208 protein-coding genes, 21 tRNA genes, 2 pseudogenes, 1 riboswitch and 1 other annotated feature (1 of these 233 only partly in view) are annotated in these 190,791 nt (G+C 39.2%); of the genes and pseudogenes, 173 read left to right on the plus strand and 58 right to left on the minus strand.

Annotated features, from left to right (window positions below; translation table 11 throughout):
* Positions 1–1,385: the 3' portion of an NADH-quinone oxidoreductase subunit N gene (locus tag AC5WOC_RS11900; protein ID WP_496055635.1), read on the plus strand. It extends 64 nt beyond the left edge of the window; only the last 1,385 of its 1,449 coding nucleotides appear in the window; the start codon falls outside the window, past its left edge; its stop codon occupies positions 1,383–1,385.
* Positions 1,386–1,489: 104 nt separating this feature from the next.
* Here the strand turns inward: AC5WOC_RS11900 and AC5WOC_RS11905 are convergent, their stop codons facing one another.
* A complete protein-coding gene (locus AC5WOC_RS11905; RefSeq protein ID WP_496055636.1) occupies positions 1,490–1,789 on the minus strand; it encodes a hypothetical protein in 300 nt (99 codons plus the stop codon).
* Between the two features lie 289 nt (positions 1,790–2,078).
* Between AC5WOC_RS11905 and AC5WOC_RS11910 the strand changes: the two genes are divergently transcribed.
* On the plus strand, positions 2,079–2,291 hold the full coding sequence (locus AC5WOC_RS11910; RefSeq protein WP_496055637.1) for a hypothetical protein: 213 nt from the start codon (positions 2,079–2,081) through the stop codon (positions 2,289–2,291).
* Between the two features lie 227 nt (positions 2,292–2,518).
* On the opposite strand, the gene AC5WOC_RS11915 is transcribed toward AC5WOC_RS11910, so the two are convergent.
* The 3 genes from AC5WOC_RS11915 to AC5WOC_RS11925 all read right to left on the minus strand — a co-directional run bounded on the left by AC5WOC_RS11915 (position 2,519) and on the right by AC5WOC_RS11925 (position 4,592).
* On the minus strand, positions 2,519–2,791 hold the full coding sequence (locus AC5WOC_RS11915) for a hypothetical protein (protein ID WP_496055638.1): 273 nt from the start codon (positions 2,789–2,791) through the stop codon (positions 2,519–2,521).
* Between the two features lie 515 nt (positions 2,792–3,306).
* Complete coding sequence (locus tag AC5WOC_RS11920) at positions 3,307–3,861, minus strand: peroxiredoxin family protein (RefSeq protein WP_496055639.1); 555 nt, start codon at positions 3,859–3,861, stop codon at positions 3,307–3,309.
* Between the two features lie 50 nt (positions 3,862–3,911).
* Positions 3,912–4,592 carry a Crp/Fnr family transcriptional regulator gene (locus AC5WOC_RS11925; RefSeq protein WP_496055640.1) on the minus strand — a complete coding sequence of 227 codons (681 nt, stop codon included), beginning with the start codon at positions 4,590–4,592 and terminating at the stop codon, positions 3,912–3,914.
* Positions 4,593–4,726: 134 nt separating this feature from the next.
* Here AC5WOC_RS11925 and AC5WOC_RS11930 point away from each other — a divergent pair, with 134 nt between their 5' ends.
* The 7 genes from AC5WOC_RS11930 (at position 4,727) to AC5WOC_RS11960 (ending at position 9,816) form a co-directional block, all read left to right on the plus strand.
* Positions 4,727–4,969 (plus strand): DUF1146 family protein, encoded by a 243-nt coding sequence (locus AC5WOC_RS11930; RefSeq protein WP_496055641.1) that lies wholly within the window; start codon positions 4,727–4,729, stop codon positions 4,967–4,969.
* A 69-nt stretch (positions 4,970–5,038) separates the two neighbouring features.
* Complete coding sequence (locus tag AC5WOC_RS11935; RefSeq protein ID WP_496055642.1) at positions 5,039–5,752, plus strand: YwmB family TATA-box binding protein; 714 nt, start codon at positions 5,039–5,041, stop codon at positions 5,750–5,752.
* A gap of 20 nt (positions 5,753–5,772) precedes the next feature.
* On the plus strand, positions 5,773–7,068 hold the full coding sequence (gene murA, locus AC5WOC_RS11940; RefSeq protein WP_496055643.1) for a UDP-N-acetylglucosamine 1-carboxyvinyltransferase: 1,296 nt from the start codon (positions 5,773–5,775) through the stop codon (positions 7,066–7,068).
* A gap of 117 nt (positions 7,069–7,185) precedes the next feature.
* Positions 7,186–8,178: a stage II sporulation protein D gene (spoIID, locus tag AC5WOC_RS11945; protein ID WP_496055644.1), complete on the plus strand. Its 993-nt coding sequence runs from the start codon at positions 7,186–7,188 to the stop codon at positions 8,176–8,178.
* Between the two features lie 138 nt (positions 8,179–8,316).
* A complete protein-coding gene (locus tag AC5WOC_RS11950) occupies positions 8,317–8,448 on the plus strand; it encodes a hypothetical protein (protein ID WP_496055645.1) in 132 nt (43 codons plus the stop codon).
* A gap of 290 nt (positions 8,449–8,738) precedes the next feature.
* Positions 8,739–9,395 (plus strand): hypothetical protein, encoded by a 657-nt coding sequence (locus AC5WOC_RS11955; RefSeq protein WP_496055646.1) that lies wholly within the window; start codon positions 8,739–8,741, stop codon positions 9,393–9,395.
* 346 nt (positions 9,396–9,741) lie between these two features.
* Entirely contained in the window at positions 9,742–9,816 is a 75-nt protein-coding gene (locus AC5WOC_RS11960) for a hypothetical protein (RefSeq protein WP_496055842.1), read from the plus strand.
* Between the two features lie 405 nt (positions 9,817–10,221).
* Here the strand turns inward: AC5WOC_RS11960 and splB are convergent, their stop codons facing one another.
* On the minus strand, positions 10,222–11,241 hold the full coding sequence (gene splB / locus AC5WOC_RS11965; RefSeq protein ID WP_496055647.1) for a spore photoproduct lyase: 1,020 nt from the start codon (positions 11,239–11,241) through the stop codon (positions 10,222–10,224).
* 184 nt (positions 11,242–11,425) lie between these two features.
* Entirely contained in the window at positions 11,426–11,701 is a 276-nt protein-coding gene (locus tag AC5WOC_RS11970; protein ID WP_496055648.1) for a hypothetical protein, read from the minus strand.
* Between the two features lie 129 nt (positions 11,702–11,830).
* Here AC5WOC_RS11970 and AC5WOC_RS11975 point away from each other — a divergent pair, with 129 nt between their 5' ends.
* From AC5WOC_RS11975 to AC5WOC_RS12070, 20 genes and pseudogenes are all read left to right on the plus strand, one after another.
* The gene (locus tag AC5WOC_RS11975; RefSeq protein WP_496055649.1) at positions 11,831–12,514 is read left to right on the plus strand and encodes a peptidoglycan DD-metalloendopeptidase family protein; all 684 of its coding nucleotides are present in this window, start codon (positions 11,831–11,833) and stop codon (positions 12,512–12,514) included.
* Between the two features lie 139 nt (positions 12,515–12,653).
* Positions 12,654–12,935 carry a sporulation transcriptional regulator SpoIIID gene (spoIIID, locus tag AC5WOC_RS11980; RefSeq protein WP_160800182.1) on the plus strand — a complete coding sequence of 94 codons (282 nt, stop codon included), beginning with the start codon at positions 12,654–12,656 and terminating at the stop codon, positions 12,933–12,935.
* Positions 12,936–13,278: 343 nt separating this feature from the next.
* Complete coding sequence (locus AC5WOC_RS11985) at positions 13,279–13,968, plus strand: DNA-directed RNA polymerase subunit beta (RefSeq protein ID WP_496055650.1); 690 nt, start codon at positions 13,279–13,281, stop codon at positions 13,966–13,968.
* Between the two features lie 64 nt (positions 13,969–14,032).
* Positions 14,033–14,557 (plus strand): CDP-diacylglycerol--glycerol-3-phosphate 3-phosphatidyltransferase, encoded by a 525-nt coding sequence (gene pgsA, locus AC5WOC_RS11990; protein WP_496055651.1) that lies wholly within the window; start codon positions 14,033–14,035, stop codon positions 14,555–14,557.
* A gap of 76 nt (positions 14,558–14,633) precedes the next feature.
* Positions 14,634–15,089, plus strand: a complete 456-nt coding sequence (gene fabZ / locus AC5WOC_RS11995; protein WP_496055652.1) for a 3-hydroxyacyl-ACP dehydratase FabZ — start codon at positions 14,634–14,636, stop codon at positions 15,087–15,089.
* Positions 15,090–15,208: 119 nt separating this feature from the next.
* Entirely contained in the window at positions 15,209–16,255 is a 1,047-nt protein-coding gene (locus tag AC5WOC_RS12000; protein ID WP_496055653.1) for a Gfo/Idh/MocA family protein, read from the plus strand.
* A complete protein-coding gene (locus AC5WOC_RS12005) occupies positions 16,255–17,364 on the plus strand; it encodes a DegT/DnrJ/EryC1/StrS family aminotransferase (RefSeq protein ID WP_496055654.1) in 1,110 nt (369 codons plus the stop codon). Before AC5WOC_RS12000 ends, AC5WOC_RS12005 begins: the two co-directional genes overlap by 1 nt.
* Positions 17,361–18,677 (plus strand): nucleotide sugar dehydrogenase, encoded by a 1,317-nt coding sequence (locus AC5WOC_RS12010; protein WP_496055655.1) that lies wholly within the window; start codon positions 17,361–17,363, stop codon positions 18,675–18,677. The genes AC5WOC_RS12005 and AC5WOC_RS12010 overlap by 4 nt, the downstream gene beginning before the upstream one ends.
* Before the next feature lie 16 nt (positions 18,678–18,693).
* Positions 18,694–19,440 (plus strand): acyltransferase, encoded by a 747-nt coding sequence (locus AC5WOC_RS12015; RefSeq protein ID WP_496055656.1) that lies wholly within the window; start codon positions 18,694–18,696, stop codon positions 19,438–19,440.
* A gap of 64 nt (positions 19,441–19,504) precedes the next feature.
* Positions 19,505–20,437 (plus strand): NAD-dependent epimerase/dehydratase family protein, encoded by a 933-nt coding sequence (locus AC5WOC_RS12020; protein WP_496055657.1) that lies wholly within the window; start codon positions 19,505–19,507, stop codon positions 20,435–20,437.
* Between the two features lie 139 nt (positions 20,438–20,576).
* Positions 20,577–21,221, plus strand: a complete 645-nt coding sequence (locus AC5WOC_RS12025; RefSeq protein ID WP_496055658.1) for a sugar transferase — start codon at positions 20,577–20,579, stop codon at positions 21,219–21,221.
* 126 nt (positions 21,222–21,347) lie between these two features.
* On the plus strand, positions 21,348–21,680 hold the full coding sequence (locus tag AC5WOC_RS12030; protein ID WP_496055659.1) for a hypothetical protein: 333 nt from the start codon (positions 21,348–21,350) through the stop codon (positions 21,678–21,680).
* A gap of 1,451 nt (positions 21,681–23,131) precedes the next feature.
* Positions 23,132–23,758 carry a hypothetical protein gene (locus AC5WOC_RS12035; protein ID WP_496055660.1) on the plus strand — a complete coding sequence of 209 codons (627 nt, stop codon included), beginning with the start codon at positions 23,132–23,134 and terminating at the stop codon, positions 23,756–23,758.
* Between the two features lie 338 nt (positions 23,759–24,096).
* Positions 24,097–25,159, plus strand: a pseudogene (locus AC5WOC_RS12040) (RNA-guided endonuclease TnpB family protein).
* A gap of 222 nt (positions 25,160–25,381) precedes the next feature.
* The gene (locus AC5WOC_RS12045; protein ID WP_496055661.1) at positions 25,382–25,675 is read left to right on the plus strand and encodes a hypothetical protein; all 294 of its coding nucleotides are present in this window, start codon (positions 25,382–25,384) and stop codon (positions 25,673–25,675) included.
* A 160-nt stretch (positions 25,676–25,835) separates the two neighbouring features.
* Complete coding sequence (locus AC5WOC_RS12050) at positions 25,836–26,246, plus strand: VOC family protein (protein ID WP_496055662.1); 411 nt, start codon at positions 25,836–25,838, stop codon at positions 26,244–26,246.
* 58 nt (positions 26,247–26,304) lie between these two features.
* Positions 26,305–26,409, plus strand: a riboswitch (SAM riboswitch).
* A 177-nt stretch (positions 26,410–26,586) separates the two neighbouring features.
* A pseudogene (locus AC5WOC_RS12055) lies at positions 26,587–27,297 on the plus strand (methionine ABC transporter ATP-binding protein); the annotation flags it as partial.
* Positions 27,298–27,328: 31 nt separating this feature from the next.
* Positions 27,329–27,997, plus strand: coding sequence for a methionine ABC transporter permease (locus tag AC5WOC_RS12060; RefSeq protein ID WP_496055663.1), 669 nt, complete (start codon positions 27,329–27,331; stop codon positions 27,995–27,997).
* Between the two features lie 15 nt (positions 27,998–28,012).
* A complete protein-coding gene (locus tag AC5WOC_RS12065) occupies positions 28,013–28,822 on the plus strand; it encodes a MetQ/NlpA family ABC transporter substrate-binding protein (RefSeq protein WP_496055664.1) in 810 nt (269 codons plus the stop codon).
* 120 nt (positions 28,823–28,942) lie between these two features.
* On the plus strand, positions 28,943–30,226 hold the full coding sequence (locus AC5WOC_RS12070) for a M20 metallopeptidase family protein (RefSeq protein ID WP_496055665.1): 1,284 nt from the start codon (positions 28,943–28,945) through the stop codon (positions 30,224–30,226).
* 71 nt (positions 30,227–30,297) lie between these two features.
* Here AC5WOC_RS12070 and AC5WOC_RS12075 read toward each other — a convergent pair whose 3' ends face one another.
* Together AC5WOC_RS12075 and AC5WOC_RS12080 are read right to left on the minus strand one after the other, a co-directional pair.
* The gene (locus AC5WOC_RS12075; protein ID WP_496055666.1) at positions 30,298–30,912 is read right to left on the minus strand and encodes a YigZ family protein; all 615 of its coding nucleotides are present in this window, start codon (positions 30,910–30,912) and stop codon (positions 30,298–30,300) included.
* A gap of 68 nt (positions 30,913–30,980) precedes the next feature.
* Positions 30,981–32,060: an LCP family protein gene (locus AC5WOC_RS12080; protein WP_496055667.1), complete on the minus strand. Its 1,080-nt coding sequence runs from the start codon at positions 32,058–32,060 to the stop codon at positions 30,981–30,983.
* 250 nt (positions 32,061–32,310) lie between these two features.
* Between AC5WOC_RS12080 and metK the strand changes: the two genes are divergently transcribed.
* The 19 genes from metK to AC5WOC_RS12175 all read left to right on the plus strand — a co-directional run bounded on the left by metK (position 32,311) and on the right by AC5WOC_RS12175 (position 52,649).
* Complete coding sequence (gene metK, locus AC5WOC_RS12085; protein ID WP_496055668.1) at positions 32,311–33,495, plus strand: methionine adenosyltransferase; 1,185 nt, start codon at positions 32,311–32,313, stop codon at positions 33,493–33,495.
* A gap of 262 nt (positions 33,496–33,757) precedes the next feature.
* Positions 33,758–35,224, plus strand: a complete 1,467-nt coding sequence (locus tag AC5WOC_RS12090; protein WP_496055669.1) for an AAA family ATPase — start codon at positions 33,758–33,760, stop codon at positions 35,222–35,224.
* A gap of 6 nt (positions 35,225–35,230) precedes the next feature.
* The gene (locus AC5WOC_RS12095) at positions 35,231–36,424 is read left to right on the plus strand and encodes a vWA domain-containing protein (protein ID WP_496055670.1); all 1,194 of its coding nucleotides are present in this window, start codon (positions 35,231–35,233) and stop codon (positions 36,422–36,424) included.
* 716 nt (positions 36,425–37,140) lie between these two features.
* Entirely contained in the window at positions 37,141–37,557 is a 417-nt protein-coding gene (locus tag AC5WOC_RS12100) for a hypothetical protein (protein ID WP_496055671.1), read from the plus strand.
* Between the two features lie 46 nt (positions 37,558–37,603).
* On the plus strand, positions 37,604–38,953 hold the full coding sequence (locus AC5WOC_RS12105; RefSeq protein ID WP_496055672.1) for a hypothetical protein: 1,350 nt from the start codon (positions 37,604–37,606) through the stop codon (positions 38,951–38,953).
* 6 nt (positions 38,954–38,959) lie between these two features.
* Positions 38,960–39,676, plus strand: coding sequence for a ComF family protein (locus AC5WOC_RS12110; RefSeq protein WP_496055673.1), 717 nt, complete (start codon positions 38,960–38,962; stop codon positions 39,674–39,676).
* Between the two features lie 180 nt (positions 39,677–39,856).
* Positions 39,857–40,132, plus strand: coding sequence for an HU family DNA-binding protein (locus AC5WOC_RS12115; RefSeq protein ID WP_160800135.1), 276 nt, complete (start codon positions 39,857–39,859; stop codon positions 40,130–40,132).
* Between the two features lie 311 nt (positions 40,133–40,443).
* Complete coding sequence (locus AC5WOC_RS12120) at positions 40,444–40,641, plus strand: cold shock domain-containing protein (protein WP_496055674.1); 198 nt, start codon at positions 40,444–40,446, stop codon at positions 40,639–40,641.
* Positions 40,642–40,756: 115 nt separating this feature from the next.
* Positions 40,757–41,821: a non-hydrolyzing UDP-N-acetylglucosamine 2-epimerase gene (gene wecB, locus AC5WOC_RS12125; protein WP_496055675.1), complete on the plus strand. Its 1,065-nt coding sequence runs from the start codon at positions 40,757–40,759 to the stop codon at positions 41,819–41,821.
* Between the two features lies 1 nt (position 41,822).
* A complete protein-coding gene (locus tag AC5WOC_RS12130) occupies positions 41,823–43,055 on the plus strand; it encodes a glycosyltransferase family 4 protein (protein ID WP_496055676.1) in 1,233 nt (410 codons plus the stop codon).
* A gap of 389 nt (positions 43,056–43,444) precedes the next feature.
* Positions 43,445–45,961 (plus strand): preprotein translocase subunit SecA, encoded by a 2,517-nt coding sequence (gene secA, locus AC5WOC_RS12135; RefSeq protein WP_496055677.1) that lies wholly within the window; start codon positions 43,445–43,447, stop codon positions 45,959–45,961.
* 17 nt (positions 45,962–45,978) lie between these two features.
* A protein-coding gene (gene prfB, locus AC5WOC_RS12140; RefSeq protein ID WP_496055678.1) for a peptide chain release factor 2 occupies positions 45,979–47,083 on the plus strand; the annotation gives its coding sequence in 2 pieces (ribosomal slippage) (positions 45,979–46,050 and positions 46,052–47,083; 1,104 coding nt in all).
* 87 nt (positions 47,084–47,170) lie between these two features.
* A complete protein-coding gene (locus tag AC5WOC_RS12145; RefSeq protein WP_496055679.1) occupies positions 47,171–47,959 on the plus strand; it encodes an enoyl-CoA hydratase/isomerase family protein in 789 nt (262 codons plus the stop codon).
* Between the two features lie 28 nt (positions 47,960–47,987).
* Positions 47,988–48,671: a hypothetical protein gene (locus AC5WOC_RS12150; protein WP_496055680.1), complete on the plus strand. Its 684-nt coding sequence runs from the start codon at positions 47,988–47,990 to the stop codon at positions 48,669–48,671.
* Positions 48,672–48,742: 71 nt separating this feature from the next.
* Positions 48,743–49,828 carry an ankyrin repeat domain-containing protein gene (locus AC5WOC_RS12155; RefSeq protein ID WP_496055681.1) on the plus strand — a complete coding sequence of 362 codons (1,086 nt, stop codon included), beginning with the start codon at positions 48,743–48,745 and terminating at the stop codon, positions 49,826–49,828.
* 260 nt (positions 49,829–50,088) lie between these two features.
* Positions 50,089–50,784, plus strand: coding sequence for a TerC family protein (locus AC5WOC_RS12160; protein WP_496055682.1), 696 nt, complete (start codon positions 50,089–50,091; stop codon positions 50,782–50,784).
* On the plus strand, positions 50,781–51,014 hold the full coding sequence (locus tag AC5WOC_RS12165; RefSeq protein WP_496055683.1) for a hypothetical protein: 234 nt from the start codon (positions 50,781–50,783) through the stop codon (positions 51,012–51,014). The genes AC5WOC_RS12160 and AC5WOC_RS12165 overlap by 4 nt, the downstream gene beginning before the upstream one ends.
* A complete protein-coding gene (locus AC5WOC_RS12170; RefSeq protein WP_496055684.1) occupies positions 50,977–52,245 on the plus strand; it encodes a glutathionylspermidine synthase family protein in 1,269 nt (422 codons plus the stop codon). The genes AC5WOC_RS12165 and AC5WOC_RS12170 overlap by 38 nt, the downstream gene beginning before the upstream one ends.
* Positions 52,246–52,385: 140 nt before the next feature.
* A complete protein-coding gene (locus AC5WOC_RS12175; RefSeq protein WP_496055685.1) occupies positions 52,386–52,649 on the plus strand; it encodes a hypothetical protein in 264 nt (87 codons plus the stop codon).
* 347 nt (positions 52,650–52,996) lie between these two features.
* Here AC5WOC_RS12175 and AC5WOC_RS12180 read toward each other — a convergent pair whose 3' ends face one another.
* Entirely contained in the window at positions 52,997–53,167 is a 171-nt protein-coding gene (locus AC5WOC_RS12180; protein ID WP_496055686.1) for a hypothetical protein, read from the minus strand.
* 346 nt (positions 53,168–53,513) lie between these two features.
* Here AC5WOC_RS12180 and AC5WOC_RS12185 point away from each other — a divergent pair, with 346 nt between their 5' ends.
* Complete coding sequence (locus tag AC5WOC_RS12185; RefSeq protein WP_496055687.1) at positions 53,514–53,735, plus strand: hypothetical protein; 222 nt, start codon at positions 53,514–53,516, stop codon at positions 53,733–53,735.
* A 99-nt stretch (positions 53,736–53,834) separates the two neighbouring features.
* Here the strand turns inward: AC5WOC_RS12185 and AC5WOC_RS12190 are convergent, their stop codons facing one another.
* Both AC5WOC_RS12190 and corA read right to left on the minus strand, forming a co-directional pair.
* Positions 53,835–54,671 (minus strand): polysaccharide deacetylase family protein, encoded by an 837-nt coding sequence (locus AC5WOC_RS12190; RefSeq protein ID WP_496055688.1) that lies wholly within the window; start codon positions 54,669–54,671, stop codon positions 53,835–53,837.
* Positions 54,668–55,630: a magnesium/cobalt transporter CorA gene (gene corA / locus AC5WOC_RS12195; RefSeq protein WP_496055689.1), complete on the minus strand. Its 963-nt coding sequence runs from the start codon at positions 55,628–55,630 to the stop codon at positions 54,668–54,670. Before corA ends, AC5WOC_RS12190 begins: the two co-directional genes overlap by 4 nt.
* 428 nt (positions 55,631–56,058) lie before the next feature.
* Here corA and AC5WOC_RS12200 point away from each other — a divergent pair, with 428 nt between their 5' ends.
* Positions 56,059–56,271: a hypothetical protein gene (locus AC5WOC_RS12200; protein ID WP_496055690.1), complete on the plus strand. Its 213-nt coding sequence runs from the start codon at positions 56,059–56,061 to the stop codon at positions 56,269–56,271.
* Positions 56,272–56,434: 163 nt separating this feature from the next.
* The gene (locus AC5WOC_RS12205) at positions 56,435–57,082 is read left to right on the plus strand and encodes a hypothetical protein (RefSeq protein ID WP_496055691.1); all 648 of its coding nucleotides are present in this window, start codon (positions 56,435–56,437) and stop codon (positions 57,080–57,082) included.
* A 124-nt stretch (positions 57,083–57,206) separates the two neighbouring features.
* Here AC5WOC_RS12205 and AC5WOC_RS12210 read toward each other — a convergent pair whose 3' ends face one another.
* Positions 57,207–57,575, minus strand: a complete 369-nt coding sequence (locus tag AC5WOC_RS12210) for a hypothetical protein (protein ID WP_496055692.1) — start codon at positions 57,573–57,575, stop codon at positions 57,207–57,209.
* Positions 57,576–57,690: 115 nt separating this feature from the next.
* Entirely contained in the window at positions 57,691–57,993 is a 303-nt protein-coding gene (locus AC5WOC_RS12215; protein ID WP_496055693.1) for a hypothetical protein, read from the minus strand.
* Between the two features lie 154 nt (positions 57,994–58,147).
* On the opposite strand from AC5WOC_RS12215, the gene AC5WOC_RS12220 reads away from it, so the two are divergent.
* From AC5WOC_RS12220 to AC5WOC_RS12255, 8 genes are all read left to right on the plus strand, one after another.
* Complete coding sequence (locus AC5WOC_RS12220) at positions 58,148–59,407, plus strand: argininosuccinate synthase (RefSeq protein WP_496055694.1); 1,260 nt, start codon at positions 58,148–58,150, stop codon at positions 59,405–59,407.
* On the plus strand, positions 59,352–60,782 hold the full coding sequence (gene argH / locus AC5WOC_RS12225; protein ID WP_496055843.1) for an argininosuccinate lyase: 1,431 nt from the start codon (positions 59,352–59,354) through the stop codon (positions 60,780–60,782). The genes AC5WOC_RS12220 and argH overlap by 56 nt, the downstream gene beginning before the upstream one ends.
* Positions 60,783–61,267: 485 nt before the next feature.
* Positions 61,268–61,954, plus strand: a complete 687-nt coding sequence (gene ftsE / locus AC5WOC_RS12230) for a cell division ATP-binding protein FtsE (RefSeq protein WP_496055695.1) — start codon at positions 61,268–61,270, stop codon at positions 61,952–61,954.
* Positions 61,944–62,840, plus strand: coding sequence for a permease-like cell division protein FtsX (gene ftsX, locus AC5WOC_RS12235; protein ID WP_496055696.1), 897 nt, complete (start codon positions 61,944–61,946; stop codon positions 62,838–62,840). The genes ftsE and ftsX overlap by 11 nt, the downstream gene beginning before the upstream one ends.
* Before the next feature lie 31 nt (positions 62,841–62,871).
* The gene (locus AC5WOC_RS12240; protein WP_496055697.1) at positions 62,872–63,930 is read left to right on the plus strand and encodes a murein hydrolase activator EnvC family protein; all 1,059 of its coding nucleotides are present in this window, start codon (positions 62,872–62,874) and stop codon (positions 63,928–63,930) included.
* Positions 63,931–63,955: 25 nt separating this feature from the next.
* On the plus strand, positions 63,956–65,038 hold the full coding sequence (locus AC5WOC_RS12245; RefSeq protein WP_496055698.1) for a peptidoglycan DD-metalloendopeptidase family protein: 1,083 nt from the start codon (positions 63,956–63,958) through the stop codon (positions 65,036–65,038).
* Between the two features lie 193 nt (positions 65,039–65,231).
* Positions 65,232–66,677, plus strand: coding sequence for a S41 family peptidase (locus AC5WOC_RS12250; RefSeq protein WP_496055699.1), 1,446 nt, complete (start codon positions 65,232–65,234; stop codon positions 66,675–66,677).
* Positions 66,678–66,753: 76 nt separating this feature from the next.
* Positions 66,754–67,851: a PDZ domain-containing protein gene (locus AC5WOC_RS12255; RefSeq protein WP_496055700.1), complete on the plus strand. Its 1,098-nt coding sequence runs from the start codon at positions 66,754–66,756 to the stop codon at positions 67,849–67,851.
* Positions 67,852–68,421: 570 nt separating this feature from the next.
* Here the strand turns inward: AC5WOC_RS12255 and AC5WOC_RS12260 are convergent.
* Together AC5WOC_RS12260 and AC5WOC_RS12265 are read right to left on the minus strand one after the other, a co-directional pair.
* Positions 68,422–69,363, minus strand: coding sequence for a cation diffusion facilitator family transporter (locus AC5WOC_RS12260; protein WP_496055701.1), 942 nt, complete (start codon positions 69,361–69,363; stop codon positions 68,422–68,424).
* 14 nt (positions 69,364–69,377) lie between these two features.
* On the minus strand, positions 69,378–69,770 hold the full coding sequence (locus tag AC5WOC_RS12265; RefSeq protein WP_496055702.1) for an ArsR/SmtB family transcription factor: 393 nt from the start codon (positions 69,768–69,770) through the stop codon (positions 69,378–69,380).
* 242 nt (positions 69,771–70,012) lie between these two features.
* Here AC5WOC_RS12265 and uvrB point away from each other — a divergent pair, with 242 nt between their 5' ends.
* From uvrB to catA, 5 genes are all read left to right on the plus strand, one after another.
* A complete protein-coding gene (uvrB, locus tag AC5WOC_RS12270; RefSeq protein ID WP_496055844.1) occupies positions 70,013–71,983 on the plus strand; it encodes an excinuclease ABC subunit UvrB in 1,971 nt (656 codons plus the stop codon).
* Between the two features lie 3 nt (positions 71,984–71,986).
* On the plus strand, positions 71,987–74,845 hold the full coding sequence (gene uvrA, locus AC5WOC_RS12275; protein WP_496055703.1) for an excinuclease ABC subunit UvrA: 2,859 nt from the start codon (positions 71,987–71,989) through the stop codon (positions 74,843–74,845).
* A 118-nt stretch (positions 74,846–74,963) separates the two neighbouring features.
* Positions 74,964–75,287, plus strand: a complete 324-nt coding sequence (locus tag AC5WOC_RS12280; protein WP_496055704.1) for a phage holin family protein — start codon at positions 74,964–74,966, stop codon at positions 75,285–75,287.
* Between the two features lie 105 nt (positions 75,288–75,392).
* The gene (locus AC5WOC_RS12285) at positions 75,393–75,737 is read left to right on the plus strand and encodes a hypothetical protein (protein ID WP_496055705.1); all 345 of its coding nucleotides are present in this window, start codon (positions 75,393–75,395) and stop codon (positions 75,735–75,737) included.
* 186 nt (positions 75,738–75,923) lie between these two features.
* Positions 75,924–76,577, plus strand: coding sequence for a type A chloramphenicol O-acetyltransferase (gene catA, locus AC5WOC_RS12290; RefSeq protein ID WP_496055706.1), 654 nt, complete (start codon positions 75,924–75,926; stop codon positions 76,575–76,577).
* Between the two features lie 135 nt (positions 76,578–76,712).
* On the opposite strand, the gene AC5WOC_RS12295 is transcribed toward catA, so the two are convergent.
* Entirely contained in the window at positions 76,713–77,090 is a 378-nt protein-coding gene (locus tag AC5WOC_RS12295) for a hypothetical protein (RefSeq protein WP_496055707.1), read from the minus strand.
* A gap of 144 nt (positions 77,091–77,234) precedes the next feature.
* Here AC5WOC_RS12295 and AC5WOC_RS12300 point away from each other — a divergent pair, with 144 nt between their 5' ends.
* The 9 genes from AC5WOC_RS12300 (at position 77,235) to AC5WOC_RS12340 (ending at position 84,913) form a co-directional block, all read left to right on the plus strand.
* A complete protein-coding gene (locus AC5WOC_RS12300; RefSeq protein ID WP_496055708.1) occupies positions 77,235–78,002 on the plus strand; it encodes a class I SAM-dependent methyltransferase in 768 nt (255 codons plus the stop codon).
* Positions 78,003–78,034: 32 nt separating this feature from the next.
* Positions 78,035–78,724 (plus strand): response regulator transcription factor, encoded by a 690-nt coding sequence (locus AC5WOC_RS12305; protein ID WP_496055709.1) that lies wholly within the window; start codon positions 78,035–78,037, stop codon positions 78,722–78,724.
* Entirely contained in the window at positions 78,725–79,657 is a 933-nt protein-coding gene (locus tag AC5WOC_RS12310) for a sensor histidine kinase (RefSeq protein WP_496055710.1), read from the plus strand.
* An 82-nt stretch (positions 79,658–79,739) separates the two neighbouring features.
* The gene (locus AC5WOC_RS12315; protein WP_496055711.1) at positions 79,740–80,663 is read left to right on the plus strand and encodes an ABC transporter ATP-binding protein; all 924 of its coding nucleotides are present in this window, start codon (positions 79,740–79,742) and stop codon (positions 80,661–80,663) included.
* Positions 80,656–81,321 (plus strand): ABC transporter permease, encoded by a 666-nt coding sequence (locus tag AC5WOC_RS12320; RefSeq protein ID WP_496055712.1) that lies wholly within the window; start codon positions 80,656–80,658, stop codon positions 81,319–81,321. The genes AC5WOC_RS12315 and AC5WOC_RS12320 overlap by 8 nt, the downstream gene beginning before the upstream one ends.
* An 11-nt stretch (positions 81,322–81,332) precedes the next feature.
* Complete coding sequence (locus AC5WOC_RS12325; protein WP_496055713.1) at positions 81,333–82,805, plus strand: serine hydrolase domain-containing protein; 1,473 nt, start codon at positions 81,333–81,335, stop codon at positions 82,803–82,805.
* 426 nt (positions 82,806–83,231) lie between these two features.
* Positions 83,232–83,420, plus strand: a complete 189-nt coding sequence (locus AC5WOC_RS12330; RefSeq protein WP_496055714.1) for a hypothetical protein — start codon at positions 83,232–83,234, stop codon at positions 83,418–83,420.
* Between the two features lie 138 nt (positions 83,421–83,558).
* A complete protein-coding gene (locus AC5WOC_RS12335) occupies positions 83,559–83,939 on the plus strand; it encodes a hypothetical protein (protein ID WP_496055715.1) in 381 nt (126 codons plus the stop codon).
* Positions 83,940–84,058: 119 nt separating this feature from the next.
* On the plus strand, positions 84,059–84,913 hold the full coding sequence (locus AC5WOC_RS12340; RefSeq protein WP_496055716.1) for a hypothetical protein: 855 nt from the start codon (positions 84,059–84,061) through the stop codon (positions 84,911–84,913).
* Positions 84,914–84,965: 52 nt separating this feature from the next.
* Here AC5WOC_RS12340 and AC5WOC_RS12345 read toward each other — a convergent pair whose 3' ends face one another.
* Both AC5WOC_RS12345 and AC5WOC_RS12350 read right to left on the minus strand, forming a co-directional pair.
* Positions 84,966–85,730: an SDR family oxidoreductase gene (locus AC5WOC_RS12345; protein WP_496055717.1), complete on the minus strand. Its 765-nt coding sequence runs from the start codon at positions 85,728–85,730 to the stop codon at positions 84,966–84,968.
* Positions 85,731–85,842: 112 nt separating this feature from the next.
* On the minus strand, positions 85,843–86,661 hold the full coding sequence (locus AC5WOC_RS12350; protein ID WP_496055718.1) for a MerR family transcriptional regulator: 819 nt from the start codon (positions 86,659–86,661) through the stop codon (positions 85,843–85,845).
* Between the two features lie 412 nt (positions 86,662–87,073).
* Between AC5WOC_RS12350 and AC5WOC_RS12355 the strand changes: the two genes are divergently transcribed.
* On the plus strand, positions 87,074–87,943 hold the full coding sequence (locus AC5WOC_RS12355; RefSeq protein WP_496055719.1) for a cation diffusion facilitator family transporter: 870 nt from the start codon (positions 87,074–87,076) through the stop codon (positions 87,941–87,943).
* A gap of 97 nt (positions 87,944–88,040) precedes the next feature.
* Here the strand turns inward: AC5WOC_RS12355 and srtD are convergent, their stop codons facing one another.
* Complete coding sequence (gene srtD / locus AC5WOC_RS12360; protein ID WP_496055720.1) at positions 88,041–88,661, minus strand: class D sortase, LPxTATN-specific; 621 nt, start codon at positions 88,659–88,661, stop codon at positions 88,041–88,043.
* Positions 88,662–88,976: 315 nt separating this feature from the next.
* Between srtD and hprK the strand changes: the two genes are divergently transcribed.
* Positions 88,977–89,903 carry an HPr(Ser) kinase/phosphatase gene (gene hprK / locus AC5WOC_RS12365; RefSeq protein WP_496055721.1) on the plus strand — a complete coding sequence of 309 codons (927 nt, stop codon included), beginning with the start codon at positions 88,977–88,979 and terminating at the stop codon, positions 89,901–89,903.
* A gap of 1 nt (position 89,904) precedes the next feature.
* On the opposite strand, the gene AC5WOC_RS12370 is transcribed toward hprK, so the two are convergent.
* Entirely contained in the window at positions 89,905–90,123 is a 219-nt protein-coding gene (locus tag AC5WOC_RS12370; protein WP_496055722.1) for a hypothetical protein, read from the minus strand.
* Between the two features lie 182 nt (positions 90,124–90,305).
* Here AC5WOC_RS12370 and lgt point away from each other — a divergent pair, with 182 nt between their 5' ends.
* Both lgt and AC5WOC_RS12380 read left to right on the plus strand, forming a co-directional pair.
* On the plus strand, positions 90,306–91,232 hold the full coding sequence (gene lgt / locus AC5WOC_RS12375; RefSeq protein WP_496055723.1) for a prolipoprotein diacylglyceryl transferase: 927 nt from the start codon (positions 90,306–90,308) through the stop codon (positions 91,230–91,232).
* Between the two features lie 46 nt (positions 91,233–91,278).
* Positions 91,279–91,704 carry an acyltransferase gene (locus AC5WOC_RS12380; protein ID WP_496055845.1) on the plus strand — a complete coding sequence of 142 codons (426 nt, stop codon included), beginning with the start codon at positions 91,279–91,281 and terminating at the stop codon, positions 91,702–91,704.
* A gap of 331 nt (positions 91,705–92,035) precedes the next feature.
* Here the strand turns inward: AC5WOC_RS12380 and AC5WOC_RS12385 are convergent, their stop codons facing one another.
* From AC5WOC_RS12385 to AC5WOC_RS12395, 3 genes are all read right to left on the minus strand, one after another.
* A complete protein-coding gene (locus AC5WOC_RS12385) occupies positions 92,036–93,277 on the minus strand; it encodes a glutamate-5-semialdehyde dehydrogenase (protein ID WP_496055724.1) in 1,242 nt (413 codons plus the stop codon).
* Entirely contained in the window at positions 93,262–94,377 is a 1,116-nt protein-coding gene (gene proB, locus AC5WOC_RS12390) for a glutamate 5-kinase (protein ID WP_496055725.1), read from the minus strand. Before proB ends, AC5WOC_RS12385 begins: the two co-directional genes overlap by 16 nt.
* A 72-nt stretch (positions 94,378–94,449) precedes the next feature.
* Positions 94,450–94,666 (minus strand) — a binding site (T-box leader).
* A gap of 40 nt (positions 94,667–94,706) precedes the next feature.
* Positions 94,707–95,795, minus strand: coding sequence for a quinone-dependent dihydroorotate dehydrogenase (locus tag AC5WOC_RS12395; protein ID WP_496055846.1), 1,089 nt, complete (start codon positions 95,793–95,795; stop codon positions 94,707–94,709).
* Positions 95,796–96,184: 389 nt separating this feature from the next.
* Here AC5WOC_RS12395 and AC5WOC_RS12400 point away from each other — a divergent pair, with 389 nt between their 5' ends.
* Positions 96,185–96,547 carry a hypothetical protein gene (locus AC5WOC_RS12400; RefSeq protein WP_496055726.1) on the plus strand — a complete coding sequence of 121 codons (363 nt, stop codon included), beginning with the start codon at positions 96,185–96,187 and terminating at the stop codon, positions 96,545–96,547.
* 177 nt (positions 96,548–96,724) lie between these two features.
* On the opposite strand, the gene AC5WOC_RS12405 is transcribed toward AC5WOC_RS12400, so the two are convergent.
* On the minus strand, positions 96,725–97,033 hold the full coding sequence (locus AC5WOC_RS12405; RefSeq protein ID WP_496055727.1) for a hypothetical protein: 309 nt from the start codon (positions 97,031–97,033) through the stop codon (positions 96,725–96,727).
* Positions 97,034–97,264: 231 nt separating this feature from the next.
* Between AC5WOC_RS12405 and hisZ the strand changes: the two genes are divergently transcribed.
* Genes hisZ through hisIE form a run of 8 tightly spaced genes read left to right on the plus strand, consistent with a single transcriptional unit; the run spans position 97,265 to position 103,584 of the window.
* Positions 97,265–98,386 carry an ATP phosphoribosyltransferase regulatory subunit gene (hisZ, locus tag AC5WOC_RS12410; protein ID WP_496055728.1) on the plus strand — a complete coding sequence of 374 codons (1,122 nt, stop codon included), beginning with the start codon at positions 97,265–97,267 and terminating at the stop codon, positions 98,384–98,386.
* 22 nt (positions 98,387–98,408) lie between these two features.
* Positions 98,409–99,041: an ATP phosphoribosyltransferase gene (hisG, locus tag AC5WOC_RS12415; protein WP_496055847.1), complete on the plus strand. Its 633-nt coding sequence runs from the start codon at positions 98,409–98,411 to the stop codon at positions 99,039–99,041.
* Positions 99,022–100,296 carry a histidinol dehydrogenase gene (gene hisD, locus AC5WOC_RS12420; RefSeq protein ID WP_496055729.1) on the plus strand — a complete coding sequence of 425 codons (1,275 nt, stop codon included), beginning with the start codon at positions 99,022–99,024 and terminating at the stop codon, positions 100,294–100,296. Before hisG ends, hisD begins: the two co-directional genes overlap by 20 nt.
* Positions 100,289–100,879 (plus strand): imidazoleglycerol-phosphate dehydratase HisB, encoded by a 591-nt coding sequence (gene hisB, locus AC5WOC_RS12425; protein ID WP_496055730.1) that lies wholly within the window; start codon positions 100,289–100,291, stop codon positions 100,877–100,879. Before hisD ends, hisB begins: the two co-directional genes overlap by 8 nt.
* Entirely contained in the window at positions 100,876–101,478 is a 603-nt protein-coding gene (hisH, locus tag AC5WOC_RS12430; RefSeq protein WP_496055731.1) for an imidazole glycerol phosphate synthase subunit HisH, read from the plus strand. Before hisB ends, hisH begins: the two co-directional genes overlap by 4 nt.
* Positions 101,479–101,480: 2 nt before the next feature.
* Positions 101,481–102,212, plus strand: coding sequence for a 1-(5-phosphoribosyl)-5-[(5-phosphoribosylamino)methylideneamino]imidazole-4-carboxamide isomerase (gene hisA / locus AC5WOC_RS12435; RefSeq protein WP_496055732.1), 732 nt, complete (start codon positions 101,481–101,483; stop codon positions 102,210–102,212).
* Positions 102,209–102,982 carry an imidazole glycerol phosphate synthase subunit HisF gene (hisF, locus tag AC5WOC_RS12440; RefSeq protein ID WP_496055733.1) on the plus strand — a complete coding sequence of 258 codons (774 nt, stop codon included), beginning with the start codon at positions 102,209–102,211 and terminating at the stop codon, positions 102,980–102,982. Before hisA ends, hisF begins: the two co-directional genes overlap by 4 nt.
* On the plus strand, positions 102,964–103,584 hold the full coding sequence (hisIE, locus tag AC5WOC_RS12445; RefSeq protein WP_496055734.1) for a bifunctional phosphoribosyl-AMP cyclohydrolase/phosphoribosyl-ATP diphosphatase HisIE: 621 nt from the start codon (positions 102,964–102,966) through the stop codon (positions 103,582–103,584). Before hisF ends, hisIE begins: the two co-directional genes overlap by 19 nt.
* Before the next feature lie 64 nt (positions 103,585–103,648).
* Here hisIE and AC5WOC_RS12450 read toward each other — a convergent pair whose 3' ends face one another.
* The 3 genes from AC5WOC_RS12450 to AC5WOC_RS12460 form a co-directional block, all read right to left on the minus strand.
* The gene (locus AC5WOC_RS12450) at positions 103,649–103,948 is read right to left on the minus strand and encodes a hypothetical protein (protein WP_496055735.1); all 300 of its coding nucleotides are present in this window, start codon (positions 103,946–103,948) and stop codon (positions 103,649–103,651) included.
* 316 nt (positions 103,949–104,264) lie between these two features.
* The gene (locus tag AC5WOC_RS12455) at positions 104,265–104,585 is read right to left on the minus strand and encodes a hypothetical protein (RefSeq protein ID WP_496055736.1); all 321 of its coding nucleotides are present in this window, start codon (positions 104,583–104,585) and stop codon (positions 104,265–104,267) included.
* 162 nt (positions 104,586–104,747) lie between these two features.
* Positions 104,748–105,038, minus strand: coding sequence for a hypothetical protein (locus tag AC5WOC_RS12460; RefSeq protein WP_496055737.1), 291 nt, complete (start codon positions 105,036–105,038; stop codon positions 104,748–104,750).
* A 199-nt stretch (positions 105,039–105,237) separates the two neighbouring features.
* Here AC5WOC_RS12460 and AC5WOC_RS12465 point away from each other — a divergent pair, with 199 nt between their 5' ends.
* Positions 105,238–105,468: a hypothetical protein gene (locus AC5WOC_RS12465; protein ID WP_496055738.1), complete on the plus strand. Its 231-nt coding sequence runs from the start codon at positions 105,238–105,240 to the stop codon at positions 105,466–105,468.
* Positions 105,469–105,511: 43 nt separating this feature from the next.
* Here the strand turns inward: AC5WOC_RS12465 and AC5WOC_RS12470 are convergent, their stop codons facing one another.
* Positions 105,512–106,084 carry a TetR/AcrR family transcriptional regulator gene (locus tag AC5WOC_RS12470; RefSeq protein ID WP_496055739.1) on the minus strand — a complete coding sequence of 191 codons (573 nt, stop codon included), beginning with the start codon at positions 106,082–106,084 and terminating at the stop codon, positions 105,512–105,514.
* A gap of 108 nt (positions 106,085–106,192) precedes the next feature.
* Here AC5WOC_RS12470 and AC5WOC_RS12475 point away from each other — a divergent pair, with 108 nt between their 5' ends.
* The gene (locus AC5WOC_RS12475) at positions 106,193–106,906 is read left to right on the plus strand and encodes an SDR family oxidoreductase (protein WP_496055740.1); all 714 of its coding nucleotides are present in this window, start codon (positions 106,193–106,195) and stop codon (positions 106,904–106,906) included.
* Between the two features lie 48 nt (positions 106,907–106,954).
* Here the strand turns inward: AC5WOC_RS12475 and AC5WOC_RS12480 are convergent, their stop codons facing one another.
* The 3 genes from AC5WOC_RS12480 to AC5WOC_RS12490 all read right to left on the minus strand — a co-directional run bounded on the left by AC5WOC_RS12480 (position 106,955) and on the right by AC5WOC_RS12490 (position 108,419).
* Positions 106,955–107,494 carry a DUF2812 domain-containing protein gene (locus tag AC5WOC_RS12480; protein ID WP_496055741.1) on the minus strand — a complete coding sequence of 180 codons (540 nt, stop codon included), beginning with the start codon at positions 107,492–107,494 and terminating at the stop codon, positions 106,955–106,957.
* A complete protein-coding gene (locus AC5WOC_RS12485; protein WP_496055742.1) occupies positions 107,481–107,834 on the minus strand; it encodes a PadR family transcriptional regulator in 354 nt (117 codons plus the stop codon). The genes AC5WOC_RS12480 and AC5WOC_RS12485 overlap by 14 nt, the downstream gene beginning before the upstream one ends.
* Before the next feature lie 267 nt (positions 107,835–108,101).
* Complete coding sequence (locus AC5WOC_RS12490; protein ID WP_496055743.1) at positions 108,102–108,419, minus strand: hypothetical protein; 318 nt, start codon at positions 108,417–108,419, stop codon at positions 108,102–108,104.
* A gap of 217 nt (positions 108,420–108,636) precedes the next feature.
* Between AC5WOC_RS12490 and tnpB the strand changes: the two genes are divergently transcribed.
* A complete protein-coding gene (gene tnpB / locus AC5WOC_RS12495; protein WP_496055744.1) occupies positions 108,637–109,764 on the plus strand; it encodes an IS200/IS605 family element RNA-guided endonuclease TnpB in 1,128 nt (375 codons plus the stop codon).
* A 130-nt stretch (positions 109,765–109,894) separates the two neighbouring features.
* On the opposite strand, the gene AC5WOC_RS12500 is transcribed toward tnpB, so the two are convergent.
* A complete protein-coding gene (locus AC5WOC_RS12500) occupies positions 109,895–110,050 on the minus strand; it encodes a hypothetical protein (protein WP_496055745.1) in 156 nt (51 codons plus the stop codon).
* Between the two features lies 1 nt (position 110,051).
* Positions 110,052–110,423: a hypothetical protein gene (locus AC5WOC_RS12505; protein WP_496055746.1), complete on the minus strand. Its 372-nt coding sequence runs from the start codon at positions 110,421–110,423 to the stop codon at positions 110,052–110,054.
* Positions 110,424–110,599: 176 nt separating this feature from the next.
* Here AC5WOC_RS12505 and AC5WOC_RS12510 point away from each other — a divergent pair, with 176 nt between their 5' ends.
* A complete protein-coding gene (locus tag AC5WOC_RS12510; RefSeq protein ID WP_496055747.1) occupies positions 110,600–111,787 on the plus strand; it encodes a helix-turn-helix domain-containing protein in 1,188 nt (395 codons plus the stop codon).
* A 481-nt stretch (positions 111,788–112,268) separates the two neighbouring features.
* Here AC5WOC_RS12510 and AC5WOC_RS12515 read toward each other — a convergent pair whose 3' ends face one another.
* Positions 112,269–112,634, minus strand: a complete 366-nt coding sequence (locus AC5WOC_RS12515) for a VOC family protein (RefSeq protein WP_496055748.1) — start codon at positions 112,632–112,634, stop codon at positions 112,269–112,271.
* A 235-nt stretch (positions 112,635–112,869) separates the two neighbouring features.
* On the opposite strand from AC5WOC_RS12515, the gene AC5WOC_RS12520 reads away from it, so the two are divergent.
* The gene (locus AC5WOC_RS12520) at positions 112,870–113,253 is read left to right on the plus strand and encodes a hypothetical protein (protein WP_496055749.1); all 384 of its coding nucleotides are present in this window, start codon (positions 112,870–112,872) and stop codon (positions 113,251–113,253) included.
* A 221-nt stretch (positions 113,254–113,474) separates the two neighbouring features.
* Positions 113,475–114,056 (plus strand): hypothetical protein, encoded by a 582-nt coding sequence (locus AC5WOC_RS12525; RefSeq protein WP_496055750.1) that lies wholly within the window; start codon positions 113,475–113,477, stop codon positions 114,054–114,056.
* A gap of 186 nt (positions 114,057–114,242) precedes the next feature.
* Here the strand turns inward: AC5WOC_RS12525 and AC5WOC_RS12530 are convergent, their stop codons facing one another.
* Genes AC5WOC_RS12530 through AC5WOC_RS12540 form a run of 3 tightly spaced genes read right to left on the minus strand, consistent with a single transcriptional unit; the run spans position 114,243 to position 115,885 of the window.
* Complete coding sequence (locus AC5WOC_RS12530) at positions 114,243–114,590, minus strand: YrdB family protein (protein WP_496055751.1); 348 nt, start codon at positions 114,588–114,590, stop codon at positions 114,243–114,245.
* The gene (locus AC5WOC_RS12535) at positions 114,587–115,168 is read right to left on the minus strand and encodes a TetR/AcrR family transcriptional regulator (RefSeq protein ID WP_496055752.1); all 582 of its coding nucleotides are present in this window, start codon (positions 115,166–115,168) and stop codon (positions 114,587–114,589) included. The genes AC5WOC_RS12530 and AC5WOC_RS12535 overlap by 4 nt, the downstream gene beginning before the upstream one ends.
* Positions 115,169–115,885, minus strand: coding sequence for an MBL fold metallo-hydrolase (locus tag AC5WOC_RS12540; protein WP_496055753.1), 717 nt, complete (start codon positions 115,883–115,885; stop codon positions 115,169–115,171).
* Positions 115,886–116,083: 198 nt separating this feature from the next.
* On the opposite strand from AC5WOC_RS12540, the gene AC5WOC_RS12545 reads away from it, so the two are divergent.
* From AC5WOC_RS12545 to AC5WOC_RS12585, 9 genes are all read left to right on the plus strand, one after another.
* Positions 116,084–116,533, plus strand: coding sequence for an RrF2 family transcriptional regulator (locus AC5WOC_RS12545; RefSeq protein WP_496055754.1), 450 nt, complete (start codon positions 116,084–116,086; stop codon positions 116,531–116,533).
* 257 nt (positions 116,534–116,790) lie between these two features.
* A complete protein-coding gene (locus AC5WOC_RS12550; RefSeq protein WP_496055755.1) occupies positions 116,791–117,969 on the plus strand; it encodes an MFS transporter in 1,179 nt (392 codons plus the stop codon).
* 88 nt (positions 117,970–118,057) lie between these two features.
* Complete coding sequence (locus tag AC5WOC_RS12555) at positions 118,058–118,765, plus strand: SDR family oxidoreductase (protein WP_496055756.1); 708 nt, start codon at positions 118,058–118,060, stop codon at positions 118,763–118,765.
* 280 nt (positions 118,766–119,045) lie between these two features.
* A complete protein-coding gene (locus AC5WOC_RS12560) occupies positions 119,046–119,987 on the plus strand; it encodes a ribose-phosphate diphosphokinase (protein ID WP_496055757.1) in 942 nt (313 codons plus the stop codon).
* 119 nt (positions 119,988–120,106) lie between these two features.
* Complete coding sequence (locus AC5WOC_RS12565; RefSeq protein WP_496055758.1) at positions 120,107–121,798, plus strand: tetratricopeptide repeat protein; 1,692 nt, start codon at positions 120,107–120,109, stop codon at positions 121,796–121,798.
* Positions 121,799–121,810: 12 nt separating this feature from the next.
* Entirely contained in the window at positions 121,811–122,125 is a 315-nt protein-coding gene (locus tag AC5WOC_RS12570; RefSeq protein WP_496055759.1) for a thioredoxin family protein, read from the plus strand.
* An 88-nt stretch (positions 122,126–122,213) separates the two neighbouring features.
* Positions 122,214–122,633: a hypothetical protein gene (locus AC5WOC_RS12575; RefSeq protein ID WP_496055760.1), complete on the plus strand. Its 420-nt coding sequence runs from the start codon at positions 122,214–122,216 to the stop codon at positions 122,631–122,633.
* Between the two features lie 302 nt (positions 122,634–122,935).
* Positions 122,936–123,385, plus strand: a complete 450-nt coding sequence (locus tag AC5WOC_RS12580) for a hypothetical protein (RefSeq protein ID WP_496055761.1) — start codon at positions 122,936–122,938, stop codon at positions 123,383–123,385.
* A gap of 280 nt (positions 123,386–123,665) precedes the next feature.
* A complete protein-coding gene (locus AC5WOC_RS12585) occupies positions 123,666–124,895 on the plus strand; it encodes an MFS transporter (RefSeq protein WP_496055762.1) in 1,230 nt (409 codons plus the stop codon).
* A 191-nt stretch (positions 124,896–125,086) separates the two neighbouring features.
* Here the strand turns inward: AC5WOC_RS12585 and AC5WOC_RS12590 are convergent, their stop codons facing one another.
* The 5 genes from AC5WOC_RS12590 to AC5WOC_RS12610 all read right to left on the minus strand — a co-directional run bounded on the left by AC5WOC_RS12590 (position 125,087) and on the right by AC5WOC_RS12610 (position 129,111).
* A complete protein-coding gene (locus AC5WOC_RS12590) occupies positions 125,087–125,563 on the minus strand; it encodes a CcdC protein domain-containing protein (RefSeq protein WP_496055763.1) in 477 nt (158 codons plus the stop codon).
* Between the two features lie 209 nt (positions 125,564–125,772).
* Positions 125,773–127,386, minus strand: a complete 1,614-nt coding sequence (locus AC5WOC_RS12595) for a DHA2 family efflux MFS transporter permease subunit (protein WP_496055764.1) — start codon at positions 127,384–127,386, stop codon at positions 125,773–125,775.
* 15 nt (positions 127,387–127,401) lie between these two features.
* The gene (locus AC5WOC_RS12600; protein ID WP_496055765.1) at positions 127,402–128,034 is read right to left on the minus strand and encodes a transporter; all 633 of its coding nucleotides are present in this window, start codon (positions 128,032–128,034) and stop codon (positions 127,402–127,404) included.
* 14 nt (positions 128,035–128,048) lie between these two features.
* Positions 128,049–128,675 (minus strand): HlyD family secretion protein, encoded by a 627-nt coding sequence (locus AC5WOC_RS12605; RefSeq protein WP_496055766.1) that lies wholly within the window; start codon positions 128,673–128,675, stop codon positions 128,049–128,051.
* A gap of 4 nt (positions 128,676–128,679) precedes the next feature.
* Positions 128,680–129,111: a MarR family winged helix-turn-helix transcriptional regulator gene (locus AC5WOC_RS12610; protein ID WP_496055767.1), complete on the minus strand. Its 432-nt coding sequence runs from the start codon at positions 129,109–129,111 to the stop codon at positions 128,680–128,682.
* Positions 129,112–129,908: 797 nt separating this feature from the next.
* Between AC5WOC_RS12610 and AC5WOC_RS12615 the strand changes: the two genes are divergently transcribed.
* From AC5WOC_RS12615 to AC5WOC_RS12655, 9 genes are all read left to right on the plus strand, one after another.
* Positions 129,909–129,983 (plus strand) — tRNA-Asn (locus AC5WOC_RS12615).
* Between the two features lies 1 nt (position 129,984).
* Positions 129,985–130,060: transfer RNA gene (locus AC5WOC_RS12620), tRNA-Thr, on the plus strand.
* Between the two features lie 18 nt (positions 130,061–130,078).
* A tRNA-Glu gene (locus AC5WOC_RS12625) sits at positions 130,079–130,155 on the plus strand.
* Positions 130,156–130,166: 11 nt separating this feature from the next.
* Positions 130,167–130,242, plus strand: a tRNA-Val gene (locus AC5WOC_RS12630).
* A gap of 5 nt (positions 130,243–130,247) precedes the next feature.
* Positions 130,248–130,332: transfer RNA gene (locus tag AC5WOC_RS12635), tRNA-Tyr, on the plus strand.
* Between the two features lie 23 nt (positions 130,333–130,355).
* Positions 130,356–130,430, plus strand: a tRNA-Gln gene (locus AC5WOC_RS12640).
* Between the two features lie 19 nt (positions 130,431–130,449).
* A tRNA-Lys gene (locus tag AC5WOC_RS12645) sits at positions 130,450–130,525 on the plus strand.
* A 35-nt stretch (positions 130,526–130,560) separates the two neighbouring features.
* Positions 130,561–130,635: transfer RNA gene (locus tag AC5WOC_RS12650), tRNA-Gly, on the plus strand.
* 3 nt (positions 130,636–130,638) lie between these two features.
* Positions 130,639–130,712 (plus strand) — tRNA-Gly (locus tag AC5WOC_RS12655).
* A 125-nt stretch (positions 130,713–130,837) separates the two neighbouring features.
* Here AC5WOC_RS12655 and AC5WOC_RS12660 read toward each other — a convergent pair.
* Both AC5WOC_RS12660 and AC5WOC_RS12665 read right to left on the minus strand, forming a co-directional pair.
* Positions 130,838–131,125 carry a hypothetical protein gene (locus tag AC5WOC_RS12660; RefSeq protein WP_496055768.1) on the minus strand — a complete coding sequence of 96 codons (288 nt, stop codon included), beginning with the start codon at positions 131,123–131,125 and terminating at the stop codon, positions 130,838–130,840.
* 24 nt (positions 131,126–131,149) lie between these two features.
* Positions 131,150–131,449, minus strand: a complete 300-nt coding sequence (locus AC5WOC_RS12665) for a hypothetical protein (RefSeq protein ID WP_496055769.1) — start codon at positions 131,447–131,449, stop codon at positions 131,150–131,152.
* Between the two features lie 170 nt (positions 131,450–131,619).
* On the opposite strand from AC5WOC_RS12665, the gene rocF reads away from it, so the two are divergent.
* The 7 genes from rocF to AC5WOC_RS12700 all read left to right on the plus strand — a co-directional run bounded on the left by rocF (position 131,620) and on the right by AC5WOC_RS12700 (position 140,874).
* A complete protein-coding gene (gene rocF, locus AC5WOC_RS12670; RefSeq protein WP_496055770.1) occupies positions 131,620–132,522 on the plus strand; it encodes an arginase in 903 nt (300 codons plus the stop codon).
* Positions 132,523–132,786: 264 nt separating this feature from the next.
* A complete protein-coding gene (locus AC5WOC_RS12675; protein ID WP_496055771.1) occupies positions 132,787–133,425 on the plus strand; it encodes a hypothetical protein in 639 nt (212 codons plus the stop codon).
* Positions 133,426–133,864: 439 nt separating this feature from the next.
* Positions 133,865–134,668, plus strand: a complete 804-nt coding sequence (gene cdaA, locus AC5WOC_RS12680; protein WP_496055772.1) for a diadenylate cyclase CdaA — start codon at positions 133,865–133,867, stop codon at positions 134,666–134,668.
* Positions 134,661–135,665 (plus strand): CdaR family protein, encoded by a 1,005-nt coding sequence (locus AC5WOC_RS12685; RefSeq protein ID WP_496055773.1) that lies wholly within the window; start codon positions 134,661–134,663, stop codon positions 135,663–135,665. The genes cdaA and AC5WOC_RS12685 overlap by 8 nt, the downstream gene beginning before the upstream one ends.
* Positions 135,666–135,700: 35 nt before the next feature.
* On the plus strand, positions 135,701–137,044 hold the full coding sequence (gene glmM, locus AC5WOC_RS12690) for a phosphoglucosamine mutase (protein ID WP_496055774.1): 1,344 nt from the start codon (positions 135,701–135,703) through the stop codon (positions 137,042–137,044).
* A gap of 643 nt (positions 137,045–137,687) precedes the next feature.
* The gene (glmS, locus tag AC5WOC_RS12695; protein ID WP_496055775.1) at positions 137,688–139,514 is read left to right on the plus strand and encodes a glutamine--fructose-6-phosphate transaminase (isomerizing); all 1,827 of its coding nucleotides are present in this window, start codon (positions 137,688–137,690) and stop codon (positions 139,512–139,514) included.
* A 154-nt stretch (positions 139,515–139,668) separates the two neighbouring features.
* The gene (locus AC5WOC_RS12700) at positions 139,669–140,874 is read left to right on the plus strand and encodes a multidrug efflux MFS transporter (protein WP_496055776.1); all 1,206 of its coding nucleotides are present in this window, start codon (positions 139,669–139,671) and stop codon (positions 140,872–140,874) included.
* 47 nt (positions 140,875–140,921) lie between these two features.
* Here AC5WOC_RS12700 and AC5WOC_RS12705 read toward each other — a convergent pair whose 3' ends face one another.
* On the minus strand, positions 140,922–141,521 hold the full coding sequence (locus tag AC5WOC_RS12705; protein WP_496055777.1) for a TetR/AcrR family transcriptional regulator: 600 nt from the start codon (positions 141,519–141,521) through the stop codon (positions 140,922–140,924).
* 103 nt (positions 141,522–141,624) lie between these two features.
* Here AC5WOC_RS12705 and AC5WOC_RS12710 point away from each other — a divergent pair, with 103 nt between their 5' ends.
* The gene (locus tag AC5WOC_RS12710; protein ID WP_496055778.1) at positions 141,625–142,194 is read left to right on the plus strand and encodes a cysteine hydrolase family protein; all 570 of its coding nucleotides are present in this window, start codon (positions 141,625–141,627) and stop codon (positions 142,192–142,194) included.
* 46 nt (positions 142,195–142,240) lie between these two features.
* Here AC5WOC_RS12710 and AC5WOC_RS12715 read toward each other — a convergent pair whose 3' ends face one another.
* Complete coding sequence (locus AC5WOC_RS12715; protein WP_496055779.1) at positions 142,241–142,696, minus strand: GNAT family N-acetyltransferase; 456 nt, start codon at positions 142,694–142,696, stop codon at positions 142,241–142,243.
* On the minus strand, positions 142,693–143,313 hold the full coding sequence (locus AC5WOC_RS12720) for a TetR/AcrR family transcriptional regulator (protein ID WP_496055780.1): 621 nt from the start codon (positions 143,311–143,313) through the stop codon (positions 142,693–142,695). The genes AC5WOC_RS12715 and AC5WOC_RS12720 overlap by 4 nt, the downstream gene beginning before the upstream one ends.
* 184 nt (positions 143,314–143,497) lie before the next feature.
* Between AC5WOC_RS12720 and AC5WOC_RS12725 the strand changes: the two genes are divergently transcribed.
* Positions 143,498–144,256, plus strand: a complete 759-nt coding sequence (locus tag AC5WOC_RS12725; protein ID WP_496055781.1) for an SDR family oxidoreductase — start codon at positions 143,498–143,500, stop codon at positions 144,254–144,256.
* Positions 144,257–144,310: 54 nt separating this feature from the next.
* On the opposite strand, the gene AC5WOC_RS12730 is transcribed toward AC5WOC_RS12725, so the two are convergent.
* Positions 144,311–145,129 carry an alpha/beta fold hydrolase gene (locus AC5WOC_RS12730; protein ID WP_496055782.1) on the minus strand — a complete coding sequence of 273 codons (819 nt, stop codon included), beginning with the start codon at positions 145,127–145,129 and terminating at the stop codon, positions 144,311–144,313.
* 484 nt (positions 145,130–145,613) lie between these two features.
* On the opposite strand from AC5WOC_RS12730, the gene AC5WOC_RS12735 reads away from it, so the two are divergent.
* Positions 145,614–146,747: an MFS transporter gene (locus tag AC5WOC_RS12735; RefSeq protein WP_496055783.1), complete on the plus strand. Its 1,134-nt coding sequence runs from the start codon at positions 145,614–145,616 to the stop codon at positions 146,745–146,747.
* A gap of 95 nt (positions 146,748–146,842) precedes the next feature.
* Here AC5WOC_RS12735 and AC5WOC_RS12740 read toward each other — a convergent pair whose 3' ends face one another.
* Both AC5WOC_RS12740 and AC5WOC_RS12745 read right to left on the minus strand, forming a co-directional pair.
* Entirely contained in the window at positions 146,843–147,355 is a 513-nt protein-coding gene (locus tag AC5WOC_RS12740) for a dihydrofolate reductase family protein (protein ID WP_496055784.1), read from the minus strand.
* 2 nt (positions 147,356–147,357) lie between these two features.
* Positions 147,358–148,254 (minus strand): alpha/beta fold hydrolase, encoded by an 897-nt coding sequence (locus tag AC5WOC_RS12745; protein WP_496055785.1) that lies wholly within the window; start codon positions 148,252–148,254, stop codon positions 147,358–147,360.
* A gap of 111 nt (positions 148,255–148,365) precedes the next feature.
* On the opposite strand from AC5WOC_RS12745, the gene AC5WOC_RS12750 reads away from it, so the two are divergent.
* A complete protein-coding gene (locus AC5WOC_RS12750; RefSeq protein WP_496055786.1) occupies positions 148,366–149,328 on the plus strand; it encodes a helix-turn-helix transcriptional regulator in 963 nt (320 codons plus the stop codon).
* Positions 149,329–149,341: 13 nt separating this feature from the next.
* Here the strand turns inward: AC5WOC_RS12750 and AC5WOC_RS12755 are convergent, their stop codons facing one another.
* The gene (locus AC5WOC_RS12755) at positions 149,342–151,252 is read right to left on the minus strand and encodes a BglG family transcription antiterminator (protein WP_496055787.1); all 1,911 of its coding nucleotides are present in this window, start codon (positions 151,250–151,252) and stop codon (positions 149,342–149,344) included.
* Positions 151,253–151,477: 225 nt separating this feature from the next.
* On the opposite strand from AC5WOC_RS12755, the gene AC5WOC_RS12760 reads away from it, so the two are divergent.
* The 7 genes from AC5WOC_RS12760 to AC5WOC_RS12790 all read left to right on the plus strand — a co-directional run bounded on the left by AC5WOC_RS12760 (position 151,478) and on the right by AC5WOC_RS12790 (position 157,267).
* Positions 151,478–151,783: a PTS sugar transporter subunit IIB gene (locus AC5WOC_RS12760; RefSeq protein ID WP_496055788.1), complete on the plus strand. Its 306-nt coding sequence runs from the start codon at positions 151,478–151,480 to the stop codon at positions 151,781–151,783.
* 27 nt (positions 151,784–151,810) lie between these two features.
* Positions 151,811–153,055 (plus strand): PTS sugar transporter subunit IIC, encoded by a 1,245-nt coding sequence (locus AC5WOC_RS12765; protein ID WP_496055789.1) that lies wholly within the window; start codon positions 151,811–151,813, stop codon positions 153,053–153,055.
* A gap of 30 nt (positions 153,056–153,085) precedes the next feature.
* Complete coding sequence (locus AC5WOC_RS12770; protein WP_496055790.1) at positions 153,086–153,415, plus strand: PTS lactose/cellobiose transporter subunit IIA; 330 nt, start codon at positions 153,086–153,088, stop codon at positions 153,413–153,415.
* Between the two features lie 22 nt (positions 153,416–153,437).
* Positions 153,438–154,895 carry a glycoside hydrolase family 1 protein gene (locus tag AC5WOC_RS12775; RefSeq protein WP_496055791.1) on the plus strand — a complete coding sequence of 486 codons (1,458 nt, stop codon included), beginning with the start codon at positions 153,438–153,440 and terminating at the stop codon, positions 154,893–154,895.
* Between the two features lie 27 nt (positions 154,896–154,922).
* On the plus strand, positions 154,923–156,359 hold the full coding sequence (locus AC5WOC_RS12780) for a glycoside hydrolase family 1 protein (RefSeq protein WP_496055792.1): 1,437 nt from the start codon (positions 154,923–154,925) through the stop codon (positions 156,357–156,359).
* A gap of 241 nt (positions 156,360–156,600) precedes the next feature.
* Complete coding sequence (locus tag AC5WOC_RS12785) at positions 156,601–156,867, plus strand: phosphocarrier protein HPr (RefSeq protein ID WP_496055793.1); 267 nt, start codon at positions 156,601–156,603, stop codon at positions 156,865–156,867.
* A gap of 166 nt (positions 156,868–157,033) precedes the next feature.
* Entirely contained in the window at positions 157,034–157,267 is a 234-nt protein-coding gene (locus tag AC5WOC_RS12790) for a heavy-metal-associated domain-containing protein (RefSeq protein WP_496055794.1), read from the plus strand.
* A 48-nt stretch (positions 157,268–157,315) separates the two neighbouring features.
* Here AC5WOC_RS12790 and AC5WOC_RS12795 read toward each other — a convergent pair whose 3' ends face one another.
* Together AC5WOC_RS12795 and AC5WOC_RS12800 are read right to left on the minus strand one after the other, a co-directional pair.
* Entirely contained in the window at positions 157,316–157,504 is a 189-nt protein-coding gene (locus AC5WOC_RS12795) for a hypothetical protein (RefSeq protein WP_496055795.1), read from the minus strand.
* Between the two features lie 338 nt (positions 157,505–157,842).
* Positions 157,843–158,292, minus strand: coding sequence for a DUF2269 family protein (locus AC5WOC_RS12800; protein WP_496055796.1), 450 nt, complete (start codon positions 158,290–158,292; stop codon positions 157,843–157,845).
* A 133-nt stretch (positions 158,293–158,425) separates the two neighbouring features.
* Here AC5WOC_RS12800 and acpS point away from each other — a divergent pair, with 133 nt between their 5' ends.
* A complete protein-coding gene (gene acpS / locus AC5WOC_RS12805; RefSeq protein ID WP_496055797.1) occupies positions 158,426–158,776 on the plus strand; it encodes a holo-ACP synthase in 351 nt (116 codons plus the stop codon).
* Positions 158,777–158,842: 66 nt separating this feature from the next.
* On the opposite strand, the gene AC5WOC_RS12810 is transcribed toward acpS, so the two are convergent.
* Positions 158,843–159,106, minus strand: a complete 264-nt coding sequence (locus AC5WOC_RS12810; RefSeq protein ID WP_496055798.1) for a hypothetical protein — start codon at positions 159,104–159,106, stop codon at positions 158,843–158,845.
* A gap of 154 nt (positions 159,107–159,260) precedes the next feature.
* Here AC5WOC_RS12810 and AC5WOC_RS12815 point away from each other — a divergent pair, with 154 nt between their 5' ends.
* The 7 genes from AC5WOC_RS12815 (at position 159,261) to AC5WOC_RS12845 (ending at position 166,159) form a co-directional block, all read left to right on the plus strand.
* Positions 159,261–160,262 (plus strand): outer membrane lipoprotein-sorting protein, encoded by a 1,002-nt coding sequence (locus AC5WOC_RS12815; protein ID WP_496055799.1) that lies wholly within the window; start codon positions 159,261–159,263, stop codon positions 160,260–160,262.
* A gap of 76 nt (positions 160,263–160,338) precedes the next feature.
* Positions 160,339–161,502 carry an alanine racemase gene (alr, locus tag AC5WOC_RS12820; RefSeq protein WP_496055800.1) on the plus strand — a complete coding sequence of 388 codons (1,164 nt, stop codon included), beginning with the start codon at positions 160,339–160,341 and terminating at the stop codon, positions 161,500–161,502.
* Between the two features lie 352 nt (positions 161,503–161,854).
* A complete protein-coding gene (locus AC5WOC_RS12825) occupies positions 161,855–162,106 on the plus strand; it encodes a CopG family ribbon-helix-helix protein (protein ID WP_160800440.1) in 252 nt (83 codons plus the stop codon).
* Positions 162,107–162,111: 5 nt separating this feature from the next.
* Positions 162,112–162,462, plus strand: coding sequence for a type II toxin-antitoxin system PemK/MazF family toxin (locus AC5WOC_RS12830; RefSeq protein ID WP_240875848.1), 351 nt, complete (start codon positions 162,112–162,114; stop codon positions 162,460–162,462).
* A 208-nt stretch (positions 162,463–162,670) separates the two neighbouring features.
* Positions 162,671–163,123 carry an anti-sigma B factor RsbW gene (gene rsbW, locus AC5WOC_RS12835; protein WP_496055801.1) on the plus strand — a complete coding sequence of 151 codons (453 nt, stop codon included), beginning with the start codon at positions 162,671–162,673 and terminating at the stop codon, positions 163,121–163,123.
* Complete coding sequence (sigB, locus tag AC5WOC_RS12840; protein ID WP_496055802.1) at positions 163,092–163,877, plus strand: RNA polymerase sigma factor SigB; 786 nt, start codon at positions 163,092–163,094, stop codon at positions 163,875–163,877. Before rsbW ends, sigB begins: the two co-directional genes overlap by 32 nt.
* Positions 163,878–164,029: 152 nt before the next feature.
* A complete protein-coding gene (locus tag AC5WOC_RS12845; RefSeq protein WP_496055803.1) occupies positions 164,030–166,159 on the plus strand; it encodes a Tex family protein in 2,130 nt (709 codons plus the stop codon).
* 48 nt (positions 166,160–166,207) lie between these two features.
* On the opposite strand, the gene cmpA is transcribed toward AC5WOC_RS12845, so the two are convergent.
* Entirely contained in the window at positions 166,208–166,339 is a 132-nt protein-coding gene (gene cmpA, locus AC5WOC_RS12850) for a cortex morphogenetic protein CmpA (protein WP_496055804.1), read from the minus strand.
* A 141-nt stretch (positions 166,340–166,480) separates the two neighbouring features.
* On the opposite strand from cmpA, the gene AC5WOC_RS12855 reads away from it, so the two are divergent.
* The 29 genes from AC5WOC_RS12855 (at position 166,481) to groL (ending at position 179,707) form a co-directional block, all read left to right on the plus strand.
* Positions 166,481–166,801 carry a hypothetical protein gene (locus AC5WOC_RS12855; RefSeq protein ID WP_496055805.1) on the plus strand — a complete coding sequence of 107 codons (321 nt, stop codon included), beginning with the start codon at positions 166,481–166,483 and terminating at the stop codon, positions 166,799–166,801.
* A gap of 62 nt (positions 166,802–166,863) precedes the next feature.
* The gene (locus AC5WOC_RS12860) at positions 166,864–167,562 is read left to right on the plus strand and encodes a Bax inhibitor-1/YccA family protein (protein WP_496055806.1); all 699 of its coding nucleotides are present in this window, start codon (positions 166,864–166,866) and stop codon (positions 167,560–167,562) included.
* Between the two features lie 176 nt (positions 167,563–167,738).
* A tRNA-Asn gene (locus tag AC5WOC_RS12865) sits at positions 167,739–167,813 on the plus strand.
* Between the two features lie 5 nt (positions 167,814–167,818).
* A tRNA-Ser gene (locus AC5WOC_RS12870) sits at positions 167,819–167,909 on the plus strand.
* Between the two features lie 16 nt (positions 167,910–167,925).
* Positions 167,926–168,002, plus strand: a tRNA-Glu gene (locus AC5WOC_RS12875).
* A 5-nt stretch (positions 168,003–168,007) separates the two neighbouring features.
* Positions 168,008–168,083: transfer RNA gene (locus AC5WOC_RS12880), tRNA-Val, on the plus strand.
* Positions 168,084–168,114: 31 nt separating this feature from the next.
* Positions 168,115–168,191 (plus strand) — tRNA-Asp (locus AC5WOC_RS12885).
* 14 nt (positions 168,192–168,205) lie between these two features.
* Positions 168,206–168,281, plus strand: a tRNA-His gene (locus AC5WOC_RS12890).
* A gap of 14 nt (positions 168,282–168,295) precedes the next feature.
* A tRNA-Gln gene (locus AC5WOC_RS12895) sits at positions 168,296–168,370 on the plus strand.
* Positions 168,371–168,403: 33 nt separating this feature from the next.
* Positions 168,404–168,479, plus strand: a tRNA-Lys gene (locus tag AC5WOC_RS12900).
* 6 nt (positions 168,480–168,485) lie between these two features.
* Positions 168,486–168,570: transfer RNA gene (locus tag AC5WOC_RS12905), tRNA-Leu, on the plus strand.
* Between the two features lie 22 nt (positions 168,571–168,592).
* A tRNA-Leu gene (locus AC5WOC_RS12910) sits at positions 168,593–168,678 on the plus strand.
* 60 nt (positions 168,679–168,738) lie between these two features.
* Positions 168,739–168,815 (plus strand) — tRNA-Pro (locus AC5WOC_RS12915).
* Positions 168,816–168,917: 102 nt separating this feature from the next.
* Positions 168,918–169,715, plus strand: coding sequence for a putative protein N(5)-glutamine methyltransferase (locus AC5WOC_RS12920; RefSeq protein ID WP_496055807.1), 798 nt, complete (start codon positions 168,918–168,920; stop codon positions 169,713–169,715).
* A gap of 251 nt (positions 169,716–169,966) precedes the next feature.
* Positions 169,967–170,584, plus strand: a complete 618-nt coding sequence (locus AC5WOC_RS12925; RefSeq protein ID WP_496055808.1) for a MarR family winged helix-turn-helix transcriptional regulator — start codon at positions 169,967–169,969, stop codon at positions 170,582–170,584.
* 114 nt (positions 170,585–170,698) lie between these two features.
* A tRNA-Gly gene (locus AC5WOC_RS12930) sits at positions 170,699–170,772 on the plus strand.
* An 86-nt stretch (positions 170,773–170,858) separates the two neighbouring features.
* Positions 170,859–171,302: a tRNA (adenosine(37)-N6)-threonylcarbamoyltransferase complex ATPase subunit type 1 TsaE gene (gene tsaE / locus AC5WOC_RS12935; protein WP_496055809.1), complete on the plus strand. Its 444-nt coding sequence runs from the start codon at positions 170,859–170,861 to the stop codon at positions 171,300–171,302.
* Positions 171,299–171,994 (plus strand): tRNA (adenosine(37)-N6)-threonylcarbamoyltransferase complex dimerization subunit type 1 TsaB, encoded by a 696-nt coding sequence (gene tsaB, locus AC5WOC_RS12940; RefSeq protein ID WP_496055810.1) that lies wholly within the window; start codon positions 171,299–171,301, stop codon positions 171,992–171,994. The genes tsaE and tsaB overlap by 4 nt, the downstream gene beginning before the upstream one ends.
* Before the next feature lie 2 nt (positions 171,995–171,996).
* Positions 171,997–172,458, plus strand: coding sequence for a ribosomal protein S18-alanine N-acetyltransferase (gene rimI, locus AC5WOC_RS12945; protein WP_496055811.1), 462 nt, complete (start codon positions 171,997–171,999; stop codon positions 172,456–172,458).
* Entirely contained in the window at positions 172,451–173,446 is a 996-nt protein-coding gene (gene tsaD, locus AC5WOC_RS12950) for a tRNA (adenosine(37)-N6)-threonylcarbamoyltransferase complex transferase subunit TsaD (RefSeq protein ID WP_496055812.1), read from the plus strand. The genes rimI and tsaD overlap by 8 nt, the downstream gene beginning before the upstream one ends.
* A 27-nt stretch (positions 173,447–173,473) precedes the next feature.
* The gene (locus AC5WOC_RS12955) at positions 173,474–173,767 is read left to right on the plus strand and encodes a hypothetical protein (protein ID WP_496055813.1); all 294 of its coding nucleotides are present in this window, start codon (positions 173,474–173,476) and stop codon (positions 173,765–173,767) included.
* Between the two features lie 141 nt (positions 173,768–173,908).
* On the plus strand, positions 173,909–174,289 hold the full coding sequence (locus tag AC5WOC_RS12960; protein WP_496055814.1) for a hypothetical protein: 381 nt from the start codon (positions 173,909–173,911) through the stop codon (positions 174,287–174,289).
* 251 nt (positions 174,290–174,540) lie between these two features.
* Positions 174,541–174,822, plus strand: coding sequence for a hypothetical protein (locus AC5WOC_RS12965; RefSeq protein ID WP_496055815.1), 282 nt, complete (start codon positions 174,541–174,543; stop codon positions 174,820–174,822).
* Positions 174,823–175,057: 235 nt separating this feature from the next.
* A complete protein-coding gene (locus tag AC5WOC_RS12970) occupies positions 175,058–175,360 on the plus strand; it encodes a hypothetical protein (protein WP_496055816.1) in 303 nt (100 codons plus the stop codon).
* A gap of 235 nt (positions 175,361–175,595) precedes the next feature.
* The gene (locus tag AC5WOC_RS12975; protein ID WP_496055817.1) at positions 175,596–176,144 is read left to right on the plus strand and encodes a 5-formyltetrahydrofolate cyclo-ligase; all 549 of its coding nucleotides are present in this window, start codon (positions 175,596–175,598) and stop codon (positions 176,142–176,144) included.
* Between the two features lie 70 nt (positions 176,145–176,214).
* Complete coding sequence (locus tag AC5WOC_RS12980; RefSeq protein ID WP_496055818.1) at positions 176,215–176,874, plus strand: redox-sensing transcriptional repressor Rex; 660 nt, start codon at positions 176,215–176,217, stop codon at positions 176,872–176,874.
* A 12-nt stretch (positions 176,875–176,886) separates the two neighbouring features.
* Entirely contained in the window at positions 176,887–177,636 is a 750-nt protein-coding gene (gene tatC, locus AC5WOC_RS12985; RefSeq protein WP_496055819.1) for a twin-arginine translocase subunit TatC, read from the plus strand.
* A gap of 118 nt (positions 177,637–177,754) precedes the next feature.
* Positions 177,755–178,039: a co-chaperone GroES gene (groES, locus tag AC5WOC_RS12990; protein ID WP_496055820.1), complete on the plus strand. Its 285-nt coding sequence runs from the start codon at positions 177,755–177,757 to the stop codon at positions 178,037–178,039.
* A gap of 27 nt (positions 178,040–178,066) precedes the next feature.
* Positions 178,067–179,707 carry a chaperonin GroEL gene (groL, locus tag AC5WOC_RS12995; protein WP_496055821.1) on the plus strand — a complete coding sequence of 547 codons (1,641 nt, stop codon included), beginning with the start codon at positions 178,067–178,069 and terminating at the stop codon, positions 179,705–179,707.
* A 410-nt stretch (positions 179,708–180,117) separates the two neighbouring features.
* Here groL and AC5WOC_RS13000 read toward each other — a convergent pair whose 3' ends face one another.
* On the minus strand, positions 180,118–180,288 hold the full coding sequence (locus AC5WOC_RS13000; RefSeq protein ID WP_496055822.1) for a type II toxin-antitoxin system PemK/MazF family toxin: 171 nt from the start codon (positions 180,286–180,288) through the stop codon (positions 180,118–180,120).
* Between the two features lie 155 nt (positions 180,289–180,443).
* Between AC5WOC_RS13000 and AC5WOC_RS13005 the strand changes: the two genes are divergently transcribed.
* Both AC5WOC_RS13005 and AC5WOC_RS13010 read left to right on the plus strand, forming a co-directional pair.
* Positions 180,444–181,460 carry a DarT ssDNA thymidine ADP-ribosyltransferase family protein gene (locus AC5WOC_RS13005; protein WP_496055823.1) on the plus strand — a complete coding sequence of 339 codons (1,017 nt, stop codon included), beginning with the start codon at positions 180,444–180,446 and terminating at the stop codon, positions 181,458–181,460.
* A 12-nt stretch (positions 181,461–181,472) separates the two neighbouring features.
* Positions 181,473–182,198, plus strand: a complete 726-nt coding sequence (locus tag AC5WOC_RS13010; protein ID WP_496055824.1) for a macro domain-containing protein — start codon at positions 181,473–181,475, stop codon at positions 182,196–182,198.
* Positions 182,199–182,540: 342 nt separating this feature from the next.
* On the opposite strand, the gene AC5WOC_RS13015 is transcribed toward AC5WOC_RS13010, so the two are convergent.
* Positions 182,541–183,437 carry a DMT family transporter gene (locus AC5WOC_RS13015; RefSeq protein WP_496055825.1) on the minus strand — a complete coding sequence of 299 codons (897 nt, stop codon included), beginning with the start codon at positions 183,435–183,437 and terminating at the stop codon, positions 182,541–182,543.
* 91 nt (positions 183,438–183,528) lie between these two features.
* Here AC5WOC_RS13015 and AC5WOC_RS13020 point away from each other — a divergent pair, with 91 nt between their 5' ends.
* Positions 183,529–184,410, plus strand: coding sequence for a LysR family transcriptional regulator (locus AC5WOC_RS13020; protein ID WP_496055826.1), 882 nt, complete (start codon positions 183,529–183,531; stop codon positions 184,408–184,410).
* A gap of 334 nt (positions 184,411–184,744) precedes the next feature.
* Here the strand turns inward: AC5WOC_RS13020 and AC5WOC_RS13025 are convergent, their stop codons facing one another.
* Positions 184,745–185,707 (minus strand): helix-turn-helix transcriptional regulator, encoded by a 963-nt coding sequence (locus tag AC5WOC_RS13025; protein WP_496055827.1) that lies wholly within the window; start codon positions 185,705–185,707, stop codon positions 184,745–184,747.
* A gap of 103 nt (positions 185,708–185,810) precedes the next feature.
* On the opposite strand from AC5WOC_RS13025, the gene AC5WOC_RS13030 reads away from it, so the two are divergent.
* The 5 genes from AC5WOC_RS13030 (at position 185,811) to AC5WOC_RS13050 (ending at position 190,713) form a co-directional block, all read left to right on the plus strand.
* The gene (locus AC5WOC_RS13030) at positions 185,811–186,290 is read left to right on the plus strand and encodes a GyrI-like domain-containing protein (RefSeq protein ID WP_496055828.1); all 480 of its coding nucleotides are present in this window, start codon (positions 185,811–185,813) and stop codon (positions 186,288–186,290) included.
* Between the two features lie 25 nt (positions 186,291–186,315).
* Complete coding sequence (locus AC5WOC_RS13035) at positions 186,316–186,780, plus strand: DUF8821 family protein (protein ID WP_496055829.1); 465 nt, start codon at positions 186,316–186,318, stop codon at positions 186,778–186,780.
* Between the two features lie 276 nt (positions 186,781–187,056).
* Positions 187,057–188,496 (plus strand): glycoside hydrolase family 1 protein, encoded by a 1,440-nt coding sequence (locus AC5WOC_RS13040; protein ID WP_496055830.1) that lies wholly within the window; start codon positions 187,057–187,059, stop codon positions 188,494–188,496.
* A 137-nt stretch (positions 188,497–188,633) separates the two neighbouring features.
* A complete protein-coding gene (locus tag AC5WOC_RS13045; protein ID WP_496055831.1) occupies positions 188,634–190,226 on the plus strand; it encodes a catalase in 1,593 nt (530 codons plus the stop codon).
* A gap of 97 nt (positions 190,227–190,323) precedes the next feature.
* Complete coding sequence (locus tag AC5WOC_RS13050; RefSeq protein WP_496055832.1) at positions 190,324–190,713, plus strand: hypothetical protein; 390 nt, start codon at positions 190,324–190,326, stop codon at positions 190,711–190,713.
* The last annotated feature ends 78 nt before the right edge of the window (positions 190,714–190,791 follow it).

A 190,791-nucleotide genomic window follows, 5' to 3' on the forward strand; every position in this document is an offset into this window, starting at 1 on the left:
TAATTGGCGAGATTTTGCTCAGAAAAGATAGTTCAAGAGTGTTTTTGGGCATTATTGCATGTTTAACAGTAGCATCTTCTGGTCTGTTTGTTTTACTGCAGAAAAAAGAGATCATCAGCCTGTTTTCAGGGAGCTATGTGAGTGATCCCTTGATCCGTTCGATAAAGATAATTCTTATTTTGGGTACGTTTTTGGTACTTTTACTCTCTTTTACAGAAAAGTTAAATGCCAAAGGGGAGTATTATCTTCTTTTATTAGCAGCTTTACTTGGTGCACTAACATTAGTGAGTTCAGCAGATCTCGTCTTGTTATTTGTTAGCTTGGAGTTACTCAGCCTTTCTGCATACGTTTTAGTCGGTATGCAGAAAAACAAGCTTGCCTCCAGTGAAGCAGCCTGGAAATATGTCATTTATGGAGGAGCATCTTCTGCTTTTTTATTGTATGGGTTGTCTTATTTTTATGGCCTTACCGGCTCTACATCACTTTCCCGCATCTCGGAAAATCTGTCTGTTGTGTACTCCAATAATCATGAGATGCTTGTATACTTGGCTATTTTCTTCCTGTTGGTTGGTATAGGGTTCAAAATAGCAGCAGTTCCATTTCACATGTGGGCTCCAGACGTCTATCAAGGTTCTCCTACTACAATTACGACATTTTTATCTGTTGTATCCAAAATAGCAGGTTTTGCTTTTTTGCTGCGGTTTTTAGGGAGTATATTTCAAACAGACGTTTTACATCCTGTTTTAACTGATGTAATTATTCCTGCTCTACTGATTATCTCTATATTATCGATGGTTGGTGGAAATGTTATTGCCCTAAAACAGTTTAATCTGAAACGAATGATGGCATATTCCAGTATCGGCCATGCAGGTTATATGCTAGTAGCCATTATCTCTATCTTATTGGGAGGACAAACGGAAGCATATTCCAGTTTATTCTATTATTTTGTAGCATATTTATTTGCTAGTACTGGGGTTTTGGCGATAGTCCAAACTGTGGCAAAGGATAGAGGAGCGGATCAAAGAATACTTAGTGGGTTACATAGACGGTCACCTTTTCTAGCCTTTTGTTTATCTGTCTTTTTGCTATCGTTAGCAGGTATACCATTTACAGCTGGATTTATCGGGAAATTTACGATTCTCGTGGAGGCATTCGGCAATAGTCTTTACTGGTTAGCGGCAATGATGCTTCTTACCACTGTTATCTCTTATTTCTATTATTTTCGAGTGATTCGCCAGATGTACTGGAAAGAGGACAAAGACCGAGAATACGAAAGCGTTCCATGGACAATAGGAATTGTAGTTATCATAACGTTAATTGGGACTTTCTTGTTTGGGATACTACCGCAAATTTTGCTGCAAGGAGTAAGTAACTTGATAGCATAAAGCAGAATGAAAAATAACGAAGGACCGATTACGTGTTTTACATAATCTGTCCTTCGTTTTTATTTAAACACTGTATATTGAATCAATCTCACGAATAGCTTAGCTTAAATACGAGTGAATGATTCTGCTTCAATCAGTGACTGAACCATGCGAGGATGGAGTGGCAGAATCAGATCTGCTGATTCTTTTTCAAATGTTCCACTGCGGTTGATGACATGTAAAACTTTTGTACGGATTTTGTAGTAATCATTTGTATCCTGTTTTCGTTCCGCTGCAGGAAGAGTATAAGGAATTAGACCAATCATATCCGCTAGCAAGAGATGATAAGTCATATTTGGCTTTTGAAAAATAAACTCCTTACTAGTCAAAGTATATCGGTAAGGGTATTTCACCTGTGAAATCAATAAGCTTCCAGAAAAGCGCTTGATATCAATAAAATCTGTAAAAATGATTATTACCCCCCTGATTACTAGTGGATTACCTTTATTGTAACACATTTACTGTGTATGAAAGCAGTTTTCCTTTTCGCTCTCTGGAGAAATATAATTTTTAACTTGTACTTTTTTCTTTTTTATAAGAAGAATATAAAAAGTTGTTATTTTATCAGCTAATTCAATGTAAAATAAAATATAGGAGAATAGATAAGGGATTCTCTAGATCCTGATAAGAAAGAGGATAGAGGTACGACAAAAAATGATTTTCTTGAAAATTATCTTATTTTTTTTGCCTGTTATCGCTTATCTTTTTGGTCATTTGTTGTATATAGTTCTAAAACGAACTTACTATACACAAAAAATTTCTATCCCTGGGTTTGGGATTTGGATTGCTGGCTTATTCATTGGCGTTATCGTTATTTTTTTACTTTTATTTGCTTTTGGTTTTGGTTTGGCGTTTTGGCTGTTTTAACTTGAAAACCTCTCATCTATTAATAGGTGAGAGGTACCTCATTATCATCTATGTAATTAGGTGTTAAATATGTATATCGATATATGATCTCTATCCTTTTTAAATCAAATTAGGATTCATCTTTCGATTTGTTTATGCTTAACATTTCTTAAAAATGGTTTATATATTAGCGGTTAGCATGATTTTTCAGTTTGAGTACACGGGACTCCCATGTACTCAAACAGTGTTCACTTCATGTGTACTTCCACACCATTTACGAAGTAGCAGGTTCCTCTAAGAAGAATGTGATTACCACAACCCATATAGTTTCCACTACGAATGTCGCTTGCCGTCACGCCAAAAACAGCGACACCATCCACGTCGATTCTAATGTGTACAGCTCCGAATAGGATGCTTTCCTCACGGTGAAAAAGGTTTGAAGGATCATCTGGTGTGATAACAGCGTTGCTCGGAATGTTCTTCACAACAACCTTACTGTTCAGCTTGGACGGGAAATCCATTTGAGGCTCCATCTTTATCTTGAAGCACTGGCTCTCAGTACCCTGTAAATTATATCACGAAAATTCAAAAGTAATTTATAAACATACATAATAATTTTGCTTTCGTTTTTCATAGATAAAGATAAAAACCTTTTCCTAGACATAGGAAAAGGTTTCATTTATGGATTGAACATTATTTACACGGGCGCAGTATAAGAGAATACTGCACCAAATTCTTTCTCAATACTGCAAAGGAGCTCTGCCGGCCGAACAGGGCTGTCCTAAAAGCACTGAAAAAGCTTGGGCTACACTTGGATGGACACCATCCAATGCTGGTTGCGACTGGACTACAGTGGTCTCGAGAACACACTGGGCCATATCGTTCCTGGCATTGAGATGGGAGTGCAGCTTAGTCCCGTGCCGACCTCAGGTCGGCTAAGTATGCAGCAGGTGCACTTTCGACTCCAATGAGGTCGACATTAAACTATTGATTTTATTATATCAAACATTTATCATTTGTTAAATATTTTTTTGATTTAAAAATTATATTCTGCAAAATTGTTTATTGTATCCAATGATAAGTGATCATAAGTATATTCATTATAGTGAGCGACTTGTATGATCCCCTTGTCGTCAATCAAAAATTCAGCAGGAATACGGTCAAAATTTGCCCCTTCTTCATGAATAAGTGAAAATCCAGCAGATTCTACTTCTTTGGTCAGTGATTCAATTTTTTCTTTATTAGCCAAAGTAGCACTTATTTTTTGCTTTGAGGATTCTACACCATATAGCTCATAGATGGCTGCCTCTGCATCAGCGATTAATGGAAAAGGAGGCTGTTGCATTCCGACATGTGTTTGCAGATTTTCTTCAGGTGATTCAAAAAAAGCGATGACTTCTAAGCCTTCTTTCCTCCATATGGGATAATGTTTTATAAACCGTTGTATTTGTAAATTACAGAGAGCACATGCAGCATTTCGAAAGAAAGACAATAATACTTTTTTTCCACGGTAATCTTCTAATTTAATTTGTTTGCCTGTATGATCTTTTCTCTCAAATAAAGGGGCTAAATTCCCTAGTTTCTGTTTCATATTGTTTCCTCCATATGATTGATAAGTCCATCGTAATGGAGGAAAAATAATTAATCTGTGACTTCGTCACATAACAGCTGTTCTAATTTATCTGTCTCTAACACTTCAATCCACCCACGCCCTGTTTGAATGCACCCTTTTGTTCGGAGTTTTTTTAATGTACGACTGACCACTTCTCGAACTGTTCCAATTTCTTTTGCTAATTCCTGATGAGTAGAAAAGATTTTTTTCTGCTGTGTGTGTAACTTCAAAATAAGTTTTATCAATCGTTTTTCTATTGATTCAGTTACTTTGCCAAACAATTGATCGTTTTTTTGATACATTCCATCTAACAATTTTTGAAAAGTGTAGTGTCGAATCGCTTGATACTGCAAAATCCATTTTAGAAATATATTTTTTCGAACATATAGTACCTCTACATTTGTGAGTGATGTAATAGAACCTGGGTAATCTCTCCCACTTAGACCACTTAAGACAAGCAGTCCACAGATTTCTCCGGCAGAAATCGAATGAATTGCGTATTCTTCGCCTTGTCCATTGATGAAACGAATGCTTGCTATTCCATCAACTAAAAAGAATGCAAATTTTTTTGTTTTTTCATGTGTGAAAAATTTCGTATTTTCCGGATAAGAAAGTAAAACCGATTCTGCTTCCAGCCAATCCTGTTTGCTTAGTTCATGAAAAAAGGGAAAAACGTTTTTTATTTTTGTAAATTGGTTATCTGTCAACACTTTCATTTCCTTCTTTCACTTACGATAATCGTTTCTATTTTCTCGAATACTCTCAAAAAATGTTTTGCTGTCATTCGTACTTTTGTGTACGATAGATTATGGCTGCATTACCCATGATAGTAGGAGGTGATCCCTTGGAGCAAGCAACAGCACTTGGTGTTTCCTCTTTGACAAACATCATTTTCTCGTTGGCATTGATTGCCTTTACATGGTGGGTGTTACTTCGTGTTCGAATTGAGGCTGTATTGAAGATTAAAGAGCCTTGGTTTGCATTTATTGTGATGATGATGCTATCCATTGTAATTGGACATCAGCTGGCACTCTTTTTCATCAATTATTTAGACTGGGCGCGGATTATCAGTCAAAATTTATTTTGATGTGGCTCTAGTATAATCTTTCTGTCCGTCGTACAAAATGGATAGAAATGGTTATAGGGAGCGGTTTCTATGTTACGTTGGATCGGGATATTATTAATCAGTAGTATTTTTTTAATGGGGAGTAGCCAAGCTGATTCAGTTGTACCGCAAAAATTGCTTACAGTGGCGAATGAGATGGAGATTACTCCAACTACCTTTGTGGTACATCATAGCGGAAGAACAAGAAACATGCTTACGACTTCACAAGCAGAAGAAAAAATGCGACAATGGATGAATGAGCTTTCACTTGGTGATTGGAAAAAAATAAAAGATCAAGATGGAATTCGTTACGATGCTTCTGGAAAATGGAGAAATTTAGAGGTCTCATTTTATATGATTATTGACAAACCAGATGCAAAAGCTTCCGAGCCATATGTAGCGATCCAAGTAACAGGACATGGTCGTCCAAATGACGACTGGTCGCAAGCGGCCGGGAGAATCCAAAAATTCCTTTACCAACAAGAAATTCCTACACATTTGCATTATTCACTACAAGGAACAAGCAATTATTCAACACATATATTACAAACTGCACATGAAATCATCAAAAAATTGGATGCAAAAGAAATAGAAGGAATGGAAACGGATCAAACGGTGAGTTTATCTGCTTATTCACCAATGTTTTCTGAAAGCATTCGAACAAGAGGAGGAGCGATGAACCTCCAAGTAGCAACTCACCGCGATATGCGTTCTGGGAAGCTAATCGTGACGATTGGATCGCCAATCATTACAGTAGAATATTAGATCATCTGGGGGGAAGACATGTGGAAAAAATTATTGTTCAAGGTGGTAACCGTTTGCAGGGAAGAGTGAAGTTACATGGAGCGAAAAATGCAGTTTTGCCTTTAATCGCTGCATCGATTTTACCAGCACGAGGAAAAATCAGCATATTGGAAGTACCAATGCTTGACGATGTAAAAACAATTACGGCAATGCTATCAAGACTGGGGATTAAAACCGAATTGGGGGAAGATTGCGTACATATTGATGCGCAAACCTTACAAACGACACAGGCTCCATATGATTTGGTACGGAAAATGAGAGCTTCATTTTTAATTATGGGACCACTTTTAGCGAGAAAGAAACATGCACGTATCCCTCTGCCAGGTGGTTGTGCGATTGGGAGTCGCCCGATTGACCAGCATTTAAAAGGCTTAGAAGCAATGGGAGTAAAATTTGAAATAGAAGCTGGCCATATAGAAGGCAGTGTGATCGATCGTTTGAAAGGTGCGAGTATTTATCTCGATTTTCCAAGTGTAGGTGCTACCCAAAATATTATGATGGCAGCAACCCTTGCAGAAGGACGCACTATTATTGAAAATGCTGCTTGTGAACCAGAAATAGTAGATTTGGCTAATTTCTTGAATGCAATGGGTGCCAATGTGCGTGGAGCAGGGACTGACGAAATAAAAATAGATGGTGTCGATTTTTTACATGGTACCGAATATACCGTTATTACTGACCGCATCGAAGCAGGGACTTATATGGCAGCAGCAGCAATTACTCGTGGTGAAGTTTTTGTTGAGGGGGCTATTGCTGATCATCTCATTCCACTCATCGCAAAGCTCCGTGAGATGGGTGTGCAAGTTATGGTGAGTGAAGATGGTATTTTAGTCCGTGCTGAAGGGGAACTAAAACCAATCGATGTGAAAACTCTTCCTTATCCTGGATTCCCAACGGATTTGCAGTCACAAGTAATGGCTCTACAGTTGACAGCTAATGGTACAAGTTTGATGTCAGAAACTGTATTTGAAAATCGTTTTATGCATGTGGAAGAGTTAAAGCGGATGAGTGCACACATCAAAATTGATGGACGGACTGCAGTGATCGAAGGTGGACATCCATTATCAGGAGCGCAAGTAACTTCAACTGATTTGCGAGCTGGTGCAGCTTTGATTTTAGCAGGACTTGTAGCAGATGGTGTAACAGAAGTTTATGGTTTACACCATGTTGATCGGGGATATGTGGACATTGTAGGTAAACTTCAATCGTTAGGTGCGAAAATAGAAAGAGTCAAAGCAGAAGATGAAGTTTCAGCAACACAGCCTTCCTTTGCATAAAAAAATATATTTGCAGACCGTTCCCTATAAGGAACGGTTTTTTGTTGTTAGAATACGGTTCTAATCTAGTAACTTGTCTAATAGGATAAGAGAAAGATTCGATTAGGAGGTTCGTTTTTGGCTTACCATTACAAGCAAATCGTATTGTTATGTTCCTTTTTTCTACTGGTCCCTCTACTAGTAATTTTACTTCCAATAGTGTTTGTAGATTTTAAAAATGATACGGAACAAGTGAACGCAATTTCTTCTTTTCATTCAAATCACGAAAGTGACTCTCCGATACAAATAAACGTGAAATTATCCAATCCCAAAAAGACAATTAGAGTTCCGCTCGAAGATTACATACGTGGTGTAGTTGCTTCTGAAATGCCTGTGGAGTTTGAATCTGATGCTCTTCAAGCACAGGCTATGGCAGCGAGAACTTATATTTACAGCAGGGTAAAAAATAATGAAGCTACGGTAACTGATACAGTCAAAGATCAAGTATATGCTACAGATGAGAAATTAAAAGAGCGATGGAAAGAACACTATGCTGAAAATTTAACCAAAATAACCGCTGCTGTAAATGCAACCAAAGGAAAAATTATTACGTATCAAGATAAGCCTATTTATGCTGCGTTTTTTTCTACTAGTAATGGTTACACGGAAAACTCTGAAGAATATTTTCAAGCAGCATACCCGTATTTACGAAGTGTGATATCCATTTGGGATAAACAGTCTCCCAAATTCACGAAAACAAAAACAATGTCCATAAAAAGTGTAGGCAGAGCACTAGAAAAGAGTTCAGGTGAAAAAATTGCAACAACCGTTTTGGCACAAGGGGGAGGAATAAGAATTTTAAAAAAGACATCTGGAAATCGTGTGGCGAAAATCATGATTGGAGATCACATTTTTACAGGGAGACAAGTGCGGGAAGCGCTTGATTTAGCATCCTCCGATTTTTCTTGGAGACAACATGGGGCAGAAATCACCTTTATCACTCATGGTTTTGGTCATGGGGTAGGAATGAGCCAATGGGGAGCGAATTTGTTAGCAAAAGAAGGGAAAACAGCGGAACAGATCATTCACTACTACTATCAAAACATAAAAATAAAAAATATAAATGATTAGTTGATGTTATATTATAATTCTTTTATAATCAAAAAAATTTTTTGTCCATGAAAAGATGAGATGAGGAACCATGGATATTCGTTCTTTGAATGCAACGGAGAAGATTATCACGGTAAATGGGAAGGAAGTTCCCCAAACATGCCTGCATATATTCGGGATGGAAAAGTGTACCGTCTCCCCAAACGGGAAAAAGACGTCGTCATTTATGTGAAAGCCGATGTTTATGATATTGCATCTCAGTACCGGCCAGATCTTCGAATCGTAAAGTAACCTCAAGCATTCATCAAGGACTGCTATGCAGCAGCATGGCAGTCCAAAATAAACAAATAATATTGGGCGAATAAAGAGAACTGATAAAAGTTATACAAATTGATATTGTTATAGTAGATATGCCTCTCCTTCTACCATGAGGTATAAGGGTTTGAATGGAATTGAATCACTAATTTCTGACAAGGAATGGCAAAAATAGCGCCTGGAGGCGTTTTTTGTTGTAGGTGTGTGAAAATTGAATTAAGATAGTTATAAGGAAACCACCCCACATCCTAGAAAGGGATGCACTCATGGCGTACACCATCCACAAGCTGTCCGACAACTCTTTTGTGATCAAGCCGTCGGGGCGGCAGCGGCTGATCATTGTCGACTTCGAGGCTGGCGCTGTCTTTACCGGAGGCTGGGGCTGCTTTGCCCCTGCACTGGTGGAGCCGGCTGAGCCGGCTCGACGACGATCGTTCATTCGTTTCACGTTTCTCAAGCGTGAGGGAGATAGGTTCGTCGCCCCCAAGGTCACTGGAGGATACTTCAATCTCAACGATGACAAGCTGGATTACGAAATGGAGAAGTGGAACCCTGTTTCCCCCAGCGATGTCATTCGGGAAGAGGAGGAGTTCACCGTCGTCAACGACCTCTTGCCGTCAGACCGTAGGATCAATGTCGTCGACCTCAGCCGCTCGCCGGTGCTTATCGACACTTGGCAGCACCCCCGCGTCGGTACCATCGAGGTTTACCAGCGCTACAAGCAGCAGCTGACTGACCAGGTACTTCCGGAAGCGGAAGCAATCTGGACATCTAACAAGGGGGTGCGCTACCCTCTCCGTCAAGATGGTCGCCTGCTCCGCTGTGGCTGGCCTTGGATCGAAGACGGCCGTGAGGTCACGTTCAACACAACCGCCGGTATCTGGGATGGTGCCGATGGCAAGGTGAAGATGAACCACATGTAGCTCCTCTCTGGTACAAACCATCTAGGATGTGGGACTCCCCTGTACAGCTTCTGTGCAGGGGAACCCATATTTATTTCGATTGCCTATATGTGCATATAGGAATACCGTTTCTATCTCTCAAGCAGTAGAAACCAGCAAAAAGAAATGGGTATTCCAGAAAAATAGTTAAACCTTTGGAATGAGATCATATTAATCTCACTGGTGATTATGTATGGAATTTAACACAGTCTGGTGTGATTATTACACCTCTATCAAAACCACTTCTGGAAGATGAAAAATATCGAAACGAATGTCATTCTATGACCCCGCTACCGTATTTAGGTGAGCCAAAAGTGCTTTTGCAGTTGTGTACTTAGCTTCTGATGAATCGAAATTTGTGACTGGCTCTGAATTTGTAATTGATGGAGGATTACTACAATAGGGATGCTTAGGTAACTGGGGCACGAATACCATGACCCTGTACCTAAGCCAGTCATCGTCAACAGAAACAATTTTATTAACGTGGGTTTCTCAAACCGTTTAAGATATGCAGTTCAAATTTACTAGCTTTGCTTTCTATGGGTATATTTATGTTTATATTCTTTGATGTACAGGTCCCCACTGTATGTGGGGAGTGTCCTTGGAGCCTCCAAGAACAACTAGGAGATTTTGCTCAATCTTTGTAACTCTTATTGTTCGGGGTTGTCACTGTCAACTCCCATGGCTTTACGAATCTTGTCGCCGAACAAGAAGTTTACAATGAGAGCAGCCAGGAAGATACAGAGGAATGTCCCAGCGATTGACATGCTTATCTCCAATGGATTTTGACTAGCTCTAGTATATCATGTTAAGTAAGATAACTAATCTCCGCTCGTGGGAAATATTTTTCAATGAGTGTTTTCATATGTACACGAATTGCCTCCATATGGACATCTTGATACACATATTTGGTGCGTCCATACTTTCCCCATTTTTTCTTGCGCTCTTCCTCGTTCATTTCTAACTTTGTTTTTGGGTAACGTTTTTCAATGATGTTTTTTGCTGTTTTTGTAAATCGATGTGTGATCAATTCAAATGTGAGATCATCGACAGGCGGCAGAGTATTATGCAGACCAAGAATGAGGTTTGCATATTCTTCTTCCCATCCATCAAAAATCATAATTGGAGCGATAATAAATCCAAGCGGATAGCCTGCTCTTGCTACCTTTCCAGCAGCTTCGATTCGGTCGGCTAAGGGAGAAGTAGCAGGTTCAAAATTTTTGACGACATAATTAGCATTTACACTAAAGCGAAATCGCGTATTTCCATTATGTTTTGCATCGAGTAAACTGTCCACATTGGCATACTTGGTGACAAAACGAAGTCTGCCCAGTTTTTGCTCTCCCATAAACTCGATTGCCTTTTTGAGTGAACCTGTGATGTGTTCAATTCCTACTGGATCCGATGTGCAAGCTGCTTCGAAGCGAGTGATCTCCGGGTAACGTTCTTCGATATATTTATCTGCTGCTGCGAAAATATCATCTAAGTTTACATATACACGTACGTAAGGACGAGCACCCATTGTTGTTTGTAAATAACAGTAATGGCAGTGTCCCATACATCCAGTTGCAAGGGGAATGGCATATTCTGCCGAAGGTTTGGAAGTGTCAAATTTTAATGTTTTGCGGATGCCGACTACCAATGTGCGCTTGGCGATTCGGTATTTTTCTAGATCGGTTTCCCCTGGTAGATTGGTCACACGATTGTGGGAGGTAGTCATTTCCACCGGAATATCGGTTTGTTTATATTTTTCATATAGTTCTTTCCCTAGTGGATAATCCAGAGCTGCTGGTTCAAAGTATACAAGATCAGGTGTGAATGGTTTCATTTATTAGGCTCCTGTAATCATTTGTGTTTACTTTGCCCTGTCTGTTTAAACCCATGAGAAAAAATTTTTTCCATAACAAAAAAACCAGACACATTTGGTACTAGTTTGGCTTTGTTATGTTGTTGTGTACCCTGCTGTAGACATACATCTACAGCAGGGGTTCACCTCAGAAAGGCTTGTGGATTCAGATCTTTGCTTCGATGATTTGAGCCGACTTACCGGTCACCCTGACCTTGACGCGTACAGGGTATCCGTCCGCATCAACGGTATAGGTGTCAGTCTTAGCGACTACCACCTCTTGACCGCTCTTCCCGTTGACAGTGACCGAGATGGTCATCTTGTCACCATCGAGTGCGACGGTAGCGGTCGCCGTGTGACGCCCAATCTTCACACCCACTTGAAACCTGCTTTCTGGATGAAGACAACGCTCCATCCGATTGGAGGACAGTTGTAACTTCATCTTAGCACTGCTTTTGGAACGTTCTCAATACAAAATGAAAATAAAATACCAACTATTGTACAAAATTTACCAATTCAGGTATAAACCCCATAAGATGCGTCGACACTGGTCACTAGAGGTGATCAGATAATGAAACCAGAAGAACCAAAAAACAAAGTGTCATTTCTGGATGAAAACAAAAATCAAGAAACAGCAAAGACAAATGCATTATTAGATAAAAAGTGGTTTTTTCCAGCTATTTATATGACTGTAGCAGTTTGTGTACTTGGAATGGCATGGTGGTATCAATCGACAAAACAACAAGATGTCACACGAACGACGAATCCTGATGTTGATACTGTTTTACCAGTGGAAGAAGTTCCAACGGATAATCTCAAACAAATTTCCTTGCCGATCACAAGTAATCCGACAGTTGCAAAGGTGATGGACTTCTATGATGCCAATGCCACTGATACTGCAAAAGAGAGTGCTTTGGTAAAATATGCAGATACGTATTGGCCTCATACTGGTATCGATTTTGCCCAGAAAAATGGGAAATCATTTGATGTAATAGCCAGTGCCTCTGGAAAAGTAGTTCGTGTAGAAAAAAATCCAGTTCTTGGTCAAGTTGTAGAAATCAAACATGAGAATGGTTTGACTACCATTTACCAGAGTTTGTCCAATGTCAAAGTAACCTTAAATCAATCGGTCATAAAAGGTGATGTTATTGCCGAAGCAGGACAAAACCAATTTGAAAAAAGTGAAGGCGTGCACCTTCATTTCGAAGTACGAAAAAACAACCAAGCACTAAATCCAAATGACTATATTAAATAATAAGCGCCCCATAAGGGCGTTTTCTTTTTTTTAAAATAACAAGCTGTTCTCCAAACGAATGTATTCTTTCTGCTTGTCCCAGCATAACCGGTTGTACGGTTCATATAATGTATCAAACAAGCAGAAAGGAGGAGAACAGTTGCACGATTATATAAAAGAGCGAACTATAAAAATTGGCCAATATTTTGTTGAAACGAAAAGTACCGTGCGTGTTATAGCGAAAGAATTTGGCGTTTCGAAAAGTACCGTCCATAAAGATTTAACAGAGCGTTTACCAGAGATAAATGCTGATTTAGCTAATGAAGTAAAGGAAATATTAGAATATCATAAATCTATTCGACATTTACGCGGTGGAGAAGCTACAAAGATAAAATATAAACGCAAAGCAGGAAACAAGGAAGTGGCCCGCATATCTATATAGATAAAAATTTCACAATTTCGAAGGTCGGTTGTCTTCAAAATTTACATAATCATCTCACTTCCGACCTTCTAATTATATGGTAATATATATAAAATGCGTTTTTTGTTCTTTCTCGAATAAGTAAATTATAAGTTTTTCTATTTTTCATTTTAATTAGAGCCCTAATTTATGAAAGCGCTACTTTGTTTTAAATAATCATCCGAAAATATATGGGAAAGATTGACAGCTTAATATATAATACAATTTTCACTGCTGTCGGTAGACGGATGAAGGGTTGCTTTGTTATATTTTTGTTAGGTGAAAAGCATGGACAAGCTTATTTGTAATTGGAGAGGTATGACAGATGAGTCAATCAGAAGATAAAAAAGATAGAAAGAATCTAGAAGTGAAAGAAGAACAAGAAGAATCACGTTTACCAGTTGGAGAATTGAAGTGGAGTAAAGAACAAAAAGAAAAAAATGAAAAGGAGGAAGAAAAAGTAGAAAATAACGAGAAAGAACAAGTGGAAAAAGAAGAAGAACAATCTTCTGCAAAAAGTGTACACTCGGAAATCTCTGCAACGCTGTTAGATGTAGAAATAGAACACGAGAAAGAACCTCAAACAAAAGAAGCTCAAGTTTCTTCTGCTGAGGAAAAGAAAGAGAAAAATGACAAACAAGATCCATTAGCAAATATAGAAGATACGCTTACTCCTATTGACTTTAAAACATACGAATTTAATGCGGATCAGTTAAAAGCTATTGAACAGGAATTGAATGCATTAAATCCGCAAAAGCTAGAGGAAGAACTTCAAACGCTGCATCAAGAAGATTCTCATCTTCATGAAGTGGACGAAGAAGATTTTGATGATGAATATGCTTCTGATAATAAATGGTTAAAACGTTCCATTTGGGTTATAGGAGTACCTGCACTATTGGTCATCGTTTTATTTGTCAGCCTGATCATTGGTCACACGGTAATAGGCGGTCAACCGGTAAGTGACATTTTTGATATGGGCATGTGGATGCATGTTTACAATTTAATTTATAGCTAAAATACCCCGTCTGTGTGAATTGCCACAAAGACGGGATTCTTTGTGGTAGGCTGGAGGGTCTTAGATGATAAACATACCAAATATCCTTACAATTTTTCGCTTTTTCTTAGTCCCTACCTATCTAATCGTTTATTTTTCCGATATACCAGGTAAATTGTATTGGTCTATTGCCATTATTTTACTTGCAGGGATTACCGATGTAGTAGATGGATACTTAGCAAGGCGGTATAATCTAATAACAGAAATTGGCAGTCTTCTTGATCCCTTGGCAGATAAGTTGATGATTATAGCAGTATTTTTGTCCCTTCTCATAACAGATAAAATTAGTTTATGGGCAGCATTTGCTGTCTTTTTGCGTGATATTTCCATGATTCTATATTCAACTTTTTTCCACCTGAAGGGGAGAAAGACCATCCCAGCAAATATTATGGGGAAATTGACAACGGTACTTTTTTATGTGGCGTTATTTGCGCTACTTTTTGATATTCACGGAGCTCAAACTTATCTTTGGTTTGTTATCGGCTTGTCCTATTTGACGACGTTGATCTATTTTGTATTAATACGATCAGCTAATCGAGATGATGCCTAATCATTGCACAGCTCGTCATGCTCTAAAACGTATGCTAAACTGTAGCGGAGTATGAAACAAAGATAGGAGTGTATGTATGGAGTGGGATATTAACAAAATACAAGAAGTGATACCTCACCGGTATCCATTTTTATTAGTGGACAAAATTGTTGAGGTTATCCCTGCAAAAAAAGCAGTTGGAATTAAAAATGTAACAATGAATGAGCCCTTTTTTCAAGGACATTTCCCGGGATATCCTGTGATGCCTGGTGTATTAATTGTGGAAGCTTTAGCACAAGTTGGAGCATGTTCCATTTTGGTATTGGACGAATACAAAGGGAAAATTGCTTTCTTTGCGGGAATTGATCGTGTTCGTTTTCGCGGACAAGTAAAACCTGGTGATGTTTTGCATTTAGAAGTGGAAATGACACGCCTTCGTGGAAAAATGGGCAAAGGAAATGCGGTTGCGCGTGTTGGAGATAAAGTAGTGGCAGATGGAGAAATTATGTTTGCAATCATGGATTCAGATTCTGATACAAAACCCAATACATAATCGATTAAAAAAGTTATGTGTCTATATTTTTTCAACTATACCAAAAACATTTCATTTGTGTTACAGTGTTTGTAATGTTGCTGTAACATTAAATGTAGTTTGGAAAGAAGGTACAAAATTTGATCCGCTATGGAATTGTTGGATGTGGTCATATTGCTAAAAAACATGTTCAGGCAATAACGAATGTGAAGGGCGCAGTATTGACAGCTGTCTGTGATACCAATGCAGAACGATTACAAGAATTTGTTACAGAAGAAGTCAAAGGGTTTTTAGATTTACAAGCTATGCTGGAATCAAACTTAGTAGATGTTGTTTCGATTTGTACCCCAAGTGGACTACATAAAGCACTTACCATTCAAGTAGCTGAAGCGAAAAAGCACGTTGTTGTGGAGAAGCCGATGGCTCTCACACTAGAAGATGCGAATGAAATGATTGAGGCTTGCGAAAAAAATAACGTGAAGATGGCAGTTGTTCATCCAAATCGTTTTCGCCCTGCAATCATTGAATTGAGAAAACAATTAGACAAAGGTGCATTTGGAAAAATTGGTCATGCAAATGCTACAGTGCGTTGGAATCGTAATCAAGCATATTATGATCAAGCACCATGGCGGGGAACCAGAGCGATGGATGGCGGCGTTTTAATGAATCAAGCTATTCACAATATGGATTTATTGTTATGGATGATGGGAGATATAGAAGAAGTAAGCACCTATGATGCAACCCGAATTCGTGACATTGAAGCAGAAGATACCTCCGTTTCGGTGATACGATTTAAAAATGGCGCATTAGGTGTACTAGAAGCTGCGGTGACGATCTACCCAAAAAATTTGGAAGAATCGTTATCGTTATTTGGAGAAACTGGAACCGCAATCATTGGCGGTCCAAATGCGAACTGGATTAAAACATGGGATTTTGAAGGAATCAGCGAGAAAGAAAAACAACAAACGATGGATCAAGTAGCAGCAGATCCGTTTGGAATTCCTGGACATGAATGTATTATCCAAGATATGACCAATGCTGTTGAACAGGATTATATCCCTGTCGTTTCTGGTAAAGAAGGTAGAGAAGCATTGGCTTTTGTTATAGCATGCCAGAAATCAGCTGAAACAGGCAAAGCTGTACGGATGGACGATTTACTAAATTCCAAAAAAGGAGTAACAAAGTGATGAAAAAGATTCCTTTGCTTGACTTAACAAAACAATATAGTGGTATTCGTGAAGAGGTAAGAGATGCTGTTGATCGAGTATTGGAAAGTGGCCATTATATTTTAGGACCTGAAACCAAGGCTTTAGAAGCAGAGATTGCTGAGTATTGTGGTGTTAAACATGCGATTGGTGTGGGAAATGGAACAGATGCTCTTCAACTAGTTTTGGATGCCGCTGGTATTAAAGAAGGAGACGAGGTCATTACTACTCCTTTTACTTTTTTTGCATCTGCTGAAGTTGTTTCTCAGCTAAAAGCAACCCCTGTTTTTGTAGATATCGATCCAAAAACGTATAACTTAGATGTGGAACAACTAAAGAAAGCAATTACTCCAAAAACAAAAGCAATCATTCCTGTTCATATTTTCGGTCAGCCAGCTGAAATGGATGAAATCATGGAACTTGCTGATAAACATAATCTATTTGTTTTAGAAGATGCAGCTCAAGCTATTGGTTCTGAGTACAAAGGAAAAAGAATCGGTTCTTGGGGACATGCAGCTACTTTTTCTTTCTTTCCAACTAAAAATCTCGGTGGATACGGTGACGGTGGGATGGTCGTAACCAACGACGATGAATTAGCTGCAAAAGTACGTATTTTGCGGGCTCATGGCAGCAACCCGAAATATTATCATACCATGATTGGGTATAACAGCCGTTTAGATGAAATTCAGGCTGCTGCGCTGCGTATTAAATTGCGCCATTTGGACGATTGGAATAATGCTAGAGCAGAAAAAGCTGCTTATTATGATAAAAAATTAGCTGAACTGCCAGTAGTGACTCCATTCCATGCAGAAAACCGCAACCATATTTATCATCTATACAATGTACAAACTGAAGATCGTGATGGTATGATGGCTCACTTGAAAGATAATGGCATTGCATCTGGTATTTATTACCCATTACCACTTCATTTACAAGAAGTTTATAAAGATCTTGGTTACAAAGCTGGAGATATGCCGAATGCGGAGACTATTTCCCAGAAAATATTCGCACTCCCACTATATCCGGAGTTAGAAGAAGAGACAATTGATCATATTGTTCAAGTTGTACGTAACTTTTTTGAAAAGGAATGATCCCGATGAATGATTTGCTCAATAAAATTGAGTCAAAAAATGCAGTGATTGGGGTTGTGGGACTAGGTTATGTGGGTCTTCCACTCGCTGTTGAAAAAGCAAAGGCCGGTTACAAAGTAATCGGGTTTGATGTGCAACAAAAACGTGTTGATATGGTAAACGATGGTGTGAATTATATCGGGGATGTTGTAGACGAGGAACTAAAACAAATTATCGCATCAGGACAACTTACTGCAACGGTGGACTACTCAAAAATCCAAGAAGTGGATGCTGTGGCGATCTGTGTACCAACACCTCTTGATAAATATCAACAACCAGATACTACGTATGTTGAAGCATCAGGAAAAGAAATTGCAAAATTTCTTCACCCAAATATGCTGGTTGTATTAGAGAGTACAACATATCCGGGGACGACAGAAGAGGTGCTCCAGCCTATTTTAGAGTCTACAGGCTTAAAAGTAGGAAGAGATTTTTATTTGGCATACTCCCCTGAACGAGTGGACCCTGGAAATAAAACTTTTAACACCAAAAATACTCCTAAAGTTGTAGGAGGCGTATCTGCGGCGTGTACAAAAGTTGCAGCTGCAATGTATCGCAGCGTACTGGAAGGGGATGTACATGAAGTTTCCAGTCCAAAAGTAGCAGAAATGGAGAAGATTCTAGAGAATACTTTCCGCAATATCAATATTGGACTAGCTAATGAAATGGCTATTCTCTGTAACAAAATGGGAATTGATTTATGGGAAGTAATTGAAGCTGCAAAAACAAAGCCATATGGTTTCATGGCATTTTACCCTGGTCCTGGTCTAGGTGGTCACTGTATTCCAATCGACCCATTTTACTTGACTTGGAAAGCAAGAGAATACAACTACCATACACGATTAATTGAAGTCGCTGGGGAAATTAATAACGAAATGCCAAACTTTGTAGTTGATCGCACAATGAAGATATTAAATCGTTATCAAAAATCATTGAGCGGAGCAAAGGTGCTTGTCTTAGGTGTGGCTTATAAAAAAGATATTGATGATTATCGTGAATCACCTGTAATGGAAATTATAAAATTGCTAGAGAATTACCAAGCTGACTTTGAATTGGTAGATCCGCATATCTCATCATTTCGTTTAGATGAAAAAGCATATGAAACAGTGGAATTAACAGAAAGAAAGTTAAAAGAAGCTGATCTAGTGCTCATTACAACAGATCACAGTGCTTTTGATTATCAACAAATAGCTGATCTATCTGCATCCATTTTTGACACAAGAAATGCGATGAAAGATGTAAAAAATATCAAAGCGTACTACGAAAAACTGTAAAAACAGGTGATCTCAAATGAAACATTACATTCATGATAGTGTGAAATTGGGGCAAAATGTAACGATTGGCTACTTTTCTGTAATCGAAGAAGGAGCAGTAATCGGAGATAATGTTACCATCGGAAACAATGTCACTATTCATGCAGATACTATAATTGGTTCACACGTATTTATATCTGATAATTGTGTTGTAGGGCGCTGGCCAAGACCTGCTAAAGCCTCCACGGTAAAAGTGGATAAAAGTCTGCCTGCCTTGCAAATAGGAGATGGTACAACTTTGGGCGCCAATACTGTGTTGTATCGTGGTTCAACACTCGGAAAAGAGGTCATGGTCGGCGATCAAGCATCCATCCGCGAAAAAGTGAAAATCGGTGATTCTGTTGTTGTAGGACGTGGAGTTGCAGTTGAGAACCAAGTAGAAATCGGTTCTTATACAAAAATTCAGACAAATGCTTATATTACCGCCTATACAACGATTGAAGAGCGAGTATTTATCGCACCAACCGTTACCACTACTAATGATAATTTTATGGGACGTACAAAAGAGCGTTTTAAATTAGTACGTGGACCTCTGATCAAAAAAGGTGCCCGTGTTGGTGGTGCTTCGATACTGCTGCCTGGCGTGACGATAGCTGAAGAGAGTTTTATTGCTGCTGGTGCATTGGTTAACAAAGATACAGAACCTGCAAAATTATATGTTGGTGTTCCTGCGCGTACGTTACGAGATGTACCCGACCGAGAAAAATTGGAAAATCAAGAGTAAAACAAGTGAGGGAACAAGGCATTTTGGACTTGTTCCCATTTTCATAAGGGGAGGAGTGAGACAGATGAAAGTTTTGGTTACTGGTGGAGCAGGATTTATTGGTTCTCATATTGTCGACCACTTGATTGATCTTGGTCATCAAGTAGTAATTGTTGACAATATGTCTTCTGGAAAAGAAATCAATTTGCATTCTCAAGCATCATTTTACCGGCTTGATATGGAACATCCACAAGTTAATGATATATTTGCAGCAGAAAAGCCAGAGGTTGTTATCCACCAAGCAGCACAAACAGTGGTTCAAACATCCGTCAAAGAGCCTGTGTATGATGCCCATATGAATATTTTGGGTACGATTAATTTACTCGAAGCAGCTCGCTCACATGGAGTGAAAAAGTTTATATATGCATCTTCTGCAGCTGTTTATGGTGACCCAAAATATGTACCAATTGATGAAAAACATCCTGTAGAGCCATTGTCTGGATATGGAATTTCAAAGTATACACCAGAGGAGTATCTTCGTGTTTACGGGCATTTGTATGGGCTGGATTACACTATCCTTCGCTATGCAAATGTTTATGGAATACGTCAAGATCCACATGGGGAAGGTGGAGTTATTTCTATATTCATTGACAAAGCGATTGGAAAACAGTCATTCACTATTTTTGGCGATGGGAAGCAGACCCGCGATTACATTTATGTCGAAGATGTTGCTAGAGCAAATGTGGCAGCGCTTCAAGCTGGCAGTGGGGAAATTTTTAATATTGGTACAGGAGTACATACAACACTTAATGAACTGGTAATGAAACTCCAGCAAATAAGCGGACATACATTGGAAACTATCTATGAAGATGAGCGGCTGGGTGATATCAAACAAAGTTATTTTGCAGTCGACAAGGCAATAGGTAGTTTAGATTGGTCTCCTGCCATCTCACTTGCGGAAGGATTAGAAAAAACATACCAGTTTTATCTTTCTCGGCATTCTACAAAAATATTGTAACAAATATCCTCTTGTACTTTCGAAATAACTGACTTATACTAAGTTACAGGTCATGAAATATTCCTGTAACATTCGTGTTACTTTCGTAATGAAAAAAGATGAATTTGGATATATATATAAATGTAGGAGTGGTGAGAAGATGCGTTCCAAAGTAATGGTGGGAAACCAATCGCAAATGGTATTTGGGGATATAAGTGCTGGTGGAGTCGTTTATCCGATAATGAAACGAACCTTTGAAATGTTATTTTCCCTTTTGCTCTTGGTCATCACATTGCCAGTGCTTCTTGTCACTGCGATTGCGATTAAACTTGAGTCACCTGGTTCAATTTTTTACAAACAAGAGCGGGTTGGAAAAAACGGGAAATTATTTAATGTATGGAAATTACGTTCTATGCGTAATGATGCGGAAAAAAATGGTCCGCAATGGGCAGCTAAAAATGACGCACGGGTAACCCAAGTAGGAAGTTTTATTCGTAAAACGCGAATCGACGAGTTGCCACAATTGTTTAATGTGTTAAATGGCGAGATGAGCTTGATTGGCCCAAGACCAGAAAGACCAATGTTTACCGATCAGTTTGACAAAGAAATCCCAGGCTTTAAAAATCGTTTGTTAGTAAAACCAGGATTAACTGGCTGGGCACAAGTAAATGGTGGATATGAAATGACTCCAGCAGAAAAGTTAGACTTGGATATGTATTACATTCAAAAACAATCCTTTAAACTTGATACAAAAATCTTCTTCCGTACCATTAAAGTTGTATTCACTGGTGATGGAGCAAGATAAAAGATGAAGCGAAATGCTTCATTTTTTTTGTTTGTAACATTTTCGACAATTATACTTTTCATAACAGGGAGATATAATAAAAACTGGCTGAAATCCAGTCTGTCTTGATTGAGAGAGGACTCTATTATGCGGGATATCATGGAGGATGTTCGGATTTCTCCTATTATAGCGAACCGTTGGAAGATTGAAACGGAGCATAAGGTTACAAATTTTACCCCTTTTCGTGAGCCTCCTATGTTTACTTGTCAGTTGGGAGACAAATATCGGATTCTCGTTACAGATGATCCTGCGGCAGATGTAAATGTATGTGCAGATAATGGCGATAAATCATGGAATGTGGTTATTGAGTACGTAACTCGTACGAATGTTGCCTATGCGACTTATCTTCCGATCGGGAAATCAAAGGTAATCAGTCATGATGGAACTGTGATCTGTAAAGTCACACGTATTGGTGAGTAAGCCTTCTTCCAAATCTGGGCAGCAGAAACTGCTGCTCAGACTAAATAATAAATGAATTTATTCATAAAATTTGCTAGTTCTCTTTTAACAGACCAGCTATTGTAATGAAAGATGATCATTATACAAATGGTGGGTAGTTATAATTTTGTAGGTCAGTTATAATAGCAATGTCAGAAAAGATGTTGCTCATAGAGGATAGGATATAATATGACGCTTGATGAGCTTCTCGACAAGATCGTTGAAGAATACACAAGCTATCGAGGTCCTCGTGATGCTGCTATGACGCCTGAGTATAAGATGACTCGGTGTGTACAGGCAGGAGATCGAGCAGGAGCTCTTAAAATTCTCGAACAAACTTTGGAGAAGAATCCTTCCAAGTTCGATCGGCTTAAGTAACAGTTGAGTCATCCACCCCACTTTTAGGAGCGGGGTGGAGTATATTTTTTATGAAATATAAATTCTATTCGAAAGAAATGAAAACTGGAAACAAGATAGCTTCTTAGAAAAGTTATCTTATTTAATGCTCAAAAACCCCAGTGATCGATGTAGATAAACAGCATATACAATCAACATGCTTAACATTGTTTTTATATACAAAAAGAGCACCAAAATGAGGTGCTCTTTTCAGTGTCTTGATTTGTTTACACAGGGTCTAAAAAATGCTTTTTAGCGCCAAGTAGATAAGACCCCACATGGGAATACTGAGTAACACTGCGTTCATAATTCCTATCCAGAAAAACTTACCTACTACTGTGTATTGCATCGAAGACACCCCCGTTTTGATTTGTTGTCTTTATTATATTCCAATCGAGCACTTTTTAAAGGATTTGGAGGGAAATGTAAATGAACTGTAATGTTGGGGTAATAACATTTAGCATTGTTACAAATTAGCAATTGTTTATTGCAAAAATGATGAGTAATATGCAGATTTGCAGTCATGCTGATAATAATTTGAAATATTTTGACTCTTAGGTAAACATAGTGAAAAAAATTGTAACAATTATATATCAAGACAAGGACAATGATCTTACTTCTTTTACTGTTACTTTACTATTCATGAGTACTCCTATGTAAATCCTCGCTTTTTTCTTGATAGACGATTTTTATAACATTGCGAGCGAGAAAACCCACGGTTTAAATCGTGGGATGAAAGCGAGCGTTGAACGACGGTAAGGAACTTTCCTTCACTAGTTCAACTTTTGGAAAAAGCAAGTTTACAACAAACATTCCCATCGTAATATATGTATAGTCATGACAGACGAAAAATAAGTTTGCCCACGGCAAAGAAGAAATCAACAAACATAAACCGTGGGGCGCACGGGGTTAGCTGGTAATGAAATAGTCATGAGGCTATCGTCCCAAAAATCCAATGGCTTTAGATGTATGGAGTTGTCAAACAAAGTGCTATAGTAAAGATACAAGGGTCGGTACATCAGTTAAGGAAGGTTATGATGGCTGAGATTGAGCGAGTAATGTCTCCAGTTCGTGTGAAGTCAATGCTTGATCTAACTCTTCGTCAGAAACAAGGGAAGCTGGACTACTGGGTACACTTTAACTCTTGCCGAGGCAAGAATAACAAGCGTGTCTACAATGGTGTACAGGTCTACATTTGTTCCAGTCATGTAGTTATTTATAAGGATGAGCAGTTTATGGTACTCACAGGAGAAAAGTCTTTCACGCCATTTCGTGCAGGTTACTTTGGTAGTGATTATTTCTCCACTTGGGAGAGTTACTTTTGGATCGATCAGTGGCTGAAGATCGGTAAGAATTGCGTTTATCGTGTACAAGAGTCGATCTCCGAGCCGATTTCTCCTCTTGAGAGACACGGTGATGTTTCCTTTGGAAAGATCCTTTTCAAGGGAGGTCTTAAAAAGGAGAAGGTGACAGTGTATGATACCGAACGTCATGTGGTAGTTGTCAAGGCAGATCGTCGCAAGTACATGGTTTTCCCCAAGCATCAAGACAACCCCAAGCCGTTCTCAATCGGGTTCGATGACTGTGAGCAGTTCGGTGTCTGGATCAGCTTCCATGGCATTTGGATCACGGAAGGCCTTCTCTCTCTCGTCTCTGTCATCTAGTTTTATTCTGGTTTTCTCCTATGGAGAAAAGAGGTATCGGCCTCACTCCACTCATTGAGTGGAGTCCAATGATAATAATAGCAATGATCATAAAGAAAATGGCTGGATTTAGTGTGGCCATTTTTTATTTTTACAGAACTCTGCTGTCTTTCCTCCCACGGTTTCAATCGTGGGAGGAAAGACAGCGTTGCTCGGTATCCCTTAGAAAGGGAACGCTTAGAGCAACTATTTTTTGCTGTATTCATTGCTGTTGTTTGAATAAACTTATACCATAGGAAGTGTATCGCGGGAGACATTCCATCACTAGGTAGAAGCACAAAAGAAAAGGGGGGGAACACATGCCAACGATCACACTGCGACTAGAACTACATAAACCAACGGAAGCAAAACAGCAGATGTACAAGCAAATGACGGACGGAACGGAATACGGATTTTGCAAATTGGCTGCTGCAGCACCCAGAGGGAAACACAGCAACAAGTAAAATTTTCCGCGAGTTTTCGCAGGAAAAATTCCCATCTGCGATCGTGAATCAAACGATTCGGGAAGTAAAGTCGCAAAAGAAACATCAGAAAGCAAAAATGTTTCGTAAAATATGGTGTGTTTTTAACAATCAAAACATGAAGGTAGAAAAGGGAAACAAATACGACACAGTCTCTTTCCCGACGCTGGAAAAACGAATCGGTGTACCCGTAGTGGTGCAAGCCTTTCAACGAAAATGGCTGGACAAACTGATCGATGGAACGGTAAAACAAGGAGCGGCGAAGCTATATTGCAAGAAAAAGAAATGGTTTCTCGCTATTGCGATCACATGGGAAGAGGAAGCCTCACCGAATAAAGGTGTCATGGGAATCGACATAGGGCTGCGCTATCTTGCTGTCGCAAGTGTGGGAACCTATTCGCTGTTTTTCAAAGGTTCTTCGGTTGCATAGAAACGTAGACGACATACAGCAAGAAGACGCAAGTGTGGAAAAGCGAAGAAACGAAACGCAATCAAGCGATCGAAAAACAAAGAATCACGCTGGATGCGAGAACAAAATCATTGGATCAGTCGTCAAATCGTCGACCGTGCAATTGCCAACGGTGTTGGCGTGATACGGATGGAAGATTTGAGCGGCATTCGCAATACAGCAAAATCGAAACGCAAGGATCAAGGTCGCAATCTTCACTCATGGTCATTTTATCAATTACGAGAATACATTCGCTACAAATCCGAGATGGCTGGAATTCAATTTGAATTGGTAAATCCGGAATATACCAGCCAAACATGCAAAAATGGTCATCGCTATAAAGCAAATCGCAAGGGACTTCATTTTTGTTGTAAGGAATGTGGCTATCGTAGTCATGCAGATCTCAATGGCGCGATCAATATCGCTAAAGCGATATCCGGTTTAGCAGCCTAGCGTACTGGTAACAGGTACGCCGCCCATGGAGGTACATCATAACTGCATGGGATGGGGTGATGGCACACCCCTGAACTTGGGAGTTGCACAAAACAGAAATGGACTGCGTGCGTGGACTACCCAAGAATCCCACGGCTAAAGCCGTGGGAGTGTCAAAGTTGTCATGATGACAAATATACAATACGATTGTGTAGTTCTAAATAGATAGAGCTCATAGGAGCCATGATGCTGCTTGTTGATCCAAAGAAATGGCATGATTTTAAGGAAAACGCAAAAAGAGTCCCATACTTGGATGAGATTGTTAAGTTTATTGAATTGTGGGCAAATCTGATGGAAAAGCGGATGAGTTCACAAAGTAAAGAAGTAGACGAAATTGCTCTGGATGCGGCTCATGATGTGTTGAACGTGCAAACTATGTTTAATGGGTACATGATGGGTATGGCAGTAGATATACTTGCTGAGCACTGGTATCATGGCAAAAAACTCCAGCAATGGCATAGCTCGCTTCGATCATGAGTAATACAACTCGTCTCTTTTTAGAGACGAGTTGTTCAAGTAAATCAGAATTTTATTTGCGAAGAAGAATTTTTATTGTTTCTAAGCCGATACTTGTATATCAAATTTTCATAAATTTCGATAAAATATATTGTATATTACTTACATAAGGAGGGATCGAATGAAGTTTGTGTTTGACATAGAGAGTGGGGCTGAAGCAATACTTGATCCGTCATTGGAAGTTGTTTTACATCGTCTTGAAATGCTCAATGGGGATGCCCATAAATTTTGTATTTTAGAAGATACAGAAACAGGAAGTTATATCCAGTGCTTTGGAAATGAGCAAGTACAGTTTATTGAGTATCATCAAGTCGATGATAAGCATCATTACCATTATATCTTGGGGGAAGTACAGCCTGAACAAAGCAAACCATGGTATACAAAAATATTTGGATTTCAAGCTGATGGAAAAGATCCATTGAGTAACGAGTGGCATGGTGTGGAGACGACAAAGCAAGTATTTGCTCATTTTTATCAGCATGCAACCGTTCCTGAGATATTCCAGCAGCGAGACATTATTCGATTTCTATAGTTTCATCTTGATTTTTATATTTTTATAAAGTATAATATCATTAACTTGATATGGATTTCTCTTATCCAGAGAGGTGGAGGGACAGGCCCTGTGATACCTCGGCAACCATCCTTATGAGGAAAGGTGCCAATTCCTACAGAATTTTGTTTCTGACAGATGAGAGAAGGCGATATTTGAAGATATCCCTTTTTGCATCATTGTGCAGAAAGGGTTTTTGTTATTTTAGTGGATAAGATAGTAAAATTTTATCTTATCCACATAAGGGCAACTAAGCCTCTGGCTACGTCTTAACGACTTGCCAACTGGCAAGTTTACTTTAGGAGGTGCTTTGAAATTGAGTTTGATCCAGTTGCAAAACGTCTCCAAGCGATTTGCTGAAGTGACAGCACTTGAGCGTGTGTCTGTATCCATACAGGCAGGAGAAATGCTTGGGATTATAGGTCATAGCGGAGCAGGAAAGAGTACCTTGCTGCGAATGATAAATGGTTTAGAACAGCCGACGGAAGGCGAAGTTTTCATACGTGATAAAAATATAGCTGAGTTGAGTAAGGTTGAGCTCAGGCAGCTAAGAAGCAAAATCGGGATGATTTTCCAGCATTTTAATCTGCTCACTTCGCGTACTGTCTTTGACAATATTGCTTTCCCACTGCAGATTGTAGGGAAGAAGAAATCAGAGATAAAGGTACGTGTGGAAGAATTGCTCGAACGTGTGGGCTTGACTGAAAAAAGAAACAGCTATCCATCACAATTGAGCGGCGGACAAAAACAACGAGTAGGAATTGCAAGAGCATTAGCGAATCATCCTGAGATTGTTTTGTGTGATGAAGCAACATCTGCTCTGGATCCAGCAACAACAGATTCCATTCTTCAATTAATTCAAGAGATCAATCGAGAAACAGGGATCACTTTTGTGTTTATTACCCATGAGATGTCTGTTGTAAAAAAAGTATGCTCTCATGTGGCTGTTCTTGAGTCTGGCAGTGTTGTAGAAAGTGGTTTAGTAACAAATGTATTTCAAGATCCAAAACATCAGGTCACCAAAACTTTTCTTGGTTTGACAGAAGAAAAAGGAGGGAAGCGAATTGTCTCCTAGTCTTGATTGGTCACTTATTTTGCAAGGAACACAGGAAACATTATTGATGGTAGCAATTTCTACATTTTTTTCTGCATTGATCGGTGTTCCATTAGGCATTTTATTGGTAATTACGGATAGAGGGCAGTTTTGGGAAGTTCCTTGGATACAAAAAGCATTAGGATTTGTCGTAAACGTTTTTCGCGCAGTTCCCTTTATTGTCTTGATCTTATTCTTATTTCCAGTTACCAAATGGATTTTGGGAACTTCGCTTGGAACGACTGCAGCTACGATTCCATTAATCGCTGGCGCTGCACCATTTTTCGCAAGAATGGTGGAGACAGCAATTCGAGAGATCGACCGAGGTGTGGTAGAAGCAGCAGAAGCAATGGGAGCAAGTCCTTTTACGATCGTATGGCGTGTTTTTCTTCCAGAAGCAATGCCCGCGATTGTCTCTGGTTTAACCGTTTCTTGTGTCAGTCTGATCAGTTATTCAGCGATGGCTGGTATGGTTGGCGGGGGAGGCTTGGGTGACCTTGCCCTTCGCTATGGGTTCCAAATGTTTGACGAAAAGATGATGTTCGCCTGTGGTATTTTATTGGTTGTATTGGTTCAGTTGGTTCAATGGATAGGCGATTTTATCGCCCGTCGCTTAGATAAAAGAAATTTACAATCATAAAGGTGGAGTATGGGAATGAAAAAAGGTATATTACTTGGTTTATCCTTACTTTTCGCATTTGTTTTATCGGCTTGTGGAAATTCGAATAATAGCACTGGAAATACAGAATCCAAAGTATTAAAGGTAGGAGCTACGCAAGTACCTCATGCAGAGATATTAAACTTTGTGAAGCCGATTTTGAAAAAGCAAGGCGTTGATCTTCAGGTGCAGGTTTTCCAAGATTATGTTTTACCAAACCGTTCTGTAGAAGAAGGGCAGATCGATGCAAATTATTTTCAGCATATTCCTTGGATGGAAACAACGAATAAAGAAAATAACTATCATATCGTAAAAGTTGTAGGTGTTCATATTGAACCAATGGGTGTTTACTCCCAAAAAATAAAAGACAAAACCAAAATTCCAAATGGGGCAACAGTAGCAATTCCAAATGCTACATCTGAAACTACCCGTGCTTTGTTGTTATTGGATGCAAATGGTGTCATTAAATTAGATAACCGCACTGGCGAAAAAACAGCAAAAAATATTGTATCTAATCCGCATAATATCGAACTAAAGCCTTTGGAGCCGGCAATGTTACCAAGAGTTTTGGATCAGGTAGATCTTGCTGTGATTAATACTAACTATGCACTACAAGCAAAACTAAATCCAACGAAAGATGCACTGTTTATTGAGGATTCAAAGTCTCCTTATGTGAATGTATTAGCTACCAAAAAAGGAAAAGAAAATGATCCTCGAATCCAAAAACTAGCAAAAGTATTGAATTCACCTGAGGTGAAAAAATTTATTGAGGATAAATACAAAGGTGCAGTTGTACCAGCATTTTAAAGCAAAAAGGCAGGGGTGTATGATAACCCTGCCTTTTTTTCTATTCAATTAAATTGGAATATATCGAAAAAAATGATTATAATGGTAGTTGTCTTATTGCCTTTTTCCATGGAGAAAAAAATGATCCCGAATGTTTCGATCAGTGATATCGATCTGGCGCGTTATATTAGCCGTCAGATGTATCTGCATCCCTGCAAATCATTTGAAGAGACCAAGTGGACACTTCCGTTTCTTGAAAAACTTCTGAAGAAGTACAAGATTCCCTTTATGCGAATTCCAGTTGCCAATGGGCTTACCTATGGCCTGAGAGTTCAGATTAAGGGAGAAAAGGGGAGCGGCCCTTCTATTTTGTTCCGTGGCGACATAGATGCACTTCCCATGGTGCCAAGGCCAAACGCCGGTGTCAAGATAGGTTTTGATAATGCTTGTCATAACTGTGGGCATCATTATCACACAGCGCAAGCATTTGTCATTACAAAGTGGTTTTATGAGAATAAGGACAAATTCGCTGGGATAATGACCATCATGTTCCAGCCTGCGGAGGAACAGCCTCCTGGAGGCTGCAGAGATATGATGGAATATATGGTAAATGTGCTTGGGGATCGGTTTGATGCGGCAATTATGTATCATGTAAACCCTGATCTTCCAGCAGGAAAATTTGCTGTTCGCAAGGGCGCTATCACCGCTAGTTATGATACTTTCTATGTGCGTGTCACTGGTAAGGATGGTCACTCTGGACATCCAGACAAGGCAAAAAATCCAATCGATCCGACTGTCGAAATGGTTTCCATGCTTCGGCAGATTTTCGCTGGATCACTTAAGCCATATTGGGAAGAGGAGTATCCCGAACTGTATGCTTGGGTGCATTCTTTGGGGCTGTCAGAAGATGAATTTTGTACCGTTATTACGAAGATCCATTGTGGACAGATGGACGACCACCCGAATCATCACAGTGCACCAAATGTGATCTCGGAATATACTGTTTTTAATGGAACCGTTCGTTGTCATGATCCTGCAGTTCGGGAGAAGATTCTCTCATTCATCGGTGAGTTTGCCCAGCGATTTATTGCTTATCATCCTGGGTATAAGGTTATGCCGATCATCGAAGAGGGCTATCCTTATCCTTGCATCTGTGATGCTTCCCTAGTTGATCTCTTTACGGAGACCATCGGAGAGTTGCTTGATGAAGATAGCGTAGAAGAAGCAGTTCTTTCGAAGGGTGGAGAAGATTTTGGTGAAGTGCAAAAATATGTAAAGAAAATGCTGCTTGCTCGTCAAGGAGTAGGTTTTGTCGGACGACCGATTACTAGTCTTCATTCCAATGATGTTGAGTTTAATGAGGAAGCAATTCCCGTTGGACTGGAAGTGATGCTTGCGTTTTTGCTTCGTCTTCTTCATCAGTAAATAGAAAAATAAAAATAAAAAATAATTACATATATACACCCTCAAGTGTCTCTTGAGGGTGTAAACAATTTTTAAACGGATATTTTTTCTTCTGTTTTTCCTAATTGCAAATGGACTTGCCCGCTTGTCCAATCGGTTATTTTAGTAAGATATTCATCTGCAATTTCAGTTGGTAACCAGATGGACCAGTGTATCTTTTCTCCGTACTCTGGATCATCTAATAGAATAGGGGTATTTCGCAACTCGTGCTCCAATCGACCCAAAAAGGAATAATCAAAAGTCAGAAATACTTGCTGATATGTGTTTTTTGCTAGAATGCCTGCCTGTTGTATTGCTGCGATTGCTCCTTGACCATAGGCACGTACAAGCCCGCCTGTTCCAAGTTTTACTCCCCCATAATAACGTGTAACAATAATAGCTGTTTCTGTGAGCTCTTTACTGTGGATAGCTTCCAGAATAGGGCGTCCAGCAGTTCCTGCTGGTTCTCCATCATCGGCAGATTTTTGTATTTGATTGGTGATGATATAGGCATAGCAGTTATGGGTAGCATCCCAGTATTGTTTTTTTGTTTCTGCTATAAATTGTTGTGCAGCTGTTTCTGTTTTCACCCGCTTCGCTTGGCAAATAAACCGGGATTTTTGGATGACGATTTCTGTGACTCCATATTCTCCTATTGTTTTTCTCATATGATCAGCCCCAAAAAAAGAGAACGGTGTCTGTCACCGTTCTTGTTGTCTAAATTTATTTATTGCTGTTAATCAGCATTGTTATTATCGGAACTACTGCTGCCACTATCTCCGGTAGGATCAGTACTTGTGTCTGCTTCTCCATTATTACTGGTAGACAGGCCTAATTCTTGTTTTAATATGGTGCTTAAACGTTTTCTTTCGTCTTGTTTCATAAAGCTGTACCAAACACCATCTACTTTTTTATCTTCCACTTTTGCTGTTAATGTTTCAATGCTTTGTTTTGGTGTATTTTTGTATATTTGCGCCAAACTTAAAAACTCACTGGGATCAATACTATAACTTAAGTTATTTCCTACAGCACTTGTAATTTGCGTAAAGTTACTGAGGGAATCAAAACTGACCATCTTATCTAACAGTTTATTGATAACCTCTTGTTGTCGTTTGTTTCGACCATGATCACCTAATGGATCTTTTTTCCGCATACGAACATAAGGTAATGCTTCTTCTCCGTTTAGATGCATAGGCCCTTTGTTAAACTGCACAACACGGTCAAAAGTACTTATTCGGAAAGTCATTGGGACGTTTACATCTACGCCTCCAACTGCATTTACAATATCGATGAATCCTTTAAAGTTGATTTTCACATAGTAATCAATAGGGACTCCGTACAGGAGCGTTTCAAGCGTCTCACGGGTATTTTGAATTGGATTGACTCCTTTTTTCTTACCCCAAAACGCAGCAGCATTAATCTTGGTCTTAAAACCGTCTGTGTGTGCAATGGTAGCGTATGTGTCCCGTGGGATGTTAACCAATTTGATAGTTTTCTTTTGCGGGTTAACAGCCGCTACCATCAAAACGTCCGTACGGTAAGCGTCTTCTTGTTCTGCTTTTGAATCATATTGGTCTGTTCCAATAAAAAGTACTGTAAAAGGATCTTTATTAATATCGACTTCTTGGGTACGATATTTTGATTTAGCTTGATCGGTGTCATGCCCCTTTGTCAGGGCACCCCAAATTGTACCAACAAAATATATTCCTACGATTAAAATGGCCACTAAAGAGAACAGTGATACCCGTAGAACCCATTTTTTTCGTTTTTTATGATCAACCCGTTTTTTGCGGCTTTGTTCCACGCGTTCCATCATCGGTCCATTTCCTTTCTTATAAAAGATAATAATTACGCACTATAGAACATACTACAATGTAATGATAGTTCTTTTCAAGAAAATAGGCAAAAAATCACATTCTTGACTACTTTTTTTCCAATCTTTTCGATAGGAATAAATATCTTTATGATTCGTTATTGTTTTTCTGTAGTTGATACGTTAATCTATGGTTATTGTGCCGAAAAGGACGGAATTTATTTTTTCTGTGAAAAGAAAAGGGGGATAACAAATGAGTCGTACTCTGTTTTCATCTGAATCCGTAACAGCTGGACACCCAGACAAAATTTGCGATCAAATTTCAGATGCCATCTTAGATGCAATTATAGCAAAGGATCCAAATGCTCGAGTAGCCTGTGAAACATCCGTTACCACTGGGCTTGTTTTGGTTGCTGGAGAAATCAGCACCAACTGCTATGTCGATATACCGAAATTAGTTCGTTCTACTATTAAGGAGATTGGGTACGATCGTGCAAAATATGGCTTTGATGCTGAAACTTGTGCAGTCCTTACTTCGATTGATGAACAATCTGCTGACATTGCCCAAGGTGTCGATGAGGCACTGGAGAAAAAAGAAGGTGCGATGAGTGAAGAGGAGATCGAAGCGATAGGGGCAGGAGACCAAGGTTTGATGTTTGGTTTTGCTGTAAATGAAACACCTGAACTAATGCCATTGCCAATTTCACTTGCTCATAAATTAGCACGTCGTTTACATGAAGTCCGCGTAGATGGGACCTTAGCTTATCTTCGTCCAGATGGGAAGATTCAAGTAACGGTAGAGTATGATGGTAACAAGCCAATCCGGATCGATACCATTGTATGCTCCACCCAACACGCAGAAAATATATCTCTTGGTCAGATTAAAGAAGATATTCACCGTCATGTAATTGAGCCTATCGTACCAAAAGAGATGCTTGATGACAAAACCAAATATTTCATTAATCCAACAGGACGTTTTGTAATCGGCGGACCGCTTGGAGATGCAGGACTAACTGGCCGTAAGATCATTGTTGATACGTATGGAGGTTATGCTCGTCATGGTGGCGGGGCATTCTCTGGAAAAGATCCAACCAAAGTTGACCGTTCTGCTGCATATGCTGCTCGCTATGTTGCCAAAAATATTGTTGCAGCTGGTCTGGCAGAAAAATGCGAAGTTCAACTGGCATATGCAATTGGGGTAGCGCGTCCTGTGTCGGTTCGTGTGGACACTTTCGGAACAGGAACGGTTTCCGAAGATCGTTTGGTTGAATTAGTAGAAAAGCATTTCGATTTACGTCCTGCGGGAATTATTCGTTCCTTAGACTTACGTCGCCCAATTTACAAACAAACAGCAGCTTATGGCCATTTTGGCCGTACAGATATCGAACTTCCTTGGGAGAAAACCGATAAAGCTGAGATTTTACGTAACGAAGCGTAAGTTAAATAAACAGCACCTCTCTCTGATAAATATGGAGTGAGGTGTTTTTTTGTTTGTGTTCTGGAAGAGTAATTTATTGCAAGGAACATAATACAATGATTCTTTAAAAATCATTGCAAAAAATAGCTGCGAATTCATTGTTTATGAACATATTTGTATCATGGGATATGGTATAATATTCGCACATACCGGAAAGGTATATCAGTTACCTTTTCACCTGTAGTAGTCTGTCAGTAAAAGAACTCACAGAAGTGGAAGAATCATGACTGTCATCACCGGAGCTGAGTCCGCGACCGCTGCGACGACGGCGAAGAAGCACACCCTGACCCTGGACTGCATCGAGGCAGCCACGGCGGGCTTCATGTACGCCGCCGACATGCGGGCGGTCGTCTCGCTCGCTCTGGTCGCCGGAGAGAACCTCGTGTTCTCGGGTCCCGGCGGACACGGCAAGTCGGAGTTCCTCAAGGCCGCCTTCAAGGTGATCAAGGACCGCAAGCCCTTCGTAAAGTCCCTCGGTCAGGGCACCACGCCCGAGGAACTGTTCGGAGGGATCGACTTCGCGAAGTTCGATTCCGAGCGCGTCATGGAATTCGCGACCCAGCGAAGCTTCATGGACCACGAAGTCGCCATGTTCGAGGAGATGTTCGATGCGCCTGAGCGGGTGCTGACGTTCCTCAAGGATGTGCTGACCGAGGAGGAACTGCGCAACGGCGACCAGCGGGTCCCGCTCGTGAACCGAGTGCTCGCTGCGGCGACGAACATGTCGCCGACCGAGATCGCCTCGGCGAACAACTCCGTCGGTGCACTGATCGAGCGCTTCCCCCTCCAGTGGGAGGTGAAGTGGCCGAGCTACACCGAGGACGACTTCACGCAGCTGTTCAACACCGAGTTCTCCGACGCCAAGCCGTCTGTCTCATGGGCGGATATCGCGGAGATGCAGGCCAAGACCAAGATGGTCAAGGTCGGCTCGGTGGTCAAGCAGATTCTGGCACACGTCCTCGCCGAACTGCGCAAGGAAAAGGTGACGATCAGCCCGCGTACCGCCATGAAGACGCTGCACCTCGTGAAGGCTGCTGCCGTCATCAACGGTCGTAACACGGCTGACGCCGAGGACATCCAGGTGGTCAAGTACCTGCCCGGATGCCAGAACCTCTTCGAGTCGATCTGCAAGATGATCGAGGAAAAGAAGGCCGAGCTGATGGTCGCCTCGATCATCGACGAGATCAAGAACGACCTCGGAAAGATCGAGGTCAATGTCGACTCCGTGAACACGATCGAGCAGCTGGAGGGATGCAAGCAGGAACTTCAGCACCTCTCAACTCGACTGGACTCGGTCAAGCTCGGTTCGGATGCCGATTCGAATCTGATCTCCACTTACAGGGACCTCGTCTCGCAGACGGGGGATCTCAGCTACTTGATCGACGAGAAGATCGAACCGCTGCGTAAGATGGAGGAGCTGAAGCAGGCTCAGGTCCGCATCCCCCAGATCGAGATGCGCCGCAACGACCTGCAGAACCGGATCAAGAAGAGCAAGAACCGGTCCGATGCAGAGAAGGTCAGGCAGGAGATCACCGATCTGGTGAACGAGCTCCGTAACTACAAGGAGTCCTCGAACGGCTGGCTGGCGACCCGCGCCGAAGGCGCCCTCCAGAACATGGTTTCCCTGGAGGACTTCGCGAGCAAGAGGGTCATGCAGTTCAAGAACTCCAACAACGGCTGGAACAGGTAATCAATCATGCGAGTGATGACTCCGCCAAAGTGGCTCCTGGAGCCGCCCGAGTCGAAGATTCGACGAGCTGCCCGCTATGCTGGCATGAAGGATCTCGACCAGTGCGACATCGAGTTCGTGCTGGACATGCTGGCGAAATCAAGTGGCGGGAAGACCTCCATTCTCCTGAAGGCAAAGGAGAGGGAGATCGCTGAGTTCATCGAGCGCTTCCCGCTCGACAAGGTACCCGGACGCAGCAAGATGATGAAGGCGGTTCGCGCGCTGAAGCTGTACAAGAGCGCGCAGCACTACGTCGAGGTGTATTACTACCACTACCTCGACATCGTGGTGTGGCTGATGGGCATCATGGAGCTTCCTCCAATCGATGCCCAGGGTATGGCGCTGCTTCTTCGTCTCGCCGGCGGCGATGAGGAGGGAGAGGACAACCAAACCCAACTGGCGATGGAAATCGCAGCGGCACAAGGAATCGATCTGCGAGAAATGCTGCGCATTGCTCGTCAGCTCGACGAAACCGAAGCGTTCCAAAGCCCGCAGGGTGAACTCACTCCTGACCCGAATGGGGAGGACATCAGAGTCCGTTCCATTCAGGAGCTGGGAGAGCTTCCGCGGATCAATCAGCAGAGCTGGGGGCTTCCCGACGACCTTCTGTACTACAAGGCGGCTACAGGTGATCTGCTCGTTCGCGAGCCGGTCACCCGGCACGACAAGAAGCAGTTGCTGTTCATGCTCATGGACGGCACTGGTTCCATGGAAGGTACAGCTGTCAGCCGTGCAGTCGGTGTCGCGATCAACGCGCTTGAGCGCGTGATCAAGGGAGAGGCGGAGGTTTACCTCCGGTTCTTCGACGGCGAGCTCGGTGAGCAGGAGTACCATGCCGACTCTCCGGAGTCCGCCCGCGAACTCCTGCAGGTAGTGACAGATCCCAAGAATTACTCTGGGAGCTGGACCAACTTCGTCAGGCCGCTGACTGCCGCAAGCGAACGAGTCAACGAGCTTGTTCGCGAAGGGAAGTTCCGTTACCCGGAGATCGTCATGGTGACCGACGGTCAAGCGTCGATCCCGGACGTATCCGAACTGCACGGTCTGAAGCTCAATGTCGTGCAGGTGGGTGAGAACGGACTCGTCGAGGACCTCGCCAAGCTGGCAGAGGCTTCCGGCGGCGTCAACATCGACGCCACCACTGAGCAATCCTACAACTGACAACTACTATAGAATAAGAGGAGGTACACTGGGCGTTCGCAGCATGCTGCGAACGCCCGCCATCTCTCTATGTATTTTTGTACATACTGATGAGTCCAAAAGGACGAAAGAGATGGAGATGGAATCTTTCAACTTACAATGATTTTTTTAACTAAATAGGACTAATACATATAAAACGTTGAACATGAGTCAATATCAGCAAAAAGTTAGGTCTCTTTTTTTGATCAAACGAACAGTAACTTATAGTTTTGATTTACCGATATCGAGCTGTATTGAAATAATACAAACAAAGCTATGATTTTGTATAACGAAACATAATAAGTATATTGTTTAGTTACTTAACTTATAAATTAACAGCGAGAATGAACTAAGTGAGCAATGTTTTTGTCTCTACACCAAGGCATGTGTTGTAAAAGATTTACGGATATAGAATGGATGTAATTTTATAGTCAGTTGTGGCTGGGGAAAATCCCGGTTTCGGGTAGTCTAAATTGGTTTATCTCAACTGCCTAATAACATAACTGATTGTATTTAATCATTCACGTGATCAACCAACTTCGCCGTTTCCTTTCTGACAGGAAAATGGTAAAATGAAAATAGTATTACATTTTAGAAAGAACGATTGGATCAATACAGGGAAAGCAGCATACACTGCGAGTAGACTCTTGCCTAGAAAGTGACCAAACAACAGATTGAATGTTAAGGAGGTAAGGCGTATGGGTTACTGGTACCTTTTGATCGGGGCAGTTCTCGTCGTCGCTTTCGTGTTTCTGTATAGAAGGTTGCTCACTTTTGGAAAAGGGTTATACCACCATAAAGCATCGCATCTTGTGATTATAACGAACAATAGCCAGCATTCCATTGAGTGGCTGATTCGTTCTTATCACATGGCGAACCATTTACGTGCCAAAGGTTTGAAAAAAGGACGAATCACTTGCTTAGATATGGGCTCGTCAGACGACACGATCTCGATTATTGAAAGATTAAAGCAAAAATACGAGCATTTAGATGTTTTTTCGCGTAAACTATCTTCCGAAGAAGAATTGACGGATTGGCTGAGAGCTGAGCAGCAAAAAGAAAAGGTAGTTGTATTGGATTTACGTGATATTGAAGAAGATAAAGAGACGGCATGATAAATCAGTCACCGATGAAGTGGCTGATTTTTTTTGGAGGTTTTCAATGGAGACAGAGGCTTCCGCTATTTATCGACAATTCGCTGGCAGGCGTTTGCTTAAAAAAGAGATAGAAAAGTATCTCGGTTATTTTCCTAACCAACAAATATGGAAAACACTTGTACAATCTGAATTGGTTCGAATTGAACCAGCTATTGTTGATTCTTTCTGGGCTATACGTAGGCGGTGTAGGAGATGCCAAGCTGGTGCGAGTCAACTAATAAAAAGTAACTGTGTGCACTGTCAAACGGGATCATGTGTATATTGCGCGGGTTGTTTGCATCTGGGTAAGTTAAAAAGCTGTGATGATTTGTATTCTTTTTCTACTGCCGAGGCAGAAGAAGTGTTTGTTGCTCCATCAGCTTACCCCCTTCTTCCGGAACAGAAAAAAACATTATTATCCATTTTGGATAATTTACAGAATAAACAAAAGATAACTAACCTCGTGATTGTTGCTGGTGGTGGGAAATTAGCAATTATATCGGAACTCATTTCTCACTTATTAGCGAATAAGAAACGAGTTTTTTGGGGTTCTCCCAATAATGAAATAGAGCACATGAAAAATCAATTGTCATTATTACATCCTATCCTTGGGAAGCTTTTACTGGAAAAATTTGATCAGCGATTGGTGATGGGGGCTAGTTGGGAACTTCTGACGTATTATCAACATTTTGATTTGGTTATTACAAATGGATTGGAGTTGGAGGATCATTTCTTACAAACTGCTTTGAAAGTCGATGGGCAACACATACAGATTCAAAGTTATTTTCCTACATATTCAAAGAATAGCGTAATCGTTCATCCTGTTCGATTACATCAACAGCCGTTATCGATCCCTAAGTTTTTCCATTATCAGAGACTTAGACGACATATTGTACAAAAGAAAACAGTGGAACCAATTGTGCAGTTTTTGAACAAGGTAAAGGAAACGAAAGCACAAGGGCTCATCGTGTTACCAACAAATGATGATGTCCTTCTTTTTCACGATTGGATAAAAGCTATTTTTCCTGACGAAATAGACCAATTTGAAGTAATGATGCAAAAGGAGCAGGAAGAAAGAATTAGATTTTTATTTTTTGGGCAAAAATTTAGATTTCTAATAGTTCCTCATCAAAGGGTGACAAATGTGCAAATCGCAAATCTTCATTTGTTAATGGTTTTTGCTGATCATCAATTGATGGAACGATCAAGACTTATAGAATTAAGCCAAATCATCGGAAGTAGTGCATATTTTCCGAGTAATGAAGTTTGGTTTATTGGTCAGGAAAATACAAATGCCATCGTTCAGACAAAAAAAGAACATAATTATATAAATGAGTTAGCAAAAAAAGAAGGATATTTGCATGAGGGAGCGTAATACGGTATGAGGTGGTGGTCTTCTCTTTTTCCAAATCATCCCAGTTGCTGGTTTTGTAGCCAACAGATGAAGCGAAAATTTTTATCTAGCTCATGGTCAAAAATATGCAGGGATTGTGCCTCGGCACTTTCTCCGATCAGTACACCTACTTGTCATATTTGTTTTCGGCCAATGGAAGATGAAGGAATTTGTAATGACTGTTTATTCATAGGCGAGTTGGAAAGAGTAAAAAATGTGAGTGTTGTCTCTTATACAACGAAAACCAAAAGAATAATATCCGCTTTCAAATATACTGGTGATGAAAGATATGCGGCTTATATAGGTGAAATGATGCGTGATGCGATTGGCTTACACTATCAATCTATACCATTTACCTTCATAACTAGTGTACCTCTTCATCAGGAGCGTTTAGAAGAACGTGGTTTTAATCAATCTCAGTTGCTGGCAGAACATATTGGAAAAAGCATAGGATTACCCACCAAAAGTATATTACAGAGGATCAAAATAGCTTCACCACAAGCCAGTCTTGGCAGAAAGGCTAGAATGCAGTCATTACAAAATGCTTTTCAGATAACAGAATTTGGACAACAACTAGATCTCACATCTCACACCATTTTGCTAGTGGATGATGTATACACGACTGGGACAACAATACGGGAGTGTGCCAAAATTCTTCGCAATGCAGGTGCTGGATCAATCTGTGCGATTACTTTCGCTAGATAAAAAGCAAAGCTTTAGGTATGGAAAAGCTCAGACTGGGCAAAACCAGTGATAAACGGTTCTTAGATGCCGTTTGACAGACGGAACTGACTTGGATATAAATATAGCAATAAGGCTAAACCGAGTGAGTCCCTAAATATATGGGAGACTGTCTGAAATAACCTACTTTTAGGGGGAAAAAACATGAATAAAACAGAATTAGTTGAAAAAGTAGCAGAGTCTACTGGTAAAACCAAAAAAGATGCTGGTCAAGTTGTCGATGCAGTATTAAGTTGTATTTCCGGTGCACTTCAAGACGGAGATAAAGTAACTTTGATTGGATTTGGAAACTTTGAAGTTCGTGAAAGAGCAGCTAGAACAGGCCGCAATCCTCAAACTGGTGAAGAAATTCAAATTGAAGCTAGTCGTGTTCCTTCTTTTAAACCAGGAAAACAATTAAAAGAAGCCGTTAATTCATAAAATAGAAATATGGATGGGATGCTATTTCTCGGTGAGGATAAGCAACCATCCATTTTTTATAAAATTATAAAAAGGGCTATTGGGCGTAGACTTTTGTTTTGGGAAAAATAGTAATGGTTTCGGGTATGATTTCACTGTATTTGTGGAATATATGGATAACTTTATCCATAATACTAATAGAGATGGCTAGAAAATCTAGGGAAATGTTGGTTGCTTGACATTAATTTTTTCCAAATGTTATATTGAAATTACATAAGAATAGTTCTTGTGCTAAGATAACAGTTTTGAGTAAAGAAGGGAATGTTTGTTTCATGCAAGGCAAAGTAAAATGGTTTAATGCTGAAAAGGGTTATGGTTTTATCGAGCGTGAAGATGGTGACGATGTATTCGTACACTATTCAGCGATTCAAACAGAAGGTTTCAAAACACTTGAAGAAGGTCAAACGGTAGAATTTGACATTGTTGACGGTTCCCGTGGACCACAAGCTTCTAACGTAGAAAGAAAATAAGATAATTTTAACTCCCCACATTCGTGTGGGGAGTTTTTGAATTTATACAATTTTTATAGCATTGTCTTGTGTTATTATTGTCTCAGTTGTTTAGGATGAAGGAGGACTTATGGTTATGAAGGTTGTTACAGTTGTTGGTGCTCGTCCGCAGTTTATCAAAGCTGCTCCAGTCTCTCGTGTGTTGCGTGAGCAGGGAGAAGAGATTTTAGTACATACAGGTCAACATTATGATAAATCGATGTCAGATGTATTTTTTGACGAATTAGAGATCCCTGTTCCTGAATATCATCTGCATGTCGGCTCTTTATCACATGGTGCACAAACAGGAGAAATGCTTAAAAAAGTTGAGGATGTGTTATTAGCGGAGAAACCAGATGCACTTTTGGTTTATGGTGATACCAATTCCACGCTTGCTGGAGCATTGGCGGCAGCTAAATTACATATACCTGTAGCACATGTAGAAGCAGGACTTCGAAGTTTTAATCGAAAAATGCCTGAAGAAGTTAATCGTGTGTTAACAGATCATATTTCCAAGTGGCTTTTCTGTCCTACAGATACCCCGGTAAAGCATTTAGCAAAAGAAGGAATAACCGAAGGCGTACATGTCGTTGGAGATGTTATGCTCGATGCATTTAACTACAACACCCAATTGGCTGAAGGAAAGGCAAAAGTTTTAAGTAATCTTCCAGTACAAGCGAAATCTTATGCTCTGATTACGCTGCATCGTGCAGAAAATACAGATGATCCGGTTAGATTAAAAGCAATTGTAGACGCTATCAATCAATTGCCTATTCCAGCAATACTGCCATTGCATCCCCGTACTTTCGGAAAGTTAAAAGCAAGTGGACTGCATATTTCTAATGATAATGTACATGTGATTGAGCCAGTTGGTTATTTGGACATGATTCAGTTGGAATTCGAAGCAAAATTGATCTTAACGGATTCTGGCGGTGTGCAAAAAGAGGCCTTCTTTGCACAAGTGCCTTGTATTACAATGCGTGATGAGACCGAATGGACAGAGACTGTTACTTACGGGGCAAACCAATTGGTAGGAGCAAATACAGATCTAATTTTACAAGCTGTTTCTGATTTTAAAGTAGATTTCACTAATATTCCAAGTGTATTTGGAGATGGACATACAGCAGAAAAATTGGTTGAGATTATCAAACGGGGTTTATAATATGAAGCGGTTTAAAATTTGGCTTGCCAATCATTATGCGGTACCACCAAATATAGCAGGAATAACAAGGCACTTTGAGTTAGCGAGAGAATGGGCAAAAGAAGAAAATGCCGAAGTGACTTTGTTTTTATCCAAATTTGTTCATCCTAGGAGGACTTTTATCACTCCAGAGGAAAAAGCACAAATTGAGCAAGTGGATGGTTTGAATCTGGCTTGGCTTTGGTCTTTCCCTCATAAGGTCAACGATTTTCGTCGAATTATTAATATGATAAGTTTTGCGTTTGTCTTTTTCTTTGCGACTCTTTTTCGGCGTAAACCTGATGTATTTATCGCATCTTCACCGCATTTGTTTCTAGCATATGCAGGCTTGCTGGTAGCACGGATCAGGCGGATTCCATTCGTATTTGAAGTAAGGGATTTGTGGCCTGATTCGCTTGTGAAAATGGGTGGAGTCAAGGAAGGTGCAGTACTAAAAGCACTGACATGGATGGAAAGCCAGCTCTATAAAAAATCCGATAAGATTATTGTGTTGGCAGAACACCAACGTCAATATATAGCAAAAAAAGGAATCCCTTTGGAAAAGATCGACTTGATTCCCAATGGAGTAGTTGTTGGATCTTGGCAGCCTAACGACGAGAAAAGATTGGTTTATCGAGAAAAACTAGGTGTTCCTAAGGATGATTTTGTAGCCATTTACACAGGAGCACATGGACCTGCAAATGCGTTGGAGTATGTTGTGCAAGCAGGACAATATTTGCCAAAAAAAGGGTATTCTATTGTATTGATCGGTGATGGTCCAGACAAGGAGAGACTGCAAAAGAGGGTAGCCGAGCTTGGTCTGGAAAACGTACATCTATTGGATCCAGTGCCGAAAGCAGAAATATTCGATTATACCAATGCTGCGGATGTAGGAATTATCTCGCTTGCGGATAATGAAGTATTTCGAGGTGCAAGACCAAATAAATTATTTGACTATACTTTTTTAGGAAAACCTATTATTTCGACTGTAGATGGGGAAGTAAGGCAAATCATTGAGCAAAATCGTGTGGGTGTGTTTAGTGGAGCGGAAGATCCGAAGGGATTAGCTGAAGCGATTGTGCAAGTCAGCCAATATTCTCCTGATCGATTGGTAGAAATTAAGGCAAATGGTGCAGAGTTTATTGATCGTGAGGGAAATCGGCAGAAATTAGCAAAGAAGTTTTATGAAATTTTGAGTGGTTTCGTGCGAAAGTAAATATGTATTCATAGGGCAAACGTTATATTTGGAGGGGTAAACTTTTTGGTTTACCCCTTTTTGATACAGATTATTTCACTTCTCTTTTTCTCTATGGGTTTTCCATTTTTTCCAGCTTTGATACAGTCGGAATAGCAAATTCGAATAATTTCCATAGATGCTCCTAAACATTGACAACAGGTTGTACAATATATATATTATATGAATTTGCATTATCTTTACTTGTTTATTTAACCTAGTTGCAAATAATGAGGCTAGGTTTTTTGAATTTGAACGGATTGTCACCAGCTATGAAGTGAAAAAAATCCTATTTTTTGTTACACTGGTAAATAGTATGTTTACTTATACGTGAAGTAGGTAGGACAGATAGATTGCAGGAGGAAAGCCTCATGTTAAAAACGATAAAACGCTTACTTGATCCAAACGAGCGTCAAGTGAAAAAGTACTTTCAGATTGCTGATCAGATAGATGCAATGGAAGAGAAGATTGCAAATTTATCTGATGAGGAATTGCGTGGGAAAACCGTTGAATTTAAAGAACGACTAAGCAAAGGTGAGATACTGGATGATATTCTTCCAGAAGCTTTTGCCGTGACTAGAGAAGCATCTAAAAGAGTGCTTGGCATGCGTCATTTTCGTGTACAGTTGGTTGGGGGCATGGTGCTTCATAACGGGGATATTGCAGAGATGCGTACAGGGGAAGGGAAAACACTGGTATCTACTTTGCCTGCATACCTCAATGCTCTAACAGGAAAAGGAGTACATGTTGTCACAGTCAACGATTATTTGGCTCGACGAGATAAAGAGTGGATGGGTCAAATTTTTGAGTTTCTGGGATTAACCGTTGGATTAAATGTTCCATTCCTTTCACCAGAAGAGAAACGTGAAGCTTACCAAGCTGATATCACCTATGGAACCAATAATGAATTTGGTTTTGATTACTTGCGTGATAACATGGTCGCTTATCAAGAGCAACTGACACAACGAGATTTGAATTTTGCTATTGTGGACGAAGTCGACAGTATTTTAATCGATGAAGCAAGAACACCGCTTATTATTAGTGGTCAAGCGAACAAAGCGACAGATCTTTATTATACTGCTGATCGAGTAGTAAGCCGATTGAAGGCAGAAGACGATTATACATTAGACATTAAAACAAAGCAGATTGCTTTGACTGATGAAGGAGTAAAGAAAGTCGAAAAGGCTCTAAAGGTGGACAATCTGTATGATATGAAACACATCACATTAAACCACCATGTACAGCAAGCGCTGAAGGCTCATGTGACAATGCACCGGGATCAAGATTATGTTGTAGATCCGGAACATGGAGTAGTAATTGTAGATGAATTTACAGGGCGATTGATGCATGGTCGTCGCTACAGCGATGGTCTGCATCAAGCAATCGAAGCAAAAGAAAATATTCAAGTACAGCATGAGAGTATGACGCTGGCAACTGTAACGTTGCAAAATTATTTCCGCTTATATGAGAAATTATCAGGTATGACAGGTACAGCGAAAACAGAAGAAGAAGAGTTCCGACGGATTTATAATATGGATGTCGTGATTGTACCTACCAATCAACCGATGATCCGTCAAGATTTATCTGATGTGTTGTACAAGACGGTGGATGAAAAATTTCGATCAGTCATTGATCAGATTGAACAGCTTCATTCTGCTGGCAGACCTGTGTTGGTAGGTACTGTTTCGATTGAGAACTCGGAAAGATTATCGCTGTTATTAAAGCGTAAAGGAATTCCCCATCAAGTACTCAATGCAAAGAACCATGCCAAAGAAGCAGAAATTATTTCTGCAGCCGGCCAATATGGTGCAGTTACCATAGCCACGAACATGGCTGGTCGCGGTACGGACATTATGCTTGGTGAAAATGTAGCAGAACTAGGTGGACTTCATGTGATCGGTACAGAACGACATGAAAGCCGTCGTATTGATAATCAGCTGCGAGGTCGTGCTGGTCGTCAAGGGGATCCTGGCTCTACTCAATTTTATCTTTCTTTTGAAGATGACTTGATGCGCCGTTTTATCCCTGATCGTGTAAAATCGATGATCAGTCGTGTGATGAGTGATGGAGACCCATTAGAGGGCAATTTATTTACCAAGTCTATTGCCAATGCTCAGAAGCAAGTAGAGAATAATAACTTTGATGCTAGACGTTGGGTACTTCAGTATGATGATGTGCTGAACCAACAACGGGAAATTATCTACAAACAGAGACGCCAAGTTCTCACAAGTGAGAACTTAGATGATGTGGTTCTGCCTATGGTCAAAGCTGAAATTGGACGCATCGTAGAAGCTCACACTGCCGGTGATGAAGAAGAGTGGGAATTAGATGCGATTCATGATTATATCGAAAGCAATGTTTTACCTGAGAATCGAATTGGCGAAGAGGATTTGGAAGATAAAACTCCAGAAGAATTAAACGACTTCCTCTATAGTCAAGCAGAAACTTATTACAACGAACGACGGGAAGAACTTGGAGAGGAAAGAATGAATGAATTCTCCAAAGTTGTTGTATTGAGGACAGTTGACCGCAAATGGATGGATCACATCGATGCAATGGAACAACTCCGTCAAGGTATCCATCTGCGTGCTTATGGACAAGATAATCCGCTTCGTTCTTATCAATTTGAAGGATTCGCTATGTTTGAAGCGATGGTGCAAGAAATTCAAGAAGAAGTTGTCAAGTACGTGATGAAAGCTGTTGTTCAAGAAGAGGAAGAGTTAACCAGAGAAGATATTACTTCCGAGGTAACACCTGTTGCAGGTGGGGATTCATCAGAAGAAAGACCAAAAGTAGTACCACTGCGCCGAGCAGATAAAGTAGGAAGAAATGACCCATGTCCTTGCGGTAGCGGAAAAAAATATAAAAACTGTCACTACAAGAAATAATATTGGAGTTGATCCTTTTGGACCTACAAGCTATTAAGCAAGAATATCAAAATACAGCAAAGCGTTTTGCTGATCTCAGGGGGTCTCTTTGACTTAGAGTCTAGAAGTGTGAGACTTACTGCATTAGAAGCAGAAATGTCAGCAGAAGATTTTTGGAATGATCAGCAAGAAGCACAGCAAAAAATAGCAGAACTTCGAGAAGTGAAAGATATACTGGAGCAAGTGCAAAGTCTGGAAACACAAAAAGATGATCTGCAAGTCTTATTGGAATTATTACAAGAAGAAGAAGATCCTTCTCTCCATCAAGAGTGTCAGACTGCACTGAAAGATTTCCAACAGCAAGTCAATGCGTTTGAACTGCAACAATTATTAAATGGCCCATATGATCGGAATTCTGCTATTTTGGAGCTTCATCCAGGCGCTGGGGGAACAGAATCGCAAGATTGGGCAGAAATGTTGCTGCGCATGTATACGAGATGGGCTGAGAAGAAGTCATACAAGATTGAGACCATTGATTATTTGCCAGGTGATGAAGCTGGTGTGAAAAGTGTTACTTTACTGGTAAAAGGGATTAATGCTTATGGGTATCTTCGGACAGAAAAAGGTATCCATCGACTTGTTCGGATTTCACCTTTTGATGCATCTGGCCGCAGGCATACTTCTTTTGCTTCGGTAAATGTTGTTCCAGAACTAGAGGATGACGTCGAAATCGAAGTGAGGACAGAGGATCTTAAGGTTGATACGTATCGTGCAAGCGGTGCTGGAGGACAGCATATTAATACAACCGATTCTGCAGTGCGTATCACTCATGTTCCTACAGGAATAGTGGTAACATGCCAATCAGAGCGATCCCAAATAAAAAATCGCGATAAAGCGATGAAAGTACTAAAAGCGCGTTTGTATGAGCGGAAAATCGAAGAACAGGAACAAAAATTAAATGAATTAAAAGGAGAACAGACAGAAATCGGTTGGGGAAACCAAATTCGTTCCTATGTCTTCCATCCTTATAGTCTCGTGAAAGATCATCGTACTTCCGTAGAAAATGGAAATGTGCAAGCAGTAATGGATGGAAGTATCGATGGTTTCATGGAAGCTTTTTTAAAAAAGCAAGTAAAAAAATAAACACGTACATTTGGCGAACGCTTCTAGTTGGAGGGTTCGCTTTTGTATGATAAAATAGGGAAGATTCTGTAATAGGGGCGATGCAATTTGAAATGCTGGACTTGTATTACTCTTGAGTTGGACACATCTATCGCAGTTTTAACATTAAATCGTCCAAAAGTACTCAATGCTTTAAATAGGCAAATGTTGTCAGAAATGATGGAGGCAATACAGTACATCGAAACCCAGACAGAAGTAAAAGTGTTGATAATAACAGGCGCTGGGCCCAAAGCATTTGCAGCAGGAGCAGATATAACAGAATTGAGACTTATCGAAAATGCTCCTTCGGCAGAAAAACAGTCTTTACTTGGGCAGAAGGTTTTTGATACTCTTGAGAATATGCCAATCCCTGTTATAATGGCAGTGAATGGTTTTGCCTTAGGTGGAGGTTGTGAGTTAGCTCTTGCCGGTGATATTCTTTTCGCAGCAGAAACTGCTCAATTTGGGCAGCCTGAGATTAATTTGGGGATAATTCCCGGTTATGGCGGCACGCAACGCCTAGCTCGCGCAATAGGCGAGAAAAATGCGAAGTACTATATATTCTCTGGTGAATTTTTTACCAGTGAACAAGCACAGCGATTTGGGCTTGTCCAAAAAGTATTTCCTCTTGATCAATTATTACCAGAAGCGAAGAACTATGCAAAAAAATTAGCAAAACTGGCACCAATTGCTCTTCAATATGTTAAAAAATCCATTCATAATGGTTTAGAGATACCTTTGGAAAAAGCATTGCAAGTGGAGGCATCTTATTTCGGAATTACTTTTCAGACAGCGGATCGAATCGAAGGAATGGACGCATTTCTGGAGAAGAGGAAACCAACTTTTCGGGGTGAGTGATATTTCCCGGGGAATGGAGGATACAACGATGATGAGTTTAGTAATGAGTCCTATATTTTGGATCGGTGTAGCACTTGTAATTGTTGCAATTATTGTTTTATCTGCATTAATAAGTAGTAAACGTAGTAGAGAAGTAGACGAGCTTGGTACATATTTTCCAGATGGGGAACTCGATAATTCAACCCGTATATCAGTGGAGAAAGTAAGACGTAGTACTTTGGCCAGGCAGCAACGCAAACAAGCTTCACAACATCTTCCTCGCCGTCAGCCTCGTGAAGATGTGCTTGAATTAGAGAAACAAGAATATGTAGAGAGACTCAAGCACGAAGAAGAAGATGACGATATGGATGATTATTTAGAAGAAGAGGAAAATCTAAATCTCCCAGTGATTCAAGATTCCGATGCTTCAGAAAGACAGTTTAATCGACAGCAATTCAAATCCAATCTTTTGCAGTCTCGTAACACTGCATTGACAGAGAATAGCTCGATAAACAAACGGCCGAATTTTACAAAACGCACGCCACTAAGTTCTAATTCAAATAATACTACTTCTAATTCAACCTTAGGTACTACACGTAGTTCAGTTCGCCGTCCATCGACTAGTAAAACGCAATATCCATCTATAAGAAAAGATGCAAATAATACCAATACTAATTCAGATGACAATCTATCACCGCGTTTTCCAAATCGAAGATCCAAAAGGATGTTTTAACCGCCCATGAGGTGGTTTTTTTCTTTTATAAAAAAAGTGATAATAAATATAGGTATCCAAAGGGGGTTTTTATGAAAGCAAAAGATGTAATTATTGTTCTTTTTTTGTTTCTTGGGGTGATAGCCGCAGTGTGGTATGGGATTGATCGTTTGAGCGGAATTGGTACAAATACAAACAAAGAATCAAGTTCCAAAGATGTCGAAAGTTTTTTAGATGAAGTTCGAGATGGCAACTACACACAGGTACAGACTTTATTGAAGCAGGGAGTGAATGTAAACGAAAGAGATGAGGACAAGCAAACCCCCATACGAGTGGCAGTAGAATCAGGTAATATAGATATGGTTAATTTATTGGCTTCTTATAGAGCCAATGTGAATCAAACAGATGAAGATGGTTTTTCCTTATTGAAGATGGCAATCGAACAAAGTGATGTATCCATGGTTGAGTGTTTGATCCGTTTAGGAGCAAATATTAATCAGACTGACAAAGAAGGAAAAACAGCACTTTGGACAGCTGTAGAAGAAGGGAATCTGGAAGTACTTGAAATTTTAGTACAGCATGGAATCAATCTAAAGGCAGCTGATTTTAAAGGACAGACAGTGGTTTTTCAAAAAATAGATGCCAACATAAATGAAACAGTTAAGTATTTAGTATCCAAAGGTTTAAAATTGGACGCACGAAATAATGAGAAAGAAACTGCTTCTTTTCTAATGTTGGAGTACAGAGATCAATTCAAAGCATTTTTACAAAATGGTTTGAATCCGAACAGTGTTGATGAAGACAAAGAATCATTACTTTTGAAAGCAATTGATTATGGATATTATGACGACGCTAAAACACTTTTAAATGCAGGTGCAAATCCGAATGTAAATAATAAATACAAAGATCCAGTCCTCCATGTAGCTATTCGCAGAGGAAATCTTGCTTCTATCAAGGAACTTATTTCACATGGCGCAGATGTGAACAGTATAAATGGCTATGGGGATACTGCCTTGATGGAAGCAGTAAACGAACAAAAAAAATCGATAGTATTAGAATTACTTGCTTCAAAGAAAATCGATAGAAATAAGAAAAATAGTTCTGGAAAAACGGCATTTCAACTAGCAAAGGAAACAAAAAATAACGATATTATCAACTTATTAGGGAAGAATGAATAAACTTAAAATATCAAATAAATGTTAAAATTTTGAAGTGAGTTGACAGCTTTTAGCCGTCTCCGGTATGATAAGGATGAAGATAATAGAATCGCCTTTATAGATTAAAGGGGAGTAGCTACTACAGCAAAGTCGTCATTACGAGATAACCTCTCCGGCTTTGTTGGCAACGATAACGTTGTTTGCGAGACCTTTACTTCTAGCTTTTTTGTAATTGCTAGAGGTAAGGGTTTTTATTATGCACATGAAAGGAAGGGGAAAAGATGGAGATACTTTCATTAGCGTTTTTATCCAAGTTACTGACAATTGTCGTTATTGACTTGGTGTTAGCAGGGGATAATGCAATTGTCATCGGGCTGGCCTCACGCAAGCTTCCAGTTGAACAACGAAACAAAGTCATTTTATGGGGAACAGCAGGAGCTATTGGACTTCGTGTAATAGCGACAGTAACCATTGTTTACTTATTAAAAATACCAGGTTTATTATTAGTTGGAGGATTGATCCTTGTTTGGATCGCATACAATTTATTAGCTGATAATGATAATCATGACGACGTGAAGGCTGGAAATAATTTTTGGTCTGCACTTCGCACTATAATATTAGCAGATACCATTATGAGTTTGGATAATGTTTTAGCTGTAGGTGGAGCTGCACATGGCAGTGTGCTGCTTGTAGTGATAGGGCTTGTAATTAGTGTTCCGCTTGTCGTATGGGGAAGCACCTTATTTATCAAACTAGTGGATCGATATCCGATTATCTTATATATTGGTTCCGGTGTACTTGCATGGACAGCAGGAGGAATGATTGCCGAGGAACCAATAATTCATAATATAATTGTAGATTTTCCTTGGATTGAGTATGTAGTAAATATAATATTAATAGTGTTAGTACTACTCGCAGGCTGGATACGAAAACAAAAGAAACAAAACATATCTCATACCATAGGAGGAAATGGATGAAGAGTAAATATGTAGTAGGTTTATTTGCTTCAAGCATGTTGCTTTTGTCTGGTTGTGGAGATAGCAATGATTTAGATGATTATACGCTCTGCTATGACAAAGATAATGATCAATACTGCGATGATACGTATGATCGCATAGACCCAAGTTCCTATGTAGTAATCAATGGTCAACGGGAGGCCTATATCGTTTATGACAGCGATAGCTCATCCAGCAGCAGTGGCGGGTGATTATCATCAGCATCGGAAAAAAATTTATGAACCAATACGTGATATTTTTTCGTGGGATTATTGGGAAGGTCAAGAGTATGCATTAGCATCATATGTGGCCATTGATCGAGCAATACACAAAGAAATGCAGCTTGCTACCAAGCTTCTCGGAAATCTATTTGCTAGGGTAGCAGAAGTAGTGAGACTTGGGTCTGCGGAATTATGGAGCGAATTAGGATATCCTTCCGAAACGTGGTCTGCTATTCGATTATCAACAAACTATAAGGCAGTAACTGCGATTGGTAGATTTGATTTTGCCTATACCAATCAAGGTTTGAAAATGCTTGAGTTTAACAGTGATACGCCAACTAGTATCGTCGAAGCATTTTTTGTCAATGCGGAAGTATGCAAACACTATCAAGTAGAAAATATGAATACAGGAACCGAACTAGATTTTAAACATATGTTTCATGAACTGCTTGAAAATTACCGAGAACACGGATATCCTACCGAAAATATTGCCTTTTGTTGTGATGCTTTTGATGACGAAGATCGAGGTACAACGAAATATTTGTTACAACAGTCTGGTTTAACTGGTTTCTATTCACCCCTATCACAATTGGCTTATGATCCGGCCAATGAACGGTTTACAGCGAAAATGCCCGATGGTGATTTTCGTCCGATTGATGTACTCTATCGATTACATGCTTTAGAGATAATTGCAAAAGACAAGACATCCAAAGGATATCCGATTGGCGCAAAACTATTAGAACTGGCAGCAAAACAGAGAATCGCATTTATTAATCCGCCAACTGCATTTATTACACAAACGAAAGCATTGCAAGCACTTATTTGGAATTTATATGAATCAAACATATTTTTCACTTCAGAAGAACGGGAAGTAGTGGCTACTTACTGTCTTCCTACTTATTTGGAAAATCAATTTCGTGGAAAAACAGCCTATGTCAAAAAGCCTTTCTTTGGCAGAGAAGGAGGGGCAGTTTCTTTGTATCATGCCAATGGGACATTAGAAGCGACTGATGAAGCTGCTTTTTATTGGGAACAACCGATGGTCTACCAACAAAGAGTAGAATTACCTACTCTAACGGTGCAAACTGCTAGTGGTCCGTATACGGGAAAACTACTATTTGGCTCCTTTTTCATCGGGGGAAAACCTTCTGCTGTATTAGGGAGAATCGGACAAGCAATCACCCAAGATTTATCTTATTTTTTACCATTAACAGTGAAGTGAGAGAAAAACGACTTCTTTTAAAGGGGTCGTTTTTTATGTGGGAGTTTTTTTCGAAAAATTGATAATTTTTTTATGAAATGTAGTAAGATATATGTAAGGGTAAACCTTATATAAATTCCCTACTACAGAAAGAGAAAAACATGTCTGCGGATGAGTCTCGAAAGCGCCTCGATAAGGTTATACGGGATCAGAAGAAGGAGTGCGGCGATCTTATTGCCAAGATCGAAGCATATCTTCGTAGGGACGGTATCGATATGCAGGTCATCGTTGATCTGGAGAGCGAGCTGTCAAACCTTCGTCAGCTCCATGATTCTTATCGAGCTGGCCTACCTTCTGATCATGTTTCCGCACGTACCTATCGATTTAAACTGGCAAAGACGAATGTCCAGAGTCTGATGAAGTAGTAGATTTCCTTCGCATTTTGTGAAGAGGAGGCACTCTTAATGAGTGCCTCCGTCAAAGTAAATATTTATGAACAACTGATAAATAGATAAGGAGCCTTTCTTATAATTGGAATAAAATATATATATAAAGATTGTTAAACGCGATTGTTAAACTTGAAAATTAAAAGGCTAATCATATATTAAACATCCAACAATGGATGTTTTTTTAGTTTTGATAAGAAAGTATAGAATTCGTTAGGTGAATTACAATCTAACATTTTACCCAGATAATGATGAAAAGCAACGTGCCCGAATACGAAGTATCTGGGCACTGATACGGATAAACAAATTATCCGTATAGGATTTGTTTAAGAGACTTCCACCTTAACCCCAAGCGGAGTAGTAACAGACTCGTAACGGCCGCGAAGCGTATGCTGATAATTGCCATACTCGCGAATTACAATCTGCCCGCCTTCCACCGTAATTTCCCCATGCCGATCAGGGAGCTTACGTGGGTCAATGTTTTCATATTGATGCATCTGAACGGGAGCCTGACTCTCATCTGTTCCATAGTAAATCTTGGTATATGTCGCGCAAGACCAGGCTGCGTTATCAGTAATTTGAAAGCCACCGAGGCTTGCAGAGTTATAACCGTAGGACATGCTTACTCCTTATATTCAAGGGATATGTGGTGGTACATCTTTTATGATATAGGACTGGATCATAGAAAATCAATCTTTCCATAGAGGATATGGGTTATTTTTTCGTGGTTTCGTTTTTATCAGTAAATTTTCCCTTCGTATTTCTTTGAGGTTGCTGAAATACTATTTCCTTTTTTCGAAAATATGAGATAATAGTGAGAAGCCAACAACCATTGGAGGAGTAATGGCTGGAGATAAGAAAAAGAGGAAGGCTACACTTTCCGATGGGAAGGATCGATACGAACTGGTAACATGGGTTTCTCTCGAAGAGACAGATCCATTCAAGAAGTGCACTCCTATTTCACTGAAAATCAATGGTGTTGATCGCAATCCCAGCCAGCATGCCAGAATTGTTGATAAAATCATCAATTCAACAAGTGGTACAACTTGGGAAGACCTCAACTAATTGATCCTTCTAGTTGAAACTGGATATGCTGATTCGTCAGCATATCCAGACAGAAGATAATACATTTAAATAGACGACAAAACCTCCATCAATGGAGGTTTATTTTAAATACGTTTCTAATTTTACAAACCGGTATCCCTTTTTTCGGAGCTTTGGAATTGCTTTTACCATGCCTTCTGCTGTATCGCCTTTTGGCTGGTTCATATGTAAAATAATGATTGATCCAGCTTTTGCGCGAAGCATCGATTTTTCTACTTGTTTGGTATTGTACGTAGCCCCTGCGTCTCCAACAATATCAAAATTAACTGGTGTTTCCCCTATAGCTTTTACAATTTTTACTGCGATATCATCATAATAGGCAGTTCCTGCACGAAAGTATTTTGGAGCTCTGCCCGTTAGGTTTTTTATTTTTTGGTGATTTCCATTCACTTCTTCATACACATTGGAAATATTTTTTGTCCCTTTAATCCCATAAACGCTGCGTCCTGTTACAGATAGTGGTCGATGTTCGGTTCCATGATTTTCGATTTCAAATAGTGGATTTTTTGCGAGTTCACGAAATAATGTTGGGTTTGCATCAATCCAACGAGAGTTAATAAATAAGGTTGCAGGTATTTTATTTTTGATTAAGTAGGTAATAATATCTCGATCATAGCCACTTCCGTTTTTTCCACCACAGGCATCAAATGTTAAAGCGATGACTTTATCCTTAGTCGGCAGTGTCCGCACTACCCCCGTCACCTTTTCTCCCCATTCTTTTGGCCTTTTCCCAAGATATTGGTTTGAAATTTGTTTTTCCGTTGACTCTGCTGGTTTATTATCTTTCACTACTTGTTTGACAGGGGTGGGTTGTATTGAGGTGGAGTGTGTTTTGTGAACGAGAGTACAACCTGTGAGAAACGCAAAAGTTATGAACAAAAATATGCTTTTTTTCATTCGCGAAAAAACCATCCTTTGTGTTTAAACCAGAGAAACATCACGATACTGATTACTGCCATGCAAGCGAGTACAATAAAGTATCCATAATGCCAATGCAGTTCCGGCATGTAAGAAAAATTCATCCCATAAATACCGGCGATAAACGTCAGCGGCATAAAAATGGTTGTAATAACGGTAAGTGTCATCATAATGGAATTCATCCGGTTGGAATTTAATGAAATGTGATTGTCTCGGATATCTGATGTCATATCACGGCTAGAATCGATTGTGTTACTCAGTTTCAATAAATAATCATACACATCCATATAATATCTTCGTTCTTCTCCTTGTCCCGATAAATGATCAGATTGGGTAATCCGAAAAACGAGATCGCGAAATGGCCAAACGACATGGCGAAGACGAAGCAAATCACGCCTAATCTTAAATAGTTCATTCATTTGTTCTTGCATTTGTCCCAGTCTCTCCGGGCGAATGCCGATTTCTGTCAGGCGGTCTTCTAACTGCTCTGCAATCGGAAAAAAAGAATCAGCTACTTTATCCATAATTTTATAACAAATATAACGAGAACCGAGTGATTGTGCATTGTTGTCTTTTTGCATCAATTTCCAAACTTCGTCTATTTCCGGTTGTTCATGATAGTGAAATGTAACGACATATTGATGATGTTGAAAGATATCAATTTCTTTTGGTTTCAAGCTGTTTTTATGGATCGCATTGAGCACAAAAAAGTGATAGTCTTCATAGTCATCTAGTTTGGTTCTTTGCTGAAGATACAGGCAATCTTGTATGGCTAATTCATGAAAGCCCATGTGGGATAGTTCTTTTGCCTCTTCTTTTGTGGGTTGGTTGAAATCGACCCAGTACCATGCATATTGTGAGCGCTTTTCCATGATCTCATTTAGTTTCAGATCTTGATGCAGTTCTCCTGATTTGGTATAGACAAGTGTTCGAATCATTTTCAGAGGAACCCCTTTTACATTGACTTACCCCAGTTGAGCAAATTTACTAACGTTTCGTTTTCAAATCCGCTCGAATGCATGTCTTCCACGTCTGTTGTAAAGACCACAAAGGACGCTACAGCCAAGCAAAGCGAGACTAGGAGCATAGCGACGTAGCGAGACTTGTGCCTTTGTCAGAGGTGCATATCTTCGCTTGGGATTATTTATATTGTTTTTGCTCAAGTAGAGAAACTTAATATCTATTGTAGACAGATTTATTTGGAAGCACAACTATGCAAAAAATTTACAGAAAACGCTTTCTGTAAAGAGTACATAAAAAAATATTTAAAGCTCAGATAAGAAAGTGCCAAAAAAAACGAATGATGGTAGAGAATTTTGTACGATGAGGAGGCAGAGAAAAAAATACAAAGAGAAAAGAGTCTCTCATGCTTCTGCGTCGCTATGATCTCATCTTCGATGTGCTTGTGTCGCTCCTCGTGGCTTGTGTTCTTGCCTTTCAGCAAATTGGAATGGAGCAGACATTTAAAAACTTTGCTCATAAAGTCACACATCACGAGTCGGATACCAAAGAGCACCAGCACGATCCTCACTCGCTCGAGGATGCTTGGAAGCGGAGGAGACTGAAAAAGGTAAAATAGAGAGCATTTTCATTTACGGACAGTTTTCTTTCATCAAAAGAAGGCCGTCCGTAATCAATTTTAATAAAAACATAATTATGCTTTACGTTGCAGTGATTTTGGAATAGGATGAGTGTAAGGAAACTCCGCACCGCGGAGAAGTTTGACTGGAAGGTTTATTGCAATGGTCAAGAAGTCTGTTGCGACCGTCGGTACGCTGGCGGTTGGTGCTGTTCTGGTGCTCTCGGGGTGCTCTCGATCCACCGGCTACGAGACAGTCAAGGCTGCTCGCGGTGAGAATCGGATCGCTGACTGGGAGAGCAAGGCTGTCAAAGTCAACACCGACAGCGGCAAGTGCGACGACGACGAGATCGCGATCTGGTCCGACAAGAAGCACACCGCGCAGGAGTGCTACGACCCGGACAAGGGCGAGAAGTTCAAGAAGATCACGGACTGGCGTCTGAAGATGGATGCCAACTGCGACCCCGACGAGTATGCAGCGTGGGTGGACTCGCAGGAGAAGCTCTACTTCTGCTTCGACTTCAAGGACTCGCACAAGAAGCACAAGTCCGCGAAGAAGAGCAAGAAGAAGGTCAAGATCGTGGTCACCCCGACGCCGACGTTCATCAAGCCTGTGACTCAGTCACCGGGTAAGACGCTGAACAAGCCGTCACCGGCGAAGACCCTCGGCAAGCTGCCGGCAGCCCCGCAGCAGCCGGCGAACAAGCCGGCCCAGCGGCAGCAGAACCAGCAGTCGGGTTCCGACTCGAATTCGAGCTCGAACAACAGCTCGAAGAAGTCGACGACCACTGGTACCAAGAAGTCCAAGTAACCCAGTCAATCGGCGGGCAGCACTCTCTTTGATTTTATCGAAGGAGTGGCTGCCCGCCGCGTCGTTTTCTGGATAAAATCAGCCACCCCCTGAGGATTTCCTCAGGGGGTGAAACGTACCACACCTATCGCTTTGTCCAGATGGTTTCCCATGCTTCCTGGTACTTCACATCAACAGCGGTATTTACTGTATTAGAACCTATCCGTGGGAGTGTACAAGTAAAACCAGCCTGTGTAGCAATCGCCTTGATATCACGAGTCTCCAATGAGCAAGACTTTGTACCGATACGCTTATACATCAGGTCAACGAACTTATGAACCTGAAGGCTATTGGTGATACCTAGTTCTTTCCCCATCTGCACTTGGAAAGGACTTGCGGGAGAGACCCGATGATTATCGGGGAGATCTCCCTGTTCCTTCATACGCCACAGCCAAAAGGCAATAGTCGCTTCCGTCGGATTCTGGTATCCAAAAAAGGATGGAGTCGACGACATGGTCTTCCTATCTATTAGACAAGCCGGATGGTTGCAAATCTATTCTATCAAAATTATTGTCTGTAAAGTAGCGCAGGTACAGAAGATTTTTCTTCTGTACCTGCGAGGAGCCTCCTTAACGCATGGGCCAATAAGGCTTGCTCCAAGGTTTACCGTTCTCCTCAATACGAACGATATTTACCCTTGTATCACTAATGATTTCCTCACGAACACCGGTGTGCTTTATACTGAGCCTGTCAAGAAGCTGATTGATGAAAGTCCAATCCAGACGGCAGTATCCAAATTCTTTTACATCCCGCTCTACTGTCTTTGCGATGTCTTTTTGAAATTTATTGAGCTGCTCAGGTGCAATGTTTGGCAGTTTCCCTGTCCAAAACTGAACCGTTGCTGCGACTGCTCCCGATATCCGCTTCGCCATGTCTTCTCCTTTATTTATCATGGCTCTTTGCTTGCCGTTTTCATTTTATATCAACAAAGAAATAATTGCAGAAATAATTTCCCGGGTTCTTTTTTTATCAATTTAATGTATAATAACTCATTAGGATGTATTTTTATTTATAGGAGTGTGAATGATGAGTAAAGAAAAAATTGTACTCGCTTATTCAGGCGGTTTAGATACTTCTGTTGCCATTCGTTGGTTAACCGAAAATTATGGATATGATGTGATTGCAGTTGCTCTTGATGTTGGAGAAGGCAAAGATTTGGATTTTGTCAAAGAAAAGGCTTTAAAAGTAGGAGCAGTAAAATCGATTGTTATCGATGCAAAAGAACATTTTGCCAAATATTTTCTTGCTACAGCGTTAAAAGCTAATGCGATGTATGAAGGAAAATATCCACTTGTATCTGCTTTGTCCAGACCGCTTATTTCACAAATACTTGTGCAAATAGCAGAAGCAGAAGGTGCTGTTGCAGTAGCACATGGATGTACTGGTAAAGGCAATGACCAAGTGCGTTTTGATGTATCTGTACAGGCTTTAAATCCCAACTTGAAAGTGGTTGCTCCTGTAAGAGAATGGGCGATGTCTCGCGATGAGGAAATCAAATATGCCCAGGAGCATAATATTCCTATTCCAATTGATCTAGACAATCCTTATAGTGTTGACCAAAACTTGTGGGGACGCAGTTGTGAGTGTGGTGTACTTGAAAATCCTTGGACTGCACCGCCAGAAGGTGCTTATGAGTTGACCAAAGCAGTTGCGGAAACTCCTGATGAAGCGACAGAAGTAGTTATTACTTTTACCAAAGGGATACCAACTGCGTTAGACGGTGTAGAGTTACCGCTGCAACAATTGATTTCCAATTTAAATCAGTTGGCTGGAAAACATGGTGTTGGCAGAATTGATCATGTTGAAAACCGTTTAGTAGGGATTAAATCACGAGAAGTTTATGAATGTCCTGGAGCGATTACGTTAATTACTGCCCACCGGGAATTGGAATATCTGACATTAACACGTGATGTTGCTCGTTTTAAACCATCCATTGAACAAAAATGGGCAGAACTTACCTATGATGGACTTTGGTTTTCACCATTGAAACAAGCATTGGATGCTTTTATCGATGAGACGCAAAAATTTGTTACTGGCGATGTTCGAGTGAAATTGCATAAAGGTACAGTTGTGGCAACGGGCAGAACTTCGGAGCATTCCTTATACAATGAGCAGCTAGCGACTTACTCTACAGATGATACATTTGATCATCAAGCAGCAGTTGGTTTTATCAAATTATGGGGACTACCAACGCATATTTATGCAACGATACATGAAGATGAGGTGAAAGCTGATGAAACTTTGGGGCGGTCGCTTTACCAAGTCGACGGATCAACTGGCGCTTGAATTTCAAGCTTCAATTAATTTTGACCAAAAACTAGTCATCGAAGATATTGTCGGAAGTATTGTCCATGTAGAGATGTTAGGTACACAAGAAATATTGAATAAAGAAGAAACAAAAACGATCAGAGACGGACTTATTACTTTATTGGAAAAAGCAAAAGCAGGCAAATTGGCTTTTTCAGTAGAACATGAAGATATTCATATGAATATAGAGAAGATGCTAATTGATCTAATTGGTCCTATTGGCGGAAAGCTACATACAGGACGGAGTAGAAATGATCAAAGTGCTTTGGATGTGCATCTATATACAAGAAGGAAAACAGTAGAGCTCACAGAGAGTGTTGTTGCTCTATCAGAGGCAATCATTAGGCAAGCAGTGGAAAATGTGGATACACTGCTCCCTGGTTATACCCACTTGCAGCGTGCCCAGCCAGTTCGCTTTGCACACCATCTATTGGCATACTCCAGTATGTTGGAAAGAGATTTGGGAAGGTTGATCGATAGCTATAAACGGACAGACATGTGCCCGCTTGGAGCCGGTGCAATTGCTGGAACGACTTTCCCAATCGATCGGGCATATGTACAGAAGAGACTTCACTTTGCACATTTGTATGAAAATAGTATGGATGCGGTCAGTGATCGTGATTACATCGTTGAGCTGGTGTCTGCTCTCTCTCTGATCATGGTGCATTTAACTCGTTTAGCAGAAGAACTAATCCTGTGGTCTAGTGAGGAATTCCAATATGTGGAATTGGATGATGCATATTGTACGGGAAGCAGTATGATGCCACAGAAGAAAAACCCCGATATACCAGAGCTGGTCAGAGGAAAAAGCGGAAGAGTATTTGGTAGTTTAGTAGGATTACTTACTATGTTAAAAGCACTGCCACTCAGTTTTAACAAGGATATGCAAGAAGATAAAGAAGCATTATTTGATGCTGTTGAAACAGCAGAAAATTGTCTTCATCTCATGCGTGACGTGATCGCAACGATGAAAGTGAAAAAGGAAAACATGCTGAAAAATGTTCAACAGAGTTACTCCAACGCCACAGATTTAGCAGATTATTTAGCTGCAAAAGGAATTCCTTTTCGCCAAGCGCATGAGATTACCGGTAAAACAGTCTTATATGCGATCTCCCGACAAAAATACTTGCTGGAATTATCGCTGGATGAATATCAGCTGTTCTCTCCCATCGTAGCAGAAGATATTTACACTTTTTTAGCGGAGGAGCAAGTTGTGGAAGCGCGGAAAAGTGAAGGCGGTACCGCAAAAGTTCAGGTAGAAAACCAATTGGAAAAACGAACTGCGTATTTAAATGAAGCAAAACAATGGTTAAAGACGGTGGAGGCTGCACAAGAGCTGATCCCCTTGTCATGATTGATAGATGTTAAAATATACAGCGTCCAGTAGTCGATCACGAGATACAAATAGGGAAATAAAGCCTCAGCAAACGTAATTTTTGGTTTTTCTTGCCAACGATGATGATGGAAAGAACATGATATAATAAATCTCCAGTAACCGTTATCTATACTGGAGATTTTTGCTGTCAAGTTTGAATATATCATCATTTTGCAAAATATTACTCTAGGAAACTTGTAGAATGATGCTATAATAGGAAACAGGTTTTTAGAGGAATTGCGTTTTTTACCCCGAAAAATGAAAGATGATAGGAAGACTATTGGCATTTTCCTATTTTAAGATTGCCAAATTATGTTTCATTAGCATAATACTCTTTGTGTGTAGCTATATTTCTCTATTAAAAGAGGAAACTCAGTATGGTTTCGAGAAATACCTGACTACCTAATACTTGTGTAGGCGTAATCGCTGATGACAAATGCTGTGGTAAAACGGAAGGTGATTTTATGATAGAAATGCACGATGTATGGAAGGTTTACCCCAACGGAATCGAAGCATTACGTGGGATTGACGTAAAAGTGGATCAAGGGGAATTTGTTTATATAGTAGGACCGAGTGGTGCTGGTAAGAGTTCCTTTATCAAGTTGATGTACAGGGAAGAAAAACCTACACATGGAGTTGTTTTGATCAATGGTGTGAATGTTAAAAGGGTTCGAGACTGGAAAATTCCTTATGTACGCCGCCGGATTGGAGTAGTGTTCCAAGATTATAAACTATTACCGCATTTGACTGCATATGAGAATGTAGCATTTGCGATGGAAGCGGTCGAGACTCCTCGCCGTGAAATGAGACCGCGTGTTCAAGAAGTACTAGAGTTGGTTGGTCTAGGAGACAGGATGAAAGCATTGCCTTCGCAGTTATCAGGTGGAGAGCAGCAACGGGTTTCAATCGCTCGTGCAATTGTAAATAATCCGACATTTATCATTGCGGACGAGCCTACAGGAAACCTGGATCCAGAAAATTCTTGGGATATCATGTATTTACTGGAAGAAATTAATGCTCGTGGAACTACTGTCGTAATGGCAACACACAATAAAGAGATCGTAAATACGATGCGCCAACGTGTTATTGCAATTGAACAAGGCGTGATTGTGCGAGACGAATTGGGAGGCGAATACGGTTATGAAGATTGAAACCACAGGTCGCCATTTTCGCGAAGCGTATCGCGGAATCATGAAGAACTCATGGATGAGTTTTGCGGCAATGGGTACGGTAGCAGTAACACTCTTGATCTTTGGAGTGTTCCTTATTTTTGCGTTTAATATCAACTACTTGACCAAAGAATTGGACAAACAATTAGCAGTGCGAGCGTCATTACAAGATAATACTCCTCCCGCTAAACAAGTAGAAATCCTAAATAAACTAAAGCAAAGTTCACTAGTAAAAAAAGCTGACCTTGTTCCAAAAGATAAAGGTCTGGAAGAGATGAAAAAAAGCTGGGGAGATGCCAACTTTATTGAAGGATTAAAAACCGGAGATCAAAATCCTCTCCCAGATATTATCCGTTTGGAGCCTAGTGATCCGAAGAAAGTAAAAGAATTAGAAGCTGAAGCGAAGAAGATCCCTGGAGTTGTAGCGGCGGATTCTGGCGGTGGAGTGACACAAACTCTTCTTGGATTTTCTGGTGTAGTTCGAAACGTCATTCTTATTTTTGGAATAGCTTTATCTGTCTTAGCTGCTTTCTTAATTTCAAATACGATTAAATTGACGATTATTGCTAGAAGAAAAGAAATTGAAGTAATGCGGTTGGTAGGTGCTAGTAACTGGTTTATCCGTTGGCCATTCTTTATTGAAGGAGCTTTTATTGGTGTAACAGGTGCTATCCTGCCAATAGGAATTTTGCTCATACTCTATCAAGCGTTTTACAACACCATTAATTCTGGTGCAGCGTATACTGTAATTCAAATGATGCCAGTTACATCTCTAGGTGCTTATCTGGCAGTCAGTACATTTGTATTAGGTGCGATTATTGGAATTTTTGGTAGTGTGCTCTCTGTTCGGAAGTTCCTCAAAATTTAATTCAGTCAGCAAAGAACTTTGGGGGGGTTATATGAAACAGGTATTTGCAGCTAGTTTAGCAATGCTATTGGCATGTAGCATATGGGTTGCTGGTGCAGATGCGGCACCAGCAAAATCAAAACAACAACAAGATAAATTAAAGCAGTTACAAGAAAAAGAAAAAAACAAATTCGGTCAGCTTGGGGAAGCTCAGGTCGAATTGAACAAAATCAAAAAAGAGATTGCTCCACTGGAAGCAAAGATGGCTCAATATGATGCACAATTGGAGCAAGCTAACAAAGATTTGTCACAAAATGAAAAATTACTGCAACAACAAAAAACACAGTTAAATAAACGTGTTGTTCGTCTTTACCAGACTGGCGAAACGGGTTACATGGGGCAGTTGGTATCAGCAAAATCATTTTCCGAATTTTTGACTCGTGTCGAAGGTATTCGATTGATAGTGAAAAGTGATAGTGCACTGGTAAAACAGCTCAATGAAACGTCAACGAAAATTGCACAGACAAAGAAAACGACAGAACAATTACGTGCAAAACTACAGCCATTGTTCGCACAAGAGAAAGCGAAATTAGATGAAATTAATAAAACAACGAAGTCTTTAGATAAAGAACTGGATAATATTCAACAAGATGAAGAAGCCACCGCAGCTGCTATTAAAGAACAAGAGAGACTAGAAAAGATCGCCTCCCAGCAATATAGCGGAAACTATGGCACTGGCAGATTGATGAAACCAGCAGTAGGGACCATTACTTCTGGATTTGGTTATCGTTGGGGTCGACAGCATAAAGGTATCGATATCGATGATGACAAAGGGAAGAAGATTTTTGCTGCAGATTCTGGTGTTGTAATTCTTGCCAAAGCGGATCCAAATGGTTTTGGATATTACCTCGTCATCAAACATTCGGATGGGTTATCCACACTATATGGGCATATGTATCGCAGTACAGTCCGAGTATCCGTAGGAGATCATGTAACAAAGGGTCAATGGATTGCTGATATTGGAAACAACGGACATTCAACAGGATCACACCTCCATTTTGAAGTTCATAAAAATGATAAAGCTGTTGATCCAATGCCATATATATCTTAATTGGCCATTCTGGGAGGATGTTTAGTTGCAAAATACAAGACGCATACTCACTGCTACAATTGCTCTCTTGGTTTGTGCGAGTACAATTGTAGGCGGCGCAGAAGTAGATGCAAAAACAAAACGAGAAGAATTACTAGAGATCCGTGAACAAAAAAACAAAGTAATGGACTCTATCGCAGCTGGCAATCAAACACTGGAAAAATACAACAAAGAGATGGAAAAAAGTCAAACAGTAATTGACGGCATACAAAATCAAGTAGACAAAGTAGAAGTGGAGAAGAAAAAAGCAGAGGAAAAAGAAGTTCTCTACCAGCAAAAATTTAATAAACGTTTACGTGAGTTATATGAAAACGGCGAGATGGGTTATATGTCTCTGCTGCTGCAAGCCGGCTCCTTTAATGAATTTTTGGTTCGATTTGAATATGTGCGTTTAGTTGCACAACAAGACTATGCTCTATTAGCTGAACGCAAGGCGGCTACTGCACAAGTACAAGCGAAAATAGATAAATTAAATAAACTCATAGCAGTCCAGCAAAAAGAAGTGGACAAATCAAAAGCAGCTTTTGATAAAATGATGGCTGAAATGAAAAAAGATAAAGATAAATTAAAAGATTTGCAGGGCGTTGAAGATGCAAACGAATCTGAATTGATTGATATTAATAAAGACTTGATCAGCAGTGGGAAACTTAAATTTGCTTATACAGGCCCGTTACATAAACCGCTGAATTATCCGATTACATCTGGATTTAAATTTCGCTGGGGGAGAATGCATGAAGGAATCGATTTTGGAACACAAGGAAAAATAGGCATTCCATATGCGGCCGCAGCTGATGGTGTTGTAGTAGAGAGCAGGGTGTCTTCCGGATATGGCTGGCTGATCACCATCTATCACGGGGAGTATCATGGACAGCCATTCTATACGCGATATGCACATAGTTATCCTTATCAAGTAAAAGTGAAAGTTGGTCAAGAAGTATCCCAAGGAGAAATAATCTCTGCTATTGGAAACAATGGTCACTCAACTGGACCTCACTTGCACTTTGAAGTACGGATTGGATATGGAGCGAAACCACCAGCGAAAGATCCAATGAATTACCTCGCAAATTAAGGTGAATTGTATAGATGGAAGGAGTAAAGGACATTTCCTAACATAATTGGTGTTAGGAAATGTCCTCCTTCTATTTCTCAAATGAGCGTAATATGTTAGAGTAAAACCAAATTGGACAGGATTATTACCCACTCATGCCAATATTGGTTTTTATTAAGATAGATTGTTTTCGATCGGAGAAAGGGCTGGAGAAATGACAATTCGAAGAAGAACAGTCGCGCTCATGGTTATTGCCTCCATGGCATTAGGAAGTCTGTTAACCTCTTTGTTTTTTATGAATGAAAAGGGACAAACTTTTCCCAATCAAGCGACAAGCAGATCAGAGTTATATTCCAATTATGAAGCGAAATTAAAGAAAACGTTTGATACCATACGCTCTAGCTATGTCAGGCCGATCTCAGAACAAGCATTGTTAGATGGTGCATTGCGAGGAATGGTTGCTGCTCTTAGTGATCCTCATTCAGAGTATATGAACCCGCAAGAAGCAAAGCAATTTTTATCTTCGATTATGAATTCATCGTTTTCTGGAATTGGTGCAGGTGTTGTCCTGAAAAATGGCCAAGTTACCGTCGAGTCCATTGTGAAAGACTCGCCAGCGGAAGATGTTGGCATACAAGTAAATGATCAGATTCGCAAAGTAGATGGAAAAAGTATTATCGGAATGACCTTAAATGAAGCTGTTTCAAAAATCAGAGGGCCCAAAGGCACCAAAGTAAAACTAGAGATTGTACGCGGTGGCGGAGCTCCTTTTACAGTGACCGCAGTCCGTAAAGATATCCCTCAAAAAACAGTAAGCAATAAAATGATGAATAACCATATTGGATATATCGGCATTTCCCAATTTTCTCAGAGTACGGACAAAGAATTTTTTGATGCAATAGCAGCACTGGAAAAACAAAAAATGAATGGATTGGTTATTGACCTACGCGGCAATCCTGGAGGACTCTTATCTGTTGTTGTGAAAATGTGTGAAGCAATGCTTCCAGAAGGAAAAGTTATTGTCAGTACGCAAGATAAAGCTGGAAATAAGGTCGTTTATCGCGCGAAAGCAACAAAACTCAAGTCCTATCCGATTACGTTATTAGTGGATAACAGCAGTGCGAGTGCTGCAGAGATCATGGCAGCAGCTTTTCAACAATCAGGTAAATATACTGTTATCGGTCAAAAAACATATGGAAAAGGCAGTGTACAGTCAAGCGTTGAGTTTTCTGATGGCAGTAACCTGAAATTGACGATTGCAAAATGGCTTACACCAAACGGGACTTGGATTGACCAGCATGGTGGAACCAAAGGTTTATCTCCGAACGTACAAGTTCAGCCATTTGCTTTTGCATTAGCCAATCTGCCTGAAGGGAAGCAGGTATCGAAAAAAGACAGCAACAATACCGATGTGAAAAACATGCAGTTGATTTTGGATGCACTTGGCTTTAAACCAGGAAGAACAGACGGATACTTCGATACACAAACCGAAACTGCTTTGAAAAATTTCCAGAATGCAAATGGGTTAACTGTCAATGGTCAATTAGATGAGTCAACAGCTAAAAGTCTAGGTACAGCTTACCAAAGTGCTTTACGAGATCCCAAAAATGATAAGCAGTTGCAGACTGCTATCCAATTTTTGGAACATATTAGTGAATAAATGATGAACATAAAGGAATATATGGTACTAATGTCGAAACCCCTTCTAGCTGATGTTTGCACTGGAGGGGGTTTTTTTGCATCTGGAGTTTATCAAAACTTGGATTTCACTATGGACAGAACCATTGTGGATTGTTGCATTGTTTATACCAATCATTTTCACTATCTATACGAACCTCTTAGAGCGGAGACATTTTGGTAATATTTTAGAGGCGCCAATCCCTACGATTTTACGAACCTGTTTCTATGGTTTATTGGCAGGCTGTATATTGTCTTTTGTTCTTTCTTCTTTTTTATTTGAAGTATCAAAAGAAGAATTGTTGTTAGTTTGGATATGTACCATTGGATTTGCTATTTTCCGCAGAAGATTTGCATGTATCGCTTATTCCGTTGGCTTTTTATCCGTTTTGCATTTGCTGTTGCCGTATTTGCATATAACCGTTTTACCAGTGGGATTAGTGAGATGGTATTATGTAGTGAAAGATTTTTCCGTACTTCATTGGCTGTATATTGTTGGATTGGCTCATTATTTGGAATGGATATTAATACGGTTGGAAGGGTCTGTATCCAGTACACCCGTAAGACTTGATCATATATCGGGGAGGCGTGTTCCCGGCTATCTTTTAGCTAAATCCTGGCCCATATCATTGGTAGCATTTACTTCTTCTGGATGGCTCCCGCTGCCAATTGTAATTGGGTTTGCGAGTAAAAATTGTTCCAAACCGTTAAAACAAAAGAAAAGACTCATTTCTACACTCACTTTATTATACGCAGTCATTTTATCGGTATTGCTTTGGGGAGCTACGCTGCATGGGGAGTTGCTATGGTTTGCAGCAATATTTGCGCTGTTGGGACATGAGACGATGTATTTATGGAGCAGATTTATAGAGAGAAGAAAGGAACCTCTATTTGTTTCCAATGAAAAAGGTTTAAAAGTATTAGCTGTACTGCCCCAAACACCAGCGGCAAATTTAGGGATTAAGACAGGAGACATCATTCATCGGCTCAATGGAGTTCGAATTCAAACAGCAGATGATCTAGAAAAAGCAGTATCGCTTTCTTCCTTCTGCAAATTGGAAGTGTTGGATGAGCAGGATGACAGTCATTTTTTGCAGCGGGCTATTTATGAAAAAGATCCAAAACATCTTGGAATTGTAGGAGCAGAGCCGTTGTAATCCTTACTTTGAAATTGTTTATAATAATGCGAAGTGGTTTTGAAAGAAAGTCTACTTATACACTTGGTTATTTCGACGACCAAGTGTATTTTGTGTTTGACGTTTTTTGATAAATTTCCTACACTTTTCTAAACAGGTTTTAGGATTACAAATCCAAGAAGGCTTTCAATTACTAGATTAGAAAAAAGGAATGCAACAACATGTCTTGTAATTTGGATGCTCTATGATATACCTTTTATAAGTTTAGAATGTTTCTATTAAGAATAATTAGAAGTATATAAAGTTAAAAAACCACCTAGAATGGTGGTTTTTGTTAAGTACGATTGTCTGATTTAATTTCATAGTAGAATGAATCCTAGCGTGGAGGCGGAATAAAGAAGCGCATCAATTACTCCCTCCTTGTATCACTTTTATGGAATGAGACTTGCTAAGGATTCCTTCTAACAATAGGAATTCCTTAATTCGATTATAGCAATAAACATATGAATAAACAATAAATTCATTAAATTAAGTGATTTTATTATTTTAAAAAAAGGAGATTAAACAGATCTCCTTTTTTTTAAAGTCATTTTATTTACACTGTCCTTTTGTCAGACAGTCTGTATGATGAAAATCAATTGTTTCAATTTGAATGGTTGTATGCTGAATGTGAAACTGATCTTTTATCTTAGTGATTGCTTCTTGCAAAACAGTTTGACTTGTAGCTTCATCTTTAATAAGGATATGGCACGATAGTGAATCAAAGCCAGAAGTAATAGTCCAAATATGCAGATCATGAATGTTTTGTACACCAGGTATTTCTAACAAAACCGCTTCAACTTTTTGTTTATCGATGGTGATCGGAGTGCCTTCCATCAAAATATGAAAAGAATGGGAGACGACGCCCCAAGCACTTTTTAAGATAAGGATCGTGACAAAGATACTAATAATAGGATCTGCCAGATACCATGAGAATGTCAGCATGAGAATTCCCGCAACAATCGCACCGACAGAGCCTAAAGCATCCCCGATGACATGAAGGTAAGCACTTCGGACGTTTATATTATCTTTTACATCACTATTTCGCATGAGTACCCAAGCACTTAATAGATTTGCCAATAGACCAATACATGAGATTACGATCATGGAGCCGCTTTGTACTTGAGGAGGGTGCATGATACGCAGCACCGCCTCCCAAGCAATAATACCTGCAATAACAAATAAGGCAACACCATTAAAGAGAGCAGCAAGTATTTCAAAACGGTAATATCCATACGTTTTTTTTGGAGACGGCGGACGGGCTGCAAAACCCATCGCGATTAAACTCAGCGCTAGGGAACTTACATCACTAAGCATATGACCTGAATCCGATAAAAGTGCAAGACTGTTGGTGAACAGTCCTCCAAAAAATTCGATGAACATAATACCTGCTGTAATGATTAACGCAATGCTCAAGCCTTTTTTATTACTTTGTGCACCATGATCATGGTTATGTCCATGTCCATGACTATGGGAGTGATCGTGAATGTGCATAATCTCCCTCTTCCCTAAACCGCTTTGTTTTTTCCAGAATGAGATATATGTTCAAGTCCTATTTCCATCAAGCTTAAAACATGTTCATCATCAATGCTATAGTAAACCATTCTTCCCACTTTGCGATGTTTAACCAAATGCAAAGCTCGTAAATTGCGCAGTTGATGGGATACCGATGATTGTGTCATCTCCAGACTAGCTGCTAAATCACAAACACATAGTTCTTTTTGAATAAGAGTATGGATAATTCGTATCCTAGTTGGATCGCTTAATGCTTGAAACAACAAGGCGAGATTATTTCCTTGCTCAACAGGCAGTTGTTTTGTTTTCATTTCCGATATAATCTCATCATGAATGATAGTAACATCACAACATTCTTTTGCATCATGGGATTCTAAAGAACTCAATATGTTTTCCTCCATCACTAATATATGAGCATATATTCATATATTAATCTTACGCAACAAATTATTATTTTGTCAATGCTCAAGTAAAGGTTATAGATCCCTAATAGAAGAACGAATGTTTTCGATTGACAGCAAAAGTATGTTATAATGTTGGATGTTGAGAATGAAAAAAGTTGTTTTTATATAGATACGATTCAGGCATGTAAAATGGACGGTGATTGAATTTGGATAAATTATTTGAAATGGTATCGGAGTTTCAACCAAGTGGTGATCAGCCCAAAGCGATTGAAACACTGACAAATGGAATATACGAAGGTAAAAAACACCAAACTTTGCTTGGGGCAACAGGTACAGGGAAAACTTTTACGATTGCTTCAACGATAGCTAAGGTAAATAAGCCAACTTTGGTAATTGCTCATAATAAGACATTGGCAGCACAGCTCTGTGGTGAGTTAAAAGAGTTTTTTCCAAACAATGCTGTAGAATATTTTGTCAGTTACTATGATTATTATCAACCTGAGGCTTATATCCCTCAATCCGATACTTTTATTGAAAAAGATTCTTCGATAAATGATGAAATAGATAAACTGCGACACTCAGCGACAAGTGCATTAATTGAACGTAATGATGTAATTATCGTTGCTAGTGTCTCTTGTATTTATGGTCTTGGTTCACCGATTGAATACCGTGACCTTGTTTTATCATTGCGTGTTGGTATGGAAAAAGAGCGTAATGCCGTCTTGCGGAAACTGGTGGATATTCAATACCAGCGTAATGACATCAACTTTACACGAGGGACCTTCCGTGTTCGCGGGGATGTCATCGAGATATTTCCGGTTTCCAGGAGTGAACAAGCAGTCCGTGTAGAGTTTTTTGGTGATGAAATTGAACGTATTCGGGAAATAGATGTTGTAACAGGAGAAATTATTGGTGACCGGGAACATGTTGCAATATTTCCTGCTTCCCACTATGTAACTCGTGGTGCAGTGATGGAACGTGCTCTAAAAACAATTGAAGAAGAACTCCAAGAACAATTGGCTTTTTATAAAAGCGAAGGCAAACTGCTGGAAGCACAGCGATTGGAACAGCGTACGCGTTATGATATGGAAATGATGCGCGAGATTGGATTTTGTTCTGGGATTGAAAACTATTCCCGTCATTTGATCGGGATGCAGCCTGGTCAGCCGCCGTACACTTTGATTGATTATTTTCCGGATGATTTCTTAATGGTGGTAGATGAGTCTCATGTATCTATTCCGCAAATAGGTGCAATGTATAATGGCGATCAGGCTCGAAAAAACATGTTAGTAGAGCATGGTTTTCGATTGCCATCAGCAAAGGATAATCGTCCGTTAAAATTCGAAGAATTTGAGAGCAAAATCAATCAAATATTATTTGTTTCTGCTACTCCAGGTCCATATGAATTGGAGAAAACACCGGAAATGGTAGAACAAATTATCCGGCCGACAGGACTGCTTGATCCGAAAATCCATATTCGTCCGATAAAAGGCCAGATCGATCATTTGATTGGAGAAATCAATAAACGTGTAGAAAAAGATGAACGAGTACTGGTTACCACTCTAACCAAAAAGATGGCAGAGGATTTGACTGATTACTTTAAGGAAATCGGTATCCGTGTCCGCTATTTGCATGCAGACATCAAAACGATTGAGCGGATGGAGATATTGCGTGATCTTCGTCTGGGAGAATTTGATGTACTAGTGGGCATCAACCTTTTACGAGAAGGACTTGATTTGCCTGAAGTATCCTTAGTCGCAATTTTGGATGCAGATAAAGAAGGTTTTTTGCGGGCAGAACGCTCCTTGATCCAGACCATTGGTCGAGCTGCACGAAATGCCAATGGAGAAGTGATTATGTATGCAGATAAGATAACCAACTCCATGCAAAAAGCGATTGATGAAACAGAGCGTCGTCGTAGTATTCAAACCGCTCATAATGAAAAACACGGAATTACACCGATGACGATACAGAAAAAAGTACGACAAGTGATAGAAGCGACGAGCAAAGTGGCTGAAGAAAAAGCCACATATGAAACGAAAACAGGTCAGAAGAAGATGACCAAAAAAGAGCGACAAGTATTGCTAGCGAAAATGGAAAAAGAAATGAAACAAGCCGCAAAAGATTTGCAGTTTGAAAGAGCAGCAGAATTACGTGATATTCTCTTAGAGTTAAAGGCAGAAAGTGGGGATTAACGGTTGGCGATTGAAAATATTGAGATACGTGGAGCACGTGTCCACAATTTAAAAGATATAGATGTTACTATCCCTCGTGATAAATTAGTTGTTATTACAGGACTCAGCGGTTCAGGTAAATCTTCCTTAGCCTTTGATACGATATATGCAGAAGGGCAGAGACGATATGTGGAGTCTTTGTCTGCATATGCCAGACAGTTTTTAGGACAAATGGATAAACCGGATGTCGATAGTATTGAAGGGTTATCCCCTGCAATTTCAATTGATCAGAAGACAACGAGCCGAAATCCGCGTTCAACAGTAGGAACGGTAACTGAAATATACGATTATATCCGGCTTTTATTTGCACGTATTGGTCGTGCATATTGTCCTAGACATGGGATAGAGATTACTTCTCAAACTACAACTCAAATGGTTGATCATATCATGGCATTGCCAGAACGAACGAGAATACAAATTCTTGCCCCTGTAATCAAAGGGAAAAAAGGAGAACATGAGAAAGTATTAGCAGATATCCAAAAACAAGGATTTGTTCGTGTTCGAATTGACGGAGAAATACAAGAAGTCAGTGAAGTAGAAAAGCTGGAAAAAAATAAAAAACATACGATTGAAGTTATGGTGGATCGTATTGTTATTAAAGAAGGAATCGCCTCTCGATTGACAGATTCAGTGGAGATGGCACTTCGTTTATCCGATGGAGAAGTCCTTGTTGATGTGATCGACGGAGAGGAGATGCTTTTCAGCCAAAATCTCGCCTGTCCAGAATGTGGTTACAGTATTCCAGAGCTGACTCCACGTATGTTTTCCTTTAACAGTCCTTTTGGAGCATGTCCAACCTGTGATGGACTGGGAAATCGGATGGAGATCGATCCATCGCTAGTCATTGCAAACCCAAAACTATCTATCAGCAAAGGTGTTATCGAACCTTGGGCTAGTTCGACTAGTAACTACTACAACCAGTTGTTGGATGCAGTTTGTAAGCATTTTGCAATCAGTAAGACCAAAGCATTTGAAAAGTTACCAGAAGAACAGCAGCAGCTTCTTTTGTATGGTTCCAAAGAGCGGTTTCCTTTTAAATATACGAACGATATGGGTTTTACCCGCGATACCCATACTACTTTTGAAGGAGTCATTCCCAATCTGACTCGCAGACATCGAGAAACTGCATCTGATATGGTTCGTGAGCAATTGGAGAGCTATATGAGCACCAAACCTTGTCCAACTTGTAAGGGAGCACGTGTGAAAGAGGAAATGCTGCACGTGCGAGTTGGTGATCAAAATATCGATTTTGTGACAAGACTTACGATAGCAGAAGCATTATCATTCTTTGAGTCTCTGGAACTGACAGAGAAAGAACGACAGATTGCAAGACTTGTATTAAAAGAGATAGAAAGCAGACTGGGCTTCCTATCGAATGTCGGTTTGAATTACCTGACATTAAGTCGTTCTGCTGGAACATTGTCAGGGGGAGAAGCACAACGTATTCGTCTGGCAACGCAAATCGGCTCCAGTTTGATGGGTGTTCTTTATATATTAGATGAACCGAGTATCGGTCTTCATCAGCGAGATAACACTCGTTTGATCCAGACTTTGGAGCAGATGCGTAATTTGGGAAATACGCTCATCGTAGTTGAACATGATGAAGATACGATGATGGCAGCTGATTATATTTTGGATATCGGTCCAGGAGCTGGTGTGCATGGCGGCCAAATTATTGCTGCGGGTTCTCCGCAAGAAATTATGGAAGATGAACAGTCACTCACTGGTAATTACTTGAGTGGAAGAAAATATATTCCCTTGCCAGAAAAACGCCGGGAAGCGACAGATAAATGGATTAAAGTTGTAGGAGCATCCGAAAATAATCTCAAAAATGTGTCTGCTTCTTTTCCTATTGGACTTCTCACTTGTATAACTGGTGTTTCTGGTTCAGGAAAAAGTACATTGATCAATGAAATATTATTAAAATCCCTTTCCAAACAGCTCAATCGGGCAAAAGCAGTACCTGGGCAACATAAGAAGATCGAGGGCATTGAACATCTGGATAAAGTTATCAGTATCGATCAATCACCAATTGGCCGTACACCGCGAAGCAATCCAGCCACCTATACAGGTGTATTTGATGATATTCGTGATGTATTTGCATCGACGACAGAAGCGAAGATAAGAGGGTATCTCAAAGGTCGTTTTAGCTTTAATGTCAAGGGCGGACGCTGTGAAGCTTGTCGCGGTGACGGCATCATTAAAATCGAAATGCATTTCTTGCCAGATGTATATGTTCCTTGTGAAGAGTGTAAAGGCCAGCGCTATAACCGTGAAACATTGGAAATTCGTTACAAAGGCAAAAATGTAGCAGATGTACTCAATATGACAATTGAGGATGCTGTACAATTTTTTGCCAATATCCCAAAAATCAAGCGAAAACTACAGACATTACTGGATGTCGGATTAGGCTATGTCCAATTGGGACAACCAGCGACCACATTGTCTGGAGGGGAAGCACAACGGGTGAAGCTCGCTTCTGAGCTGCACAAACGCAGCACAGGCAGAACATGTTATGTGTTAGACGAACCGACAACTGGATTACATGTGCACGATATCGCCCGCTTACTTACTGTACTCCAGCGGCTTGCTGACAATGGTGATACAGTACTCGTTATCGAACACAATTTGGATGTCATCAAAACGGCAGATTATATCGTTGATTTGGGTCCAGAAGGCGGAAAAGATGGTGGTATGCTTGTTGCAACAGGTACACCAGAACAAGTGGCAAAAAAGAAAGGTTCTTATACAGGAGAGTATCTTGCACCTATTTTAAAAAGAGAGCAAAAACGTGGGAAACAAGCAGTTACAGTTGGAAGTTGATTCGAAAAATAAGACCACAGTCCGTGGTCTTATTTTTGTAACATACGTATTATGGGGATAAGGTTAACTTGAGCTAGTGGTACAAGACAGGTATACTTATGGAAAGGGGAGATAGATCATGCGTTGGATAATAGGGATTATCTTAAATGCTGTAACGGTATATCTCATCGCGACTTACCTGCCAGGTGTGCATGTAGACAACTGGCAAACAGCACTATGGATCGCAGTTTTAATCGCAGTTATTAATATTCTCATCTGGCCGATTAAATGGTTATTGTCGATCATTACTCTTGGCTTGTTTGGCTTGATTCTGAATGTAGCTTTATTTGGAATTTTGAGCTGGTTTGTAGATGGATTTTCTATTGATGGTTTTCAAGCTGCTTTATACGGCGGATTGATTTTAACACTGGAATCTACGATTGTGCGATTTATAACAAGATAATGCTCTCCCTCCTTTTCTAGTTGAGAAGGAGGGGTTTATTTATGTTTAGACGTGTTTGCTCAAATGAAAAGAAGTATAATGAGAACAACCGATGTTGGAGGAAGAATGATTGTTTCCAAAAATGGTGGAATCGTTGAAAGAAAATTGCAGACCGTTCATGCTGATGAATTTCACTTTTGGGGAAATGCCTTTCCTCTTGAAGGGGAAGTAACAATTATCGTCGACGGGATGAAAATTTTTTCAACTGACGAGGAAATAGTTGTTACAAGCCCCGAATGGCTGATTTTGCGTCATGGAGACGAGAACTATCAAACGAAATTTGTCACCGAGACCCTCTATTTCCCTAAAGATGCAGAATGGTTTATGGTTCACAGCGGATTTCATCTGCACCAATTTTACTATTTTCGGGATGGTCGATTTCTCCCAGACAGAAGGTTGCGAATAGAATAATTCGCTTCGCCTGAGCTTTATGCAGGTACCAGGGGCAATTTCACCGAGATGAAGTTGCCCAAAAAAATGATTTTGAAATCTGCTGATTTCTAAGTTTTTATTAAAAATAAGTGGTGAAGATTTTGATGAAGGCAGTTGACTAACCTCCTGAAATAAAGCGACAAAATTTCAGGAGGGGTAATAAAAATGAAATTTCACCTTATTGATCGAGAAAATTGGGACAGGAAACCATATTTTGAGCATTATTTGCGTCTTGGTTGTACTTTCAGTATAACTATGAATTTAGATATTACGGTGTTATTGGAACAGCTTCGCAACAAGGGATTGAAGCTGTATCCTGCTTTTATATATATCGTCAGCTCTGTGGTGAATAAGCATCGTGAATTTAGAGTTTGCTTTAATGATGAGGATTGCTTAGGGTATTGGGAGCAAATGATACCAAGTTATACTATCTTTCACAAGGAAAATAAATCTTTCTCTAGTATATGGACGGAATTTTCCAGTGATTTCAGTGTTTTTTATCGGTATTATCTAGATGATATGGAACGATATGGGGATAGGAAACAATTTTTGGCAAAAGAAAATGAACCAAAAAATGTTTTTCCAATATCCAGTATTCCTTGGGTTTCTTTTACAGGATTCAACCTCAATATAAGTAATAATGCTAATTACTTATTACCCGTCATTACATGCGGAAAGTTTTTTAAGCAAACAGATAGAATGCTGATGCCTGTTTCTTTGCAAATACATCATGCGGTTTGCGATGGATATCACGCTAGCAAATTTCTGGAAGATGTACAACAGTTAGCAGATGATTGTTATGAGTGGCTTCCAAAATAACATATCATTTATCATTAACCCAACGATTGTTGGGTTATTTTTATTTAGATTGAATATTCCGTATATTATTTACGTGCGGACTATCGATAGATGTTGATTATCGTTAGTCCTTGCAACCGGTCGGTTTGACCTTGATCAACCGATGGTCACGTTGGTGCAGACGAGCGACAAGAATTCACCGAGCCTCTCGATCGAGAACTGACCGCCTGTGATCTTGCCGTTCTTGGATTCGCCGCCCTCGATCTCCACGATGAACCACCGACCGGCAACGTTGATCACGCAGGAGTTGCCCGGGTCGAAGCTGAAGATGGTCATACGGTGACCGGTGGAGAGATAGAAGTACCGCTCCCGAGAGTCGAACTGACGGAACCAGTCGGTCGTCAGGGTCATCTCCTTCATCGAGAGTTCCATCGGGAAGTAGCCTCCATTGGAGCTCTTGATGGTCTCGACTCCCGTGATGATCAGGGAGGAGAAGGAAGCAGTGCTGATGCCGCTACCAAAAACGATGCTCATGTCTTGCATTCTCCTAGGATGGAGTAGTTGATTCGTAATTCTATTATATGATCCATTAGGAATAGAAACAATTTTAAATAAGAAAATCAGTCTTTAAAAAGTTGTAAAATGAATATAAGACTAAACGAAAATAGGAGGCACTATATGATGAAAATTACCAATCCAGCTTTTGCATACGATGAACATGGACACTCCTACGCTTCTATCCGTCAAACGGATCCCAGAATTGCCGCTTATGTCCATCGTGCCTTGGGTGCAGCGAATACAGTGATCAATATTGGAGCAGGTGCAGGGTCTTATGAACCAACAGATCGCTATGTCATTGCAGTGGAGCCATCCATCGTGATGCGGTCGCAAAGAGCAGTTCATGGCAAAGTACCAGCTGTGCATGCTTTTGCAGATCATCTTCCTTTTGATGACGATGCTTTCGATGCTGCTATGGCAATGGTTACTGTGCATCATTGGCCAGACATGAAGGCAGGTTTACAAGAAGTAAGACGTGTAACCAAGGAGCAAATTGTAATATTAACTTTTGATCCTGATGCATTGGACGAGTTCTGGAATGTTCACTATTTCCCGGAGTTAATAGACATAGAAAGACAGCGCTACCCTTCTATGGAAAAACTAAAGGATATTCTGGGAGGGCATGTAGAGGTGCATAAAATCCCAATTCCTCTCGACTGTACGGACGGCTTTCAAGAAGCATTCTATGGTAGGCCAGAAGCTTTTTTAGCAAAAGAAGTGAGACTTGCCCAATCAGCATGGGGATTTTTAAATGACCAATTAGAAGCGCAATATGTAGCGAAGTTAGCTAGAGAGATAGAGTCAGGAGCATGGGATAAAAAATATGGCCACTTTCGAAAGCAAGCTGAATTTGTAGGAGCTTTGCGATTGCTTGTAGCGAAGCCTTGATAGTATATATACAGAATCGAGAGGGATGAAAGGTGAATGAAAATATTCTCCTTGTAGAAGATGATAGAGAAATCGCAGAAATGGTGATGCACTTTCTGCAAAAAGAAGGGATGAATCTGCACCATATCGCAGATGGAATGGAAGCCTGTCAAATAATCCAAACAAAATCGTTTGATATGATCTTACTGGATTTGATGCTTCCAGGTATGGATGGTTTGGAAGTATTAAAACAACTTAGAGAAAATAGCTTTGTCCCTGTTCTGATTTTATCTGCAAAAGATAGTGATTTGGATAAGGCATTGGGACTTGGTTTTGGTGCAGATGACTATTTGTCTAAACCATTTTCCCTTATTGAGCTATCTGCGAGAGTAAAGGCAGGTCTGAGACGGGCAACAAAGTATGGACAACCGGAAAAAAGCAAAAAAATAACCATTGGAGAACTAGTATTAGACCTAGATAATTGCAGTGTTTATAAATGTGGCGAAGAAATCCGTTTGACAGCGAAAGAACTGCAAATATTAACATTGTTTATGTCCGAACCAAAACGGGCATTTTCCAAAGAACACATCTATCGACTCATATGGAACGAAGATTTTTTTATGGATGAAAATGCGATTCAAGTGCATATTCGCCGGTTGCGTGAAAAAATAGAAGAAGATCCTTCTTCTCCTCGGTATATAAAAACGATATGGGGTATTGGTTATCGGATGGGAGATTTTTAAATGTTATCTTTTTTGCTTGTCATCAATCTTCTATTACTCTGTAGTACTTTGTTTATATATCATCAAAAGCAACAAAGAGACCGAAATCTCGACTACATATCGCAAAAGCTAGACAAAATAATAGAGAGTAATTCTAATGAAATGATTCGGCTTTTTACAGAAGATAAAAAAATAATTTCACTGCTTGTTGGGGTCAATCGCTTACTTGAGCAAAATAGTAAAACTGCCCGAACATATCATGAGTTGGAAAAGTCCATACGTAAATTGCATACGAACATGTCCCATGATCTAAAAACACCATTGACTGTTATTCTTGGAAATGTAGAAATGTTATCCGATGAAGATGCTATGTTCTCAACTACACAAAAAAGACTGATAGCAAAAGTACACACGAAAGCACAACAGATGCTCAAAAGAATGAATCAATTTTTTGATCTAGCAAAAATAGAATCAAATGATATGGTATTTCCACTCACAAAAACAAATCTCAATGAAATATGTAAAGAAAATATCCTGTTTTTCTATGATCAGATCACATCCAATGGAATGGAAGTGAAGATAGATATACCGAAAAATCCTATTTTTATAGAAAGTAATGCCGATGCATTGGATCGTATTTTAAAAAACTTGCTGTCCAATGCTATTCGTTATGGTTCCGATGGAAACATAATCGGATTGAGACTTCGAAGTGATAAACAGTATGCGTGGATTGATGTTTGGGATCAAGGAAAAGGCATAAGTGAAAAAGAGCAGACAAAGATTTTTGAAAGGTTATATACAATGGACGATGCTAGAAGTGAGATAAATCAAGGCAGCGGATTGGGTTTAACGATTACGAAGCGTTTAGTGGGGAAATTAAATGGCTCTATTCAGGTCAGCAGTAAACCGTACGACTGTACAGCATTCACGATACGATTTGCGTTGTTAAAGTAAGGTTTTCGTAAGGTTTTTGAATGATAAAAGCAAGATCTGCTTGTTATGCTTGGATTAGTTTCAAGAGCGGGAGGAGGAAATAATGCAAAGAGTCGTATACACAGACAATCTAGGCAAAGTAATGAATAGAAAACATATTATTACCGATTTTCATATGAATGTAAAACAAGGGGAAATTTATGGTTTTTTAGGTTCAAATGGCGCAGGAAAAACAACCGTCATGCGAATGATCACGCAAACACTTTATCCGACTAGTGGGAGAATGGAAATATTTGGTGAGGATCTTACTTTTTCTTCTCATGAAATACGAAAGCGTATAGGCAGCGTTATCGAGTTTCCAGTTATGTATGAGCACCTGACAGTGAAAGAAAATTTGATGATTCATTGTGAATATATGGGTTACTATGATAAAAACTGGATCGATAAAGTATTGGAGCTCACTCGATTAACGGAAACAAAAGAGAAAGTATGCAAATATTTATCACTTGGGATGAAACAGCGATTAGGAATTGCGAGAGCAATTAGTACCAAACCGGAATTACTCCTATTAGACGAACCATTAAATGGTTTAGATCCAATCGGTATTCAAGAACAACGAGAATTGTTTCGCATGTTAAATAAGGAATATGGTATGACGTTGTTGATCTCCAGTCATATTTTATCAGAAATTGAACAAATAGCAGATACGATCGGAATCATCCAAAATGGAACAATGGTAAAAGAAGCGGGGATGTCCGTTTTACGTTCAAAACAGAGTGAGTTTATAGAAATCATTGTTACAGACAGTACAAAAACTTCATATGTGTTGGACAATAAGCTAGGTATCTCTAATTTTAAAGTATTTGATGGCAATAAAATTCGTATATACCAACATGGGGTATCTCCTGTTGAAATATCGAAGGTATTGGTCAAAAATGATATTGGTTTAGAAACGCTAATTAAAAGAGAACAATCACTGGAAGAATATTTCATGGAGATCATACAAGAAGGAAACAGCTATGTTTAAATTGATCAAGCTAGAATATCGGAAAGTACAGTTAAAAACATTGTTATGGATCTCTGTTGGTGTGATTCCTGCATTGATTTTTTGGTGTGTATATAACAACGGAGGACATCGCATCTCGTATACCGACCATCATCGCGCCTTTGCAGATGTTCATCTCTATGTGCATACTGTTTTTCTCACCATAACATCGATACTAATCGTTAAAATCGTGTTGGATGAATATCGTAATCGTACCATTACAGTGTTGTTTTCCTATCCCCATCTGCGCAAGTCAATCATGTTATCGAAGGTAAGCTTTATTTGTTTATTTGCGCTGTCTTCAACTATGACTGCGAGTTTTATTTTAATTGGAGCATTTTCTTTTCATCACCCATATTTTTCGTTAAATATGCCTATATTCAAAGAAGAATGTATTTTTATTCTTTTGCTCTCTGTGTCAGCAGTTGGTATTAGTTTGGTAAATTTTTTCATCGGAATGCTTCGTAAATCAATAGCTGCAACTATTATTTCTCCAATTTTTATTACAGTTGCCAGCAGTGAGTTTTATGATAGTGAATCAATTATAACAACGATGTACATTAGTTTATGCTGGTTATTATTAGGGATCGTATTAGCTTTTTTAAGCATTCGCAGCCTAGATCAAATAGATGTTGAGTAGGAGGAATCTTCATGGATTTTTTTTGGAAGGCAGTTTTTTCGTGCATATTAGCAAGCTTTGTTTTATTTCATTGGCAAGTTCAACCTATTTATGCAGAAACAAAGAGTCAAATAGAACAAATTGATCAATATATTCAGAATAATATGAATGAAAATCATATTCCTGGACTTTCGGTAGCGATAACATACCATAACAAAGTGATTTTTACCAAAGGATATGGGTATACAAACAATAATCAACCAATTACTGCTCATACACCATTTGCGGTTGCTTCACTGAGTAAGGCTTTTACAGCAATGGCTGTGATGCAATTAGTAGAAGCAGGCAAAGTTCAATTGGATCATCCAGTAGTGACTTATATTCCTGACTTTCAATTAGCTGACTCGAGGGGAAAACAGATTACGGTTAGACAACTGTTGCAACATACAAGTGGATTAACCGATCAGGTCAATCCTGATATGACTCTTGATCCACAACCTAAATCGTTTCATCAGTTTCTCCAGCACCTGCATTCTGTTTCGTTAGCAAGTGAACCTGGAAAGGAGTATCACTATCACAATCCAAACTATATTCTCTTAGCTTATTTAGTAGAAATGGTGAGCAGAGAGAAGTTCGCAGATTATTTACAAAAACATATTTTCCTCCCGTTAAATATGACGGAAACAAAAGGATTCCGTTCTACTGATGACATGGAAAATACTTCAAATCTTGCAAAGGGACATTACTTTTTGTTTGGTCAGCCGGTAGAAGCAAAGGAACCAAAGTGGTTTATTGAAGGGCCGGCCGGTATGGTTTCCACAGCAAACGATATGGCAAAATGGTTACTGGTTCAAAGTAATTATGGGAAATTTCAAGATAAGCAAATTTTAAGTGCAGAGGGTATGAAACAAACACACGCCTCCAATAATCCAAATGTAAACTATGGAATGGGCTGGGACATTCAAAAGTCGGATAAAGGAAAACTGCAAATCCAACACACTGGAATACTGTGGACATATAAGGCGGAAGAGATCATCAGGCCAGAGGAAGGATTAGGGGTAGTAGTTTTATTTAATAGCGGTTTAAATGCATTTGTAGATTATACATCTTTTACAAATGGAATCACCAATATTTTAACAAACAAACCTGCTTCAGATACTTTTTTCTCCAATCAATGGTCAGAGCTAATCGTAGCAATATGTATTTTAGTCACTATTGCCTGGGCAATAAAAAGTATCATAAAAAGGAAAAACTGGTATGAAAGAAAAGTCCCTCGATCGAAAGTAGTTGCGATTTTTTGGTTGAGTATGCATTTTCTCCCTTTCCTGCTGTTTGTTTTTCTGCCGCAGCTTTTAACTTTTATTGGGGCAGGACGTGTAATTTCATGGACTGGGATATACTTTATGATGCCCAGCGTATGTTTCCTGCTATTTATTTTTGCTGTTTGTCATCTCATTGTTTTTGGAATTCGGCTTTTTTATTTCGTCAACAATTCATCATCTTAATATAGCAATTGTCCGTTTCATGGTTGCTCAAAAAACCCAAGGTTTATAAACAATTAGAACCAGAACCATTATGTAAACTCATTCCTTCAATATTGAGTTCGGATTCTTCTGTATGGCGGGAAAGTACTCTAAGTTAAACTCTTAATTTTGCGAGGTTTTTAATGAAACTTGGATAAACTGCCAATGGCAAAAATTAAAGAGTCGTTTTGCGATAATATTTTTGAAATATAACAAACTCCCACCATAGGATACAGGTTGCTGATCTTACTTTATTACCAGAAAAATTGAAACTATCTCGACAATATAAAGAAATAGATTTGGACTATAAAGAAGTACAGTTGTTGGAAGTGCTCCTACGTAACGAATCGATGGTTGTCAGTCACGATTGTTTATTGGACAAATTTTGGGATTGAAGAGATATTATTGATGAAAATACACTTAATATTTATGTCGCATGACTTCGAAAGAAATGAAAAGAGTAGTCAATGTGCAAATTGGAATACTTTTTTCCTTCCTACCATTATCTCTATTGGTTGTTTCTTCTTGGTGCAGTTAATTAGCTTTCTCATTGTTCGTGGTCGATACTGGTCACAAATGAAAGATGCTATGGTCTAACAAATGAATTAATCACAATAAGGAAATAAGGCATCCAAGGGAATGCCTTATAAATTCATTATTACATATATTCAAAATTATGGGTAAATAGTATAATTGAGTTATGTCTCGTTATATATTTCCAAAGGAGAGATTTTTGTGAAAAGAAATTGGTCTTTGCTAACGATAATTATCCTATGTTTTATCGTCTCTGTTAGTCTATTTACCCCAAATTTCAATCTAGCTTCAGCTGCTTATCAAGACTCTTGTACCGTAGATAATGTTCCTTCTTTTTGCCGTACATCTGAATTTACGACAAAAAGATCAACAAAGATCAGTTATGACGCTAGAAGTTATAGTGGTCCCGATGTTCGTGTCTACATAAAAAATAGTAAAGGGAAAATTTTTGTATCCAAAGTTCTGTACACAGCTGGAAGTAGAAAATCCGGATCGATTAAAGTGCCGGCAGGATCTTATTATTTAGAACTGAGAATAGAAGGTCCTTTTGGAAAAGCAAAAGGTACATTCACTGGTTATTAAAAATAAACTGTAATGTTATCTATAAAGTTAAATACACAATGTCCTTCTTCCGACGAGAATGAAGGGCATTTTTTATGTTAAAATAAAAATATCTATTCACTGCACTCCTTAGGAGTATCATGTACAACGTTATCGAGCCGGGAAAGCGTCGCATTGTTCGTCTTCCGAAAGGGACGAAGGTGGTCCTGAAGGGCGGCCAGGAGCTTCCCGAATACACGCTGACCTTTAAGCAGAAGCTGAGGCTCATCCACTTGGAAAATTCGTTCAAGGGTGTAAACGGAGTTGTCACGCCTGTTAGCTTTGACGAAGAGGTGTCACGCCGGCAGATCGTCATTCGTGACGGCAAGATCAAGGGTGAACTGAGGCAGACGTGTTATCTGCTGAAAAAGCATCGGGGTGAAGGTGATCTCTGTGACTGTAAGCCTGTTTTCACCAATCAGCCTGAGGTAGTGGCTGTAAAGCGTGGAAAGGTGAAGAACTGGCACGATCATATTCATTTCGGTTGGGGCCGCAAGTACTGGGTGCTTGAGGTTCGCAAGCGTGATGGATTGTACACCGTGGCTGGCGGAGTGCTGGACAACTATCATGCTAAGGCAGACGATCCACTGGCTGCAAACGGTGCAGCAGAACTCTGGGAAGAAACCGGTATCTGTTCTCACCGCATCACTGGTTCCATCGCTTTTGCCTCCTTTGAAGGAGACAAGGGTGATGTCAACTGGATCTGGTGTGGTGATGGTGATGACTCGTTCACTGTCTCCGATGTCATCGATGGTTTCGGTGAGAAGCAGCGTGAGGAAACAAGATGTCTGCTGTTTGTCGCTCTGAACAAACGAGCGATTAAGAAGCTCAGGAAGAGCGGTGAGAAGCTCTGGCCAAACCTGATCGAATTGCTTGAACAGGATCTCAAGCGGCGTCGGATGGAAGCGTTTTGGGAGTGGATGTCATACCTCCCGAATCTGTACGGAATTCACTAGGGATGTAGATGAGCCCCCTCTTGCTCAGCAGAGGGGGCTCCTGATATTTTCATTAAGCATGTCCGCCGCCTGTTACATCGATCATGTCTCCAGTAATAAAACGAGCATCATTGGATGCTAGGAATGCTACAACATCTGCGATATCAGAAGCCTCCCCGGCCCTACCCAATACTGCCATATTTTTTGCCATGGATTGGCCTTCTGGTGTATGTAACCAAGAAGCATTGATATCGGTATCGATTATTCCTGGCAGAACTGCATTTACTGTGATTTTTCTCGATCCGAGCAAATGGGCCAACTGCATAGTAAATGTGTTTAGCGCTCCTTTTGTCAAGTTGTAGGCCATAATATTTGGAAAGGGGATCCGTGTCACACCTGATGATATATTGATAATCCTTCCATCGTCTCGTATAGAAGTGAGCAATTTTTGTGTTAAAAAGAAAGGTGCTTTTACATTGACTGCGAACAATTGATCAAATTCGTCTTCTGTTGTTTTTTCAAAAGACTGTGAAGTACCAATGCCTGCATTGTTTACAAGAATATCAAACTGCTTGTTGTTTGTAAGTTGTACTAATTGGTCTTGAAATTCTTGTACCAATTGGATTGTTTCTGTTGATTTACTAAGATCTGCTTTTATAGCAAAAGCTTGTCCGCCATTTTGTATTATTTGGTGTACTACTTCTTCTGCTTTGTTTTGGTTAGATCCATAGTGAACTGCTACTGTTGCTCCATCTTTTGCAAGGCGCAAGGCAATTCCTCTTCCTATTCCTCTGCTTCCCCCGGTTACGAATGCTATTTTTCCATGTAAAGGTTTCATTTGTTTTTCCTCCTGAGTCAGTTCATTTCTTTCGATATTTATACTCTACAACCTCCACCTAAGGGGAGAGTCAAGAAAGAAAACAATAAAACTTTCTTTTTTGAAGAAAGCATTAGAAAATGGGGATTAACAATTCGGTTTTTCTTTTTGAACCAATTACTTCTTTGTCACCAGATAGATAATGTTCTCGAATTGGTAAATCAGTATTAATTTTCAATTGGTGGAGATCAATAAATTTCTTTAGTTCTTTCCATATTTCATCCGAATGATGATATGGATTGGAGTCAGCGATAAGCGAGATTGCTTTTGTAAAACCAGGAGTTTGGTAAACATTCACTCGGTTATTATTGAGGATCTTTTTGGATAAGGGGATAGCAACCTCCATATCGACAGGTTTATCATCAATTGGAAATGTCCCAAACCAATGAACGATAAGATCTGCGTTTGGATTTCCCCCATGATCTCCCACATACTGCTTTAGTTCATCCAATAACAAGCACATATTACTTTTTGGTGTGAATTCGCGTATCGAAGCTACTAATATATCATTTGTTTTTTTTATTACCGGAGTAGTAGATACAGGATACTGATTCTCCTGATTAATATTTGCGATTCTCTCATTTACTTCTACAAGTTGTGATTGTAATTCGATAATTGTATTTTGGATCTCTACTTGCTTCTCTTGTAGGGAATTTGTTACTTCTTTTGGAGAAATATTTGCTTGTAGAAGTGATTTGATTTGATCTAATGTAAATCCTTGCTCTTTCCATGCCTGAATTCTTCTAATTGTGAGCAATTGCGTAGCGGTATAATAACGATATCCAGTTGCTTGATCGATCATTTTTGGTTTTAAAATGTCTATTTGATCGTAGTAACGAAGTGTTTTGATTGAAATGCCAGATAATTTGGAGAAGGCTCCAATTTTAAACATTACTCTCCCTCCAGAAAAAAGTATAATGGCGATCATACCAGATGGAGAAACTCCTTTTAGCGTTGTTTTTTGAAATCATAATAAGGCATGTATATGTTTTATACCTTTTTTTCTATCATAGAATGAGCGATAAAAAAAGCTCTCAAGATAAAAAGCTGCCATTCAGTTTATATGGCAGCTTGATCTATGTGTCATTCTGTTTACATTCAGGTTTCCGGGACAGAGCACTCGTTTTGCAAGTAACTCCGTCCCACTATCTGTATAAATACCAACCGAAGTGCTTTTTTTCTTCATCCCAACAATTTTGAGCGTTGTTTATTTTGTATGACGGACAAAAAAACATTTCTCTAGACTCACTTCAACTTCGGCTGTTAGAATGGGATAGCATTTGTGAATGGAAGGAGAGGATTAGGTGGAGCAAAAGCGCTACGAAGATCTGAAAAAGAGTGAAAAAGGCGCAATCATAAGTATTATAGCGTATCTATTTTTATCAGCTTTAAAACTAACAGTTGGATATATGGCAAATTCGGAGGCGCTTCGAGCAGATGGTCTGAACAACGCAACCGATATTATCGCTTCCATAGCAGTGTTGATGGGCCTTCGGTTTTCGCAAAAACCAGCTGATGATGATCATCCATATGGACATTGGAAAGCAGAAACCGTATCCTCTCAAGTCGCAGCATTTATTATGATGTCTGTTGGTATACAAGTGTTGTATACAGGTATCACATCTATTATAGGTGGAAAAGAAGCAGCTCCCGATTTATTATCTGCTTGGGTTGGTTTATTTTGTGCTGCAATGATGTATGCCGTTTATTTTTATAATAAAAAGTTGGCTGAAAAAACAAAGAGTCAAGCAGTAAAGGCTGCAGCAAAAGATAATCTTTCTGATGCATATGTGAGTATTGGTGCTGTAGTTGGTATTGTCGGTTCTCAATTTCATATTGCCTGGTTAGATACCGTTACAGCTGTTGTCGTAGGGATTTTGATTTGCAAGACGGCATGGGATATTTTTCGTGAGACAACACATCACCTCATGGATGGGTATGATGAGAATTTAATCGAAGAATACAAAGAAACGATTTTGCGTGTGAACGGAGTAACGGAAGTTAAAGCAATAAAAGCAAGGAATTATGGAAACAATGCCGTGGTGGACATAGTTTTATGTGTGAATGGTGATTTAGCAATTCAAGATGCACATGATATCTCGACAGAGGTAGAAAATGAATTGATTCAGACATATGACATTTATGATGTCCACATTCACGTTGAACCTAGTTAATTCATAGGAGATCATTTCGATAACTTTATTGGATAAGTTTCTTAATACTTCCATAGATATAAAAAATAAGCCAAGTCTAGTTGGCTTATTTTTTATATTACACAACATTTTTATCTTTTTGTACATCGATCAATTCTGCGCGAATGATATACCGATCAGGTGCACTCCCGATAAAATCGAACGGATAACAAGTAGTTAATGTTAGCACTGGCTTTGGGATCGGAACGATGACGGTTCGATCATCTGCTTTCGTAATCCATGTTTTTCGAATTTGATACGTATACACATTGCCGTGAAATTTGACATACAGTCTATCACCAATTTTTAATTTTCCAGCCCCTCGAAAAACAGTATCACGGTGACCAGAAAGTACCACATGTCCGGTTTCCCCTGGGTTTACTGTACCATATCCGACATAATGCCCTACTCCTTTTTTCAAGGAATTGTCGTCTGTTCCTTGAATAATTGGGAGAATAGCACCCATTCGCGGGATAATGAGTTCCCCAATTTGCCCGCTTACTTTTAATTTTATATTATTACTAGATACGCCTTCTTTGAGAGCTGTCTGGGCTTTTCGATCGTCCCAGTTTGCAGCTATTTTTTTTGAAGCGATTGGATCATAAACGACTCTTCGCAATTGATCCCACCATTGAAAACCATTAAAAACCATTAAGAACACACCAACGATTATAACTAGCCAAGCTAATTTCCGTATCAACCATGAACACTCCTTTAGGTGTATATAACCTCGAACACTATTCTTTATTAAGATAGATTTGTCATATTCATTAATAATTCCTTCAGTGTTACATAATAGACACATACAGTTGCCCGTGATTGAAAGATCTACTTTGAAATTCAAGATGAACAGATTTACTTACTTTGGGCAGATAAGACTGATTTTAGCATGTTTCTCGATATATTTGTCGATAATGTGATAAGATACGTTATAACTCTAGTTATCTATATTGCATGATCTCACAGATAGATTTACAAGTAAATCTGATGATGGGTTTGAATGGAGCGAAATTGGATGAGTACAGGCGTAAAGATCGATGAATTACAAGCAGAATTTGATTTAGAATTAATAGAGAAGGATGTATCTTTAGACAGAGTGATCCAAACTAGTGATCTATATCGACCTGGCTTGGAATTAGCCGGTTTTTTTACCTACTATCCAGTGGATAGATTACAACTGTTGGGGAAGACAGAACTCTCCTTTATTGACAGCTTATCAGCAGATATCCGAGAAGAAAGAATGAAAAAGATTTGTCATCCGGAAGTACCAGCTATATGCATTACAAGAAATTTATTTGCACCTGATGATTTGGTTGATGCAGCGAGTGTTGCTGGTGTACCGTTACTAAGAACCAAAACTGCTACAACGAAGTTCGCAGGAAAAGTAACCGATTATTTAGAAAAAAGGCTTGCACCTGTTTCTACACTTCATGGCGTATTGGTTGATGTGTATGGAATTGGTGTCTTAATAACAGGAGAGAGCGGCATTGGGAAGAGCGAAGCTGCTTTGGAATTAATTAAAAGAGGACACATGCTAGTAGCGGATGATGCTGTACAAATAACGCAAGTTACAGAAGGAGAATTATCAGGTACTGCTCCAAAGATTATCAAACATCTATTAGAAATCCGAGGTTTAGGGATCATGGATGTGATGATTTTATTTGGGGCTGGTGCTGTACGCAATAAAAAGAATATTTCCCTAGTTATTCGTTTGGAAACATGGCGGGAAAATTATCCATATGATCGCTTAGGATTGACAGAAGAGACAATTCGAATCATGGATACAGAACTCCCGAAAATTACTATTCCAGTTCGCCCCGGACGAAATGTAGCTGTTTTAATTGAAGTAGCTGCAATGAATTATCGCTCCAAGATACTTGGCTATCATGCTGCAGAGCAGTTTGTTACAAGGTTAGAAAATTCGCTAGATGAAAAAGAGTAAATTAGAAAAATAAAATCATCCTTCCTGCTCGACTTACTTTTGGCTCTTGCCAATTTGGGTAATAAACGAATTGGATTGGATTTTGATATAAGCATCCAGGTGTTTGGCAAGTCCCGATTCCATCGTTAGCAGAGACGCAAGTTTTATGACCACATTCCAAGCAATCGTAACCTTTTTTTATCTGTTTATTTATATTTGAATAAGTTTCTATATTTATCATAGTAATCACCCTCCTTTTACATTTTAACCTATCAATACGACATGAAATTTGTCTGTTTTGATAAAAAATATCTTTATTATGTGTGATCGGATTACTAGGATTTTTTGCCTGCACTATTTTCTTTTGTGTTTCTTTTCTTGTACAATGAGCACTATGAGTTATGTTCGGAAAGGAAGAATTATATGTTAGTAATTGATCCGGTTGCTGTTTCTTTAGGGCCGCTCCAGATTCATTGGTATGGCATTATTATGGGCTCAGCAGCACTGCTAGGATTATATCTCGCAGTTCTAGAAGGAAAACGCCAAGGTATTGATACCGATAAGTTATTGGATATGATGATTTGGGTATTGCCTTCGGCAATTATTGGAGCGAGATTGTATTATGTGCTTTTTGAGTGGGAGTATTATTCGACTCATCCGGAAGATATTATCGCAGTTTGGCAAGGTGGACTGGCTATTCATGGTGGTCTGATTGCAGCCTTTTTAGTAGGGTATATTTACATAAGAAAACATAAACTATCTTTTTTGCAGCTTGCTGATATTGTGGCACCAAGTATTTTACTGGCACAAGCGATTGGCCGTTGGGGTAATTTTATCAATCAAGAAGCACATGGTGGACCTGTAAATCTAACTGTGTTACACGATCTTCATCTTCCAAATTGGATTATCAATCAGATGACGATCGCTGGAGTTACTTATCATCCGACATTTTTATATGAATCTCTTTGGAATTTAGTTGGATTTGGAGTGTTGTTATTGTTACGATACTTCGTTGTCCCCAAACGAGGAGAAATCTTATTTTCTTATATGATTTGGTATTCCATAGGGCGTTTCTTTATTGAAGGCCTGCGTACGGACAGCCTTGCATTTAATGGTCCGGACTGGCTGGCTTCCCTGCTTCAAATCCTTTGGTCGCCGCTTGGGTTAGTTTTTCCTCCAGGTCACTTAGCAGGTGGAAATATACGTATTGCGCAGCTCGTTAGTTTGTTGACTGTTTTTGTTGCTATCGGTTTTGTTGTATGGAGAAGAGTGACAAAAAGAGCCGAAGACGCTACGTCCAAACAAGTGAAAACGCAAGCAGTTACAACTGAGGTGAAGACCAATAACTAGAAAAACAGAGCGGTTTTCTGTCATAGGTGCAAACTCTTTGTGGCAAATGTACCGAACGATTTCTTTTTGGAAGGTATTGCGGAATACTCTTGTTTGTTGGGGAGTCCGCTATCTTCCTTTTTTTCGATTGAAAAATAGCCTATATCGAGGATTGACCGGAGTAGAGATCGGTGAGAAGACTGCCATCGCTTTTTTTGTGATGTTTGATTTACTCTATCCAGAGAAAATTAGAATCGGAAAAAATACGATTATCGGGTATAATACTACGATTTTAACACATGAATATTTGATCAATGAATATCGCGTTGGAGATGTAGTGATCGGGGATAATGTGATGATTGGAGCAAATACGACAATACTTCCTGGTGTTACCATTGGGGATGGTGCAGTAGTTGGGGCAGGTACCATAGTCTCCAAAGATGTTCCGCCAAAATCTTTTGTTATTGGGAATCCAATGCAAGTGAAGAAATAATTCATATTAAATCATATCCGAAAAATTTATGGTGAGATAAGTTTTGACAGCAATTAGCTATTCCCTGACAACATGGCGGTTCTCAGGTCTAAGTCTAAGAAAGAGCTGGTTAAAGCGGTCGTTGATGCACTGGCAGCAAGACCTGAAAAACTGCGAATTGAAGATTGGGTTTTCTATGGCAAATCCAAGCGAATTTCTGGACGGCGGGGATGCTGAATACTGTGCTGGACAGGTTCAGGATTCTGGCAAGTCCCTTCCTTTAGAAGCCAGTGGCGTCGCAGATAATAATCTGTGTAAATATAAAAAAAGACATATCCATTTTGGATACGTCCTATTCTCTTATCTGCCCATCCCCATGAATCACATATTTATAACTGGTGATTTCTTTAAGCCCCATTGGTCCACGGGCATGAAGTTTTTGTGTGGAAATACCGATTTCTGCCCCAAATCCAAACTCAAAGCCATCCGTAAAGCGCGTAGAAGCATTGTGATATACGGCAGCAGCATCAACTAATGTGAGAAAATGTTGTGCCGTTGCTGTATTTTCAGTGATGATTGCTTCCGAATGTTTGGTTCCATATTTTTCAATATGATCAATTGCTTCCTCTGTGTTTGCAACAATTTTGACAGCAAGCATGAGATCGAGGTATTCCGTTTCAAAATCGAGAGAAGTAGCTTCTTCGATGTTGGGAAAGAGTGTTTTTGTTTTTTCACAGCCTCGTACTGTAACTCCTTTTTCCTTAAGCACAGGGAGTAATTGTCGAAGGAACGCAGGTGCGATCGCTTCATGCACCAAGAGAGACTCAATCGCGTTGCAGACGGATGGACGCTGTACTTTGGCATTGACTGTGATATTAAGTGCCATTTGTGGATTTGCTTCTTGGTCGACGTAAACATGGCAGTTGCCTACACCCGTTTCGATGACTGGAACAAGCGAATGCTCTAGTACATACTGGATTAAGCCTGCACCGCCACGGGGAATGATCAAGTCCACGGAAGATTTGCTGCGAATAAGTTGTTCGATGGTTTTTCTTTCTGTCTGTTCGATAATTTGGATCGCATCTTCCGGTACGTTGGTTTGGCTAAGCCCGCTGCGCAATGCTTGCACCAAGGCTATATTCGTATGAATTGCTTCTTTTCCTCCACGTAAAATTACTACATTTCCTGTTTTTAAAGTCAGACTGGCAGCATCAACGGTTACATTAGGACGGGACTCATAAATCATTCCAATGACGCCAAATGGAACACGTACTTGTTCCACTTTTAAACCATTTGGGCGGGTCAAAGTTTGGATTACTTCTCCAACAGGATCATTGAGTTCGATGATTTGCTTTATTCCCGTTATCATGGCATCAATACGTGATTCATTAAGTCGTAAACGATCTAGTTTGGATTCAGTCAATCCTTGTTTTATGCTAGCTTCTATATCTTTTTTATTAGCTTCAAGTATTGCTTCTCGATATTGCCACAATGATTTGCTTAGCTGATCTAATGCTTTATTTTTGTCATTAGTCGATACAGCAGCCAATCGTCGTGATGCGATTTTCGCTTTTGTTGTTAGTTGATCGAGCAAGAGGATGCACTCCTTTTTGTTGATAGTAGCACAAGCTGATCGCGATGGATAACTTCTGGCAAAAGTGGTAATGGTTCTCCTTCTTGTCTCTTGCCTAGAAGTTGATCAATATCTCTTTTCGAGAAATGGGTAATTCCTTTTCCTACTGCTGTATTTTCATAGATGATTTCTACAACAGAACCTTCTAAAAAATAACCTCTTGTTTCTACAATTCCTGCTAGTAATAAGCTGGAACGTCCTTTTGTCAAAGCTACAAATGCACCAGTATCCACGATTACACTTCCTTCCGCTCTTGTTCCATAAGCAATCCAAGGTTTTTTCTTTTTCAATGGAGTATCAGCAATGAAGTGTGTTCCGATACAATGACCAGCTACAATTTGTTTTAAAATATCAGGATGGCTGCCATTGGCAATATGAACAGCGACTCCTGACTTTGTAGCAATCTGCGCTGCTTGTAATTTTGTTTTCATTCCACCTGTACCAACAGAAGATCCTTGTCCCCCTGCGATTTCCCATAGTTCAGGGGTGATTGTTTCAATTTTATCGATTAATCTAGCATCTTTCTGTAATTTTGGGTTTGCAGTATAGACACCATCGATATCCGACAACATGATATAGAGATTAGCAGTAGTAACCATTGCTACCAGTGCACCTAGTGTATCGTTATCTCCAAAGCGGATTTCCTCGACTGCAACGGTGTCATTTTCATTGATAATCGGTATAATGCGATGATGTAATAACGGTTCAATCGTATTGCGAATATGGATGAAACGTTTGCGGTCTTCCATATCTGATCGGGTGAGTAATAACTGAGCTACAGGGATATTATGTTTTGCAAAACCTTGTTGATAGTGTTGAATCAGAATGGATTGTCCTACAGCTGCTGCTGCTTGTTTTTCAGGCATGGTCAGTGTTGTCCGATTCCAACCCAATGCACCTAACCCTGCAGCAACAGCTCCTGATGTAACTAGGATTACTTGATAATTCATTTGATGAAGCAATGTGAGTTGGGTTACTAGTAATTCTACTTTTTCGGCTGAAAGTGTACCCGCTGTGTTAACTAGACTGCTCGATCCAATTTTTACAACAATCCTTTTCACCATGAATCTCCTTTCCTGTCCGTATAATTCAAATTTCTGGACAATATATGGATAAAAAAACCATCCGCCCTAGAGAAGGACGAATGGTTTCGTGGTACCACCTTCATTGGTTTTATAAGAAATATATAAAACCCACTCAAGTAGAGATTATCGGCTCTTACCGACTCGTTTTTCACGAGTAGCTCAGGAGGCGGGGTTCTGTTTGGAAGCAGATAGGATTTTTCAGCCAAGAATCCTACTCTCTAAACTAACTTCAATCAAACATACTTTTCTCCATCAACGCATTCTGAATATTTTTTTTTTACAATACCGAAAAGAGAAGCCTTCTGTCAAGTTGTTTTCGAACCAACAGCTTCTTCGAGTGAATGTATACCTTGTTTCTCAAAGATCGACAATAACTCCATATTGATCTTATGAGCGATCGCTGGACCCTCATATATCATACCTGTATAAACTTGAATCAAACTCGCTCCAGCACATATTTTTTCATATGCATCTTCCCCAGAGAATATTCCGCCGACACCGATGATGGGGATTTTTCCATCTGTGAGTTGATAGATACGTTTTACAAATTCCGTAGATTTTTTGGTTAACGGTCGTCCACTCAATCCTCCAGTTTCCTGTGTCAAAGAGGATGGATGCAACTTATCTCTGGAAATGGTGGTATTTGTGGCAATAATACCATCAATTCCTGTTTTTACGGCAGTATGAATAATTCCTTGCAGTTGATCAGCTGTCAGGTCAGGTGCAATTTTTAAAAATACGGGTCGGTATGAACTTGTTTCTTTTAATAATTCATCGCGTGTAGATAAAACAGAAGTTAATAATTTTTGCAGCGCATCGACATGCTGTAAATCACGTAATCCTTCTGTATTAGGAGAACTAACGTTCAGCACAAAATAATCTGCATAGTCATAGAGACTTATCAACCCATGTCGATAATCACTGCTCGCTTGTTCATTTGGGGTATCTTTGTTCTTTCCTAAATTAATCCCAATGGGGATGGAAGGTCTTTTTAAAGTTTGAAAGGATTGTTTGGCTTCTTCTAAGCCATGATTGTTAAAGCCCATTCGGTTAATGACGGCTTCATCTTCAACCAATCGAAATAATCGAGGTTTGGGGTTTCCTGCTTGCGGCCGCGGGGTTAATGTACCAACCTCAATATAGCCAAATCCTAAGGCTGCTAATCCCGGATACACATTAGCATGCTTGTCAAAACCTGCGGCAAGCCCTACTGGATTGGGGAAAGAAAGTCCGCAGATGGTACTTGTTAATCGTTTATCAGCAACAGTAAAGCGATTTTGAAAAAATTTATGAATACTAGGAGTGCTCTGCATCATTTGCAGCCCACGGATTGTTAGTGTATGGGCTTGTTCCGCATTCATTCGGAAAAGTAATTTGCGCAAGGATTTATACACCATGTCTTTATAGCGTCCTTTCTGTGCAACATATCTAAAGTAGCATACCACAGAAAAAAAACGTTAGCGAGAAAGAGATAGGAATAAATTAATGTAATTGGTGATCAGATGGAGGCACTTTGCTCATCTTTAGAGGTGAGCATGATATGTTTTGAGTCCAAACAATAATAAAAATAGGACCTATTTAATTATTTATAATTAATAGGGTTAAATTAGATCTGCGCGCCCTGCCAACAAGTACTAAAGGAAGAACACTGACACTTCCTTTGATAAAAGGGTAGTGTAACACGAATATCCGTAATATATTGATAATTTTCAATCATAATATAAAATATGTTAAAAAATGGAAGAGGAGTATTATTGATCAATTTCTAAGAAAGGGTGATTTTTTGAAGAAAGCATTACGAATTCTTCGATTTTCACTGATCATGGTATTTGTCTTTGTATTACAAACAAATATTGCTTTTGGTGCATCAGCAGATTGTCATCTTCATGGGGGAAAACATTGCCGAACAAAACTGGTTCATGCTTCGTCCAAACATACCTTGAATGTCAATGTCTATAGTTGGGATGGTTCAAAACTTAAATTTAAAGTGATTGATGGAAATAATGGCAGGGTCGTTAAAAGTGGAAGTACAAAAGGGACAAAGCACTATCATCTTAGCAAAGTTTACAGCAGCTATTATTTAAAACTGGATTGTGACGAATGGATTGGTGGATGCGATGCAACAGGAAGTTTAGATAATAAATAGACGGAATTTGCTGACTCTCTTCCACAAAGAGAATGCTATACAAGATGCAGGGCATAGCTGGCTGCATATTGATCGTCTGGATACAGTAGTTCAATCAATTGGGGACATACTTGATCAAATCAGCTCCTCATTTTGAAAAAGCAGTCTGGGTACACGCATTGCGTGTACCCAGTTTTTTTACCTACCAATATGGAGCTTTATATTCCCTCGGAGACGATAGGTATCAGGTTTAGTGAAAGGAATCGAGCAGATGACTGGATCATCGAAAGGATGGTTCAATGTTTTGTCATGCTCGATGTAAGTAACAAGACCTCTATATCCGATACTTTTCCAGTTACGACAAATACTAATTATAATTTTACAATCTTTGTCCTCCCACAAAATCTCATCTTCCAAAGCACTCTCTACGATCTCGGCATTTGCAGGAAGATTTTCTACGATCACCTCAGGGTCTTTTCGCTTTGATATATATTTTTTTGTAGGCACTGGCACTCCATTCATTCGAAATGCATAACAACTTGTCATGCTCTTTCTATTATATCATCTTCATATTAATATTAGAAAATTCCAACATCTATAGATCCCACTTAAGAACATCAATATATCCTTCACAATAATGATGTATCTTTTTGTATCTTTAGTAGCCATAATTAGTGTATTATGTTAAAATAATTAACAATACTTTATCACGTTAACATACTAAAGCGAGGGTGAAAAATGAGTCCAGAAGCATTTGAAAAGCCAATAGGATTTCAAGATGTTCCCCCTATTCTTACAAGAAAAAAACGTGAGTTAGAAACTCGTTTATCTCGCGTATTTTCCAGTTGGGGTTACCAAGAAGTAATGACACCAATGGTAGAATATGCGGAAACTGTCGGTCAAGCCAGTGCTATTTCTGAAGAGAAAATGTTTCGCATCATCGGTCAGGAACGAGCTATGCTGGTTCTTCGTCCGGATCAAACTGCTCCAATCGCCAGAATGGTAAATTCCCTTTTACAGCATGAGTCCTTGCCGCTTCGATTATTTTATCATGCGAGTGTATTTCGGACACAGGAAAAAGCTGCAGGCAGAAGGGCAGAGCTATATCAATCCGGTGTAGAATTGATTGGCGAAGACAGGGTGAAAGCTGATGCAGAGTTAGTTGCTCTAGCGATTACAGCTTTGCAGGCTTGTGAAACTTCTACATTTCGTTTGGTCATCGGTCATATTGCTCTGCTAGCTGGTTTATTAGAATCAGTATGCCCGTCTTTAGAAAAGCGTTTGGAATTGACTCAATATCTTAGCAATCGAGATTATGTTGGATTTGAAGCTACCCTTCAACAATTGGAAGACGATCAAGGGGTTAGTGAACTTTTACTTCTGTGCAGAAACTTGGATAAGAAGGAGTATTTAAGACCTCTTCTTTCACATACTTCTGCAAAAGTGGTAGAAGCGGCGAAACAACTGATTCATATTTGGGAGATTCTTGAAGACTATGGTTATGCATCATACCTGAGTGTGGATATTCGACTGCTTGGTAATATAGATTATTATACAGGAATGTATTTTGAAGGCTTTGCGGATGGTGTCGGTTTTGCGATTTTAAGTGGCGGGCGGTATGATCAATTGTATGAACAATTTGGTCGGGCACTGCCAGCTACTGGTTTTGCTTTTCGAATGAATAATTTAATTCAAACAAGCAAAATCGATTCAAGCAGAACAAAGCAAACAATACTATACTACCCACTGTCTATGCGCAAAGAAGCAATACTCCAAGCCGGTAAATTACGAGAAGATGGTTACACTGTAATTTTGCAAATGGATAACAACCAGAAAGATATTGTTTGGAGGGAAAGCTGAATTGGAACTCTTAACGATAGCAATGCCAAAGGGCAGAATATATGAAGAAGCGCTGAGCATTTTAGCCGATGCAGGCATACCAGTTCCGATCGATTTGACTAAAGAAACACGCAAGCTGATTCTTACAGCACCTGAAGCTCAGCTTGCATTCTTTTTAGCAAAACCAATGGATGTTGCGACTTATGTGGAGTATGGTGTAGCTGATTTAGGAATTGTAGGAAAAGATGTACTGCTGGAAGAATCAAGAAACGTATATGAATTGCTAGATTTGCAGATTAGCCCTTGCCGGGTATCTGTTGCTGGTCTGCCTAATAAAGCAGAAGTAAATGGTCGAATTGCTACGAAATATCCTTCCATCGCCGGAAAATATTTTCGCGGTATTGGTGAACAAGTAGAAGTGGTAAAGCTAAATGGTTCGATTGAATTAGCTCCCTTAATTGGATTAGCAGACAGGATCGTTGATATTGTTTCCACTGGGCAGACTTTGCGAGAAAATGGATTAGTAGAGTTACAAACGATTACAACAGTGACTTCCCGCTTGATTGCCAATAGGGCGAGTTATCAATTGAAATATAAACGCGTTCATCAATTTTATGATCAATTGAAACAACATATTGAGAGGAGGGGAGAAACATATGAAAATTTATCAAGCTGATGAATGGCAGCCTGCTGTGAGAAACAATCAAGATAATCACGCAATTTTACCGATTGTCCAACAAATTATTGCTGATGTACACCAGAACAAAGACCAAGCCCTCTTCGCTTATACGCAAAAATTCGATGGAGCTGTATTAACTTCGTTTCTTGTAACGAAAAAAGAAAGAGAAGTGGCATTACAATCAGTTGATTCTGCTTTTGTAGAAGCATTGGGAAAAGCGGCAGATCGAATTCGTCTGTTTCATGAGAAGGAACGCAGAACCTCTTGGTGGAACATGGAAGAGAACGGTTCTATGTTAGGCCAGCTCATTCGGCCATTAGATCGAGTCGGAATCTATGTTCCTGGAGGGAGAGCAGCTTACCCATCATCTGTACTGATGAATGCGATTCCAGCAAAAGTCGCTGGTGTTGAAGATATTATTATGGTAACTCCCCCAGATAAAGATGGCCGAATTCCAGCCACCACTCTTGTAGCAGCAGAGATCGCAGGTATTGATAACATATATAAAGTTGGAGGAGCCCAAGCGATCGCAGCACTTGCCTATGGTACAGAAAGCATCGATAAGGTTGATAAAATAGTAGGTCCTGGCAATCAATTTGTTGCCTTAGCCAAACAGCTTGTCTATGGTCAAGTAGCGATAGACAGTATTGCAGGCCCAAGTGAAGTAGTAATTATTGCCGATGATCAAGCAAATCCTGCTTATATCGCTGCAGATTTGCTGGCACAAGCAGAGCATGATCCCGAAGCTGCTGCGATTCTTTTGACACCATCAATCAACATAGCGGCACAAGTTGCAAAGGAAGTGGAGAAGCAACTTTTAACATTGAATCGAGGAGAGATCGCCGCAGAATCAATAAATAAAAACGGTGCTATTATTATTACGGAAAATATACCAGAGGCAGTAGCGATTTCGAATCAAATTGCTCCAGAACACTTAGAACTTATGGTTGCTCATCCTTGGGAATGGCTGGGACAGGTACGACATGCAGGAGCCATATTTTTAGGAGCGATGAGTCCTGAGACAGTTGGAGATTATATGGCTGGGCCGAGTCATGTCCTGCCTACCAGCGGAACAGCCCGATTTTCATCCGCATTGAGTGTGGATACTTTTATTAAGAAAACAAGTCTGATTGCTTATAGTAAAGAGGCACTACAGCAAGATGCCAAGCAAGTTATCACCTTGGCAGAACATGAAGGATTAGGAGCACATGCTGCTTCTATTCGCATTCGGACGGAGGAGAATCATGAATAGAAGAGGTCATGTGGAGCGCGTAACCACAGAGACGCAAGTTGATGTGAATTTATCGTTGGATGGAGAAGGAAATGCTACACTACATACAGGGGTTCCCTTTCTAGAACATATGCTGGATTTATTCGCCAAACATGGCAGGTTTGATCTAGCTATTCGATCGATCGGAGATGTTCATATTGATGATCATCACACTGTTGAAGACACAGCAATCTGCATCGGCAGAGCAATTGACCAAGCGTTAGGGGATAAAAAAGGCATACGCAGATATGGAAATGCGTTTGTCCCGATGGATGAATCTCTTGGTCAAGTAGTCATCGATTTATCTGGTAGAGCTCACCTTGAATTCCGTGCGGATTTTCCTAGCGATCGAGTAGGCAGCTTTGATACGGAGCTCGTTCATGAGTTTTTTTGGAAACTGGCATTAGAAAGTAAGATGAATTTGCATGTTATTTTGCATTATGGTCGAAATACACATCATATGATTGAATCCTTATTTAAGGCCCTCGGACGTGCTTTGCATGAAGCAACACGAATCGATCCAAGCATCAAAGGAGTTCCTTCCTCCAAGGGGGTGTTAGGGTGATTGCAATTATCGATTATGGAATGGGAAATTTATATAGTTTGAGTCAAGCGCTTTTGCGGTTAGAACATGAATATGTTATTACAGATGATGTAGAAACCATTCGAAATGCTGATAAAATAATCCTGCCAGGTGTTGGCGCATTTGGCGATGCCATGGAAGAGTTACACAGAAGAGGATTAGACAAAGTCATTATCGAAGAAGCGATTGCAGGGAAAGCACTGCTTGGAATCTGCCTCGGGATGCAATTACTATTCACAAGTAGCGATGAACATGGATACTACAGTGGATTGAATTTACTTGCAGGCCATGTTCAAAGATTAGAAGTAGATTTACCAATTCCCCATATGGGTTGGAATTGGATGAAGTTTCGACATCCGCATCCTCTTTTCGGAAGCTTAGAAGAAGGTCATGTTTATTTCGTCCACTCTTACCATGTAAAAGCGAAAAATGAGGAAGATGTCATTGCGACAACAGATTACCATGACGAAGTTACTGCTATAGTAGCCCGCAATAACATCATCGGAATGCAATTTCACCCAGAGAAAAGCGGACCATTAGGTATCCAACTCCTCCATCAATTTGCAAAAGGGAGGATTTAACGTTGACTTTTACCATATATCCAGCAATAGACATACGTGATGGAAAATGTGTCCGATTAGTACAAGGAGATTATCAGCAAGAAACCATTTTTCACGATCAACCTTTGGAAATGGCGAAAAAATGGGTAGATCAAGGTGCTGCATGGCTTCATCTAGTTGATTTAGACGGCGCTCGGTCAGGGAATTTGACCAACAGCAAAGTAATAGAATCTATTGCAAATAATGTAGATATATCCATTCAAGTAGGCGGTGGTGTACGAGATTTAGAGCGTTTAGAGTTTTTACTATCCATTGGTGTCAATCGTGTAATTATTGGTTCAGCAGCTATTGATAATCCATCGTTTGTAAAGGAAGCATTAGCAAGATATGCAGATAAGATTGTCATTGGATTGGATGCGAGGGATGGGTATGTTGCTACACATGGATGGCTGCATCAAGCAACAGTAACAGCGGTAGAACTGGCAAAACAGATGGCAGAATTAGGTGCAAAAACGTTTATTGTGACAGATATTGCAAAGGATGGTTTGCTGTCAGGAGTTAATGGAGACATTGCCAAACAAGTTGCAGCTGCGTCAGGAGCAGAAGTAATTGCCTCTGGTGGAGTAGCAACAATCGAAGATATCAAGAAACTAAAAGTACTAGCAATTGATGGCGTAACAGGAGTAATAGTAGGAAAAGCACTGTATACAGGAGCAGTTTGCTTAAAGGATGCTCTAGAGGAGGCCAGCCAATGATTACCAAGCGCATCATTCCTTGTTTGGATGTAAAAGATGGCCGGGTGGTAAAAGGAGTTTCTTTTGTTGGTTTACGTGATGCTGGAGATCCAGTAGAGTTAGCAGCGCTCTATGATCAAACAGGAGCAGATGAACTTGTATTTTTGGATATATCCGCTTCCCATGAAGGCAGAAAGACAATGATCGATGTGGTTCGTCTTGCTGCTAGTAAACTGACAATCCCTTTTACTGTTGGAGGGGGAATTCGTACAGTGGAAGACATGACAGAAACGCTTCGAGCAGGTGCAGATAAAGTTTCTTTAAATACAGCCGCAGTTTTAAATCCTGAGCTTATCTCTGATGGTGCCCGCCGATTTGGCTGTCAATGTATCGTTGTGGCAATTGATGCCAAATTTGAAGAAGAATTAGGGACATGGGTTGTCTATACACATGGCGGAAGAGAGAGAACGGACTGGCTTGTTTTAGATTGGGCAAAACATGTTGTAAAATTAGGCGCAGGTGAAATTTTGCTCACTAGTATGGATCAAGATGGGCAAAAGAATGGTTTTGATATCGATCTCGTAGACAGTGTTTCCTCTGCTGTCAGCGTTCCTGTTATCGCTTCCGGTGGAGCGGGAAGTGCCAAAGATTTTATTGATGTATTTACTAAAACCAAAGCATCCGCAGCCCTTGCCGCTTCTATTTTTCACTATGAAGAAGTAAAGGTGATGGAAGTAAAAGCATTACTTAGAGATATGGGAGAAGAAGTACGATGGATAGCAACAAGATAAACTGGGACAAAGAAGGTCTTGTTCCGGCTATCATTCAAGATGCTAAAAGTTTGCAAGTACTCACGCTTGCTTATATGAACAAAGAATCTTACCAAAAAACAATGGAAACGAAACAGACATGGTTATACAGTCGTTCTAGACAAGAACTTTGGCACAAAGGGGCTACTTCTGGTAATACCCAAAAGGTAGTTAACATTTTATATGATTGTGACCAAGACGCGATTTTGTTACAAGTACATCCAAATGGTCCTGCATGTCACACAGGCAGCATCAGTTGTTTTAAAGAAGGAGAAGAGAGTATGTCATCATCTAGTAATGTATTAGCTGATCTAGAAAAATTGATCGCTGATCGTCATCAAAAACTGCCAGAAGGCTCTTATACGACTTATTTATTTACCAAAGGCGTAGATAAAATCGGCAAGAAAATCGGCGAAGAATCAGCCGAAGTGATTATCGCAGCCAAAAATAATTCCAAAGAAGAACTAAGGTATGAAGCAGCAGATTTGGTCTATCACTTAATGGTATTATTGCAAAATCAGGGTGTGCAGATGGAAGAAATTTATGAGGAATTAGCTAGTAGATATATTGGCAGGAAAGAGTAGGATTTTACGTCTTAAATAATTGCGCCCCTCTGCTATGGAGAATCCATAACAGAGGGGTTTTTTGTTATCGCACTCGCTTAACGGTACCAATCGTCTTTCCCTTAACGATCAGAACCTTCTCCTGATCGATTGCAAGTTCTTCATAATTTCCCTTATAACGGCTAACCGTAACCCCATCATAAATCTCTGGGCCATGGTATGCTGCAACCACATTCTGGGTGACAATCACATAGTACATAGCACCATCCGCAACTCCGAGATCATAGGTTACTTCTTTATGTGTCTTATTCCTTTCCTTACGAACAGAGCCATCGAACGTGATCTCCCAAGGACCAAACTTTTTCTTTGTAGGTCGCCCAAACATGATTTTTTCTCTTTCTGTAGAAGATCAGACAAATAAATTATATATGAATTTGCTGAAAAAAAGAATAGACGGGTCTTTAGAATAAGTTTTTAAATTTTTTGATTATAAAAGGTTAAAAATTCAAAAAGATAAAGTGGATGAAATACTCTGTGAAATGAGCAGGAAAGGAAATTGGTTGATAAGCAGGAAAAGAGTATGTATCTACTAGACAAGCTAAAATTTTTTTAAGGAGGGTTTCCATCGGTTTAACAAAGATTTGGTGTATCTGCCTAAGATTTTTCTTTATTCCTAGGCAGATACTTTGGCCTTCGTAACTTTACTTGCTCTTTTTGCGTGTCACCATTGCAATGATTGTTCTGTTGTGTTTCAATTCCATCGGAAAACTGATCATTGCTATTCTAAATCGTTTTTCATGCGGATGTGCAGGATAAACGATACCATCAACCGGAGTGTCTATTCCGTAAAGAAAAAGCAGTACAGCATTTGCACTAACTACTACTTGGTATTGTTTTTCTTCGATTGTACCAAGGTCAATGGTCTGGAATCTTTTATTACGTGCATTGGTTTCATGGTGGTGAAAGTCTGTTTTTATCTCCCACCAAATACCTTCGGAACCTTTCAATGGAACCGATTTCATTTTTTCTCTCTTCTCACGAAAAGGACTCTGCCTCTATTATCGTATCAAATAAACTGGGATGAACTCAAATATGCTAGAAGGAGAAAAACGGAAAAAGAAGAGGCAATTGAGGGAGACTCTGGATTAATCCATAAATAGACATCCAGAGCCTTTTCCTTCCAATTATTCAGGAAGACGCTTTACCTCACAGAACTTGACACCCTTTTTCTCATGCTCCAGTGTTGCAGTTTCCCCATCTGCGATTTTCTCATACATCCAGCTGGTGAAACCATAGGCAACACCAGTGTCTTCATGGGTCTCATTGTCATACAGGACGACACAATCAGGCAGGACAGTGAGAGTCAGACCCAATTCATCATTGCGGATCGAGATGAAGTCCTTGGTTTGATGGATCACTTCATAGGGGAAGAGCACATTGATTTCCCACTGGAACTTCGTCAAGATCTTGGGCATGGTTTCTCTTTTCTGGGCAGGGGTAAAACGATTGCTCTTTTATCATATGGGAAATGGAGGGGATGTACAATTTATTTTTGTTTCGTGTTAAATAAGTTAACTATTTTCAAACAATTTATTAGTTGTTTTTGAGTGTTTCCCTGTATGGAGAAGGTAATTATCCTATAATAATGCTAAGCAAACTCACCTAGGAGGAATTATGGCTTCGCATAAGTATTCAAATCTTATTCAGATCATTGTCGCGACGGCAACTGATGCTCCCCAAGTGAGCAATGATCTTTACCTAGCGAAGGATCGTCTGGAAAATGATGATCTGGAGCGTGCAAAGGTGCATCTGGAGGAGGCCATCCGGACGCTGATCATCGAGCACAAGGAAGAGAGTCTGGCATTTGCGAAGGATCTGAGAGAGGAAGTTCTCAATAGACTCTGAGTTTGCAGGCTGGGTGTGGGAAACTGCACCCGGCCGCCGATTTTTATTGAAGAATGGAATGAATGATCGATTGAACAAATTTCTTATCTAATGGAGCATGTTGATTGAGCAGGCGATACCAAATTGGCCCATAACACTGGTCGACAGCATACTCCAAGTCAATATCTGCTGCTATCTCCCCCCTTTCTCTAGCGCGGATCAGTATTTCTTGCAGCGTATTTCTCCTCGTCTCAATAAATTCTTCGCGAAACTGTTTCGCAAAATTATCATTTAGCTGTGCCTCGGCCATAAGACTGCGCATGATCATTCCTGTATCCTGTATCAGTATTTGGCAGGTTTTTCCTAGGTATACTTTTAAATCTTCTGCAAGTTTCCCCGTATCAGGCACTTCGATTTCTTTTTCCGATTTTTGTTTCATCACTTCCATAACTATAGCAGGAACACCAGACCACCAACGGTATAAAGTTGGCTTTCCAACTCCAGCTTCTTTTGCGATTCCCTCCATTGTCAGATTTGTATAGCCTTTTTCCACTAATAAACGCTGTGTTGCGTCTAGCACCGCATTCTTGGCTGCCATGCTTCGCGGCCGGCCCTTTGGATTATTGGCATTTGGCATGATTTCACCTCAATAAAAAATATTTTCTAAAAACTATTTACATTACGTTACGTAATGTATTATAATACAAATATCGAAAACACTTCAACCAAAAAGGATGGAAACAGCATGAAAAATCAACGTGTGATTATTATGGGTGGAACTTCAGGCGTTGGACTGGCAACTGCTGAGCGATTGGTGCAAGCAGGAGCAGAAGTCGTCATAACTGGTCGTAATCAACAAAAGTTAGATAAAGCAATCGAGCAACTCGGTGCTAATGCAACAGGGGTACAGCTCGATGCGGCTTCTTCAGAAGCACTTCAAGCTTTTTATCAGCAACAAGGAAACTTTGATCATTTGGTAATCGCTGTATCTGGCGCAAAAGGTGCTGGTGATTTCCGGGAATTAGCATTGGAAGATCTGCGTCAAGGTTTTGAAGCTAAGTTTTGGCCGCAACTGACAGCCGCACAGCTCAGTCTCCAAACGATTGAGAAAACAGGTTCTATTACTTTTATTTCCGCTATTTCGGCTCGTAACCCTGCAGCGGGAACATCTGGTCTTGCTGCGATTAATGCAGCTTTAGAAGCAATGGTTCCAAGTTTAGCGATTGAGCTTGCTCCTCTTCGTGTCAATGCAGTTTCTCCTGGTGTGATTCGCACACCTTGGTGGAATTGGCTGCCAGAAGAACAACGTGCTGCTGCATTTGAAAGTTATGCACAGGCTTCTACTGTTGGCAGAGTGGGAGAACCCGATGATATTGCTAAAGCGATTCAATACGCTATTGATAATACTTTTGTGACTGGTACAGTTCTGGAAGTAGATGGTGGATTACGGTTAAAATAATTCAAAATAGCAGGGCTAACGCTAGTACGACTAGCGTTAGCCCATTTTTTACTGCTGAAGTCGTTTTAATCTGCTTTTATATCCGAAGTATGGTAAACCGGTGAATATAAGCAGGATGAGTGAAAGAAAACCGAGAACGAAAGCGGTATTGCTAGCCCATAGTGGAAGCCATGTACCTGCTCCTAAAACTGCCAGTAAGAAAAATAACACAGTGGAAAGGAGAGAAGACAAAGCGGATTTTTCTGTTATATTGATCTCATGTTCATATTTATCAACTAGTGTTTGCTTATCGGTATAAATCGGTTTTGTTCCAACAGGAGCAGAGAAAATGTGTATATATCCAAAAGAATGGACTAGAGTCCAGCCGGCTGTTTCAAAAAAAGTGAAATATTCGTCATCCGCATCCGTTCGATAGTCAAGACTATAGATCAGTTCTTTTGGTTCCCCTTTTTTCAGTTTGTAGTTAAATCCCATAAAAGCAAAGGATTCTAAAAACCAACCTTCTTTAGCATAATCACTGAGCCTCTGCATATCTTTTTCTTCCGAAAAAGCAAGGCCTCCATTGTAAACGTATTTAACGTTTTTCATTCCATACTTCTCCTCTCTTTTTGAAAATATCTTCTGCGTGTTTCACCATGTCGCGCCTTCTTTGAACTTCTTTTTGCAGTAAAACGATGCCATTTTTTGTTGTCACATATGTTTTTTTATTTTGTGTGTCCCTGTCTTTTATCTCTTTTATGAGATTGGCTTTTAACAGTTTTTTTATTGTCGTATACATCGAAGCAGGTCCGATCGATAGTACATTATTGGTCATTTGTTCGATAGATTTCATGATGAGATAGCCATGTTTTGCTTCCATTAGGGATAACAAAATATAATACGCAGTATCTGTCAGCTCCCCCATCTCTAATGAATCAGCTCTGGGCATGTATTCACCTTCCGTTTATATCAATAAATAATATATCGTTAAATGAAATATATCATTTATTGATTTAATTTTGCAATAGGAAATAATTGATTTTGATCGTGTATAAGGACTTAACAGCAAATCAAAGATAAATAAACAGGTATGAGTTGTACTCATACCTGTAGTATGGTTTATTTTTATACTCAGCCTGTTTGAAGCAGAAAAATTGATGTAGTTTGTTTTGGTGTTTCTGGATAGTTTCTCGAAACTACCCAGAAACACGACAACTTACTTGATCCGCTTTACGGTTGCCATGTTCAATTCGTCAAATGCAAGAACTTCTGATTCTCCTGCAGAAAGATATTTAGTAGGAAATTTTTGATTGACACACACAGGGAGTGGTTCATTGGTAACGCAATTCATCCCGGATTTGCACATGACAGCCACACGCGAAGAGGTAACCTGCAAAATGTACCCCTTCCCGTTTACCGTGTAATCGAAGTAAGTCGCATTATCACCATACTTGAATTTACGCTCCACTACCGGATAATGGGCAGTAACTTCCCACATGGGGAACCTTGGAGTCGAAAGCTTTTGAGCAGCCATGGTTTGGTCTCTTTCTGTGTGTAGTGGATGACTGTCTATATTAAATTATAACATTGCGAGCGAGAAAACCCACGGTTTAAATCGTGGAATGAAAGCGAGCATCAGAAGAAGATACTTTTTTGTTCTTTCGTAAGTGTGACTATTTTTCAGATAAGCTTGACAAGTAACGAACGTACGATCTATACTATTCGCAAAATTCCAATAAGGGGGTGGTTTCATGAATAAAACTTTTTCTTACCGTCTTCGACCTACCAGAGTACAGGCGACCATGATCCATAAATCCATCGGTTGTAGCCGTTTTGTATTCAATCATTTTCTTGGTGAATGGAACAAAGCGTATCAAGCAACCGGAAAAGGGCTGACCTATGGCATCTGTTCCCGTTTCCTAACGGAGAAAAAGCGAGAGTTTGTGTGGTTGAAAGAAGTTGATTCTACTTCCCTGCAAAACACCCTCAAACATCTTGCGGATGCCTTCCAGCGCTTTTTCCGAAAACAAAACGATGCTCCGCGTTTCAAGAGTAGGAGAAATCGAGTGCAAGCGTATACGACTCAATGCAACTATCCCAAAAGTAGTAGACCAACTATCGAAATCGAGGGAAACAAAATTAAATTGCCAAAATTAGGCTGGGTGAAGTTTGTTCTCTCCCGAGAAATAAGTGGTCGTATTTTATCCGCAACGATCCGTCGTACAGCCACAGGTAAATATAAAATATCCATTCTTTGCGAGGGATGCTATTTGCGATCCATACCAGCGAGAAAAGAAGCCATTGGCATTGATTTGGGTCTGAAAGATTTTGCGATTTTTGATGATGGAACGAAAAAGAATGCGAACCGATTTTTCCGCCAATACGAACAAAAACTAGCAAAAGCGCAGCAAACGATGGCAAGAAGAAAAAAAGACGGGTCCAACTGGCACAAAGCTCGTATCCAAGTTGCTCGCATCCATGAAAAAATTACCCATGCCCGTCATGATTTTTTACATAAACTATCGACAAAACTGGTGAACGAAAACCAAGTCATCCGTATCGAAACGCTGCAAGTAAAAAACATGGTGAAGAATCAGAAGCTGTCGAAATCGATCACCGATGCTTCGTGGTCGGAGTTTGTTACGATGTTAGAATACAAAGCGAAAGAATACGGAAGGAAGTTGGTGAAAGTGGGAAAATCCTTCCCGTCGAGTCAGCTTTGTTCGAGTTGCGGCTATAAAAACAAAGAAGTGAAGCAACTCCAGCTACGAGAATGGACATGCCCAGAATGTGGCATTCTCCATGATCGAGACATCCATGCAGCCAAAAACATAGTAAAAGAAGGTAGAAGATTACTTGCCGTGGGGCTCACGGTCTAAGCTTGGTAAACTTCCTTGGATTACCGAGGATTACCCAAGAATCCCACGTCTTTAGCCGTGTGGAGTTGTCAAAAATGAAAATTCCGAATACAGACAAGACCTCTTAATTGTAAGTGGAATATTGAATAATTCATTTTTCAGGTGAAGCAAATATATCATAACTAGTGCCAGTTACTTGGATAATGTCTTTGTTTAACTCTGTTTTCTCTGCGTGTAAGAGTTCAATGGTTAATGCTCCTTGATCCGTTTGTAGTGTCACAAAGGTGATTTCTGCTGTTTCTAGCAATTTACTCCGCCCCTTCCTTGTCTTTTAGGAGATCAATCATGTATTGTTCCATCTGCTGGATCTTTGCTAATTCTAACTGAGCGATTTCCTCGATCATCAGTGCATGCAGCTGGCGGACATCCTGCATTTCACCCGTTCGGATAAACTCACAAAGCAAGTGGATGTCTTTTGGTGTTAGCTTGGGGAGTTGTTTGCTTTGTATAGATAGAGGTTCGCCTTCTTGTTGCAGTTGATGAATTGCTGTGATCAATTCCAAACGAGTGGAGGACAATCGAAACTGATTGATTTGTTCAATATAACTTTCTTGTTCGCAATAGTAGACAAAATATTTAGCCAATTCTTTGCCCAAATATTTGATCTGTGTAAGTTTCAAGAAACATCTCCTCTTTCTATGCTCTTTGAGACTATTGTAAGGGAGTATCAATCGTTTTTCTAATCCGATATTTATGTTATTTCTACAGTTGACTTTGCCTTTTTCAGAATATAAAATCAATAAAATGGAAAAATAAACCGTTGATTTGGCCATCTCTACGGCAGGAGGAACAGACCTTGATTGATTTGGTGCGATTAGGCGGCGTATTACGCGCAGAGCGAAGAAAATTAGGCAAAAGTATTGAAGCGATGTCAGACGAAATTGCTTTAGGGTCGACAACGATCAGCTCGATCGAGCGCGGCTTGCCGACGGTGAGTCTGGAAAAATATCAATATTATGCAGAGAAGTTGGACAAAGGTATCTTGTTTGGCATGGCAAATGAAGCGGACAAAAAAATTATTGCTTTACGAGAAAAACTGCAAGATATTGAGGAAATCGTCTTGGCAAATCCCCAGAAAGCATTTGCTGATTTGAAAGCATTAAATGAGCAGGAGCAAGTGGAAAGCATTCCGATACTGCAACCGATGGTTTACTTTTTAAAGGGGAAGTACTATATCACACAAAAAAATTGGGAATTGGCAGAGGATACTTTTTCACTAGCTATTCAAATAGCGGAAAATCAACCAGAATTCGCTGAAAGTAACATAATCACAGGTTGTTATCTGGATATGGGTATTGTTTTTTATCAACAGGATAAATTTCAGCAGGCTCTTTTATGTGCTGACAAAGCCAAAGAGAGCTATGTATCTAATGGCGATCGGAGTTTTTATTATGCAATATTGCTTCTAAATAAATGTATTTATTTGCACCGTTTAAACTTATTTGAGAAATCGCTGCTCTGTATCGAAGAATTAGAAAAATACTTACAAAACACATTAGCTCTTGATCGAGAATTTCGTATCTCAGTAATTATTCAACTATATATTATGTATTCCGATGTATTAAATAATTTGAAAATGAATGAACGGGCATTAGAGTATGCAAAAAAGGGTATTCGAATAGCATTAGCCAATCGTAGTTATGATAATTTGTTTAGACTTTGGGCACAAACAAGTGTTATATATGAGAGCTTAGGTGATTTGCACGATGCAGAGCGATATTATTGTAAAGCTATGGATTTAGAACCAAGTTTACAAAATAATGAGCATCTCTTTCCATATGCATTTGTTCATTTTGCAAAATTATTGATCAAAAAACAGGATTGGCAGAGTTCGAAAAAACTAATAAAACAATCTATCCAAATATGTAAAAGAAATAATTTTCACTTCCTTCTCACCAAATCTTTATTGGTTTATGGAAATTGGTATCTTGAACAGAATTACTACGAAAAGGCAATTACTATTACAATGAGGCAGAGGAAATAGCATTAGAGTATGGATTTGATGAGTTGATGAGTAAATGTGTATCTAATCTATGTGTGTGTTATGATTCTTTAAAGGATGAGGATAATTTTTTTCAATATGCTACTAAGCTGTATCATATAAATAAAGATCTATCATTTTAAAGGAGGGAAGCTGGATGTTGTTATATACAAGCGGAGCGGCTGATCCAGAACCAACTTAATGATAATAAATCTCCGACTTTTGGAGGATGTTTGGATACATTTAGTTAGAAATCTATAACTAAGTCTACTCAAGCAAAAATAACTTTAGATAATCGCTGCGAAGATATGATGGCTGAAGCTTTCTTTGTGCTCTTTCCAACAGACGCGAAAGTCAACATATCGAGCGGATTGAAAATAAATAGTTGGTAAATTCCAGTTATCAAAAGGTTAATGTGGATTGGTAACAAGTTGTTACGAGAAAGTATTTTTTTATTAAACATCTAAATAACACTGTAGTAAGGCTATCTTTTTATATGTTCTACATATTCTACTACTAGACCATCTGGATGTTTCGCAAGCATATTCCACCCAGTAGGAACTTGTTTTGGTTTGTCTAATATTGTTCCGCCATGTTGTAATACTATCTGTTCGGTTTCTTGGATGGAATCAACAAGCATGGTAACTGTGGTATTTTCGAAAGGATGTCTTGCTTCACGATCTCCTGCTATGATCAAGATTTTGCCTACTTGTGCTAATTCCAAATTCATTTCATCATAATGAAAGCGGAGACTGCACTTTTCTTGATAAAGTGTTTCATAAAATTGAATCGTTTTCTCTAATTCATCAAGTTCAACAAATACACGACTTATTGTATTCAATATCGTCATTTTGCACCTCGTACTATTATTTCGCTTCTCTAATTATTCAATATAGCAAAAGAAACCAGTCATAAACAAGCTGATATCTCTGAAGACAAGGTGACATGCCCTAATTAATAGATGTCTAGAAAGACGATTATGTTAGAGAAAGTGCTTTATATTAAATAATAAATCTCTTACTTTATTTCATCTATGCTACAATATTGATAAATCAAAATGTTTCACGTTCTATGGAAGGTAGTTTATGCCCGGCTTCGTGTTGATCGTGGAGAAGTCCTGCAAGCCCGAGATGGTGCTGACCAAGAAGGGCAAGCTGAGGCGAATGGTGGTCCAGACCTGGGACCTCCAGTACTCCCCGGAGCTGCTGGAGATGGAGCAGCTGGTAGAGCAGTACGACGTGCCCAGCTGGTTCAAGTACTTCGTCCGTGTGAGCCCGCTGGACCAGATGAAGCTGCGTGAGACGGTGATCATCAGCACCGTGCCCGGTGACATGTCCGAGGTGGAGGAGATCCGCTGCAAGTTGGAAGCCCGGTTCATGAGGGTCTTCCGCCTCTGCAAGGACTGGGCAGAGCTCCACGACAAGAAGGAGCTGGCCGACAAGCTGGGCAGCTTCCTCAAGCGAACGTGACACTACCCGTGCAGAAGAATCGTCAAAGACTCTTCTCGCACGGGGTCATTTTTTTATGATTACGAAAAAGATAGACGAAATCAAATGACATACATAATAACCAAGCAGTCAGTGGGGCATTTGTAGATAGGGAAATCGATATTCAAGAGAGTAATAAAAATAGAAAAGATAAAATGCTATAATAAAACGGCAAGACACCATCATCTGAAACGGAGAAATCAGTGTTTTACGCGAATGCAGTGAAAGACCCAATGGGCTGCTCGGATTGGATCAATCTTGGCGAAGCGGTTGAAGCTTATCGCTGTGCGGAGAGGTATAGTCGGTTTCGATCTTTCGATCACGACAAGACAGCAGCTAAAGTGATTCAGGCTGTCCGCAGAAGTCGGATTACAAATGGTGAGTCTGTGTCGTTGACTGAATTCACTGAACTATTCCGCTCCTTCCATGACAAGATTTATCCAGAGGATCCCTTTCGTGCTCCGTCGCTGTTGTGGTTCCCTCTAACGGAGGGTTACGATTACGGCGGCGATTTGCCGGAAATGGAGCAAGAAACAAAGTGGGATGACACCTTCCACTTGTGGTTCGATGTGACCAAGTTCGAAAGCGGGAAGGCATTTTGGTACTATCAGTACTCAGAGGACGTTTTGCTCGTGTTTATGCGAGTCAAAAACGGCTTCCAGAAGTACACTTTCCCAGACTTCACTATTGGTCACTACCAAGCCCATCGGAGGCGTTGGGATGGATTCTGGAAGATTCAGTCGATTTTCCATCGTCATCATCCACAGTATCTCCGCAATTATTAATGTTTCGGACATAACTATGATTGCTTTTGTCTCAACGGAATAGCATCATAGTTAACAATAGGGAAGTGAGACTTATGGTCATTCCCCATTGCTCGCAGTTTCATGATGGTATTGTCCCTCATTTATTGGATTGTCTTAATCTAAATGATATGAGGGACTCGTATTTTAGTTGAATAATTGGTTTATTTATAAACCATATTGTTTCCATAAAAATGTCAATAGTAAACTGGCATATGTCACAATCAGATACCCAGTCGCCATTCCGGTTTTCCCTGTATAATACAATACATAGGCAGCAAGCAAAAATACTGCAAACTTTACGACATATGCGAGTACTGGATCAAATGGATAACTCGCTTTTGGTGCTAAAAACATTCCCCAAAAAATCGCGAATAGGACTGGACTGCTGATAGCGAGTGTTATTTTGACGGTGAGATTATCTCCTATTTTCCATCCCCAATAACCTAAAATAAGCAATGCAGCTATTTCGATCAAAAAGATCAATAATAGATTTGCATTTTTGATTACCATCATGATGATGTCTCCTCTTGTTGCGTTTGTGCCAATCCGTGACATAAGAGTTGTACGGTATAGAGTAAGCTGTCCTCTACTTTTAAATTTAATTGAAAACCGCCTGATTGTTGTATGGAAGCAAATCCATGTACAATGCTTCTGAGGCCTCTGACTACATGCAGAGCGTTTTGCTCATCTAAATGAAACTTTGCTAGTAGTTGAACTAAGATATCAATCATATTTTCACTCACTGTTTTAACGATTTCATCATCTACTTTCATCGGTTGGATTGTTGCTTCATATAATCCGGGATTTTCGGTGGCGAAAGTTAAGTATTGTTTGGAGAAAGTGAGCAACGCTTCTTCTCCTGATTTGCCGACAACGGCGCGAAGCAGTGCTTCTTCCAGCTTCTGCATTCCTTTTCGAGCGATGGCAGCATGAATATCGGTAAGGTTGCGATAGTGATTATAAAGAGATGGGGGTTTTACGCCTAAATTTTTGGCCAAAGTGGCAATAGTCACTTGTTCTAAACCTTGTTCATTGGCAATTTGAATTGCAACTTGAACAATTTTTTGTTGATCTAATCCCGCACGCGGCATTTACAACTCTCCTTTCCACTTGGTTTCCGCTCGTTGAATGGCGAAATCTAGGTACTCTATTGGATTTTCTATCATTTTTCCGTGACCTGTAGCCAGTAAAGTTGGATTTGCTTCTCTTATTTTTTTGCTGCTTGCAAGCGATGCTTTTTTGCTCCAGTTTGCAGTTGCAGGAAATGGGAATAAAGGGCGTAAGTCACCAGAAATTGCTATTCCTCCACGTGTTTGCAAAGCATCTCCAACGATAATATGATTATTTCGTTTATCCAATAAACTGATTGATCCGGGTGTATGACCAGGTGTGTGGATAACTTGCAGGGAACCGATCAGTTCTCCTTCTTCAAGCAAATGATCAGGTATCGTCTTAACGGATGCAGGGACTGCCCCACGGACAGGTACATCATCTTCACCTACTACAGGGCTGCGATCCCCACGTAGTAATTTTGCATCTCTCGTAGAAATAAAGACTCGTGCTTCTGGTAAGTATTCTTTTAACTTGTCCAAAGCACCAATATGATCGCTATGTGCATGTGTGATAACGATTCGGGAAATTGGCTTTCCTATTTTTTTTGCCGTTTGTAGTATTGCTTTCTGACTATACGGCAATGCACAATCAATCAAGGTTAATTCGGTTTCATCCTCCACAATATAACAGTTGACAGGGAAAACATTTGGCAAAAAGCTTAATTGGTGAGTTGTATCTATTTTTGTCCATCTCATTTTCATTCGCTCCTCGTGATCAAAACTAATTATATTAGTTTTGTAAATGGGTTAAATTTATTATTTTATTAGATGCATACCCTTCAGCCATTCGGAAGAGTATTAGCACCGTATTTCTTCATACTTCGCAAAAAATAGAATGTAAACTTGACAATCGGTTTAAATGAAACTAATATGGTTACATTAGGAGGTGACAAGATGAGTTCCAGTAGTCGATATACGATTGCTTTACATGTGTTATCTCGAATGGCAGTAGCAATGAAAAAGCATAATGATTTCATCACTTCAGAAGAAATTGCTAACAGTGTCAACACGAATCCAGTATTTATCCGGCGTATCTTAGGAATGTTAAAAAAAGCAAATTTGGTAATTGTACAAAAAGGCAGAATCGGCTCTGGTTGGAAATTAGCACACTCACCTCTAGAAATTACAATGCTTGATGTTTATGATGCAATAGAAGAAAAACCATTATTTGAAATGCATCATAGCTTTCCTAATCAAAACTGCCAGATAGGAAAAGGAATCCAGCCAACCTTAAAACAATTTTATGGAAATATAGAAATAGCCATGAGGGATCAAATGGAAAATGTCACATTAGAAAATATAATGGAAGAGGCATTATCTTATTCAACAGACAGGACACCTTGATTTTAAGTCAAATGAAAAAGAACTGGATGTATTAAGCAGGCAACCAATTATATCGATTTTTTAATGTATGGTTCATTGAAGTGATAGTTTTCTAACAGCTATTGGACTGAAGATTCGATAGCTATTATTTTACTTTCAATTGTAACTGATTTAGTTACGATTGAATCGGGTTTGTTGCTAAATGATTCAACTCCTTTATGTTATTTGCTGTCGAGTTTTAGAGCCATAATTTTCTTAAAAGATAGGAGGATAAGATTTTGAAACGTATATTACTTGCAATCGCTGTGATTGCAACGAGTGCAAACATGGCTGTGACATTGTTTCCTGTTTACCAAGAGAAATTTCATACGAGCAGCTTTACGATAACGAGTATTTTTGTAGTTTATATATTATTTTTATTGCCTTCATTGTTAGTAGCGGGGCCATTAGGAGATAGGAAGGGATATAAATTTGTTGCTATAGTTGCTATTCTTCTCGATATCTTGGCTATTGCACTATTTGCTGTTGCAACAAGTTTGTGGGAGATCTTTTTAGCGAGGGCATTATCTGGAGTTTCTGTAGGATTATTTTTAGGGACAGGAAATGCTTTTCTATTACACCATACCCCTAGCTCAAAGGCTGCGTTCTCCATAAAACTTTCAGGTATTGCAACGATGGTTGGATTTGGAATGGGGCCCGCTATTAGCGGTTTAATTTTGCAATACAGTTTGTGGAGTCCAGATAGATTAGCTTTTCTGTTGCTTCTATTTGTTTTAATTTTGTCCATCATACTTTTATTTACGATTCAACATGCAGCAAATCACAAGAATGAAAAGATAAAATTTCAAGTTAGACTGGGAATACCGCAGTCCCATCAGAAATTATTTTGGTTCTTTGTAGGTCCTATTGTGTTTGCTTCGTTTGCTCTGAACGGAACAGTATTGGCTATGATGCCTATGTTTGTAAAATCTGTTTTACACTCTTCTAACCATGCAGCTGTTGGTTTGCTACTACTCCTGTTATTTGGCGGAGGAGCAATTCTTCAATTAATTCCAATTTTAAAAGATACAATGCAACGTGCAAGGATAGGTTTTATATTTTTGCTGCTGGGTACATGGTTTGTGATCATGTCCGGATTGAAGGAAAGTATGAGTTTATTATGGATTGGAATGGCGTTTCAAGCATTTGGAACTGGATGGGGATTTCAGGCTTGCTTAAAACTGATTGGTGCAATGGGATCTTCTACTGATCGGGTTCGGGTTTTCTCTACTTTTTATATATTGGCTTATCTAGGAATGTCTTTGCCTACATTGGGTGTGGGATTACTAATGCTCCATTGGACTCTTATTCCTTCGCTTATCGCATTAGGCAGTATCATGACAGTTTTTGGTATAGGAATTGTAGGTATTTCTTTTGCGATGTTTAAAAAGAAAGATTCTTTAGGTTCGATGGAATAATTTTGGCTCCCGGCAAAAGTATAGTGTACTGAACGAAGAAATATTTGGTTTAAAATTCACAGTTGATACAAAGGAGAGACGTAAAACAATGAATAAAAAAGTAGCATTAATTACTGGTGCAAACAGAGGGTTAGGCTTAGAAATTGCAAGACAGCTTGCTCTAAAAGGTATCATTGTGCTTCTAGCATCAAGGAATCTTAAAAATGCAATGGAAGCAGCTAAAATGTTACAGAGAGAAAAGTTGGATGCTCATGGTGTGGAATTAGATGTTACCAATAGCGATCATATTGCTACTATTGCAAAATGGATAAAAGCAGAATATGGTAAGTTAGATATTTTGATTAATAATGCTGGGGTTTCTTTGGATCGTACAGACAAAAATATAGATATATTACGAAAGACGTTTGAGGTAAATCTTTTTGCGGTTTATGAATTGACAGAAACACTGCTGCCTCTTTTAAAAGCAAGTCCAAATGGAAGGATTGTAAATCAATCAAGTATTTATGGTTCGATTGCATCTGTTTTATCAAAAAGTGAGCGGTTAGGAAATCTTCCGGCATATTCTGCTTCCAAAGCAGCTCTAAATATGTTGACAGTAGGTTGGTCTGTATCGTTAAATGGTACGAACGTGAAAGTAAATGCAGTTCATCCGGGCTGGGTAAGAACAAGTATGGGAGGGCAGCATGCAGATCTAGATGTAAAAGAGGGTGCGGAAACGGCTGTTCGTTTAGCTTTAATTCCAGAAGACGGTCCTACAGGTGGTTTTTATCATAAAGATGAAGTATTACCTTGGTGAGTAACAATGTATAAAAATGCTTGATTCTTCTAATGATCAAGCATTTTTATTTTCATCAGTCACTGGAATAGTTCATTAACTAATATTCCTGCCGGAATCATAATAGATTACCTTTGCATTCCTTTAGTGTAGTTTATTTTTAAACAGAATTGTGATCATTTTATGAAATTGAATCTCTTGGAAAGAATCCATTTTTATACCTGTTGATTGATTTTCATTGTAGTAGAAGGACTGCTATAATAAGAACAAGTAAATAGTAAGCTGATGGAGGGTCAATGTGATGGATAATGTAAAGATTTTTTCAGGTACCTCCAATCTTTCGTTAGCATCGAACATCGCATCTCAATTGAATAAGGAACTTGGCAAAGTTCGGATAAGCCGATTTAAAAGTGGCGAAATCTATGTACATTTTGAGGAAAGTGTTCGAAATCAACATGTTTTTCTGATTCAAACACTTGGACACCCAGTGAATGAAAATTTAATGGAACTATTGATTATGGTCGATGCCGCTAAACGGGCATCTGCTAAAAGCGTCAGTGCAGTAATTCCTTACTTTGCTTACGGGAGACAAGAAAAAAAGGATGCACCAAGAGAACCGATCACAGCAAAAATGATTGTAGATATATTGCGTACTGTTGGTGTTTCTCGCGTAGTCACCCTAGATTTACATGCGCCTGCGATTCAAGGTTTCTTTGATATACCAGTGGACCATTTATCCGCATTGGGCTTAATTAGCGATTATATCATTCAATGCAATATTCCAAATCCAGTCATTGTATCTCCAGATGCTGGACGAGCAAAAATGGCCGAAAAATTAGCTACTTTGCTCGACGCGCCATTTGCTATTATGTTAAAAAAGAGACCACAACACAATGCTGCGAAAATAACCCATATAATCGGGGATGTAAGCGGCCATACTCCAATTATTATTGAAGATATGATTGATACTGGCGGTACTATCATCAGCGTTGTAGAAGGGCTGCAAGAAAAGGGTGCTAACCCTGCCTATATATGTGCAACACACCCATTGTTTTCAGATCATGCGGTCGAACGCTTAAATCACCCTGGTATTAGGGAAGTGGTGGTGACAGATTCGATTGCTTTTGAGAATCCTGAGAATAAAATGAAAGTATTATCTGTTGCACCATTGTTAAGTGATGCAATCAAAATAATTATTTCTGGAGGTTCGATAAGCACCCTATTTCGATCAGACTCCGGTTAAAAGTTAGAAGAGGAGAAAGATTCCCAATTCATGTAAGCGATTTTTTCCAAATGTGTTATACTGGTGAGGTACCAAACCACCAGGCATAATTTGGTATGCTGAATGGTTGGGAGGAAACTATGAAAAAAATATCAGTCCCTAAACATATATCTGACCACAAGGTCATCCCTTTAGAGATGGATGCAAGTACTTTCTTTGACCGCGCCATCAAATCTTTGGAGCGTCATCAATACGATAAAGCTTTAAAATACTTTCGGCTCGTGGTAGAAAAGGAACCAGATAACCCTGCGAATTATTGTAATGTCGCAGGTGTACTCGCAGAGCTGGGAAAGTATCAAGAAGCAAATGACATTTTGAAGGTAGTACTCCAAGATGTCGATCCGGAGATGGCAGAATGCTATTATTATATGGCAAATAACGCGATCAATATGGAAGCGTTTGAACTAGCTGAAGATTACTTAATTGAATACTTGCATCATGATCCGGAAGGCGAATATTCTGAAGAGGCAGAAGAAATGTTGTACATGGTAGCGTATGAAATGGGACGTTTGCCTAAGCAACTTATTGCTCCGCTGCCTGGATTTCGCGAAAAACACGAAGAAGCTGAGTGGCATTTGGAGGAAGGGCGCTTCTTGCAAGCAACTGAATTGTTAGAAGAGCTGGCGAAGGAAAATCCAGATTACCTCCCAACCTATCACAATCTTGGTCTAGCATACTTTTATACGGGTCAACTTGATAAGGCTCGTGAAATTGTTACTTCTATTTTAGAAGCAGATCCAAATAATTTACATGCATTATGCAACTTAGCAATCCTCAGTCAACATGAAGGCAACAGTGAGATGACAAAGGGTATAATGGACATGCTTAAAAATCTTGTTCCAGTCCAGCCTGCTGCCGTATACAAATTAGCAGTAACGATGGGAATGCTAAGTGAACATCAAGTGGCATATGAATTATTTAGTTGGCTCATAAAAATAGACGAGCAGCCAGAGGCAAGTCTTTATCATCATGCAGCGACATCAGCAGTTCATGTTGGTAAACTTTCTGTTGCACACCGGTATTGGAGAAGAGCGGCATGGCTGGATCCTCGTTCGGAAATTCCGAAGTTTTATTTAGAGCAGATGGAAAAATGGATGTTAGAGCCTAATTCTATTCCTAATCTTACATGCTATCATTATCATCTTCCTTTTGAAGAATATATGTTAAAAATAAATCAAGGCGAAACGATTGAAAAAGTCGCGCTGGAATATGAGAAAAATTCTCTGCTTCACACGTCTTTGACATGGGCATTGACACACGGGGATCGACAAACCAAAATGCAAGTTCTTACATTTATGCGGTGGATTAAGCATGAAGAAGCTGAGGCACTCTTGCGCAATTTTTTGCGTAAGCCCGCAGAAGATGATGAGTTGAAGCAAATCGCTTTTTTTGCTCTTCGTCATATGGATGCCCAGCCGCCCTATGAGGTATTATATAATGGAGAGATGCTTGCACTGGAGGACTCTTCCAACACCCAAGAACGAAAATGGCAGCAAGTACTTGCCTGTTTATTGCAAAATATGGATACTTACGAAAGTGCACAGCTTCAAGATGCCAAGATGTTGTGGGATTTTCTTCGTCAGTTCTCCGAAATTATGATACGAAAAGTAGAAGGTATGGCAGCTGCAATCGAATATGTTGTCGCAAAATACTATGACTTATCGTTATCACAAGCACAAGTAGCAGAAAAGTACAAAGTTGCTTCTTCTACAGTAGCAAGAAATGCAAAACTCATTTTGCCGCTTTTACACCACTATTTCAAACAGATCTAGGAGGAAATAGCAATGGAAATGCTCAATGAAAAATCATTTGCCACCTTTACCAGCTCAGGAAGAAAAGTGGTGGAGTTTAGTGCAGATTGGTGTGGTGATTGCAAAAGAATCGCACCAGATATGCCAGAGATCACCCAAACATTTTCCGATGAATTCCAGTTTGCTGAGATCGATGTTGACGCAGAGCAGACAGTTGCAGAGCAATACAATGTAAAAGGGATTCCTACTTTTATTGTTTTTGAAGAAGGAAAAGAAGTAGGCAGACTGCCAAGCAGATACGCGAAAACAAAAGAACAAGTAGTGGAATTTCTCGATTCCATGAAATAAAGCAAAAATCCACTTTTAGGGTGGATTTTTTGATGGGATAACATATAATTGAATTGGTAGGAAGACCTTCTCTTAGATGGGAATAGAAATGACAGATGTGAAACAGCTGATTGATCTCATGCGCCGCAGGCAGGATCTTGAAAAGAAATATCGCAAGTGGCGTGCTTTGAATGTTATTCAAGAGGGCTCTAAAATCAGTGCAGAAATCGAAGCTGCAGGTGTGCAGAATGAAAAGAAACAAGATGACTTGCACAGGCAAATTGACATTCATCGAAACAAAGCCTCACGCTTGCCCCGAAAAGAGCAAAATGAATACAATAAGAAGTACATTGATCCACTTTTCAGGGAACTTTATAAGTTGAGTGATGATTTCGCAGATTCCACACTCGGTATGATTAATCAGCAAAACGAAAAGAGTAAACAATATTTGGAAGAGGGAAGGCGTCTTCGTACCGAAATCGAGAACGTAAATAAAAAGATTCGCTCGCTTCTTGGTATTCGTGGTTAAGTGAGCTGTTTGCCGAGGTAATACACATTGCCTCGGCACCACCCATTGTAAATATATTCCATATGGGAAATAAATAGTTTTGAGGTAGCAGTTGATTCTAAAACAAAATGCTGTCTCAATGATAAGCAAAAAATCCATCTTAGGAGGTGGATTTTTTATTCAATATAGTAAATTGAAAATTAGATTTTTTCCAGATTATATTTTTTGCCAATTATTAAAATTTAGTTCAGAAATAGAAGCTATTCCTACTGTTTTTTATGATAGTATGAAGTTCATATTTGTATAGTAAAAGGCGGGATTAGATGAAAAAACTTTGGATTCCTTTTGTTGCAGGATTTTTGGCATTTGCGTTTATTTTTACAGTTCAGTCAAACTCTTATGCAGCTGTTGGTAACTCTTCTGTTTCAACTTATATCAAAGGGGCTCGTAATAACCACTGGACACCCAAAATAGCTGCGAATTCTAATCATACGCTTTATGTTATAGTCGATAATAACAACAAGTTTGATATTCGTTATTACCTGATGGATGTAAAGACAAAGAAAAAAATATCAGCAACAGATGGCGTTTCTACACATGGGTTAACCAGTAAAGGTCAAAAAAGACATATCTTCAAAGGATTATCAGGTAGGTATCAGCTTAGGCTGTATTGTTCTGATGATTATGGCTGGGATGATAACTCCAAGAAATGCAATGCAAAAGCAACGGTTTATAATTTTAAGCCAAAAGGCTTTAAACCTACTTCCCATTAAGAAGTTAATACCATTTCTGTAACTGGTTTATGGGTAAATGCCAAGTTAGGACATGGTGTGGGGAATTTTCTAGGAATGAGTTTGATTTCATATGAACTCATTCCTTTTCGTTTGCTGTTTGTGAAATTATGTTTGTAAGTGATCTGATTGTTGACATTTCAGGGTGTTATGTGTTTTGATTTTTTTGAATACTAGGAATTATTGCTTAGAAGATGGAGGCTTATTGGAATCGGGATAGAGTACTTCAGCAAAATTGTAGTCACTAGCGAGAAGAGGAGTAATGAAAAGAGAGAAAATTCTGCTTCTTCGAACAGCCCCAGAGTCATGGCGGAGTCGTAACCTAGCATGGTGCAATCACCAAAATAGGATGACTCTGTCTGCTTTTGTTCTTTTTACTGCTGGAAATGCTTATATTAACAACTCGCTCACGAGGTTGTTGATGGAGAAGGGTATAGCAAAGGATGCATCAGCTTTTTACTTCATTACAGGTATCATCGCTTTGTGTACCCTCTTTTACACAGGAAAATTGGTTGATTGGTGGAACCCTCGGAAACTAGTAATTCGCTTTTTGCCTATCTGGTGTTTCATTCCATTCTGCTATGTGTTGGCAAATCAGTTGTGGGTACTTATTGGTGTACGTCTGATTCATGAATTTGTTATGGTAAGTATCACAAACAGCTTGTATGTTCAATTTATGGAATCAGTAGCTAAAGATCAAAGCAAACAAGCAAATAGCTTTTCTCTCGCGAGTGAGTATATTGTCATTTCCTTGGGGATCCCACTAGGAGCTTGGTTGCTATATAAAGAGTTTCTCGTAGGATGGGGAAGCATCCCACTAACATGTGGATTGGTAATTTTACTTATTGTTTCTAGGCAACCAGATATGCCTATTCACCTAGAAAAAGAGGAGGAGAATGATCGGAACACCATCAAACAAGATCGATGGGCAAAAATAAAAGAATCGTTCCGATCTATTAACTGGCAACTCCTTTTGATAAACATTTCTCTAATGGGAATTCCACTCACCAATGCTATGTATAGTCGCTATTTGCCCTTGTATATTCCAGGAATGTGGTCAGCTTGGCTATTTACGATTCAAACGATTACTTCCGCTTTCTCTGGGTGGTTGGTGATCAAGATCACCAAGCGTTGGACCAAGTTCCAAGTGGTACAGATGGTACATGGGATTCATATTCTCAGTCTTCTCGTCACATTGAGTTTTTACCATGTAGTTCCCATTATGATCGCTTCTATGGTACTGCATGGTTGGTCTACATCTGCATTTTTGCTTGGTTTTATGCAGGATCAGTATGATCAGGCGGCGCAGAAGGATAAGGGAAAACAAAGTGCCCTCAACAACCTTCCGGCAAAACTTTCTACACCGATTGGTCACTGGGGATCTGGTTCAATCGTAGTCCATCTGGGATATGGTGGAGTTTGGTGGATGCTCCTTCCTTTCCATTTCTTTGGATTGCTTGCTAAAGTTCGTTTTATGTTCAAGTCGAAGTAAATAAACCTTCATTCCAATCCGTTTGCAGGCAGCAGACGGATTGAATCTTTTACTGAAATAAAACTGCTGACGTTATGATCAGCAGCTTTTCTTTATCAAGTCAGGTTTCAATAAGTTGCTTTTTTTCTTAAGGATTTAAAACGAGACGAATTTTTGGTTATTGTTCTTTAATAAAAATCTCCACCTGTTTTTTAAGATACTAATAACGTTTGTTTGACTTTGCGAAATTTCATATAGGATGTGATTCGCCAAGGGATTACGTATCCAAAACCAATCGCTAAAAATATTAACATTTCTGTTTGAACACCGAAAGTCGCTAGGTAATTACGTAACAAGAATCGAACGGCGATGATGGCTACGATAGAAACAATAAATGTTTTGCTGCGCACAGCATAGATCTTATTGTCATCACGAACTTCATAATTTGTTGCGTAAATCAATGGAATAGATAATAAGATACCAAAGGCAATCCCAGCTAGTTCATACCAAATGTTGATGTCGCCTTTTATTTGAGAGATACCAAAGGCACTTCCTATTAAAAGAAATGGTATTGGAAGCAATAAGCGCATCCCATTTCCTTTTAAAGGTTTGTACATGCGTTTTCTTTTCATCCAGAGGGCAAAACCGATAATAACGATAACAAGTCCATAAATTCCATATTGTATCATTTTGCATTTCTCCGTTTCATTTTTTATTGTCCTGTTTCTTAACTTTATAAGTGTATTATAACACCTAGTACACCTAATACAAGTAGTTTTTTAAATTGTAATAGTACTAAATATTCCATCAATTATTTCGCCGAATCAACGTACCTTTAACCGTTGCAAACGAAAACGAAAAAAGCTGCTGATTCAGAAGAGATTCAGCAGCTTTTTCCTTAGGTTGTTACAGGCTCTAGTTTTTTGTTTTCTTTTGATTCGATTTGTGGCTTTGGACTTGCTTGCACTTTCGTCTGTTTTCTTTTACGTACATCTGTCAAAAAGAAACTCAGTATAAATGCGATAACAGTGATTCCTGTAGTCCAATAAAAAGCATCTTGAATACCTGACATCGAACTCTGTAATGCAATTTTTCCATATAAAGAACTGGCAATGGTGGACTGAGCTTGATCGATAGAGATACCAAGTTGTTGTGATAAATGAATTGCTTGATCCATGAACGATTGTTGAAACTGTGGGTCCATGGTATTAGCTGAGTTACGTAATAACCCCAAATGGAAGGTAGTGCGATTGGTAAAAATCGTAGTGATCAAGCTGATACCTACAGATCCAGCAATTTGCCTTGTAGTATTGGATAAAGCTGTACCATGTGCATTTTTTTCTCTTGGAAGTTCATTGATTCCCGCAGTTTGAATGGGCATCATGAGTAGTCCCATGCCAACCATCCGTACCATGTAGAGAATAACAATAAATGAATAACTTGTTGCCAGTGTTAGGTTAGTAAATTCATATGTTGTCAGTAAGGTGATGAGCATCCCAACGACTGCCAATGGCCTTGGACCGATTTTATCGAATAAGATACCTGAGATTGGGGACAGAGCTCCCATCAAAATCGCCCCAGGAAGCATTAACAAACCAGATTCTAATGGGGTAAATCCTCGTAAGTTTTGCAAATAAATTGGTACAAGGAACATACCTCCATACATCCCAATTGTTGTTATCATGTTAATTACGCTAGAAAGCGTAAAAACAGGATATTTGAGAATCCGAAAGTCGAGCATTGGTCTTTGAGACTTCAATTGTTGAAGTACAAAAAGCGCGATAAAGATAAACCCGCCAATCAAAGTAATCAGCACAATTGGATCATCCCAACCTTTGCTTCCAGCTTCACTCAATCCATAAAGAAATGCACCAAAGCCAACAGTAGAAAGTACTGTTCCCATATAATCAAGTTTTAATGATCGATTCGTTCCTCCCAGGTCTTTAAGAAGAAATACAGATACAATTAAAATGATCAAGCCGAATGGAGCAATACCATCAAATAGCAGTCTCCAACTATAGTGTTCAAGTACCCATCCAGAAAGCGTAGGTCCAACGGCTGGTGCAAACATGATTCCTAATCCAAAGATCCCCATTCCTTTTCCTCGGCTCTCTGGAGGAAAAATCGATAAAATGATTGTCATACTCAGTGGCATCAAAACTCCAGCTCCAACTGCTTGTAACAGTCTTCCAATAAGTAGGATGGAGAAAGTGGGAGCAACTCCACAGACAATTGAACCACCAGTGAAAAAGATCATAGCTGCAAGAAATAAAGTTCGAACTCCAAACCGCTCGATTAAATAAGCGGATAATGGAATCAAAATTCCATTCACAAGCATATATCCGGTCAGTAACCATTCTGCTGTTGTTGCTGTTACATTGAATTCAGTTATTAGATGTGGAATAGCAACATTTAATAGTGTTTGGTTTAAAACGGATATAAACATTCCAAGCATGATCACTGCCAGCAAAGGAATTTGTGAACGAATAGAAGGATTGGAGCTTTCTGTCATATCAGTTCACATCCCTTAACGATGTATGTTTACGGTAGTATTCATTCCTGGTACTACTTGATCAGAGTAACTTTCTAGTTCGATTTTAACAGGAACATATTCTACTTCTTTGGTATAATCGCCACTTGCATTTTGTGAAGGAAGCAAAGAAAATTCAGAGTTAGTAGCTTTGCCGATTTCTTTCACTTTTCCATCGATGGTGGTGCCTTTATCAACATCAACAATAACATCTACATCTTGACCAACACTTACATTTTTAATTTCTGTTTCTTCAATGTTTGCAATGACATACAACTTGCTTAAATCCACTACTTGAGCTAAGGACTGACCAGGAGCAACCATCGAACCTTTGATTGCTTTGCTTTGTACAATGGTTCCAGCGATAGGAGAAGTAATTGGTGCAGTACTCGTTCCGGTTACTTTACCAATTTCTTGATTTTCAGTGACTTTATCGCCTACTGTAGCAGTCCAGTCTGTCAGTTTTCCAGAAGTTAGAGAAGTAACAGCGACCATATCACCAGTAACTTTTGCATTATCTGTAGAAATATAATCAGTAGAATTGCGATAGTAAGTAATACCAGCAATACCAACTGCGACAACAATTAAGAATACAATGGTATTGATTGCAATTAGTTTTCCAGTTTTCATTTCTTTACCTCACCTTATCTTTCTATTTTCACTTCTGCATGTACGCCAATGGTTAAACGTGATATTGGTAAATCTTTCACAGAAATTTTCACAGGTACGCGTTGAACTTCTTTTTCTGAAGAGGAGCTCTTGGAAGTACTTGTTGTTGTATCAGCGGAATTATAAAAAACACCTGTTGCAGAACCGATTTCTTCTACTTTTCCTTCATACGTTTCATTGGAAAGAGCTTCAATTGTAACTTTAACATCTTTGCCCTGCTTCACTTTTTCAATTTGGTCTTCATCGATATAAGCAAGTACATAAGCATCTGATAGATCAGCTACTTGAGCAAGAGTTTGACCCTGAAAGACATTTTGTTTTTCATAAACACTCGTCTTTACTACTGTACCAGTCGTTTTTGAAGCTAAGGATTTATCTGTTATTTTTCCTATGACATCCCCTTGCTTAACTTGATCTCCTTCTTTAATCGTCCAGTCGGTTAATTTTCCTGTTTGGGCAGCATCAAGCTTGTATAAATCAGCTTGAATTGTTGCGTTATTGGTAGAAACATATGTCTGTTTATCGGACATATATTGATAACCAAATGCCCCAAGTCCAAATACCACGATAAGTACAATGATCGTAGTTAAAAATTGTTTCATATGATTATCCTTCCTTTAATATTTCCACAAGCTTTTGCAGATTTATGGAGAGTGCCGAAAACTCTTCATCGGTCATTTTTTCTAAGTACGTCCGATAATACTCTGCTTGTGTATAAGGAAAATTAGTAAAAATTTCTTTACTCTTTTCACTCAAATCGATCCAGACAATTCGGCGGTCTTCTTGATCCCGCTTCCGAGTTACCATCCCAGCTTTAACCAGTCGATCGATAAGTCCGCTCATAGAACTTGGTTTTGAGTCTATTTCTTTGCTTATTTCAGCTAAAGATAAGGGGCCTTTTTGGTTCAGTACTCTTAACACCTGTCCTTGAGGAATGGTTAGGTTATACTTTTTGAAATGTTCATGCAGAATGTGGAAGGATCTTTTCACACAAAAACGCATGGCATTGACAAATTCCATCACTTCATCATCAGTCAATCGAATATCACCTCACATGAATATTTCACCCCGTTAACCATTTGTATTATATTATTTCGTGTATAGAATAGTCAATAAGGAAAAATAAATATCTGAAATGTTTTTTATAACAGGTAAAAAAGCAACACAAATAGAAGATGGTATCCAGAATAATACTTTTCGGTTTTATTTTTCCCATTTTTATTGGTTCTATCAAAAAGTAAAATTAGATCGTTATCTTTCATAATTTTTTGTTAGTCTTTGTTCGTATACATGGAAAAAAGCTTGATTTTAGGGTTTGATTGTATTTTTGAATTATTAATGATAATGAGGAAGGTAATATATGAGGGAATATAAGCAGATCGAAATGATCTGTATTCTTCTGCAAATGCTTCAACCTTTAGAAGACCAATCTCAGTAGTTAACGAATTTAATGTCACAACCACAACCACAGGGTACTGCTACTGTTGAAATACGAGTGACTGTTAATAGTGCAAGTAATGTCACGTCTCTGTCAGGTTTAAATACAGATATCACTGTATTGAGAATCGGATAATGACTTATATAAAAAGGCGCATATCACGCCTTTTCATATGGATAGAATGAAAAGGAAGAATAGGTTCTGTTTTAGTAGTCTTATTGTTATGTAAAAAAAACATCTGTTTATTTATAAAAAATCATTGCAATGGAATACTACCTGTGGTATATTAAATCTTGTCGCAAAAAGGCAAACACAAGGAAAAATAATGATATAAATATTATGTCAAATCACTTGACAATACATAGATCTTCTTGCTACAATACAGCTTGTCGATTATTCCCAAATAGCTCAACGGCAGAGCAACCGGCTGTTAACCGGTAGGTTGCAGGTTCGAATCCTGCTTTGGGAGCCATGCTCTCTTAGCTCAGTCGGCAGAGCGCTTCCATGGTAAGGAAGAGGTCACCAGTTCGAGCCTGGTAGAGAGCTCCATAAATTCGTATTATGTTTGGCCCGTTGGTGAAGCGGTTCAACACACCAGCCTTTCACGCTGGCATGCAGGGGTTCGAATCCCCTACGGGTCACCACAATTTTATAAGGGCGCTTAGCTCAGCTGGGAGAGCACATGCCTTACAAGCATGGGGTCGGCGGTTCGATCCCGTCAGCGCCCACCATTTACGGAGGGATACCAAAGTGGCCAACTGGGGCGGACTGTAAATCCGCTGTCTTCGACTTCGTAGGTTCGAATCCTACTCCCTCCACCACTTTTTTTAATTTTATATATTTTTGGGGAGTAGCCAAGTGGTAAGGCATCGGTTTTTGGTATCGTGTACCGAAGGTTCGAATCCTTCCTCCCCAGCCATTTTGATTTACATCTTTGAGAGCCATTAGCTCAGTTGGTAGAGCATCTGACTTTTAATCAGAGGGTCGAAGGTTCGAGTCCTTCATGGCTCACCATTTATGATCCTTGATCATAGAATAATATAATAAATGCGGAAGTGGCTCAGTGGTAGAGCATCGCCTTGCCAAGGCGAGGGTCGCGGGTTCGAATCCCGTCTTCCGCTCCATATGCGGGTGTAGTTCAATGGTAGAACATCGGCCTTCCAAGCCGAATGTGAGGGTTCGATTCCCTTCACCCGCTCCAACTGTTTATTTGGAAGGAGATACTTGATGGTATCTCTTTTCCTTATAAGATGCATCGGCTTAGGATTTTAAAATCCTAAGCCGATTTTTTGATTCATCAACTAATTTTTACTATCTTTTTAATGGTTATGAATCATAAATCACTTCTGCTACATGAATGATTTCATTTTCAAACAGGATGATATATGCTGGATTTTCCTCTTCGCTGTCTAGAATTAGATTTAGTATAATCATTGCGTTTCTTGAGAATGATGTCTTCTCTCTACATGAGATATCGTTGGATGTCACATAGATCGGACGATGATGAACAAGCGTATATTCTTTCCTGTGGAATGTAACACAACTGCTTTTAGGATTTATTTGCAGCTGTCGATTGATTATTTCTATGATGGCTTGATCATCAGGATATTTCATTTTTTATCTCATTCTCTTTGTGGGTTAATATATATATACGACAGAGAATGTATGAAATTTTCCATCATGGAGCACAATGACGGTGTCTGTTTCTGAGCCGGCTTTTCTTACTGTATTAATTGCAAGTTTTGCGATAGGTATATTCTCTTTGCATTCGACACGGTCAATATATACTCTCAATTTTTGGTGATGATGAATGATACTATGATTACTTCCTTTAAAAGAGAACATCCTCGCTTTTGGATTTTTACGAAGCGTTTTTTTTAGAATAAGATAACAGGCCGCCATTTCCTGTTCACTAGACTCAGGCGCCGTTTCCTCCATAATGATTCGAGTATCCTTGTTAGTTCTTTTTATATTATAATTTAGAATCTTCGGTGAGGCTATAAGTATTTATACATTCATTGGTATAAATATTAAAATTTTACAAATAATAATAAAAAATGCTACAATGCGCTTATGGATAACAAAAGTATGGAAAGAAGGAACGATAAATGAACAGATTTCCGATAAGCGTGATAGGTATGCCAATGGACCTCGGCCAAGGCAGACGTGGCGTAGATATGGGACCCAGTGCTATCCGTTATGCTAGGCTTCAATCGACTTTAACTTCACTTGGATTTGAAGTGGAAGATTTGGGTGACATTAAAGTACCTAGTCCGGAATCGATTGATATTGGAGATAATCATTTAAAATTTTTAAATACAGTTTGTGAAGTTAATGAAGAACTTGCCAAAGTAGTATCTAGTACAATCGAAAGAAAGCGTTTTCCACTTGTACTTGGCGGGGATCACAGTATGGCGATAGGTACAGTTGCCGGAGTCGCCAAACATTATGAAAATTTAGGGCTAATCTGGTATGACGCACATGGAGACCTCAATACTGGAGAAACTTCTCCATCAGGCAATATCCATGGGATGTCGCTGGCTGCAAGTCTTGGTTCAGGACATCCATCATTAGTAAACATTGGTGGATTTGCTCCAAAAGTGAAGCCAGAGCATGTGGTATTAATTGGTGTTCGCGAACTGGATAAAGGTGAACAAGAAATTGCCCGGGAAATGGGACTAAAAGTATTTACTATGCATGAGGTAGACCGTCTTGGCTTAGCGAGAGTGATGGAAGAGGCTCTTGCAATTGTAGGTAACGGTACGGATGGTGTGCATTTGAGTTTGGATTTAGATGGACTAGATCCCAAAGATGCACCTGGTGTTGGTACTCCAGTTCCTGGTGGAATCACTTATCGTGAGAGTCATCTTGCTCTTGAAATGATGTCGGAATCCAATTTGATTACTTCTGCTGAATTTGTGGAAGTGAATCCAATTTTAGATAGAGAAAATATTACGGCAAAAGTAGCAGTAGCATTAATTAGTTCCTTATTTGGAAAAACGATATTATGATAAAATCCCACGGCTATAGCTGTGGAGTTTTTAGGTAATCAGCGGTACTCCAAAGGATTTTACCAAATTCAAATCGTGAGCTCCACGGCAATTATTATTTTACTTTTATGCAAAATGTTTTTGGCTGCATTACCATCTCGATCATAGGGTTCATTGGCATTGAGGGTATTTCCATACTCGCTTTTTTCTTACAAATGCAAACGATAGGTTTTCTCTTGTTCGTGGTATAATTAATTTAAATCAACAGAAGCCTTTGGAGGATTCATGGGCAAGAAAAGGCGAAATACTGCTCAGTACAGTCCGATTGGTACTGTCATTGATCTCGAAACTACCTTCCATGTTTTTTTCGATGAAATGTTGGAGAGGATTCTGAATCAGGCATTCGAAGAGCAGTACCCTTATTTGTCATCAGAACATCGTCATTGGCTGACGTATGATCTGATGGAGAAATTTGGCGATTCCATTTGGATAGGAGAACATCTGAAGACAACGTTCCTGCAGAATTGCAAAGAACAATGTCAAACGGATCACCCAAGTGCTGAAACGATTGTACAGTTTCTTCAGGAAGAGACTATATGGACAGAGGTGTGTGAGCACCTGCTGAAAAATATCGATCATTTCAGTAAGCTATGGATTCTTAAGTCGATCTATGAAAAAATGAAGGAATTGATCGATGAAGGGAAATTCTTTGGAGTGCCCCGTGATAATCTGCCGAGTGAGCATAACCTAAAGGGGCAATTGAATGAGATGTTTTCTCAATTGAAGAGGCTCGTAGGAAAAAAATCTGGCAGTGTACCAGTGATCCCGATTGGCTTGATCCCTTTGTGGAAAAGCTATGGAGCCATGGATTCGATTAATAGTGCTTCAGTTCAGCCACCAGTGACTAAAGTCACTGGTGGCTGAACTGTTTTTTTAATAGTTCTGTAAGATGTGGAACTTTCATTTCATCTAGCTTGTTGTAGAAAGAAATGATTTGATCAAATCAAATTAATCAATTGAAAGTAAAACATTCTTGAGATATATCAAGGTAAGATGACGGTAAAAAGAGAATCATTTATAATGTATGTAATGTTCGATTGGATTGAAGAGGAATTTCGTCTCTGTAAGCGGAAATGAAGAAGCTTTGAATCGAGCGCTGGATGAGTACTTTTTTCTCCTGCTTTGATGAGATTGCGGTCTGTTGTTGAACAGCATTTTAAGGAGTTGGAAAAAATTTTTCTCCAGAGACAACGGTTTCTTCTAGATCTCCTCGGCCACCAGTGAAACATAGCTGGTGGTCGATCTGCTTTTATTTCGAAAAATAGTGCATACTAAAAGTACACTACTTTCTCGGAGGCTCCCTATGTTATCCAGTGAAGTAAAAGATTATTTTAGTGATTTAGTAGACATTCTGATTGTCAGTTTTATCTTTTACCAATTGTTATTGCTTCTTAAAGGGACAAGAGCTGTTCAATTATTAAAAGGCATTACAGTTGTAGTCTTGCTTTGGGTTATCAGTCGTTATTTTGAACTAAAAACAGTTACTTGGCTTATTGAAAATTTATTTTCTGTTGGAGTGATTGCCATTATTATCATCTTCCAACCGGAATTCCGTCGCGCTCTTGAACAGATTGGTCGAGGAGGATTTTTTAGTCGTTATCGCGTGATCCGGGACGAAGAAGTAAATAAGATAGTGGGTGAATTATCCAAGGCGGTTCAATCGCTATCAGCTAATAGGATAGGTGCATTAATTGTCATAGAACAAAAGACAGGTCTGTATGATTATATTCGTACAGGTGTTACGCTGCATGCAGATGTAAGCTCTGAGTTGATCCGTACTGTATTTTCGACCAATACTCCATTACATGACGGGGCAATTATTATTCAAGAATCAAAAATTACTGCTGCAGGTTGTTTTTTGCCTCTCAGTGAAAGTAATACCATTTCTAAATCTTTAGGGACGCGTCATCGTGCAGGTCTGGGTATGTCGGAAATGTCAGATGCACTTATTATTATTGTGTCTGAGGAGACAAGCGCTGTTTCCATTGCGCATAATGGTGTACTGAAAAGAAATCTTTCCAGTGAAGATTTTGTCTCTTATCTATATCAACGATTGAAACAAAAGCATACAAAGATGAAAGGCGAAGGGAGTCGTACTCATGGATAACTGGTTTTCCAAAGATTGGGTGCTTCGTGCGATTTCTCTCATACTTGCTTTTGTTTTATGGCTGATGGTTTCGCAGCCAACCTATCCATTTTCTGTAAACCGTTCATCCACTACAGTTAGAGATATAGAAGTAGAATATCGAATGAATACAAATAAATACCAACTGCTTAGTACCACACAAAAAGTGGATCTCACATTTATTGGTGATAAAAATACAATTAGCCGTTTACCAGCATATCGTGTATTTGTAGACGTAAGGTATTTAACAGCAGGAAAACATTCTGATATACCAGTACGGGTAGAGGGATTGCCAGCAAATGTGCAAGTAAGAGCGAATCCGGCTAACATTTCTGTTAATATCGCGGAAAAAACAACGAAGACAATGCCAGTGGCAATTGTGACAAGAGGAGCCGCTGCATCAGGATATCGGTTATTACCAATCACATACATACCAGCTAATGTACGTGTGTCAGGAATTAAACAAGAAGTGGAAAAGGTATCGAGTGTTACAGCTATAGTCAACGTGAATAACTTAAAAAAGACTACTGATCGTACGGTTTCATTAGTGATTCATAGCAAATCAAAAAGTAAACCGAATGTAAAAGTCACACCTGCAAAAGCAAATGTTACCATTCCAGTGGAACAAATACCGATCACAGTCGAACCAAGTGTACCAAAACCGACTGTTTCGTATCGTGATATTCCGTTAAGTGTAACAGTGAGCAAGCCTCCCCCAGAGGGATATGAAGTAAAATCAATTACAACAAATCCTACCAAAATAAGAGTATATGGACCGATTGAAAAATTGAAAACGTTGAATACGTATCCAGCTGGATCAGTGGATTTATCAAATGTGACTTCGGATACTACTTTTTCACAAACGGTCAAAGTTGTTGCACCTGCTGAAAAAGTAGCACCCACCCAAGTAGAAATTTATGTTAAAATGATTCGGACGTCTGCTACAGGGAATATGGATGAGAAAAATACAATGGAATAATCGGTTATTTTTTGTTTGGACGATGGAGGAATGACATGGGTAAATTTTTTGGTACTGATGGTGTTCGTGGAGTAGCTAACTTAGAATTGACACCAGAACTAGTCTTTCAATTAGGGCGCTTTGGGGCGTATGTTCTTACAAGACAGAAGCAAAATGCAAAAATGATTGTTGGAAGAGATACTCGTCTTTCTGGAGAGATGTTGGAAGCTGCTCTAGTAGCTGGGATAACATCGGTTGGCGTAGATGTTGTGCGTTTAGGAGTAATTAGTACACCTGGAGTAGCTTATTTAACAAGGTATTTGGAAGCGGATGCAGGTGTGATGATCTCTGCATCACATAATCCTTATCCAGATAATGGAATAAAATTTTTCAATGCTGACGGCCGAAAGTTAGCAGATGATATAGAGGAACAAATAGAAAAATATCTTTCACAGGAACAGGATACATTGGAAAGACCTGTTGCCGATAAAATTGGGCGTATTGTTGATGACAATAAAGCATACGTGCACTATTTGGAGCATCTAAAGTCAACTATTGACATCGATTTATGTGGGATACACGTCGTTGTGGATGGTGCAAATGGCGCCGCTTATCAACTCGCTCCGCAGTTACTGCGTGAATTAGGTGCTGATGTAACGACAATCCATAGTAATCCTGATGGAATAAATATCAATGTCGAATGCGGATCGACTCATCCAGAATCACTTCAACAAGAAGTAATTGCCAAAGGAGCTCATTTGGGATTAGCTTTTGATGGAGACGCAGATCGTTTAATTGCAGTAGATGAAAAGGGTAAGTTAATTGATGGAGATAAAATTTTATTTATTTGCGGTCAATACTTAAAAGAACATGGAAAACTAAAGCAAGACACAATCGTTACAACTGTTATGAGTAACATCGGTCTTTTTAAAGCTGCCGAAAAAATAGATATGTTGACGGAAAAGACAAAAGTGGGGGACCGGTATGTGCTCGAGCGAATGCTATCTGGTGGATATAATTTAGGTGGAGAGCAATCCGGTCATATTATCTTTTTGGATTACAATACAACAGGGGATGGATTGCTTTCAGCCATTCAATTATTGCGTGTCATGAAGGAAACCGGAGAACGTGCATCTGATTTAAGTGCTCGTGTAACAGTCTATCCTCAACTGCTTCAAAATGTCGTAGTTAAATCCAAAGAAGGATGGGAACAAAACGAAGCAATTCAATCTGTTATCAAAGAAGTGGAAGCAGAGTTAAATGCGAATGGCCGAGTACTAGTCCGTCCATCTGGAACAGAGCCGCTGATCCGAGTTATGGCAGAAGGACCGGATCAAGAAGAATTGAACCAATTTGTTCATAAAATTGCAGATGTTATTCAACACGAGATGGGGCAATGATAAAACCGAATTCTTGAAGAAGAAACTAGTATTATCCCTTCTAGGTAGTAAAACACCCACACCGTTAGGCATGGGTGTTTTACTCTGCCTGGAGGTTTAATTTATTATTAGCTTGATGTGACTGTAAGGTGATCTATAAAAATTAGAACCCATATTTTATTAGTTCTAAGAGGGCAAGAACCGTCTCAAATACAAAAAGAATGATGATCTGATATGCATGTTATCCAGTCGAATATCGGAGAACACTTTGTTTCTTAGGATTTTTTTGTATACTCACAAGTTCAAAAGTGAATTCAAACTTGGTTTACTTTTTCAAGACTTTACTTTTCGTTTGTTTTTGAATAGGATAGGATAGGTAGCGAATACAAAAATTTGTCCATCAAAAGGAGTGATGAATCCAAACAAGTGATTTAAATTATTACAACAAACTTTGTTGAAAAGCGCCAGGACTGCAAGGGAATGCAGTTGACGAGGTGGAGGTTTATCGATTTTATCGGCGGATACCTCCCGGTGTTGCGTCTACACCGACGACTCTCTATACAATTCGATTGGGTGACTAATTGAGCAAAAATAGAGAGTAGACGTGTTCTGATTTGTGATCAGTATGGGTACCTTGAAAAATAAATACGCTGGAGGTTTGCTTATGTGTGGAATTGTAGGATATATCGGTTTGAAACAAGCTCAAAACGTACTATTGGAAGGTCTCGAAAAGCTAGAATACCGTGGATATGACTCTGCTGGTGTAGCTATTTTTAATGGAGATGAGATCGGAGTAAAGAAAACAAAAGGTCGATTAGCAGATTTAGCTGGACATTTGGATCAACAAGCCCTAGTAGGTCAACTTGGTATCGGTCATACCAGATGGGCTACACATGGCAAGCCATCCGATGCAAATTCACACCCTCATGTAGACGGGGATGAGCAGTTTGCAGTTGTACACAATGGCATTATTGAAAACTATCTTGAAATAAAAGAAGAATTAATTGCAAAAGGTCATGTATTTACTTCGGAGACAGATACAGAGGTAATCGCAAAATTACTAGCTGATGTGTATGATGGTGATCTCGTTTCTACTGTAAAAAAAGCTGTAAAAAGACTTCGTGGTGCTTACGCATTAGGGATTATTAGTAACTATGAACCAGATAAATTAGTTGCTGTTCGACTTGCTAGCCCGCTTGTTGTAGGAATTGGTGAAGGAGAAAACTTCATCGCTTCTGATATCCCAGCTATCTTAAAACATACTCGTGATGTCTATATTTTAGAAGACGGAGAAATGGCTGTACTCGATCAACATGATGTGAAATTAATGACATTAGATGGTACTCCAGTAAATCGGGATGTGCTTCGTGTAACATGGGATATGGAAACAGCAGAAAAAGGTGGATTTGACCATTTTATGTTGAAGGAAATATACGAACAGCCAAAGGCGATTCGTGATACTTTAGCTGGACGAATTAAAAATGGCCGAGTGGATCTGTCCCAAGAAATATCCCTTACACCAGAAACGGCTAAACAAATCAACAAAATTCACTTTGTCGCTTGTGGTACAGCATACCACGCCGGTTTAGTTGGGAAAACGATTCTCGAACAATTAACTCGTATTCCTGTAGAAATCGATGTAGCTTCCGAGTATCGTTATCGCAATCCTATTATTGACGAAAACACATTAGTAGTAGTTGTAAGTCAATCTGGAGAAACGGCTGATACACTTGCTGCACTTCGTGAAGCAAAAAAACACGGTGCACGTGTTGTGGCAATCACAAATGTAGTGGGCAGCAGTGTATCCCGTGAAGCAGATGATGTTATTATTACTTGGGCTGGTCCAGAAATTGCTGTTGCTTCAACCAAAGCATATACTTCCCAATTAATAGCAATATATTTGCTGGGTATGTATATGGCGCAATTGTTGGAAGCGAGTGTTGTATCTTCTTTTGATACATTGTTAGAGGAGCTTCAATCTCTTCCAGCGAAAACAGAAGAGGTGCTGCAACAAGCAGATAAAATTGCAAATTTCACTAAGTCCATTGTGCATAATGAGCATCTGTTCTTCTTAGGCCGTGGCATGGATTATGCTGTAGCATTGGAAGGATCATTGAAACTAAAAGAAATTTCATATATACATTCAGAAGCATACGCAGCTGGTGAGCTGAAACATGGTACCCTTGCTCTAATTGAAGAAGGAATCCCAGTTATTGCACTAGCCACACAACATGCTGTATTTGAGAAAATGGTAAGCAATATTCAAGAGGTGAAAGCAAGAGGTGCACATGTACTTGGATTGGCATCAGAAGGAGACACGGAATTATTAAAAACTGTTGATGAAGTGATGTATATCCCTTCTATTGACAATCTTTTCTCTCCTGTTTTAGCTGTTGTACCACTTCAGCTTCTTGCCTATTATGCATGTGTAGAGCGTGGATATGATGTAGATAAACCTCGTAACTTAGCAAAAAGTGTGACAGTTGAATAATATATAGATTTAACCCCTTTGGATATAATCCAAAGGGGTTTTTGGTTTGATTCGAAATCCATTGACAAACGGAGATATCTCCGTTTAATATTGGTATGAAGGCAATAAAGCAAAAAATGAAACGCATATTATTTATAGGATGGAGATTTTGCTGATGCCTGTTTGGAAAAGGAATTTGATTTTTTGTTGGTTTGGAGTGTTTGTTGCAAGTATCGGAATGAGTCAAGTAGCACCAATTATGCCATTGTTTATCAAGCAATTGGGAGAGACAGATGCAGACACGATTGCACGGTTATCTGGAGTTGCTTTTGGTATTACATTCGTGTTATCAGCTATTTTTTCTCCTATATGGGGATCAATCGCAGATAAAATAGGGCGAAAACCTATGTTAATCCGAGCAAGTTTAGGTATGGCAGTCGTACTTTTTCTGATGGGATTTTCACCAAATGTATATGTACTGATAGGTCTGCGGTTAGTACAAGGAATTATTACTGGTTATGGCACTGCTTGTACAGCTTTAATTGCAACACAAACAGATAAAAAATATGCTGGCTGGGCTTTAGGAACGCTCTCGACTGCTGGTGTATCAGGCGGCCTGCTCGGGCCTACTATTGGGGGAATCATCGGAGAGACATTTCGTCTGCAGGATGTCTTCTTTATTACAGGTGGATTTTTGTTCGTTGCATTTCTTACCACGGCTTTTTTTGTCAAAGAGGACTTTGTTCGTAGTAGCCAAAAACAATTAAGTACAAAAGAGATCTGGGGAGCAATTCCTGAAAAGGGTTTGACTGTTACCTTGTTTTTGACTTTTTTTGTGCTGACGATTGCTTTATATTCTGTCGAGCCCATTATAACTGTGTATATTACACAGTTATCTCATCACAGTGATCATGTAGCATTGCTTTCTGGTATAACTTTTTCGGCATCGGGCTTAGCAAGTATAATTGCAGCTCCCAGATTGGGAAAACTTTCGGATCGGATAGGAGCGCACAAAGTTATTTTGGTAGCTCTTGTAGTCGCTGGAATTGTATTTATTCCCCAAGCATTTGTAACAAATACTTGGGAGTTGATGATTCTCCGTTTTATTTTTGGATTAGCCTCCGGGGGATTAATGCCATCAATCAATATCCTAATAAAAAAAATCACTCCAGATGATTTAACTGGCAGTGTTTTTGGATTAAATATGTCTGCAGGTTATTTAGGCATATTTATCGGTTCCATTTTTGGCGGGCAAATAGCCGCGTTGCTTGGCATAAGATATGTGTTTTTATGCACAAGTGGCTTGCTTTTTTTCAATGCCATTTGGGTTTACTTTCGGTTTTATCGACTAGTAAATCAAAAAATAGAAGTAGTGGAATGATTGCTGAAAGCCGCTTCATATGAATTTGCAGACAGGTGAACACTTGCTTATTTAATAGGTAGAAAAGCAGCACAAATTTGGTCGATGATCTGTTCTGGAGAATATTTGCGAACTTCTCGCTGAAATGAATAGGAATCGCTTCGAATAGCTAAAAGTAACATATCTGTTCGGAATGTATTATCAGGAAGCAATTGATCGTTTGGATATATTTCTGCAAATAGACGATAGATCAGCTCATGCAGATCGTTATACAGCGGGCTCCTTTCACCAACACGTCTTGGTTTAGTGGTATGAGAATCCTCTACACCCGTAAGCAATTGTGATTTTTTTTCACGAAATTCAACAAATAGCTCAATGACTTTTTTAAAGCGTATTTCTGGTGATTCCCTATGATTTTCTTCAAGATAAGTCTCCATGTCTTCAAATAGTACAACAATATGATCTTTTATCAAATCTAGGCATAATTCGCTTTTGTTACGATAGCGCCGATACAGTGTTCCTGGCCCTACTTGTGCTTCCATTGCTATCTGGTTCATGCTGACCTGCTGCACACCATTTTGTTCAAAAAGCTTGATTGCTGCTTGGAGAATACGTTGTCGATTTTCGATCGCATCTCGTCGTTCTAGTCGTAGTTTTTTTTCGCTCATAATGGTACACCTCAGTTCAATTGACAAACGGAGATATCTCCGTTTATTATATCAGTATAGTTTTTTACTCTATCATATGGAATGGGAAAGAAGGATACAACTTTTGGAGAATAACAATAAAAATAAAGCACTTTTAGTGATGGATATGCAAAATCAGATTGTTTCACGGTATGCAGAGCAACAGGAAGTACTGCTCCCATTTCAAAATGCAGTGGAAGCAGCACGTCAAAAGGGTATAAACGTCATTTATGTAAAAGTTGGTTTTAGTGAAGGTTACCCAGAGATTAGTCCTAAAAACCGTGTGTTTTCACAAGTTGCTAAGCATGGTAGTTTTGCTGTATCTGCCGGTTCGATGCGAATTTCTGATGCGGTGAAACCGATGAAATATGAGCCTGTTGTTACCAAACATCGGATCAGTGCATTTGCAGGCAGTAATTTAGAGATTATCCTTCGTTCCAAACAGATTGATGAACTTGTTCTCTGCGGTATTTCTACAAGCGGGGTTGTATTATCCACATTGCGCGAAGCTGCGGACCTTGATTTTATGCTGACTGTCTTATCGGATGCTTGTCTGGATGCGGATCCAGAAGTTCATCGTGTTTTAATGGAAAAGGTATTTCCAAAACAAGCAGAAGTAAAAACAGTGGCTGACTGGATTTCTAACCTTTCGTGAATAGGTAGAGTTGAACACTTTAAACATAGTTCAACTCTTTTTGTTTTTATAAGTATTTTGTCATGAAAATACTATTTGGATCTTCTATATAAGATCCAAATGGGTTGCAGTATACAAACCCCATTTTCTGATATAAAGTTCGAGCTGGTTTAAATGCATCCATAGAGCCTGTTTCTAAGCTGACTCTTTGATATCCCCGTTTTTTTGCTGTATCTAGGATGTAAGTAAGTATGTGTTTGGCGACTCCTTTTCGTAAATGAGCTGCGGCAGTCTTCATCGATTTGATTTCACCGTGAGTTTTATCCAACTCTTTTAATGCTCCACAACCAAGCAGTTCTTCATCGTTCCAGCAGCTCCAAAAAGTAATATCATTTTGTTGTAATTGTTCAAGTGGCAGGGCATGTATGCTTTCAGGCGGCGAATGCAGTGTCATACTATGTAGATGATCTTGCAGCAATAATCGGACTGTTTCATTTTTTAGGTCATCTATTTTTACTATCATTTTTTTTCATCACCTTTTTTCGTATGATAATTTGCTTGCAAAGGATTGAGATGGATGATTTTTAGCAGTTGATCCGCCATATAGGAAGAACTGTACTTGAAATCTTGTTTGACCCATTCCAAGATCATGCCTAAGATTGCATGGGACTGATAACTAGCATGCAATTCAGGATCAATGGATTGCTCGTCTGTCTCAAAACTCAAAATGTCCTCAAGCACAAGTTTTTTCAATTGGTTCCCAACAACATATTGAAGTTTTGAAAGGGCATTCGTTTTTAACATGAGTACATAAAAATTCGCATGTTTCTCTACATGATGGAAAATTTTAATTGCTGATGCAGTTAAATCTTTCAAGATAAAGGAATCTGTATGCTGATAAGGCTCACGATAAGAAATGACTAGATCTTGCAAAACTTCTCCTATAATATCATGAAGTAAATCTTCTTTATAAGTAAAGTGTTTATAAAATGTTCCTCGATTTAAATCGGCTTTTTGAACGATGTCGGTTATCGTAATGATTTTAAAATCTTTGGTCTGCATCAAAGAGAGAAGTGATTCCTTCAATGCTTCTTTTGATTTGGTAATTCTTCGATCGACTGATTTTTCCTTCGTCAACATTTTCACCCCGTTTGTTGATTATTTCTTTATAATAAACACCTACGATGGATTCGTTTGTTAATCAACATCTTAAGCAAACTTTGCTGATTGAAAGCACTTACATAATAATATTATACTAATAACGAAAGATAATAAACATCTGTTCAATATATTTCTGGATGAACCACAATTGGAGGAATTTATCATGAAATTAACAGATAAAGTAGCAGTTGTTACTGGTGCAGCATCAGGCATGGGGAAACAGATTGCCATTTTATATGCAAAAGAAGGGGCAAAAGTAGCTGTTTCTGATTTGAACTTAGATGGCGCAATTGAAACAGTAGAGGAAATTGAAGAAAATGGTGGAACTGCTTTTGCAATTAAGACCAATGTTGCTGAAGAAGCAGATATCCAAACATTGATTGATACAACTGTTGAAAAATACGGTACAGTAGATATTCTAGTAAACAATGCAGGGATTATGGATAATATGGAACCTGCTGGGGATGTGGAAGATGAGAAATGGGACCGCATTTTTGCTATTAATACTACTAGTGTTATGCGGTCTACTAGAAAAGTTCTGCCGCTTTTCATTAAAAATGGGCAAGGTGTAATTGTAAATATTGCTTCGGCTGGCGGTTTATATGGTGCAAGAGCTGGTGCTGCTTACACAGCATCCAAACATGCGGTTGTTGGTTTCACCAAAAACACAGCTTTTATGTATGCACCGCAAGGAATACGTTGTAATGCCATTGCCCCTGGTGGTGTGGAAACGAATATCAGTGCATCAATGACGAGTATTAATGAACTAGGTTTCTCCCGTCAAAATCTCGGTTTGGCTATAAATCCACGGATTGGCCAACCAGAAGAAATAGCAAAAGTAGCTCTGTTCCTTGCATCAGACGACTCCAGTTTTGTCAATGGTGCAATCATCAATGCAGATGCTGGCTGGTCTGCTTATTAAAAGAGGAAGGGGATCATCGAATAAATCTAGATGATCCTTTTTAAAATAAATTGCTTATTTGATAAACTCCAGCAAATCTTTGTTGAGACGGTCTGCATGTGTAATATATAAGCCATGCGGACCATTTTCATATACAATAAACTTATTATCCGGAATCAGCTGTGCTGATATTTCGCCACAAAACTCAATTGGCATAGATTCGTCGCTGTCGCCATGAATGATTAAGGTGGGGACACTTATTTTGGCTAGCTCTTCACTAAAATCGGTTGTAATCCCTGTGTAATGGAAATCGAGTACGGCTTTAAGCGATGTTTGGAGCATGTCCCATCTTGTCCATTCACCTATTTGCGGTGAAGTGTTGCAATTTGGAAGTCCTTTGCCAAAGTAACCTGGTTCATTTTCAATTAACCATAGCGGAAAATCTCTTTTCCATGCAGTGCGGACAACTTCAAAAAGGTTTCTATCAAATGCATTGGGATTATCCTCTGTTTTCACTGGGTAAGGTACACTTCCAGCAAGCAGCACAATTTTTTTTATGCGATCTTTGCCAAAGCGTGTTAGGTAGCGGACAACCTCTCCTGATCCCATCGAGTGACCAACCAGCGTAACTTCGCGAAGATCAAGGTGTGTTATCAATGCATGGAGATCATCCGTGAGTGTATCATAATCATATCCTTTGCCGGGATCATCCGACCGGCCGTGTCCCCGTCGATCATAAGCAATGCAGCGGATTCCTTTGCTGCTAAGATCTATCATTTGATAATTCCACATAGTAGAACTTAATGACCATCCCGCAATGAAAATAACGGGCTTCCCTTCTCCCCATTCACGATAGAAGAGTTTTGTGCTATCTTTTGATTCAAAATATGGCATTTGCTTATCCCCTTAGAAATGACTTTATTCTATTTAAAAAGTTCTATTGCAACTCATTTACACTACAAATATACTTCCATACATATTTCGCATCAATATTGCATTTATAATGGTATGAATCAGTCTTACTAATGATAAATGAGAAATGAATAAGTTGATCCTCACACGGCTGAAACTGAGGGAATTCTAGAGCTGTTCATTATCGCCTGCAATCCGTATCCGTATAATGTTATGTCCCTAAAAGTAGAATACTCGCTAACAGAAAAACGTAAAATATTGTTTTCATTGTAAGTGTTAATGAACCAATGAGGTGCAGAGAATAAGTAGTAAGAAAGTGAAATCAACAGCACAAAATAGAACTTGGTCATGTTTGGACAAGTTATTTTGAAATGGAGATAACTGAAATTATTTATTGACAATTGTATATATTCTATATTTTATTAATTATAGCTAATCGTTTTCGACTCAATAGAAGGGTAATCTTATGCAGAAACCAGACCGAGAAGTCTGGAATCGACATACACTTTTCGCAGTCTTAGTGGAGTGTATGATCATGCTCAACATCGACTTATACGGCAGCAGTTACACTTTCTGGATGGAGCTTCAGGGACAGGCTGCCCGTGTCACTGTCACGGCTACGGCGGTGACTGTTACCAGTTTCATAGGTTACATGACGGTAGGTATGCTCATCGACAGGTTCGGCACAAAATTAGTACAGTTGGTCTCTCTGATCTTGCTGCTTGTTGCTGGAATTGGAGTGGCCATGGCAGATGGCTTAACTGCCGTGTGTTTTCAAGTTTTGCGTTTTTTCTTCTGCGGAATTTTGCTGATTGCAAATGACACGCAAGTTCGGGGACTGCTCCCTTCGGGAGAGAAAAAGATGTCAGGTGTAGGAAAACTGAAAGCGGTTGGAACGATGATCTCTATTTTTGGTGTTTCAACTGGTTCGATGCTGGCAAGTGAGCATCTGACTGTATGGAACTGGCTAGGACCTATTGGAACTAGCTTTGCGATTATCGTTATGCTTTTTTCCAAACAATCGAACTATGTACCAGAAGATGCATCTCTTCTTCCACTCAAGGAGGTTCTCCATTTGACATTCCCTGTCATTGGGATTGCTGTTTGTGTAAACGTGCTGATTACCTATGTTGTACTTGATCTAGGTGTCCGAGACGGATCATTGGTACGAACCGTTATTTATATTGGTGCTAGTGTTGCTGGATGGGTAGTTGCCTATCTGTTCAAGAAACAGCTTAGTGAGCAGAATTTCATTCGATGGAGTATTGTTATGATGGCTGGAGGGATACTGTGCATCGTCTGGCATCATGTAGTCGGTTTGATTATTGCTTCTCTGATCATCGGTATCACATACAATGGTGTCTTCAATCAGATTTTGGGTGCAAAGGCATATGAGCTTACAGAACAAAAAGGCCGAGCTGCATCCACTAGCTTCTATGTTTATGGAGTAGGTGGCATTGTCGGTGTATACTGCTTTGGTTCGGTACGAGAAAACATGGGGGCAAATATCATGTATTTGTCGATTGTTGCCCTGTTGCTGATCTCCCTAACATTGTTTGAGTGGACATTCCGGACTTCTCCTGCATGGAAAAAAGAATGAGTTAGAGAACAAATAGCCAAAAAAATGACCATTCTGGCAATCTCATAATTGCAGAATGGTCATCAATGTGTATCAGTCGTTTTTCTAGGAATCCTTTATCTTGGAATGGTGTAGTGTAATTGAACAACTCCATCACCAAGTTGTTTACTATTAAGTAACGTTATGTTTCGATATTGGTATTTTTCCATATTGATAAGAAGATTTAACCCTTTTCCTTCTAGGACAGGTGCAATGTTAAAAATGACCTCATCAACTAAGTTTTGCGTCAAAAAACTGTTGTGTAAAGATTCTCCACCTGAGAGCAGGGCAGTAGTGTGACCTTTTTCTTCTAATAATTTTAGTGCCTCTTGAGGCGAAGAAACGATAGTTACTCCCGAGATGGTTTTACTATTCCGTGAAATGACGATAATATCTAAACCTGCGAACGCTTCTCCGCTTCCCCCGCTTGCTAACATGCCTTCAAATGTTTTTCGGCCGACGATAAAGTTACCAGCAGCTTTCGCTTGTGTTGCAAAGTCAGCGAGAGCGGCTTCTTTCGGCGGATTTTCTGGACTCGATTGTGCATAGTTTCCATTTGCAGATAAAGTTGCCCATAAGATTGTTTTCATGTTTAAATTGCTCCTCTATTTATAATTAATTGTTTGGTTGTCAAACGTCGGATCGCTTCGACAATCTTATCTGGACGATCTTCTTGAACATAATGTGATGCATCTTCTAAAACTTCGGTTTGGTTATTTGGTAAGTAATGCTGCCATTTCTTCATTTCGCTGAGTGGAAAGCCTGCGCTGTCTTTTATTCCCCAAAGAATGTGTGTTGGGATATGTTTTAGATTAGATAATTTTGATTCTGTCTCTGCCAGCCATCGGTGTTCTTTACGAATACTTTTTGGAAATACCCAAGTAGGCTTTCGGGATGCAGGTGTTGGAAATGGATCCGTATATGCACTTTTGAGTTTGTTTGTGACTTTTTCTTTATGGTGTATTCCATTAGGGACAATCGTTTTAGCAAAAAAGTTTTTTCTAGTTTGCAGCCAATAACCGAGCGGCCAGCCTCCCATTGCAAGTGAGAAAAGTTTCATGGCTGGAAGTTTTGTAGGCCAAGCCCATGTGTTCATCAAGACGATTGCCCTTATATTTTCCGAATGGTTTACAGCATAATGCATTCCGATTGGTCCACCCCAATCTTGGACTACTATAATAAAATCTTTTAACTGTAATTTTTCTAGGAAATAGGTTAGCGCTTCTGTATGTTCTTGTGGTGTGTATCGATAGTTAGTAGGAGCTTTTGACATTCCTAATCCTGGGTAATCCAAGGCCACAAGCCGATGGTTATGACGAAGTTCTTTGATTACATTTCGATATAAATAAGACCATGTCGGATTTCCATGGAGGAGTAGGATGGTTGCTCCAGAGCCTTCGTCGATATAATGAATATGTCCATCTTTGTAGGGCATCCATTTATCTTTGAATGGGTACTCTGTTTTATCGACTTGAAAAGGTCTTTTCATAATGTCACCTTCTTAGAATTTATTTTCTGTTGAACTTGTTTCTTATCTTAAACTATAATAGTGACAAAAGTTGTCATAGTTAAAAATAAATGCGGAAAAAGGAAAAGAATAATGCCAAATAAATCACAACGGTTGATGGAACTGATGATGACAGTGAATCGAAAGCGAAAATTTACGGTTCGGGAGTTAGCGGATGAATTTGGAGTCTCGACACGAACAATTTTGCGAGATTTACAGGAGTTAAGTGGATTGGGAGTACCTCTGTATTCGGAGGTCGGCCCGCATGGTGGATATCAAGTACTGAATGAGCGTGTTTTGCCGCCGATTGCTTTTACAGAAGAAGAAGCAGTTGCGATTTTTTTTGCAAGTCATGCTTTGAGGCATTATTCTTCATTGCCCTTTGAAACAGAAACTGCTTCTGCATTAAAGAAGTTTTATTTTTATATGACATCAGATGTTCGCGATCGCATCGATCAAATGAAAAACAGATTTGATTTTGTTATCCCAGTACGTCAGACCAAATCACCTTATTTGTCTGTTTTATTAAAAGCAGCCGTGGAGCAACAGGTGATTGAGATTGAATATACATCTAAGTCGGGTAGTATGACTCGTAAGATTCAACCAATAGGTGTATATGCAAATAATGGGTTATGGTATTGCCCGGCATACTGCTTTGTCCGTAAAGACATACGCCTCTTTCGATGTGACAAAATCATTTCTGATATAAGATTTACGAACATGCAACCGATTGACCTCAAACATGTTCATCTTGGAAATCGGATATCATTGAGTAAGGAGAAGCAATCTGATCTGGATTTATTTGTGGAACTGACTTCAGCAGGAGTTCAAAGATGTGAAGCGGATATTGGTACTCGTTTTCCTGTAAAGGTTCGAAAAGATGGGACAGGATGGCTGGAAGATAAGATTCATAAACGTGATGTTTCCTTTTTAGCGAAATTATTTATTGGATTAGGCAAGGATGCCATGGTCAAAAAACCAATAGAATTAGTAGTGGAGATAAAGAAGCTGCTGCAAGAACTAGCCAATCAATACAATGAAAACAGCCAATGTTAAGCAGTGGCTGTTTTTATATTTTTTCCATTAAAATCGCCATTTTAGACATAAAACTCATGTAGTCATTCGCTTTGGTGAGTTCTTTGACATTATCCCATTCAGATAAGACATTAATAAAACTCTCAAAAACGTTGGTAAATAATTTCCCCTCTTGTCGATGTACAGCGATCATCGCAATGATCTGTACTTTTTCTTCGCCCCATTGGACTGGTTTGTCGTTGCTAATGAGACAAATACCTGTACGAAATGCATTCATTTTTACTGAGTGCGGAATTGCTACATTGTTATTAAAAGCAGTGGATGACATTTTTTCCCGTTCGATAACAGCTTGGCAGTATTTTTCATCTACAAATCCCATTTTTTGCATTCGACTGGACATAAATCGAATATAATCCATATCACTGTCCAGATATATATTTTTCATAAATAATTGTTCACTGAAATAGGCTTCTAAATAGTTTTTTACACGAGACATATTTTTTCTTTCTTCTATTTTTAGTAGTTGATTTTGAATTTGTTCATAATCGCCTTCTGTAATATATGGATGTACAAAAACAACAGGAACCAGTTCTGTTTTGATAGGCAGAGTAGAGATAATGAGTTCAATATGGTTTATAAGAGAAAGTTCATTGGCTTCAGCAGTCACTTGAATAATCTCTAAGGAATGGCGGAATTTTTCCTCAATCTTTTGTACTAGTTCCACTTGCATATCATAGTAAATCGGGCATATCACAGCACATAGTATTTTATTTTCTAGTTCTTTCCTGCGTTCAAAATAGGCTCCAATATGGAAAGCGATATAGGCAATTTCATCTTCTCTTACAATAATATTCTCCATTTTTTGTAGCTCAGTAGAAATAAACACGGAGATTTCATAGATAAGTGGATAGGAATCTTTTAGTTTATAGGTTAAGGGATTTCGTGCCGTTTGTTCGTTTTTGGCACGAAAGATCAGGTTTCGAATGTGAATCGTAAATTTTACAAAAAATTCATCATCGTCGATATCGATGTAATACGATTCATGTACTTTTTTTAATAGTTTGTTTGCGGTTGTTACATAGTGTTGATCGATGTAATTGGTCAATGTTTCAGGAGTAATCGATTGGTAATTCAGTAAGGTGGTTTTACTGGATAAAAGGAGGACAAGATAATACTTTTCTCCTTCATGTAGTGTGACATGATAATCTTTCGCTATCATCGCAGCAATATCTGTTGCAGCTTTTAATTCCAATATTCTTTTTATATTTTGCATCGGTGCTTTTTGGGCAACAGAGTTATTTTCTTTAATTCGGTCAATGGTGATAACGAGATGAAGTAAAATACTATTAATCGTATATTCGTTTACATATAAATTGTATTTACCAAGGATATAGATAAGTTTTTCTTTTAGTTGGGCTATATTGTACTCTGGATAGGCTTCTTGAACGGTATGAAGACTAAGAAAATCTGTTGATGTTTCTGTCGAAATAATTCTGCTCATTAATTTTCGTTTTGCTGTTTCTTCTCCAACCAAATGCAGTTTATCTTTTTTTTGTTTTATTTTTAAATGAAAGGCTTTTATGAAATGATTGGCATTCGTAACGTAATTTTCAATCGTCGAATCGCTTACAAATAGTTTTTCACTAATTTCATAAAGATTGATCCCGTCAGATTGAAGGATTAATTCTTTTAATAATAAATGCATTCTTTTAATAGGTTGATCTTGTATAACTCCATTTTGTTCCATTTTTAGTTTTTTACTTTTTATTAACCGATAGCCCTCAGGTGAGGAAGAGATGATCAGCTCTTCTTCATTTATGTGTTTGACATAATTGCGGATGGTTCGGGTTGAAACGTGAAAGTGTTTAGCTAGTTGTGTAGCTGTCGTCCAACTATTATGCGTTTCTAAATATTGAAGAAAAGCATCTATCTTTTCTTGCTTCATATCAATAAGCTCCTTATAACAAATAGGTTGTTTTCTTATTATAAACAAAATGATTTCCTACTAATGCATCGGTAGTTTTCCTATCCCTAGGAAAATCTCTTGTTGGATAGTCTTTTTCAAAGATGTGATACTAAGAATGTAAACGATAACAAGCCTTTACAAAGCTAATGATAGCGCTTACTAATTCATTCGTTTTTCCATAATAATTTGATGGAGGTTAGGAAAATGAAAGTACTACTCATCTGTGGTGGCGGAGCATCCAGTGGATTTATGGCAGCAAGTATACGGAAGGCTGCTAAAAAAAGAAAGAAAGAAGTACAAGTTCAGGCACGCAGTGAAGCAGAGTTGTCTGAACATATTGATACAACAGACATTTTGTTAATTGGTCCGCATTTAGCATATATGGAAGCTGAAATTAAGGAAGAGTTAGGGAATTCCAAAGCAAAAGTAGCAGTGATTCCTCAAGCGATATATGGAAGATTGGACGGGGAAAAAGCACTCGATTTAATTGAAAAATTGGAGCAGGAATAAAGAAAATGTAACGGGGAGTGAGAAACAGTGGACAAACTTATCCATTATATGCAAAACAGTTTTGCCCCAAAAGTTAATAAGTTTACCAAAAATAAATGGGTCGCTGCAATACAAGATGCAGTAATGGCGATCTTGCCTTTCATTTTAGTTGGTTCCTTGATCACGATGATTTCTTTGATCAATGAAATTAAACCGGGACTTATACCAGATTTGACATTAATCAATACTTTTTCTTTTGGTTTATTAGGTCTATTTATTGCTTTTCTCATTCCGTACAACGTGATGGAGAAAAGCAAAGTTCATGACAAAAAGAACCTAGCTGGTTTGACATCCATCGCCTTATATTTAATGCTTATCGGTCCAAATTTTGCTGATGACGGAACCATCCGTTTTGCAGTGGAACGATTTGGAGCAGGCGGTATGTTTGTCGCGATTATTGTGGGATTAGTCGTAGGGATTGTCATGTTAGCCTTTTCTAGATTTTCCTTCTTTGGGAAAGAATCTTCCTTGCCTGATTTTATCATTGTGTGGTTTGATTCGTTAATTCCCATTACTTTGCTGATTTTTGTAGGATGGATTTTTATCACACAGACAAAAATTGATTTGTTTGATATTGTAGTAACCATTTTTCAACCGCTATCTGCGATAAGCCAAAGTTTCTGGGGTGCGATCATTTTATCCTTCTTGTTTGTATTCCTGTACTCATTCGGAATAAGTACATGGGTTTTAAATCCTATTACCTTTCCTATTATGGTCAAAGCAATTGCAGATAATGCAAACATGGTAGCCCATGGTGCAGCCCCAACAAACATTTTTACACAGGAGACCTATTTTTCGGGTTGGATGGCCGCTGGTGGCATTGGATTTACGTTAACCCTAGGTATCCTATTGTTTTTTGCAAAATCAGCAAGGCTAAAGTCTATTGGACGAGCTACGATTGCACCTTCCATCTTTAATATCAATGAACCAATTGTTTTCGGTGCGCCGATCGCCTTTAACCCGATATTGATGATTCCTTTTTGGATTAATGGTACGTTGATGCCTGTGATTGCTTACTTGGTATTAAAAGCTGGATGGGTTGCTATACCTTATAAAGCATTCCAGCTCTGGTATATTCCTTATCCAATTTCCACGTTTATGGTAAACGGCGATTGGAAAGGTGTTGTACTCGTATTAGTTATGATGGTGATTTCTATCCTAATCTGGTATCCGTTCTTTAAAGTGTACGATAACCAAGAACTCAAATACGAAAAAGAAATGACAGAGGAATAAAAACGTGAAAGTTGAGAAAGAGGGGTAAAAATGAACGAGGAGCTCCATATGATTGCGATGGAAATCATATTACACGCTGGAAACGCCCGGACTTCTATCATGGAAGCTTATGAATTAATTGGGGAAGAACAGTTTGATGCAGCACGTCAAAAGTTAAAAGAAGCAAAACAAGAAATTGTTCTCGCTCATAAAGTACAAACAGATGTCATTCAAGGGGAAGCTAGGGGAGAAGAACATGACTTCTCCCTCTTGTTTGCCCATGCTCAAGATACACTAATGACGGTTATGAGTGAATCCAATATCGCTCATAAATTGGTAAATGTTTTTGAGAAGATGTCTTTAAAGATCAACCAGAGGTAACTGGCAGAGGGAGGATCATAATATGAAAAAATTTCAAGAAAAACTACCGCCAAATTTTTTATGGGGAGCTGCAATTGCTGCGAATCAAGCAGAAGGTGCATGGAATGAAAGAGGAAAAGGGATTTCACAAGCTGATGTTGTTCCTTACATCGACCTTCAATCAAAAACAGATATTCCTGTGTTTGAGGAAAAAAGTGTCATTGAAAATGGGATTACGGATACATCTAAAATTTATCCAAAGCGTTATGGAATCGATTTTTATCATCATTACAAAGAGGATATCGCATTATTTAAGGAGCTTGGATTAAATTCTTTTCGTACATCGATCAATTGGGCTCGTATTTTTCCTGATGGTGATGAATGGAAGCCTAATGAAGAAGGTTTACAGTTTTACGATGAAGTTTTTGACACATTATTACAAAATGGAATTGAGCCGGTTGTCACTATTTCTCACTATGAAATGCCATTAAAATTAATTACAAAATACGGCGGCTGGAAAAATAGAAAATTAGTAGATTTCTTTGGGCGGTTTTGTGAGGTTGTATTAGAACGCTATCAACACAAAGTGAAATATTGGATGATTTTTAATCAAATTAACTCTGGTTTAACTGATGCTTATTTGGCACTTGGATTATTAACAAATGAAGAGAATAATGTACAAACAGCAAAATTTCAAGCGATTCATCATACATTGGTCGCAAATGCACTAGCTGTGAATATAGGAAGAAAGATTAATCCAATGATGAAGATGGGTTCTATGATCTATGATATGACAACATACCCTTCAACGCCAAAACCAGAGGATGTGCTGGCAGCTCATCAAGAAACAGATGCATCTTTATTTTTCTCTGATGTGATGGTTAAGGGGGAATACCCTGGATATATAGTGCGTCATTTTTACGAAAATGATATTTCGATTGATGTGCAGCCTGAAGATGAGAAACTACTAGCTGAAAATACAATTGATTTTTTGGGATTTAGCTACTATTTATCTACTGTAACAAAACAAGGAACATCTATTTTAGATTCGTTCGGTTGGAACATGGGACAAGACAAAAATAATCCATACTTAGAAACATCGGAATGGGGATGGCAAGTTGATCCGATTGGTTTGCGAATCGCCCTGAATAATTTGCATAAGCGTTACAATGGAATTCCGCTTTTGATCGCTGAAAATGGTTTTGGTGCTCGAGATAGGAAAGAAGCTGATGGTTCGATTCATGATGACTATCGAATTTTTTATCATCGTGAACATATTCGCCAAATGATAGAGGCCTATAAAGATGGGGTACAAGTATTTGGTTATTTGCCTTGGTCTGGGATTGATATTATTAGTGCCGGCACATCGGAAATGTCCAAAAGATATGGGTTTATCTATGTAGATCAAGATGATGCTGGTAATGGAACAAAAGAAAGAAGTAAAAAAGATAGTTTTTATTGGTATCAAAAAGTTATTACATCTAATGGAACTGCATTATAAATCGAGATAAAATTGGAGGTAATACGTATGAAAAAGAACCCAAAAACTTTTCCTTCTAATTTTTTATGGGGTGGGGCAATTGCTGCGAATCAAGCAGAAGGGGCGTATAAAGAGGATGGCAAGGGTTTGTCAGTAGCGGATATCAACCAATTTCATGGCGATATTGATATAAAGAAACGAATGAATACAGAAACAACAATGGCAGATATTCAATTTGCTCTTGATGACACAGCAGGATTTTATCCAAAACGAACTGGTATTGATTTTTATCATCGTTACAAAGAAGATTTAAAGTTATTAGCAGACACAGGAATGAATTCTTTTCGTACATCAATAAGTTGGGCGAGAATTTTCCCAAATGGTGATGAAACAAAGCCTAATGAAGCTGGGCTTCAATTTTATGATAATCTTATTGATGAAATCATCGCTAACGGCATGGAACCTTTATTAACAGTATCACACTACGAAATGCCATTACACTTGGCTACGGAATATAACGGCTGGTATAACCGAAAAACCATTGATTTTTTTGTGCGCTTTTGCGAAACCTTATTTAAACGCTATCAACACAAAGTAAAGTATTGGATCTTAGTGAATCAGATTAATCTTATAACTTTTGAATCGTTTAATCACTTAGGCATCCCTGCTGATCGAGTAGAAAATTTAAGGGAAGCAAAATATCAAGGTATCCACCATGAATTGGTAGCATGTGCACGAGCAACGAAAAAAGCAAAAGAGATCAACCCTGAATTTCAAATTGGAATGATGTTATGTGATGGCATATCTCATCCTGCAACACCAAAACCAGAAGATGTATTTGCAACCATGCGGCGCAATCAAATGGAGTATTTCTTTTCGGATGTCTTACTCAGGGGATACTATCCAGGGTATGCATTTCGATTTTTTGAAGATCAAGGGTTTGATATTCAAATAGAAGCACAGGATGAAGAAGATCTAAAGAATACTGCTGATTTCCTCAGCTTTTCTTTTTATTACACACGAATTTCAGATGCAGAAAGTGTGAAAGAGGAGAATTCTGCTTATATTAATCCTGTTCTGCCAGCAAGTGACTGGGGTTGGTCCATCGATCCAATTGGATTACGAACAGCATTAAATCTGTATTATGATAGATATCAAGTGCCGATAATGATAACAGAAAATGGTATTGGTGCTTATGATCAGATTGATGAAGATGGTAAGATTCATGATGATTACCGCATCGATTACTTGCGGAAACATATTGAACAAGTGAAGCTCGCGATCATGGATGGTGTAGATGTAAGAGGATATTATCCATGGGGTCCAATTGACATTGTCAGCTGTTCTTCTTCTGAGATGAGTAAACGATATGGCTTTATTTATGTGGATAAAGATGATTTAGGAAAAGGTTCCTTGGTGCGTAAAAAGAAGGACAGTTATTATTGGTATAAAAATGTTGTTGCAACAAATGGACAAGTACTGTAATACTAAATATAATGAACAAAAATTAAAGTTCTATTAGATAAGGTTGTGTAATTTGAGGTGTAAATGAATATACTACCGATACAACTTTATCTAGTTTTTCTGTTTTTTATACTCAAAAATGTATGTACATAACAAATTTTAGCGCAGGCATGCCAGGGAGTTTAGAAAAAATAAAAGAACTTCATATTTTTGTTGTTATATGTTTTTTTATTTATTATTAAAAAATAGGAGGTAGTTAGAGATGAAAGAACAAACATTTACGATTACGGAAGAAGCAGGAATACATGCAAGACCAGCAAGTGTATTAGTCAGCAATGCTAGCAAATTTAGTTCAGAAATAAATCTGGTTTATAAAGAAAAAAAGGCAAATTTAAAATCAATCATGGGTGTAATGGCTTTAGGGATTAAAAAGGGTGAAACGGTAAAAATTACAGCTGAAGGACCAGATGAAGAGCAGGCAATTGAAAAATTGACCGACTTGTTAAAAAGCGCAAATATGGCAGAATAAGAGTTTCATTTGTAGAAACGCTATCTCGTACAGAAAAAAGGTAGCGTTTTTTGTTTTTTGGAAATTTCGCCAAAAACTGTGGCTGTAATTATCATAATAATCAAAAAGGGGTTGGAGGGAGGTTTTCCCTAATAATTGCCGAACTAGCAATTATGTTTTTCAGAAAGTGGGGATTTATATCTCAAAAATATGGCTAAATGTCAGTGGAATGTCCTGCCAACATTGTGTCCAAACAATGGAACAAACGCTCATGGCGTTAGAGGGTGTAGAAGAAGTATATGTCGATAGAAGAAATCAAAAAGTACTGGTGATTGGGGACAAGAGAAATATACAAGTGGATCATTTGTTAAGAGTTATGGAAGAAGTAGGCTATGAAGTGAACAAGAAACAAAAAATATAAAATCTCGGAATGCATACAAAATTGGGCTTCCGACTGGTTAGCCCAATTTTATTTTCGTAAAAATAAATATGATAAGAACGATTTCGTTTTTACTTCTAGCTGCGCCAATTCTTTTTCTTCTTGTTCGATTACTTGATCCAACCAATCAATATCATTTTTTATTCTAGTTCGTAAGCCATCACGTTTTATTACAAATTCTTCCGTTGTCCAGTGTTCATAATTTTTACGATCGCTCACGGCTAGTACCAACCCTCTTTTTCTGCTTGGTCGGTGGTTTCTTTTAGATCCTCGATGTCGCGAAGAATTTTTTCTTGGAGCTCCTCTTTTCTTTCCTGTCCACTCTTAAAATCTTCTTCCATAAAGCATCCCCTCCACCTCCGCTTTATTACAATTTTTATGATAAACCATATATTACCCATCTGCAATATTCACATTTTTACAAATTTAGTAAAGGAAACTTGCAAATTTTAGGACGTAAGGGTTAGAAAAATGTTTAGATAGGTTCTCATTTGATAAATAAATTGTTTTATCAAGAAAGCTAGCCGTCTACGGCTAGCTTTGAAATAGATTTCTGCTTATACTTTTGTTGTTACAAAGAATATCAAGACCAGCATTACTAGTACAGATATATTAAGAATCATGATGTATCGTTTCAAAAAACGAGATGCATTATCAGAAGATGCGGTCTCTTTTGCTGCATTTAATAATTTTTTTCCATAGAGTGCGATTACCAAAATAAAAACAATAATAAACGTAGAACCAAGTCTTTCTTTTACAAGCAGCCACAACGGTTTGTTTGCATCATACTGCATTAACATGTAAATTCCTGTGATAAGCGCTAATACGGATGTCGGGATCATCATGGTGAGATTCCAGCGGTGAGCTGTGGCAAGGGAATTACTCATCACAGTTTGATCATTGCTGCGAATAGCATTTCTTAAAAACATAGCCATCAATGTGGTAGCACCGAACCAAGTTGCTACACTAAAAACGTGGATAAACAAACTAATTTTTACATCCCACATGTTTTATTGCCCCTTTAATTCTTATGTAAAATATGTTATTTCTTTGTCCATCATATCTTAACATGAAGCGATTCAACGTGCTACTTAACAGATGAATTACATGATTTTCACTAATAAAATGGAAGTGAGAAAAATGATTATTGGTATAGGGACGGATATTATTGAACTGGCTCGGTTGGAGCGTGTTGGTGTAGATCGTCTGATGAAAAGGATATTGACTGAAAAAGAAAGGAGTTTTGTACCAGAAAAAGAAAGGCGGAAATTGGAGTTTGTAGCAGGTAGATTCGCTGCTAAAGAAGCGATATCCAAAGCTTTAGGGACGGGAATTGGCGCTGCTTTTGCTTTTTATGATATTGAGATAATCTCTGATGGTCTTGGAGCACCAAAAGCGAAATGGATAGACTCTGAAGGAAAGCCAACTATTCATTTATCAATATCGCATAGTGAGCACTATGCTACAGCAATGGTAGTTTTAGAGAAATAAGAATGGTTTATTGTGGACGCTTTTGCCTTGTAAGGCAAAAGCGTCCTTTTAATAGGTTTGTGCTTTTTATGCAGTCATTGGGTCATAAGGGGGAAGATCAATCGATACTACTCGTCGAAGATCTTCCCAAATTTCTACCTTTCGTTTTTTCGGTAGATTTTGTACGATTGCTCGAATATGACCAAGTCGGTAGGTAATCTTTGTACCTTGATGTTTGATGGAGGCAGTTGAGTCGATTTCTTTATCACAATTACCTCGATACAACAAATCATCTCCCTCTTTCACACAATATGAGTGGGACCCGATTTTTTCCAGCTTGATATTTGGCATCTAATCTCCTACCGGTTTTTCACAAACTCCTATTGACTACTATTGTATGAGACAAATGCTTGAAAAGAAATACTTCTAAGTTACTGATACAAGCATAAACATGTACCAATAGATCAAGAGATATTTCCTGGGAATTCAGTAAGGAGGAGAAGCATTGAAATTGAGATGGACTGCTGTACTCTGTTTATTTTTTCTATTAACTGCTTGTGGTCCAAAAGATTCGAATGATGTTATTGCTGATCTGACTGACCGCTCACAGCACCTAGAATCATATACAAGCCACGGAACAATGACTATCAATAATGGACAGGAACCACAGACAATCGATATTGAAGTTTGGTATCAAAAACCGAATTTTTATCGGGTAGCACTGACAAACACCAAAAAGAATATTACCCAAATATTATTAAAAAACAAAAGCGGTGTTTATGTGTTAACGCCGCATTTGAAAAAGAGCTTTCGCTTTCAAAGTGATTGGCCGATGAATAGTGGGCAGATTTATTTATATCAATCGATTTTACAAAATGTAATTATGGATGCGAAAAGACAGTTTAGTACAGAAAAAGATGATTATCGCTTTGAGGTCGCCACAACAAACGACTATCATCGCACATGGGTGAAACAGCAGATTTGGTTAGATCATGATTATTTGCCAAAACGCGTAAATATTTTGGATGAAAACAACAAAGTAATGGTACAAGTGAAATATGATCGGTTTAAATTAGATACAAGTTTTGACAAAGATGCTTTTGAAATGGAGCGTAATTTGCGCGGTTTACCTGAGAATTCAAAACAAACATTTGCTGACTCACAGCAAACTCTCTCTGCCGTCACCCCTGGATATCTTCCGAAGGGAAGCCGGCTTATGGATGAAGAAACGATTCAAGGATCTCAAGGTGATATTGTAGTGATGCGATTTTTGGGAAAACAACCATTTACACTGACACAGCGACTGGCAAAAAATAAAGAGGTCAGTACCTCTTCCAAAGGTGATCCAATTGATTTACAAGATGCAGAAGGGGTCTTGATGACGTATGCGACACAACAGCATCTAGCATGGACAGCAGATGGAAAAGATTATGAACTAGTAGGAAACATTTCATTAGAAGAGATGAGGAAGATTGCTGATTCAGTAGCGAATCAAACGGAAAAGTAACACTTGTTTACAGTATAGCCATTTTTGCTATAATAAGATTTATTATCTAGTTATGGCTATCGCTGGGGTGAATCTGATGAATCATTCTTATTACCGAGACACGATTGTAGAGGTAGATCTAGATGCAATTGAACATAATATTTCTCAGTTTCGCCAAATTTTAAACAATGACACCAAAATTCTCGTCGCTGTAAAAGCGGACGCATATGGACATGGAGCTATTGCTGTATCTCAAGCAGCCTTATCAGCAGGTGCGACTCATTTAGGAGTTGCGTTTGTCGATGAAGGAATTCAGTTAAGAGAAGCACAGATAACAGCTCCTATTCTTATTTTTGGGTATATTCCCCCGCATGCGATAGAGGCCGCTTTACAGCATGATCTGACATTTACTGTTTTTGATGATGATCATCTTCGTCAAATAGCAGTGATTGCAGAAAAAATAGGTATTACAGCAAAAGTCCATCTAAAAGTAGATACTGGTATGGGGAGGTTAGGGATACATCCAAATGAAGTTCTTTCATTTATTTACCAGCTTAAAAGTTTAAAAGGGGTGGAATTGGAAGGAATATATACTCATTTTGCTACTTCAGATGATCCAGTATCATCTTACTTTGAACAGCAACTGCAAGTATTTGAAGCAATTCTTCATCAACTAGATGCTGAGGGGATTGATATTTCGCTTCGTCATGCTGCAAATAGTTCTGCTGCTTTACGAATGGAGCAAAAATGCTGTAATTTAGTACGTATTGGAATAAGTCTTTATGGATTTCAGGATATAGCCAATCCACAAGTCAAATTGAAACATGCTTTAAGTCTTAAATCTATTGTTTCCCAACTAAAGTGTTTACCAAAAGGCTCAGGTATCAGTTATGGTAAAACATACACTACATCATCGGATGAATGGATCGCTACAATTCCAATCGGTTATGCAGATGGTATACCACGAGCTTTGTCGAACATTGGTCAGGCTTTGGTAGGTGGGACTCCTGTTCCTATCGTGGGAAGGGTTTGTATGGATCAATTGATGTTAAATGTAACCGATGCTATGCCAGTTTCTGTTGGTGATGAAGTTGTATTTATTGGATCGCAAGGTGATAATTCAATAACAGCAGGTGAGATAGCTGATACGCTTGATACGATACACTATGAGATTGTGACTCGTTTAGGAGCGCGTATACCCCGTTTGTATTATCAAAAGGGTAAATTGGTCTGTTTACAAAATATACTTCATTGGAATTGAGTAGCAGGAATTTTCTTGTTTAGCCCGAATAGAAATTATTATGGCCTATTTTTATATCCTTTGTTAAACTCACTACTTGAGACAATAATAATAAGTGATGTGAGATTTTTTGTAATCAAACGAAGCGAAATCAATGATGTTTCCTTTCTGGTTTTGCGAAAGAGGTATGGTCATTAATAGGAATGTTTTTCGTTTGCGGTAGACAATATCGTATATTTTTGCGTTCCATTCAACATAATGGTAGTATTATGTGGTGTTCTAGGATTTTACATGAAAATGTATGCTTTGTTATTATCGCTAACGGTGTAGATTGGTTGGGGGTGCACACATTTTGTCTAGTACCAAGAGAATTATGATCAGCCTGCCGAAAAATTTGCTTCAAGAAGTAGATGGTTTGGTAGAACAGGATAACTCCAATCGAAGCGAATTTATTCGTCAAGCGATGAAGTTATATCTCCGCGAGAGAAAAAAACGCTTCATTCGAGAAATGATGAAAAAAGGGTACATGGAAATGGCCCGAATTAATCTAGGGATATCCCATGAAGCTTTTCAAGCAGAAGAGGAAGCGGATTGTACCTTGGATCGTTTGGTTAGTGGGGTGTAGGGATCTTGATCGTAAAGCGTGGCGATGTATACTTTGCTGACCTCTCCCCAGTGGTTGGATCCGAACAAGGTGGGGTTCGGCCTGTTTTGATTATTCAAAACGACATAGGTAATCGTTTTAGCCCCACTGTGATCGTCGCCGCGATTACTGCCCAGATTCAAAAGGCGAAACTGCCTACCCATGTGGAAATAAATGCGAAAGCATATGGTTTTGATCGAGATTCGGTCATTTTACTGGAACAGATTCGGACGATTGACAAGCAGAGGCTGACCGATAAGATAACTCATCTAGACGAAGAAATGATGAGCCGTGTGAATGATGCACTTCAAATTAGTTTGGGTCTTATTGATTTTTAGTATTATTTTCGTGCGAGGGAACCTTCCCTCGTTTTTTTATGTTTACATCTATTCTTTACGGGGAAATGATCCTTTGAATTCATCTATGATTATGAACAATAATATGGTTTGATTTTTCGTAATAAGCATGGAAAGAAAGGCTGTTGGAAAAAATGCTGATGACAGGTTGTAAGTTTTTGAATTTGCACTCCCAGGAGGATGGATTACAATGAAAGAGATGCCCCTTGATCTGGTTAATCTTGTTATTCCCGCCAAAACTGATTTTGTGAGTATTGCTCGTTTAGCGGTCTCTGGCATTGCCAATCGAATGGGTTTTTCTTATGATGATATTGAGGACTTAAAATTGGCAGTATCTGAAGCTTGTACAAATGCAGTTGACGCACAATATACAGATGGGGAAGGGGATATAAAAGTTTGTTGTAATATCTTCTCCGATCGCCTCGAAATAGAAGTTGCTGAGCAGTGCTTGAAGGAAGATGAGGTAGAAACTCCTGATTTGAAAGCGTTGCGAGAACAAGATTTAGGGCTATTTTTGATAGAATCACTGATGGATGAAGTAGATGTTCAAGAAAAAGGAGGGGTAGTGGTTAAGCTTACCAAATTTATAAAAGAGAATGGAGTGGAGGAGCATGCCGGGTCGCCCGCATCCTACCCGACTTGATGAAGATCAGATTATTGAGCTCGTCGATCGGTACAGGCGGGAAGGAGATAGAGAAGCCCAGGAACAGCTAGTCACCCAGTTTCGGGATTTAGTCGAATCTGTAGCATACAAATTTTCACGCGGGCAAGAGCTGTATGAGGATCTGGTTCAAGTTGCAATGATAGGATTATTAGCTGCTATCAGGCGATATGATCCAGAAATCGGTAGAAGTTTTGAGAGCTTTGCAGTACCTACGATCGTAGGGGAAGTAAAAAGACATATTCGAGACAAAACGTGGAGCGTCCATGTGCCTCGCAGAATAAAAGAATTAGGCCCCCGCATAAAAAAAGCGGTTGAGCAGCTCACGGTCAATTTACAGCGCTCACCACTCGTCACTGAAATCGCAGAATACTTGGAAGTGACTCCAGAAGAAGTTTTGGAAACGATGGAGATGGGCAGGAGTTATCAAGCGATTTCCATGGATTCTCCCATAGAATCTTCGTCCGAAGGTAATCCTTTAACATTATTCGATTTAGTTGGAACAGAAGACGAAGCATTTGAAAAAATCGATAAAAAACTGCTGCTCGACAAAATTTTTCAGGTGCTGAGTAGCCGGGAAAGAGAAATTTTAGAGCTGATTTTCTTTGAAAATTTAAGTCAGAAGCAAGTTGGTGATCGATTAGGTATTTCACAAATGCATGTATCGAGACTCCAACGGCGTGCTCTAAAGAAGCTTCGTCAAACTATTCGAATGGATTTATCAGAAATCATTTGATATTGCAGTACATATATGTTGGTGCCAATTGTATGTCATTTGAAAAAAACAGCTTGCCCATCTTATGTGGGTAAGTTTTTTTTTTCGTCGTTTTACAGAAAGTATCCATGTATGACAAAATAGAAAGCGAACACAAGTTAGGTGGTGCCAATATGGATGTGATGGATCTCGTTGAACAAGTTGCTCGGGAGTTATCTTTTCGAGTAGAGCAAGTGAAAGTGACCATGGAATTAATTGAAGCAGGCAATACAATTCCCTTTATTGCTCGTTATCGAAAAGAAATGACGGGGGAATTGGATGAGGAACAGCTTCGGCAAATTGAAGAGCGGTATCGTTATATTTCAGGTTTATATGCTAGAAGAGATGAGATCGTTCGCCTTATCGATGAACAAGGAAAATTAACAGATGAACTTCATGATAAATTGAAGAAGGCAACAAAATTACAAGAATTGGAGGATTTATATTTACCTTATCGACCAAAACGCAAAACAAGGGCAAGTATGGCAAGGGAGAAAGGTTTGGAACCATTAGCAAAATTGATTCTGGAATCCACAGAATCCATTTCTGATGAATCCATTTCCCCTTTTGTGAACGAGGAGAAAAAAGTAAACTCTGTTGAAGAAGCAGTCAAAGGTGCACTCGATATTTTAGCAGAAGAATTATCGGAAGATGCAGATACACGAAAATGGGTTCGCACCTATACTTGGAACCAAGGTGTACTTGAGGCAAAAGCAGTAGACGAAGATGAAAAAACGGTTTACGAGATGTATTATGACTATCAAGAGCCGATCCGTACGATGCCGTCTCATCGGGTATTGGCAGTTCGAAGAGCGGAAAGAGAAGGAATACTTAAATTAAAAATATCTGTTCCAGAAGAAGGTGTTTTTTCTCTTTTACACAAGTGGTTTCCGCATGAAAATACATATACTGCGTCTATCATACAGGACAGCTATAAACGTTTGATTTCGCCTTCCATAGATCGAGAAATACATGCGAAGATGCTTATAGATGCAGAGGAAAAAGCAATAGACATTTTTAAAGAAAACTTAAGACATCTTTTGCTTCAATCTCCTATCACAGGAAAGGTAGTTCTTGGAGTAGATCCAGCATACCGTACAGGATGTAAATTAGCTGTAGTGGATGAAACTGGTAAATTGCTTGATGTAGATGTTATTTATCCAACGAAACCGAATGAACGGATTGAAGAAGCAAAAGAAAAAGTGCAATTGTTGTTGGAAAAATATCCAATTGAACTGATTGCGATCGGTAATGGAACTGCATCACGCGAAACCGAAGATTTTATTGCTGAAATTATACAAGAAGTGAATAAAGAACTTTTTTATGTCATTGTCAATGAAGCTGGAGCGAGTGTATATTCTGCTTCCCCATTAGCAAAGGAAGAATTTCCGGAATTAGACGCTGCGAGGAGAAGTGCTGTTTCCATTGCCCGTCGTTTGCAAGATCCGCTTGCAGAATTAGTAAAAATTGATCCGAAATCAGTTGGAGTAGGCCAATACCAGCATGATGTAAACCAGAAAAAATTGTCAGAGTCATTAACACAAGTGGTGGAATCATCCGTTAACTATGTGGGTGTAGATGTTAATACGGCATCTCCATCATTGTTGCAATATATTTCTGGTGTCAGCAAAGCCGTTGCCAAAAATATTGTGACAGAAAGAGAGAAAATCGGTAAATTTACAAACAGAAAACAATTGAAAAAGGTCCCAAAATTAGGGGCAAAAACGTTTGAACAGTGCATTGGATTTTTACGAATTCGCGATGGAGAAGATCCATTGGATAAAACACCTATTCATCCCGAGTCATATGAAATTGCCAGCAAACTCTTGGAAAAACTAGACATTTTACCAAATGATTTAGGATTCGATACAACAAAGGAAAAACTGAAAAACGTCGATGTGGAGAAGATGGCGTCAGAGTTAAATAGCGGGGTACCAACAATGAAAGATATTATTGATTCCCTTTTACGACCAGGTAGAGACCCGCGTGAATCACTTCCAAGCCCGATTCTTCGCTCGGACGTTTTAAAAGCAGATGATTTGGAGACGGGTATGCATCTAAAAGGAACGATTCGTAATGTTGTTGCTTTTGGTGCATTTGTTGATATCGGTTTAAAAAATGATGCATTGGTGCACATATCCAAACTCAGTAATCAGTATGTGCGCAATCCAATGGATGTGGTGACAGTCGGGGATATTGTAGATGTATGGGTTTTGTCAGTGGATAAGGATAGAGACCGTGTAAGTCTAAGTATGGTGAATTAAACAAGAGATAGGACTTCTCTAAGAAAAGGCAGGAAGTCCTATCTTTTTTTATAAATTTTTACTCGTTTTTTCATACTCTTTTTTAATAAAAGTAAACCAGCAACGATTTAAAAATCGAATTTGATTTCGATCTTTTGCCTGAAACGCCTGCATCAATTGTTTACTGAGCCAATTGGGCATGCGGTAATGCTCCTTCCGTTTTTTCAGTGGTTATTTTATATGTATTACATGAATAGGTTGTCTTGTGCCTAATCGAAAGAGAAATAAAAAAAATGAATGAAAAAGTTCATTTGCGGGTAAAAGGTAGGTGAGGTGATTGAAATGGAAAGTAAACAAACTTATTATGTGACTGTAGATGGAAGCATAAACACAGAGGAAAATTTAGATAATGCACCTTATGATTTTGAAGTTCAAGCAACAAAAGAAGAAATAAATAATTTACAAAGTTTATTCCAACAATCATATAATGAGGATTGGGAAACATTTACGGAAGCACATCTTCCATACCAGACGGAAGATAGACAAAAACAAAGTACAGATGTGGATAAAAAAATTCGCGATATCTACACAGCTATTTATCATTTGGGCACAGAAGATACAAAGCAGTCCATAAAAAGCCTTGGAATTGTTGATCTTTCGTGAACTTGTGAGTATACTTAGTAGTGAGTATATTTTTTCCTAACATTTTATTGGAGGAATGAGTAGTGGGACCACAATACTATCAATCTTCTTCTGCAGTTAGAACAGATCAACGCTTATTTCAACGCGTTTTTGCTTGGATGTTTGCTGGCTTGCTACTTACGGGAATTATTGCATATTACTTAAGTAGTACAATCAATATGGTTGCTTTCCTTGATTTTTATCCAAAAATGATATGGGTTGCAATCATTGCCGAATTCGTAATTGTTTTTGCACTTTCTGCGTTTATTAGCAGGATGTCCCCGTTTGTTGCCACCTTCATGTTCTTTTTGTATGCTGCTATCAATGGGATAACATTCAGTGTAATCCTTGCACGTGTTGACATCAGTACAGTAGGTTCTGCATTTATTATTACTGCAGGTATGTTTGGTATATCAGCAGCAATTGGTTATATAACGAAAGCAGATCTTTCCAAAATGGGTTCGATTTTGTTGATGTTTGTGCTAGGTATTGTATTAGCTAGTCTTGTAAACATTTTTCTTTTACACAGCGATACATTTGACTTGATTCTTTCTTATATCATTGTTGCAGTTTTCTGTGGAATTACTGCTTATGATGTGCAGAACATTAAGCGATTGAGTGCGAGTATCCAAGGGATGGATCAAAATACAGCTACAAAGGTAGCTATTTTTGGAGCATTGATGTTGTATATTGACTTTATTGCTATTCTGCAAAGCTTAATCAACATTTTTTCAAGAGACTAAGCTTGATTTAAAAACCTTCTCACTTAAAGTGGAGAAGGTTTTTTTCATAAATGAAAAAATTATACTTGACGTGAATATGTGAATCATGCTAGATTATAGAAGTCGCTCGATACGCAATAAAAAAACCTTGCAATCAGTAGTACTTTTTGATACAATGACTCTTGTCTTCAAAATGTTCCCAAATAGCTCAACGGCAGAGCAACCGGCTGTTAACCGGTAGGTTGCAGGTTCGAATCCTGCTTTGGGAGCCAACTATGGAGAGATACTCAAGAGGCCGAAGAGGACGGTTTGCTAAACCGTTAGATGGCGTAAGCCATGCGAGGGTTCGAATCCCTCTCTCTCCGCCAGACTTTACATAATCTCGGCCCGTTGGTGAAGCGGTTCAACACACCAGCCTTTCACGCTGGCATGCAGGGGTTCGAATCCCCTACGGGTCACCATTTTTGGGCGCTTAGCTCAGCTGGGAGAGCACATGCCTTACAAGCATGGGGTCGGCGGTTCGATCCCGTCAGCGCCCACCATTTACCTTATAGTTTTAAAAACCCTTTTTTTGGGGCTGTGGTGTAGAGGCCTAACATGCCTGCCTGTCACGCAGGAGACCGCGGGTTCGAATCCCGTCAGCCCCGCCAGTTTTTTTATTGTGGCGGTCGTGGTGAAGCGGTTAACACACCGGATTGTGGCTCCGGCACTCGAGGGTTCGAATCCCTTCGTCCGCCCCACTTTTTCTTGTTATTGGGGAGTAGCCAAGTGGTAAGGCATCGGTTTTTGGTATCGTGTACCGAAGGTTCGAATCCTTCCTCCCCAGCCACTTTTTTTATAAAAAGTTTTCTCAAATTAATGAGAGCCATTAGCTCAGTTGGTAGAGCATCTGACTTTTAATCAGAGGGTCGAAGGTTCGAGTCCTTCATGGCTCACCATTTTATGCGGGTGTGGCGGAATTGGCAGACGCACTAGATTTAGGTTCTAGCGCCGCGAGGCGTGGGGGTTCAAGTCCCTCCACCCGCACCATTTTTAAAATTACCATATACTTGCGGTCGTGGTGGAATTGGCAGACACGCTATCTTGAGGGGGTAGTGGCCCTAGGCCGTATGGGTTCGAGTCCCATCGACCGCACCAATTTCATCATCTAAAAGAAGAGTTATAAATATAACTTTTCTTTTTTTATACAAATGATTTCGGGGCGTAGCTCAGCTTGGTAGAGTGCCTCGTTCGGGACGAGGATGTCGCAGGTTCAAATCCTGTCGCCCCGACCATAAAACATTTTTTGTGGTCGGACTGAAGCTCAGCTTAGCTGGCTTTTTTCATTTTGTGAAAGAAATTTTTGTATCAACAAAAAAGAGCAAAAAGGAAAAAATATGAATCTTTTTATCAATAAAAAACATAGCGATACGATTTATACAGAGATTGTAACGCAACTACGTGGCGTTGGTTGCGTTTTTGCTGAAGATGAAGCTAAATTACTTATGTCTGCAGCGCAATCTCCAGAGCACCTTTCTGTCATGATAGACCAACGGAAAACGGGAATTCCTCTTGAGTATATTATTGGCTGGACGGAGTTCTGTGGTCTACAAATATTAGTTGATTCAGGAGTTTTTGTTCCCCGCCCCCGCACTGAATTTCTTGTTAAACAAACAGCTGCGTTTGTTCGTCCAGGAGATATTGTAGTAGATATGTGTTGTGGTTCGGGTGCGATAGGTGCTGTGCTGGGCACATACGAGCAATTAGAGTTATATGCTAGTGATGTCGACTCTGCCGCAGTGCAATGTGCTAGGCGCAATCTAGTTTCTGTTGGTGGTAAGGTGTTCCAAGGTGACTTATTTGAGTCTTTGCCTGATACTATTTTGGGACGGATTGATATCTTAGTCGCAAATGTACCTTATGTTCCTAAAGATGAGATCAGCATGTTACCTTCCGAGGCTCGTATATATGAGAAAGAGGTGGCGCTCAACGGTGGAGAGGATGGACTGGATATTTTGCGGCGAATTTCTAAAGATGCTTATCATTGGTTAGCTACTGATGGGCATTTACTGATCGAGGTCAGTGAACAACAAGTTGAAACAGCCGTCGAAATTTATACAAGTAATAAATTCATTCCACAGGTAGTCCGTTCGAATGACTTTGAAGCAACTGTCGTGATTGGAAAGAAGCTTTAAAAATTCAAAAGTAATAAGTAACTAAAATTTAAAAGTTCATCAAAGGAAAAGACTGGCTTAATCCTTTTATCAGGATAAAAGCTAGTTTTTTTATTGTAAAAATAATTTTGTTTCAATCAATACTGATAAGAATGAAAAGTTTCTTTGCAGGTACCAGCAAAAAAAGCGTGACATTTATAACAGGTACCATTATAATACAAATCAGAAGGTACCTGTTAGAATGAATTGTATTATATAGGAGGAAAAACATCATGAGTGAACAAAATTTTGAGTTGTATGAAAAGCTAACCAAGCTTCAGTGGTTATTACACAAACAGCACCTGCGTAGTCATGCCTTGAAAGGTCCCATGGCGGATCCTACTCGTGGACAGGGGAGAATACTTGCCTTGCTTCGCCTTCAGGATGGTATCAGTACAAAAGATTTATCCTATTTGTTAGGGATTCGCGTGTCATCACTCAATGAATTGCTTGCGAAACTTGAAAAGAGTAAATACATTACTCGGGAGCCGTCCGAAGCAGATAAACGAGTGATACTGATAAAATTAACAGAAAAGGGCAGAGATGAAAATCAACAGGAAACAGAACATGAAGATATTTTTAGTTGTCTTTCTCTAGATGAACAAAAAAACTTTGGGGAGTACCTAGATCGTGTAATGGAAAAATTGAAAGAGAAGTTTGGCGAGGAAATGGAAGAAGAGTTTGACAAGCTGCGCGAAGCCCGTGAACGTATGGGTGAAGAGCGATTCAAGCATTTGGCTGCTTTATGGAAGGACAAAAGAGGGCATATGTTTGGCAGAGGAGCATCTCCACATTTTCGTGCCGGTTTCCCAGGCGGTGGGCATGATCATAAAAAAAGACGAGGTCATTAATTTTTGTTAAAAGGAGATGTATTCGCTTCTCCTTTTTTTAAAGCGAATCGAACATCCTAGATGTTGCATCAGATCTAAATTTATGCTATAGTTTTTTAGTAATTAATTTAATATGCGGGTGTAGTTCAATGGTAGAACATCGGCCTTCCAAGCCGAATGTGAGGGTTCGATTCCCTTCACCCGCTCCAATGAAGAAGCTATTTGTTAAAAAGTAGCTTCTTTTTCTTTTTCTTGATAAGATATATTTATTTATGTGGATGGACGGTGTTGTACCTTGGATAATTATGTTTTTCATTCAAAAAATGAAGACGAGACAAGAGCGATTGCCTTTCGTATTGGATCAGTGCTATCCAAAGGTGCAGTTATTGCTTTAAATGGAGAATTAGGTGCTGGAAAAACGACTTTTTCTCAAGGTTTAGCACAAGGGCTTGGTGTAAAAGAATATGTAGACAGCCCAACATTTTCTATTTTAAAAATTTATGAAGGCAGATTGCCTCTTTATCATATGGATGTGTACCGGTTAGATGAGAATAATATTGAAGATCTCGGGCTCGATGAGTTTCTTTATGGAGACGGAGTTTCTCTCGTAGAGTGGCCATCACGAATAACATCCTTGCTCCCAGATCATACCGTAAATATTTCGATAGAAGTCCTTTCTACAGGAGAGAGAGAAATTTTTATGGATTCAAAAACGTTGTTTGAGAAGGTGTCCGAATGAATATTTTGGCTATTGATACTTCTACACTCGTATTAAGTGTAGCGGTATTAAATGAACAAAAAGTACTTGGCGAAATTACAACCAATTTAAAAAAAAATCACTCAGTAAGATTAATGCCTGCTATTGATCAATTATTTCATGACCTAGATATGGCATTAACGGATATTGATTTATTTGCTGTTACTGCCGGTCCTGGTTCTTATACCGGAGTGCGTATTGGTGCGACAACAATAAAAACATTTGCATGGGCTGTACATAAACCTTTTCTTTCTGTTTCTACCCTTGCTGTCATGGCAATGAATGGCGATTATTTCCCGGGTTATATTGTACCTTTGCTCGATGCACGCAGAGAACAAGTTTATGCTGCTGTTTATGAAGGGCAATCAGAAACACAAAAGGAAAGACTCAAAGAACAAATTATTCCGATTGATGAATTGTTGTCTCAATTAAAGCGAATGGATAAAAATATTTTATTTATTGGCGATGATGTTTCTTTCTTTCAATCAAAAATTCAACAGGAACTTGGAGAGCGGGCAATCTTTGCTTCATCGAATAATAATTTGCCTTATGCAAGCAACCTTGGCATATTAGCGATGCAGAAATGGTTAGCAACAAATAGGAGTGAAAAAAATGATTTTGCTCCGAATTACTTACAACTTACTCTAGCTGAAAAAAATTTATTGGGGCGTTAATTATGAATAGTACCAAGAGCCTTTTATTTCGTCCGATGAAAGTAACGGATATCCCAGTTATTATGGAAATAGAAAAACTTTCATTCACTGATCCTTGGAGTGAATTCTCGTTTGTAGATGAAATTACCACCAATGATCTGGCATATTATATTGTCACACAAGTGGATGGACAAGTAGTTGGCTATGCTGGTATGTGGGTTGTTCTGGAAGAATCACAAGTGACCAACATCGCTCTTCATCCCAAGTTTCGTGGACAAGGAATTGCTACGAAAACGATGACTTATTTGATTGAACTTGCGAAACAATTAGGTACTTCAAAAATGACTTTAGAGGTTAGAAAATCGAACCAAATTGCCCAGCGGATATATCGAAACCTTGGATTTACTGTGATAGGAACGAGAAAAAACTATTATCCAGACAATGGAGAAGACGCTATTTTGATGGGATTGGTATTACATGAGTAAACAAGTGATTTTAGGCATTGAAACAAGTTGCGATGAAACGAGTGTCTCGGTAGTAGTGGATGGAGATAAAGTACTTTCCAATGTGATTAGTTCTCAAATGGAGATCCATCAAGCATTTGGAGGTGTTGTTCCAGAAGTCGCTTCTCGTCGGCACGTGGAAAGAATAACATTAATTATCGAACAAGCATTACAAGAAGCAAATATAAGCAAAAGTCAATTGACAGCAATTGCAGTTACCCAAGGTCCAGGACTTGTAGGTGCATTGTTGATTGGTGTTACAGCAGCCAAAGCATTGGCATATTCCTTACGGATTCCGCTAATTCCTGTGCATCATATTGCTGGACATATTTATGCCAATCATCTTGTAAAGCCATTACAATTTCCTCTGATCGCACTGGTTGTGTCTGGAGGGCACACCGAATTAATCTATATGCCAGATCATATGAAATTTGAGCGGATCGGCCGGACAAGAGATGATGCAGTTGGGGAAGCATTTGATAAAGTGGCACGTCTGATGAACTTACCTTATCCAGGAGGCCCGCATATCGACCGATTAGCCGCACTAGGAACTGCGACGTATTCATTGCCGAGAGCATGGTTAGAAAAAGATTCATTGGATTTCAGCTTTAGTGGATTGAAATCAGCAGTTATGCAGTTTATCAAACAAAACGAACGGTACTCCGAAAAGGATTTAGCTGCGAGTTTTCAAAGTGCTGTGCTGGATGTGATTGTTGAAAAAACATTTCGTGCTGTCAAACAAAGAGACGTGAAGCAATTAGTGATCGCTGGTGGTGTTGCAGCAAATAGCGGACTTCGAACGAGACTTCACAACCGAGTGAAACAGGAAAATGTTTCATTGTGTATTCCTCCTTTGGAATTGTGTACAGATAATGCAGCGATGATTGCATCAGCAGCTTATTTTTTATTACAAGAAAAGAATTATGCAGATTTGGAATTGAATGCTGTTGCAAACTTACCATTAGTATAAGCATCTTTTGAGGAAACGGGGAATAGCATGGCACGAGCCGAATGGAAAAAATTTCTCATATTAGTTTTGTATGTGAGTTTCTTTGGTTTAGGGCAGCTTATTATTTGGAAACTACTAGCTACAGTCAAAATAGTATTTACAATTAATGGATATGCACTTGATTTGACAGCAGTTCTTCACTTAGTTGAAAGTGTGCTTATCTATTCAGCGATTATTTATGTCATTTTGAAGAAGACAAACTACTGGAACATCCTTTTTCAAGCAAGTGATATAGTAAAGGAACAGACGGCTCTACGAAAAGAAAAACAAGATAGCGAATAAAACAACCGTTGAATGCCTACAAACGGTTGTTTTATTTATCATCATATTTTTCTATTCTCAATTTACAGCTTTTTTCGTATACTAGAAGTATCAAGTACCCGTCCGATATCGTAGAACAACAAAGAATTCGAGGAAAGTAAAATGGACGTCAGCTTCCGTATTCTGGACATGGTCGAGCGCTTCGGTCACTTGCTCGTCAACGCCTGCAAGGTCGTGTTCTACATGATCTTCGGTGCTCTGGTGTACAACTACATCCAGACGCATCCCCAGCAGGTCAACGAGTTCAAGACCGAGGCGATCCCGGTCCTGCGTCGGATGTACGACGCCACCTCGAACCGCATCTCCGGTGTCATGCATGACGCCCACTCGGTGTTCACTGTCAACAACCTGATCATCGTGGTGCTGCTGGTCACTGCGGTCATCCTCTGCAACCGCTGGGCCGACCGTCGGTACAGGCTGAAGATGATGCAGTACGGCAACCCCACCGGGGCGAAGCCGCTGCCGGTGCAGCAGCAGTTCTGATCTGATTCACCCATCGGACGGGAACGGACAGTTGATGTTGATGACACCCAGTCATCCGCTATCAATTGTCCGCCCGCAATATAATGAAATTCCAAATAGATAAAAAAGATGAGCAGACTATCGCTCATCTTTTTTTATATTTTTTAACAGTACCGTTGATACTTTTGAAATTCTATCTTTCGTTTTATATAATAGAGTCACAATCGTAATCGTCCTATCCATTGATGTGTTTCAAGAGAAGGCTGGCAATTATGTCCCGTATCATCACTCACCTGCTCCTTGCAGTTGTGGCAGTTTTCGCGGCTGTTACCTTTGCCATGAAGGTGTATCCGTCATTCGTCACAGCTGAACCGGTCTCGATGAATCTCCATTTCGTGGCGAGCTGGATTTGGGATGTACTCACCTTCATTCCGTCGATCATCGAAAACATGTTCTTCAGGGATTTCACGCTGGGGGACAGTCTTATGTTCCTCGGCGGTGCTGGTTTGGTGATCTTGGTGGCAAATGAGGTGTTTTGGCAGGGCCGTAGGTGAGACGGAATCTATGATCAAAGTCTGAATTGGATAGGACGGAAGGACAATTGCATGTTTCGTTGATGAGTTTAATGCTCGTCCGACATCAGTTGTCCCCCGTATACAATGAATTAGATTAATAGATAAAAATAGACTACATTTGGTTAGTTTATTTTTTTATAGAGATAGGAAAATCACCGATATTTTCGTATAATATAGTTGTCATTTGAGATACTTCCCCTGAAAATGAGGCAAGATGTTTACTCGTAATAAGTTCCGAGCGGTTGTGATTGCATTTGTGAGCACACTCAGCTTTTTTATGATGGAAGGTGTGAGTTTCGCAGCATCTGTTGAAAAGAAGCAGGATCCTTTTTGGAAGGAAATGCAGTACAATCCTGTTCCGGAAATTTTGGATGAGGTGAAGGGAAAGTTCACAAACACCAATCTGCTGTCTAGTGATAATCTTTACAGCTGGGTAGCCCTCTTTCTTTTGCTCGGTTTTTCCATCCTTTTTTATGTCGGTTATCAAGCACGTATTAAGAAGGACTGCGACAACTAAACCTTTTTTGAACCAACTGTTATGGGGGAACAGTAGGGACAAAGATTTGGTTTATTGGACGTTTGTATGTTTGAGTTGATATCCAGTCATGCTCACATCATTCGTCCGCTGAAAAATCCATCGTAAAAATATAGATTCATTCGCCAAGCATAACTGCTTGGTCTTTTTCATGCCGGAAAGTGGTATGATGGTAGAGTTGATCCATTAAAAGTTGAGCGATAAGTGGGTGATCATCTTGCAGAAAAAGCAACTTCGAATGGAAATGGTGAACATAAGAAATAAAATGGGAATGCCTGAGCGGATACACGCATCAAGGAAGATATGTGACCGTATAAAACAGCTTTCTATATATCAAGATGCTTCCTCTATACTCGTATATTTCTCCTATCGAAGTGAAGTCAGTCTATACGCGCTTATCGAAGATGCTTGGAAACAAGGTAAACAAGTTTCCTTGCCAAGTATGGAGCAAGATGCGATTGTTCCTCGATTGTTCACTTCTCCAGCAGATTTAGAACAGGGTTCTTTTCAAATCCTTGAGCCTAATTCCAATTGTGAAAAAGTGGACAAACACAAAATTGATTTGGTGTTGGTTCCAGGAGTTGCTTTTGATAAAAAAAGATATCGTTTAGGTTTCGGAAAAGGGCATTATGATCGCTTTTTTGCAACCATATCAGATGTTTTTAAATGTGGGATCGCTTATGATGAGCAAATAGTGGAAACCATAGGTGCGGAAGACCATGATATTCCGATGGATCTCCTTATAACTCCAAGTCAAATTGTATAAATATGGATAATAGATATTTTGCCTGTCTATCGTTTTACCGTATAATAAATAGGGAGGGGGGTGGCTTTCATTGGCAGAACAGAAAATCCCAAAAGTAACTGCAAAGCGGTTGCCATTATATTACCGCTATTTAGAAAAGCTGCATGCTATTGGCAAACAGCGGATATCTTCTGCTGATTTAAGTGAAGCACTACAGATTGATCCAGCCACCATTCGGCGCGATTTTTCCTATCTGGGTGAATTAGGTAAAAAAGGGTATGGTTATAATGTGACTTACCTTTTGCAATTTTTACGTGATTTTTTGAAACAAGATGAAGTGACCAATGTCGTCTTAATTGGCGTTGGGAACCTTGGTACTGCTCTCTTACGATATAACTTTTACCGGAGTCATAATACCAAAATTGTGGCGGGTTTTGATCAGGAAGAGAGCAAAATAGGAACAGACATTGACGGCATCCCAGTTTACTCGATGAATCGTTTAGCAGAAGTTATTTTATTGCATCATGTCGAAGTGGCAATTTTAACTGTTCCTTTAAATGTAGCGCAGGGAACTGCTGATTTTATTGTCAACGCTGGAATACGAGGAATACTCAATTTTACTCCAGCAAGGATCACAGCACCCCCAAATGTTCGCGTACACCATATAGATCTTACGACCGAGCTTCAAACATTAATTTACTTTCTGAAAAAATTTCCAGCTGATGAGATGATGGAAGAGGAAGGGTTTTAAGGGGTATTAGTGATGAACGAAGAAGATTTTGACCAACAACCGCTTGTCGAACATCTATCTGAATTAAGGCGGCGCCTCTTTTGGGTGCTCGCTACTTTTATAATCGGCCTTGTCGTCAGTTTTGTTTATGCAGCTGATATATTTAAGGTGATCAGCAAAGATGCCAATCAGCACTTTGCACTGTACGCACTTAGTCCTGCTGATTCTTTTAAAATTTACATGCAGATAGCACTCGTTGCTGCATTTGTTTTGACATTGCCTGTTATATTGTATCATCTATGGCAATTTGTTCGTCCTGGTTTGCAGCCAAGGGAGCAAAAAGCGGCATTGATTTATATTCCTGTTGCCTTTTTATTGTTTATTGGCGGATTGGTGTTTGGTTACTTTTTAGTTTTTCCATTGATGATCGATTTTCTTACCAATATTTCCAAAGATCTTGGTGTCAAACAGATGTATGGAATATATCAATACATAAGTTTTATGTTTAACGTTATCGTTCCATTAGCTCTATTGTTCTTATTGCCGGTTGTAGTTCTCTTTCTTACTAGGTTACGATTGCTCACACCAGCCTTATTGATAAAAATACGCAAAGTTGCTTATTTTGTTTTAGTTATTGTCGCACTCATCATTACACCCGATTTATTATCGAATTTTTTGGTTGGTGTACCGCTTATCCTCCTTTATGAGATAAGTGTTTTGCTTTCTGTTTGGTTATATCGGAGATTAGAAAAAGAGTCTTCGATGGAAGAAAGTGATTTGTAGGTTTTTTTTGCACAATGCTTGCAAAATGGATGAGAGATGATTATGATAAGAATTGGGTGTTAGCACTCGACGTTGTTGAGTGCTAACAAACGAACGACAAAAAGGAGGGTTTCCCATCATGATTAAACCACTTGGTGATCGTGTTATTCTAGAAGCTGTTGAGAAAGAAGAAACAACCGCTAGCGGTATCGTATTACCTGATTCCGCAAAGGAAAAACCACAAGAAGGACGAATCGTAGCAGTAGGTTCTGGACGTGTCGATGAAAACGGCAACCGTGTTGCTTTAGAAGTAAACACTGGTGATCTAGTAATCTTTTCTAAATATGCTGGGACCGAAGTGAAATATGGTGAGAAAGATTACCTCATCTTGCGCGAAAGCGATATTCTGGCTGTAATTGAGTAATTTTTACATAAGAAGGGAGATTTTATCATGGCGAAAGAGATTAAATTTAGCGAAGATTCCCGTCGTGCAATGCTGCGTGGGGTGGACGCTTTAGCAGATGCTGTAAAAGTAACCTTGGGACCAAAAGGTCGTAATGTTGTGTTAGAACGTAAATTTGGATCTCCACTTATCACTAATGATGGGGTAACCATTGCAAAAGAAATCGAATTAGAAGATGCTTTTGAAAACATGGGTGCACAATTGGTGAAAGAAGTAGCTACCAAAACCAATGATATTGCTGGGGACGGAACTACAACTGCAACTGTATTGGCACAAGCGATTATTCGTGAAGGTTTGAAAAACGTAGCTGCTGGTGCAAATCCAATGATCGTTCGCAAAGGAATTGAAAAAGCAGTTGCAGCTGCAGTAACAAATATTCATGAGATCGCAAAACCAATCGAAGGAAAAGAATCCATTGCTCAAGTTGCAGCTATTTCTGCTAACGATGATGAAGTTGGTAAACTCATCGCAGAAGCTATGGAAAAAGTAGGTAACGATGGTGTTATCACTGTGGAAGAATCCAAAGGTATCACCACGGAACTGGAAGTTGTAGAAGGTATGCAATTTGACCGTGGATATATCGCATCTTACATGGTAACCGATACCGATAAAATGGAAGCTGTGTTGGATGATCCATATATCCTTATCACAGATAAAAAAATCGGTAACATCCAAGAAATTCTTCCAGTACTAGAAAAAGTAGTACAACAAGGCCGTCCAATCTTGATCATTGCAGAAGACGTAGAAGGGGAAGCGCTAACTACCCTTGTATTGAACAAACTCCGTGGAACCTTTACAGCAGTTGCTGTAAAAGCACCTGGATTTGGTGATCGCCGCAAAGAAATGCTTCAAGATATCGCTATTTTAACTGGCGGTCAAGTAATTACCGAAGATCTTGGTCTTGACTTGAAAACAACTGGTTTGGAATCCCTTGGACGTGCTCGTCAAGTACGTGTTAACAAAGACAATACTATCGTTGTTGACGGTAATGGCGAACAAACCGAAATCAAATCTCGTGTTGCTCAACTACGCCAGCAAGTGGAAGAAACCACTTCTGAGTTTGACAGAGAAAAACTACAAGAGCGCCTAGCGAAACTTTCTGGCGGTGTAGCAGTTATCAAAGTTGGTGCAGCTACTGAAACCGAATTGAAAGAGAAAAAACTTCGCATTGAAGATGCTTTGAACTCCACTCGTGCTGCTGTAGAAGAAGGTATCGTATCTGGTGGTGGTACTGCACTAGTAAACGTCATTCGTGCAGTGGAAGGGCTAGAATCTTCTCTGCCAATTGGTGATGAGAAAACAGGTGTATCCATCATCAAACGTTCTCTAGAAGAACCAGTTCGTCAAATCGCACACAATGCAGGTCTCGAAGGCTCTGTAATTGTTGAGCGTTTGAAAAAAGAAGATGTGGGTGTTGGTTTCAACGCATTGACCGGAGAATGGGTAAACATGTTCCAAGCAGGTGTCGTTGATCCAGCGAAAGTTACTCGTTCTGCATTACAAAACGCTGCATCTGTTGCGGCTATGGTATTGACCACAGAAGCAGTTGTAGCAGACAAACCAGAAGAAAACAAAGCTCCAGCAATGCCTGACATGGGTGGCATGGGCGGAATGGGCGGCATGATGTAATAACGCATCACAAAGCCTAGATTTATAACAGAAGGTCTTTCAACAGTTTACAAACTGTTGGAAGGCCTCTTTTTTGTGGTTATATGAGCAATATCTGTGAGTTAATGCCTCCAGTCTCGACTTTCTAGTGCCCTCTCAAAATAAACGGCTTAAGGTCAAAAATAACCCTTCCTATTTTAGAAAGGGTTATGTCAAGTATGTTGCAATCTTTGCTAGACATTCATCGATTATTTCGTCTATTGCTTCATTTTATGTATCTTTTGGATCATACTTTTTTAACATTTCTAGTTTACGGACCGTCCAGTCCGATGATTTAACTTGGTCAGTCAGTACTATCCTTGTTATAGGGAAGCCCCTCCATCAAGAGAAATTCCTTCTTCTGGTAAATCTGCTTCAAAGGGATAACCTTTTTATTGATTCGTAATCGGACAAATAACTATAAATTCTGTTGCTTCATTGAATTTTTTGGGCGATAAAACAATGGCATTTCTTCTTTCTGCTTGTTCATGACAGCTTGTGGAGTGAAATTTAAAACAATGAAATCGCCTCTCTTTGGTACATATACATTTTGGAATATCCAATGATACTCCCTATTCATTTCAGGCTGTATTTGTGAATATACATCCTGAAATTTTACGTATGCTTTATCTAGTTTATTCATTTTTTTATGCAGCGATCTTTCTATGAAATAGTAATAAATGTTAAATGATTTTAAATTATATGGTAAATTAATAATATGTATAAATTAGGAGAAAAAATAACCCATCGTACCTTAGGTGATGGCACAGTGGAAGCTATTTTGGATAATGGTATAGTAAAGATTCGGTTTAAAGATGCTGGAACGAAGATTTTTTTATTGGATACTGTCAACCAATATATAACCCGTTTTGGAGAGTATTACCATTATGATGCTTTGACCAAGGAATGGTATAACAAATTGGGTTATAACGAAGCTGGATTTTATAGAAGTGGTATCCATTTTCAAACAAACACTATCTATGATCCTGATGGATATGATGTTGAAGGATATCATTCTAATGGTTTTTCCAAGGATGGAATTCATAAAACAACTGGTACACCATATAATCCAGACAATTACGATTTCAAAGGAAATCACAAGAGTAAAAGGTATGTTGAAATCATTCGAAAGAATATACATGAATCCTGTGAATTTGATTTTGATGGTTTTTATCACATGACCGTGTTTGAAAATTTATCCTCTATTTTAAATGGTGGATACTTATATTCGCGAAAGCAAGTTATGAAAAAAAATAGACTAAAAGTAAACATGGAGAAATCTCTATTAGAAACAAAAAGTGTATTACAGGGAACCAACGAAACGATAAAGAATTATGTCAGGCTCTACTTTAGACCTAAGACACCCGCATTTTTTAAGTTTCAAAATAAACTAGAAAATATTGTTTTGCTAAAGTTTAGCGTCAAACTGCTATGTGCAGATAATGGAAGGATTTCCGTAGGTAATGCTGGAAAATATGAGGTAGATTTAAAGAAAATAACTAGTTCTTCTCTGAAGAATCTGGATTCCAAGAGCATATTTGGAGCATCTGGTTCACCTGATAATGAGTATGAAAAAGATATGAGACATACGGAAATGTTAGTTCCAAGATCAATCAGTTTGAAGTATTTGGATGAAGTTATTTTTATATCTGAAAAACAAAAAAGATCCTATTTACGGAAGCACACTTTACCTGATGAAGTTGTCAGCGTTGTTGATAAATACAAATTTTTTTGAGGTGCTAATGGAATGTCCTATGAATATTATGATGGAAGTGTTTTTGAGTGTGCAGATATCAAAAAAGTAGATATGTTAGTGAATACGGTAAACTGCAAAGGATTTATGGGAGCTGGATTGGCATTAGAATTTAAACTGAGATATCCTACTATGTATCAGGAATATCAACAAAAATGTTTGAATAACCAAATCAAAATTGGTCAGTTAGATTTATTTGCTGCTACTAATGTTAAAATCCTAAATTTCCCGACAAAGGATGACTGGAAGCATCCTTCTAAGATGTCTTGGATAGTGAAAGGACTTCAACAATTTGTAAAACAACATTCATCCTATAAAGTTCAGTCTGTTGCATTTCCAAAATTAGGAACAAACAACGGAGGGTTGCTTTGGAGTGAAGTAAAGCAGCAAATGGAGAAACATTTCGACAGAATCCCAAATATAAAGATTTATATATGTCTTGACTCAGCTGAGCCAAAAGGATTAGAAGGAAGTATGTTAACCATTGCAAATGGTTTAACAAATGAGAAGTTGAAGAAAATAGGATTGAATACCATAGCTATAGAAAATTATATGGGCCAGGCACCATTCAAAAGGTTTTTTCTTATATCAAAAGTACAAGGAATTGGATCTAGATTATACAACAAGCTACACACCTATTGTTATCAACATGTTTTTAAGCAACAGGAAGAAGAATCAGAAGAAAAAGATCATGAACAACTCTCTATTTTTTTTAGTTAGGCCTTTGTGTCATCACAAAAAGAGGGGAATATTCTCCTCTTTTTTGTACGAGAATTTGCTGCATTATCCATTCAAGGCGAAGAAGGATACGGGTGATTGTCCTTTATGACTATTTTAACAGCATACTCGGATAGCATAGCGCCACTTGTCACTCTATTGTCATAGTACGATTTGCGCCTTAGGTGTATACATGTCATGCGACTTTATTTGGTATTCAAAAGTATTTATGCAACAACCTCATTACATAGAAAAAGTTTTTTTAGGTTCTTAGCGGAAAGAAAGTATTTATTTTCATAAAACTCATAACTCAGGAAATTATGAAGTTTTATCTATCCATCCCTTCTACAGTGCCTTATCCACCACATTTGATTCCATCTGTTTCCCTTTACTATTTACAAACCAAATACCCGCCAGTACAAGTAAAATCCCTACTAACGTAACGATCTTTAAACTCTCGTGCAAAAAGATACTCGAAGAAAGGACACCTACAACAGGTACAAGCAGTAAGGAAGTAGATGCTTTGCTTGCTTCGGAACGACTTAAAATATGATTCCACATGACAAATGCCAATGCTGAGGCGACGATTCCCGCAAATAGGATGTAAACGGAAGGCATGATTCCCCAATGTGCTTCGCCATGTTCAAATGCAAGAGAAAATACTAATAATCCTACTGCTCCAATGGTCATTTGCCAAGTAGTGTATTGAATACTGTCACAATGCTTTAATTTGAGTTTAAAAAGCAGATTGGCTATTGCCCAGGAAATAGCGGAGCTCAATGCCAGTAACATAGCCCAGAAGGAACCTCCGAGATGGATATCCATAGCGAAAAATAAACCGACGATACCTAGAACAATTCCAAAGGTTTTTCTAGCTGTAAGCTGTTCTCCAGGAATCCACTTATGAGCCATAATCGAAAGAAACAGCGGCATACTATAGGTTAGAACGGAAGTAAGACCTGCACTGACATAGTTAAGCGATATTTGTAAAGCGATGTTAAAAAAGGTGGTTTGGAACAGTCCACAGAGAACATACCATTTGATATCCGATTTATTCGGCAAAGGTATTTTTTTTATAAAACTCACACCGAGAAGCACGATGGCACCAGTCAAAAATCGTAATGCTGCAAACTGGACAGGAGGAAATGCTCCATTTCCTAATTTCATGATAACAAAATTGAACCCCCATATAAGACATAAAATAAGCATCGAAGCATTCACTCGAATGACCCTCTCTATCATTTTTCATTACTGTACAATGGGAACAAATGAGTGTCTAATATAGAAATGTCATATGTCTAAGTCGGAAAAAGACTTAAGGAGGATTAGTAGTGTGGAACTGCGCCAGATTGAATATTTTAGGGTAGTAGCAGAAGAGTTGCATTTTGGGCGGGCAGCGATGCGCTTACAAATGACACAGCCGCCTTTAAGTCAACAAATTATACAACTGGAGAGGGAACTTGGGGTGAAGTTGTTCGAGAGGTCAAAGCGACATGTAGAGTTGACAAATGCGGGAAAGGTTTTCTTGCAAGAGGTTCGCCAAGTCTTTACCCAATTAGAGCGGGCTAAAGCTGCGGCTCAAAGGGCACAGTTAGGAATGCTCGGTCGGTTAGTGCTTGGATTTGTCGGGTCTGCTACATTTGATATTCTTCCAATCATTGTTCGGGAGTTTCAAGGACAGTTTCCATACGTCGATTTGGTCCTTCGTGAGATGCCTACTCCAATGCAATTTGAAGCATTTCAAAGAAAGGAAATCGATATTGGTTTTGTAAGACCTCCTGTGATTGATACGCAACTATCACACTTATCCGTTCATCAAGAGACTTGTATCGCTGTCGTACCGAAGAAGCATCCGCTTGCCCAATCTGCTTCCATTTCGATGGGGGATTTGAGTATGGAATCATTTATATTAGTGGAGAGAGAGATTTGGTCAAGTTGGTACGATGATATCCTCTCGAAATGTCGTGATGCTGGTTTTAGTCCAATTATTCGTCAAGATGTGAAAGAGATTCAGACGGTTGTTAGCTTGGTTGCGGCAGGATTAGGGGTAAGCATCGTACCAAGATCAACTGTAAATTTGCATGCGCGGGATGTTGCTTATGTAAACATCGAGGGAGAGGCACCACTTGTAGAAATGAGCATAGCTTGGCGAACCGATGACAATTCAAACACAGTAAAATTATTTATCGATACCGTAAAACGACTTATCAGTTAACATGATGTAACTAAGGTTTAAAACCATGTTGTCAAACCAACATTTTGCAATGATTTATGATTTGTTCTATCAAGTAACAAAAAAATAACCTTTAATGGAGAAGGTCTTTTTCAGTTTACAAAGCTGCTCTGAGGCCTATTTATCATGGATGTTCAATGTGAAAAATAAAATTTGCTGATCACTTATTTAAATGGCTCCGTAATTAGGAATGCTTATTTTATTGTTATAACTAGTTCTTGGGTTGTACATCATATGTTTGTAGGGAGGCCCGTCTATCCTAGAAATTGTTAATACAAGCACTGTGGATAATTGATTGCTTCTAACTTGCCATTGCCTATGGTAGGTACAAGTTAAACCTCGCTTGTAAGTTTTGTAAGACTTGTTCTGGCACTTCCCTGACCCTGATATCTTGTCCTAGGAAAAGCAGCCAATTTGTTATTTCATTTAATTCTTCAGGCTTATTAACATTAATAAATGTTCTTAGAATAGCTGTAGTTTGGTAAAGATTCGTATAGGAAATAGAAACTTTTAACGGATGGTATTTTTTGAATTGCGCAATCGCATTTGGACCCAATTCCAAAACAAGGTTGCTTACTTCATCTTGATTACTTAGTTTTTCTAAAATCTTTTTTTTACTTAATCTTTTTTCCATCGAGTAAGGTTTAACATCTGTGAGATTATCGACAGGGAATATCTGTTTTTTCTCTTCCTTTAAGTTGAAACCCTCAATCAACCAGAAACTCTTTTCATGATAAAGGTGCAAAAAATAAATGGGGTAAGACTTTATTACTCTCTCTTCTTCCATGGTAATCAATAAATAGCTATCCGAAAGAAGGATTTGGATTAGTTTTTCTAATATTGGATGAGGGAGATCCGACAAATCAAGTAGATCGGGATTATAAGGATTAGTGCCTTCAAAAAGCAATATTTGATTTAAATGAACCAAGTCATCCTGTTGGTTTTCGGAGATGAGACCGAGTAATTTCTCAGCTAATGACTGCCGGCTCTGTAAATAGGGAAGTTGTTGATTTCTTGTGGCCATGAAGGCAATAAAAAGCGCTTTGACTTCTGTATCGGTAAAACGGACCTCAGGCAGGACAGAATTGTGCATGACAGAATAACCCCCGTCTCTGCCAACCTCAGCGACAAGCGGCATTCCCATGGATTCAATTTCTCTGATATCTCGGATAGCTGTCGACCGAGAAATGTTAAATTCGCGCATGATCTCAGTTATGGTAAAGTGAGCGCGGTTGTTGATATATCGCATGATAGTATTGATTCGTTCGACCTTTTTCATTTTTACTCCTAAACAGTATCATTTTCTGACATGATTTAAGGTTATTATAAACCTATCAAGAACAGAAAACAAAACGAATTTAAAAAGAGGAAGGATTTTGAATATGGCAGATTATACCTTAGAGAAAAAAGACAGCTTTACGGTTTTAGGTTTTGGAACAGAGCTAAAGAGCGATTACACAGATTTCGCTGGTTTGAACAAGGAAAAATCAGACTTTTGGCAGTCCTTCAACCAAGAAGGAAAGCTTGAAGCTTTAAAAGCCATCGCTACAGAAAACTACATTTTTGCTGTGAACGAAGCAGTGAATAATAAATTGATGTACTATGCTGGTGTTATTACAGATGCACCAGCTCCAGAAGAAGCCAGAGTTATTCAATTTCCTAAAGGGGAATACCTCGTTGTGAAGGGCGAAGGGAAGTCAACTAATGAATTGAATGATAAGCTTGCTGGGATCGCCTTTGGTCAAGTATTGCCAGAAGCAAAAGATTTTGCTTATGTTGGCGGTCCGAACACAACGGTTGAAATGGGGCAGAAAAACGGCTTAGTATATGGTGAAATGTGGATTCCTATTGTAAGAAAATAAATGAGAGATGACAGGAGAGATGGAAATGTCCTATATCGTTGATTTTAAAAATGTATCTACAGTTGGTTTAGAGTCTTCTCCTGTAGCAGAAGCGCTTGCTGGATTACGTGCGAATGAAGCTCGTTACTTTATGAACAAATACAAACATGAATTTATCGTTTTACCTGCTAGTGAAAGTCAGGAGACACTCGATTATGTGAAGCGAATTTTGAAAGAAGAACGAGGTATTGAGTTTGCTGCCAAACCTTTAGAAACATCGCGTTTTCAAGTAGAAAATATTCAATTCACCTACGTTTTTTATGAAGATGGTCTTGCAATCAACGTCATGTATACAGTTGATGGACCTAAGAAGCGAGCTGTTGGGTTTAAGCTTTCTGACGGGATGGAAATACCAAAGGAATTGGAAGGCAAATTTAAATTTGCCAGGCAGAAATCCAAATTAGCAGGAACCATTCGCGGATCATTCTTTGTCATTAAGGGGGAATATTAATATCACGATTTTTCTTTAATGAGATGAGTAAAAATGATCCTCCCTTTCGATGAATAGATTTAGGTAAGAAATGAGAATGATAGGTTTAATAAACAACACCCACTATTTTCGTGTAAAGCAAACAAGGTATATCATCGGTAAATTCGATGATATACCTTGTTTTTTCTTTGAATTTTCGTTCGTTAATCCGTAATTACCCCTTCAATTATTACAAATACTAATCACTGTAGTGATGTAATCGAAGCAGATAAATCGCGCGAAAGGGATGGAAGCAAAATGAATAATAAAAGGAGATTTCAAGAAGGGTTTTTATGGGGAGGGGCTACGGCTGCTAATCAGTTGGAAGGTGCTTATAAAGAAGGAAATAAAGGTTTAAATATCGCTGATGTACTCCCAGGAGGAAAAGAACGATTACAAATTTTAAAATCTACCGGCTTTGATTTTGAGATTCACGAAGAAAAATTTACCTATCCAAACCATGAAGCGATAGATTTTTATCATCATTATAAGGAAGACATTGCTTTATTTGCTGAGATGGGGTTTAAGTGTTTTCGTATGTCCATAGCATGGACAAGGATTTTTTCCAATGGAGATGAGCTGGAACCAAATGAAGCAGGCTTAGTATTTTATGATCAGGTTTTCGATGAGTTGCAAAAGTATGGGATTAAACCTGTCGTCACACTCTCTCACTATGAAATGCCATTATATCTGGTAAAAAAATATGGAGGATGGAGAAGCCGCGAAGTCGTTACTTTTTTTGAAAGGTATGCGAAAACAGTTTTTCACCGCTACAAAGACAAAGTAAAGTATTGGCTGACTTTTAATGAAATTAACGCAGGTTTGGAGATGCCGATAATGGGTCTTGGTTTTGCTATTCATAAGGAAAGCGATAAATATCAACCAAGATTTCAAGCATACCATCATCAATTTGTGGCTAGTAGTTTAGCAGTAAAAGCATGCCATGAGATTATTCCGGATGCGAAGATTGGCTGTATGCTTTTGTATGCACCAACTTATTCCTATGATTGCAATCCTGAAAATATTATGTACATGCTCAGTGAATCACGTTTGTTCAACAATTTTTGTGGGGATGTACAAATACGGGGAGAATATCCAGCTTTTATAAATCGCTATTTTAGAGAACATCATATTCAACTTGAAATTAATCCCGGTGATTTGGAACTTCTTCGGTCCAATACTGTTGATTTTATTAGTATTAGTTATTATATGTCCCGTACAGAGAAAAGAAACAAAAAAACAGAAGAAATGGGAGAAGGCAATATATTAGGAGGAGTTAAAAATCCTTTTTTACAGGCGAGTGAGTGGGGATGGGAAATAGATCCAATTGGTCTGAGGATTTCATTGAATGAGCTGTACGACAGATACCGCAAACCGATATTTATTGTGGAAAATGGGCTAGGTGCAAAGGATACTGTAGAAGATGATGGTTCCATTCATGATGATTATCGCATTCAATATCTGCGTGATCATATTTTACAGATGCTAGAAACGGTAGAAGATGGTGTTGAACTTATGGGCTATACCCCATGGGGATGTATTGATTTAGTAAGTGCTTCTACCGGTGAAATGTCGAAGCGGTATGGATTTATTTATGTGGATAAACAGGATGACGGAAGTGGAACATTGGAACGAAAACCGAAAAAGTCCTTTTATTGGTTTAGGGATGTGATCGCATCAAATGGAGCAACATTATAAAAAATGGTGAACGTTATTTCGCCCTGTCAAATGGAAGACAGGGATTTTTTGTTTTTAATATTTCTGTGTGAGTAAATTGTGAAAATATGGTTAACCTAACGATAGATTAATTATTTCAGTAAAAAGGCGGGATATGATTGTCACACAATCAAAAGAATCAAGATAAGAGGACTTCCGGAGGGACATTAACCAACCGTCAAGGGCACCCGATTACGAACAATCAAAACATCCGAACAGTCAGCAATCGTGGTCCTGCAACGCTTGAAAACTACGATTTTATTGAAAAGATCAGCCATTTTGATCGAGAAAGAGTACCAGAGCGAGTAGTACATGCCCGCGGTGCTGGGGCACATGGATATTTTGAATCTTATGGAACAGTAGGAAAAGAACCTGTTTCTAACTACACCCGTGCGAAATTGTTCCAAGGAAAAGGAAAAAAAACGCCTGTATTTGTTCGTTTTTCTTCGGTCATTCATGGAGGGCATTCTCCAGAAACGCTTCGTGATCCACGCGGTTTCGCAGTAAAATTTTATACAGAGGATGGAAACTGGGATTTGGTTGGAAACAATTTGAAAATATTTTTTATTCGTGATGCCATGAAGTTTCCTGATATGGTGCATGCTTTTAAACCTGATCCTGTTACCAATATCCAAGATAACGAAAGGTTTTTCGATTTTTGTTCTAACTCCCCAGAAACTTTCCATATGGTTACATTTGTGTATTCTCCTTGGGGGATACCTGCTAATTATCGGATGATGCAAGGTTCTGGAGTCAATACATACAAATGGGTCAATGAAAATGGTGAAGCTGTTTTAGTGAAATATCATTGGGAACCAAAACAAGGAATTAAAAATTTAACGCAAAAAGAAGCAGAAGAGATTCAAGCAAAAAACTTTAATCATGCAACACAAGATTTATACGAAGCGATTGAAAAAGGCGATTATCCCGAATGGGAATTGTTTGTGCAAATAATGAGTGATGGAGAACATCCGGAATTGGATTTTGATCCACTAGATGATACAAAACTTTGGCCGGAAGAACAATTCCCATGGTTAGCCGTTGGGAAAATGGTACTCAACAAAAATCCAGAAGATTATTTTGCAGAAGTGGAACAAGCTGCTTTTGGAACCGGTGTATTGGTCGATGGATTGGATTTCTCCGATGATAAAATGTTACAAGGAAGAACTTTTTCTTATTCCGATACCCAGCGTTATCGGGTTGGTGCAAATTATTTACAACTGCCTATCAATGCACCGAAAAAAGAAGTTGCAACGAATCAAAGTGGAGGGCAGATGCAGTATAAGGTAGACAATGCCCCATCACAAAATCCGCATATTAACTATGAACCATCTTTTTTAAGTGGATTAACAGAGGCCAACCAATCTGGCAAAGAGCATATGCCGCGTGTTGAAGGTAACTTGGTTCGTCAATCTATTGATCGTCAGAACAATACAAAGCAAGCAGGTGAAACCTATCGCCAGTTTGAGGAATGGGAGAAAGATGAATTGATTTCCAATCTGGTGTCTGCCTTAGCTCCCAGTGATAGCCGTATTCAAGATGCCATGATTGCTCTCGCAGAAGAAGCCGATGAGGAATATGGCCGTAGGTTACGAGAAGGTATCAAAAATGCTCCAAAGGGTGGTTCAAGTCAAAAATCACTTGGAAGCAGAGATGGAGAGCAAGCAGTGCAGGATGCGGTGAAAATGGGTCATGAAGCAGATCCTTATTAGAATTTAATTATAGAAATGATCCTTTATCAATAGTCTTTTTCCCTACATCCAAAAATGTTACAATAATGAAAGTGTACTCTCATTGAAGGGACGGAGCATGGGGATTAATCATAAGGTGAAACACCCGTTTACTTATGGTGAGTTAGCACTAGTCAGTGTTCAATCCTATGAGAAAAACAAACATCGGTACAATTGTGGGTTTGTATGCAAAAAAAGCGTGAGACAACACACTTATATTTGTCTTGATGGATGGTATCAAATCGATCCATCGAGAAAAATGTTGAAGCTCGATGACGATTGTATGCTGAAGGTGAATATCCCTGGTTCTGGTGTAGAAGTAATCTTTCGAGCTAGTGGAGTAACCCAGCACGATTTGGTAACGGGCTGGAAAAAGAAAATTTCCTCCCCCTATGCAAGCAACCTCTTTCGATTTGATGAGTTACTGCTAGATGCAAAAGATTTTCTAAAGCTTCGGCTGAACATTTAATTAAAAAAAATTATTTTGAGCGGCTCACTGTTTTATGCAGTGAGCCGCCCCTGATTTTATATAAAGAATCGCTAAAAG

It is taken from the genome of Shimazuella sp. NTD247, from assembly GCF_059510415.1.

What these genes read in the sequence shown, in the direction of transcription:
- AC5WOC_RS11910 (WP_496055637.1), top strand. Translation starts at nt 2,079, where the DNA reads ATGATTTTCTTGAAAATTATCTTATTTTTTTTGCCTGTTATCGCTTAT.
- AC5WOC_RS11915 (WP_496055638.1), bottom strand. Translation starts at nt 2,791, where the DNA reads ATGGATTTCCCGTCCAAGCTGAACAGTAAGGTTGTTGTGAAGAACATT.
- AC5WOC_RS11920 (WP_496055639.1), bottom strand. Translation starts at nt 3,861, where the DNA reads ATGAAACAGAAACTAGGGAATTTAGCCCCTTTATTTGAGAGAAAAGAT.
- AC5WOC_RS11935 (WP_496055642.1), top strand. Translation starts at nt 5,039, where the DNA reads ATGTTACGTTGGATCGGGATATTATTAATCAGTAGTATTTTTTTAATG.
- AC5WOC_RS11950 (WP_496055645.1), top strand. Translation starts at nt 8,317, where the DNA reads ATGCCTGCATATATTCGGGATGGAAAAGTGTACCGTCTCCCCAAACGG.
- AC5WOC_RS11955 (WP_496055646.1), top strand. Translation starts at nt 8,739, where the DNA reads ATGGCGTACACCATCCACAAGCTGTCCGACAACTCTTTTGTGATCAAG.
- splB (WP_496055647.1), bottom strand. Translation starts at nt 11,241, where the DNA reads ATGAAACCATTCACACCTGATCTTGTATACTTTGAACCAGCAGCTCTG.
- AC5WOC_RS11970 (WP_496055648.1), bottom strand. Translation starts at nt 11,701, where the DNA reads ATGAAGTTACAACTGTCCTCCAATCGGATGGAGCGTTGTCTTCATCCA.
- AC5WOC_RS11975 (WP_496055649.1), top strand. Translation starts at nt 11,831, where the DNA reads ATGAAACCAGAAGAACCAAAAAACAAAGTGTCATTTCTGGATGAAAAC.
- AC5WOC_RS11985 (WP_496055650.1), top strand. Translation starts at nt 13,279, where the DNA reads ATGAGTCAATCAGAAGATAAAAAAGATAGAAAGAATCTAGAAGTGAAA.
- pgsA (WP_496055651.1), top strand. Translation starts at nt 14,033, where the DNA reads ATGATAAACATACCAAATATCCTTACAATTTTTCGCTTTTTCTTAGTC.
- fabZ (WP_496055652.1), top strand. Translation starts at nt 14,634, where the DNA reads ATGGAGTGGGATATTAACAAAATACAAGAAGTGATACCTCACCGGTAT.
- AC5WOC_RS12005 (WP_496055654.1), top strand. Translation starts at nt 16,255, where the DNA reads ATGAAAAAGATTCCTTTGCTTGACTTAACAAAACAATATAGTGGTATT.
- AC5WOC_RS12010 (WP_496055655.1), top strand. Translation starts at nt 17,361, where the DNA reads ATGATCCCGATGAATGATTTGCTCAATAAAATTGAGTCAAAAAATGCA.
- AC5WOC_RS12015 (WP_496055656.1), top strand. Translation starts at nt 18,694, where the DNA reads ATGAAACATTACATTCATGATAGTGTGAAATTGGGGCAAAATGTAACG.
- AC5WOC_RS12020 (WP_496055657.1), top strand. Translation starts at nt 19,505, where the DNA reads ATGAAAGTTTTGGTTACTGGTGGAGCAGGATTTATTGGTTCTCATATT.
- AC5WOC_RS12025 (WP_496055658.1), top strand. Translation starts at nt 20,577, where the DNA reads ATGCGTTCCAAAGTAATGGTGGGAAACCAATCGCAAATGGTATTTGGG.
- AC5WOC_RS12030 (WP_496055659.1), top strand. Translation starts at nt 21,348, where the DNA reads ATGCGGGATATCATGGAGGATGTTCGGATTTCTCCTATTATAGCGAAC.
- AC5WOC_RS12035 (WP_496055660.1), top strand. Translation starts at nt 23,132, where the DNA reads ATGGCTGAGATTGAGCGAGTAATGTCTCCAGTTCGTGTGAAGTCAATG.
- AC5WOC_RS12045 (WP_496055661.1), top strand. Translation starts at nt 25,382, where the DNA reads ATGATGCTGCTTGTTGATCCAAAGAAATGGCATGATTTTAAGGAAAAC.
- AC5WOC_RS12050 (WP_496055662.1), top strand. Translation starts at nt 25,836, where the DNA reads ATGAAGTTTGTGTTTGACATAGAGAGTGGGGCTGAAGCAATACTTGAT.
- AC5WOC_RS12065 (WP_496055664.1), top strand. Translation starts at nt 28,013, where the DNA reads ATGAAAAAAGGTATATTACTTGGTTTATCCTTACTTTTCGCATTTGTT.
- AC5WOC_RS12070 (WP_496055665.1), top strand. Translation starts at nt 28,943, where the DNA reads ATGATCCCGAATGTTTCGATCAGTGATATCGATCTGGCGCGTTATATT.
- AC5WOC_RS12075 (WP_496055666.1), bottom strand. Translation starts at nt 30,912, where the DNA reads ATGAGAAAAACAATAGGAGAATATGGAGTCACAGAAATCGTCATCCAA.
- AC5WOC_RS12080 (WP_496055667.1), bottom strand. Translation starts at nt 32,060, where the DNA reads ATGATGGAACGCGTGGAACAAAGCCGCAAAAAACGGGTTGATCATAAA.
- metK (WP_496055668.1), top strand. Translation starts at nt 32,311, where the DNA reads ATGAGTCGTACTCTGTTTTCATCTGAATCCGTAACAGCTGGACACCCA.
- AC5WOC_RS12090 (WP_496055669.1), top strand. Translation starts at nt 33,758, where the DNA reads ATGACTGTCATCACCGGAGCTGAGTCCGCGACCGCTGCGACGACGGCG.
- AC5WOC_RS12095 (WP_496055670.1), top strand. Translation starts at nt 35,231, where the DNA reads ATGCGAGTGATGACTCCGCCAAAGTGGCTCCTGGAGCCGCCCGAGTCG.
- AC5WOC_RS12100 (WP_496055671.1), top strand. Translation starts at nt 37,141, where the DNA reads ATGGGTTACTGGTACCTTTTGATCGGGGCAGTTCTCGTCGTCGCTTTC.
- AC5WOC_RS12105 (WP_496055672.1), top strand. Translation starts at nt 37,604, where the DNA reads ATGGAGACAGAGGCTTCCGCTATTTATCGACAATTCGCTGGCAGGCGT.
- AC5WOC_RS12110 (WP_496055673.1), top strand. Translation starts at nt 38,960, where the DNA reads ATGAGGTGGTGGTCTTCTCTTTTTCCAAATCATCCCAGTTGCTGGTTT.
- AC5WOC_RS12115 (WP_160800135.1), top strand. Translation starts at nt 39,857, where the DNA reads ATGAATAAAACAGAATTAGTTGAAAAAGTAGCAGAGTCTACTGGTAAA.
- AC5WOC_RS12120 (WP_496055674.1), top strand. Translation starts at nt 40,444, where the DNA reads ATGCAAGGCAAAGTAAAATGGTTTAATGCTGAAAAGGGTTATGGTTTT.
- wecB (WP_496055675.1), top strand. Translation starts at nt 40,757, where the DNA reads ATGAAGGTTGTTACAGTTGTTGGTGCTCGTCCGCAGTTTATCAAAGCT.
- AC5WOC_RS12130 (WP_496055676.1), top strand. Translation starts at nt 41,823, where the DNA reads ATGAAGCGGTTTAAAATTTGGCTTGCCAATCATTATGCGGTACCACCA.
- secA (WP_496055677.1), top strand. Translation starts at nt 43,445, where the DNA reads ATGTTAAAAACGATAAAACGCTTACTTGATCCAAACGAGCGTCAAGTG.
- AC5WOC_RS12150 (WP_496055680.1), top strand. Translation starts at nt 47,988, where the DNA reads ATGATGAGTTTAGTAATGAGTCCTATATTTTGGATCGGTGTAGCACTT.
- AC5WOC_RS12155 (WP_496055681.1), top strand. Translation starts at nt 48,743, where the DNA reads ATGAAAGCAAAAGATGTAATTATTGTTCTTTTTTTGTTTCTTGGGGTG.
- AC5WOC_RS12160 (WP_496055682.1), top strand. Translation starts at nt 50,089, where the DNA reads ATGGAGATACTTTCATTAGCGTTTTTATCCAAGTTACTGACAATTGTC.
- AC5WOC_RS12165 (WP_496055683.1), top strand. Translation starts at nt 50,781, where the DNA reads ATGAAGAGTAAATATGTAGTAGGTTTATTTGCTTCAAGCATGTTGCTT.
- AC5WOC_RS12170 (WP_496055684.1), top strand. Translation starts at nt 50,977, where the DNA reads ATGACAGCGATAGCTCATCCAGCAGCAGTGGCGGGTGATTATCATCAG.
- AC5WOC_RS12175 (WP_496055685.1), top strand. Translation starts at nt 52,386, where the DNA reads ATGTCTGCGGATGAGTCTCGAAAGCGCCTCGATAAGGTTATACGGGAT.
- AC5WOC_RS12180 (WP_496055686.1), bottom strand. Translation starts at nt 53,167, where the DNA reads ATGCATCAATATGAAAACATTGACCCACGTAAGCTCCCTGATCGGCAT.
- AC5WOC_RS12185 (WP_496055687.1), top strand. Translation starts at nt 53,514, where the DNA reads ATGGCTGGAGATAAGAAAAAGAGGAAGGCTACACTTTCCGATGGGAAG.
- AC5WOC_RS12190 (WP_496055688.1), bottom strand. Translation starts at nt 54,671, where the DNA reads ATGAAAAAAAGCATATTTTTGTTCATAACTTTTGCGTTTCTCACAGGT.
- corA (WP_496055689.1), bottom strand. Translation starts at nt 55,630, where the DNA reads ATGATTCGAACACTTGTCTATACCAAATCAGGAGAACTGCATCAAGAT.
- AC5WOC_RS12200 (WP_496055690.1), top strand. Translation starts at nt 56,059, where the DNA reads ATGCTTCTGCGTCGCTATGATCTCATCTTCGATGTGCTTGTGTCGCTC.
- AC5WOC_RS12205 (WP_496055691.1), top strand. Translation starts at nt 56,435, where the DNA reads ATGGTCAAGAAGTCTGTTGCGACCGTCGGTACGCTGGCGGTTGGTGCT.
- AC5WOC_RS12210 (WP_496055692.1), bottom strand. Translation starts at nt 57,575, where the DNA reads ATGTCGTCGACTCCATCCTTTTTTGGATACCAGAATCCGACGGAAGCG.
- AC5WOC_RS12215 (WP_496055693.1), bottom strand. Translation starts at nt 57,993, where the DNA reads ATGGCGAAGCGGATATCGGGAGCAGTCGCAGCAACGGTTCAGTTTTGG.
- AC5WOC_RS12220 (WP_496055694.1), top strand. Translation starts at nt 58,148, where the DNA reads ATGAGTAAAGAAAAAATTGTACTCGCTTATTCAGGCGGTTTAGATACT.
- ftsE (WP_496055695.1), top strand. Translation starts at nt 61,268, where the DNA reads ATGATAGAAATGCACGATGTATGGAAGGTTTACCCCAACGGAATCGAA.
- ftsX (WP_496055696.1), top strand. Translation starts at nt 61,944, where the DNA reads ATGAAGATTGAAACCACAGGTCGCCATTTTCGCGAAGCGTATCGCGGA.
- AC5WOC_RS12240 (WP_496055697.1), top strand. Translation starts at nt 62,872, where the DNA reads ATGAAACAGGTATTTGCAGCTAGTTTAGCAATGCTATTGGCATGTAGC.
- AC5WOC_RS12250 (WP_496055699.1), top strand. Translation starts at nt 65,232, where the DNA reads ATGACAATTCGAAGAAGAACAGTCGCGCTCATGGTTATTGCCTCCATG.
- AC5WOC_RS12260 (WP_496055701.1), bottom strand. Translation starts at nt 69,363, where the DNA reads ATGCACATTCACGATCACTCCCATAGTCATGGACATGGACATAACCAT.
- uvrB (WP_496055844.1), top strand. Translation starts at nt 70,013, where the DNA reads ATGGTATCGGAGTTTCAACCAAGTGGTGATCAGCCCAAAGCGATTGAA.
- AC5WOC_RS12280 (WP_496055704.1), top strand. Translation starts at nt 74,964, where the DNA reads ATGCGTTGGATAATAGGGATTATCTTAAATGCTGTAACGGTATATCTC.
- AC5WOC_RS12285 (WP_496055705.1), top strand. Translation starts at nt 75,393, where the DNA reads ATGATTGTTTCCAAAAATGGTGGAATCGTTGAAAGAAAATTGCAGACC.
- catA (WP_496055706.1), top strand. Translation starts at nt 75,924, where the DNA reads ATGAAATTTCACCTTATTGATCGAGAAAATTGGGACAGGAAACCATAT.
- AC5WOC_RS12295 (WP_496055707.1), bottom strand. Translation starts at nt 77,090, where the DNA reads ATGAGCATCGTTTTTGGTAGCGGCATCAGCACTGCTTCCTTCTCCTCC.
- AC5WOC_RS12300 (WP_496055708.1), top strand. Translation starts at nt 77,235, where the DNA reads ATGATGAAAATTACCAATCCAGCTTTTGCATACGATGAACATGGACAC.
- AC5WOC_RS12310 (WP_496055710.1), top strand. Translation starts at nt 78,725, where the DNA reads ATGTTATCTTTTTTGCTTGTCATCAATCTTCTATTACTCTGTAGTACT.
- AC5WOC_RS12315 (WP_496055711.1), top strand. Translation starts at nt 79,740, where the DNA reads ATGCAAAGAGTCGTATACACAGACAATCTAGGCAAAGTAATGAATAGA.
- AC5WOC_RS12320 (WP_496055712.1), top strand. Translation starts at nt 80,656, where the DNA reads ATGTTTAAATTGATCAAGCTAGAATATCGGAAAGTACAGTTAAAAACA.
- AC5WOC_RS12325 (WP_496055713.1), top strand. Translation starts at nt 81,333, where the DNA reads ATGGATTTTTTTTGGAAGGCAGTTTTTTCGTGCATATTAGCAAGCTTT.
- AC5WOC_RS12330 (WP_496055714.1), top strand. Translation starts at nt 83,232, where the DNA reads ATGAAAATACACTTAATATTTATGTCGCATGACTTCGAAAGAAATGAA.
- AC5WOC_RS12340 (WP_496055716.1), top strand. Translation starts at nt 84,059, where the DNA reads ATGTACAACGTTATCGAGCCGGGAAAGCGTCGCATTGTTCGTCTTCCG.
- AC5WOC_RS12345 (WP_496055717.1), bottom strand. Translation starts at nt 85,730, where the DNA reads ATGAAACCTTTACATGGAAAAATAGCATTCGTAACCGGGGGAAGCAGA.
- AC5WOC_RS12350 (WP_496055718.1), bottom strand. Translation starts at nt 86,661, where the DNA reads ATGTTTAAAATTGGAGCCTTCTCCAAATTATCTGGCATTTCAATCAAA.
- hprK (WP_496055721.1), top strand. Translation starts at nt 88,977, where the DNA reads ATGAGTACAGGCGTAAAGATCGATGAATTACAAGCAGAATTTGATTTA.
- AC5WOC_RS12370 (WP_496055722.1), bottom strand. Translation starts at nt 90,123, where the DNA reads ATGATAAATATAGAAACTTATTCAAATATAAATAAACAGATAAAAAAA.
- lgt (WP_496055723.1), top strand. Translation starts at nt 90,306, where the DNA reads ATGTTAGTAATTGATCCGGTTGCTGTTTCTTTAGGGCCGCTCCAGATT.
- AC5WOC_RS12380 (WP_496055845.1), top strand. Translation starts at nt 91,279, where the DNA reads ATGTACCGAACGATTTCTTTTTGGAAGGTATTGCGGAATACTCTTGTT.
- hisZ (WP_496055728.1), top strand. Translation starts at nt 97,265, where the DNA reads ATGAGTCCAGAAGCATTTGAAAAGCCAATAGGATTTCAAGATGTTCCC.
- hisG (WP_496055847.1), top strand. Translation starts at nt 98,409, where the DNA reads ATGCCAAAGGGCAGAATATATGAAGAAGCGCTGAGCATTTTAGCCGAT.
- hisD (WP_496055729.1), top strand. Translation starts at nt 99,022, where the DNA reads ATGAAAATTTATCAAGCTGATGAATGGCAGCCTGCTGTGAGAAACAAT.
- hisB (WP_496055730.1), top strand. Translation starts at nt 100,289, where the DNA reads ATGAATAGAAGAGGTCATGTGGAGCGCGTAACCACAGAGACGCAAGTT.
- hisF (WP_496055733.1), top strand. Translation starts at nt 102,209, where the DNA reads ATGATTACCAAGCGCATCATTCCTTGTTTGGATGTAAAAGATGGCCGG.
- hisIE (WP_496055734.1), top strand. Translation starts at nt 102,964, where the DNA reads ATGGATAGCAACAAGATAAACTGGGACAAAGAAGGTCTTGTTCCGGCT.
- AC5WOC_RS12450 (WP_496055735.1), bottom strand. Translation starts at nt 103,948, where the DNA reads ATGTTTGGGCGACCTACAAAGAAAAAGTTTGGTCCTTGGGAGATCACG.
- AC5WOC_RS12455 (WP_496055736.1), bottom strand. Translation starts at nt 104,585, where the DNA reads ATGAAATCGGTTCCATTGAAAGGTTCCGAAGGTATTTGGTGGGAGATA.
- AC5WOC_RS12460 (WP_496055737.1), bottom strand. Translation starts at nt 105,038, where the DNA reads ATGCCCAAGATCTTGACGAAGTTCCAGTGGGAAATCAATGTGCTCTTC.
- AC5WOC_RS12465 (WP_496055738.1), top strand. Translation starts at nt 105,238, where the DNA reads ATGGCTTCGCATAAGTATTCAAATCTTATTCAGATCATTGTCGCGACG.
- AC5WOC_RS12470 (WP_496055739.1), bottom strand. Translation starts at nt 106,084, where the DNA reads ATGCCAAATGCCAATAATCCAAAGGGCCGGCCGCGAAGCATGGCAGCC.
- AC5WOC_RS12475 (WP_496055740.1), top strand. Translation starts at nt 106,193, where the DNA reads ATGAAAAATCAACGTGTGATTATTATGGGTGGAACTTCAGGCGTTGGA.
- AC5WOC_RS12480 (WP_496055741.1), bottom strand. Translation starts at nt 107,494, where the DNA reads ATGAAAAACGTTAAATACGTTTACAATGGAGGCCTTGCTTTTTCGGAA.
- AC5WOC_RS12485 (WP_496055742.1), bottom strand. Translation starts at nt 107,834, where the DNA reads ATGCCCAGAGCTGATTCATTAGAGATGGGGGAGCTGACAGATACTGCG.
- AC5WOC_RS12490 (WP_496055743.1), bottom strand. Translation starts at nt 108,419, where the DNA reads ATGGCTGCTCAAAAGCTTTCGACTCCAAGGTTCCCCATGTGGGAAGTT.
- tnpB (WP_496055744.1), top strand. Translation starts at nt 108,637, where the DNA reads ATGAATAAAACTTTTTCTTACCGTCTTCGACCTACCAGAGTACAGGCG.
- AC5WOC_RS12515 (WP_496055748.1), bottom strand. Translation starts at nt 112,634, where the DNA reads ATGACGATATTGAATACAATAAGTCGTGTATTTGTTGAACTTGATGAA.
- AC5WOC_RS12520 (WP_496055749.1), top strand. Translation starts at nt 112,870, where the DNA reads ATGCCCGGCTTCGTGTTGATCGTGGAGAAGTCCTGCAAGCCCGAGATG.
- AC5WOC_RS12530 (WP_496055751.1), bottom strand. Translation starts at nt 114,590, where the DNA reads ATGATGGTAATCAAAAATGCAAATCTATTATTGATCTTTTTGATCGAA.
- AC5WOC_RS12535 (WP_496055752.1), bottom strand. Translation starts at nt 115,168, where the DNA reads ATGCCGCGTGCGGGATTAGATCAACAAAAAATTGTTCAAGTTGCAATT.
- AC5WOC_RS12540 (WP_496055753.1), bottom strand. Translation starts at nt 115,885, where the DNA reads ATGAGATGGACAAAAATAGATACAACTCACCAATTAAGCTTTTTGCCA.
- AC5WOC_RS12545 (WP_496055754.1), top strand. Translation starts at nt 116,084, where the DNA reads ATGAGTTCCAGTAGTCGATATACGATTGCTTTACATGTGTTATCTCGA.
- AC5WOC_RS12555 (WP_496055756.1), top strand. Translation starts at nt 118,058, where the DNA reads ATGAATAAAAAAGTAGCATTAATTACTGGTGCAAACAGAGGGTTAGGC.
- AC5WOC_RS12560 (WP_496055757.1), top strand. Translation starts at nt 119,046, where the DNA reads ATGGATAATGTAAAGATTTTTTCAGGTACCTCCAATCTTTCGTTAGCA.
- AC5WOC_RS12565 (WP_496055758.1), top strand. Translation starts at nt 120,107, where the DNA reads ATGAAAAAAATATCAGTCCCTAAACATATATCTGACCACAAGGTCATC.
- AC5WOC_RS12570 (WP_496055759.1), top strand. Translation starts at nt 121,811, where the DNA reads ATGGAAATGCTCAATGAAAAATCATTTGCCACCTTTACCAGCTCAGGA.
- AC5WOC_RS12575 (WP_496055760.1), top strand. Translation starts at nt 122,214, where the DNA reads ATGACAGATGTGAAACAGCTGATTGATCTCATGCGCCGCAGGCAGGAT.
- AC5WOC_RS12580 (WP_496055761.1), top strand. Translation starts at nt 122,936, where the DNA reads ATGAAAAAACTTTGGATTCCTTTTGTTGCAGGATTTTTGGCATTTGCG.
- AC5WOC_RS12585 (WP_496055762.1), top strand. Translation starts at nt 123,666, where the DNA reads ATGAAAAGAGAGAAAATTCTGCTTCTTCGAACAGCCCCAGAGTCATGG.
- AC5WOC_RS12590 (WP_496055763.1), bottom strand. Translation starts at nt 125,563, where the DNA reads ATGATACAATATGGAATTTATGGACTTGTTATCGTTATTATCGGTTTT.
- AC5WOC_RS12595 (WP_496055764.1), bottom strand. Translation starts at nt 127,386, where the DNA reads ATGACAGAAAGCTCCAATCCTTCTATTCGTTCACAAATTCCTTTGCTG.
- AC5WOC_RS12600 (WP_496055765.1), bottom strand. Translation starts at nt 128,034, where the DNA reads ATGAAAACTGGAAAACTAATTGCAATCAATACCATTGTATTCTTAATT.
- AC5WOC_RS12605 (WP_496055766.1), bottom strand. Translation starts at nt 128,675, where the DNA reads ATGAAACAATTTTTAACTACGATCATTGTACTTATCGTGGTATTTGGA.
- AC5WOC_RS12660 (WP_496055768.1), bottom strand. Translation starts at nt 131,125, where the DNA reads ATGAAATATCCTGATGATCAAGCCATCATAGAAATAATCAATCGACAG.
- AC5WOC_RS12665 (WP_496055769.1), bottom strand. Translation starts at nt 131,449, where the DNA reads ATGGAGGAAACGGCGCCTGAGTCTAGTGAACAGGAAATGGCGGCCTGT.
- rocF (WP_496055770.1), top strand. Translation starts at nt 131,620, where the DNA reads ATGAACAGATTTCCGATAAGCGTGATAGGTATGCCAATGGACCTCGGC.
- AC5WOC_RS12675 (WP_496055771.1), top strand. Translation starts at nt 132,787, where the DNA reads ATGGGCAAGAAAAGGCGAAATACTGCTCAGTACAGTCCGATTGGTACT.
- cdaA (WP_496055772.1), top strand. Translation starts at nt 133,865, where the DNA reads ATGTTATCCAGTGAAGTAAAAGATTATTTTAGTGATTTAGTAGACATT.
- AC5WOC_RS12685 (WP_496055773.1), top strand. Translation starts at nt 134,661, where the DNA reads ATGGATAACTGGTTTTCCAAAGATTGGGTGCTTCGTGCGATTTCTCTC.
- glmM (WP_496055774.1), top strand. Translation starts at nt 135,701, where the DNA reads ATGGGTAAATTTTTTGGTACTGATGGTGTTCGTGGAGTAGCTAACTTA.
- glmS (WP_496055775.1), top strand. Translation starts at nt 137,688, where the DNA reads ATGTGTGGAATTGTAGGATATATCGGTTTGAAACAAGCTCAAAACGTA.
- AC5WOC_RS12700 (WP_496055776.1), top strand. Translation starts at nt 139,669, where the DNA reads ATGCCTGTTTGGAAAAGGAATTTGATTTTTTGTTGGTTTGGAGTGTTT.
- AC5WOC_RS12705 (WP_496055777.1), bottom strand. Translation starts at nt 141,521, where the DNA reads ATGAGCGAAAAAAAACTACGACTAGAACGACGAGATGCGATCGAAAAT.
- AC5WOC_RS12715 (WP_496055779.1), bottom strand. Translation starts at nt 142,696, where the DNA reads ATGATAGTAAAAATAGATGACCTAAAAAATGAAACAGTCCGATTATTG.
- AC5WOC_RS12720 (WP_496055780.1), bottom strand. Translation starts at nt 143,313, where the DNA reads ATGTTGACGAAGGAAAAATCAGTCGATCGAAGAATTACCAAATCAAAA.
- AC5WOC_RS12725 (WP_496055781.1), top strand. Translation starts at nt 143,498, where the DNA reads ATGAAATTAACAGATAAAGTAGCAGTTGTTACTGGTGCAGCATCAGGC.
- AC5WOC_RS12730 (WP_496055782.1), bottom strand. Translation starts at nt 145,129, where the DNA reads ATGCCATATTTTGAATCAAAAGATAGCACAAAACTCTTCTATCGTGAA.
- AC5WOC_RS12735 (WP_496055783.1), top strand. Translation starts at nt 145,614, where the DNA reads ATGCAGAAACCAGACCGAGAAGTCTGGAATCGACATACACTTTTCGCA.
- AC5WOC_RS12740 (WP_496055784.1), bottom strand. Translation starts at nt 147,355, where the DNA reads ATGAAAACAATCTTATGGGCAACTTTATCTGCAAATGGAAACTATGCA.
- AC5WOC_RS12745 (WP_496055785.1), bottom strand. Translation starts at nt 148,254, where the DNA reads ATGAAAAGACCTTTTCAAGTCGATAAAACAGAGTACCCATTCAAAGAT.
- AC5WOC_RS12750 (WP_496055786.1), top strand. Translation starts at nt 148,366, where the DNA reads ATGCCAAATAAATCACAACGGTTGATGGAACTGATGATGACAGTGAAT.
- AC5WOC_RS12755 (WP_496055787.1), bottom strand. Translation starts at nt 151,252, where the DNA reads ATGAAGCAAGAAAAGATAGATGCTTTTCTTCAATATTTAGAAACGCAT.
- AC5WOC_RS12760 (WP_496055788.1), top strand. Translation starts at nt 151,478, where the DNA reads ATGAAAGTACTACTCATCTGTGGTGGCGGAGCATCCAGTGGATTTATG.
- AC5WOC_RS12770 (WP_496055790.1), top strand. Translation starts at nt 153,086, where the DNA reads ATGAACGAGGAGCTCCATATGATTGCGATGGAAATCATATTACACGCT.
- AC5WOC_RS12775 (WP_496055791.1), top strand. Translation starts at nt 153,438, where the DNA reads ATGAAAAAATTTCAAGAAAAACTACCGCCAAATTTTTTATGGGGAGCT.
- AC5WOC_RS12780 (WP_496055792.1), top strand. Translation starts at nt 154,923, where the DNA reads ATGAAAAAGAACCCAAAAACTTTTCCTTCTAATTTTTTATGGGGTGGG.
- AC5WOC_RS12785 (WP_496055793.1), top strand. Translation starts at nt 156,601, where the DNA reads ATGAAAGAACAAACATTTACGATTACGGAAGAAGCAGGAATACATGCA.
- AC5WOC_RS12800 (WP_496055796.1), bottom strand. Translation starts at nt 158,292, where the DNA reads ATGTGGGATGTAAAAATTAGTTTGTTTATCCACGTTTTTAGTGTAGCA.
- acpS (WP_496055797.1), top strand. Translation starts at nt 158,426, where the DNA reads ATGATTATTGGTATAGGGACGGATATTATTGAACTGGCTCGGTTGGAG.
- AC5WOC_RS12810 (WP_496055798.1), bottom strand. Translation starts at nt 159,106, where the DNA reads ATGCCAAATATCAAGCTGGAAAAAATCGGGTCCCACTCATATTGTGTG.
- alr (WP_496055800.1), top strand. Translation starts at nt 160,339, where the DNA reads ATGAATCATTCTTATTACCGAGACACGATTGTAGAGGTAGATCTAGAT.
- AC5WOC_RS12825 (WP_160800440.1), top strand. Translation starts at nt 161,855, where the DNA reads ATGATCAGCCTGCCGAAAAATTTGCTTCAAGAAGTAGATGGTTTGGTA.
- rsbW (WP_496055801.1), top strand. Translation starts at nt 162,671, where the DNA reads ATGAAAGAGATGCCCCTTGATCTGGTTAATCTTGTTATTCCCGCCAAA.
- sigB (WP_496055802.1), top strand. Translation starts at nt 163,092, where the DNA reads ATGCCGGGTCGCCCGCATCCTACCCGACTTGATGAAGATCAGATTATT.
- AC5WOC_RS12845 (WP_496055803.1), top strand. Translation starts at nt 164,030, where the DNA reads ATGGATGTGATGGATCTCGTTGAACAAGTTGCTCGGGAGTTATCTTTT.
- cmpA (WP_496055804.1), bottom strand. Translation starts at nt 166,339, where the DNA reads ATGCCCAATTGGCTCAGTAAACAATTGATGCAGGCGTTTCAGGCAAAA.
- AC5WOC_RS12855 (WP_496055805.1), top strand. Translation starts at nt 166,481, where the DNA reads ATGGAAAGTAAACAAACTTATTATGTGACTGTAGATGGAAGCATAAAC.
- AC5WOC_RS12920 (WP_496055807.1), top strand. Translation starts at nt 168,918, where the DNA reads ATGAATCTTTTTATCAATAAAAAACATAGCGATACGATTTATACAGAG.
- AC5WOC_RS12925 (WP_496055808.1), top strand. Translation starts at nt 169,967, where the DNA reads ATGAGTGAACAAAATTTTGAGTTGTATGAAAAGCTAACCAAGCTTCAG.
- tsaB (WP_496055810.1), top strand. Translation starts at nt 171,299, where the DNA reads ATGAATATTTTGGCTATTGATACTTCTACACTCGTATTAAGTGTAGCG.
- rimI (WP_496055811.1), top strand. Translation starts at nt 171,997, where the DNA reads ATGAATAGTACCAAGAGCCTTTTATTTCGTCCGATGAAAGTAACGGAT.
- tsaD (WP_496055812.1), top strand. Translation starts at nt 172,451, where the DNA reads ATGAGTAAACAAGTGATTTTAGGCATTGAAACAAGTTGCGATGAAACG.
- AC5WOC_RS12955 (WP_496055813.1), top strand. Translation starts at nt 173,474, where the DNA reads ATGGCACGAGCCGAATGGAAAAAATTTCTCATATTAGTTTTGTATGTG.
- AC5WOC_RS12960 (WP_496055814.1), top strand. Translation starts at nt 173,909, where the DNA reads ATGGACGTCAGCTTCCGTATTCTGGACATGGTCGAGCGCTTCGGTCAC.
- AC5WOC_RS12965 (WP_496055815.1), top strand. Translation starts at nt 174,541, where the DNA reads ATGTCCCGTATCATCACTCACCTGCTCCTTGCAGTTGTGGCAGTTTTC.
- AC5WOC_RS12970 (WP_496055816.1), top strand. Translation starts at nt 175,058, where the DNA reads ATGTTTACTCGTAATAAGTTCCGAGCGGTTGTGATTGCATTTGTGAGC.
- tatC (WP_496055819.1), top strand. Translation starts at nt 176,887, where the DNA reads ATGAACGAAGAAGATTTTGACCAACAACCGCTTGTCGAACATCTATCT.
- groES (WP_496055820.1), top strand. Translation starts at nt 177,755, where the DNA reads ATGATTAAACCACTTGGTGATCGTGTTATTCTAGAAGCTGTTGAGAAA.
- groL (WP_496055821.1), top strand. Translation starts at nt 178,067, where the DNA reads ATGGCGAAAGAGATTAAATTTAGCGAAGATTCCCGTCGTGCAATGCTG.
- AC5WOC_RS13005 (WP_496055823.1), top strand. Translation starts at nt 180,444, where the DNA reads ATGTATAAATTAGGAGAAAAAATAACCCATCGTACCTTAGGTGATGGC.
- AC5WOC_RS13010 (WP_496055824.1), top strand. Translation starts at nt 181,473, where the DNA reads ATGTCCTATGAATATTATGATGGAAGTGTTTTTGAGTGTGCAGATATC.
- AC5WOC_RS13015 (WP_496055825.1), bottom strand. Translation starts at nt 183,437, where the DNA reads ATGATAGAGAGGGTCATTCGAGTGAATGCTTCGATGCTTATTTTATGT.
- AC5WOC_RS13025 (WP_496055827.1), bottom strand. Translation starts at nt 185,707, where the DNA reads ATGAAAAAGGTCGAACGAATCAATACTATCATGCGATATATCAACAAC.
- AC5WOC_RS13030 (WP_496055828.1), top strand. Translation starts at nt 185,811, where the DNA reads ATGGCAGATTATACCTTAGAGAAAAAAGACAGCTTTACGGTTTTAGGT.
- AC5WOC_RS13035 (WP_496055829.1), top strand. Translation starts at nt 186,316, where the DNA reads ATGTCCTATATCGTTGATTTTAAAAATGTATCTACAGTTGGTTTAGAG.
- AC5WOC_RS13040 (WP_496055830.1), top strand. Translation starts at nt 187,057, where the DNA reads ATGAATAATAAAAGGAGATTTCAAGAAGGGTTTTTATGGGGAGGGGCT.
- AC5WOC_RS13050 (WP_496055832.1), top strand. Translation starts at nt 190,324, where the DNA reads ATGGGGATTAATCATAAGGTGAAACACCCGTTTACTTATGGTGAGTTA.